We start from the raw sequence: 181,717 nt of genomic DNA, 5'->3' as shown, positions 1-181,717 counted from the left end.
GGGCAAGCCCGCTCCTACAGGGTGGGAGCGGGCTTGCCCCGCGATGAATTCACCGCATAAAAAAAGCACCCCGAGGGGTGCTTTTTTACTGCCCGATCGAAACTCAGCGCTTGATCGAGGCAGGCAGGTGCGGCTGGATAGCAGTCAGTACGGCCTTGAAGCACTTGGTGTTGCCGGCAACGATGTGGCCCTTCTCGAGGAAGTCGTGGCCGCCGGTGAAGTCGCTCACCAGGCCGCCGGCTTCCTGGATCAGCAGAGTGCCTGCCGCCATGTCCCATTCCGACAGACCCGATTCCCAGAAGGCATCGAAACGACCGGCAGCCACGTAGGCCAGGTCCAGGCTGGCAGCACCGGCGCGGCGGATGCCGGCGGTCTGGCCGACCAGGGCGCGGAACATGCCCAGGTAGTTGTCCAGGTCAGCCATCTGGTTGTCGCGGAACGGGAAGCCGGTACCCAGCAGGGCGCCTTCCAGGCTGGTGCGAGGGCTGACGCGCAGGCGACGGCCGTTCAGCTGGGCGCCACGGCCACGGCTGGCGGTGAATTCTTCCTGGCGGACAGGGTCCAGAACCACGGCGTGCTCAAGGCGGCCACGGTATTTGCAGGCGATGCTGACAGCAAAGTGCGGAACGCCACGCAGGAAGTTGGTGGTGCCGTCCAGCGGATCGATGATCCACTCGTAGTCCTTGCCTTCTTCGCCGCTGCCAGCGTGCAGGCCGGTTTCCTCGCCACGGATGGTGTGGTTCGGGTAGGCCTTGCGCAGGGCATTGATGATGCTTTGCTCGGCAGCACGATCGACTTCCGAGACGTAATCCTTGGCGTCCTTTTCATCAACCTTGATGCTATCCAGGCGCTCGATGGAGCGGAAAATCAATTCACTGGCGCTGCGGGCGGCGCGCAGCGCGATATTCAGCATGGGCTGCATGGACGTTTCACCTGGGTCGTTAAAGAAAGCCGAACATTCTAGCAGAAAACTTTGCGCGAAGAAGTGTGACATTTGCTTTCGTAGCGTAAAGTCGGACGGTTGGGTAAGATTTGCTCCTTCTTTTCCGTGTCTGTGAGCGCCTGCCTTGCTGCAAAATATTCGTGTTGTTCTGGTCAATACCAGCCACCCCGGCAATATCGGCGGCGCTGCGCGTGCCATGAAAAACATGGGCTTGTCGCGCCTGGTGCTGGTCGACCCGCTGGATTTCCCGTCGCCCGAGGCCGATGCCCGTGCCTCCGGTGCCGACGATGTGCTGGCTGGCACCCAGGTGGTGGCCACCCTCGAAGAGGCACTGGTCGGTTGCAACCTGGTGCTCGGCACCAGTGCCCGTGACCGCCGCCTACCCTGGCCGCTGGTCGATCCGCGCGAGTGCGGCACCAAGGTCATCGAGCAGGCCGCCCAGGGCATGGAGATCGCCCTGGTGTTCGGTCGTGAGCATGCGGGCCTGACCAACGAAGAACTGCAGCGCTGTCACTTCCATGTGCACATCCCGTCCAATCCCGACTTCAGCTCGCTGAACCTGGCGGCGGCGGTGCAGGTACTGGCTTATGAGGTGCGCATGGCCTGGCTGGCGGTCGAAGGTCAGGCGCCGAAGGTGCAAAAGCCCGAGGCGGGCAGCGAAGAGCTGGCGACCATGGATGAAATGGAGCTGTTCTACGAGCACCTGGAAAAGACCCTGGTGGAGATCGGCTTCCTCGACCCGCAAAAGCCCAAGCACCTGATGCCGCGCTTGCGCCGGCTCTATGGCCGCAGCGCGGTCAACCGTTCGGAAATGAGTATTTTGCGCGGCATCCTCACGGAAACCCAGAAAGTGGTCCGGGGCGAGCCGCATAAGCGGAAGGATCAATAGATGTTCGAGCGTCTGCGTGAAGATATCCAGAGCGTTTTCCACCGTGACCCGGCGGCGCGCAATGCCTTTGAAGTATTGACCTGCTACCCGGGCATGCACGCCATCTGGCTGCACCGCGGCGCTCATGCCCTGTGGAAGCGCGACTGGAAATGGCTGGCGCGGCTGGTGTCGAACTTCGGCCGCTGGATGACTGGCATCGAGATCCACCCGGGGGCCAAGGTCGGCCGGCGCTTCTTCATCGACCATGGCATGGGTATTGTCATCGGCGAAACCGCCGAGATCGGCGATGACGTCACCCTGTACCAGGGCGTGACCCTGGGCGGTACCAGCTGGAACAAGGGCAAGCGTCACCCGACCCTGGAAGACGGCGTGGTGGTCGGTGCCGGGGCCAAGGTGCTGGGGCCGTTCACGGTCGGTGCCGGGGCCAAGATCGGCTCCAATGCGGTGGTGACCAAGGCGGTGCCGGCAGGCGCTACCGCGGTTGGCATTCCCGGGCGGATCATCGTCAAGACCGACGATGGCGTGGAGGCCCGGCGCAAGGCCATGGCCGAGAAGATCGGCTTCGATGCCTACGGGGTCAGCGAGGACATGCCCGACCCGGTGGCCCGCGCCATCGGTCAGTTGCTCGATCACCTGCAGGCGGTCGACGGGCGCCTGGAGGATATGTGCGGTGCCCTGAAGAACCTCGGCAGTGACTACTGCGCCAAAGAGTTGCCTGCACTGCGCGAAGAGGACTTCGCCGAGATCAAGGATGAGGCGCGCAGCAACTCGCCTGCGCAGTGACAGAAGGGGCGTGCGCAAGCGCCCCTTAGTTTGCTATCATTCGGCCGCCCTCCCGCGGCAAACCCGACTAAAGCACTAGGTCTTATAGTTGACTTAAATGCTCGGGAATAGCATACTCGCTCCCATCCCGTAACCCCGTGGTACCTACTAGCCATGCGACTGACTACAAAAGGCCGATACGCCGTGACCGCCATGCTCGACCTGGCGTTGCACGCGCAGCATGGGCCGGTGTCTCTGGCCGACATTTCCGAACGCCAAGGCATTTCCCTCTCTTATCTGGAGCAGCTGTTTGCAAAGCTGCGCCGTAGCAGCCTGGTTTCCAGTGTGCGCGGCCCTGGCGGCGGCTATCAGCTGTCGCGAAGCATGGAGAGCATTCAGGTCGCCCAGGTCATCGATGCGGTCAACGAATCGGTCGACGCCACACGCTGCCAGGGTTTGGGTGACTGCCACGCTGGCGACACCTGCCTGACCCACCACCTGTGGTGTGACCTGAGTCAGCAGATTCACGAGTTTCTCAGCGGCATCAGCCTGGCTGACCTTGTCACTCGCCGTGAGGTACAAGAAGTCGCCCAGCGCCAGGACCTGCGTCGTATCGCAGGCCGGGCACCGCAGCTGGACAAGATTGAGACGTCCGCCGTCGAATGACCGTTTCGACGCGCGGCGCGACCGCCTGATAGGAGATATTCAATGAAGTTGCCGATTTACCTCGATTACTCCGCGACCACCCCGGTCGATCCACGCGTTGCCCAGAAGATGAGCGACTGCCTGCTGGTCGACGGGAACTTCGGTAACCCGGCGTCGCGCTCCCACGTCTTTGGCTGGAAAGCCGAGGAAGCGGTCGAGAACGCTCGCCGCCAGGTCGCCGACCTGGTCAACGCCGATCCGCGGGAAATTGTCTGGACCAGCGGTGCAACCGAGTCCGACAACCTGGCAATCAAGGGCGTCGCGCACTTCTACGGCACCAAGGGCAAGCACCTGATCACCTCCAAGATCGAGCACAAGGCGGTCCTGGACAGCACGCGCCAGCTGGAGCGTGAAGGCTTCGAAGTCACCTACCTCGAGCCGGGCGCCGATGGCCTGATCACCCCGGCCATGGTTGAAGCTGCCCTGCGTGACGACACCATCCTGGTCTCGATCATGCATGTGAACAATGAAATCGGCACCATCAACGACATCGCTGCCATCGGCGAGCTGACCCGCGCTCGCGGCGTCCTGTTCCACGTCGATGCCGCGCAGTCCACCGGCAAGGTCGAAATCGACCTGCAGGCGCTGAAAGTCGACCTGATGTCGTTCTCCGCGCACAAGACCTACGGTCCTAAAGGCATCGGCGCGCTGTATGTCGGCCGCAAGCCTCGCGTGCGCCTGGAAGCCACCATGCACGGCGGCGGTCACGAGCGCGGCATGCGTTCGGGTACCCTGGCCACCCACCAGATCGTCGGCATGGGTGAAGCCTTCGCCATCGCCAAGGAACTGATGGCCAGCGAGAACGTGCGCATCAAGGCCCTGAGCGACCGCTTCTACAAGCAGGTCGAAGGCCTGGAAGAGCTGTACATCAACGGCAGCATGAGCGCGCGCATCCCGCACAACCTGAACCTGAGCTTCAACTACGTCGAAGGCGAGTCGCTGATCATGGCCCTCAAGGACCTGGCAGTGTCTTCCGGTTCGGCCTGTACCTCGGCCTCGCTGGAACCGTCCTACGTACTGCGCGCCCTGGGCCGCAACGACGAACTGGCTCACAGCTCCATCCGCTTCACCTTCGGTCGCTTCACCACCGAAGAAGAAATCGACTACGCCGCGCAGAAAGTCTGCGAGGCCGTAACCAAGCTGCGCGAACTGTCGCCGCTGTGGGATATGTACAAAGACGGCGTCGACATCTCCAAGATCGAGTGGGCTGCGCACTAAGTAGTCGCCGGCAAGAGCGGCTCTCTGATGAGGAAGGAATTGCACCATGGCTTACAGTGAAAAGGTCATCGACCACTACGAAAACCCGCGTAACGTCGGCAAGATGGATGCCGAAGATCCGGACGTCGGCACCGGCATGGTCGGCGCCCCGGCGTGCGGCGACGTAATGCGCCTGCAAATCAAGGTCAACGAGCAGGGCGTTATCGAAGACGCCAAGTTCAAGACCTACGGCTGTGGTTCGGCCATCGCCTCCAGCTCCCTGGCCACCGAGTGGATGAAGGGCAAGACCCTGGACGAAGCCGAAACCATCAAGAACACCCAGCTGGCCGAAGAACTGGCGTTGCCGCCGGTCAAGATCCACTGCTCGGTGCTCGCCGAGGACGCCATCAAGGCGGCCGTACGCGATTACAAGCAGAAGAAAGGTTTGCTCTAAGTTCGCCTGTTGCAGGTAAGGAGTTTCGATGGCTATCAGCATGACAGAGGCGGCCGCCAACCACGTGCGCCGCTCCCTTGACGGACGCGGCAAAGGCGTTGGCATTCGCCTTGGCGTGCGTACCACCGGCTGCTCGGGCCTGGCCTATGTGCTGGAGTTCGTCGATGAGCTGGCCGATGAAGACCAGGTCTTCGAAAGTCATGGCCAGAAAGTGATCATCGACCCGAAAAGCCTGACGTACCTCGACGGTACCGAACTGGATTTCGTCAAGGAAGGGTTGAACGAAGGCTTCAAGTTCAACAACCCCAACGTGCGCGGTGAGTGTGGCTGCGGCGAAAGCTTCAACGTCTGAGGCTGCGCGTGGGTACTCCTTGTCATTTCGCCCTGTTTGACCTGCAACCTGGCTTCCGCCTGGACCTCGACAAACTGGCCGTTCGCTATCGCGAGCTGGCCCGCGAGGTTCATCCGGATCGCTTCGCCGATGCTTCCGAACGTGAACAGCGCATTGCGCTGGAGCGTTCGGCTGCGTTGAACGAGGCGTACCAGACACTCAAGAGCGCGCCCCGGCGTGCCCGCTACCTGTTGGCGATCGGCGGTCATGAAGTGCCGCAGGAAGTCACCGTCCATGATCCCGAGTTCCTGCTGCAGCAGATGCAATTGCGCGAAGAGCTCGAAGACCTGCAGGACAGTGCCGACCTCGATGGTGTCGCCGTCTTCAAGCGTCGCTTGAAAGTCGCCCAGGAAGCGCTCAACGAGGACTTCGCCGCCTGCTGGAACGATCCTGCCCAGCGCGACCAGGCCGAACGCCTGATGCGCCGCATGCAGTTTCTCGACAAGCTCGCCTATGAAGTGCGCCAGCTGGAAGAGCGCCTCGACGATTAACCCGGCGCTGCCTTTGGCGGCGCCCCTGGTATTCAGATAAGCATGGCCCTACTGCAGATCGCCGAACCCGGTCAGAGCCCTCAACCGCACCAGCGCCGCCTGGCGGTGGGTATCGACCTTGGCACCACCAACTCCCTGGTTGCAGCCCTGCGCAGCGGCCGCAGCGAGCCCCTGCCCGATGCACAGGGCAAGGTCATCCTGCCGTCTGCGGTGCGCTACCACGCCGACCGCATCGACGTCGGCCAGGTCGCACGCGATGCCGCCTCCAGCGACCCGCTCAACACCGTGCTGTCGGTCAAGCGCCTGATGGGTCGTGGCCTGGCTGACGTCAAGCAGTTGGGTGAGCAGTTGCCCTACCGCTTCGTTGGTGGCGAGTCGCACATGCCGTTCATCGACACCGTCCAGGGCGCCAAGAGCCCGGTCGAAGTCTCGGCCGACATCCTCAAGGTGCTGCGCCAGCGTGCCGAAGAAACCCTCGGCGGTGAGCTGGTAGGAGCGGTGATTACCGTGCCGGCCTACTTCGACGACGCCCAGCGCCAGGCCACCAAGGACGCTGCGCGCCTGGCCGGCCTGAATGTGCTGCGCCTGCTCAACGAGCCGACTGCCGCGGCGGTCGCCTATGGCCTGGACCAGAATGCCGAAGGCCTGGTGGCCATCTACGACCTGGGTGGTGGCACGTTCGACATTTCGATCCTGCGCCTGACCGGCGGTGTGTTCGAGGTGCTGGCTACCGGTGGCGACAGCGCCCTGGGCGGCGATGATTTCGACCACGCGATTGCCAGCTGGATCGTCGAGCAGGCCGGCCTGTCCTCGGACCTCGATCCGGGTGCCCAGCGCCAGCTGCTGGAAACCGCCTGTGCCGCCAAGGAAGCCCTGACCGATGCCGATGCGGTCCAGGTCACCTATGGCAACTGGCAGGCCGAGCTGACCCGTGCCGCTTTCGATGCCCTGATCGAACCAATGATTGCCCGCAGCCTCAAGGCCTGCCGCCGCGCCGTGCGCGACAGTGGCATCGAGCTGGAGGAAGTCGGCGCGGTGGTCATGGTCGGTGGTTCGACCCGCGTGCCGCGCGTGCGCGAGGCGGTCGGTGCACTGTTTGGCCGTACCCCGCTGACCGAGATCGACCCGGACCAGGTGGTCGCCATCGGCGCCGCGATCCAGGCCGATACCCTGGCCGGCAACCGCCGTGATGGTGGCGAGTTGCTGCTGCTGGACGTGATTCCGTTGTCCCTGGGGCTTGAGACCATGGGCGGGCTGATGGAGAAGGTGATTCCGCGCAACACCACCATCCCGGTCGCCCGTGCCCAGGAATTCACCACCTACAAGGATGGCCAGTCGGCGATGATGATCCACGTGCTCCAGGGTGAGCGCGAACTGATCAGCGACTGCCGTTCCCTGGCCCGTTTCGAGCTACGCGGCATTCCGGCTATGGTCGCCGGTGCGGCGAAGATCCGCGTGACCTTCCAGGTCGACGCCGACGGCCTGCTCAGCGTCTCGGCCCGTGAGCTGGGTTCGGGGGTCGAGTCGAGCATCCAGGTCAAGCCGTCCTACGGCCTGACCGACGGCGAAATCGCCCGCATGCTCAAGGACTCTTTCGAACATGCCGGTTTCGACAAGGTGGCGCGCCAGCTGCGCGAGCACCAGGTCGACGCCGAGCGCCTGCTCGAAGCGGTGCAGGGCGCGCTGGACGCCGACGGCGACCGGCTGCTGGACGCAGAGGAGCGTCTGGCTATCGAGCACCAGATGCAAGAATTGCGTGATTTGATCACCGGTACCGATGGCGCGGCCATCGAGCAGCAGACCAAGCGTCTGTCGCAAGTGACCGATGCCTTTGCCGCCCGTCGCCTTGATTCGACGGTAAAAGCCGCGTTGGCCGGGCGCAACCTGAATGAGATCGAGGAGTAACTGATGCCGCAGGTGATTTTTCTGCCCCACGAGAGGTTCTGTCCGGATGGGATGGTGGTGGAGGCTGAAACCGGTAAGTCCATTCTTGAAGTGGCCCATGACAACCACATCGAGATCGAGAGCGCCTGCGGCGGCGTCTGCGCCTGCACCACGTGCCACTGTGTCATTCGCGAGGGCTTCAACTCGCTGAATGAGGCCGACGAGCTGGAAGAAGACTATCTCGATCGTGCCTGGGGCCTGGAGCCTACCTCGCGCCTGACCTGCCAGGCCAAGGTCGGCACCGAGGACCTGACCGTCGAGATCCCGAAATACTCGCTCAACCACGCCGCCGAAGCGCCGCATTGATCCCGGAGTCAGCATGAGCTTGAAATGGATTGATGTACTTGAAATTGCAATCCAGCTTGCCGAAAGCAAGCCGGAAGTCGATCCTCGTTACGTGAATTTCGTCGACCTGCACGCTTGGGTGCTGGCATTGCCGGAGTTCAGTGACGATCCGCAACGTGGCGGCGAGAAGGTTCTCGAAGCCATCCAGGCGGCCTGGATCGAAGAAGCCGACTGAGCGCACTCAGCAGGTTAGGCAATCCCCCGGAACCCGCGTATAATTCGCGGGTTTAATTTTTCGCTTCACTTAACGTTTCTGGAGTTTTCCATGGCTGTTCAACGTACTTTCTCGATCATCAAGCCTGACGCCGTTGCCAAGAACGTGATCGGCAAGATCACCACCCGCTTCGAAGACGCCGGCCTGAAAATCGTTGCTTCGAAAATCAAGCAACTGTCCAAAGCCGAAGCCGAAGGCTTCTACGCCGAGCACAAAGAGCGCGGTTTCTTCGCTGACCTGGTTGCCTTCATGACTTCCGGCCCAGTCGTTGTCCAGGTTCTGGAAGGCGAGAACGCCATCGTTCGCAACCGCGAGCTGATGGGCGCTACCAACCCTAAAGAAGCTGCTCCTGGCACCATCCGCGCCGACTTCGCCGAGTCCATCGACGCCAACGCCGTTCACGGTTCGGACTCCGAAGCCGCTGCTGCTCGCGAAATCGCTTACTTCTTCGCAGCTACCGAGGTAACCACTCGCTAAGCCAAGGCTTACGGGTGAGGGTGAATCCATGACGACATCTGCTGGCAAAACTAACCTGTTGGGGCTGACCCAGCCGGAAATGGAAAAATTCTTCGACTCAATCGGGGAGAAGCGCTTCCGTGCCGGTCAGGTAATGAAATGGATTCACCACTTTGGCGTCGATGATTTCGACGCCATGACCAACGTCGGCAAGGCCCTGCGCGAAAAGCTCAAGGCGGTTGCCGAGATTCGCGGTCCGGAAGTGGTCAGCGAGGACATCTCCAGCGACGGCACCCGCAAATGGGTGGTGCGCGTGGCGTCCGGCAGCTGCGTCGAGACCGTGTACATCCCCCAGGGCAAGCGTGGCACGCTGTGTGTCTCGTCCCAGGCCGGTTGCGCCCTGGACTGCAGTTTCTGCTCCACCGGCAAGCAAGGATTCAACAGCAACCTCACCGCCGCCGAAGTCATCGGCCAGGTGTGGATTGCCAACAAGTCGTTCGGCAGTGTTCCGGCTACCATCGACCGTGCCATCACCAACGTGGTGATGATGGGCATGGGTGAGCCGCTGCTGAACTTCGACAACGTGGTCGCCGCCATGCACCTGATGATGGACGACCTCGGCTATGGCATTTCCAAGCGCCGGGTGACCCTGTCCACCTCCGGCGTGGTGCCGATGATCGATGAGCTGGCCAAGCACATCGACGTCTCCCTGGCCCTGTCGCTGCACGCGCCGAACGACGCGCTGCGCAACGAACTGGTGCCGATCAACAAGAAGTACCCGCTCAAGGTCGTGCTGGATTCGTGCATGCGCTACATGTCGGAACTCGGCGAAAAGCGTGTGCTGACCATCGAGTACACCCTGCTCAAGGACGTCAACGACAAGCTCGAACACGCCGTGGAAATGGCCGAGCTGCTCAAGAACGTGCCGTGCAAGATCAACCTCATCCCGTTCAACCCGTTCCCGCATTCCGGTTACGAGCGGCCGAGCAACAACGCCATCCGCCGGTTCCAGGATCACCTGCACCACGCCGGCTTCAACGTGACGGTGCGCACCACCCGTGGTGAAGACATCGACGCGGCCTGCGGCCAGTTGGTCGGCCAGGTGATGGACCGCACCCGCCGTAGCGAGCGCTATATCGCCGTACGTCAGCTGAACGCCGACAGCGATATGCAAGACAGCGCTGCACGGAACTGAAGAGAGGATCTCCATGACCCTGCGCGTTGCGCTGTCGATCCTGTCGCTCGCCCTGCTTGCAGGCTGCGTGTCGGGCGGGAGTCCGGACGCGCTCGTCAGTCGCGAGGGTAGGGCACAGGCCGTGCAGGCCTACGTGCAGTTGGGGTTGGGTTATTTGCAACAAGGTTTGACCGAACAGGCCAGGGGGCCGCTGAAAAAAGCCCTCGATATCGATAGCCAGGATGCCGCCGCCAACGCTGCCCTGGCTTTGGTCTATCAGGCCGAGGACGAGGCAAGGCTTGCCGAGACGCACTTTCGCAAGGCCCTGGCCAGTCGCCCGCAGGACACGCGGATCCAGAACAACTACGGCAGTTTCCTTTATGCTCAGGGGCAATTCGCGCAAGCGCAGCAGATGTTTGCCCAAGCCGCGACCGATACGCTGTATCCTGAGCGTTCCAGGGTGTTCGAAAACCTCGGCCTGACGGCCTTGAGGCTCGGCCAGCGCGAACAGGCGCAGGCCTACCTGGTAAAAGCTTTGCGACTCAACCAGCAGCAACCGCGCGCGTTGCTGGAAATGGCTGAGTTGTCTTACGAAGACAGGCATTATGTGCCGGCCCGTGACTACTTCGATCGTTTCAGCCAGCTGAGCGACCACAGTGCCCGCAGCCTGTTGCTGGGCAGTCGCCTGGCCAGTGTCTTCGAAGAACGGAACAAGGCCGCCGATATGGGCCTGCAATTACAACGACTTTATCCCGGTTCGCCGGAATATCAGCAATACCTGTCGGAGCAATGATGAAAGCGGCGCATCCCGAAGTAGCAGCAGCGACTCGCGAGAATCCAGGCGAGATTTTGCGTCAGGCCCGTGAGAGCCGGAGCCTGTCGCAGGCCGAAGTGGCCCGCAAGCTCAACCTGACCGTGTCCTCGTTGAACAATCTTGAAGCCGGCGCCTTCGACAAGCTGCCTGGGCACACCTTTGCCCGCGGCTACATCCGCGCTTACGCCAAACTGCTGGACATGGACCAGGCCGCCCTGGTGCAGGCCTTCGACCGCTGCACCGGCACCCACGCCCAAGGCAGCGAAGTGCATGCCCTGGGCCGCATCGAGGAGCCGGTGCGCCTGTCGCACAATATCCTGCGTGTGGTCAGCCTGGTGATCCTGGTGGTGGTGATCGGTGGCGGCTTCTTCTGGTGGCAGGACCAGAGCAGCCAGCGTGGCAAGGACCTGGTCAACATGGCCCTGGAGCATGTCGAGGTCGAAAGCGCCGACGGCACCACCCAGATTCATCCGCTGGACGAGCCGGAAGACCAGGCGGTCAACGCCTCCCAGCAGCCGGAAAGCACGCCGCTGAACCTGGAACAGGCCCCGGCCTCGACCGAGCAGCCGGCGGCTGAAGCCCCGGCAGCAGTGGTGCCGGCCAGCCCGGTAGCACCGGCTACACCGGTTACCACTACCCCGGTTGCCCCGGTAGCGGTGGTTCCGGCTCCAGCCCCAGCTCCGGTCGCCCCTGTGGCACCGGTCGTCGTCGCCAGTGCACCTGCTGCGCCCGTGGCGCCAGCCCCGGCGGCTCCGGTAGCGGCTGGCAGCGGCCAGTTGCACATGCAATTCACCGCCGATTGCTGGACCTCGGTCACCGACGGCAATGGCAAGGTGCTGTTCAGCGCCATCAAGCGCAAGGGCGACAGCCTGGACCTGAACGGCAAGCCGCCGTTCTCCGTACGCCTGGGCTTTGCCCGTGGCGTGCAGGTCAGCTACAACGGTCAGGCCGTCGACATCAAGCCGTTTACCAGTGGCGAAACTGCTCGCCTGAAGTTGGGACAATAAGTCATGCACGGCGAATCTCCGATCAAACGTCGCGAATCCCGAAAAATCTGGGTGGGTAATGTGCCTGTCGGCGGTGATGCTCCCATCGCCGTCCAGAGCATGACCAACACCGACACCAATGACGTCGCCGCCACCGTGGCGCAGATCAACCGCCTGGTCGATGCCGGCGTCGATATCGTGCGCGTCTCGGTGCCGGACATGGACGCCGCCGAGGCCTTCGGCCGGATCAAGCAGCTGGTCAGCGTGCCGCTGGTCGCCGACATCCACTTCGACTACCGCATTGCCTTGCGCGTGGCCGAGCTGGGCGTCGATTGCCTGCGTATCAACCCGGGCAACATCGGTCGCGAAGACCGGGTGCGCGCGGTGGTCGATGCCGCCCGCGACCGCGGTATCCCGATCCGCATCGGCGTCAACGCCGGTTCCCTGGAAAAGGACCTGCAGAAGAAATACGGCGAGCCGACCCCGGCCGCCCTGGTCGAGTCGGCATTGCGCCACGTAGAGCACCTCGACCGCCTGGATTTCCAGGACTTCAAGGTCAGCGTCAAGGCCTCCGACGTGTTCATGGCCGTCGAAGCCTACCGCCTGCTGGCCAAGCAGATCGTTCAGCCGCTGCACCTGGGCATCACCGAAGCCGGTGGCCTGCGTTCGGGCACGGTGAAATCCGCGGTCGGCCTCGGTATGCTGCTCGCCGAAGGGATTGGCGATACCATTCGCATTTCCCTGGCGGCAGACCCGGTCGAGGAAGTGAAAGTCGGCTACGACATCCTCAAGTCCCTGCACCTGCGTTCCCGTGGCATCAACTTCATCGCCTGCCCGAGCTGCTCGCGGCAGAACTTCGATGTGGTCAAGACCATGAACGAGCTGGAAGGGCGCCTGGAAGACCTGCTGGTACCGATGGACGTGGCCGTGATCGGTTGCGTGGTCAACGGTCCGGGCGAGGCCAAGGAAGCCCATGTCGGGCTGACTGGCGGCACGCCGAACCTGATCTACATCGATGGCAAGCCATCGCAGAAGCTGACCAACGACAACCTGGTCGATGAGCTGGAAAAACTCATCCGCCAGAGGGCGGCCGAAAAGGCCGAAGCCGACGCGGCCCTGATCGCCCGTGGCTGACACTCAGATTCGTAAGGATTACCCGTGAGCAAATCGCTGCAAGCCATCCGTGGCATGAACGACATCCTGCCCGAGCAGACGCCCCTGTGGCGCTATTTCGAGAACACCGTCGCCGGCCTGCTGGACACCTACGGCTATCGCCAGATCCGCACGCCGATCGTCGAGTTCACCGAGCTGTTCAAGCGCTCGATCGGTGAAGTCACCGACATCGTCGAAAAAGAGATGTACACCTTCGACGACCGCAACGGCGACTCCCTGACCCTGCGTCCGGAAGGCACCGCGGCCTGCGTGCGTGCCGTGCTCGAACATGGCATCACCGGTAGCGGCCAGGTGCAGAAACTGTGGTACATCGGCCAGATGTTCCGCCACGAGCGCCCACAGAAAGGCCGTTATCGCCAGTTCCACCAGATCGGCGTGGAAGTCTTCAACCTCGACGGTCCGGACATCGACGCCGAGCTGATCATGCTGACCTGGCGCCTCTGGGGCCTGCTGGGCATTCGCGACGCGGTCAAGCTCGAGCTCAACAGCCTGGGCACCAGCGAAGCCCGTGCCCGTTACCGCGATGCGCTGGTCGAGTTCCTCTCGGCGCGTCTGGAACAGCTGGACGAAGACAGCCAGCGTCGCCTCAAGAGCAACCCGCTGCGCATCCTCGACAGCAAGGACGCCAACACCCAGGCGGTGCTGGTCGGTGCGCCGAAGCTTGAAGACTACCTGGACGAAGCGTCGCGAGTGCACTTCGACGGCCTCAAGGCGCGCCTGGATGCCGCCGGCATTCCGTTCGTGATCAACACCAAGCTGGTGCGCGGCCTGGACTACTACAGCAAGACCGTGTTCGAGTGGGTTACCGACAAGCTCGGCTCCCAGGGCACCGTCTGCGCCGGTGGCCGCTATGACGGCCTGGTCGAACAGATGGGCGGCAAGCCGACCCCGGGCGTCGGTTTCGCCATGGGCATCGAGCGCCTGATCCTGCTGCTGGAAACCCTGGAGCAGGTGCCCGAGTCGATCAACCGTCAGGTCGATGTATTCCTGTGCGCTGTCGGCGAGCAGGCCGAACTGGCAGGCCTGGCCCTGAGCGAACGCCTGCGAGACCGGCTGCCGAACCTGCGCCTGCAGGTCAACGCCGGCGGTGGCAGCTTCAAGAGCCAGTTCAAGAAGGCCGACAAGAGTGCGGCGCTGTTCGCCTTGATCCTGGGGGACGACGAAGTGGCGCAACAAGTGGTAGGTTTCAAACCCCTGCGTGGCCAGGGCGAACAACAAAACATTGCCTGGGATGCTCTGGCAGAGCACCTGGAAGCTTCCCTCGCGCAGGCGTGAAGCGGGTCAACAGCCGATTTGGTTAAAAGGAGTATTGGGGTGTCGAGTACCGATGATGAACAGCTGGCGGCATTCAAGGACTGGTGGCAGCGCAACGGCAAGCCACTGGTAACCGGCGGCCTGCTGGCACTGGTGATAGTGTTCGGCTGGCAAACCTTCCAGAAATACCAGGCCAACCAGTCGCAAGGCGCCTCGAACCTCTATCAGGCCCTGCTGGAAACCACCCTGACGCCGACTGGCGCACCGGATGCGGCCAAGGTTGCCGAGTTGTCCGGCAAGCTCAAGAGCGAGTTTGGCGGCAGCGCCTATGCCCAGTACGGCAGCCTGTTCGTGGCCAAGGTCGCGGTCGATGCCGGCAAGCTGGACGACGCCGCCGCCGAACTCAAGGCGGTGATGGACAAGCCGGCTGACGCCACCCTGGGCGAAATCGCCCGTCAGCGCCTGGCCCGTGTCATGGCGGCCCAGAGCAAGGTTGAAGAAGCCCTGAAGCTGCTCGAAGGCGATGCCGACAAGGCGTTCCTGGCCAGCCGTGAAGAGCTCAAGGGCGACCTGCTGGTTCAGGCCGGCCGCGCTGCCGATGCCCATGCCGCTTACGAAAAAGCCAAGGCCGCGCTGTCGGATGACGCCGCGATCGGTGGCCTGCAACTCAAGCTCGACGACCTGGCCAAAGGGGATGCCTGACGTGATCGGTTGGAAACATGCAGCAGTGCTGAGCCTGGCCCTTCTGGCCGTGGGCTGCAGCAGCAACAGCAAAAAGGAATTGCCGCCGGCCGAGCTGACCAGTTTCACCGAAGAGGTGGTCCTGAAGAAGCAATGGAGCCGTTCGATCGGTGACGGCCAGGGCGAAACCTTCAACATGCTGGTGCCGGCGATCGAGAACGATCGTATCTACGCCGCCGATGTCAGCGGCGTGGTGATGTCCCTGGACCGCAACACCGGCGACGTGATCTGGAAGAAAGACCTGGAGCTGCCGGTATCCGGCGCCGTGGGCGTGGGTTACGGCATGGTCATGCTCGGTACCCTCAAGGGCGAGGTGATTGCCCTGGATGCCACCAGCGGTGAACAGCGCTGGCGTTCGCGGGTCACCAGTGAAGTCCTGGCGCCGCCTGCCACCAACGGTGACGTGGTGGTGGTGCAGACCCAGGACGACCGCGTGATCGGCCTGGATGCCAGCACCGGTGACCGTCGCTGGATCTACGAAAGCACGCCGGCGGTACTGACCCTGCGTGGTACCGGTGCGCCGATCGTGACCAACCGCCTGGCCATCGCTGGCCTGTCGACCGGCAAGGTCATCGCCCTGGACACCCAGAACGGCGTGCCGGTCTGGGAGCAGCGCGTTGCCATTCCGCAAGGTCGCTCGGAGCTTGACCGGGTTGTCGACATCGACGGCGGCCTGCTGCTGTCCGGCGGCACCCTGTACGTGACCAGCTACCAGGGTCGGGTTGCCGGCCTGGACCTGGAAAGCGGCCGGGTGCTGTGGCAGCGTGACGCCTCCAGCTACACCGGTGTGGCCCAGGGCTTCGGCAACGTCTACGTGAGCCTGGCTTCGGGCACCGTGGAAAGCATCGACGAGCGCTCCTCCAGCGCGCTGTGGAGCAACGACTCGCTAGCCCGTCGTCAGCTGTCGGCGCCGGAAGTGTTCTCCAGCTATGTGGCGGTGGGTGACCTGGAAGGCTACCTGCACCTGCTCAGCCAGGTCGATGGCCGCTTCGTCGGTCGCGAGCGTATCGATAGCGATGGCCTGCGTGCCCGTCCGCTGGTGGTGGGTGACACCATCTATGTGTACGGCAACAGCGGCAAGCTCGAGGCGCTGACCATTCGCTGAGGCTATGCTTGAGGCCGTGCAGGCCTCGGGCTGCGGCACTTCGGGTGCCGCCCGAACTCCGGCCGCTGCAGTGCAGCGGCCTTTGTATTTTCTGAATTTATGCAGTGGAGAGCCGCATGGTTCCCGTAATCGCCCTGGTGGGCCGACCGAACGTCGGTAAATCCACCATGTTCAACCGCCTGACCAAGACCCGCGATGCCATCGTCGGTGACTTGTCGGGCCTGACCCGTGACCGCCAGTACGGCGAGGCCCGCTGGCAGGGCCGTTCCTACATCCTGATCGACACCGGTGGTATTACCGGCGACGAAGTGGGCATGGACGAGAAGATGGCCGAGCAGTCGCTGATGGCCATCGAGGAAGCGGACTACGTATTGTTCCTGGTCGATGCCCGCGCCGGCATGACCGCCGCCGACCAGATGATTGCCGAGCACCTGCGCAAGCGCAACAAGCAGTCGTTCCTGGTGGCCAACAAGATCGACAACATCGATCCGGACACCGCCCGCGCCGAATTCGCCCCCATGGGCATGGGCAACGCCATTCCGGTGGCCGGCTCCCAGGGCCGTGGCATCAATGCCCTGATGGAACTGGTGCTGGGTGAAGTACCACGCGACAAGGAAGACGAAGCCCTCGACGAGGACGTCGCCGAAGGCGAAGAGGCCGCGCGCATCCCGGGCCCGAGCGAGAAAGATGGCATCAAGATTGCCATCATCGGCCGCCCCAACGTCGGCAAGTCGACCCTGGTCAACCGCATGCTCGGCGAAGAGCGCGTGGTGGTCTACGACCAGCCGGGCACCACCCGCGACAGTATCTACATTCCCTTCGAGCGTGACGAAGAGAAGTACACCCTGATCGACACCGCCGGGGTGCGCAAGCGCGGCAAGATCCACGAAGAAGTCGAAAAATTCTCTGTGGTGAAGACCCTGCAGGCGATCAAGGACGCCAACGTGGTGATCTTCGTCATGGACGCCCGCGAAGGCGTGGTCGACCATGACCTGAACCTGCTGGGCTTCGCCCTGGAAGCCGGTCGTGCCATCGTCATCGCCCTGAACAAGTGGGACGGCATGCAGCCAGGCGAGCGCGACTACGTGAAGACCGAGCTGGAACGCCGGCTGTTCTTCGTCGATTTCGCCGACATCCACTTCATTTCGGCGCTGCATGGCACTGGCGTGGGCAACCTGTACAAGTCGGTGCAGGCCTCGTTCAAGTCGGCGGTCACCCGCTGGCCGACCAGCCGCCTGACCCAGATCCTCGAAGACGCGGTCAGCGAGCACCAGCCGCCGATGGTCAACGGTCGCCGGATCAAGCTGCGCTACGCCCACCTGGGTGGCGCCAACCCGCCGATCATCGTGATCCACGGCAACCAGGTCGAGAAGGTGCCGCGTTCCTACTCGCGTTACCTGGAGAACACCTATCGCCGGGTGCTCAAGCTGGTCGGTACGCCGATCCGCATCGAGTACAAGGGCAGCGACAACCCGTATGAAGGCAACAAGAACACCTTGACCGATCGCCAGGTCAACAAGAAGCGCCGCTTGATGTCGCACCACAAGAAGGCCGAGAAGAAGCGCAAGGACAAGCGCAAGTAACTTTCCTCAAGCAGCCCGCTCCCCCTGTAGGAGCGGGCTTGCCCCGCGAACCTGCAAACCCCGCCTGCGACCGTTACAACCTTTTTCCTGACTGCTCAATCCGCTATGCTCGGATTCCGACCGCCGGATAGTTCTGCAGGAAAGAGGGCTCCATGATCAGCAGCAAGTTGCCGAACGTCGGCACCACCATCTTTACCACCATGTCCCAGCTCGCCGCGCAAACCGGCGCCTTGAACCTGTCCCAGGGTTTTCCCGATTTCAACGGCCCCCAGGCGCTGCTCGATGCGGTCGGCCGGCATGTCAGTGCCGGACACAATCAGTATTGCCCGATGACCGGCTTGCCGGCCCTGCGCCAGCAGGTGGCGAGCAAGATTGCCCGCAGCTACGGCGTCACTGTCGATGCCGATCACGAAGTCACCATCACCCCCGGTGCCACCGAAGCGATCTTCTGTGCGATTCATGCGGTGATCCGTGCCGGTGACGAAGTGATTGTCTTCGACCCCAGCTATGACAGCTACGAGCCGTCGGTGGAACTGGCTGGCGGGCGCTGCGTGCATGTGCAGCTCACCGACGGGCAGTTTGCTATCGATTGGCAGAAGCTCAGCGATGCCCTGAGCCCACGTACGCGCATGATCATTCTCAACTCGCCGCACAACCCGAGCGGTGCGGTGATCAGCCGCGATGACCTGGACAAGCTGGCGGCGCTGATCGCCGAGCGGGACATCTACCTGGTCAGCGACGAGGTCTATGAACACCTGGTGTTCGATGGCGTGCGCCATGCCAGCGTGCTGGCCCATGAAGCGCTGTACGCGCGCGCGTTCGTAGTCAGCTCGTTCGGCAAGACCTACCACGTCACCGGCTGGAAGACCGGTTACGTGGTTGCGCCCCCGGCCCTGAGCGCCGAGCTGCGCAAGGTCCACCAGTACGTCAACTTCTGCGGGGTGACGCCGCTGCAATGGGCCCTGGCCGACTTCATGGCCGAGCACCCCGAGCATGTCGAAGAGTTGCCGGCGTTCTACCAGGCCAAACGCGACCTGTTCTGCGACCTGCTGGCGCCATCGCGCTTTCAGTTCACCCGTACGGCGGGTACCTATTTCCAGCTGGTCGACTATTCGGCCATCCGCCCGGACCTCAACGATGTCGAGATGTCCCTGTGGCTGACCCGTGAACACGGCGTGGCAACCATTCCGGTGTCGGTGTTCTACCAGCAACCCATTCCCGAGCAGCGCCTGGTGCGCCTGTGTTTTGCCAAACGCGAGGAGACGCTGCGTCAGGCAGCGGAGAAGCTATGCGCGATCTGAGTGCCCTGCCCAACCTGAAAGTGGCCCTGGTGCAGACAACCCTGGCCTGGCAGGACCGCCAGGCCAATTACGATCACTTCGAAAGCCTGCTGGAGCAGGCCCGGGGTGCCGATCTGATCATCCTGCCGGAGATGTTCACCACCGGCTTTACCATGGATTCCGAGAGCCAGGCCGAGCCGGAAAACGGGCCGACCTACAAATGGCTCAAGGGCCAGGCCAAGAAAATCGATGCGGTGATCACCGGCAGTGTAATCATCCAGGCCGCCGACGGCAGCCACCGCAACCGCCTGCTGTGGGCCCGTCCCGATGGCGAGATCCTGTTCTACGACAAGCGCCACCTGTTCCGCATGGCCGGTGAGCACAAGCACTACACCCCGGGCGATCGCCAGGTGCAGTTCGAGATCAAGGGTTGGCGGGTACGTCCGCTGATCTGCTACGACCTGCGCTTCCCGGTGTGGAGCCGTGATGCCCAGGACACCGACCTGCTGCTGTACACCGCCAACTGGCCGGCGGCCCGGCGCCAGCACTGGAACCGCTTGCTGCCGGCTCGCGGCATCGAGAACCTGTGTTATGTGGCGGCAGTGAACCGCGTCGGCACCGACGGCAAGGGGTTTGCCTACACCGGCGACAGCCAGGTCCTGGACTTCCAGGGCGAAAGCCTGCTCAGCGCGGGGGAGGCGGACGGGGTGTTTACCGCGACACTCAGCGCGGCGGACCTGGCGGCCTACCGCACCCGGTTCCCGGCCAACCTGGATGCCGATACGTTCGAGCTGCATTGAGTGCGATCGCGGGGCAAGCCCGCTCCCACAGAGCACACCTGTGGGAGCGGGCTTGCCCCGCGATGATTCCCTCAACCCTTAATACACATCCCGCCGATACCGCCCCAACTCGATCAGACGCTCCACCTCGGCAGCCCCGAGCACCTCGTTCAACACCTCATCCACCCCACTGGCCATCCCCAGCAGGCTGCCGCAGATGTAGATCGATGCGCCTTCATCCAGCCAACGGCGCAATGTATCCGCCTGTTCGCGCAACCGATCCTGTACGTAGACCTTGTTGGCCTGGTCCCGAGAAAACGCCAGGTCCAGACGCGCCAGCCCACCGCTATCCAGCCAGCCATGCAACTCCTCCCCGCAGAGGGCGTCGTGGGCCTGGTTGCGCTCGCCGAACAGCAGCCAGTTGCGCTGCTCCCCGGTGGCAATCCGGCCCTTGAGCAGGCTGCGCAGCCCGGCAAGGCCAGTGCCATTGCCGATCAGGATCATCGGTGTGGCCGGCGCCGGCAGGTGGAAGCCGCTGTTGCGGCGCAGGCGCAGGCTGACGTTGTCGCTCACCGGCAGGTGTTCGGTCAGCCAGCCGGAGCCCAGGCCCAGGCTGCCGTCCGCATGCCGTTCCTGGCGCACGATCAGTTCCAGGACGCCGTCGCTGGCGATCGAGGCAATCGAGTATTCCCGGGCAGCCAGGGGAATCAGGGAATCCACCAGCGCCTGGGCGTGCAACCCGACCAGGTGCTCGCGGCTCTTGGGTAACTGACGGCTGGCCAACGCCTGGAGCAAGGTTTCCTGCAGGCCCTCGACCAGAACCTGTGCATTACCGTCCAGACCCAGGCCACGCAGGAACAGCTCAAGGCTGTGAGCGCTATTACGCGGCAGGATTTCCACCAGGTCGCCGGGCTCCCATTGCGCGGGCTGCTGGGGCTTGAGGCCCAGCAGGTAGACGGACGAACCCTGGCTGCCCGGGTTCATCAGCTCGCGCTTGACCAGTGTCCAGTTGGCAAAGGTCGGTGCTTTCCATGCCGTTGGCGCGGTGCTGCCGGTCAACTGCGCCAACTGTTGCTGCCAGTGCTGCAAGGCGGCCGGGTCGGCGCTGTCGACTTCTACAGCCGCAAAGGCGCTGGTGGCGCCACGTTCGCCGAGCCAGGCCTGCAGGCGATGGGCAAAGCCGCAGAAGTGCGGGTACTGGCGATCGCCCAGGGCGAGCAGGGCGTAGTTCAGTTTTTCCAGGGCCCAGGGTTGGCCGAGCACCTTGCGCTCGAAACCACGGGCGCTGTCCGGTGCTTCACCATCGCCGAAGGTACTGACGACGAACAGAGCCCGTTCGGCCTGGTGCAGGTCCTGTTCGGTCAGCTCGGCGAGCGGGCGAACCTGTACCGGCAAGCCGGCGGCCTGCAACTGGCCGGCGCTCTGCCAGGCCAGTTGCTCGGCAAAGCCGCTCTGGCTGGCAAAGCCCACCAGCCAGCCTTTGCCCTGGCCGCTCGATGGCGCCAGGTTGCTGCGGGCGGCGCGTACCTGGCGCTTCTTGCGGCGACGGTCGAGGTAGAGCAGCCAGCCGGTGACGAAGAACAACGGCATGGTCAGGCTGGCGATGGTCACCAGGATGCGTCCGGTCAGGCCGAAGTAGCTGCCCACATGCAGGGCATAGACACTGGCCAGTAGCTGGGCCTTGAACGACTTGTCGGCGTAGCGCTCGTGCTTTTTCACCTGGCCGCTGGCCGGGTCGATGGTCAGGGCGTTGAGGGCGCGCTCGTGTTCGGCCCCCTCCAGCAGGTAGAACAGGGTTGCCGGTTGCCCGCCAGCTGGCGGCAGGCGCAGGTTGTAGCTGGTCATGCCGGGACCTGCGGCGGTTTGCAGGTTGCTCCAGATGGCCTCGTAGTCGACCACCAGTGGCTTGGCGTCTTTGCCCGGTGCACCGCCAGGACGACCGCGGCCTTCGCCGCGCTTGTGCTGCTGGCCGGCTGCGGGGCCGTCGGCCAGCAGCTTGTTCAGGCCTTCGCGATACCACTCATAGGACCAGAACAGGCCGGTGAGGGCGAACAATAGGTAGAACAGCAGGCACCAGGTGCCGGCCACGGCATGCAGGTCCCAGTTGAACGCACGGCCTTTCTTGGCCCAGTCCAGGGTCAGCCAGGTGCGCCAGTTCAAGGCCTTGCGCGGCCAGCGCAGGTACAGGCCGGAGAGGCAGAAGAAAATCAGCATCAGGGTACAGGCGCCGGTGATCTGCCGACCGGTATCGCCCATGGCCAGGAAACGGTGCAGTCGCAGCATCAGGTCGAAAAAGCCCTGGCCGGCGACATCGCCCTGCAGCTTGCCGGTGTAGGGATCGGCATAGTGCATCAGGCCCCGACGCTCACCGGGCGGCGGGGTGAAGAACACCCGTGCGGCCTTGTCGCTGCCGGGCTGCACCGAGAGCATGGCGACCTTGTCGCCGTGTTCGGCTTCGATCCTGCGCACCAGCTCAGGCATCGGCAGCACACCTTCCTGGCGCACTTCAACCGTGAGGACGTCGGGGTTGAACAGCTCCAGCAGTTCATCCTGGAACGACCAGATAGCGCCGGTGATGCCCATCAGGGCCAGTACCAGGCCTGCTGTGATCCCGAAGAACCAGTGCAGTTGAAACAGGGATTTCTTCACCACATCGATCACCTTGTTTGCTCGCAAATGCGAATGCGACGCGCATTATGCCTTGATACACGAAAGCCCCGGTCATCGAAATGAACGGGGCTTGCAAGTCAGCGACCTCAGAAGTGGACGCTGGTGGTCAGCAGGGCGGTGCGCCCGGCAGCCTGGTTGGCGAAGTGAGTCGAGTAGGCCTTGTCGTAGTAGGTTTCGTCGGTCAGGTTCTGCACGTTCAGCTGCAAGTCGACGTTCTTGGTCAGCTTATAGCTGGCCATGGCGTCGTAACGAACATAGCTGTCGACCATGGTGGTGTTGGCCACGCTGCCGTAGACCTCATCCACATAGAAGGCGCCGCCACCGATGGTCAGCTTCGGTGTCAGGTTGTAGGTGGTCCACAGGCTGGCACTGTTGTTCGGCGTGTTGGGCAACTGGTTGCCATCGTTGGCCTTGCCCAGCGGGCCGCCGTCGATCTGGCGCGCTTCCATGTAGGTGTAGCCGGCGAACACCTGCCATTGCTCGGTGATCCTGCCGCTGGCCGACAACTCGATACCTTCGACGCGGGTTTCGCCGACGTTCTCGTAAGTCAGGGTATTGGTCTGGACCCGGGCGTTTTCCTTCTCGGTGCGGAACAGCGCAGCGGTCAGCGACAGGCGCTGGTCGAGCAGGTCCCACTTGGTGCCGATTTCGTAGTTGGTGGTTTCTTCCGGCTCCAGGTCGCTGCTCAGCAGGTTGCCGTTGCGATCCGGGGTGCCTGGCAGCGGGTTGCCTTCGGTGCCTTCACCGAGCATGGCGCCCGGCGGGGTGGCCGAGGTGGCGTAGGAGACGTAGATGCTGCCGTTTTCAGCCGGTTTCCACACCAGGCCCAGCTGACCGGTGAAGAACTCGCTGACATCGCTGCCCTTGGCGGTGGTGGTACCGGCGGCGTTGAAGGTTTTGTAGTCAGTGTCGAAGTGGTCGTAGCGCAGGCCCATGTTCAGCAGCCACTGCGGCGACAGCTCGAGGGTGTCGAAGGCGTAGATCGCGCGGGTCTTGCTGTTGGTGTCGGTGCCGGCGTAGTTGCGCGAGATGGCGCCGTTCCACGGGTCATCCGGGTTCGGGTTGCTCAGCGAGGTGCAGTTGTAGCCGCTGCTGGCACCGATCATGGCGGGGGTGCAGTTGGTGCTGGCGTTGCCCGGCGACGACGGGGTGGTGTCGGTGTTGACGTTATAGGAAGAACGATCGCTTTCCTCACGGCTGAACTCGACGCCGGTGGAGAAGCTGTTCTTGAACCCGGCCACGTAGAAGTCGCCGAACAGGTCGGTCTGGTTGGTGGTGGTCGCGGTATTGCCGACGCGGCTGTTCATGCGACGCCAGACGCTGCCGTTGTTGACGTTGCCCTTGGAGTCGTCCGGCTGGGTGAGGATGTAGTCCTGCATCGAGTTGCCGTGGCGCAGGGTGTTCTTCACGGTCAGCGAGTCGCTCAGGTCGTGCTCGATGGCGAAGGTGGCGATGTCGACGCGGGTCTTGCGGAAGTCGCGATCGGTCAGGCCGTAGAAGTTGCTGCTGTCGCCGCCGTCGATCGGTTTGTCCGGGTGGGCCGAGGTGCGGCCGGTGCTGCCCGAGGTCGGAATGCTGTAGGGGATGCCCGAGTCCGGCAGGTCGTCGCTTTCCAGGTGGTAGTAGTCGAGGTTGACCCGGGTCGGGGTGCCCAGGCCGAAGGCCAGCGACGGGGCGATACCCCAGCGGTCGTAGTTGACCTTGTCGCGGCCGGCGACGTTGCTTTCGTGACTCATCAGGTTCAGGCGGCCGGCGGCGTTGTCGGTGAACTGGTAGTTGCCGTCCAGGGTGTAGCGCTCGGTCTGGTCGGAGCCCCAGGTGAAGCCACCGTCGAAGGAGTTGCCCAGGTGCGCGCGCTTGCTGACCAGATTGATGGTACCGCCGGCTGCGCCGCGACCACCGATGGCCGAGTTCGGGCCTTTGCTGACTTCAATCGACTCCACGGCGAAGATCTCGCGGGTCTGGGCGCCGGTGTCGCGCACGCCGTCCAGGTAGGTATCGCCCTGGGCATCGAAGCCACGGATGAACGGACGGTCACCTTGCGGGTTGCCGCCTTCACCGGCGCCGAAGGTAATGCCCGGCACGGTACGCAAGGCGTCCTGCAGCGACAGGGCATTGGTGTCCTTGAGCACTTGTTGCGGAATCACGGTAATCGAGCGAGGGGTGTCCACCAGCGGCGCGGTGTACTTCGGCGAGGCGGCGCGTTCGACCTGGTAGTCGGTGCTGGCGTCAGCCTGGCCGGTCACACTGGTCGCGTCCAGGGCGATTGTGCCGTCCTTGGCAGGCTCCGCTTCGGCGGCGAAGGCCAGGTGGCCGGCGGAGGTGGCGGTGATCGCCACACCGATGGCGGAGGCAAGCAAACGTGGTGAACTGACAGCGGTTGGCACGTAGTGACGCGGCATGGTGGTCCCCTTCCCCAGGATTTCAAGGCCGCGAAATATAATGTAAACAAATATGAGTAACAATTGAGAGGAATTGCTATTCGCAATAAATTTACAATCTTTACAATTTGTTTCTACGGTTTCCTTGTGCTGAAACGTCGCACCCGGCGGAAAGGGCTTGTGGATAGTCAATAGGAATGAATATCATTGACGTCTTTTCCGCTTTCAGGTGTCCGAGCCATGCTGCTAACCATTCCCGGGCTGTTTTCCGCAGACGAAGTCCAGCGCATCCGCCAGGCCCTGGAGCAAACCGAATGGGCCGACGGCAAGATCACCGCGGGCTACCAGTCGGCCAAGGCCAAGCACAACCTGCAGCTGCCCGAAGGGCATCCGCTGGCCAAGGAAATCGGCACGGCATTGATCGAGCGCCTGTGGCAGCACCCGCGGTTCATGTCGGCAGCCTTGCCGCACAAGGTCTTCCCGCCGCTGATCAACTGCTACCGCGAAGGCGGAAACTTCGGCTTTCATATCGACAACGCCCTGCGCCAACCCCGTGGCAGCCAAGAGCGGGTGCGCACCGACCTGTCGTCGACCCTGTTCCTGAGCAACCCCGAAGACTACGACGGCGGCGAGCTGGTTATCCAGGACACCTATGGCATCCAGCAGGTCAAGTTGGCAGCGGGGGACCTGGTCCTGTACCCGGGCACCAGCCTGCACAAGGTCAACCCGGTCACCCGGGGCGAGCGTTTCGCCGCGTTCTTCTGGACCCAGAGCCTGGTGCGCGAAGACAGCCAGCGCACCTTGCTGTTCGAGATGGACAATGCCATCCAGCAACTGACGGCAGACATGCCCGATCATCCGGCGCTGATCCAGCTGACCGGCACATACCACAACCTGCTGCGTCGCTGGGTCGAGGTCTGAGTCATGGCGTTCGCGTTGCGCAACCGCCAGGAGGTGGACAGCGAGGAGTTCGCGCGGATGCTCGAACAGAGCCCGGCCAAGGCCGCCCAGGCGCTACTGGCTGCAGCCGGGCAGGGCCTCGTCGAAGCCCAGGTGCTACTTGGACAGATTCTTCTCGATGGTCGCGGCATTGAAAAAGACCCTGCTCTGGCCCGGCGTTGGTTCGCCATTGCTGCCAACCGTGGCAGCGCCATGGCCGACAACATGCTTGGCCGCTGCCTGGAGCATGGATGGGGCGGGGAGGTCGATCTGGTCCAGGCTGCCCGGCATTACTGGCAGGCGGCACGGTCCGGGCTGGATTGGGGGATGTACAACCTTGCCAATCTGTTGGGTACCGGTCGTGGTGTCGCGCTGAACCATCCAGAGGCGTTGGCCTTGTACAGGCAGGCGGCCGAACTGGGCCACGCCAAGTCGATGAACCTGCTGGGGCGTTACCTGGAGCAAGGGCTGGCGTGCACTGCCGATCAGGTTCAGGCACGGGAATGGTATCGGCGTTCCGCCGAGGCTGGTGATTTTCGCGGGCAGTTCAGCCATGCCACGACACTGGTCGAGCAGGGCCGGCTCGAACAGGCATTACCCTGGCTGGAACGCGCACTGGCGTTGGGCAATCTGAATTTCCTGCGCGCCTGTACGCCGATCCTGGAGCAGAGCCAGGAGCCTCGTTTGCGGCCTTGCGCCGCAGCTTATCGCGCCCGCCTGGATGGACTGCTGAGCATGAGCCAGCAAGCGTAGTGAAGTGTGATTGAGCGGTTCGGGCCGAAAACAGACAAAGGCAGGAAATACGCACAAGGGCGCCCGGCAAGTCGGGCGCCCTTGTTGCTGTATTACAGGTAGTAAGCCTTCAGCGGCGGGAAGCCGTTGAATTCCACCGCGCTGTAGCTGGTGGTGTAGGCGCCGGTGGACAGCCAGTACAGGCGGTCACCGATGGCCAGGTTCAGCGGCAGGCCGTACTTGTAGTGCTCGTACATGATGTCGGCGCTGTCGCAGGTCGGGCCGGCGATCACGACTTCTTCCATCTCGCCTTTCTTCTCGGTCCAGATCGGGAACTTGATCGACTCGTCCATGGTTTCGATCAGGCCGGAGAACTTGCCCACGTCGGTGTACACCCAGCGCTCGACCGCGGTACGCGACTTGCGCGCCACCAGCACCACTTCACTGACCAGGATGCCGGCGTTGGCGATCAGCGAACGGCCTGGCTCGAGGATGATTTCCGGCAGGTCGTCGCCGAAGTCTTCCTTGAGGAAGCGGATGATCTCTTCGGCGTAGGTTTCCAGGCTGTTGGTCCGGGTGATGTAGTTGGCCGGGAAGCCGCCACCCATGTTGATCAGCTTGAGCTCGATGCCGTCTTCTTCCTTCAGGCGCTCGAAGATCACCTTGACCTTGGCGATGGCCGCGTCCCAGACGCTGATGTCACGCTGCTGGGAGCCGACGTGGAAGGAAATGCCGTAAGGCACCAGGCCCAGGTCACGGGCCAGGATCAGCAGGTCCATGGCCATGTCGGTCTGGCAGCCGAACTTGCGCGACAGCGGCCAGTCGGCGGTGGTGGAGCCTTCGGTGAGGATGCGCACGTAGACTTTCGAGCCCGGTGCGGCCTTGGCGATGTTGCGCAGGTCCGCTTCGGAGTCGGAGGCGTACAGGCGCACACCCTTCTCATAGAAGTAGCGGATGTCCTTGGACTTCTTGATGGTGTTGCCGTAGCTGATGCGATCAGGGCTCACGCCGCGGCCCAGTACCTTGTCCAGCTCGTAGATCGAGGCGATGTCGAAGCTCGAGCCTTTTTCCTTGAGCAGGTCGATGATCTCGACGGCCGGGTTGGCCTTGACCGCGTAGTAGACCTTGGCGAATTCGAAACCGGCGCGCAGGTCGTCGTAGGCCTGGCTGATCATCTGCGTGTCGATGAGCACGAACGGGGTTTCTTGCTTGTCGGCGAACGCCTTCATTTTCTGAAAGGTATCGCGCGCGAAGTAGTCTTCGACCTGGATCGACATGCTTAGGGACTCCATGGGCAAACTGAAAAAATAAGTGGCTGCAACTGAACGCCCTCCGTATCCCCACTTTGGTTCGCCTACTTCCCAAGGCATGTCGCCGAAAGCAAAAAGGTCAACCGTGCGTGATAAAGCGAGCTACGGGTGACCTTGCTGTCTCGTCGTCAGTACTTGAGCCGGATGGATCGTTTCCAGCATGGACGTTCGGCGCGAACTTTAGGACCTGAGGGGCTCAAGATCAACAAAAAATGTCGCGATTTTGCACACGTCTGTCGCCGTGTCTCGAGCTGTCACATTGCAACTGACCCAGGTAAACAGTAGATGTTCAATTTGATGACAAAAGCGTTAAAAATACCTGCATGTGTGGAGATCGTGCCGAGAGTCGGCTAACTCGCCAAGAGCGGCGCGAATGGGGCGGAATCGGGGCAAAAGTCGTTGAACAGGTGGCGATTTTCCCCTCTTGGCGGTAAGGTCGCGCGCCGGCTCTGCAGGATGCCCCGTTCATATTTTTTCTCGCCTTTTTCAGCGGGCTGACGCACGCCGGGCACCAGGATTTTTGTCCCGGTCGCGCTTCGTCGGCGGGCGTTAACTTCGATTGCTGCTCTTAATAAGAAACATTATTATTCGCGCACTCTCTCTTTGCCTGGCGTACCCTCCGCATCGTGTCGCGACACAAAGGCTTTTTCGACCACTACCATGAGCTGATCGGCACCTGGACGCGCAAGCTGCGCAATCGCCAGCAGGCCGAGGACCTGGCTCATGATGCCTTTGTCCGGGTACTGGAAAATGACCAGGCCGGTGTCGAGCAGCCACGCGCCTACCTGCACCAGACCGCACGCAACATTGCGGTCGATGGTTTTCGCCGCGAAGACCGGCGCCAGGCCCTGGAGCAGGACAGTTTCGATCCCGGCACCGATGCCCATGGCGACCCGGAGGCCTACATGCATGCCATCGAGCTGGCCGACAGTGTCGAGCGCGCCCTGGCGCAACTGCCGCTGAACTGTCGGCGGGTGTTCATCTGGCAGAAGCTCGAAGGCCTGACCCAGGCGGAGATCGCCGAGCGCATGGGCTTGACCAAGAACATGGTCGAAAAGTATATGATCCGCACGCTCCGGCATCTGCGTGAGCACCTGGATGTGTCGACGAGATGAGTCAGGCGAATGTTTTCATGAATCAGCAGGCGTGCCCTTGCGGTAATGAAGCCGTGCGCGAACAGGCGGCGCAGTGGTTTGCCCGTGCCTGTGACGGTGTGCTGGCCGAAGCCCGGCAGGCCGAGCTGGCAGCCTGGCTGGCGCAGCATCCCCAGCATCAGCACGAATACGATCTGCTTGCCCGCCTGTGGCGAGCGGCCGATGCGCTCCCGCGTGGGCGCCTGGAGGCCCTGTGCCAGGCCGACCCGGTAGTTCAGTTGCCGCGTCGGCGTTTCCTCCACCAGGCGCTGGCTGCCGGCATTGCGGTTGCCGCCGTGGGGCTTGGCTGGTTCGGCTGGCAGCACCATCAGCTCAATTACCAGGACCAGTTGCAGACCGCGTTGGGCGAGCGACGCCAGCTCGAACTGCCGGACGGCTCACACCTGGAACTCAACGGACGCACGGCCCTGAAGGTCGACTTCAGCGCAGGCCAGCGGCGTATCGAACTGACGGCGGGCGAGGTGATGTTCAGCGTCGCCCACGACAGCGCCCGACCCTTTGTCGTCACCACCGGCCAAGGCTCGGTCACGGTCACCGGCACCCGCTTCGATGTACGCCTGGACCCGACCCGCACCCGGGTGGCGGTGGAGCAGGGCTCGGTCAAGGTGCAGGGGCGTGATGCCAGCCAGGCACTGTTGACGGCCGGGCTGGGTTCGCAGATCGACGCCCAGGGCAAGGTCGCCGCGCCTTATCCGGTGGACGCCGCCGCGCTGACCGCCTGGCGCAACGGCAAGCTGGTGTTCAACGATGCACCGCTCGGCGAGGTGGTCGAGGAAGTCTCGCGCTACCGCGCCCACCCCTTGCGGGTTGCGCCGGGGAAAGTGGCGGCCTTGCGCCTGAGCAGCACCTTCAGCAGTGACGACACCGATGCGCTGTTGCGCGCCCTGCCAAGCATCCTGCCAGTGGCCATCAAGACCCACGCCGATGGCTCCAGCGAAATAATCGCAAAATAAATTCAGGTTTTTTTTCAGTTGTTCGTCTTCCTGGCCAACTGCAACTGCCAAGCATTTCCATTTGCATGCAGATGGCGTTTTTATCCGGACTTTCAGGATTTCTCGACGACGTGAACAACAACAAGTTTTCCCCGCGTTCCGCTTCCCGCTCCCGTTGGTTGCCGCTGGCCCTGGCCCTGGCCGTCAGTGGCGGTATCGCCAGCAGCTATGCCGACCAGGCCGTGACCCGCATCCAGATCCAGGCCCAGCCGCTGGCATCGGCCCTGAGCCAGTTGGGCCAGCAGACGTCGTTGCAATTGTTCTTCAGTCCGGAGCTGGTCGCCGGCAAACAGGCCCCGGCGGTGTCCGGCACGCTGGCGCCGGAGGAGGCGCTGCAGACCTTGCTGCAAGGTAGCGGGCTGACCTACGAGATTTCCCAGGGCACCGTGGTGCTCAAGCCTGCGCAAACCGCCGGCACCCTGACCACCGGCAGCCTTGAGCTGGCGCCGACCGACGTCAAAGTGGTCGGCGACTGGCTGGGCAACGCCGAAGAGACCGTGGTGCAGAACCACCCAGGCGCGCGTACCGTGGTGCGGCGCGAGGCGATGATCGAGCAGGGCACGATGAACGTGCGCGATGCCCTGCGCGGCATACCCGGTGTGCAGGTGCAGGATTCCAACGGCACCGGTGGCAGCGATATCGCCCTGAACGTCGGTGTACGTGGCCTGACCTCGCGCCTGTCGCCACGCTCCACCGTGCTGATCGACGGCATCCCGGCGGCGTTCGCCCCCTATGGCCAGCCGCAGTTGTCCATGGCGCCGATCTCCTCCGGCAACCTCGACAGCGTCGACGTAGTGCGTGGCGCAGGTTCGGTGCGCTATGGCCCGCAGAACGTCGGCGGGGTGATCAACTTCGTGACCAGGGCGATTCCGGAAAAGACCACCGGCGAGCTGTCCACCACCCTGGAGACCTCCCGCCACGGTGGCTGGAAACATATCGAGTCGGCCTTCCTGGGCGGCACCGCCGACAACGGCCTGGGCGCGGCCCTGCTGTACTCCGGAGTCAATGGCAACGGCTATCGCAGCAGCAACAACGGCAACGACATCGACGATGTGCTGCTCAAGACCCACTGGGCGGTCACCGAGAGCGACGAGTTCTGGCTCAACTTCCATTACTACGACGCCAAGGCCGACATGCCCGGTGGCCTGACCCAGGCGCAGTTCGACGAGGACCCGTACCAGTCCGACCGCGACTACGACGACTTCAGCGGGCGGCGCAAGGATGTGTCCTTCAAGTACCTGCGCCAGATCGACGACGTGACCCAGTTCGAGATCCAGACCTACTACACCGACAGCTTCCGGGGCAGCACCATCGCCGCCCGCGACCAGAAGACCCTGTCGTCGTACCCGCGCAACTACCACACCTTCGCCATCGAGCCGCGCTTGTCGCGGATCTTCTATGCCGGCCCCACCACCCAGGAAGTCAGCGTCGGCTATCGCTACCTCAAGGAAGCGATGCACGAGCAGTCGAGCCGCCTGGCGCTGATCAACAATGTGCCGACCCAGACCCCGACATCCGACGGCCACGTGTTCCAGGACCGTACCGGCGGCACCGAGGCCAGCGCCTATTACATCGACGACAAGATCGATGTCGGCAACTGGACCATCACCCCGGGCATCCGCTTCGAGCACATCAACACCGACTGGCACGAGCGCCCGGTGCGTGGCACCAACGGTGTACCGGTGCAGGAAAAGAACCGCAGCATCACCAGCAACGAACCGTTGCCGGCGCTGAGTGTGATGTATCACCTGTCGGATGAGTGGAAGCTGTTCGCCAACTACGAGACCTCGTTCGGCAGCCTGCAGTACTTCCAGCTGGGCCAGGGTGGCGTCGGTGACCAGACCGCCAACGGCCTGGAGCCGGAAAAGGCCAAGACCTATGAAGTCGGTACCCGTTACAACAACGGCACCTGGGGTGGCGAGCTGACAGCGTTCTACATCGACTTCGATGACGAATTGCAGTTCATCAGCAACGACATCGGCTGGACCAACCTGGGCGCTACCAAGCACCAGGGTATCGAAGCGTCCATGCACTACGACCTGTCGGGCCTCGACCCACGCCTGCAAGGCCTGAGTGCCAATGCCGGCTACACCTACACCCGCGCCACCTACGAAGGCGAGATCCCGGGCTTCAAGGGCCGTGACCTGCCGTTCTACTCGCGCCAGGTGGCCACCGCCGGGCTGCGTTACCAGATCAATCGCTGGACCTGGAACCTGGATGCCTTCGCCCAGTCGAAACAGCGCGCACCGGGCACCGGCATGAATGCCGATGGCAGCTTCAACGGCAACTACATCACCGAGCCGAGTGCCGATGGCCAGTTCGGCGACATCCCGGGTTACGTGACCTGGGCGGCGCGGGGTGGCTATGACTTCGGTCCGCAGCTGTCGAACCTGAAGCTGGCGGCGGGGGTGAAGAACATCTTCGACAAGCAGTATTACACCCGCTCCAGCGACAACAACGCGGGGCTCTACCTGGGTGAGCCGCGTACCTTCTATGTGCAGGCCAGTGTAGGGTTCTGATGCCATTCGCGGGGCAAGCCCGCTCCTACGGTAGGAGCGGGCTTGCCCCGCGATGCTTTCCTGCTCAGGTCACAACTTCAGCCGGCGACACGATGCTGGTCTTGCCTCCACGCGAACGTCCCGAGCTCAGGTAGGCGGCAATCGACTCCTGAGTCACTTCACCCAGAAAACCCTGCCCGGCATCCAGTACCGGCAACCACGACCGATTGAACTCGTACATCCGCGACAGCAGGATGCGCAGGTGCTCGTCATGAGCAGCCGTGGCGTTGAAGTCGTGCAGGAAGTCGGCGCAGCTGCCTTGCTGGCGATGCAGGTCGCGACGGCGCACGTAGCCCAGGGCCCTGTTCTGCCCGCCGGTGACCACCACATGGCGGCGGTCATGCTCGTCCATCAGTTCCAGGGCTTCGCTTACGGGCGTTTCCGGACTTACCGACGGCGCGTTGTCGGCGGCATCCTCGGCACGCACCAGCAACAGGCGCTTGAGGGTGCTGTCCTGGCCGACGAAATTACTCACGAAGTCATCGGCCGGGTGCGCCAGCAGGGTATCGGGGTGGTCGATCTGGACCAGTTTTCCGGCCCGGAAGATGGCGATCTTGTCGCCCAGTTTGATGGCCTCGTCGATGTCATGGCTGACCATGATCACCGTCTTGTTCAGCGCCCGCTGCATCTCGAAGAACTCGTTCTGGATCATCTCGCGGTTGATCGGGTCGACCGCGCCGAACGGCTCGTCCATCAGCAGCAACGGCGCTTCGGCGGCCAGGGCGCGGATCACGCCGATGCGCTGTTGCTGGCCACCGGACAGCTCGCGTGGGTAGCGCTGCAGGTACTGCTTGGGCTCGAGCTTGATCATGCTCATCAGTTCGCGGGCGCGCTCGTGGCATTTCTGCTTGTCCCAGCCCAGCAGGCGCGGGACCACGGTGATGTTCTCCTCGATGGTCATGTTGGGGAACAGGCCGATCTGCTGGATCACATAACCGATGCGCCGACGCAGGGTCACTTCGTCGAGGCCGGTGGTGTCCTCGCCGTTGATCAGCACCTTGCCGGAAGTGGGGGTGATCAGCCGGTTGATCATCTTCAGCGTGGTGCTCTTGCCGCAGCCGGACGGGCCGAGGAACACGCAGATTTCGCCTTCGTTGACGGTCAGGCTGACAGCGTCGACGGCTTTGACGTCCTTGCCGTTGGCGTGAAAGGTCTTGCACAGGTTCTGGAGTTCGATCATTTACGCAGTCCTTCCGGGGTCAGGGCACGTTGCAGGGTTTGCAGCAGCAGGTCGGCGAAGATGGCCAGGAGGCTCACCAGCACGGCGCCGACCAGCAGCATCGACATGTCGCTGCGGCTGATGGAGGTCAGGATGAGTACACCCAGGCCGCCGGCGCCGATGGTCGCGGCAATGGTCATCACGCCGATGTTCATCACCACGGCCGTGCGTACGCCGGCGAGGATCACCGGCACGGCAATGGGCAGTTCGACCATGCGCAGGCGCTGGCCGAAGGTCATGCCGATGCCACGTGCCGCCTCGCGGATGCCGGGCTCGACAGTGGTCAGCGCCAGGTAGGTGTTGCGCAGGATCGGCAGCAATGAATAGAGGAAAACGGCGGTGATGGCCGGTAAGGGGCCGAGGCCCTGGCCGAACTTGGAGTAGAACGGCAGCAACAGGCCGAACAGGGCGATGGAGGGAATAGTCAGCAACACTGTGGCGCTGGCCTGCAGGGGACCTGCCAGGACCGGGAAACGGGTCATCAGGATGCCCAGCGGCACGCCGAACAGAATCGCCAGGCTCACGGCGATGCCGACCAGGGTGATGTGTTGCCAGGTCAGGTGCAGCACCTGGGCCCAGTCCAGATGAGCGAAGGTATCGAGCATGTTCATGGCCGCTCCTGTGCAGGTGGATGCTGGCGCAAGTACTCGGCGGCGACCTTGGCCGGGCTCTGGTGCTGGACGTCGACCTTGGCGTTGAGCTGACGCATGGTTTGATCATCCAGCTGTTCGGCCAGCGGCTTGAGCAGGCTGGCCAGTTGCGGGTGGGCGTCGAGCACTTCCTTGCGTACCACGGGGGCCGCGGTGTAGTCGGGGAAGTAGTGTTTGTCGTCTTCGAGCAGCTTGAGGTCGAAGGCGTTCAGGCGGCCGTCGGTGGTGTAGACCAGACCACTGAACACCTGGCCATTGCGCAGGGCGGTGTAGACCAGGCCGGCGTCCATCTGGCGGATGTTGCGGCGGGTCAGCTGCAGGTCGTAGGTCTGGGTCAGGCCGACCAGACCGTCGGGGCGGTTGGCGAACTCGGTGTCCAGGGCCAGCACATGATCGCGCTCCTGCTCGTCGCGCAAGACCTGGTTCAACTGGCTGATGCTGTTTACCTGCGGATAGCGCTCGGCGACCTTGCGCGGCAGGGCCAGGGCGTAGGTGTTGCTGAACCTGGAAGGAGCCAGCCAGATCAGGCCCTTTTGCGCATCCAGCGCCTTGACCCTGGCATAGGTGGCGGCGGCATCGGGCATGCGTTCGTCGATATGGTTGTAGGACACCAGCGATACCCCGGTGTATTCCCAGACCATGTCCAACTGGCCGGTTTCATGGGCGCTACGGGCCAGGTTGCTGCCCAGGCCACCGGTGATGCGCACGTCGAAGCCGTTCTGCTCGAGGTAGCGGGCGGTGATTTCGGCCAGCACGGTCTGTTCGGTGAAGACCCGCGCGCCGAGGCGAATTACAGGTTTTTCCAGCGCCTGGGCAAATCCTGAAAACAGCAGGGCCGCGCCCAGTAACAAGGCGATTCTTTTCATGGCAACTCCTTCGCTTAGCGGGCCAGGCCGCGTTCGAGCCAACGTCGGCTACCCTGGGCCACCAGGGCATCGAGCAGCAGGGCGAGCAGGGCAGTGCAGGCCGCGCCGAGCAACAGCTGCGGCTGATTGTTCAGGGCAATACCGGGGAAAATCAGGCTGCCCAGACTGTTGGCGCCGATCAGGAACGACAGCGGTGCCGTGCCGACGTTGATCGCCAGGGCCACCCGCACACCGCCGACGATGATCGGCACGGCATTGGGCAACTCGACCTGCCAGAGACACTGGCGCGGGGTCATGCCGATACCGGTGGCGGCTTCCTTGAGCGAGGCGGGAACGTTTTTCAGGCCCTCGTAGGTGTTGCGCACGATGGGCAGCAGAGAGGCGAGGAACAAGGCGAAGATCGCCGGGCCTGCGCCGATGCCCAGAACGCTCAGGGCAATGGCCAGGACGGCCAGGGGCGGGATGGTGTTGCCAATGTTGAAGCACTGCATGAAACGTTCGGCGCGGTCGACCCTATGCGGTCGACTCAAGGCAATGCCAGCGGGTATGCCCACGGCCAGCGCCGCCACCATCGACAGCAACACCAGCATCAGGTGCGCTTGCAGGTAGAACCACAGATCGGCGCGGTAGTGCGCGATCGTATCGATGCCGATCCAGTGGATCAGCAGGGCCAGGATGACGAGCGCGAAGGCACATCCCATCAGCCCCTTGCCATAGCGTATAGCCACAGGCGGACTCCTTTTGTAGTCGGCGAACACACTCCCGTGGCGGCCGCCATTCCAGGCGGCAGGCAGTGTGATCGCGATAAGCAGCGTGCCGTCCGCAGGGGAGCGAAACACGCCATAAGCGAAGCCCCGTCGGGCTCGTAGTGCCGGTGAAACCAACCCTGACGAACGGTCATGACCGTTCGGGCAACAGGGGAGTGGACGCCTCCACAGCGTTAAAGGTTCCCATCTGAAGCGGCATTTGGCCAGTGTTAATACCTGGCAGGTGCGAAATTTCACGCGAAAAAACAGCGCCTTTCCGAGCTGCAGGCGTTGATGTTCCTGCTATCCACCATCTGTCTCAAACTTCAGCATGACCACTGACAATTTTGTGATAGTCGCTTGAGGGAATATTCCTCTAGGGGTATTTTATTGGCATGGTCAATCAGGTTTTGCACGGAGTTTCTTGGAGAATTCGAACGCTTCGAGAAACCAGTCAAGAAGGAGTTGTTAGCTCATTTGAAGTTGCTGGAACTCCGTGGGCCAGCGTTGGGGCGGCCAAGCGTGGACACGCTCAAGGGGGCACGGCACTCCAATATGAAAGAGTTGCGATTCACTGCTGGCGATGGGGTCTGGCGCGTGGCCTTTGCATTTGATCCCATGCGGCAAGCCATTCTTCTAGTGGCTGCAGACAAGGCGGGAGTCAGTGAGAACAGGTTCTACAGAAGTTTGATCAGGCGTGCCGATGATCGCTTCGACAGGCATCTGCTGAGAGGAGAAGACGATGTCCAAGACACTTGATGAAGTCCTTAACAGCTTGTCGCCGGAGTTCAGGGCTGAAGTTGAAGAGCGTGGGCGTGAGCTGATTCGTGAGGAGATGACGCTCCAGGCATTGCGCAAAGCATTGAATGTCACTCAAGAAAGCGTGGCCGAACGTTTGGAGGTTCGCCAGGCAAATGTGTCCAAGTTCGAGAAACGTGAGGACATGTTGATTTCAACGCTGCGCAGCTATGTGGAAGCTTTGGGAGGCACGCTTGACCTGGTTGTGCGTATGCCAGGCCGTGGGCCGGTCACGCTGGAGGGCTTTCCCACGGGGCGAGCCTCACGCGACTAGCTTGGTGCACGGGCACTACTCGACTGGCGGAGGGGATCAAATTTTGGTCCCCGCCTGACTTCAGGTATGATACCGCCCCTTTTTCAATCCCCAGTCAGGCGATTTCCCATGACCAACCAGGCCGCCGAAGTCGCGAAACGCCGCACTTTCGCCATTATTTCCCACCCCGACGCCGGTAAGACCACCATCACCGAGAAGCTCTTGCTGATGGGCAAGGCGATCGCCGTTGCCGGTACGGTGAAGTCGCGCAAGTCCGACCGCCATGCCACCTCCGACTGGATGGAGATGGAGAAGCAGCGTGGTATCTCCATCACCACCTCGGTGATGCAGTTCCCCTATCGCGAGCACATGATCAACCTGCTCGACACCCCGGGCCACGAAGACTTCTCCGAAGATACCTACCGCACCCTGACCGCGGTCGACTCGGCGCTGATGGTGCTCGACGGCGGTAAAGGGGTCGAGCCACGGACCATCGCCCTGATGGACGTCTGCCGCCTGCGTGACACGCCGATCGTCAGCTTCATCAACAAGCTCGACCGTGACATCCGCGACCCGATCGAACTGCTCGACGAGATCGAAGCGGTCCTGAAGATCAAGGCCGCGCCGATCACCTGGCCGATCGGTTGCTACCGCGATTTCAAAGGCGTGTACCACCTTTCCGGTGACTACATCATCGTCTACACCCCGGGCCACGGCCACGAGCGTACCGAGGTGAAGATCATCGAGAAGCTCGACTCCGACGAGGCTCGCGCCCACTTGGGTGACGAGTACGAGCGCTTCCTCGAGCAGCTGGAGCTGGTCCAGGGCGCCTGCCACGAGTTCGACCAGGACGAGTTCATGCGCGGCGAGCTGACCCCGGTGTTCTTCGGTACTGCCTTGGGCAACTTCGGAGTCGACCATGTGCTCGACGCCGTGGTCGACTGGGCGCCGCGCCCGCTGCCGCGTGAAGCCAACGAGCGCAGCGTGGAGCCGACCGAAGAGAAGTTCAGCGGTTTCGTGTTCAAGATCCAGGCGAACATGGACCCCAAGCACCGCGACCGCATCGCCTTCATGCGCATCTGCTCGGGCCGCTACGAGAAGGGCATGAAGATGCGCCACGTGCGCACCGGCAAGGACCTGCGCATCGGCGACGCGCTGACCTTCTTCTCCTCCGAGCGTGAGCAGCTGGAAGAAGCCTGGGCGGGCGACATCATCGGCCTGCACAACCACGGCACCATCCAGATCGGCGATACCTTCAGCGAAGGCGAGAGCCTGGGCTTCACCGGGATCCCGCACTTCGCGCCGGAGCTGTTCCGCCGCGTTCGCCTGAAGGACCCGCTCAAGTCCAAGCAACTGCGCCAGGGCCTGCAACAGCTGGCCGAAGAAGGCGCGACCCAGGTGTTCTTCCCCGAGCGCAGCAACGACATCATTCTCGGCGCCGTCGGTGTGCTGCAGTTCGATGTGGTCGCCAGCCGGTTGAAGGAAGAGTACAAGGTCGAGTGCGCCTACGAGCCGATCACCGTCTGGTCGGCGCGCTGGATCAGCTGCGACGACAAGAAGAAGCTCGAGGAATTCAAGGTCAAGGCCATGGAGAACCTGGCCATCGACGGTGGCGGTCACCTGACCTACCTGGCGCCGACCCGGGTCAACCTGTCGCTGATGGAAGAGCGCTGGCCGGATGTGAAATTCCGCGCGACCCGCGAGCACCACTAAGACGCATCGCAGGCTACGCCAGCTCCCACAGGTAATTCACGACCTGTGTGGGAGCTGGCGAAGCCTGCGATGGGCCGCAAAGCGGCCCCGATAGACTCAATTCCCCGCCTTGATACTGGTCCAGATCCGCGTGCGAATGCGGTCGATCTTCGCCGGCATCGCCTCCAGCGCGTACAGCTTGCCCATCACATCTTCGCTCGGATAGATCATGCTATTGGCCTTCAAGGCCGGGTCCACCAGCGCGTCAGCCTTGAGGTTACCATTGGCGTACTGCACATGGTCGCTGATATTGGCCATCACCTCAGGCTGCAGCAGGTAGTTCATGTAGGCGTAAGCGGCCTTCTCGTCGGGCGCATCGGCCGGCATGGCAACCATGTCGAACCACATCGGCGCGCCTTCCCTGGGGATCGAATAACCGACCTTCACCCCGTTCTTCGCTTCATCGGCGCGATTCTTCGCCTGCAGCACGTCACCCGAGAAGCCCACCACCACGCAGACATCGCCATTGGCCAGGTCACCCGTGTACTTGGAGGAGTGGAAGTAGCTGATGTTCGGACGCACCTTCATCAGCAGTTCCTTGGCCTTGTCGTAGTCCTTGGGGTCCTGGCTGTGGTGCGGCAGGCCCAGGTAGTGCAGGGCGATGGGCAGCAGTTCGGGACCATTGTCGAGCACGGCGACGCCGCAGCTCTTGAGCTTGCTGATGTACTCGGGCTTGAAGATCAGGTCCCAGGAATCCACCGGGGCGCTGTCGCCCAGCACGGCCTTGACCTTGTCGATGTTGTAGCCGATGCCGGTGCTGCCCCACAGGTAGGGGAAGCCGTACTGGTTGCCGGGGTCGTTGACCTCCAGGGCCCTGAGCAGAACCGGGTTGAGGTTCTGCCAGTTCGGCAGCTGGTCCTTGTCGAGCTTTTTCAAGGCCTTGCCCTGGATCTGCCGGGCCATGAAATGGTTGGAGGGAAACACCACGTCGTAGCCGGAATTGCCGGTCATCAGCTTGCCGTCGAGGGTTTCGTTGCTGTCGAACACGTCGTAGGTCGGCGTGATGCCACTGGCGTGCTGGAACTGCTTGAGGGTGTCGGGGGCGATGTAGCTGGACCAGTTGTAGATTTTCACCGAATCGGCCGCCTGGGCGACGGATGCTGCCAACAGCAGCGGGGCGAAGAGCAATGGGCGCATGTCTGGATTCCTTGCTTTGTTTGTTGTTATCGAAGGAGGCAGGCGATCAAGTGATCAGAAAATCAGCACGTAGGTCTTGCGCACGGTTTCCTGGATGTCCCAGATACCGGTGCTGTTGGCGGGCAGCATGATGGCGTCACCCGCTTCGATGGTCAGCGGCTCGCCGCCATCGGGGGTGAAGGTGCAGCGGCCCTTGATGAAGTGACAGAACTCCTGCTGCACGATCTGCCGGCGCCAGCGGCCCGGGGTGCATTCCCAGATGCCGGTCTCGACGCCGTCGCTGCGCTCGACAGCGGTCACCGAGGCGATCGATACCGGCTCGTCCAGGGGCACGGCAACCGGATTTGAGTCTTGCAGTACAACAGTGTCGGTGTTCTTGAACTGGGTAATGCCCATGGCGGTGGATCCTGGTCAGGGGGAACGAAAAGTCAGCGCATGAAACCTTCCATGAAGTCCGCCACGCCGCTGGCCAGGCGCCGGCGCCAGGGGGCGCTGGCGGGGTTGGCGAGGGTCTGGTCTTCATGGACGAAACTCTTGATGATCGCGTTGTAGCCCAGCCAGCGGCACGGCTCCGGTTCCCAGCCGGCGAGGCTGGCCAGGGTGCTGTCGGGGTGGACCCAGGGTTGTTCGGTCAGCGGGCTGCGCCGTTCGAGGATCAGCTCGGCCAGAGTACGGCCGCCCAGGTTGCTGGCACCGACACCTTCGCCGCCATAGCCACCGGCCAGGGCGATGCCTTGTCGGCGATCGCAGAGCATGTGCGGCCGGAAGCGCCGGGCCATGCCCAGGTTGCCGCCCCAGGCGTGAGTGATGGCAACGTCCTTCAGTTGCGGGAACAGCTCACCGAACAGGTAGCGGCGCAGCTCGATCTCGCTCTGGGTGAGGTCGAAGTTCTCGCGCAGGCGGCCGGCAAAGCGGTAGCCGCCACGGGCACCGAACACCAGGCGATTGTCGGCGCTGCGCTGTCCGTAGGTGACCTGGCGGCTGTTCTCGCTGAAGGCCTGGCCACGGTTGAGGCCGATCTTTTCCCAGACCTGCTCGGGCAACGGCTCGGTGGCCACCAGCAGGCTCTGTACCGGCATCTGGTAGCGGCCCAGCGGTGGCAGGTTCACCGAATAACCTTCGACGGCCGGCACCAGCCACTGGCATTTGATCCGGGCCTGGGCTGTGCGCACTTCGCCGCTGCGCCAGTCGATCACCGGGCTGTTCTCGTACAGGCGCACGCCCAGGCGCTCCACGCTGCGGGCCAGGCCACGGGCCAGCCGGGCTGGCTGGATGGTCGCGACATTGGGGTTGAAGATGGCCCCGTATGACTTGCGCACGCGCAATTGCCTGGCCAGTTGTTCGGGGCTCAGCCAGCTGTAGTCCTGTTCGGTCAGGCCCTGCTTGTAGAGTTTGTCCAGGTAATGGCGCAGGGTGGTCTGCTGCTCGGGGTAGCGTGCCGCGCAATACAGCACGCCGCCCTTGCGGTAGTCGCAGGCGATGCCTTCGCGTTCCAGCACCTGCTGCACCTCATCGGGAATGCCGTGCAGCAGGTCGTAGGACGCCCGGCGTTGTTCGGGGGAACTGGCCGCCAGAAGGCGGTCTTCGCCCAGCAGGTTGCCCATCAGCCAGCCACCGTTGCGCCCGGAGGCGCCAAAGCCTGCGAAATTGGCCTCGACGATGGCGATGTTCAGCTGCGGGGCCTGCTGCTTGAGGTAGTAGGCGGTCCACAGCCCGGTGTAACCGGCGCCGATGATGCATACATCCACGTCCAGGTCCCGGTGCAGGGCGGGGCGCGGGGTCAGCGGCTCATCCAGCTGGTCCATCCAAAGGCTGATCTTGCGCCATGCCTGCATGCTGTTCGGCTCCACATCCGTTACGGTCTGTGGCGATCCTAGAAGCTGGCGGGGGCTGTTGTCCTAGCTGCGTGCACGCAGAGAATTCTGCCTCACCCAGGCCTTGGGCGAGAGTCCGGTGTGCTGGCGGAAGGCCTTGTAGAAGGCGGACAGCGAGTTGAAGCCGGCGGCAAACGCCAGGTCGTCGACCTTGGTGCTGGCCGGTGCCTGGTCCAGGCGGGTCAGCAGGTGCTGCAGGCGCGCCTGGTTGACGTAGCGGTAGAAGCTCTGGCCGAGCACCTGGTTGAGCAGGTAAGAGATCTGGTTACGGCTGTAGCCACTTTCCTCGGCAACCTGCTGCAGGTCCAGTTCCGGGTCCAGGTAGGGTTGCTGGTGCTGGAAGTATTGCTCCAGGTCCTGGGCCATGGTGCTCAACTGGCGGGGCGACAGCCCCAGGCGACTGGTGGCCGGGCGCAGTCCGCCGGGCTGGGCCTGGCCGTCCTGGCGCACCAGCGTGGCGTACTCGTTGACCCGCCAGATCAGGCCGTCCCGGACGGTGATGGCTTCGCTGGACTGGAACGCCACCAGGCCCTCGCCACCCTGCACCGTGACCTGGTACTGGATGAAGGCAGTGCAGCCGTCGACGCGGATGCGGTCGCTGTGGACGATGTCTTCACCGGCCTCGCGGGGCAGGCAGGCGCGCACGTATTCGCGCAGCTCGCGATGGCCGAGCACGCGGTTCTGGAAGAAGTCGTGGTACTGGATCTCGGGGTGGTACAGGGCCATGACCCCGTCCAGGTCGCGATGCTTCCAGCACAGGTGGTAGCGCAGGACGGTGGCGGCGGTTTCCGGGGTTTGTTCCGGGCCGTCGGGGAGGATTTCGGCGGGCATCCGGCGATAGTGATGGAGGGGCTTTCGCGGGTCAAGCCCGCTCCTACATGGGTAGGAGCGGGCTTGACCCGCGAGGGTTCTAGAGGAACTGCTCCGCGTAATGACACGCCACCTGCCGCGTGCCCACCTGCCTGAACGCTGGCACCTCGGAGGCGCAGCGCTCGGTGGCATACGGGCAGCGCTTGTGGAAGGCACAGCCCGGCGGCGGGTCCAGCGGGTTGGGCAATTCGCCTGCGATCTTGATCTTGGGCTTGAGCGGATCCGGGTGAATGGTCGGGGTAGCCGACAGCAGCGCCTGGGTGTAGGGGTGCAGCGGCTTGTTGTAGATATCCTCCTTGGGCCCCATTTCCGCCGGGCGACCGAGGTACATGACCAGCACCTGGTCGGCGACATGGCGCACCACCGCCAGGTTGTGGGAGATGAACACGTAGGCGGTGTTGAACTCTTTCTGCAGGTCCATGAACAGGTTCAGCACCTGGGCCTGGATCGACACGTCCAGCGCCGACGTCGGTTCATCGGCCACCAGCACCTTCGGTTGCAGCATCATCGCCCGGGCCAGGGCGATACGCTGGCGCTGGCCACCGGAGAACATGTGCGGGTAGCGCTGGTAGTGCTCCGGGCGCAGGCCGACCTGCTGCATCATGGCCTGGACCTTCTCCCGGCGTTCGGCCTTGCTCAGGTTGGTATTGATCAACAGCGGCTCGGCCAGCTGGTCGCCGATCTTCTGCCGCGGGTTGAGCGAGGCGTACGGGCTCTGGAACACCATCTGCACATCCTTGCGCAGCTGCTTGCGTTCGGCCTTGTTGGCCCCGGCCACTTCATGCCCGGCAATCTTCAGCGAACCGGAAGAAGGCTCTTCGATCAGGGTCAGCGCCCGGGCCAGGGTCGACTTGCCGCAACCGGACTCGCCGACCACGGCCAGGGTCTTGCCGGCCTCCAGTTCAAAGGACACCCCGTTGAGTGCACGGACCAGGGCATGGCCCTTGAACAGGCCACGGGAAACTTCGTAGTGACGGGTCAGTTCACGGGCGGTAAGGACGACAGTCATTACGCCACCTCCTGGTTCAGCGGGTAGAAACAACGGACCTGGCTATGAGCCTGGGGATCGAGGCTGGGGCGCTGCCGGCGGCAGTTGTCCTGCACATAGGGGCAGCGCGGCGAGAGCAGGCAGCCCTCGGGCCGGTCGTAGCGGCCGGGGACGATGCCGGGCAGGGTCGCCAGGCGCTCGGCACCTTCGCTGTGCTCGGGGATCGCCGCCAGCAGCGCTTCGCTGTAGGGGTGCGCAGGCAGATCGAACAGCTCCGGCACCTGGCCGACTTCCACGGCTTGCCCTGCATACATCACGCAGACCCGCCTGGCGGTTTCGGCCACCACGGCCAGGTCGTGGGTGATCAGGATCAGGGCCATGTTCTGCTCTTTCTGCAGGTTGAGCAGCAGTTCCATGATCTGCGCCTGGATGGTCACGTCCAGGGCGGTGGTCGGTTCGTCGGCGATCAGCAGCTTGGGTTCGCCGGCAATGGCCATGGCAATGGCGACACGCTGGCTCATGCCACCGGAAAGCTGGTGCGGGTAGGCGTCGAGGCGGCTTTCGGGCGCCGGGATTTCAACTTTCTTGAGCAGTTCCAGGGCCCGCTGACGGGCCGCCTTGCCGCGCAGGCCAAGGTGCTGGCGCAGGACCTCCTCGATCTGGAAGCCCACGGTGTAGCTGGGGTTGAGGGCGGTCATCGGGTCCTGGAAGACCATGGCCATGTCCTTGCCCACCACCTTGCGTCGCTGGCGGCCGCTGAGCTTGAGCATGTCGTTGCCGTCGAAGGTCAGGGCGTCGGCGGTGATTCGCCCGGGGGCGTCGATCAGGCCCATCAGCGCCATCATGGTCACCGATTTGCCCGAGCCGGACTCGCCGACAATCGCCAACACCTCGCCTTCGTTCACGTTCAGGTCGAGGCCGTCGACCACCGGCACCGCGTTGGCGTCGCCAAAGCGCACATTCAGATTCTTGATTTGCAGAAGTGACATGGCGATCTCCTCAGGCGGCATTCTTGAGTTTCGGGTCCAGCGCATCGCGCAGTCCGTCACCCATCAGGTTGATTGCCAGCACGCTGAGCAAAATGGTCAGGCCAGGCAGGCTGACGACCCACCAGGCGCGTTCGATGTAGTCGCGGGCCGAGGCCAGCATGGTGCCCCACTCGGGGGTCGGCGGCTGTACGCCCAGGCCCAGGAAGCCCAGGGCGGCGGCATCGAGGATCGCCGAGGAGAAACTCAGGGTGGCCTGGACGATCAGCGGCGCCATGCAGTTGGGCAGCACGGTGACGAACATCAGGCGCGGCAGGCCGGCACCGGCCAGGCGGGCGGCGGTGACGTAGTCGCGGTTGAGCTCGCCCATGACTGCGGCACGGGTCAGGCGCACGTAGGAGGGTAGCGAGACGATGGCAATGGCGATCACGGTGTTGATCAGGCCAGGGCCGAGGATGGCGACGATGGCCACGGCCAGCAGCAGCGACGGCAAGGCCAGCATCACGTCCATCAGGCGCATGATCGAGGGACCGAGGATACGCGGGAAGAACCCGGCCAACAGGCCGAGGAAGACCCCCGGGATCAGTGAGATCACCACCGACGACAGGCCGATCAGCAACGACAGGCGCGCGCCTGTGATCAGCCGCGACAGCAGGTCGCGACCCAGCTCATCGGTGCCGAGGATGAATTGCCAGTTGCCGCCTTCGAGCCACACCGGCGGGGTCAGCAGGAAGTCGCGGTATTGCTCGCTGGGGTTGTGCGGTGCGACCCAGGGAGCGAACAGGGCGCAGAACACGATCAGGCACATGAACATCAGGCCTGCGACCGCGCCCTTGTTGCGCGAGAACGCCTGCCAGAACTCCTTGTACGGCGACGGGTAGAGCAGGCTCTGGTCGACCGGGGTGGCCGGAGTGGTCACGGATTTTGCAATGGGAGTTGTCATGACGGAGGCCTCAGCGCTGATGACGGATGCGTGGGTTGGCCAGGCCGTAGAGGATGTCCACGACGAAGTTGACCAGGATCACCAGGCAGGCAATCAACAGGATGCCGTTCTGTACCACGGGGTAGTCACGGGCGCCGATGGCTTCGATCAGCCACTTGCCGATGCCCGGCCAGGAAAAGATGGTTTCGGTCAGGACGGCACCTGCGAGCAAGGTGCCGACCTGCAGGCCGAACACCGTCAGCACCGGAATCAGCGCGTTGCGCAGGCCGTGCACGAACACCACCCGTGCCGGCGACAGGCCCTTGGCCCGGGCGGTGCGGATGTAGTCTTCGCGCAGCACTTCAAGCATCGAGGAGCGGGTCATGCGGGCGATCACCGCCAGCGGGATGGTGCCCAGGACAATGGCTGGCAGGATCAGGTGCATCACCGCGTCCTTGAAGGCGCCTTCTTCATCGCTGAGCAGGGTGTCGATGAGCATGAAGCCGGTTTTCGGCTCGATGTCGTAGAGCAGGTCGATGCGTCCGGACACCGGGGTCCAGCCCAGGCTCACGGAGAAGAACATGATCAGGATCAGGCCCCACCAGAAGATCGGCATCGAATAGCCCGCCAGGGAAATCCCCATCACCCCGTGGTCGAACAGCGACCCGCGCTTGAGCGCGGCGATCACCCCGGCCAGCAGGCCGACTATCCCGGCGAACACCAGGGCGGCGAAGGCCAGTTCCAGGGTGGCCGGGAACAGGGTGAGGAATTCGTTCCAGACGCTTTCGCGGGTGCGCAGGGATTCGCCCAGGTCGCCCTGGGCCAGTTTGCCGACGTAATCCAGGTACTGCTCGGGCAAGGGTTTGTTCAGCCCCAGGCGCTCCATGGCCTGGGCGTGCATCTCGGGGTCGACACGGCGCTCACCCATCATGACTTCCACCGGGTCGCCCGGTATCAGTCGTATGAGCGCGAAGGTCAGCAAGGTGATGCCGAAAAAGGTCGGGATCAAGAGTCCCAGGCGCCGGGCAATAAAACTTAACATCTTCTGGTGTACCTCATCAGCCGCTAAGGCATACCCATCGGCACCCGGGTAGGGCGCCGACGGTCGTTCTTGTTCTACTTCACCTGGGTAGTGGCGAAGTTGTTATTGGTGAGGGGGTTGATGTGGTACCCCTCCACGTTATCGCGCATGGCGGTGAACATCTTCGGATGCGCCATGCTGATCCACGGTTGATCTTCATCGTACACCGCCAGCGCCTTTACATAGAGCGCTGCACGCTCATTCGTATCGGTGATGGTGCGCGCCTGGTCGATCAACGCCTGGAAGGTCTTGTTGCACCAGCGGGCATAGTTCTCGCCGCTCTTGACCGCATCGCAGCTGAGCAACGGGGTCAGGAAGTTGTCCGGGTCGCCGTTGTCGCCGGCCCAGCCGGCCGAGACCATGTCCGCCTCGCCGTTCTTGGCGCGGCGCAGCATCTCGGCCCACTCCATGACGCGGATATCGACCTTGAGGCCGATCTTGCCGAGGTCGGCCTGGAGCATTTCGGCGCTCAGGCGGGGGTTGGGGTTGGTCGCGCCGCCGCCGTTGCGGGTGAACAGGGTCAGTACGGTGCCCGGCGGCACGCCGGCTTCCTTGAGCAGGGCGCGGGCCTTGTCCAGGTCGCGGGGCGGGTTGTGGTTGGCGGTGTTGTAGCCGATCAGGGTCGGCGGGTAGGGATTGACCCCGACCAGGGCGTTGCCCTTGCCGAACAGCTGGTCGACGTGGGTCTGGCGATCGAAGGCGATGTTGATGGCTTTGCGCACGCGTACATCGCTCAGGTACTTGTGCTCGGTATTGAGCGAGATGTAGCCGGTGGTCAGGGCTTCCAGCTCGGCCACCTTCAACTTGGGATCGGCCTTGATGCTGGGAATGTCATCGGGCTTGGGGTACAGCGCCACCTGGCATTCGTTGGCCTTGAGCTTTTGCAGGCGCACATTGTTGTCGCTGGCGATGGCGAAGATCAGCGCGTCGGCCGGTGGCTTGCCGCGGAAGTAGTCGGGGTTGGGCTTGTAGCGGACCTGGGCGTCCTTGTTGTAGCGCTGGAAGATGAACGGGCCGGTGCCGATCGGCTTGCTGTTGAGGTCGCCGGTCTTGCCGGCCTTGAGCAACTGGTCGCCGTACTCGGCCGAGTAGATCGAAGTGAAGGCCATGGCCAGGTCGCGCAGGAACGGCGCTTCCGGGCGGGTGAGGGTGAAGACCACGGTATGCTCGTCGGTCTTCTCGACGCTTTTGAGCAGGTCCTTGAAGCCCATGCTCTCGAAATACGGGAAACCGACGCTGGTCTTGTTGTGCCACGGATGATTGGGGTCGAGCTGACGCTGGAAGCTCCATAGCACGTCGTCGGCGTTCATCGTCCGGGTCGGCTTGAAGTACTCGGTGGTATGGAACTTGACCCCTTGGCGCAGGTGGAAGGTGTAGGTCAGGCCGTCGGCACTGATCTCCCAGCGCTCGGCCAGGGCCGGCTGGATCTCGGTAGTGCCGGGGCGGAAATCGACCAGGCGGTTGAACACCGTCTCGGCCGAGGCGTCGGCGGTGACGGCCGTGGTGTACTGGACGATGTCGAAGCCTTCCGGGCTGCCCTCGGTGCAGACCACCAGCGGCTTGGCCGAAAGGCCCGCGGCAGCGCTCAACAGGACGGCTGCCAGGGCAGCCTGTAGCGGTAGCAATTTCATGAAACCTCCCGGCTATCAAGTGTAGCCAGCGTAGTCGCCGCGGCCGGTCCAGTGAACCGGTCGCGGCTGTGGACGCTAGAGAATGTTGAACGGAATGGTGGTCACGATCCGCAGCTCGTCCAGGCTGCCGTCGCCCTGGTTCTTGCTGGCCCGGTGCGCGGTGTAGGTGGCGCGGATGGTGGTGTCCTTGAGCGCGCCGCTCTGTACCGCATAGCTGCTGCCGATGCCCCACTCGTAGTGATTCTCGTCATCGAGGTTGTTCACGTCATAGCCGGTGCCGGTGTAGTGGGTGCCGTCGATGCCCCAGCCGCGGGCGTTGTACAGGTTGAACTTGAGGCCGGGAACGCCGTACTGGGCCATGTTCAGCACATAGGCGATCTGCATGGACTTCTCGTTCGGGCCGTTGAAGTCCGAGAGCAGGGAGTTGGCCAGGAAGATGGCGTTGGTTTCGTGCAGGTAGTCGAAGTACTCGTTACCGTTCACCTGCTGGTAGGAGAAGGTCAGGCTGTGGGCCTGGTGGTTCAGGCCCAGCGACAGGCTGTAGGTGTCGTTGTCGATTTCGCCCAGTTTGCGGCGGCCTTCATCCTGGGTCTTGTAGTAGTTCAGGCCGGTGGACAGGCTCAGCACCGAGCTGTCGCCCAGCTCGTGGTTGGCGCCGAAGTAGTACTGGTTCCAGAAGTCCTCGACCTTGGACACGTACAGGCTGGTCTTGAGGCTCTGCAGCGGCTGGTAGTTGAGGCCGGCCATGCTGACGCGGTCGGTTTCCGCGCCGTTGGCGCCGTATTCGGAGCGGAACTTGCTCAGGCTCTGCTCGGTACGTGGCGACACGCGGTCGAAGGTGCCGGCATCGAACGACAGGTTGTCGAACTCTTCGCTGTGCAGGCTCACGCCCTGGAAGCTCGAGGGCAGGGCACGGTTGCCGATGAAGGTGATCACCGGAGTGTCGACCGAGTGGCGGCCGGCGGTCAGGGTGGTGTTGGAGACCCGTGCCTTGACGTTGGCCAGGCCCATCTTGCTCCACTGGCCGATGACGTCCCCGTCGCTGTGGGTCAGGGTCCGGTTGTTCGGCCCGGCCACGGCCGCGCGGCCCTGCTCCAGGGCGACGGCGTTGTAGGCGGCGACTTCGGTGGCGAAGCCGACGGTGCCCTCGGTGAAGCCCGAGCTGTAGTTGAGGATGGTGCCCTGCACCCAGTTGTCACGGCTGTGGGTGTCGTGGCGGGTGCCGTCGCTCTTGTAGTACTTCCACAGCGGCGCACGGGTGGCGCGTTCGCGGGCGTACCAGTTGCGGGTCGAGCCGGACAGGCTCTGCTCCTCGAAGAAACCCTTGGTCTGGCTCTGGGCGCTGGTGGACTTGACGCTGAGCGGCACGTAGTCCTGGCTGACAGGTTCGGCCAGTGCCAGGGTGGAGAGGCCGGTGAGTGATAAAGCCAATACGGCGGTGGTGGATGGTCTCAAGGTAAAGCTCCCTCTATTTTCTTTTTGTAATTGCCGCCTGGCCTTGTGAGCTGGGCGTTTTTTGCGGTGGAACACGGGTTGCAAACGTTTGCACGCAAATCAGAGGCTGCAGCAGTTCGCAGGCGTGGTTTGCACGCCCGTGAGCTGCTGCAGGGGGTTACTCGACGCTTACACCGGAAAAGATGTTGCGTCCGAAGGGACTGACCTTGAAGTCCTCGACCTTGGCACGGATCGGCTGGTTGACCGTGGAGTGGGCGATCGGGGTAATCGGTACCTGCTGCTTGAGGCGCTGCTGGGCCTGTTGATAGAGCACGGTGCGTTGTTCCCGGTCGGTGAGGGTCTTGGCCTTTTTGACCAGGGCGTCGTACTGCGGGTCGCACCACATGGAGTAGTTGTTGCTGCCGATGGCATCGCAGCTGTACAGGGTGCCCAGCCAGTTGTCCGGGTCACCGTTGTCGCCGGTCCAGCCGATCAGCGAGATATCGTGCTCACCGTCCTTGGTGCGCTTGAGGTATTCGCCCCATTCGTAGCTGACGATCTTGACCTTCAGGCCGACCTTGCCCCAGTCGGCCTGGAGCATTTCGGCCATCAGTTTTGCATTGGGGTTGTAGGGGCGTTGCACGGGCATGGCCCACAGGGTGATCTCGGTGCCTTCCTTGACGCCTGCGGCCTTGAGCAGTTCGCGGGCCTTGTCCGGGTTGTAGCCGGCATCCTTGATGCTGTGATCGTAGGACCACTGGGTAGGCGGCATGCTGCCCACGGCCAGTTGCCCAGCGTGCTGGTACACCGCCTGGACGATGGCCGCCTTGTTCACCGCCATGTCCATGGCCTGGCGCACCTGGAGCTGGTCGAATGGCTTGTGTTGCACGTTGTAGGCGATGTAACCGAGGTTGAACCCGGGATTCTCGATGACCTGCAGGTTCTGGTCGCTCTTGAGCGCTTCCAGATCGGCGGGGCGCGGGTTGAGGGTGACCTGGCATTCATCCTTGCGCAGTTTCTGGATGCGCACCGACGGGTCGGTGTTGATCGAGAAGATCAGCTGATCGAGCTTGACCTGGGCCGGGTCCCAGTAGTCCTTGTTGCCGCGATAGCGAATCTGCGAGTCCTTCTGGTAGCGCTGGAACACGAACGGCCCGGTGCCGATCGGCTTCTGGTTGATGTCGCTGGGGCGCCCGGAGGCCATCAACTGCCCGGCATATTCGGCCGACAGGATCGCGGCGAAGCTCATGGCCAGGTTCTGCACGAAGGCGGCGTCGACGCTGTTGAGGGTGAACACCACGGTCATCGGCGAAGTCTTCTCGACCCGGGCGATGTTCTTGTCCAGGCTCATGCTGACGAAGTAGGGGAACTCCGTGGGGTAGGCCTTGCGGAACGGGTGCTCGCGGTCGAGCATGCGGTTGAAGGTGAACAGTACGTCGTCGGCGTCGAGCGTGCGGCTGGGGGTGAAGTCCTTGTTGCTGTGGAACTTCACGCCTTCACGCAGGTGGAAGGTGTAGGTCAGCCCGTCGGGCGACACTTCCCAGCTTTTCGCCAGGGCCGGTTTGACCGCCGTGGCGCCGCGCTCGAACTCCACCAGGCGGTTGTAGATCGGCTCGGCGGCGTCGTTGTCGGTGGAGCTGGTGTACTGGGCGGTGTCGAAGCCGCCCGGGCTGCCTTCGGAGCAGAACACCAGGTTGTTGGCCAGGCCTTGCGGGGCCTGGGTGAGCAGGCCGAGGCCCAGTAAAGCTGCAAATAGCGGGGTATGACGCATGACGATCCCTTATTTCTTGTTGTTCTCGAACGGTCCAGGGCGCACAGCCGGACGCATCTCACCAGCAGCGCTCTACCGACGGTAAGCACGTCGATAGGGCGCTGCTAGGTGCGATTACGCAAGGGGGTGTGGGAAGTGTCCGAAAGCGGCTGCGAATTTTCCGACTCGATGCGCTTGCGGTTGCCCTGCCAGGCCGCCATCAGCCCGCCCCGCACGCCGTGTGGCGTAGCGGAGCAGGCCAGCTGATGGCTACTTGGTTACGCTGACCCCGTAGAAGGAGTTCAAGCCAAACGGGCTGATCTTGAAGTCCTGTACGGTGGTGCGCATCGGTTGATACACCGTCGAGTGAGCGATGGGCGTCATCGGAACCTGGTCTTTGAGGCGGTGCTGGGCCTGCTTGTACAGCTCGGTGCGCTTGGCCTGGTCGGAGGTGGCCTTGGCCTGCTTGATCAGCTTGTCGTACTCCGGGTCGCACCATTTGGAGAAGTTGTTGCCGGCGATGGCGTCGCAACCGAACAGGGTGCCGAGCCAGTTGTCCGGGTCACCGTTGTCGCCGCTCCAGCCAATCAACATGGCGCCGTTCTCGCCACCTTTGGAGCGCTTGATGTATTCACCCCACTCGTAGCTGACGATCTTGGCGTTGATGCCGATCTTCTTCCAGTCGGACTGGAGCATCTCGGCCATCAGCTTGGCGTTGGGGTTGTAGGGGCGCTGCACCGGCATGGCCCACAGGGTGATCTCGGTGCCTTCCTTGACGCCAGCTTCCTTGAGCAGTTGCTTGGCTTTTTCCGGGTCGTACGGGACATCCTTGATGGTGGTGTCGTACGACCATTGGGTCGGTGGCATGGCGTTGACGGCCAGCTGGCCCGCGCCCTGGTACACCGACTTGATGATCTCGGGCTTGTTCACCGCCATGTCCAGGGCCTCGCGGACCTTGAGCTGGGCCATGGGGTTGGCCTCGGTGCTGCCCTTGATCTTGTCCATCACGTTGTAGGCGATGTAGCCGAGGTTGAAGCCGGCCTGGTCAGGCATCTTCAGGTTCGGGTCGGCCTTGAGCGGTTCGATGTCGGCCGGGCGCGGGAAGAGGGTGACCTGGCACTCGTTCTTCTTGAGCTTCTGCATGCGCACCGAGGCGTCGGTGGAGATGGCGAAGATCAGGTTGTCGATCTTCACGTCCTCGGGCTTCCAGTAGTCCTTGTTGCCCTTGAAGCGGATCTGCGCGTCTTTCTGGTACTTGCTGAACACGAACGGCCCGGTGCCGATCGGCTTCTGGTTGATGTCGGCGGGCTTGCCCTGCTTGAGCAACTGGTCGGCGTATTCGGCCGACTGGATCGAGGCGAAGCTCATGGCCAGGTTCTGGATGAACGCGGCATCGACGCCGTTGAGGGTGAACTTGACGGTGTGGTCGTCGACCTTCTCCACCTTGGCGATGTTCTTGTCCATGCCCATGTCGGTGAAGTACGGGAATTCGGTGGGGTAAGCCTTACGGAACGGCATGTTCGGGTCGAGCATGCGGTTGAAGGTGAACAGCACGTCGTCGGCGTTGAATTCGCGGGTCGGCTTGAAGTAGTCGGTGGTATGGAACTTGACCCCTTCGCGCAGGTGGAAGGTGTAGTTCAGGCCGTCGTCGGAAATGTCCCAGCTGGTGGCCAGGCCCGGGATGACCGCGGTGCCGCCACGCTCGAACTGGCTCAGGCGGTTGAAGACGGTCTCGGCCGAAGCATCGAAGTCGGTTCCGGTGGTGTACTGGCCCGGGTCGAAGCCAGCGGGGCTGCCTTCGGAGCAAAACACCAGGTTACTTGCCGCGAGGGCAGAAGGGGCGCCGGCAAGCAAGCCTGCACCGACCAGGAACGGAATGACCGCGTGTTTGAGCATGGTGGCCTCATTGTTGTCATTTTTGATATTGAGGGGGCCTTGTGAGCCGACCTGCGGATACTTATGCAGGCGCCATACCCAATGCAAGACTCTTGGAGAGAGGAGGTGGGAAACGGTGGGACGAACGTACAGGAATGTCGCATTCGTATAATTTTCTAAGGAGTTAAACGTTTGCGCAGGGGATGGTGAGTCTGTTTTGGTGACGCCAGGTGATGCTGCGGTCACATTCGGCACCAGATTGGTGCGTCGAGTTGCTACGCGTAACAGGGTTCGCGGCAGCCGAAGCTGCCGCGAATCAGCACAAAAGTAACGTTACATCTGCACTTCGATGGTGCCGTCGGCGCTGAGGCTGACCTGGCTGGTGCCGGCCTCGATGTCCGGTGCAGGCGCGGCATCGCCGGCCATCTCGGCTTTCATCATCATCGGCGCGCTACGGGCGTAGGGGTGCGGGTAGCCGCTGCTGTTGAGGTTCAGGTTGACCACTTTGTAGCCTTTGCCGCCCAGGGCCTCGGTGGCCAGTTGCGCGCGGGTCTTGAAGGCGTTGACCGCATCCTTGAGCAGCTCGTCTTCACTGCTCTTGCGCGTGGCCGGGGCGATGGAGAAGTCCATGCCGCCCATCTTCAGCTGTTGCAGCAACTCGCCGGTGAGTTTGGACAGGGCCGGGAAGTCGGCGCTTTCCAGGCGCAGCTCGGCGCGTTCGCGCCAGCCGGTGATCTTCTGGCCCTTGTTGTCGTAGATCGGGTAGCTGTTACGGCTGCCCTGGCTGATCTTGACCTGCTTCACCTCGCGGGCCTGCTGCACCGCCTTGTTCATGGTCTCGGTGATTTCCTTGGCCAGTTTGCCCGGGTCGGTGTTCTGCGCTTCGCTGTAGAGGGTCACGACCATCAGGTCGCGGGCCACTTCCTTGCTGACTTCGGCGCGCAGCGAAATCTGGTTGTAGCGCGGCGCTTGTTCGGCCAGCGCCGGCAGGCTGGCGAGCAGGCTGGTGGCCATCACGAGGGCGGCGCTGCGGCGGGAATTAAGCATGTTTGACTCCTTGAAAATGAGGCGTGGACGCTGTCGAATCCATTCCACGCAGGCCCATGAGACCTGCAGGAGTGTAGTGAGGTTCAAAAAGGCCATCATTGATGTGTAATAAAGTGTGGCGCTTTGCCGCATCACTGCAGACCGTCGCGCAGCTTCGGTATACTCGCCACGATTCGCCCTGGAGCACTCATCAGGAGAGCTCATGCTCGCCCCCGTACAATTGTTGTCCGCTACCCGCCAGAACCTCTGGCGCCTGACCTTCATCCGCATCCTGGTACTGGCCGCCCAGGCCGGCTCCGTGGGCGTCGCCTACTGGACCGAGCTGCTGCCGCTGCCGTGGTTTTCGCTGGTGGTCACCCTTGGCCTGTCGAGCCTGCTGTGCGCCTTCACCGCCTTGCGCCTGCGCCTGTCGTTGCCGGTCACCGAGCTTGAATACGCCTTCCAGCTGGCCTGCGATCTGCTGATCCACAGCGCCTTGCTCTATTACTCCGGGGGCTCGACCAACCCCTTCGTGTCCTATTACCTGGTGCCGCTGGCCATCGCCGCGGTGACCTTGCCCTGGGTCTATTCGCTGGTCCTTTCGGGCATTGCCCTGGCCGCCTACAGCCTGTTGCTGGTGCAGTTCTACCCGCTGGAGACCTTCCCCATGGCGCGGGAAAAGATGCAGGTCTACGGCATGTGGCTGAGCATCGCCCTGGCGGCTGCGGTGATCACCTTCTTTGCCGCGAAAATGGCCGAAGAGATGCGTCGCCAGGAGCAGTTGCGTGCCGAGCGCCGCGAAGAAGGCCTGCGCGACGAGCAATTGCTGGCCGTCGCCACCCAGGCCGCCGGCGCGGCCCATGAGCTGGGCACGCCATTGGCGACCATGAGCGTGCTGATCAAGGAAATGCGCCAGGACCACAGCGACCCGCTGCTGCAGGAAGACCTGGCGGTGCTGCAGGACCAGGTCAAGCTGTGCAAGGAAACCCTGCAGAACCTGGTGCGAGCCGCCGAGGCCAACCGGCGCATGGCGGTGGAAAACCAGGACGTCACGGCCTGGCTGGATGAAGCCCTGAACCGCTGGCACCTGATGCGCCCCGAGGCCAGTTACCGCTTCCAGCGCCTGGGGCAGGGCAACGTGCCGCGCCTGGCACCGCCGCCGGACCTGACCCAGGCGTTGCTGAACCTGCTCAACAATGCCGCCGATGCCTGCCCGGACGAGCTGGAAGTGCGCCTGGACTGGGATGCGCAGGACATGGTCATCAGCATCCGCGACCATGGCCCGGGCGTGCCGGCGGCCATCGCCGAGTCGCTCGGCAAGCCGTTCTTTACCACCAAGGGCAAAGGTTTCGGCCTGGGCCTGTTCTTGAGCAAGGCCAGCGTCACCCGTGCTGGCGGCTCGGTAAAACTCTATAGTCATGAGGAAGGCGGTACGCTCACCGAGCTGCGCCTGCCGCGTGATGCGCGAGGAGAAGTGTGATGAGTGATGAAATCCAGGTTGAAGGCGAGGAGCTCCCGCACCTGCTGCTGGTCGATGATGACGCCACCTTTACCCGGGTCATGGCCCGGGCCATGAGCCGTCGTGGTTTTCGCGTGAGCACCGCAGGTTCTGCCGAAGAAGGGCTGCTGCTGGCCCAGCAGGACGTGCCGGACTACGCCACCCTCGACCTGAAGATGGACGGCGACTCGGGCCTGGTGCTGCTGCCCAAGCTGCTTGAGCTCGACCCCGAGATGCGCGTGGTGATCCTCACCGGTTACTCGAGCATTGCCACCGCCGTCGAGGCGATCAAGCGCGGTGCCTGCAACTACCTGTGCAAACCGGCCGATGCCGACGACGTGCTGGCGGCGCTGCTGTCCGAGCACGCCGACCTGGACAGCCTGGTGCCGGAAAACCCGATGTCGGTCGACCGCCTGCAGTGGGAGCACATCCAGCGCGTGCTGACCGAGCACGAAGGCAACATTTCCGCCACCGCCAGGGCGTTGGGCATGCACCGGCGGACCTTGCAGCGCAAGCTTCAGAAGCGCCCGGTCCGCCGCTGAACCGTAGCCGCTGTGGGAGCGGGCTTGCCCCGCGATGCGGCGGTGAGATCAATCGCGGGACAAGCCCGCTCCCACCCCTGGCGGCAGCGGCTACGATCCCTTGCTCCATCCATCGACACAGCAACCGCTGAGCTGGCGTATCATTAGCCCCCTAACGACAGCCACCGGAACCACCCAGCATGCTCGCCCTTTTTCTCCAGACACTGAACATCACGGCTCCGGTCTTTGCCATGTTGTTCATGGGCGTGCTGCTCAAGCGCATCAATGCGATCAATGATGGCTTCATCCACACGGCATCAAAGCTGGTGTTCAACGTCTGCATGCCGGCGCTGCTGTTCCTGGGGATCTACCACGCCGACCTGACCACCGCCGTGCAGCCGGGCCTGTTGCTCTACTTCGCCATTGCTACCCTGGTCGGTTTCGGCCTTGCCTGGGGCCTGGCGATCTGGCGCTGCCCGCGTGAAGACCGCGGGGTCTACACCCAGGGCGCGTTTCGCGGCAACAACGGGGTGATCGGCCTGGCGCTGGCGGCGAGCATGTACGGCGACTACGGTATCTCCCTGGGCGCGGTCCTCGCCGGCCTGGTGATCCTGCTCTACAACTCGTTGTCGGTGGTGGTGCTGGCGGTCTACAGCCCGAGTACCAAGTCCGACCCCTGGAGCATCTTCAAGAGCATCCTGCGCAACCCGCTGATCATCAGCGTGTTGCTGGCCGGGGCACTGGCCTACGGGCAAGTGGCGCTGCCGAACTGGTTGCTGACCTCGGGCGACTACCTGGCGCAGATGACCCTGCCCCTGGCGCTGATCTGCATCGGCGGCACCCTGTCGCTGGCCTCGTTGCGCCAGAGTGGCTCACTGGCGGTCAGCGTCAGCTTGCTGAAAATGGTCTGGCTGCCGCTGCTGGCCACCTTCGGCGCCTGGCTCTGGGGCTATCGCGGAGCGGAACTGGGTATCCTGTTCCTGTACTTCGGCAGTCCGACGGCGGCGGCCAGCTATGTCATGGCCAGGTCCAGCAACGGTAACCACGAACTGGCGGCGGCGATCATCGTCATAACCACCCTGATGGCCGCCATTACCACCAATATCGGCATCTTTTTCTTGCAGTGGGGCGGCTGGATCTAGATCCTGTCGCAATAACAACGCAAACACAGCCTCTTACCTTCGAGGACACTTCATGCAAGACCAGCACACCCCGGAGCGCTTGCAACGCGGGTTGAAAAATCGCCATATCCAGTTGATCGCCCTAGGGGGCGCCATCGGTACCGGCCTGTTCCTGGGGATTGCCCAGACCATCCAGATGGCCGGCCCGTCCGTGCTGCTGGGCTATGCCATTGCCGGCCTGATGGCCTTCTTCATCATGCGCCAGTTGGGCGAGATGGTGGTCGACGAGCCGGTCGCCGGCAGCTTCAGCCACTTTGCCCACCGCTACTGGAACGAGTTTGCCGGTTTCGTCTCTGGCTGGAACTACTGGGTGGTCTACGTGCTGGTGGGGATGGCCGAACTGACCGCCGTGGGTATCTACGTGCAGTACTGGTGGCCGGACTTCCCGACCTGGGCGACGGCGGCGATCTTCTTCGTGGTGATCAACCTGATCAACCTCACCCAGGTGAAAGTCTATGGTGAGCTGGAGTTCTGGTTCGCCCTGGTCAAGGTGATCGCCATCGTCAGCATGATCGGTTTCGGCGCCTGGCTGCTGGCCAGCGGCAACGGCGGACCGGATGCCAGTGTCGCCAACCTGTGGCAGTTCGGTGGTTTCTTCCCCAATGGCATTACCGGGCTGATCATGGCCCTGGCCGTGATCATGTTCTCGTTTGGCGGCCTGGAGCTGGTGGGTATCACCGCTGCCGAAGCAGACAACCCACGCTACAGCATTCCCCGGGCCACCAACCAGGTGGTGTATCGGATCCTGATCTTCTACATCGGCGCCCTGGCGGTGCTGCTGTCGCTGTACCCCTGGCAGAACGTGGTGCAGGGCGGCAGTCCGTTCGTGATGATCTTCCACAACCTGGACAGCAACCTGGTGGCGACCATCCTCAACGTGGTGGTGCTGACGGCGGCGTTGTCGGTCTACAACAGCTGCGTGTACTGCAACAGCCGCATGCTGTTCGGCCTGGCCAGCCAGGGCGATGCGCCGCGGGCCTTGCTGAAGATCAACCGTCGTGGCGTACCGCTGACCGCACTGGGCGTCTCGGCCCTGGCCACCGGTCTGTGCGTGCTGATCAACTACCTGATGCCGGGTGAGGCATTCGGTCTGCTGATGGCCCTGGCGGTGTCGGCGCTGGTGATCAACTGGGCCAGTATCAGCATCACCCACCTGAAGTTCCGCCGGGCCAAGCAGGCGGCCGGTGAGTCGACCTTCTACAAGAGCTGGGGGCATCCGCTGACCAACTACCTGTGCCTGGCGTTCATCGGGTTGATCCTGGTAGTGATGTACCTGACCCCGCCGATTCGCATCTCGGTGCTGTTGATCCCGGCATGGATCGGCGCACTGGGTGTGGCGTTCTGGCTGAAGAAAAAGAGCCGCAAGGCCGCCGTCGCCAGCAACTGACGGCCTTGCCCTGGAGTGAGCGTCAGCCCTGCTGGTAGCTGTCGATCACTTCCTGGGCGGCGCGAAACGCATCGATAGCGGCCGGAACGCCGGCATACACTGCGCAATGCAGCAGCGCTTCGCGAATCTCCTCGACCGTGCAACCGTTGTTCAAGGCGCCACGCACGTGGCCCTTGAGTTCCTGCGGGCATTTGAGCGCGGTCAGCGCGGCCAGGGTGATCAGGCTGCGGGTTTTCAGCGGCAGCCCCTCACGGCTCCAGACGCTGCCCCAGGCGTGTTCATTGACGAAGTCCTGCAACGGCTGGGTGAAGTCGGTGGCATTGCCCAGCGCGCGATCGACGAAGGCATCGCCCATGACCTGGCGGCGAACCTGTTCGCCGGATTTAGTGTTGTCGCCCATGTTGTTTTCCTTAGTGTTGGCGGCGCCAGGCGCGCAGGGTCGTGAACAGCAACAGCGACCCGAGCACTGGCAGTGCGTAGAACAGCATCAGTTTTTCCAGGCGGCTGGCCAACGGCATGCCGGTGGTGAAGGCCACCACGTGCAGACCATAAGCCAGGTACAAGCCAAGAAACACCAGACCTTCGGCGCGGGTTACCCGGTAGCCCGAATAGAACACCGGCAGGCTCAAGGCGGCGACACCGAGCATCACCGGCAGGTCGAAATCCAGGGCGTTGGGCGAGATCGACAGCGGCTCAGGTGTGATCAGGGCGGTCAGGCCCAGCACGGCCAGCAGGTTGAACAGGTTGCTGCCGATCACGTTGCCCACCGCGATCTCCCGCTCACCGCGCAGGGCAGCGATCAGCGAAGTGGCCATTTCCGGCAGTGAGGTGCATATCGCGACCACGGTCAGGCCGACCACCCGTTCCGACAACCCCAGGTCGACTGCCACTTCGACGGCGGCCTCCAGCAGGAGATGCCCGGCCAGGCTCAGCAGGCCCAGGCCGGTCAGCATCAGCAACAGGCTGGTGAACCAGAACCTGCCACCTTGCTGCGGTCGCGGACCGGGGGCGGGGTAGGTGCGGGCGTAGTGACGCGATTGATGCCAGAGGATTGCCAGGTAGGCCATCAGGGTGGTCAGCAGCAGGGCACCTTCGACGCGTCCGAGCATCTCGTTGAGGGCCAGCAGGTAGACCAGCAGGCTGGCGCCGATCATCAGCGGGATATCCAGGCGCACCAGTTGCCGCGAGACCCGCAGCGGAATGATCAGCGCGGCCAGGCCCAGGGTCACCAGGATGTTGAAGATGTTGCTGCCGATCACGCTGCCCACGGCAACGTCCGGGGCGCCGGTGTAGGCGGCTTGCAGGCTGACGGTTAGCTGCGGCGCGCTGCTGCCGAACGCCACCAGGCTCAGGCCGATGATCAGCGGGCGTACCTGCAGACTGGCCGCCAGGCGCAGGGCCGCGCGCACCAGCAGTTCGGCGCCGGCGATCAGCAATACCAGGCCAAAGGCCAGTTGCAGCAGGCTGAAAGTGGGTAACGCGGCCAGGTCGAAAATGATGGAACTCCGTTTCAGGGTCAGTCGCTGAGACTTTGTACCCGTACCCGCGCCGTTCCGCTACGGACCATGCCGAGTTTTTCTGCGGCAGCGCGTGACAGGTCGATCAGCCGGCCGCGGGTATGCGGGCCACGGTCGTTGATGCGCACCACCACGCTGCGGTCGTTTTTCAGGTTGGTGACCTTGACCCGGGTGCCGAAGGGCAGGCTGCGATGGGCAGCGGTCATGGCATTCTTGTTGAAGGGCTCGCCACTGGCAGTACGCTTGCCGTGGTGACGGGAGCCGTAATAGGAGGCGGTGCCGGTCTTGTCGTAACCGCGGGGATCGATATCGTGGCTGGCGCAGCCGGCCAGCAGGGTGAAGAGCGCAAGTGCGCTGACGGGACGCCACATGTATGCCAATGCTCCGAGGTGTAGCCATCGCGGGGCAAGCCCGCTCCTACAGGATTGTGAAATCCCTGTAGGAGCGGGCTTGCCCCGCGATCAGCAGGTAACGCGAATTACCCTTCGAGCTTGCTCTTGAGCAATTGGTTCACTTGCTGCGGGTTGGCCTTGCCTTTGGAGGCTTTCATGGCCTGGCCGACGAAGAAGCCGAACATCTTGCCGCGCTTGGCTTCATCGGCGGCGCGGTACTGTTCGACCTGCTCGGCGTTGGCGGCCAGCATCTCGTCCAGGACCTTCTCGATCGCACCGGTGTCGGTGACCTGCTTCAGGCCTTCGGCTTCGATGATCTGATCGGCATCGCCTTCACCGGCGGCCATCTTCTCGAACACTACCTTGGCGATCTTGCCGCTGATGGTGTTGTCGAGGATGCGCTTGAGCATGCCGCCCAGCTGTGCGGCGCTGACCGGTGCCTGGTCGATTTCCAGGCCGAGCTTGTTGAGCAGGCTGCCCAGCTCGACCATGACCCAGTTGGCGGCCAGCTTGGCATCGCCACACACGCCCACCACCTGTTCGAAGTAGTCGGCCTGCTCGCGGCTGGAAGCCAGTACGCTGGCGTCGTAGGTCGACAGGCCGAACTGGCTCTGGAAGCGCTCGCGCTTCTGCGGCGGCAGTTCCGGCAGGGTGGCGCGCAGCGAGTCGAGGTAGGCGCCCTCGATCACCACCGGCAGCAGGTCCGGATCGGGGAAGTAACGGTAGTCGTTGGCTTCCTCCTTGCTGCGCATGGAGCGGGTTTCGTCCTTGTTCGGGTCGTACAGGCGGGTTTCCTGGATGACCTTGCCGCCGTCCTCGATCAGTTCGATCTGGCGCTGCACTTCACTGTTGATGGCGCGCTCGATGAAGCGGAACGAGTTGACGTTCTTGATCTCGCAGCGGGTGCCGAACTCGACCTGGCCCTTGGGCCGGATCGAGACGTTGCAGTCGCAGCGCAGCGAGCCTTCGGCCATGTTGCCGTCGCAGATGCCCAGGTAGCGCACCAGGGCGTGGATGGCCTTGACGTAGGCCACGGCCTCCTTGGCGCTGCGCATTTCCGGCTCGGAAACGATTTCCAGCAGCGGCGTGCCGGCACGGTTCAGGTCGATCCCGGTGGAACCGCTGAAGTCTTCGTGCAGGCTCTTGCCGGCGTCTTCTTCAAGGTGCGCACGGGTAATGCCGATGCGCTTGACCGTGCCGTCTTCCAGGGCGATGTCCAGGTGGCCCTTGCCGACGATCGGCAGCTCCATCTGGCTGATCTGGTAGCCCTTGGGCAGGTCGGGATAGAAGTAGTTCTTGCGCGCGAACACGTTGTGCGGGCCGATCTCGGCGTCGATCGCCAGGCCGAACATGCAGGCCATGCGCACCGCTTCCTGGTTGAGCACCGGCAGTACGCCGGGCATGCCCAGATCGATCAGGCTGGCCTGGGTGTTCGGCTCGGAGCCGAAGGTGGTGGCGCTGCCGGAGAAAATCTTCGACTGGGTGGCGAGCTGGGTGTGGATCTCCAGCCCGATGACAACTTCCCATTGCATGTGATGGTCCCTCAGAAGCCGTTAGGTGCGCGAGTGTGCCAATCAGTCACTTGCTGATAGCGGTGCGCGACGTTGAGCAGGCGGCCTTCCTGGAAATACGGGGCCAGCAGTTGCACGCCGACCGGCAGACCGTCGACGAAACCGGCCGGCATCGACAGGCCTGGCAGGCCGGCGAGGTTGGCGGTGATGGTGTAGACGTCTTCCAGGTACGCGGCGACCGGGTCGCTGTTCTTGGCGCCGATCTTCCAGGCCAGGTTCGGCGTGGTCGGGCCGAGGATCACGTCGACCTCATTGAAGGCGGCCATGAAGTCGTTCTTGATCAGGCGGCGGATCTTCTGCGCCTTCAGGTAGTAGGCGTCGTAGTAGCCGGCCGACAGGGCGTAGGTACCGACCATGATCCGGCGCTGTACTTCACTGCCGAAACCTTCGCCCCGGGAGCGCTTGTACAGGTCGGTGAGGTCGACCGGGTTCTCGCAGCGGTAGCCGAAGCGCACGCCGTCGAAACGCGACAGGTTGGACGAGGCTTCGGCCGGGGCGATCACGTAGTAGGCCGGGATGCCGTGCTGCATGTTTGGCAGGCTGATTTCCTTGACCACGGCGCCAAGCTTTTCCAGCTCCTTGACGCTGGCCTGGACAAGTTCGGCGATGCGCGGGTCGAGACCGGCGCCGAAGTATTCCTTCGGCAGGCCGATGCGCAGGCCTTGCAGCGAGCCGTTGAGGCTGGCGCTGTAGTCCGGCACCGGCTCATCGATGCTGGTGGAGTCCTTGGGGTCGAAACCGGCCATGGCCTGCATCAGCAGGGCGCAGTCTTCGGCGGTGCGGGCCATCGGGCCGCCCTGGTCGAGGCTGGAGGCGTAGGCGATCATACCCCAGCGCGAGACGCGACCGTAGGTCGGTTTCAGGCCGGTGAGGTTGGTCAGCGCCGCTGGCTGGCGGATCGAGCCGCCGGTGTCGGTGCCGGTGGCACCGGGCAGCAGGCGCGCGGCGACCGCGGCGGCGGAACCGCCGGACGAGCCGCCCGGAACGTGTTCCAGGTTCCACGGGTTCTTCACCGCGCCGTAGTGGCTCGATTCGTTGGCCGAGCCCATGGCGAACTCGTCCATGTTGGTCTTGCCCAGGGTCACGGTGCCGGCGGCGGCCAGCTTGGCTACTACCGTGGCATCATAGGGCGCCTTGAAGTTGTCGAGCATCTTCGAGCCGCAGCTGGTGCGCACGCCCTGGGTGCAGAACAGGTCCTTGTGGGCGATCGGCGCGCCGAGCAGGGCACCGTTCTCACCGGCGGCACGACGGGCGTCGGCGGCACGGGCCTGGCCGATGGCCAGCTCTTCGGTGACGCTGATGAAGCTGTTGAGTTGCGGATCGAGCTGGTTGATCCGCGCCAGCAGGGTGCGGGTCAGCTCTTCCGAGGAAAAGGCTTTGTCGGCGAGTCCGCGGGCGATCTCGGCCAGGGTCAGTTGATGCATGGCAGGCTCTATTCCCTTACTCGATGACTTTCGGAACCAGGTACAGGCCGTTTTCCGTCGACGGAGCGATGGCCTGGTAGGAGTCGCGCTGGTTACTTTCTGTTACCACATCGGCGCGCAGGCGCTGACTGGCTTCAAGGGGGTGGGCCAGTGGCTCAATGCCAGTGGTGTCGACCGCTTGCATCTGGTCGACCAGTCCCAGAATACTGTTCAGGGCATCGGTAGTGCGTGGCAGCTCGCTTTCATTGAGGCCCAGCCGGGCCAGATGAGCGATCTTTTCCACGTCGCCGCGTTCAAGCGCCATGGGGATCTCCTGAGGAAACAAAAAAACGGAATGGGTCCGCGATGAGGAACATGCTGGCAGATTTACGGTCATAAGGCCGCGATTGTGTGCTGGCTTGCTCGGAAAAACTGCCAATTTAACATATTGGCGCCTTGCCCAAAATCCCCGCCGTTGTTAGAGTTTGCCGCACTTTTTTACCCACGCGTTGCCTAGGGTCACTTTCCCATGTTCAAGAAACTGCGTGGCATGTTTTCCAGCGATCTTTCCATCGACCTGGGCACTGCCAACACCCTTATTTACGTGCGTGAGCGCGGTATCGTCCTGAATGAGCCCTCGGTTGTGGCCATTCGTACGCACGGCAACCAGAAGAGTGTTGTCGCCGTCGGTACCGAAGCCAAGCGCATGCTGGGCCGTACGCCCGGAAATATTGCTGCCATTCGTCCGATGAAGGACGGTGTGATCGCGGACTTCAGCGTCTGCGAAAAAATGCTCCAGTACTTCATCAACAAGGTACACGAGAACAGCTTCCTGCAGCCTAGCCCTCGGGTCCTGATCTGCGTGCCTTGCAAGTCGACCCAGGTCGAGCGTCGCGCCATCCGTGAATCGGCGCTGGGCGCCGGTGCCCGCGAAGTGTTCCTGATCGAAGAGCCGATGGCCGCCGCAATCGGTGCCGGCCTGCCGGTCGAGGAAGCCCGTGGTTCGATGGTCGTCGATATCGGTGGCGGTACCACCGAAATTGCACTGATCTCCCTGAACGGCGTGGTCTATGCAGAATCCGTACGCGTCGGTGGTGACCGTTTCGACGAAGCGATCGTGACCTACGTGCGCCGCAACTACGGCAGCCTGATCGGCGAATCCACCGCCGAGCGCATCAAGCAGGAAATCGGCACCGCCTATCCGGGTGGCGAAGTGCGTGAAGTCGATGTCCGCGGCCGCAACCTGGCCGAGGGCGTACCACGTGCCTTCACCCTGAACTCCAACGAAGTGCTCGAAGCCCTGCAGGAATCCCTGGCGACCATCGTCCAGGCGGTCAAGAGCGCCCTGGAGCAATCGCCACCGGAGCTGGCTTCGGACATCGCCGAGCGTGGCCTGGTGCTGACCGGTGGTGGCGCCCTGCTGCGCGACCTCGACAAGCTGCTGGCCCAGGAAACCGGCCTGCCGGTGATCGTCGCCGAAGACCCGCTGACCTGCGTCGCCCGTGGTGGCGGTCGTGCCCTGGAAATGATGGACAAACACACCATGGACCTGCTCTCCAGCGAATAAGCCGGCAGCAGTCGACATGCCGCCCGGTTTACAGCGAGCACCCGGGGTGCTACCTGTATGTGCCGGGCAGACGTCCGCGTGGGCGTCGTTTTCCGTCAAACCACAAGCAGGCCGGTGCAGTGCCCTATGAATGACCTCTTGAATCGTCGTCCACGAGGAGCGGCCCATTAAACCGCTTTTCACCAAGGGCCCTTCGTTGGGCGTGCGCGTGCTCGTGCTGGTCGTGCTGGCGATCACCCTGATGGTGGTCGATGCGCGCTTCACCCTGCTCAAGCCGGTGCGCAGCCAGATGGGGCTGGTGCTGATGGAGTCCTATCACGTCACCGATCTGCCCCAGAGTCTGTTTGCCGGGATTGCCAGCCAGTTCGGCAGTCGCACCGAATTGATCGCCGAGAACGAAAAACTCAAGACTGAAGCCCTGCTGATGCAGGGGCGCGTGCAGAAGCTCGCGGCCCTGACCGAGCAGAACGTGCGCCTGCGCGAGTTGCTCAACTCTTCGGCATTGGTCAACGAAAAGGTCGAGGTCGCCGAGCTGATCGGTGTCGACCCCAACCCGTTCACCCATCGCATCCTGATCAACAAGGGCGAGCGTGACGGCGTGGTCCTCGGCCAGCCGGTGCTCGATGCCCGCGGTCTGATGGGCCAGGTGGTCGAGTTGATGCCCTATACCGCACGGGTCCTGCTGCTGACCGACACTACCCACAGCATTCCGGTGCAGGTCAACCGCAATGGCCTGCGAGCGATCGCCAGCGGTACCGGCAACCCGGAGCGCCTGGAACTGCGCCATGTGGCCGACACCGCCGACATCAAGGAAGGCGACCTGCTGGTGAGTTCCGGCCTGGGCCAGCGTTTCCCGGCCGGTTACCCGGTGGCCACGGTCAAGGAAGTGATTCACGATTCCGGCCAGCCATTCGCCATTGTCCGCGCCATCCCCACGGCCGCGCTCAATCGCAGTCGCTACCTGCTGCTGGTGTTCACTGACAGCCGTACCCCCGAGCAACGCGCCGCCGACGCCGCCATGGCCCAGGAAGCCGCCGATCGCCAGGGCCTGACGGGCACGGTCGAGTCTGCCCAGCCTGTGGTTGCCCCGGCCCCGCCCGCTGCAGCCTCGGCACCTGCGCCAACCCCAGGGCAAGCGCCTGTCGCGCCGCCTGCACCTGCAGCTGCAGCGCCGGCAGTGTCCGGGGCTGCTCCGGCGTCGGCCGGCGGCACTGCACCGGCCCCTTCCCGGGAGAGACATTGATGGTAAGTACCCGCAGCCGCAACGGCTGGGTGGTCTGGCTGACGTTCATCATCGGCCTGCTGCTCAGCGTTTCGCCGTTGCCGCAATTCATGGAAGTGTTCCGGCCGATGTGGCTGGCCCTGCTGCTGGCGTTCTGGACCCTGGCCCTGCCGCACAAGATCGGCATGACCACGGCCTTCGTCCTGGGCCTGGCGGAAGACGTGCTGTACGGCACCCTGTTGGGGCAAAATGCCCTGGTGCTGACCCTGATCACCTTCCTGGTGCTGTCGCTGCAACAGCGCCTGCGGATGTTCCCGATGTGGCAGCAAAGCCTGGTGATCCTGGTGATCTTCGGTCTGGCCCAGTTGGTGCAACTGTGGCTCAGCGCCCTGACCGGCAATCGCCTGCCGACCCTCGCCCTGATCTGGTCGGCGGTGATCAGCGCCTTGCTCTGGCCGTGGATCAGCTTCGCCTTGCGCGGGCTGCGCCTGCGCCTGGGTATCAACTGAATCACGCCGTCGCGGCGTTGACAGGGAGAAGTCACGATGACCTTGCTGTACCTGGCTTCCGGATCGCCTCGCCGCCGTGAGTTGCTGACCCAGATCGGCGTTCCCTTTACCCCGCTCAATGTCCCGATCGACGAAACTCCGCTGCCGGACGAAACGGCCGTGGCCTACGTCGAGCGCCTGGCGCAGGCCAAGGCCGCCGCCGGGCTGTCCAGCGTGCAGGCGCATGCCCCGGTGGCCGTGCTCGGCGCCGACACCGCCGTGGTGCTGGACGGGCGCATCCTCGGCAAGCCCGAGAGCCGCGAAGACGCCCTGGCCATGCTGGCCGCCCTGTCGGGCCGCGAACATCAGGTGCTGACCGCTGTGGCGGTCGCTGACCAGCAGCGCTGCCTGAGTCTCTGCGTGGCCAGCCAGGTACGTTTTCGCCAGATTTCCCGCAGCGAGGCCCAAGCCTACTGGGCGAGCGGCGAGCCGCTGGACAAGGCCGGCTCCTATGCTATCCAGGGCCTGGGTGCAGTCTTCGTACAACGTCTGGAAGGCAGCTACTCGGCCGTGGTCGGGCTGCCGCTCAACGAAACCGCCGAGTTGCTCGCACAGTTCGGCATCCCTTGCTGGCAAGCGTTGTCGGCCGGTTGAGCGAGGACCAGAGAAGACGGCTAGCCAGTCGCCCGCGGGCGATCCATCATTACCGAAGTCCTTTGACGAGAGCCTGCCATGAGTGAAGAGATTCTGATCAATATCACACCGATGGAATCACGCGTGGCGGTGGTGGAAAACGGTGTTCTCCAGGAAGTGCACGTCGAGCGCACCCAGCGTCGCGGCATTGTCGGCAATATCTACAAGGGCAAGGTGGTGCGGGTACTGCCGGGCATGCAGGCGGCATTCGTCGACATCGGCCTGGATCGCGCAGCCTTCATCCACGCCTCGGAAATCTCCCTGCGCGAAGGCCCGGCGGTGGAGAGCATCAGCGCCCTGGTGCACGAAGGCCAGAGCCTGGTGGTACAGGTGACCAAGGACCCCATCGGCTCCAAAGGGGCGCGTTTGACCACCCAGCTGTCGATCCCTTCGCGCTACCTGGTGTACATGCCGCGTACCAGTCATGTCGGCATTTCCCTGAAGATCGAAGACGAAGCCGAACGCGAGCGCCTCAAGCAGGTGGTCACCGATTGCGTCGCCCAGGAAAACATCCAGGACGCCGGTGGCTTCATCCTGCGCACAGCCGCCGAAGGCGCCGGTGCCGATGAGATCCTCATGGACATCCGTTACCTGCGCAGGCTCTGGGAGCAGATCGGCAACCAGATCAAAACCGTCGGTGCGCCGACCGAAATCTATGAAGACCTGGGCCTGGCCCTGCGTACCCTGCGCGACCTGGTGAACCCTAAGATCGAGAAGATTCGTATCGATTCCCGGGAAACTTTCCAGAAAACCACGCAATTCGTCGGCGAACTGATGCCGGAAATCGCCGACCGCCTTGAGCATTACCCCGGCGAGCGGCCGATCTTCGACCTCTACGGCGTCGAGGACGAGATCCAGCGCGCCCTGGAGCGCAAGGTGCCGCTCAAGTCCGGCGGCTACCTGGTGGTCGATCCGGCTGAAGCGATGACCACCATCGACGTCAATACCGGGGCGTTCGTCGGGCACCGCAACCTGGAAGAGACCATTTTCAAGACCAACCTGGAAGCGGCCACCGCCATTGCCCGGCAACTGCGCCTGCGCAATATCGGCGGGATCATCATCATCGATTTCATCGACATGGAGGACGAGGAGCACCAGCGCCAGGTCCTGCGCACGCTGGAGAAGCAGCTCGAACGCGATCACGCCAAGACCAACATCATCGGTATCACCGAGCTTGGCCTGGTGCAGATGACCCGCAAGCGTACCCGCGAAAGCCTTGAGCAGGTGCTGTGCGAGCCGTGCCATTGCTGCCAGGGGCGCGGTAAGCTGAAAACCCCCGAGACAGTTTGTTACGAGATTTTCCGCGAAATTCTCCGCGAAGCCCGTGCCTATCAGGCCGAAGGCTATAGAGTGCTGGCCAACCAGAAAGTCGTGGACCGCCTGCTCGATGAAGAGTCGGGCAACGTGGCGGAACTGGAAACCTTTATCGGCCGGACCATCCGTTTCCAGGTCGAATCGATGTATTCCCAGGAACAATACGATGTGGTGCTGCTCTGACGCATCTTGAATGCACCCGGCTGCCGGCAGGGCTGGAAAAGCGCCCGGTTGCGGCCATAGTTAAGGCTCGAGTCGGAGGGCCATTGCCATGGAGCGTCTGATGCGCGTCCTGGGCGCGATGACCCGCTGGGGCCTGGTGATCAGTGCCTTGCTGGCTGTGCTGGTGGCGCTGTATGTCAGCCTTGGCCGACAACTGGTGCCGCTGGTGGCCGAATACCGCGCCGAGATTGAAGACAAGGCCGAGCAAGCTTTGGGCCTGCCCGTGCACATCGGCAGCCTGGAAGGGCACTGGAGCGGCCTGGCACCGATACTGGCAGTCAAGGACATCCAGGTTGGCGAAGGCACTACGGCCTTGCGCCTGGACGCGGTCAAGGTGGTCCCGGACCTCTGGGCCAGCCTGACCGAGCGGCAACTGCGCCTGGCCAACCTCGAGGTCGGCGGCCTGCAGCTGCGACTGCGTGAAGACGAGCAGGGCGCCTGGGCGCTGGACGGGCTGCCGAAAACCGACGACCAGCCGCTGGACCCCGAGCAGGTGCTACAGCGCATGCAAGTAGTGAGCAAGGTTACGGTACTCGACAGCCAGGTCACCCTGGAACCCTTCCAGCGCGAGCCCATGACCCTGACCTACGTCAACCTCGGCCTGCGCACCGGCAGCGTGCGCCAGCGCCTGGACGTACGCCTGACCTTGCCTGACGGCCAGCCCGTGGCCATGAACCTGAGCAGCCGCATTCGTCCGGCGCACTGGCGCGACGGCCAGGTCGACGCGTACCTCAGCCTGCCCCAGAGCGACTGGGCCCGCTGGTTGCCACCACGGCTGCTGGGCCAGTGGCAGGCAAAGGAGCTAAAGGCCGGTGGCGAATTCTGGCTGACCTGGGGCAAGGGGCAGTTGCACAGCGCCACCGTTCGCCTCAATGCACCACAACTGCAGGGCGCCTATACCGGCCGCAAGCCGGTCAAGACCGAAAACCTCGCTCTCAACGCCTGGTTTCAGCGCCAACCGGGCGGCTTCGATGTAAAGATCGACTCACTGGCCATGAGCCTGGGCAAGACGCGCTGGGAGTCGCACCTGCAACTGAAGCAGACGGCCGCCAGCGAAGGGGTGGAGGAAACCTGGAAGATCCAGGCCGATCGCCTGGACATGACGCCGCTGACACCGCTGATCGAGTCCCTGGCACCTTTGCCGGAAAAGGTCATGGCGGTGGTGCAGGGGCTGAAGGTCGCCGGCAGCCTGCGCAATGTCCAGCTCGACATACGGCCCAAGGCCAGCGGTGACCAGCGCCTGGCGTTCGCCGCCAACCTGGAGCGGGTCGGCTTCAACGCCTATCACGGCGCACCGGCGGCGGGGAATGTCAGCGGCAGCATCAATGGCGACCTCGGCCGGGGCGAACTGCGCCTGGATACCGACGCGTTCATGCTGCATCTCTACCCGATCTTCGCCAAACCCTGGCAGTACCAGAAGGCCAATGCGCGCCTGACCTGGCGCCTGGACCAGGAAGGCTTCACCCTGATTGCCCCCTACCTCAAGGTGCTGGGTGAGGAGGGCAAGATCGCCGGCGACTTCCTCATTCGCCTGCTGTTCGAAGAAGGCCGCGAGGACTACATGGACCTGCGAGTCGGCCTGGTCGAGGGCGATGGCCGCTACACCGCCAAGTACCTGCCCGAGGTGCTCAGCCCGGGCCTGGACGAGTGGCTGCGCACGGCCATCCTCAAGGGCGCGGTCGACGAAGGCTATTTCCAGTACCAGGGTTCGCTCAATCATGGCGCGCCGGAGCAGGCGCGCAGCATCAGCCTGTTCTTCAAGGTCCACGATGCCGCGTTGGACTTCCAGCCGGGCTGGCCGCAGGTGCAGAAGGTCGATGGCGATGTGTTCATCGACGATAACGGTGTCCGTATCAATGCGCAGCGCGGCCAGTTGCTCGATACCCAGGTCAGTGACGTCCAGGTCAATATTCCCCATGTTGCCTCGGGTGAACACAGCCATATGTACCTGGACGGCGCCTTTGACGGTGGCCTGGGCGATGGCCTGAAAATCCTCCAGGAAGCGCCGATCGGCACTGCCGATATATTCGCGGGCTGGGAAGGCAAGGGCAGCCTCAAGGGCAAGCTCAAGCTGGACATTCCCCTGGCCAAGGGCGAGCGGCCCAAGGTGGTGGTGGACTTCGACACCAAGGATGCGCGCCTGAAGATCGCCGCGCCCGTGCTTGAGTTGAACCAGCTCAAGGGTGGTTTTCGTTTCGATTACGACAAGGGCCTCAGCGGCCAGAACATCAGCGCGCGGGTATTCGACAAGCCGATGACCGCGCAGATCTTCGCCGAAGGCAAGCCCGGTGAGATACAGACCCGGGTCGAAGCCAAGGGTCAGGTGGCGCTCACGGCCTTGACCCAGTGGCTGCAGGTCAAGCAGACATTGCCGATGTCCGGCGAGTTGCCCTATCAACTGCAGCTCAACCTGGGTAGTCGCGACAACCAGCTCAAGGTCGACTCCAGCCTCAAGGGCCTGGCCATCAACCTGCCCGCGCCGTTCGGCAAAACCGCCGACGAAAGCCGAAACAGCCAGTTCGGCATGACCCTGCAAGGGCCCGAGCGGCGTTTCAACGCCAGTTATGCCGACGTCGCCACCCTGCTGTATGCCGCGCCCATGGACAAGCTCGACCAGGGGCGGGGTGAACTGCTGTTCGGCAGTGGTAGCCCGCAGCTGCCCGGCGGCCAGGGAGTACAGGTGCGTGGCCGGCTGGCCGAACTGGATCTTGCGCCCTGGCAGCAGCAAATGGATGGTCTGGCGGGCAACGACCCGGGTGGCAGTGCCCGGCAGATGCTGCGTGGTGTCGACCTGAGTATTGCCCGGCTCAAGGGCTTTGGCCTTGAGTTGAACCAGGCCGTGGTGCGCCTGGACCGCAACCCCAACAACTGGGCGTTGCGCCTGGACAGCAAGGAAGTCATCGGTAACGCGCGGGTGCTGGATGCCAGGGGCGCACCCATGGTGGTGAACCTGCAGACTATCCATCTGCCGCCACAGGATCCGGCCGAGGTGACCGTGCCCAATGCGCCCGATCCGATGGCCGCCATCGACCCGCGCAAGATCCCGTCCATCGACCTGAGTATCGACAAGCTGTTCCGCGGCGACGACCTGCTCGGCAGTGCGGCGGTCAAGATCCGCTCGACTGCCAAGGGCATTGCCCTCAATGACCTGGACCTCAACCTCAAGGGCCTGGAGATCGATGGCAGCGGTGGCTGGGAAGGTGCTCCGGGTGCCAGCGGCAGCTGGTACAAGGGCCGTCTGGAGGGCAAGAACCTGGCCGACGTGCTCAAGGCCTGGAACTTCGCCCCGACCGTGACCAGCCGCGATTTTCGTATGGATGTCGACGCCCGCTGGCCGGGATCGCCCGCCTGGGTCAGCCTCGGTCGGCTGTCCGGCAGCCTCGATGCGGCCCTGCGCCAGGGCCAGTTCGTCGAAGTCGAAGGGGGCGCCCAGGCCCTGCGGGTGTTCGGCCTGCTCAACTTCAACTCCATTGGCCGCCGTTTGCGCCTGGACTTCTCCGACCTGTTCGACAAGGGCCTGAGCTACGACCGGGTCAAAGGCCTGCTGGTGGCCAGCGAAGGGGTTTATGTCACCCGCGAGCCGATCACCGTGACCGGGCCCTCGAGCAACTTCGAGCTCGACGGCACCCTGGACATGGTCCGCGACCGGGTCGACGCCAACCTGCTGGTGACCTTGCCGGTGACCAACAACCTGCCGTTGGCGGCCTTGATTGTCGGTGCACCGGCGGTCGGTGGTGCGCTGTTCCTGGTCGATCGCCTGCTCGGCGACCGGGTGGCGCGCTACGCCAGCGTGCACTATCGCGTCGAAGGTCCGTGGAAAGAGCCTAAAATCAGCTTTGTGAAACCTTTCGAGAAGTCCCGCCAGGAGCGCCCATGAAGTCAGCAGTGATCCAGATGGTCAGCCAGAGCGATATTGCCGCCAACCTGGCACAGGCCCGGCGCTTGCTCGAACAGGCGGCCCAGGGTGGTGCGCGCCTGGCGGTGTTGCCAGAGAACTTCGCCGCCATGGGCCGGCGCGACACGGCTGCCATCGGTCGTGCCGAAGCCCTGGGCGAAGGGCCGATCCTGCCCTGGTTGAAACAGACCGCCCGCGACCTCAGGTTATGGGTGGTGGCCGGCACTGTGCCGTTGCCGCCGGTCGGCCAGCCCGAAGCCAAGTCCCATGCCTGCTCATTGTTGATCGACGAGCACGGCGAAACGGTGGCGCGCTACGACAAGCTGCACCTGTTCGATGTCGATGTGGCCGACAACCGCGGTCGCTACCGCGAGTCGGATGACTACGCCCATGGCAGCCAGGTGGTGGTGGCCGACACCCCGGTAGGGCGTCTTGGCTTGAGCGTCTGCTATGACCTGCGCTTTCCGGAACTGTACAGCGCCTTGCGCGCGGCCGGGGCCGAACTGATCAGCGCGCCGGCGGCCTTCACCGCGGTGACCGGGGCGGCACACTGGGAAGTGCTGATCCGCGCCCGGGCCATCGAAACTCAATGTTACGTCCTGGCCGCCGCCCAGGGCGGGATTCACCCGGGGCCACGGGAAACCTATGGCCATGCTGCGATCGTCGACCCCTGGGGGCGCATCGTCGCCGAACAGGCCAGCGGAGAAGCGGTACTGCTCGGCGAGCGCGACAGCAGCGAACAGGCGTCCATCCGGGCGCGGATGCCGGTGGCCTTGCACCGGCGCTTTTTCTCGCAGGACGCCTTGCGGCCTGCGCACACCTCGGAGTGACTATGAGCGAGATGTTATCCACTGTCAGCGAGCACCTGCTGGCGCCGGGGGGCCTGACCCTCGACAGCCTGCAGTCGGTGCTGGGTGAGTTGGCAGGTCCAGGCATCGATGCCGCCGACCTGTATTTCCAGGGGCAGATTTCCGAATCCTGGGCCCTTGAAGACGGGATCGTCAAAGAAGGCAGTTTCAACCTCGACCAGGGCGTGGGCGTACGTGCCCAGTCCGGCGAGAAAACCGGCTTCGCCTACAGCAACGCCATCAACCTCGAAGCGCTGACCTCGGCGGCCCGTGCCGCCCGTTCGATTTCCCGCGCCGGCCAGCATGGCAGCGTCCAGGCCTTCAAGAGCCAGGATGTCACCCAGTTGTACGGCAGCGACAACCCGCTGGAAGTGATCAGCCGGGCCGAGAAAGTCGAACTGCTCAAGCGCGTCGATGCCGCCACCCGCGCCCTGGATCCGCGCATCCAGCAGGTCAGCGTGAGCATGGCCGGGGTCTGGGAGCGCATCCTGATCGCCGCGGCCGATGGCAGCCTGGCGGCGGATGTGCGTCCTCTGGTGCGTTTCAATGTCAGCGTCATCGTCGAGCAGAACGGTCGTCGCGAGCGCGGCGGTCATGGTGGCGGCGGGCGTACCGACTATCGCTACTTCACCGATGAGCGGGTCATGGGCTTTGCCCGTGAAGCGCTGCGCCAGGCGCTGGTCAACCTCGAAGCGATCCCGGCGCCGGCAGGCACCTTGCCGGTGGTGCTGGGTTCGGGCTGGTCCGGGGTGTTACTGCACGAAGCGGTCGGCCATGGCCTGGAAGGCGACTTCAACCGCAAGGGCAGTTCGGCCTATAGCGGCCACATGGGCGAGAAGGTCGCTTCCAGCCTGTGCACCATCGTCGATGACGGCACCCTGGAAGGCCGTCGCGGCTCCTTGAGCGTGGATGACGAAGGCACCCCCACCGAGTGCACCACGCTGATCGAGAACGGCATCCTCAAGGGCTACATGCAGGACAAGCTCAATGCCCGGTTGATGGGCATGGCTGTCACCGGCAACGGTCGTCGCGAATCCTACGCGCACCTGCCGATGCCGCGCATGACCAACACCTACATGCGTGCCGGTGAAAGCGATCCGCAGGAGATCATCAAGTCGGTCAAGCGTGGTCTCTACTGTGCCAACCTCGGCGGTGGCCAGGTGGATATCACCAGCGGCAAGTTTGTGTTCTCCACCAGCGAAGCGTACCTGATCGAGGACGGCAAGATTACTGCCCCGGTCAAGGGCGCGACCCTGATCGGCAACGGTCCGGAGGCCATGAGCCGGGTATCGATGGTGGGTAACGACCTGTCCCTGGACAGTGGCGTCGGCACTTGCGGCAAGGATGGTCAGTCGGTGCCGGTGGGCGTTGGCCAACCGACCTTGAAGATCGATGCGATCACCGTGGGTGGCACGGGCGCATGAAATTGAAACCGGGCGGGCAGGGCGCCTGCCCGGTCGCGGGGCTCAAATCAGACCGCGTTGAACTTCGTCCAGGGTGCGGATGTATTTGAAGATCTTGCGGCTGGAGGCCGGCGGCTTGTTGGTCTTGAGCTCGTGCTGGGCCTGGCGGATCAGCGAGCGCAGTTGCTGTCGATCGGCTTGCGGGTATTCCTGGACGAATTTCTCCAGGACTTCGTCGGTGCCGTCGATCAGCCGGTCGCGCCAGCGTTCGAGGTTGTGGAAGCGCTCGTTGTACTGGCGGGAGGACGCGTCGAGCTGGTCGAGCAGCGCGTTGATCGCGTCGATGTCCTGGTCACGCATCAGCTTGCCGATGAACGACCGGTGACGCCGCTTGGCCTCATTCGCCGTGTGCCGCTTGTGCTCTTCAAGGGCCTTGCGCAGCTCGTCGGTCAAGGGCAGCTTGGCCAGGGTGTCGGGCTTGAGCGTGGTAAGGCGCTCGCCCATATCGACCAGCGCCTGCATGTCGCGCTTGATCTGGGTTTTGCTTTTTTCGCCTTCGAAGGCGTTGTCGTAAGAATCAACCATGGGGGCAGTCCGCTGAGAATCGCCGCCATGATAACCAGTCGGGGGCCGCTTGTCCGGCCCGGTCGTAGATTGACCCGTGCCGAACGCAGAATTTGAGTGGAGAGAACCATGAATGCAGTCCAGAGCGTAGGTCCACAGGCCCTGCCGGCGTTGCAGGAGCAGGTCGAGCAGATCATCGCCGAGGCCAGGCGCCAGGGCGCCAGTGCCTGTGAGGTGGCGGTGTCGCTGGAGCAGGGGTTGTCGACCTCGGTGCGCCAGCGTGAAGTGGAAACCGTAGAGTTCAACCGCGACCAAGGGTTTGGCATCACTCTGTACGTAGGCCAGCGCAAAGGTTCGGCCAGTACCTCGGCCAGCGGCAGCGAGGCCATTCGTGAGACCGTGGCGGCAGCGCTGGCAATTGCCAAGCACACCTCCGAGGACGAATGCGCAGGCCTGGCCGACCCGGCCCTGATGGCGCGCGAACTGCCGGACTTCGACCTGTACCACGCCTGGGACATCACCCCGGAGCAAGCCATCGAGAAAGCCCTGGCCTGCGAGGCAGCGGCGTTCGACGCCGATGCGCGGATCAAGAACGCCGACGGCACCACCCTCAATACTCACCAGGGCTGCCGGGTCTACGGCAACAGCCACGGCTTCATCGGTGGCTACGCTTCGACCCGTCACAGCCTGAGCTGCGTGATGATCGCTGAAGCCGAGGGGCAGATGCAGCGTGACTACTGGTATGACGTCAACCGCCAGGGCGAGTTGCTGGCCGATCCGCGCAGCATCGGCCAGCGCGCCGCACAACGGGCGGCCAGCCGCCTGGGCGCGCGGCCGGTGCCGACCTGCGAGGTGCCGGTGCTGTTCTCCGCCGAACTGGCCGGCGGACTGTTCGGCAGCTTCCTGTCGGCGATCTCCGGCGGCAACCTGTATCGCAAGTCGTCGTTCCTCGACGGTGCCATCGGTCAGCGGCTGTTCCCTTCCTGGCTGACCCTGGACGAACGCCCGCACCTCAAGCGTGCCTTGGGCAGCGCGGCATTCGACGGCGATGGCCTGGCGACCTACGCCAAGCCGTTCGTCGAAAAGGGCGAGCTGGTGTCCTATGTGCTGGGCACCTACTCCGGGCGCAAGCTTGGCTTGCCGAGCACCGCCAATGCCGGGGGCGTGCATAACCTCTATGTCACCCACGGTGTCGAAGACCAGGCCGCGCTGATCCGGCGCATGGGCCGCGGGCTGCTGGTGACCGAACTGATGGGCCACGGCCTGAACATGGTCACCGGTGACTATTCCCGTGGTGCTGCGGGCTACTGGGTCGAAAATGGCGAAATCCAGTTCGCCGTCCAGGAAGTGACCATCGCCGGCAATATGAAAGACATGTTCCAGCAGATTGTCGCCATCGGTAACGATCTGGAAACCCGCAGCAACATCCACACCGGTTCGGTTTTGATCGAGCGGATGACTGTCGCAGGTAGCTGACCCTGTAGGAGCGGGCTTGCCCCGCGATTTCGCAATATCAGAGACATCGCATCGCGGGGCAAGCCCGCTCCCACCCCAGAAAGCCCGGCCCTGCGCCGGGCTTTTTGTTTTCTGCTGGAATCATCTTGTATTGATTCTGATTATCAATTAATAATGAATATCATTATCTAGGCGATGATGTTCATGAAACCCGTCCTTCACGAATTGCCCTACCTCGAAAACTGGCGCTGGCTCAGTCGCCGCATCCGTTGCGCGCTGGAGCCGGACGAACCGCGCTTGATCGAGCATTACCTGGCCGAGGGGCGCTACCTGGTGTGCTGCACCGAAACCTCGGCCTGGACCGTCGCCCTGACCTCATTCCGCCTGCTCCTGGATACCGCCTGCGACCGCATGCTGCCCTGGCATTGGCGCTGCCTGTGCCTGGACCAGGCCTGGAAGCCGCTGTTGCAGCTGCGCAAGCTCGATGGTGGCGAACTGGGGCAACGCTGGCAGCCTTTCGCCCTGCAACTGGCGAACTGCACGCTGCTGCCTTCGATTTCTTTCGCTGAACTGATGCAAGGACTTGATGATGAGTAATACCCGTATCGAGCGTGACAGCATGGGTGAACTGCAGGTGCCGGCCGAGGCCCTGTATGGCGCCCAGACCCAGCGCGCGGTGAATAACTTCCCGATCAGCCAGCAGCGCATGCCGACCCAGTTCATTCGGGCGCTGTTGCTGGCCAAGGCGGCTGCGGCCAAGGCCAACGTCGAACTTGAGCAACTGCAAGCCGGGCAGGGCGCCGCCATCGTCAAGGCGGTGGAGCAACTGCTGGCGGGTGACTTCATCGAGCATTTCCCGGTGGATATCTTCCAGACCGGCTCGGGCACCAGTTCGAACATGAACGCCAACGAGGTGATCGCCACCCTGGCCAGCCGTGTGTCCGGCACCTCGATCAATCCGAACGACCACGTCAACTGCGGGCAAAGCAGCAACGACATCATCCCGACCACCATCCATGTCAGTGCCGCGCTGGGCCTGCACGAGCAATTGTTGCCGGCGCTCAAGCACCTGGTGCAGGTCATCGAGCACAAGGCCGAGGCGGTGCACCCGTTCATCAAGACCGGTCGTACCCACCTGATGGACGCCATGCCAGTGCGCATGAGCCAGGTGCTGGGCGGCTGGGCGGCGCAGATCAAGGGCGCGATCGCGCACCTGGAGTCGACCTTGCCGGCATTGCAGGCCCTGGCCCAGGGCGGCACTGCGGTGGGCACCGGGATCAACGCCCATCCGGAGTTTGCCGCACGCTTCAGCCAGCAGCTCAGTGAGCTGACCCGGGTGCCGTTCACCCCAGGGCAGAACCTGTTCGCCCTGATCGGTTCCCAGGACACCGCCGTGGCCCTGTCGGGCCAGCTCAAGACCACCGCGGTGGCGTTGATGAAGATTGCCAATGACCTGCGCTGGATGAACTCGGGGCCGCTGGCGGGCCTGGGTGAGATCGAGCTGGAGGGCCTGCAGCCGGGCTCGTCGATCATGCCAGGCAAGGTCAACCCGGTGATTCCGGAGGCCACCGCGATGGTCGCAGCCCAGGTCATCGGCAACGATGCGACCATTGCCGTGGCTGGTCAGTCGGGCAATTTCGAGCTTAACGTCATGTTGCCGATCATCGCCCAGAACCTGCTGAGCAGCATCGAGTTGATGGCCAACGCCAGCCGCCTGCTGGCCGACAAGGCGATCGCCAGCTTCAAGGTCAACGAACCCAAGCTCAAGGAAGCCCTGGCGCGCAACCCGATCCTGGTGACCGCCCTCAACCCGATCATCGGCTACCAGAAGGCTGCCGAGATCGCCAAGACCGCCTACCAGCAGGGCCGCCCGATCATCGACGTCGCCCTGGAGCACACCGACCTGCCGCGCAGCCAGCTGGAAGTGCTGCTCGACCCGGAAAAACTCACTGCTGGCGGTATCTGATAGCGCCCTGGAGGTTTGTCATGCAGCACTGGAAACGCACCACCGAAATGGCCAATCGCCTGTTCGACCAGGGCGAGCTGGTCGATGCCCGCGAGTTGTACTTGCAGGCCCTGGCCCTGGCCCAGGTGTTGTTCGAGCGCTGGCATGACGCCGATGAGGCGGTGGCCGTGTGCGTGATCGCCCATCACAACCTGGCCGACCTGCACCTGCGCCTGAACCAGCCCCAGGAGAGCGCCGAATACCTCTGCGCGATCCATCAACGGCTGTTGCAGGCCATGCAGGACTCACGCCTGGCGCCAGCGCTGCGCGAAGCGGCGCTGCGTCACAGCGGCAAGACCTACACCGAGCTGTTGAGCTTCATCAGCGAGTACGGCCAGTACCCGCGCACCGAACGTCTGCTTCATAGTCATGGCCCGCAGCCGGCAGTGCTTGCCGGTCAGGAAAATAACGGGTCCCCAGCACATCATTACGGAATCCACTGAAAAATGTCGCATACCTTGCCTGCATTGCCTTACGCCTACGATGCGCTGGAGCCGCACATCGATGCCCAGACCATGCAGATTCACCACAGCAAGCACCACCAGACCTACATCAACAACCTCAATGCGGCCATCGAGGGCACCGAGTGGGCCGAGTGGCCGGTCGAGCGACTGGTGGCGGCGGTCAAGCAACTGCCCCTGCAATTGCAGGCGGCGGTGATCAACCAGGGCGGCGGCCATGCCAATCATTCGCTGTTCTGGACTGTCATGTCGCCAGCGGGCGGTGGCCGGCCGGCGGGCTCGCTGGCCAAGGCCATCGATGAGCAATTGGGCGGTCTCGAGGCGTTCAAGGAGGCCTTCACCAAGGCGGCACTGTCGCGTTTTGGCAGTGGCTGGGCCTGGCTCAGCGTGACCCCTGAGCAAAAGCTGGTGGTCGAGAGCAGCGCTAACCAGGACAGCCCGCTGATGCACGGCAATACCCCGATCCTCGGCCTGGATGTCTGGGAGCACGCCTACTACTTGTTGTACCAGAACCGTCGTCCCGAATACATCAGCGCCTTCTACAACGTGATCGACTGGTCCGAGGTAGAGCGCCGCTATACAGCCGCGTTGGCGTGAGTCGTTCCGGTATGCGTACGCAGGTGTTGTCCGTCAGCGGCGTTCGACTGTTTCGTCTCGCCCTGGGCACGGTGCTGTTGCTGGCCGGCGGTGCCTTGCTGGTCGCCCAGGGTATCGCCTGGCTGGACCTTGAGCCGCGCCTGTTGCGTGCGCTCGAGGGCGGTGCCCTGTGTGCGCTGGGGACGGCACTGGGGGCGGTGCCGGTGCTGGTGATCCGCAGCATGCCGGTGGCCTTGGCCGATACTTTGCTGGGCTTCGGTGCCGGGGTGATGCTGGCCGCGACGGCCTTCTCCCTGATCATTCCGGGGCTGGATGCGGCCCAGGCCATCGGCCTGGGCAAATGGGCAGCGGGCGGGCTGATCAGTTTCGGCCTGCTGTTCGGCGCCTTTTGCCTGTACCTGGTCGACCTGAAGGTGTCCGGCGCTTCACCCGAGGCGCTGGTGGGCACTGGGCAGCAGCCGGTGATCGCGGCGCGGATCTGGGTATTCGTGATCGCCATCATTGCCCACAACATTCCCGAAGGCATGGCCATTGGTGTCTCGGCTGGCGGCGGCATGGCCGATGCCGACAGCCTGGCCATGGGCATTGCCTTGCAGGATGTGCCGGAAGGCCTGGTCATTGCCCTGGTACTGGCCGGTGCGGGCATGGAACGGTTCAAGGCCTTTCTGATCGGTGCGGCGTCGGGGTTGGTCGAGCCGTTGGCGGCGCTGCTGTGCGCCTGGCTGGTGAGCGTGGCCGAACTGCTGTTGCCACTGGGGTTGGCATGCGCGGCAGGGGCGATGTTGCTGGTGGTGACCCAGGAGATCATCCCCGAGTCGCGCAGCAATGGCCATCATCGCCTGGCGAGCCTTGGGCTATGTGTCGGCTTCTGCCTGATGATGGTGATGGATACGGCGCTGGCGTGAAGGCGAGGCGGGGCGATCACTCGCCCTCGTCGAAGTAGTTGTTGATCAGTTCGATCAGCGCTTCCAGGGCTTCGTCCTGCTGCTCGCCTTCGGTGTGCAGGTGCACCTGGGTGCCTTTGCCTGCGGCCAGCATCATCACGGCCATGATGCTCTTGCCGTCGATCAGTTTGTCCGGTGCCCGTCCCACCCGCACGGTGCAGGGGAAGCGTCCGGCGACGCCAACGAATTTTGCCGCAGCCCGGGCGTGCAGCCCCAGCTTGTTGATGATGGTAATTTCACGAGCGGGCATCGCGGCAGGGGTCCTGTGGGCTAGAGGTCGCGGTGGCGAACCTGGACATTCTTCAGTGAGTGCTGCAGCGCCTGGCCGAGGCGCTCGGTCAGGTACACCGAGCGGTGATGCCCGCCGGTACAGCCGATGGCGATGGTGACGTAGGCGCGGTTGCTGGCGGCAAAGCGGGGCAGCCATTTGAGCAGGTAGCTGGAGATGTCCTGGAACATTTCCTCGACATCGGGCTGCGCCGCCAGGTAATCGATAACCGGTTGCTCAAGGCCTGAATGCTCGCGCAGCTCCGGTTTCCAGTAGGGGTTGGGCAGGCAGCGCACGTCGAACACCAGGTCGGCGTCCACCGGCATGCCGCGCTTGAAGCCGAACGACTCGACCAGAAAGGCCGTGCCGGGCTCAGGCTGGTTGAGCAGGCGCAGTTTGACCGAATCTCGCAACTGGTAGAGGTTCAGGTTGGTGGTGTCGATCTTGAGGTCGGCGAGGTCGGCGATTGGTCCGAGCAGTTCGCTTTCGACCTTGATCGCTTCGGCCAGGGAACGATTGGCGTTGGTCAGCGGGTGGCGCCGACGGGTTTCCGAAAAGCGCTTGAGCAGGGTCTCTTCGTCGGCGTCCAGGTACAGCACGTCACACTGGATATGCCGGCTGCGAGCGTCTTCAAGCAGTTCGGGAAAACGAATCAGGTGGCTGGGCAGGTTGCGCGCATCGATCGATACGGCGACCTTGGGTTGCATCAGCTCGGTATTGATCAGCGCGTTTTCGGCCAACTGCGGCAGCAACCCGGCAGGCAGGTTGTCGATGCAGTAAAAGCCGTTGTCCTCCAGTACCGCGAGGGCGGTGCTCTTGCCGGAGCCGGAGCGACCGCTGACGATGATCAGGCGCATGGGTCAGTGCTCGTTCTGTACGTCCAGGACGACCTGGTACAGCGCTTCACTGCTGCCGGCGGCCCGCAAGCGCTCACGAACGTCTTTGCGGTCGAGCATGCTGGCGATCTGGCGCAGCAGTTCCAGGTGTGCATCGGTGGCCGCTTCCGGAACCAGCAGGACAAACAGCAGGTCGACCGGGGCGCCGTCGATGGCATCGTAATCAATAGGGGCATCCAGGTGCAGCAGGGCGCTTACCGGCGCCATGCAGCCCTCGAGCCGGCAGTGGGGAATGGCAATGCCATTGCCGAAGCCGGTGGAACCCAGTTTTTCGCGAGCGACCAGCTTCTCGAAGACGTCTTGCATCTCCAGTTCGGGCACTTGCTCGGCGATCACGTTGGCGACCTTTTCCAGGGCGCGCTTTTTACTGCCTCCCGGCACGTTCACCAGGGAACGGCCGGGGGTCAGGATGGTTTCAAGTCGGATCATGGATGAGGGGGATCAGCGGGCTGCTGCACCTTGCAGCAGGCTCTGCTGTTTTTCCTTGTGTTTTTTCAGTTGGCGGTCGAGCTTGTCGGTCAAGGCGTCGATCGCTGCATACATGTCTGCGTGTTCGGCATTTGCAACCACTTCGCCGCCGGGAATGAACAGCGTCGCTTCGATTTTCTGCTGCAATTTCTCGACCTTCATGATCACCGTCACGTTGGTAATCCTGTCGAAGTGCCCTTCCAGCCGTTTCAGTTTCTGTTCGACGTACTCGCGCAGCGGTTGGGTGACTTCTACATGCTGTCCACTGATATTGACTTGCATACAGCTTCTCCTTTTGTTGCCCGTGCATAAAGAGGCAGGTATTGCGCCTGCCACTGAACTGCTGTGGCACATCTCAGGGGCTACATCAGTCGCTTGCGCTCGCTCGACGGTGCGATGCCGAGGGACTCGCGGTACTTGGCGACGGTGCGACGGGCTACCTGAATGCCTTGTGCCTCCAGTAAACCAGCGATCTTGCTGTCACTCAATGGCTTTTTCTGATTTTCCGCTGCAACCAGTTTTTTGATGATCGCGCGGATCGCCGTGGACGAGCATTCACCGCCCTCGGAGGTGCTGACGTGGCTGGAGAAAAAGTACTTCAGCTCGTAGATGCCCCGCGGGGTGTGCATGTATTTCTGGGTGGTTACCCGGGAAATGGTCGACTCGTGCATGCCCACCGCTTCGGCGATGTCGTGCAGCACCAGCGGCTTCATCGCTTCGTCACCATGGTCGAGGAAGCCACGCTGGTGCTCGACGATCTGGGTGGCGACCTTCATCAGGGTCTCGTTGCGGCTCTGCAGGCTCTTGATGAACCAGCGGGCCTCTTGCAACTGGTTGCGCATGAAGGTGTTGTCGGCGCTGGTGTCGGCGCGCCGGACGAAACCTGCGTACTGCGGGTTGACCCGCAGGCGTGGAACGGCCTCCTGGTTCAGCTCGACCAGCCAGCGCTCGTTGTCCTTGCGCACGATCACGTCGGGAACCACGTATTCGGCTTCGGTGGACTCGATCTGCGAGCCCGGACGCGGGTTGAGGCTCTGGACCAGTTCGATGACCTGGCGCAGTTCGTCTTCCTTGAGCTTCATGCGACGCATCAGCTGGCTGTAATCGCGGCTGCCCAGCAGGTCGATGTAATCATTGACCAGGCGCTGGGCCTCGGCCATCCACGGCGTGCGGGCGGGCAGCTGGCGCAGTTGCAGCAGCAGGCATTCGCTGAGGTTGCGCGCGCCGATGCCGGCGGGCTCGAACTGCTGGATGCGGTGCAGGACGGCCTCGACTTCGTCCAGTTCGATATCCAGTTCAGGATCGAAGGATTCGCAGATTTCCTCGAGGGACTCGTCCAGGTAGCCCTGATTGTTGATGCAGTCGATCAGCGTCACGGCGATCAGCCGGTCGGTGTCGGACATCGGTGCCAGGTTCAACTGCCAGAGCAGGTGGCTCTGCAGGCTTTCGCCAGCCGAGGTACGGGTGGTGAAGTCCCACTCGTCATCGTCATTGCTGGGCAGGCTGCTGGCGCTGGTCTGGTAGATGTCTTCCCAGGCCGTGTCGACGGGCAGCTCGTTGGGAATGCGCTCGCTCCATTCGCCTTCGTCCAGGCTGTCCACGGTCGGCGTGGATTCCTGGAAGCTGGTGTCCTGGGTTTCGGCAACAGGCTTGCTTTCGGCGTTGTCGGCCATCGGGTCGCTGTTGTCGAAGTCGTCGCCATCTTCCTGGCGTTCGAGCATCGGGTTCGACTCCAGCGCTTCCTGGATTTCCTGCTGGAGGTCCAGGGTAGACAGCTGGAGCAGACGGATGGCCTGTTGCAACTGAGGAGTCATCGTCAGTTGCTGGCCCATTCTTAGGACGAGCGATGGTTTCATGGCAGGGGCTTAACACCTTTTTCGCCGGCGCACATGCGCCATCCACTACAAGGGCACCGAAGCGCCAACTTTAAGCAAATTATATGCCTGAAATTGGAGCGTTTGCCTAGGGTGCTGTAACAATTATGCCGTATGGAAACGGACCAGCAGCCTCCGGCAAACGCCGTGTCGCTTCGAACTTACAAGCGGAACTCGTGGCCCAGGTACACCTCTTTCACCAGGTCATTGGCCAGGATGGTCTCTGCATCGCCTTCGGCGATCAGCTGGCCATCGTTGACGATGTACGCGGTTTCGCAGATATCCAGGGTCTCACGGACGTTGTGGTCGGTGATCAGCACACCGATGCCCTTGGCCTTGAGGTGATGGATGATCTGCTTGATGTCGCCGACCGAGATCGGGTCGACACCGGCAAAGGGTTCGTCGAGCAGGATGAACTTCGGCGCGGTCGCCAGGGCGCGGGCGATTTCGACGCGGCGGCGTTCACCACCGGACAGGCTCATGCCGAGGTTGTCGCGAATGTGGCTGATATGGAATTCCTGCAGCAGGCTTTCCAGCTCCTTGCGTCGACCGGCGGCATCGAGGTCCTTGCGGGTCTCGAGGATCCCGAGGATGTTGTCGGCTACCGACAGCTTGCGAAAGATCGAGGCTTCCTGGGGCAGGTAGCCGATGCCGGCACGGGCGCGACCGTGCATCGGCTGGTGGCTGACATCCAGGTCGTCGATCAGGACGCGGCCCTGGTCGGCCTGGACCAGGCCGACGATCATGTAGAAACAGGTGGTCTTGCCGGCGCCGTTGGGGCCGAGCAGGCCGACGATCTGGCCGCTGTCGATGGACAGGCTGACGTCGCGAACCACTTGTCGGCTTTTGTAGCTCTTGGCCAGGTGCTGGGCTTTGAGGGTCGCCATTTACTCGGCCTTCTTCTTCGGCTGGATCACCATGTCGATGCGCTGACGTGGCGTGGCCACGTTGCCACCACGACCGGCGGTCGCCACCTGGGTCTTGGTGTTGTAGACGATCTTCTCGCCTTCGGTGGTGTTGCCTTCGTTCTCGACCTTGGCGCGGTCGGTGAGGATCACCATGTCTTTCTGCGCCTGGTACTGGATGGTCACCGCCCAGCCTTTCATCTTGTCGGGCTTGGCGGCGCTCTGTTGCTGCTCGAAGTAGGCGAGGTTGCCCACCGAGGTCACCACGTCGATGTCGCCGCTGGCGGCGCGGGTGATGGTCACGGTGTTGCCTTTGATCATCATCGAGCCCTGGGTGATGATCACATCGCCCTTGTAGGTGGCGACGCCTTGCTTGTCGTCCAGGTGCGCATCGTCGGCCTGGATACGGATAGGCTGGTCACGGTCAGTCGGCAGGGCCCAGGCGCTCGCGCTTCCCAGTGCTGCGCTCAGGCTGAGCAAAAAGGGGAGGGTTTTAACGAGCCTCATACTGTCCTCTTACGTTGGACAACAGGTCCATCCTGCCGTCTTTCAAATACGCCTTCATTCCCTTGCCCGTAGTCACGCCACCGGCGCCGTCGATTTTAACGGCTTGCTCGGTTTGCGCATATTGCTTCTGCGGGAACACCGTCATGCGGGTGGTGGTAATGATGGTAGTGCGGTTTTTTTCATCGGTGCGGGCGATCCGTACCGAGTCGATCAATTCCACTTCGCTGCCGTCCGGGTTGACTTCGCCCTTGTCGCTCTGCACGTGCCAGGGGTAGGTCGTGCCGCGGTACAGCTGCAGGTCCGGCTTGGTCAGCAGGGTAGTTTCACTGACCTTGAGGTGTTCGACCTTGTCAGCGGTCATCTCGTACTGCAGCTTGCCGTCGGGCAGGAACTGCACGCTGTGGGCATTGGTGGCGTAGTAGTCGATGGCATTTTCGTCGACACGGGCGACCGGCTTGTCGAGGAAGCTCTCGGGGCCGATGTTCCAGTAGCCGACGGCCACCAGCAAGGCGGCAATCACACTGAACAGCGCAATGGTGCGGATTTTTTTACTGAACATGTATCGCTCTACAGGTAGTGGGCGTTTGCCGCATCGAGATTGCCCTGGGCTTGCAGGATCAGCTCGCAGAATTCGCGGGCTGCGCCTTCGCCGCCGCGGGCCTTGGTGGTCCCGTGGGCATGCTCGCGGACAAAGGCTGCGGCATTGGCCACGGCCATTCCCAGGCCGACTCGACGAATCACCGGCAGGTCGGGCAGGTCGTCGCCCAGATAGGCGACCTGTTCATAGCTTAGGTTGAGCTGGCCGAGAAGTTCGTCCAGGACCACCAATTTATCTTCGCGCCCCTGGTACAAGTGGGGGATGCCGAGGTTCTTCGCCCGGCGTTCGACCACCGGGGTCTTGCGGCCACTGATGATCGCCGTGGTCACGCCCGAGGCCATGAGCATCTTGATGCCCTGGCCGTCGAGGGTGTTGAAGGTCTTGAATTCGCTGCCGTCTTCGAGGAAGTACAGGCGACCGTCGGTCAGCACACCGTCCACATCGAACACGGCAAGTTTGATGGCCTTGCCGCGTTGCATCAACTGGTCATTCATTACATCACTCCGGCGCGCAGCAGGTCGTGCATGTTCAGGGCGCCGACCGGGCGCTCGTTCTTGTCGATCACCACCAGGGCGTTGATCTTGTGGTCTTCCATGATCTTCAGCGCCTCGGCCGCCAGCATGTCTGCGCGAGCGGTCTTGCCGTGGGCGGTCATGACCTCTTCGATGCGGGTGGTGTGCACGTCGATGTTGCGGTCGAGGCTGCGGCGCAGGTCGCCGTCGGTAAAGATCCCGGCCAGGCGTCCGTCGGCCTCGAGGACTACGGTCATGCCCAAGCCTTTGCGAGACATTTCAAGAAGCGCGTCCTTGAGCAGGGTGCCGCGGCTGACTTGTGGCAACTCCGTGCCAGCGTGCATGACGTTTTCGACCTTGAGCAGCAAGCGCCGCCCGAGCGCGCCACCGGGGTGCGAGAAGGCGAAGTCTTCGGCCGTGAAGCCGCGGGCTTCGAGCAGGGCGATGGCCAGGGCGTCGCCCAGCACCAGGGCGGCAGTGGTCGAGGAGGTAGGCGCCAGGTTCAAAGGGCAGGCTTCCTGCTCGACCCGCGCGTCCAGGTTGACCTCGGCGGCCTTGGCCAGCGGCGAATCGGGGTTGCCGGTCAGGCTGATCAGCTGGATGCCCAGGCGCTTGATCAGCGGCAACAGGGTAACGATCTCGGCAGTGGAACCGGAGTTGGACAGGGCCAGGATCACATCGTCGCGAGTGATCATGCCCATGTCGCCGTGGCTCGCCTCTGCCGGGTGAACGAAGAATGCCGGCGTTCCGGTGCTGGCCAGGGTGGCGGCGAGTTTCTTGCCGATATGCCCCGACTTGCCCATCCCGACCACGACGACCCGGCCCTTGCTGGCCAGGATCAATTCGCAGGCTTTGACGAAATCGGCGTCGATGTGGGCCAGCAGGCCTTCTACCGCCTTGATTTCAAGGTCGATAGTGCGCCGTGCGGATTGGATCAGCTCGCTGGATTGGCTCATGTCGGAAACGGCTTGGCTGATGAAAAGGCGCCGATTATAGCGACAATGCGCAAAACCCTCACCTTGTGATTGTCATACGGTCGTCTATCTAGCTTAACCATAGCTGAACGATCGCGGCGGCGGCCTTGGGGCGCCGCTATCAGCGGTGATATAGTTTGCCGCCTGTTCGGTCCGCTCAGGGCGGGCGTGTCTCCATGAAGGGGGCGCGCGTCTGAGTGAGAAGGCCGTATCGCAAGGAGTCTAGATGAGCGTTGATAACGCCTACGCGGTCGAATTGAAGGGGGTTACCTTCAAGCGCGGTTCGCGCAGCATTTTCAATAATGTCGATATACGCATTCCCCGTGGCAAGGTCACTGGCATCATGGGGCCTTCCGGATGCGGCAAGACCACGTTGCTGCGCCTGATGGGCGCGCAGTTGCGTCCGGCCAGCGGCGAAGTCTGGGTCGGCGGGCAGAACCTGCCCGCGCTGTCGCGTGGCGATCTGTTCGATGCGCGCAAGCAGATGGGCGTGCTGTTCCAGAGCGGCGCGCTGTTCACCGACCTCGATGTGTTCGAGAACGTGGCCTTCCCGCTGCGGGTGCATACCCAGCTGTCCGACGAGATGATCCGTGACATCGTGCTGATGAAACTGCAGGCCGTCGGGCTTCGTGGAGCCATCGAGCTGATGCCCGACGAACTCTCCGGTGGCATGAAGCGCCGTGTCGCGCTGGCCCGGGCCATTGCCCTGGATCCGCAGATCCTCATGTACGACGAGCCCTTCGTCGGCCAGGACCCGATCGCCATGGGCGTTCTGGTGCGCCTGATCCGCCTGCTCAACGACGCCCTGGGCATTACCAGCATCGTGGTGTCCCACGACCTGGCCGAAACGGCCAGTATCGCCGACTACATCTATGTGGTCGGCGATGGCCAGGTGCTGGGCCAGGGGACGCCGGACGAGTTGATGGGCTCCGATAACCCGCGCATTCGTCAATTCATGAAAGGTGATCCGGACGGACCGGTGCCGTTTCACTTTCCTGCGCCGGATTACCGCGCCGATCTTCTGGGGAAGCGTTGATGCGCAGAAAATCCTTGCTCGAACGTATTCGTCGCTTTGGCCGTACGGCCATCGACGTGCTGGCCGTGTTCGGTCGTTCCTTTCTGTTCCTGCTGCATTCGCTGGTCGGGCGCAGTGGCACCGGCGGCGGGTTCCAGCTGCTGGTCCGCCAGCTCTATTCGGTCGGCGTGCTGTCGCTGGCGATCATCGTGGTGTCCGGTATTTTCATCGGCATGGTGCTGGCCCTGCAGGGCTTCAACATCCTGACCAAGTACGGGTCGGAGCAGGCAGTCGGGCAGATGGTCGCGCTGACCTTGCTGCGTGAACTGGGCCCGGTGGTGACCGCGCTGCTGTTCGCCGGGCGTGCAGGTTCCGCACTGACCGCCGAGATCGGCAACATGAAGTCCACCGAGCAGCTGTCCAGCCTGGAAATGATCGGTGTCGACCCGCTCAAGTACATTGTTGCCCCGCGCCTGTGGGCCGGCTTCATCTCCTTGCCGTTGCTGGCGCTGATCTTCAGCGTGGTCGGAATCTGGGGTGGTTCCTGGGTCGCCGTGGACTGGCTCGGGGTCTATGAGGGCTCGTTCTGGGCCAACATGCAGAACAGTGTTTCCTTTACCGACGATGTGCTCAACGGGGTGGTCAAAAGCCTGGTTTTCGCCTTCGTCGTGACCTGGATTGCCGTATTCCAGGGTTATGACTGCGAGCCCACCTCAGAAGGGATCAGTCGTGCCACCACCAAGACCGTGGTCTATGCCTCATTGGCAGTCCTGGGTCTGGACTTTATTCTGACCGCCTTGATGTTTGGAGATTTCTGATGCAAAACCGCACCCTGGAAATCGGTGTCGGCCTGTTCCTCCTGGCCGGGATCCTGGCGCTGATCCTGCTGGCCCTGCGTGTCAGCGGCCTGTCGGCGAGCCCGAGCAGCGACACATATAAACTTTATGCGAATTTCGACAATATCGCCGGATTGACGGTCAGAGCTAAAGTGACCATGGCCGGTGTAACCATCGGCAAGGTCACGGCCATCGATCTGGACCGTGACACCTTCACCGGTCGGGTGACGCTGCAGCTGGAGAAACGCGTAGACAACCTGCCTGTCGACTCCACTGCCTCGATCCTCACCGCGGGGTTGCTCGGCGAGAAGTACATCGGTATCAGCGTGGGCGGAGAAGATGCGGTGCTCAAGGATGGTGCAACCATTCACGACACCCAGTCGGCGCTGGTGCTGGAAGATCTGATTGGCAAGTTCCTGCTCAATACCGTTGGCAAAGAAGCTAAATAAGGAGTTTCCATGATTTCTATCCTGCGACGTGGCTTGCTGGTGTTGTTGGCGACGCTGCCGTTGATGGCGGGCGCAGCCACCCAGTCGCCCAAAGAAGTGATCCAGGGCACCACCAACCAGTTGCTGGCCGACCTGAAGGCCAACAAGGAGCAATACAAGTCGAACCCGAGCGCGTTCTATGACGCGCTCAATGCCAACCTGGGGCCTGTGGTGGACGCGGACGGCATCTCGAAAAGCATCATGACCGTCAAGTACTCGCGCAATGCAACCCCTGAGCAGCTGCAGCGCTTCCAGGAAAACTTCAAGCGCAGCCTGATGCAGTTCTATGGCAATGCCTTGCTCGAGTACAACAACCAGGGCATCACCGTCGGCGCCGAGAAAAAGGACGGTGACGACCGTGCCAGCGTCGACATGACGGTCAAGGGCAACAATGGCGCCATCTACCCGGTTTCCTACACCATGACCAAGCTGGGCGGTGAGTGGAAAGTGCGCAACGTGATCGTCAACGGCATCAACATCGGCAAGCTGTTCCGTGATCAGTTCGCCGACGCCATGCAGCGCAACGGCAACAACCTGGACAAGACCATCGACGGCTGGGCCGGCGAAGTGGCCAAGGCCAAGGAAACTGCCGAGCAAGAGACCGAGAAGAGCGCGCAATGACCGACAGCAGCATCACCCTCGGCGAGGACGGTGTGCTGAGCCTCGGCGGCATCCTGGACTACCGCACCGGTCCCGCCCTGCGCAAGCAGGGCCAGGCCCTGATCGCGGCCAGCAAGTGCGCAGCGCTGGTGCTGGACTGCACGAAGGTCGAGAAGTCCAGCAGTGTCGGCCTGTCCCTGCTGCTGGCGTTCATGCGCGATGCCAAGGCCGCTGGCAAGGCCGTGCAAGTGCGCGCCATGCCTCAGGACATGCGTGAAATCGCCGAGGTTTATGACCTCGACGAGGTGCTGGCGGAGCAATGACCGCCAGTCGACGACGAGCCCCTCTGTCAGAGTCCTCGTTTACGGGGTTCGCAGGCGAGGGGCTTTTTTGTATCATGGCCGACCCGCGCGCACTGGGCGCCGATTGAGGTTGAGCATGCAGGCCGTAGAAGTTAAGAACTTCCTTGAAGAAAAGTTGCCGGGAACCCGGGTCGAAGTTGAAGGCGAAGGCTGCAACTTCCAGTTGAACGTGATCAGCGACGAATTGGCGGCCTTGAGCCCGGTCAAGCGTCAGCAGCAGATCTATGCTCATCTTAATCCGTGGATCACCGATGGCAGCATCCATGCGGTAACCATGAAATTTTTCAGCAGCGCAGCCTGGGCTGAGCGCATCTGAGCCTAAATTGGCGGCGAGACACAAATGGACAAACTGATTATTACTGGCGGCGCTCGTCTTGACGGCGAAATCCGCATTTCCGGTGCCAAGAACGCGGCCCTGCCGATCCTGGCAGCCACCCTGCTGTGCGATGGCCCGGTCACGGTCGGCAACCTGCCGCACCTGCACGACATCACCACCATGATCGAGCTGTTCGGTCGCATGGGCATCGAGCCTGTGATCGACGAGAAGCTCTCGGTCGAAATCGATCCACGTACCATCAAGACCCTGGTCGCGCCGTATGAGCTGGTGAAGACCATGCGTGCCTCGATCCTGGTGCTGGGCCCCATGGTTGCCCGCTTCGGCGAGGCCGAAGTGGCCCTGCCTGGCGGTTGCGCCATCGGTTCGCGTCCGGTCGACCTGCACATTCGCGGCCTGGAAGCCATGGGTGCGAAGATCGAGGTCGAAGGTGGCTACATCAAGGCCAAGTCGCCTGAAGGCGGCCTGCGTGGCGCGCACTTCTTCTTCGACACCGTCAGCGTCACTGGTACCGAGAACATCATGATGGCCGCGGCCCTGGCCAAGGGCCGCAGCGTGCTGCAGAACGCTGCGCGCGAACCTGAAGTGGTCGACCTCGCCAACTTCCTGATCGCCATGGGTGCCAAGATCCAGGGCGCCGGTACCGACACCATCACCATCGATGGCGTCGAGCGCCTGGGTTCGGCCACCTACCGGGTCATGCCCGACCGTATCGAAACCGGCACCTACCTGGTCGCCGCTGCCGTCACCGGTGGCCGCGTCAAGGTCAAGGACACCGATCCGACCATCCTCGAAGCGGTCCTTGAGAAACTCAAGGAAGCCGGCGCCGAAGTCACCACCGGTGAAGACTGGATCGAGCTGGACATGCACGGCAAGCGGCCAAAGGCCGTCAACCTGCGTACCGCGCCGTACCCGGCGTTCCCGACCGACATGCAGGCGCAGTTCATCTCCCTGAACGCCATCGCCGAAGGCACCGGCGCAGTGATCGAGACGATCTTCGAAAACCGCTTCATGCACGTGTACGAAATGCACCGCATGGGCGCGCAGATCCAGGTCGAAGGCAACACCGCCATCGTCACCGGCACCAAGACCCTCAAGGGCGCGCCTGTCATGGCGACCGACCTGCGGGCTTCGGCCAGTCTGGTACTCTCGGCCCTGGTAGCCGAAGGCGACACCCTGATCGATCGCATCTACCACATCGACCGTGGTTACGAGTGCATCGAAGAAAAACTGCAGATGCTGGGCGCCAAGATCCGCCGCGTACCGGGCTAGTCTGCCGATGGCGCAGGGACGCGCCAGCCAGTTGCTGCACCGAATTGAATGCGGTCGGGCCCAGGGTCCGGCCGGCTGTAGCCGCATAAGGACCGACGTTTCCCATGTTGACCATCGCGCTATCCAAGGGTCGAATTCTCGACGACACCCTGCCGCTGCTGGCAGAGGCCGGTATCGTCCCGACCGAAAACCCGGACAAGAGCCGCAAGCTGATCATTCCGACGACCCAGGAAGACGTACGCCTGCTGATCGTGCGGGCTACCGACGTGCCGACCTATGTCGAGCATGGCGCTGCCGATCTCGGCGTGGCCGGCAAGGACGTGCTGATGGAGTACGGCGGCCAGGGCCTGTATGAGCCCCTGGACCTGAAGATTGCCCAGTGCAAGCTGATGACCGCTGGCGCCGTCGGTGCTTCCGAGCCCAAGGGCCGTCTGCGCGTGGCGACCAAGTTCGTCAACGTCGCCAAGCGTTACTACGCCGAGCAAGGCCGTCAGGTCGACATCATCAAGCTGTACGGCTCGATGGAGCTGGCACCGCTGATTGGCCTGGCCGACAAGATCATCGACGTCGTCGACACCGGCAACACCCTGCGTGCCAATGGCCTGGAACCCCAAGAACTGATTGCCACCATCAGCTCCCGGCTGGTGGTCAACAAGGCTTCGATGAAGATGCAGCATGCCCGCATCCAGAGCCTGATCGACACCCTGCGCCAGGCTGTCGAATCGCGACACCGCGGCTGACCTCTGCGCGCGACCTTCGCTGTCGCGCCCGTCTATCCGCGTCATAGCCACTTTTCTCGGGTGCCCGCGCGGATGGACTGGTAGCTTAGGGCGCCTGAGCATTCGCCATTTATTGAGGCCCTCGCTATGACCACGTCCACTGCAATTGCCCGACTCAATGCCGCCGACCCGGATTTCGCCCGACATCTGGATCATCTGCTGAGCTGGGAAAGCGTGTCTGACGACGCGGTCAACCAGCGCGTGCTGGACATCATCAAGGCTGTGCGCGAGCGCGGCGATGCCGCCCTGGTGGAGTTCACCCAGCGTTTCGACGGCGTTGACGCCAGCACCATCGACGAGCTGATCCTGGGCCGCGAGCGCCTGGAGCTGGCACTGACCCGCATCACCGCGGAGCAGCGCCAGGCCCTGGAAACGGCTGCCAACCGCGTGCGCATCTACCACGAGCGGCAGAAGCAGGACTCCTGGAGCTACACCGAGGCCGATGGCACGGTGCTGGGCCAGAAAGTCACGCCACTGGACCGCGCCGGCCTTTACGTGCCGGGTGGTAAAGCGTCCTACCCGTCGTCGGTGCTGATGAACGCCATTCCGGCCAAGGTCGCCGGCGTTGCCGAAGTGGTCATGGTCGTGCCGACCCCGCGTGGGGAAGTCAACGAGCTGGTGCTGGCGGCCGCCTGCATCGCCGGCGTCGACCGGGTCTTCACCATCGGTGGCGCCCAGGCGGTCGCGGCCCTGGCCTACGGCACCGAAAGCGTGCCGCAGGTGGACAAGATCGTCGGCCCGGGCAACATCTACGTGGCCACGGCCAAGCGCCATGTGTTCGGCCAGGTCGGCATCGACATGATCGCCGGCCCGTCCGAGATCCTCGTGGTCTGCGACGGCCAGACCGATCCGGACTGGATCGCCATGGACCTGTTCTCCCAGGCCGAGCATGACGAAGACGCCCAGGCGATCCTGGTCAGCCCGGATGCCGCCTTCCTCGACAAGGTCGCCGCCAGCATCGACAAGCTGCTGCCAACCATGGAACGCGCCGAGATCATCAAGACCTCGATCAACGGCCGTGGCGCACTGATCCAGGTGCGCGACATGCAGCAGGCCATGGAAGTGGCCAACCGCATCGCCCCCGAGCACCTTGAGCTGTCGGTGGCCGATCCGCAGGCCTGGCTGCCGCAGATCCGCCATGCTGGCGCGATTTTCATGGGTCGCCACACCAGCGAAGCGCTGGGCGACTACTGCGCAGGGCCCAATCACGTCTTGCCGACGTCCGGCACCGCGCGTTTCTCGTCGCCGCTGGGGGTGTATGACTTCCAGAAGCGTTCGTCGATCATCTTCTGCTCCGAGCAGGGCGCCTCGCAACTCGGCCAGACCGCTTCGGTACTGGCCCGTGGCGAATCGCTGACTGCCCATGCCCGCAGCGCCGAATACCGTATCCTTGCCGACAAGAAGGGGAACTGAACATGAGTCGATTCTGGAGCCCTTTCGTCAAGGACCTGGTGCCTTACGTCCCGGGTGAGCAGCCGAAGCTGGCGAAACTGGTCAAGCTCAACACCAACGAGAACCCCTATGGCCCGTCGCCCAGGGCGCTGGAAGCCATGCGCGGCGAGCTGAGCGACAACCTGCGCCTGTACCCCGACCCCAACAGCGACCTGCTCAAGCAGGCGGTGGCGGACTACTACGGGGTCAAGGGCAACCAGGTGTTCCTGGGCAACGGTTCGGACGAAGTGCTGGCGCACATCTTCCACGGCCTGTTCCAGCACGGCGCGCCGCTGCTGTTCCCGGATATCAGCTACAGCTTCTATCCGGTCTACTGCGGCCTGTACGGTATTCCGTTCGAGCCGGTGGCGCTGGACGAGCAGTTCCAGATCCGCGTCGAGGATTACGCCCGGCCCAATGGCGGCATCATCTTCCCCAACCCCAACGCGCCCACCGGTTGCCTCTTGGCGCTGGAGGCCATCGAGCAGATGCTCAAGGCCAACCCTGAGTCGGTGGTAGTGGTCGATGAAGCCTATATCGACTTCGGCGGGCAGACGGCCATCAGCCTGGTCGATCGCTACGACAACCTGCTGGTCACCCAGACCCTGTCCAAGTCGCGCTCGCTGGCCGGGTTGCGGGTGGGCCTGGCGGTAGGGCATCCGGACCTGATCGAGGCCCTGGAGCGGATCAAGAACAGCTTCAACTCCTATCCCCTCGATCGCATGGCGATCGTCGGCGCGGCAGCAGCGTTCGAGGACCGTGCCTACTTCGACGAAACCTGCCGCAAGGTGATCGACAGCCGCGAGCTGCTGGTGGGCGAGCTCACCGACCGTGGTTTCGAGGTGTTGCCTTCGGCCGCCAACTTCATCTTCGCCCGCCATCCGCAACAGGATGCCGGCGAACTGGCAGCCAAACTGCGCGAGCAGGGGGTGATCGTGCGTCACTTCAAGCAGGCGCGGATTGCCCAGTTCCTGCGCATCACCATCGGCACACCGGAGCAGAACCAGGCATTGCTCGATGCGTTGAACTGATACCGGGTTGTACTTATCGCGGGGCAAGCCCGCTCCTACCGGAGCGGGCTTGCCCCGCGATTGCTTTCACACGATGCAAAACGTTAATCTAAGCCTCTTCAAATTCATCCGATGATTGGATGTCATGACCGTACTCATCAAACGCTCCCTGGTCGAACAAGCCGTCGATCAACTGCGCCAACGCATCGCCACCGGCGCCTGGGCCGTCGGCCAGCGCCTGCCCACTGAGCCTGAACTGGCCGCGGAACTGGGCATCAGCCGCAACACCGTGCGCGAGGCCATGCGGGTGCTGGCCTTCAGCGGCCTGGTCGAAGTCCGCCAGGGCGACGGCAGCTACCTGCGCACGGCGGTCGACCCATTGCAGGCGATGCAGGCACTGTCGCGCTGCAGCCCGGAGCAGGCCCGGGAAACCCGGCACATTCTCGAAGCCGAAGCCATCGGCCTGGCAGCGCTGCGCCGCACCGACGACGACCTGCGGGCCCTGCGTGAAGCGCTCGCGCACAGCAGCGCGCATTTTCACGATGACCTGGAGCGTTACATCAGTTGCGACCTGGTGTTTCACCAGCGACTGGTGGATGCCGCACACAACCCGGCCCTGAGCGAGCTGTACCGGTACTTTTCCGGAGTGGTGGCGGCTACCTTGCACCACAACCTGTCCCACGCACCGCGTTGCCAGTCGGTCTTCGACCTGCACGGGCAGATTCTCGACGCCATCGAACAACGCGATCCGGACAAGGCCAAGGCCCTGAGCCGGACCCTGATCAACGAATCCTGACCTTGCGAGACTGCCATGGCCCGTGACACTACCCCGAATGCTGCCCCGGCCCAGGGGACCGAGCTTGAAGAACTGCTGATCGATGCCGAAGCCGACGACGAGCAGGTGCAGACGCAGCCCGTGCTGCTGCAGCGGCCCTGGTTGCTGTTGCTCGGTCTGGTGCTGGTGGCACTGAACCTGCGTCCAGCGTTGTCGAGCATGGCGCCGCTGCTCAGCCAGGTGTCCGAGAGCCTTGGCCTGAGTGCGTCCCAGGCCGGCCTGCTGACCACCTTGCCGGTGCTCTGCCTGGGCCTGTTCGCGCCCCTGGCGCCGGTGCTGGCGCGACGTTTCGGCAGCGAGCGGGTAATCCTCGGCATCCTGCTGACCCTGGCGGCCGGCATTGCCGTGCGCAGTGCCTTCGGCGCCACCGGCCTGTTCGTCGGCAGCATCATGGCCGGGGCCAGTATCGGGGTGATCGGCGTGCTGTTGCCGGGTATCGTCAAGCGCGATTTCCCCCAGCATGCCGGCACGCTCACCGGGGTCTACACCATGGCCCTGTGCCTGGGTGCGGCCATGGCGGCCGGGGCCACGGTGCCCCTGAGCCAGCACCTGGGCGACAGCTGGTCGCTGGGCCTGGGCTTCTGGCTGGTGCCGGCGCTGCTGGCGGTGCTGGTCTGGCTGCCCCAGGCGCGCCAGGGCCATGGCGCGCACCATGTCGCCTATCGGGTGCGTGGCCTGTTGCGCGACCCGCTGGCCTGGCAGGTCACCCTGTACATGGGGTTGCAGTCGTCACTGGCTTACATCGTCTTCGGCTGGCTGCCGTCGATCCTGATCGGCCGCGGCCTGACCCCGACCCAGGCGGGCCTGGTGCTGTCCGGTTCGGTGATCGTGCAACTGGCCAGCTCCCTGGCGGCGCCCTGGCTGGCCACGCGCGGCAAGGATCAGCGCCTGGCGATCGTGCTGGTCATGCTGCTGGCCCTGGCCGGTCTGTTTGGCTGCCTGTATGCGCCGCTGGAAGGCTTGTGGGGCTGGGCGATCGTCCTGGGCCTGGGGCAGGGCGGTACCTTCGCCCTGGCGCTGACGCTGATCGTGCTGCGCTCCGGGGACGCCCACGTGGCGGCCAACCTGTCGAGCATGGCCCAGGGCGTGGGTTACACCCTGGCGTCCATGGGGCCGTTCGCGGTCGGTCTGGTACACGACCTGACCGGTGGCTGGAATGCCGTGGGCTGGATTTTCGCGGTGCTGGGCGTGGGGGCGATAGGTTTTGGTCTCAAGGCCGGGCGTAACCTGCATGTGCAGGTGGTCAGCGAACGGGTCTGATTGGGTGTGATGGCCATCGCCGGCTATGCCGGCTCCCACAGGGACTCCTGGTGCTTGTAGGAGCCAGGAGAGGATTAAGCAGGTATTCGCCAGGCAAATGCCCGTAGCTTTTTGCCACTGAGGCGGACTATCGTTCGGGTCTATCCATCGGCAACGGACCCGCCCCATGAGCGACGCCAACAGCGCCCTGATCACTCGCTTCTACCAGGCCTTCCAGCGCCTCGACGCCGAGGCGATGGTCGCCTGCTACAGCGCTGACATCGTTTTCAGTGATCCGGCCTTCGGCACCTTGCGTGGCCAGGACGCCGGCGACATGTGGCGTATGCTCACCCGCCGCGCCAAGGACTTTTCCCTGACCTTCGACCAGGTGCGTGCCGACGAGCACGCCGGCGCCGCCCATTGGGTCGCCACCTACCTGTTCAGCCAGACCGGCCGAGTCGTGATCAACGACATCCAGGCCCGTTTTGTCATTCGCGATGGCAGGATCTGCGAGCACCACGATAGCTTCGACCTGTGGCGCTGGGCACGTCAGGCCCTGGGCACCAGCGGCTTGTTGCTGGGTTGGACGCCGCTGGTGCAGGGCAAGGTTCGCCAGCAGGCGCTCAAGGGGCTGCGCGCGTTTCAGGCCGGGCGCTGAACGGGTAAGCTGTGGGCTTTGCCCTCATAAGCCCGCACTGTGACCCAAGCCTCTGCCGATACACCTGCCAAGCCCTGGTATGTCTACCTGGTGCGTGCCGCCAATGGCTCGCTCTATTGCGGTATCAGCGATAACCCGCAGCGGCGCTTCCTGGCTCACCAGAAGGGGCAGGGCGCGCGTTACTTCAGTACCAGCCCGGCGGTCGCCCTGGTGTATGTCGAGTCCTGGCCGAGCAAGGCCGAGGCCTTGCGCCAAGAGCGGCTGGTGAAGAAATTGCGCAAGCGCGCCAAGGAGGCCCTGGTGGCCTCCTGGGCCGGGATCAGTCCTTGCGACGCTTCAACTGATCGGTCAGCTGGGTCGGCAGGCCCTTGATGATCAGGGTGCCAGCTTCTTCGTCGTACTCGACCTTGGAGCCCAGCAGGTGGGCTTCGAAACTGATCGACAGGCCCTCGGCGCGACCGGTGAAGCGGCGGAACTGGTTGAGGGTGCGTTTGTCGGCGGGGATTTCCGGCGACAGGCCGTAGTCCTTGTTACGGATGTGATCGTAGAAAGCCTTCGGACGGTCTTCGTCGATCAGGCCCGAGAGCTCTTCCAGGGTCACTGGCTCGCCGGCCTTGGTCTGGCTGGTGGCGTAGTCGACCAGGGTCTGGGTTTTCTCCCGGGCGGCTTCTTCGGGCAGGTCCTCGCTTTCGACGAAGTCGCTGAAGGCCTTGAGCAGGGTGCGGGTTTCCCCCGGGCCGTCGACGCCTTCCTGGCAGCCGATGAAGTCGCGGAAGTACTCCGAGACCTTCTTGCCATTCTTGCCCTTGATGAACGAGATGTACTGGCGCGAGGTCTTGTTGTTCTGCCACTCGGAGAGGTTGATCCGCGCGGCCAGGTGCAGCTGGCCCAGGTCCAGGTGGCGGGACGGGGTGACGTCCAGGTCGGCGTTCACCGCCACGCCTTCACTGTGGTGCAGCAGGGCGATGACCAGGTACTCGGTCATGCCTTGCTGGTAGTGGGCGAACAGGACGTGGCCACCGGTCGACAGGTTGGATTCTTCCATCAGCTTTTGCAGGTGCTCGACGGCGACCCGGCTGAAGGCGGTGAAGGTGCTGCCTTCGTCCAGGTATTCCTTGAGCCAGCCGCTGAACGGATGGGCACCGGATTCGGCATGGAAGAAACCCCAGGCCTTGCCTTGCTTGGCGTTGTAGCTGTCGTTGAGGTCGGCCAGGAGGTTTTCGATGGCGCCGGACTCGGCAAGTTCGGAGTCACGCGCGTGCAGCACGGCAGGGCTGCCATCGGGTTTCTTGTCGATCAGGTGGACGATGCAATGACGGATCGGCATGGGATTCTCGGTTGAAAATGGGCGGTGCTGGCCGCGTTGCAAAGGGGCCAAGTGTACCTCAGGCCAAGGGTGATTCAGCGGCCAGATGTTGGCGGATATGTCAGTTGTTCGTTTTTTGTTCAGTTTTTTGCGTTTTTTCGCGCAAACCCCCGAAAAACCTGCACATTTGCCCTGTCGGAGGCGGATATTTATCTATTCGTGTGGTAGTTTTGCCCGGTCTTGCGCCCCGAGTGCGGCGCATTGCTGGCAGACCGCTCGCGTCACGTCGAACCAAACGCCGTTTTGCGTATCTACATACGCGATTGACATGGTTGTAACACCGGACCGCCGGGCACCCCGCAGGTCTGGCTCGATGACTGACGTAGCACTCTGCATACTCACTGAATTTGATAGGGAAGGAACACCACCATGGCATTGACCAAAGACCAACTGATCGCCGATATCGCCGAAGCTATCGACGCGCCGAAAACCACCGCGCGTAACGCCCTGGAGCAACTGGGTCAGATCGTTGCTGATCAACTGGAAAATGGCAGCGAAATCACCCTGCCAGGCATTGGCAAACTGAAAATCACCGAGCGTCCTGCCCGTACCGGCCGCAACCCTTCGACTGGCGCTGCCATCGAAATCGCTGCCAAGAAAGTCGTCAAATTCGTGCCAGCCAAAGTGCTGACCGACGCTGTAAACAAGTAATTGTAAGCAGCTTCGAAAAAACCGCGTCCGGTGTGAGCCTGACGCGGTTTTTTTATGCCCCTGTGGGAGCGGGCTTGCCCCGCGATTGCGCCGTGTCAGTCACACCGTATCGCGGGGCAAGCCCGCTCCTACAGTTTCCAGCGCTGTTGGCGCCAGGCCTTGCGCGCCTGCGCATCCTGGAAGGTCCAGGCCACCATGCGACTCTGTTTCTGCCCCTGGCCCATCTCGACCACGCGCCATTCGATGGCACCGGCCTTCTTCAGCGCCGCCTCGATGCCCGGCAGATTGGACGCCTTGGATACCAGTGAGGTGAACCACAGCACCTGTTGGCCGTGCGCTGCGCTCTCGGCCACCAATTGGGTGACGAAACGGATTTCGCCGCCCTCGCACCACAGTTCGTTGTTCTGCCCGCCAAAGTTCAGCACCGGCAACTTGCGCTTGGGATCGGCCTTGCCCAGGGCCCGCCATTTGCGCTGGCTGCCGCGCGTGGCCTCGTCCCGTGAGGCGTGGAAGGGCGGGTTGCACAGGGTCAGGTCATAGCGCTCGTCGTCCTTGAGCAGGCCGAGCAGGATGTGCTTGCGGTTGCCTTGCTGGCGCAGGCTGATGGCCTTCTCAAGGCCATTGGCCTGGACGATGGCCTTGGCCGCGGCCAGGGCAATGGGGTCGATGTCCGAGCCCAGGAAGCGCCAGCGGTAATCGCTGTGGCCCAGCAGCGGGTAGATGCAGTTGGCACCCACGCCGATGTCCAGTGCACGCACCTGGGCACCCCGGGGGATTTCGCCCTGGTTCTCGTCGGCCAGCAGGTCAGCCAGCACGTGGATGTAGTCGGCGCGCCCGGGAATCGGCGGGCACAGGTAGTCGGCGGGGATGTCCCAGTGCTGGATGCCGTACTGGGCCTTGAGCAGGGCACGGTTGAACACCCGCACGGCCTCGGGGTTGGCGAAGTCGATGCTGGGTTTGCCGTGGGGGTTGGTGATCGTGAACTGGCCCAGTTCAGGGCTGCTCTTGATCAGCTCGGGGAAGTTGTAGCGGCCCTGATGGCGGTTGCGCGGGTGCAGGGTCGGTTTGCTGGGCGTGGTCATCGGTTTGGTCCGGTAGAACGCATCGCGGGTCAAGCCCGCTCCCACTGTGGGAGCGGGCTTGACCCGCGATGGCGCCGCTGAAATCAGCGAGTGTTACAGCGCAGCAATCCGCGCGTGCTGCTCGGTGAAGTTGGCCAGGGCCTGTTCGGCTTCGGCCAGCTTGGCGCGCTCCTTGTCGATCACCGCAGGCGGTGCCTTGTCGACGAAGGCGGCGTTGGACAGCTTGCCGCCCACGCGCTGGACTTCGCCTTGCAGGCGCTGGATTTCCTTGTTCAGGCGCGCCAGTTCAGCGTCCTTGTCGATCAGGCCGGCCATCGGCACCAGCACTTGCAGATCGCCGACCAGGGCGGTGGCGCTCAGCGGCGCTTCGTCCTGCTCGCCCAGCACGGTGAAGGATTCGATCTTCGCCAGCTTCTTGAGCAGCGCTTCGTTTTCCTGCAGGCGACGCTGGTCTTCGGCGCTGGCGTTCTTGAGGAACAGTTGCAGTGGCTTGCCCGGGCCGATGTTCATTTCGCCACGGATGTTGCGCACGCCGAGCATCAGCTCCTTGAGCCACTCGATATCGCCTTCGGCAGCGGCATCGATGCGGGCCTCAACGGCCACCGGCCATGGCTGCAGCATGATGGTCTTGCCCTCGGCACCGACCAGCGGCGCCAGGCGCTGCCAGATTTCCTCGGTGATGAACGGCATGAACGGATGGGCCAGGCGCAGTGCCACTTCCAGCACGCGCACCAGGGTGCGACGGGTGCCGCGAGCACGCTCGACCGGGGCGTTCTCGTCCCACAGTACCGGCTTGGACAGCTCCAGGTACCAGTCGCAGTACTGGTTCCAGATGAACTCATACAGCGCCTGGGCGGCCAGGTCGAAGCGGAACTGCTCCAGCTGGCGGGTCACTTCGGCTTCGGTGCGCTGCAGCTGGGAAATGATCCAGCGGTCGGCCAGCGACAGCTCGTAGGCTTCGCCGTTCTGGCCGCAGTCGTCGCCCTTGTCCAGCACGTAGCGCGCGGCGTTCCAGATCTTGTTGCAGAAGTTGCGGTAGCCTTCGACGCGGCCCATGTCGAACTTGATGTCACGGCCGGTGGAGGCCAGCGAGCAGAAGGTAAAGCGCAGGGCGTCGGTGCCGTAGCTGGCGATGCCTTCAGGGAACTCGGCCTTGGTCTGCTTGGCGATCTTCTCGGCAAGCTTGGGCTGCATCAGGCCGCTGGTGCGTTTTTCCAGCAGTTCGTCCAGGGTGATGCCGTCGACGATATCCAGCGGGTCAAGGACGTTGCCCTTGGACTTGGACATCTTCTGGCCCTGGCCGTCGCGGACCAGGCCGTGCACGTAGACGGTCTTGAACGGAACCTGGGGGGTGCCGTCCTCGTTCTTCACCAGGTGCATGGTCAGCATGATCATCCGGGCGACCCAGAAGAAAATGATGTCGAAACCGGTGACCAGCACGTCGGTGGAGTGGAAGGTCTTGAGGAATTCGGTCTGCTGCGGCCAGCCCAGGGTCGAGAAGGTCCACAGGCCCGAGCTGAACCAGGTGTCGAGTACGTCGTTGTCCTGGGTCAGGACCACATCGGCAGCGAGTTTGTGCTTGGTCCGCACTTCTTCTTCGTTGCGACCGACGTAGACCTTGCCGGCCTCGTCGTACCAGGCCGGAATGCGGTGGCCCCACCACAGTTGGCGGCTGATGCACCAGTCCTGGATATCGCGCATCCAGGAGAAGTACATGTTCTCGTACTGCTTGGGCACGAACTGGATGCGGCCGTCTTCAACGGCGGCAATCGCAGGCTCGGCCAGCGGCTTGGTGGAGACGTACCACTGGTCGGTCAGCCACGGCTCGATGACGGTGCCGGAGCGGTCGCCCTTCGGCACTTTCAGGGCGTGGTCGTCGACGCTGACCAACAGGCCCGCGGCGTCGAAGTCGGCGACGATCTGCTTGCGCGCCACGAAACGGTCCAGGCCGGCGTAGTCGGCGGGCAGGGTGGCGTCGATGCTTTCGTTGACACTGCCGTCGAGGTTGAACACCTGGGCGGCCGGCAGGACGAAGGCGTTCTTGTCGAAGATGTTGAGCAGCGGCAGGTTGTGGCGCTTGCCGACTTCATAGTCGTTGAAGTCGTGGGCCGGGGTGATCTTCACGCAGCCGGTACCGAACTCGGGGTCGCAGTAGTCGTCGGCGATGATCGGGATGCGACGGCCCACCAGTGGCAGCTCGACGAACTTGCCGATCAGGGCCTTGTAGCGCTCGTCTTCGGGGTTCACGGCAACGGCGGCGTCGCCGAGCATGGTTTCCGGACGGGTGGTGGCGACGATCAGGTAGTCCTTGCCATCGGCGGTTTTCGCGCCGTCAGCCAGCGGGTAGCGCAGGTTCCACAGGTGGCCTTTCTCGTCGTGGTTTTCCACTTCGAGGTCGGAGATCGCCGTGTGCAGCTTGGTGTCCCAGTTGACCAGGCGCTTGCCGCGGTAGATCAGGCCATCCTCGTGCAGGCGCACGAAGGCTTCCTTGACCGCCTCGGACAGGCCGTCATCCATGGTGAAACGCTCGCGGCTCCAGTCGACCGACGAACCCAGGCGACGGATCTGGCGGCTGATGTTGCCACCGGACTGATCCTTCCATTCCCAGACCTTTTCCAGGAACTTCTCGCGGCCCAGGTCGTGGCGGTTCTGGCCCTTGGCTTCGAGCTGGCGCTCGACCAGCATCTGGGTAGCGATACCGGCGTGGTCGGTGCCCGGCTGCCACAGGGTGTTGCGACCCTGCATGCGGCGGAAACGGATCAGGGCATCCATGATCGCGTTGTTGAAGCCATGACCCATGTGCAGGCTGCCGGTGACGTTCGGCGGCGGGATCATGATGGTGTAGGAATCGCCCGCGCCTTGCGGAGCGAAATAATTCTCGGACTCCCAGGTGTTGTACCAGGAGGTTTCAATAGCGTGCGGCTGGTAGGTCTTATCCATGCGCGGCGGGACCCTTAGGCATTTAATCAGGAAAGCCGGGCAGTATAACGAGGATAAGGGCCGGGGCGTAGCATGAGGTGATGGCAGGAGGCAAAAACATCGCGGGGCAAGCCCGCTCCGGTGGGAGCGGGCTTGCCCCGCGATGCGCTCAACTCACTCAGGGAGCTGGTTGAGCAAGCGTTCGAGACGGGCATCGAGGCGACGCTTGATCTCGTTCTCGATATGCGGGGTGAAGTCGTTGATCACGTCCTGCATGATCAATTGCGCTGCCGCCCGCAGCTCGCTGTCCAGGTGCAGCAGGGTTTCCTGGCGGCGGGCCTGCGGGTCCATCGGGGCCGGTGCCGGTGTGGCAACGGCCGATGGCGCTTCGGCCTCTTCGAGCAGCAGCGGGATCTGCTCCTCGACGGTGTCGGTCAACAGCGGCGGTTCAAGGGATTCGTCGCCCAGCAGCTGGCGAATCGACTCGAGGTCGTCAAGCAGGTGTGCGGATTGGGGCAGGGGGGTGGGTTTGTCCATCGTCTTCACAGTCGCTGTAGGCGGTGATCCTGCAGAGCATAGCCCTGTTCGCGGTAGAAACGGAAACTCTCTCGGGCAGCCTGACGGATCGTCGGCTCCTCGATCACAATTTCGGCAATGCGGGCAAAGCGCGAAGCGAATGCTGGCACCTTGAGGTCCAGGTTGATCAGCAGGTCCTGGTGGCTGCCGGCGTCATCGCCCAGGCCCAGGGCCACGCTGGCGTTCGGGTCGTCCTCGGCCGGGCTGTGGGGCACGAAGGCTTCGCCCTTGAACGCCCACAGGCGTGCATCCAGCTCATCGCGCTGGGCGGCATCGCTGCACTGCAGGTAGACCCGATGCCCCAGGCGCCAGGCCTTCTCGCAGAGCTTGCAGGCAAAATCCAGGCGCGCCGAGGGGGCGTCGCTGGGGAGAATGTAGAAATCGACCTTGCTCATGATCTGCCTGCCGACCAGCTACGCCCGGGAGCGTAGCCGGTCGGCCATCACTCAGGCGTTGGCGCGGTCGAGCAGGTACTGGGTCAGCAGCGGAACCGGGCGGCCAGTGGCGCCCTTGTCCTTGCCACCGCTGATCCAGGCGGTGCCGGCGATGTCCAGGTGAGCCCAGTTATAGGCCTTGGCAAAGCGCGACAGGAAGCAACCGGCGGTGATGGTGCCGGCCTTCGGGCCGCCGATGTTGGCGATGTCGGCGAACGGGCTGTCGAGCTGCTCCTGGTACTCGTCGAACAGCGGCAACTGCCAGGCGCGGTCGTCGGCACGCTTGCCGGCGTCGAGCAACTGGCCGACCAGTTCGTCGTTGTTGCCCATCAGGCCCGAGGTGTGGCTGCCCAGGGCGACGATGCAGGCGCCGGTCAGGGTGGCGATGTCGATCACCGCCTGGGGCTTGAAGCGTTCGGCGTAGGTCAGGGTGTCGCACAGCACCAGGCGGCCTTCGGCGTCGGTGTTGAGGATCTCGACGGTCTGCCCGCTCATGGTGGTGACGATGTCGCCCGGACGGGTGGCGCCGCCGCTCGGCATGTTCTCGGCGCAGGCCAGCAGGCACACCAGGTTGATCGGCAGTTGCAGTTCGAGCACGGCGCGCAGGGTGCCGAACACGCTGGCCGCACCGCCCATGTCGAATTTCATTTCATCCATGCCGGCGCCCGGCTTGAGGCTGATGCCACCGGTGTCGAAGGTGATGCCCTTGCCCACCAGCACGAACGGCTTCTCGGATTTCTTACCGCCCTGGTAGTTCATCACGATCAGGCGTGGTGGCTGGTCGCTGCCCTGGCCAACGGCGTAGAACGCGCCCATGCCCAGTTCCTTGATCTTCTTCTCGTCCAGCACCTCGACCTTCAGGCCCTTGTGGGCCTTGCCCAGGTCCTTGGCCTGCTCGGCCAGGTAGCTTGGGTGGCACACGTTCGGCGGCAGGTTGCCCAGGTCACGGGTCAGGCGCATGCCGGTGGCGATGGCACGGGCGTGCTTCACGGCGCGCTCGACCTCGGCGGCACCGGCCTTGTCGGCCAGCAGGGTGATTTTCTTCAGGGCGCGGGCTTCTGCCTTCTGGCTCTTGTACTGGTCGAAGACGTACTCGCCGTCGAGCAGGGTTTCGGCCAGCAGGCGCGCCTTGCCGTAGAAGCCATCGCGTCCAGCGACGGTCACTTCGTCCAGGGCCAGTACCGCGTCGCTGCCATTGACGCCCTTGAGCACGGCCAGCACGCTGGACGCCACCTTGCGCCAGCTGCGGTCACCCAGTTCGCTGTCCTTGCCGGTGCCCACCAGCAGCACGCGCTCGGCCTTGAGGTTCGGCAGGCTGTGCAGCAGCAGGGTCTGGCCGACCTTGCCGGCCAGGTCGCCGCGCTTGAGCATGGCGCTCAGCGCGCCGCCGCAGGCTTCATCGACCGCCTTGGCCGTGGCACCGAGTTTGCGACCTTCGCCGACCGTGAGCACCAGCGTGGCGGTTTTCAAGGAGGCAGCGGCTACGCTTTTTACAACCAGTTCCATGTCAGGATCCCCGAATGATCTGTGTCGGCGCACTACCTGTGCAGGCGCCTGGCCGCGTGGTCGCGTGCCGGTGATAAAGCTGCCAGTTTGAGCCTGCTTGGACCGCCCTGACAACCCCGACATGAAGCATTGCACGGCGCCAAGTGACAGGCACGGCCAATCACAGGATAATGCGCCAACTTTTGTCCCGGTTCGCTTCGGCTGAACCAACAACTATCTTGGCTGTATATGTATTCCTTGTTCGGCTGTCCGAGCCTGACAACCCAGGAGTGTCTGGTTTGATCGTCTTCCGTTATCTGTCCCGCGAGGTCCTGGTGACCTTGAGTGCCGTCAGCGCCGTGCTGCTGGTGATCATCATGAGCGGGCGCTTCATCAAATACCTGGCCCAGGCGGCCCAGGGCGTGCTCGATCCGGGTGTGCTGTTCCTGATCATGGGTTATCGCCTGCCTGGTTTCCTGCAGTTGATCCTGCCGCTGGGGCTGTTCCTCGGCATTCTGCTGGCCTATGGCCGGCTGTACCTGGAAAGCGAGATGACCGTGCTCTCGGCCACCGGCATGAGCCAGCAGCGCCTGCTGGCGATGACCATGGCCCCGGCGGCGCTGGTGGCCTTGCTGGTCGCCTGGCTGAGCCTGAGCCTGGCGCCGCAGGGGGTGACCCAGGTGGCGCAGATCATCAACCAGCAGGATGCCATGACCGAGTTCGACACCCTGGTACCGGGCCGCTTCCAGACCCTGCGCGACGGCACCCGGGTCACCTACACCGAGCAGCTGTCCGAAGACCGCGGCAACCTGGGTGGCGTGTTCATTTCCGAGAAGCGCTTCTCCCAGGACAAGACCAAGGAGCGGGCGCCTTCGGTGCTGGTCGCCGAGAAGGGCCGGCAGGAGCTTGGTGCCGACGGCAACCGCTACCTGATCCTGGAAAACGGCTACCGTTACGACGGCAACCCTGGCCAGGCCGACTACCGCGCCATCAAGTACGACACCTATGGTGTGCTGCTGCCCAAGCCTGAGGTCAGTGAAGAAATCACCGACCGCGAAGCCATTCCGACCTCCGCGCTGATCGGCCACGATGGCCTGCGCGAGCGTGCCGAACTGCAATGGCGCCTGTCGTTGCCGCTGCTGGTGTTCGTGGTGACCTTGCTGGCCGTGCCGCTTTCGCGGGTCAATCCACGCCAGGGCCGCTTCCTCAAGCTGCTGCCGGCGATCCTTCTGTACATGGCCTACCTGACCATGCTGATTGCCGTGCGTGGCGCCCTGGAGAAAGGCAAGCTGCCGATCGGCCTGGGTGTCTGGTGGGTCCACGGGTTGTTCCTGCTCATCGGCCTGGGGCTGATGTACTGGGAGCCGTTGCGCCTCAAGCGTGCCGCTCGCCGTGCGGAGGTGGCCCATGGTTAAGCTCGACCGTTACATCGGCAAGAGCGTCCTGCTGGCCATCATCGCCGTGCTCGGGATCATCCTCGGCCTGGCCTCGCTGTTCGCCTTCATCGACGAGATGGGCGACATCAACGACAGCTACACCCTCTGGGATGCCGGCAACTTCGTGTTGCTGACCGCACCGCGGCGGCTGTACGACATGCTGCCGATGGCCGCCCTGATCGGTTGCCTGATCGGCCTGGGCAGCCTGGCCAGCAGCAGCGAACTGACCATCATGCGGGCGGCGGGCGTGTCCATCGGGCGTATCGTCTGGGCGGTGATGAAGCCGATGCTGGTGCTGATGCTGGTTGGCATCCTGATCGGCGAATACGTGGCCCCGGCGACCGAGAACAAGGCCCAGGCCGACCGTTCCCTGGCCCAGGGCAGCGGTGAGGCGCAGAGCTCCAAGCGCGGTATGTGGCACCGCCAGGGCGACGAGTTCGTGCACATCAACTCGGTACAGCCCAACGGCCTGCTGTACGGCGTCACCCGTTATCGCTTCGACAACGAGCGCCACCTGGTCACCTCCAGCTTCGCCCGTCGGGCGCAGTACCAGGAAGATCACTGGCAGCTCAACGATGTGACCACCACCTATTTCCGCGGTGATCACACCGAGGTCGTCAAGGAGCCGGTCGTGCGCTGGGACGTCACCGTCACCCCGCAACTGCTCAACACCGTGGTGCTGGCGCCCGAGTCGCTGTCGATCACCGGTTTGTGGGATTACATCCACTACCTGTCCGACCAGGGCCTGAACAACGCCCGCTACTGGCTGGCGTTCTGGACCAAGGTGCTGCAGCCGTTGGTGACGGCGGCCCTGGTGCTGATGGCGATCTCCTTCATCTTCGGTCCGCTGCGTTCGGTGACCCTGGGGCAGCGTGTGTTCACCGGTGTGCTGGTGGGCTTCGTGTTCCGCATCGCCCAGGACCTGCTCGGGCCATCGAGCCAGGTGTTCGGCTTCCCGCCGTTGCTGGCGGTGGTGATTCCGGCGGCGATCTGTGCCGGGGCCGGGTGGTGGATGTTGCGACGGGCTGGTTGAGTCTTGTCGTCATGAGAAAGCCGACCTGTGGGTCGGCTTTTTTGTGGGTGTTTGTTTTTTGCGCACTGTAGGAGCGGGCTTGCCCTGCGATCCGATCTGCCGGGTGGATTGCAATCGCGGGGCAAGCCCGCTCCTACAGTCGATCAGGGTCAAGCAGATTTCTTGCGCTTGGGCACATGCACCAGCTGGCTATCCGAGTAGATGTCGTGCCAACTGCGTTTTTGCTTGTCGACCAGCGACCAGAAAAAACCCAGCCCCAGGCACAGCCAGGAGGCAATGGCCACGATAAAGCGCAGCAGCGCCTGCCACAGGCTGATCGCACTGCCATCGGCGTTCTGTACGCGAACGCCCCAGACCTGCATGCCCAGGGTCTGCCCGCCGTGGGTCCAGAACTTGGCAAAGAAGCCGAACAGGGCGAACAGCAGCAAGGTCGACAACAAAGGATCGCCATCCAGGGCGCCAGCCTCGGTCAGTTGGCGCATGCGCGCCTCACCGATGATCGCCATCTGGATCATCTTGTACACGCCCGCCGTGACGATCAGCAGCGCCGTACACAACAGGAAGTCGTAGAACATCGCGGCCAGTCGACGGCCAAGGCCAACGGCGGGGAAGTCGCCCTGGGGCTGTAACAACGGCTTGGGCATACACGGGCCCTCCTTGGGCAAAACAGCCATTCTACGAAATTACGCGTGCGCATCGTTGCCCTGCGACAGGGTTTGTCTTTCAGGCTGTCATCGCGGGGCAAAGCCTATCGCCGGCGATGCCGGCTCCCACAGAGACAGGAGTTCCCACCGAGCGCGCACAAAAAAGCCCCTGCTGTTGCCAGCAGGGGCTTTTTATATCGGGAATCAGGCTTCCGCGATAACTTCGTCAGCCTGCATGCCTTTCTGGCCCTGCACGGCGATGAAGGTGACTTTCTGGCCTTCTTTCAGGCTCTTGAAGCCGCTGCCCTGAATAGCGCGGAAGTGTACGAACAGATCCGGACCGCTTTCTGGAGTGATGAAACCAAAACCTTTCTCGTCGTTAAACCACTTGACGGTACCGCTCTGACGTTGGGACATTGTCTTATTTCCTTTGAAACTTAGAATTAGTAACAGCTTCTTCCAAATGAAAGAGTACTGGGCTGGGTTGCAGGAAAGTAAGAGACGTCGAACGGGTTGTAGCAACTCTCAGCGCTACTGCCCAGGTCACGAACCATAGCGACCCATGCAAACACAGTGCAGTGACTCTACGCTAACTCTGTCGGCAAAAACAAGCCCTCAAAGCCGCTGCCGCTCTACCTTTTGGTGCCCGTTCGGTCGATTTTTTCCGGCTCATTCCAGACCGTGTCGCGATGCTTTTCGAAAGTTATAAAACGCGTTCGAATTCGAAAATCCGAACGCGCCATGACACTCTGTTTCAACTAACGATTCAGCCGCGATAGTAGCGCTGTGCAACGAATGGCATCTTGCTGACTTTCATTGCTACGCGCTTGCCGCGCACGATGGCCCAGACAGGGGTGTCGAGTGCGGTATGGGCGCTATCGAGGTAACCCATCGCCACCGGGCCGCCCAGGGTCGGACCGAAGCCGCCGCTGCAGACTTTGCCGATAATGGTGCCGGCTTCGTCGACGATTTCCGCGTCTTCACGAACCGGGGTGCGCTCCTGGGGCAGCAGGCCGACACGCTTGCGCGCTACGCCGTTGCCTTGCTGGGCGAACACCTGTTCGGCACCCGGGAAGCCACCGGCGCGCGCGCCATCGGCCCGACGCACCTTGGAAATGGCCCACAGCAGGCTGGCCTCGATCGGCGTGGTCTGCGCGTTCATGTCATGGCCGTACAGGCACAGGCCGGCTTCCAGGCGCAGGGAATCACGGGCGCCCAGGCCGATGGCCGCCACTTCTGGCTCGGCCAGCAGGCGACGGGCCAGGGCTTCGGCCTGGCCGGCCGGCACGGAGATTTCGTAACCGTCTTCACCGGTGTAGCCGGAGCGGCTGACATAGCAATCGTTGCCCAGCAGTTGCACGGGCTGGAACTGCATGAAGGTCATCTTCGCCACGGCAGGCGCCAGGCGCTCCAGTACCTTGACCGCCGCCGGGCCTTGCAGGGCCAGCAGGGCGCGCTCTTCGAACAGCGGCTCGATCTCGCACTGATTGCCGATGTGCTTGCGCAGGTGGGCCAGGTCCTGGTCCTTGCAGGCGGCGTTGACCACCAGGAACAGTTCGTCGTTGCCCAGGTTGGCGACCATCAGGTCGTCGAGGATGCCGCCCTGTTCGTTGGTGAACATGGCATAGCGCTGCATGCCCACCGGCAGGTCGATGATGTCGACCGGTACCAGGGTTTCCAGGGCCTTGGCGGCATTGGCACCGCGCAGACGGATCTGGCCCATGTGCGAGACGTCGAACAGGCCGGCCTGTTCGCGGGTGTGCAGGTGTTCTTTCATCACGCCCAGCGGGTACTGGACCGGCATGTCGTAGCCGGCGAACGGCACCATGCGCGCGCCCAGTTCCAGGTGCAGGGCGTGCAGCGGGGTCTTGTGCAGTGTATCGGTGGACATTGATGACTCCTTGGTGCTGGTAGAGGGTGTCAGCATTCGATGATGTTGACGGCCAGACCGCCGCGGGCGGTCTCCTTGTATTTGCTTTTCATGTCGGCGCCGGTCTGGCGCATGGTGCGGATTACCTTGTCGAGGGAGACGAAGTGCTGCCCGTCGCCGCGCAAGGCCATGCGCACCGCATTGATGGCCTTCACCGAGCCCATGGCGTTGCGCTCGATGCAAGGCACCTGGACCAGTCCGCCGATCGGATCGCAGGTCAGGCCCAGGTTGTGTTCCATGCCGATTTCGGCGGCGTTCTCGACCTGGTGCACCGTGCCGCCCATCACTTCGCACAGGGCCCCGGCCGCCATGGAACAGGCCACGCCGACCTCGCCCTGGCAACCGACCTCGGCGCCGGAGATCGAGGCGTTCTCCTTGTAGAGAATGCCGATGGCGGCGGCAGTGAGCAGGAAGCGCACCACGCCATCTTCGTTGGCACCGGGGATGAAGCGCATGTAGTAGTGCAGCACGGCCGGGACGATGCCGGCGGCGCCATTGGTGGGGGCGGTGACCACCCGGCCACCGAAGGCGTTCTCTTCGTTGACGGCCAGGGCATAGAGGTTGACCCAGTCCAGCACCGACAGCGAGTCACGCAGGCTGGCCTCCGGATTGCTGCACAGTTGCCGGTACAGCGCCGCGGCCCGGCGCTTGACCTTGAGGCCGCCAGGCAGGATGCCTTCGTTGCGACAGCCGGCGGCGACGCAGTCCTGCATCACTTGCCAGATGCGCAACAGACCGCTTCGGGTTTCGCTTTCCGGGCGCCAGGCCGCTTCGTTGGCCAGCATCACCTGGCTGATCGACAGGTTCTGTGCGGCGCAATGGCCGAGCAGGTCCCTGGCGGTCTTGAACGGGAAGGGCAGCACGGTGCTGTCCTCGACGATCCGGTCCTTGCCGGCCGCCTCTTCATCGACCACGAACCCGCCGCCCACCGAGTAGTACTCGCGGCTGCGGATCTGCAGGCCGGCGGCGTCGAAGGCGCGAAAGATCATGCCGTTGGGGTGATAGTCCAGCGGCTTGCGGATCATCGCCAGGTGCTGTTTTTCGACGAAGTGGATGTTGTGCTCGCCCAGCAGGTTCAGTCGACCGCTGCTGCGGATCGCCTGCAGGCGGGCGGGAATGCTGTCGGTGTCGACGGTGTCGGGCTGCTCGCCTTCAAGGCCCAGGAGCACGGCCTTGTCGCTGCCGTGCCCTTTGCCGGTGGCGCCGAGCGAACCGTAGAGCTCGGCCTTGACGCTGACCGTGGCGGCCAGCAGGCCATCGCGCCGCAGGCCTTCGGCGAAGCGCGCGGCAGCGCGCATCGGGCCCACGGTATGGGAACTGGAGGGACCGATGCCGATCTTGAACAGGTCGAAGACGCTAAGTGACATGGTCGTACCCTCGTTGATGGTCAGGAGCATCGCGGGTCAAGCCCGCTCCTACTGTAGGAGCGGGCTTGACCCGCGATTGGGCCTTACGCGTCCTGGTAACTCTCGATCGACGGGCAGGCGCAGACCAGGTTGCGGTCACCGAAGACGTTGTCGACCCGGCCGACCGGTGGCCAGTACTTGCCTTCGATGAGCGTGGCCAGCGGGTACACCGCCTGTTCGCGGCTGTACGGATGGCTCCACTCCCCGGCGATTTCCGCGGCGGTGTGCGGCGCGTTCTTCAGCGGGTTGTCGTCCTTGTCCAGGCTGCCGTTTTCCACCGCGCGAATCTCTTCGCGGATGCGGATCATGGCGTCGCAGAAACGGTCCAGTTCTTCCTTGGATTCGCTTTCGGTCGGCTCGATCATCAAGGTCCCGGCTACCGGGAACGACATGGTCGGGGCGTGGAAGCCGAAGTCGATCAGGCGCTTGGCCACGTCGTCGACGCTGATGCCGCTGCTGTCCTTGATCGGACGCAGGTCGAGGATGCACTCGTGTGCCACCAGGCCGTTGCTGCCGGTGTACAACACAGGATAGTGCTCTTCCAGGCGGCGGGCGATGTAGTTGGCGTTGAGGATCGCCATCTGCGAGGCACGCTTGAGACCGGCGCCACCCATCATGCGAATGTACATCCAGGTGATCGGCAGGATGCTGGCGCTGCCGAACGGTGCGGCACAGACCGCGCCCTGTTTGTTTTCCATGTGCGCGTGACCCGGCAGGAACGGCGCCAGGTGCGACTTGACGCCGATCGGGCCGACGCCCGGGCCGCCACCGCCGTGCGGGATGCAGAAGGTCTTGTGCAGGTTCAGGTGGGAAACGTCGCCGCCGAACTTGCCCGGGGCGCAGAGGCCGACCATGGCGTTCATGTTGGCGCCGTCGATGTACACCTGGCCGCCGTTGTCATGGATGATCGCGCAGATTTCGCCGATCGCTTCCTCGAACACGCCGTGGGTCGACGGGTAGGTGATCATCAGCGCGGCGAGGTGTTCGCGGTGCTCGATGGCCTTGGCCCGCAGGTCGTCGATGTCGACGTTGCCACGGGCGTCGCAGGCGGTGACGACCACGCGCATACCGGCCATGTGGGCGGTGGCGGGGTTGGTGCCGTGGGCCGAGGATGGAATCAGGCAGATGTCGCGGCGCGATTCGCCACGGCTCTGGTGATAGGCACGGATGGCCAGCAGGCCCGCGTACTCACCCTGGGAACCGGCGTTGGGCTGCAGCGACACGGCGTCATAGCCGGTGGCGGCGCACAGCATGGCTTCCAGTTCCGAAGTCAGTTGCTGGTAACCCTGGCTTTGCTCGGCCGGTGCGAAGGGGTGCAGGTTGCCGAATTCGGCCCAGGTCACCGGGATCATTTCGCTGGCGGCGTTGAGCTTCATGGTGCACGAACCCAGCGGGATCATGGTGCGGTCCAGGGCCAGGTCCTTGTCGGCCAGGCGGCGCAGGTAGCGCATCAGCTCGGTTTCGCTGTGGTAGCGGTTGAACACCGGGTGCTCGAGGATCGCCGATTGGCGCAGCAGGGCCGCCGGCAGACGCGACTCGACCGAGGCGGCGAGGGCGGCGAAGTCCGGAGTGGCGTTGCCGTTGGCGAACAATGCCCAGAGTGCTTCAACGTCGGCTTGACGGCTGGTTTCGTCCAGCGACAGGCCCAGGCGCTGGGCGTCGATCTGGCGCAGGTTCAGCTGCTGTGCCCGTGCCTTGTCGTGCAGCGCGGCGGTGTTGGCGCCGGTGTTCAGGGTCAGGGTGTCGAAGAAGGCATCGCCTTCGACAGCAACGCCCAGGGCTTTCAGGCCAGCGGCCAGGATCGCGGCCAGGCGGTGGGTGCGTTCGGCGATCTGCTTCAAGCCCTGCGGGCCGTGATACACGGCGTACATGCTGGCGATGTTGGCCAGCAGGACTTGGGCGGTGCAGATGTTGCTGGTGGCTTTCTCGCGGCGGATATGCTGCTCGCGGGTCTGCATGGCCAGGCGCAGGGCGGTCTTGCCGAAGCGGTCGATCGATACGCCGACCAGGCGGCCCGGCATGTCGCGCTTGAACGCGTCACGGGTGGAGAAGTACGCCGCGTGCGGGCCACCGAAGCCCAGCGGTACACCGAAGCGCTGGGCGCTGCCGATGGCCACGTCGGCGCCGAATTCGCCAGGCGGGGTCAGCAGGGTCAGGGCCAGCAGGTCGGCAGCCACGGCCACCAGGGCGTTGGCAGCGTGGAAGCGCTCGACCAGCTCGCGGTAGTCGAAGACTTCACCGTTGCTGGCCGGGTATTGCAGCAGGGCGCCGAAGTAGGCGCTGACGTCGCTCAGTTCGCGCTCGTCGCCAACCACCACCTCGATGCCCAGGGGCTCGGCACGGGTGCGCAGCACGTCGAGGGTCTGCGGATGGCAATGCACGGAGGCGAAGAAGGCGTGGCTGCTCTTGTTCTTGCTCAGGCGCTTGCAGAAGGTCATGGCTTCGGCAGCGGCGGTGGCTTCGTCGAGCAGCGAGGCGTTGGCGATCGGCAGGCCGGTGAGGTCGCTGATCATCGTCTGGAAGTTCAGCAGCGCTTCCAGGCGACCCTGGGAGATTTCTGGCTGGTACGGGGTGTAGGCGGTGTACCAGGCCGGGTTTTCCAGCAGGTTGCGCAGGATCGGTGCCGGGGTGTGGCAGTTGTAGTAACCCTGGCCGATGAAGCTCTTGAACAGCTGGTTGTTGCCGGCGATGGCCTTGAGCGACGCCAGGGCGTCGGCTTCGCTTTGCCCGGCGCCCAGTTCCAGGACGCTGGTGCCCTTGATGCTGTCAGGGATGACGGCAGCGCTCATGGCCTCCAGGGAGTCGAAGCCCAGGGTGGCGAGCATTTGTTGCTCGTCGGCCTGGCGCGGGCCGATGTGGCGGGCGATGAATTCGTTGGCAGTGCCGAGGTTGATGGTCATGGCAGGTCCTCAGGCGTCAGCGTTGGCTTTGATCAGGCGGTCGTAGGCGTCCTGGTCGAGCAGGGCGGCCACTTCGTTCATGTCCGCAGGGATGAAGCGGAAGAACCAGCCTTGGCCCAGCGGGTCTTCGTTGACCAGCTCCGGGCTGTCGTTGAGGCTTTCGTTGACCGCTACCACTTCACCGGTCAATGGCATGTAGACGCCGCTGGCCGCTTTCACCGATTCGACGGTCGCGGCTTCGGCAGCTTGCTCGTACTGCTGCAGCTCAGGCAGTTGCACGTAGACCACATCACCCAGGGCGTTCTGGGCGAAGGCGGTGATTCCGACGGTGACGCTGCCATCGGCTTCGGTACGCAGCCATTCGTGATCTTCGGTAAAACGCAACTCGCTCATGGAAACTCCTCAAGGGTAGGCGTGGCTCAGGTACGGCGCTGAGCACTGGTAATGAGGATTTCCTTAGCAATTTCGCGGCCATTTATAAAATATCGTTATAAATCAATGGCATAACGAAATTTTAGAGCGAGAGATGTTTGTGGCTGTAGCGAAATCGCTACAGCTGAAGATGGGAAAAAAAGCCTAGGAGGATCAGAACCATGTCTAGAGCGGTCAATCGCCACTGTACTGATATCGTTACGCTGTATCGATATCAGTACAGGCGTTCGTCGCTTTCACACCTTACCCGGGATGCCGTACTTGCGCAGGCGGTGGGCAATGGCGGTGTGTGAGGTTTGCAGGCGGTTGGCCAGCTGGCGGGTGGACGGGTAGTTGGCGTAGAGCTTTTCCAGCAGGTTGCGCTCGAAATCGTCCACCGCCTGTTCGAGGCTGGCGACTTCACCGTCGTGTTCACGGGCCACCGAGGTGCCGGCGATGTCCAGGTCGCCGATATCCACCAGGCTGCTTTCGCAAATGGCCGCGGCGCGGAAGATCACGTTCTGCAGCTGGCGTACGTTGCCCGGCCAGGGGTTGCCCAGCAGCGCCGGATGGGTGGCCGGCGTCAGGCGGCACAGCGGGCGCTGGATCTGCGTGCAGGCCTGCTGCATGAAATAGTGCGCCAGCAGGAGGATGTCCTGGCCGCGCTCGCGCAGGGGCGGCACCTGCAGGTTGAGGACGTTCAGGCGATAGAACAGGTCTTCGCGGAAGTTGCCGTCGGCGACCATTTTCTCCAGGTCGCGGTGGGTGGCGCTGAGGATGCGCACATTGACCTTCACCTCGCGGTCGCCGCCGACCCGGCGGAAACTGCCATCGTTGAGAAAACGCAGCAGCTTGGCCTGCAGGTAAGGCGACATCTCGCCGATCTCGTCGAGGAACACCGTGCCCTGGTTGGCCAGCTCCATCAGCCCTGGCTTGCCGCCGCGCTGGGCGCCGGTGAAGGCGCCGGGGGCGTAGCCGAACAGTTCGCTCTCGGCGAGGTTTTCCGGCAGGGCGGCGCAGTTCAGGGCCAGGAAGGGTGCGGCATGGCGGCTGCTGACGGCGTGGCAGGCACGGGCCACCAGTTCCTTGCCGGTACCGGTCTCGCCATTGATCAGCAGCGGTGCATCCAGGGCGGCCACCCGCAGGGCGCGGGCCTTGAGGGTGCGGATCGCCGGCGAGTCGCCGAGCAGGGCGTCGAAGCCTTCGGCGTGGTCATGGTGCAGGGCCGAGAGCCGTTCGCCCATGCGGTTCGGCGGGTACAGGGTCAGCAGACCGCCGGCGTTGGTGATCGGCGTGGCGTCGAGCAGCAGGCTCTGGCCATTGAGCTGCATCTCGCGCATCGGCAGGTGAAAGGCGTTGTCCTGCAGGGTCTGGAGCAATCCAGGATCGCCGAACAGCTCGCCCACCGAACGGCCCGCCGATTCGCGCCCGCACAGGTCGATCAGGGCCGGATTGGCCAGCAGTACGGTGCCGGCGCTGTCGACGGCCAGCACCGGGTCGCTCATGGCGGCGAGCAGGGCATCGAGTTGCAGGTGGCGGCGCTGGCCGGGGAGGATGTCGACGACTTCCACCGACTGCACGCCGTGCACATCGAACAGGGCGTCGTGCAGCTCTTCAAGTACGGCCGGGCTCAGGGTCGGGGCGTCGATGTAGACGTTGGGCGGCACCATTTCCACGGCGTCCAGGTTGAGATTGCGGGCACCGAGCAGGGCGAGCACTTCCTGGGTGATACCGACGCGGTCGATGAAACTGACGTGGATGCGCATGGGAGGGATGGGTTCAAGGCTGCCGAAACGGGCAAGTATGCCTTAAATCGCGGGGCAAGCCCGCTCCCACTGCATCGGTAGGAGCGGGCTTGCCCCGCGATGAGGCCCGGAAGGCTACTCGAATTCTTGAATGTCGATCGGGTCACCCGATTTCATGTTCAGTTGCACACGAATATCTTCGAACATCAGGTCGTAGTGCTTGTGCACCGAACCGATGTTGCTCAGGTGTTTGGGAATGCCGTACTGCTCAGCGATTTTTGTCACATTGCTGGCGAAGTTGTAGGCCTCTTCCTTGGGCAGGAAGAAGGTCTCATTCATGGCTTTTCCCTGAATCGACCCATGCATCTTGAACTGAATGCCTTTGCCTTTGCTCGGGTCTGAGGCGACCTCGTAGTCGAGGTTGATGTCGTAACTGACATCGGCCGTGTTCAACGCATGGCGTTCGATGTGCAGATGGCCAGGGGTAAAGGTTGCCATGGTGTAGTCCTCTGGAGGTTGAAACGGGCGAACACGAGATTCGCCCAACTGCATCAACGGTAGCTGATTCCAGGCTTGGCCGTGCTGACACGGGTACCGGCAGTACCTTTGACAATATCTTCGATATCGGCCAGTGAGCCAATCACTGCGACTTTGCCGGTATGACGGGCAAACTCGCAAGCGGCCTGGACTTTCGGGCCCATGGAGCCTGCTGCGAAACCAAGGCGTTCAAGCTCGTCGGGGTGAGCCTGGGCAACGGCTTTCTGGGTGGGTTTGCCCCAGTCGATATACGCCGCATTGACATCGGTGGCGATGACCAGCAGATCGGACTCCAGCTGCTGGGCCAGCAACGACGAGCAGAGGTCTTTGTCGATGACCGCCTCGACGCCACTGAGCACCTTTCCGGTCGCATCGTATTTGGTCGGAATGCCGCCACCGCCTGCACAGATCACGACGGTCTTGTTTTCCAGCAACCATTTGATCGGACGGATCTCGAAGATGCGCTTGGGTCTCGGGCTGGCGACCACGCGGCGGAACTTGTCGCCGTCGGCCTTGACCACCCAGCCTTTTTCCTTGGCCAGGCGCTCGGCTTCCTCTTTGCTGTAAACCGGACCGATGAACTTGGTCGGGTCCTTGAAGGCCGGGTCGTTGCCGTCCACTTCAACCTGGGTCAGCAGGGTGGCGAACGGCACCTCAAAGGCCAGCAGGTTACCCAGCTCTTGCTCGATGATGTAGCCGATCATGCCTTCGGTTTCAGCCCCGAGGACGTCCAGCGGGTAGGCTTCGTCCGGCTTGTAGGATTGCGCTTGCAGCGACAGCAGGCCGACTTGCGGGCCGTTGCCGTGGGCGATGACCAGTTCGTTGCCCGGGTGGATCTTGGCGATCTGTTCGGCGGCAATGCGGATATTGGCGCGCTGATTGTCCGCGGTCATGGGTTCGCCACGGCGCAGCAGGGCGTTGCCGCCCAATGCAACAACGATACGCATGATGAAATTCCTTATGGGGGAGGGTACACCTTGTGGGAGCGGGCTTGCCCCGCGAATGCGATCTGTCAGTGACATCGCATCGCGGGGCAAGCCCGCTCCTACCGATGGATTACAGGTCGGCCAGGGTCGAGACCAGGATCGCCTTGATGGTGTGCATGCGGTTTTCCGCTTGCTCGAAGGCGATACAGGCTGGCGACTCGAAGACGTCCTCGGTCACTTCGATGCCGTTCTTCAGGTTCGGGTACTGTTCGGCAATCTGCTTGCCGACCTTGGTGTCGGAATTGTGGAATGCAGGCAGGCAGTGCATGAACTTGGTCCGTGGGTTGCCGCTGGCTTTCATCAGTTCGGCGTTGACCTGGTAAGGCAGCAGTTGCTGGATGCGTTCACCCCAGGCTTCGACCGGCTCGCCCATGGATACCCAGACGTCGGTGTGGATGAAGTCGACGCCCTTGACCGCGGCTTTCGGGTCTTCGGTCAGGGTGATGCGTGCGCCGCTTTCTTCCGCGTATTTCTTGCAGCGCTCGACCAGGTCGTCATGCGGCCACAGGGCCTTCGGTGCGGCGATGCGCACGTCCATGCCGAGCTTGGCGCCGATCAGCAGCAGGGAGTTACCCATGTTGTTGCGCGCATCGCCCAGGTAGGCGTAGCTGATGTCGTGCAGCGGCTTGTCGCTGTTCTCGCGCATGGTCAGCACGTCGGCGATCATCTGGGTCGGGTGGTACTCGTCGGTCAGGCCGTTGAACACCGGTACGCCAGCGAACTTGGCCAGTTCTTCGACGATCTCCTGCTTGAAGCCACGGTATTCAATGGCGTCATACATGCGGCCCAGGACCCGTGCGGTGTCCTTCATGCTTTCCTTGTGGCCGATCTGCGAGGAGTTGGGGTCGATGTAGGTGACGTTGGCGCCCTGGTCGTAGGCGGCCACTTCGAAGGCGCAACGGGTGCGGGTCGAGGTTTTCTCGAAGATCAGCGCGATGTTGTTGCCTTTGAGGTGCTGCTGCTCGGTGCCGGTGTACTTGGCACGTTTCAGGTCGCGGGACAGGTCCAGCAGGTAACGCAGCTCGCGGGTGGTGTGGTGTTCCAGGCTGAGCAGGTTACGGTTGTGAATGTTGAACGCCATGATGATTCTCCTTGAATGCGGTAATCGGCCCGGCCGGCGCCGGGTAGGCGCGGCCGGATTGATGGACGTTTAGTAATCGATAGGGTCGCGAACGATCGGGCAGGTCATGCAGTGGCCGCCGCCACGGCCACGGCCCAGTTCGCCGGCGCTGATGGTGATGACCTCGACGCCTGCCTTGCGCAGCAGGGTGTTGGTGTAGGTGTTGCGGTCATAACCGATGACCACACCTGGCTCCACAGCCACCACGTTGTTACCGTCGTCCCACTGTTCGCGTTCGGCGGCGAAGCTGTTGCCACCGGTTTCGACGACGCGCAGTTTCTTCAGGTTGAGCGACTCGGCGACCACGTCGATGAACGATTTGTTCTCGCGGCGCACGTCCATGCCGTATGGCTTGCTGCTGTCCGGACGAATGACGAACGGCACGATTTCCTTGACCACTTCCGGGAAGACCGTGACCAGGTCGCGGTCGCAGAAGCTGAACACGGTGTCCAGGTGCATCGCTGCACGGGACTTCGGCAAACCGGCGACCACGACTTTCTCCACCGCGCCCTTGGCGAACAGCGACTGGGCGAGCTGGCCGATGGCTTGACGCGAGGTACGCTCGCCCATGCCGATCAGGACCACGCCATTGCCGATCGGCATGACGTCACCGCCTTCGAGGGTGGCCTTGCCGTGGTCCTGGTCCGGATCGCCGTACCAGACTTCAAACTCGGCACCGGTGAAGTCGGGGTGGAACTTGTAGATGGCGGTGGTCAGCAGGGTTTCCTGACGTCGCGCTGGCCAGTACATCGGGTTCAGGGTCACACCGCCGTAGATCCAGCAGGTGGTGTCGCGAGTGAACTGGGTGTTGGGCAGCGGGTCGAGCAGGAAGCTGGAGTGGCCCAGGTAGTCGCGGTACATCTTGATCACGCCGGAGCCTTCGCTCTCAGGCAGGTCTTCACCGGCCACGCCGCCGATCAGGAACTCGGCGATCTTGCGTGGTTCCAGGCCTTCGATCCAGCTGCGTACTTCGTTGGTCAGGCCGATACCGACGGTGTCGGAGGTGATCTTGCGGTCGAGGATCCATTTCAGCGCATCAGGTTGCGCAACGATATCGGTCAGCAGGTTGTGCATTTCCAGCACTTCGATGCCGCGTTCACGCATTTTGGTGACGAAATCGAAGTGGTCACGCTTGGCCTGGTTGACCCAGATGACGTCGTCGAACAACAGCTCGTCGCAGTTGCTCGGCGTCAGGCGCTGGTGCGCCAGGCCCGGGGAGCAGACCATCACTTTACGCAGTTTGCCGGCTTCGGAGTGTACGCCGTACTTAACTTTTTCCGTGGACATGGTTCATTTCCTCCAAGTTTCGAATACGGGGGTTACAGGGTCAGGAAGCCGTCGTACAAGCCATAGGCAGCCACCAGGGCGCCGATGACTACGGCGGCGAAGAGCAACTTCTCCACGTTGGTAAAAATCGGTTGGCCGACCTCGCGCTTGGCCTTGGCGAACAGGATCACGCCAGGGGCATAGAGCAGGGCCGAGAGCAGCAGGTATTTGACGCCACCGGCATACAGCAGCCAGATCGCGTAGACCAGAGCGATGCCGCCGATGATCAGGTCTTTCTTGCGTTCGGCCAGGGCCTGTTCATAAGTTTCGCTGCGCCATGCCAGCAGGAAGGCATAGGCCGCCGACCACAGGTAAGGCACCAGGATCATCGAGGTGGCGAGGTAGATCAGCGACAGGTAGGTACTGGCCGAGAACAGGGTGATGATCAGGAAGATCTGCACCATGGCGTTGGTCAGCCACAGGGCGTTGGCCGGCACGTGGTTGGCGTTCTCGCGGCGCAGGAACTCCGGCATGGTGTGGTCCTTGGCTGCGGCGAACATGATCTCGGCGCACAGCAGTACCCAGGAGAGCAGGGCACCGAGCAGCGAGATGATCAGACCGACGCTGATCAGTACTGCGCCCCAGTGACCGACCACGTGTTCGAGCACGGCGGCCATCGACGGGTTCTGCAGTTTGGCCAGCTCAGGCTGAGTCATGATGCCCAGCGACAGCACGTTGACCAGGACCAGGAACAGCAGCACGGTGATGAAACCGATGACCGTGGCCTTACCCACGTCAGAGCGCTTTTCTGCCCGCGCCGAGAAGATGCTCGCACCCTCGATACCGATGAACACCCAGACAGTGACCAGCATCATGTTGCGCACCTGGTTCATCACACTGCCCAGGTCCGGGTTCATGGTCCCCCAGATGTCGGCGGTGAAAATGTCCAGTTTGAAGGCGAACAGGGCGATCAGGATGAACAGCGCCAGGGGTACGACCTTGGCCACCGTGGTGATCAGGTTGATGAAGGCCGCTTCCTTGATGCCGCGCAGTACCAGAAAGTGCACGGCCCACAGCAGCACCGAGGCGCCGATGATGGCGGCCGGGGTGTTGCCCTCGCCGAAGATCGGGAAGAAATAGCCCAGGGTACTGAACAGCAGGACGAAGTAACCGACGTTGCCGAGCCAGGCACTGATCCAGTACCCCCAGGCCGATGAAAAGCCCATGTAATCGCCGAATCCGGCCTTGGCGTAGGCGTACACCCCGCCATCAAGGTCCGGCTTTCGGTTGGCCAGGGTCTGGAACACGAAGGCCAGGGTCAGCATGCCGATGGCGGTGATGCCCCAGCCGATCAGAACAGCACCGACATCGGCGCTGGCAGCCATGTTTTGTGGCAGCGAAAAGATCCCGCCGCCGATCATCGAGCCGACTACAAGTGCAACCAGCGCACCGAGTCGTAGTTTTCCGGGAGCGTCTGACATTGAATAACTCCATACCAGGAGAAGAGATGTGGCCAGATTAATTCCAGCAACGTATTCATATGCTGATTCAGATCAGTTCATGGGGCATTCCATTGCAAATCAGTGACTGAAAGAGCCTCCCGGAGCATGCCGACGGCGATACTGCAGGCCTTGAAAGCAGGCACCTCCATGGTGTTTTAGAGCAAACGCTCTGACAGGCTGCGAGAATTGAAGCTAGTCCGTTTCACAGGATTAGCAAATTTTTGACGAGAATTTTTCTTATTTGCTTGAAGGTGATGAAAGAGTGCACAAAACTCACCATTTAGTTCGTCCAGTCATAGACGCCATAGTTATGAGGACTATGATCCTAAAGACGTAATATTTATAAACACCGACGCCAGGTATATATTTAACTCAGGGTGTACCGCTGAGGTTACAAACACGAGACAACAAGGGGATTCGCATGTCCGAACCTGGACAGAAACTGCGCCTGGGCGCGTTGATCGCGCTGGTGGTCGGCTCGATGATCGGTGGTGGGATTTTCTCCTTGCCGCAGAACATGGCCGCTCGGGCCGACGTGGGGGCGGTGCTGATCGGCTGGGGGATCACGGCGGTGGGCATGCTGGCCCTGGCCTTCGTGTTCCAGACCCTGGCCAACCGCAAGCCCGAACTCGACTCGGGGGTGTATGCCTACGCCAAGGCCGGCTTTGGCGAGTACATGGGCTTCTCGTCGGCCTGGGGCTACTGGATCAGCGCCTGGCTGGGCAACGTCGGCTACTTCGTGTTGCTGTTCAGCACCCTGGGTTTCTACTTTCCGATCTTCGGCGAGGGCAACACGCCGATCGCCATTGCCTGCGCCTCATTGCTGCTGTGGGCCGTGCATTTCCTGGTGCTGCGCGGGATCAAGGAGGCGGCGTTCATCAACCAGGTGACCACGGTGGCCAAGATCGTGCCGTTGCTGATGTTCGTCGTCATCGCCGCGGTGGCCTTTCGCGCCGACATCTTCACCCGCGACATCTGGGGGCTGAGCAATCCGCAGTTCGGCAGCGTACTCGACCAGGTGCGCAACATGATGCTGGTGACGGTGTTCGTGTTCATCGGCATCGAGGGCGCCAGTGTCTACTCCGGCCGCGCGCAGCACCGCTCGGACGTGGGCAGGGCCACGGTGATCGGCTTTATCGGCGTGCTGGCCTTGCTGGTGCTGGTCAACGTGCTGTCGCTGGGGGTGATGACCCAGCCGGAGCTGGCCGCCTTGCAGAATCCGTCGCTGGCCTCGGTGCTGGAGCATATCGTCGGGCCCTGGGGGGCGCTGCTGATCAGCATTGGCCTGGCGATCTCGCTGCTCGGTGCCTTGCTGTCCTGGGCCTTGCTGTGCGCCGAAATCCTGTTCGCCACCGCCCGCGACCAGACCATGCCGCGCTTCCTGGCACGGGAAAATGCCAACCACGTGCCGGCCAATGCCCTGTGGCTGACCAACTGCATGATCCAGCTGTTCCTGCTGATCACCCTGTTCTCGGCCGGCACCTACACCAGCCTGATCTACCTGGCGTCGTCGATGATCCTGGTGCCCTACCTGTGGTCGGCGGCCTATGCCGTGCTGCTGGCGGTGCGGGGCGAGACCTATGGCGGGCAGGGCGGAGCGCGGCGCAAGGACCTGCTGATTGCCGGGGTCGCGCTGGTCTATGCGATCTGGCTGCTGTATGCGGGTGGCCTGAAGTACCTGCTGCTGTCGGCTTTGTTGTATGCGCCCGGGGTGATCCTTTTCGCCCGCGCCAAGCACGAGCAGGGCCAGACCCTGTTCACCCACTGGGAGAAGCTGATCTTCGCAGCTGTGCTGGTAGGGGCGGGGGTGGCGGCATACAGCCTCTACAGTGGCCTGTTGACCCTTTGAACGCTATCGCGGGCAATCTGCGGGCTCATGGCTTCCGGTCGTGACCAGATCCACAGGTTACCCAGGGTCATGCCGCCGATGGCGAGAAACACCGGCCAGCGATGTTCCAGGAACACCAGCATCAGGCTGGCGCACAGCAGCATGCTGACCGTAGCACTGACCTTGGCTCGACGCTGAATGACCTTGCCGTTGCGCCAGTTGTGCAGGATCGGACCGAACAGCCGGTGATGCTCCAGCCAGGCGCTCAGGCGTGGCGAACTGCGGGTGGCGGCCCAGGCGGCGAGCAGAATGAATTCGGTGGTGGGCAGCCCGGGCACGACGATGGCGACCAGGCCGATGGCCAGGCTGACGTAGGCCAGGAGGCCGTACAGCAGGCGGGAGAGTTTCGAGGCAGGAGGGCGGGTCATGGGCTCGTCGTTGGCACGGGTGGTACCCGGTTGCCACGAGGGTAACCGGGTAGCGCGGATCAGGCCAGTTCGGCTTTAGGCGCAGTCGCGTAGGCGTGTTTGAGCAACTGGGTGAAGCGCTCGAAGGCGGCGACCGCACCCTGTTCGGCCTTGGCCTCTTCTTCGGCGCTCAGCTCCAGGCCGTCGAGGATTCGGGTGAACTGCTTCCAGCCCTCGGCGCGGCCACCGGCCGGCTCGCCCAGGTGGCGGGCACCGAAACTGTCGCAGAGACCCAGTGCCACGGCGCGCTTGATCAAAAAGGCGGCACCGAGCTTGGAGCCTTCGGAGACGAAGATCCAGCCCATGGCTTGACCCAGGCTCGGGTTCTGCAACGTACCGGCAAAGGGTTCGGGCAGGGCGGTGTCGAGATCGGCGAGGTCCAGGGCGGCCTGCTCGGCCCGGCAGCGTTCGGCCAGGTCAGGGACGATGGCGATCAGCGCCGGGTCGTTGTACAGCGCCTTGAGTTCGTTCTGGAACAGGTACTGGGCGACCACGAAACGGGCGAAGCTTTCGCGGGTTTCGAATGGCGCGTGGGATTTGACCAGGGCGTCCAGTTCGGTATGCGGGGCGTGGGTCAGCTGGTTCAGGCGCTGTGAGCGCAGGGCGGCGCGTTCGGTGGTGGCGGTCATGGTGATTCCTTGCGAAATGGGCGGGCCTGGTAACTAGACGAACAAGCAGGGGTGCGAGAGTAAAAAAAGTGCGAGCAACGGTCTTGAACGCCTCGTTGTAGCCGCTGCCGACAGGCTGCGATCGACCGCAAAGCGGTCGCAGCGCTGGATCGCCGGGGTGACTGGATTGCGACTGCTTTGCAGTCGATCGCAGCCTCGTACCTCGGCAGCGGCTACAGGGGGGCGCAATGTGTGTGCCGTTAGATATCCCAGACCAGGTTGATGGCGAAGTTACGTCCCGGCATGGTCAGGCGGTCGAGGTTGGCCGGTGCGGTCACCGCCGCTTCGCCAAGGCCGTCGTAGCCGCGCACGTCATCCCACTGCCAGTATTTCTTGTCGGTCAGGTTGTACAGCCCGGCGTTGATGGTGACGTCGTCGTTGACCTTGTAGAAACCGGCAAGGTCCAGCACGCCGTAACCCGGTGTGCGGAACTGCTTGCTGGTGCCATCGGGGGCGAAGAAGGTGGTGTCGTCGACCCGGTCTTTGCGCTTGACCAGAGTCCAGTTCAACTGCGCACCGTATTGCGCCTGCTCATAGCCCAGGCCCAGCACGGCAGTCAGCGGGTTGACGCTGTTGAGCGGCTGGCCGGTGTCGTCGTTGCGGCCCCGGGCATAGGCCACCGAGCCCTGGGTGTACAGGCCTTGCGCTGCGCCGAAGTGATCCAGGTTCAAGCGGCCCTTGACCTCGGCGCCCTTGATGGTGGCGTGCTTGATGTTGTTGGCCTCGAAGGTCTGGCCCAGGTTGCTGCCCTGCACGGCGTCTTCGTTGATGAAGTCGCGGTACTTGTTATAGAACACCGCCACATCGAAGTTGCCGGCGTCGAAGTTGCCGCGCAGGCCGGTCTCGTAGCTCTTGCTCTTTTCCGGCTCAAGGTCGGAGTTGCCGCGCACGCTGTAGCCCAGGCCGGGGTTCTCGAAGCGGCCGTACAGGGCCTTGGCCGTTGGCGTACGGAAGCCTTCGGCGTACTGGCCGAACCAGGTGTAGTGTTCGTCGAAGGCATAGGTCAGGCCGAACTTGGGCGATACCCGGTGCCAGGTTTTCTCGCTGTCGTCGACCGGGTCGGCGCTCGTGGCGCCGACGCCGCGCAGGAATTCGTCGGTCATGTGCGGCTTGAGCTGGGTGTAGTCGTAGCGCAGGCCGGGCAGGAAGGTCCACTGGTTCCAGCGGATCTCATCCTGGGCGAACAGGCTGTAGGTGTTGACGGTCGGATCGGGGAAGTCGCTGACCAGGGCCTGGCTGTCGTTGACACTGATCTGGCCGATGGCGCGGCAGGCGCCGCCCACGTTCAGGCAGGTGCCGGTGCCGCTGCGCGAACCGGTGACCTTCTGGTGCTTGAGGGTGGTGCCGTAGGTCAGCAGGTGATCGGTTTCACCGATGGCGAAGGCTTTGTCCAATTGCGCATCGAACAGCCACTGGCGGTCCTTGTAGGTGGTCTGGCGATCGCGAAACACCTGGCGGCCCGAGGCGAAGTACAGCTCGTCGGTACGCTGGTCGGTCTTGCCGATCTGGTAGTTCAGGCTCCACTTCATGTTGTCGGCCAGCAGGCTGCCCAGGGCGAACTCGTGGTTGATGCCGAAACGCTCGCGGGTCACGGTGTCGTTGCCGGTGCGGTCGCGGTAGGAATTCATGGCGCCGAAACCGGGGATGAACGGCCCGCCCACGGCGCTCTTCTGGTCGAGGTCGCGGTCGTCCTTGTATTTCTCGTAGGTCAGGGCCAGGCGCGAATCGTCGGCATAGTTCCAGCCGGCCTTGGCCAGGATGTTGGTGGTGCGTACGTCTTCCGGGTTGGCCTCGGTACGCGCAAGGCCGGTGCCGCCGTGGCTACCGTAGGACTCGGTTTCATGGCCGTTGCGCTGGCTCAGGTGCAGCAGGCCGTCGACGTCGCCCTGGCGCCCGGCCACCGTGGCCGAGTTCAGCCAGCTCTCGTCCGCCGAGCTGTAGCCGGTTTTCAGGCGTGCGCCGACGTCCTGGCCGGGCTTGATGATGTCGTCGGGGTCGAGGGTGAAGTAGCTGACCGCACCACCGATGGCGTTACTGCCGTACAGCACCGAGGCTGGACCGCGGAGGATCTCCACGCGCTTGACGATTTCCGGGTCGACGTAGTTGCGCTGGGTCTGGGCGTAGGGGCCGAAGAAGAAGCTGTCGGGGATGGACACGCCGTCGATCTGGGTCAGCACCCGCTCACCGTCGATGCCACGGATGTTGTAGCCGTTCAGGCCGCTGCGCTGGCCGGTGCCGCTGACCGATACGCCGGGCTCGTAGCGCACCAGGTCCTTGATGGTGTTGACGTTCTGGCGGTCGAGCTGTTCACGGGTCTGGACCGTGACGGTGCTGGGCACCTGACTGACCTCCTGGGCGCTGCGGGTGGCGGTTACGGTGATCTGCTGCAAGGCGATGGCGCTGGAGGCACTACGTTCGATCACCACGTTGCCGACGCCCAGGGTGCGATAGCTCAGGCCGGTGCCGAGCAGCAGGCGTTGCAGCGCAGCTTCGGGCTTGAGCGAGCCTTGCACGCCGGGAGAGGCTACGCCTTCGGCCAGTTCGGCCGAGAGGCCGACCTGCCAGCCGGTCACGGCGGTAAAGGCGTTGAGGGCCGAGACCAGCGGTTGCTGGGCGATCGCAAAGCGGTAGTCACCCATGCGTGGCGCACTGGCCTGGGCGGGCTCTGCCGCCAGGGCCGGCAGGCTGCAGGCACCGCTGGCGAGCAGGGCCAGGGTCAGCAGCGACAGCGTGCAACGGCTGCGGGCCGGGTTGGATGAAGTGGCTGAAGACCGACGAGCAAAACCAGTGGACATCGAAAGCGCTCCCTGTCGCGCGAAGTTATAGGTATGGCTGATTCAAAAATAAGAATCAGTTGCATTGGCTATAACGAGACGAATCGCCTCAGGGAATCGCGTAAAAAAACTTCAGCTCAGTTGATGATGACCACGGCAGGGAACTCGTGCAGCTGGGCCGAGGTGATGTGGGCCAGGGCGCGCAGGGTTTCCACCGGCTGGTCCAGGCGGTAGTTGCCGGTCACCGCCACCTGCTCCAGGCGCTCGTTGCGCGAGATGATCAGGCCCGGGTAGTAGCGGCGCAGTTCGGCCAATACCTGGTTGAGCGGGCAGTTCTCGAAGACCAGCCGGCCCTGGACCCAGGCCAGGTCCTTTTGCGTATCGACCCGTTCGCGCTGGCCGAAGCCATTGGGGCCGACGCGGATGCTGTCGCCGCTGGACAGGCGGATGCGCTGGTCGCTGCTGGCCTGCAGGTCGACGTCGCCGCGTTGCACCCGGACCTGGGCTTCACCGTCGAGGTAGCGCACGGCGAAGTCGCTGTCGCGGACACTGGCGCGCACCGGGCCGGCGCGCAGCTCAAGCGGCTGGGTCTGGCCGGCGGGAACCTCGAAGAAAGCTTCGCCCTGGTACAGGCGGGCCACACGCTGGCGGGCATCGATGTCGCTGGAGAAGGCCGAGTTGGTGTTGAGCAGCACCCGCGAGCCGTCGTCCAGTTGCAGGCGCTGGCGTTCGCCGATCACGGTCAGGTGATCGGCCTGCAGGCGCATGGGCAGGTTGCCGACGGTAAACACGCCGACCAGCAGCACCGCGGCGGCGGCCAGGGGCTTCCAGTGCGGACGCAGGCGTGCCAGGCGCGAAGGGCGGCGGGTTTGGGCCAGCTGGCTGGCGGCCTGGCGCAGAGTATCGCCTTGCCAGAGGGCTTCGGCGTCGACATAGGCCTGGGCATTGGCCGGGTTGGCTTCGAGCCAGGCTTCGAAGGCGCGGGTGTCTTCGGCGCTGGCGCATTGCAGGCGGATCAGCCAGTCCAGCGCCTCATCCATGGCACTGTCGCAGGCAGCCGGGTCTGGCGGCGAAGGGCGAGGGGCGCGGTCGGTCACGGTCAATCCTGGGCGGTCTTGTTGGAGTGCAATGATCAAGTGTTGCTGCCGATGTGGCAAGCCACCGTCAGTCGCGGTTCACGCGATTGGCGACGCCGACACAGATGGCCATGATCAGCTTCAGTTCCTTCTGCACGGTACTGGCCGAAACCCCGAGTTGCTCGGCGATTTCCAGATAGCTGGCGCCGTGCAGGCGGCTGAGGATGAAAATACGCTGCTGGCGCGGGGTCAGCTGGCCGAGGCTGACGCTCAGGCGCTTGAGCAGTTGCTCGGCATGGGCGGCGTCTTCGGCGCTGCTGGCAGGGGCGGCGACGTTGTGCAGGACCTGCTCGGGCACATCGTCCACCAGGTTGCGCGATTGCGCCCGGCGCGCGCGCAGGTGATCGAGGGCCAGGTTGCGCGCGGTCTGGAATACGAAGGGCTCAAGGTGCTCGATGGGCCGCTCGCCCAGGGCGCGGGTGACCCGCAGGTAGGTCTCCTGCAACAAATCTTCGGCGGTGCTGGGGTTGTCGACCATGCGCTGCAGGGTTCGCAGCAGGCTGACCCGCTGGGCGAGGAATACAGTGTTGAACTGGGACTGGCTCACAGCGATACCCGAGCAATGCAAAGCGAATGATAATGCTTATCATCAGCGCTGTGGTCAAGCTCTGTTCAATCAACAGCTGCCGGTAGGAGCGGGCTTGCCCCGCGATCGGCTACTGCCAGCCAGGCCGCATCGCGGGGCAAGCCCGCTCCCACCGGGGTGCAGCTTTAGCGGGCGTTGCACAGTGCCAGGCAGTTATCCAGCATGCGGTTGGAGAACCCCCACTCGTTGTCGTACCAGGCCAGCACCTTGAGCATCCGCCCGTTGGCACGGGTGTGGTTGGCGTCGAAGATCGACGACAGCGGGTTGTGGTTGAAGTCGCAGGACACCAGCGGCAGGCTGTTGTAGCCCAGCACCTTGGAGTGGCGGCTGGCTTCCTTGAACAGGGCGTTGACCTCTTCGACGCTGGTGGTGCGCGCAAGGTTGACGGTCAGGTCCACCAGCGACACGTTGATCACCGGCACCCGTACCGCCATGCCGGTGAGTTTGCCGGCCAGCTCCGGCAGCACCAGGCCCACGGCTTCGGCCGCACCGGTCTTGCTCGGGATCATCGACTGGGTGGCCGAACGGGCGCGGAACGGGTCGCTGTGGTGGATGTCGATCAGGCTCTGGTCATTGGTGTAGGCGTGGATGGTGGTCATCAGGCCCTGCTCGATGCCCAGTTCGCGGTGCAGCACCTGGGCCAGCGGCGCCAGGCAGTTGGTGGTGCAGGAGGCGCTGGAGATGATCTGGTGCGACGGGCGCAGGATGTCGTGGTTGACCCCATAGACGATGGTGGCGTCGGCGCCTTTGGCCGGTGCCGAAATAATGACTTTGCCCGCCCCGGCGGTAAGATGGGCCGCGGCTTTTGCCCGGTCGGTGAAGTGCCCGGTGCATTCGAACACCACGTCGACGGCTTCGGCTTTCCACGGCAGCTCCGCAGGGTTGCGGATGGCGCTGACGGCGATGCGGTCGCCGTTGACGGTCAGGCTTTCATGATCGGCTTCGACGCTGGCGGCAAAGGTGCCATGGACACTGTCGTACTTGAGCAGATGGGCGTTGATCGCGCTGTCGCCCAGGTCGTTGATCGCGACGACCTGCAGATCCTGGCGGTAGCCTTGGGTATAGAGTGCGCGAAGGACGTTGCGGCCAATGCGGCCAAAGCCATTGATTGCGATGCGTAGGGTCATAAAGCTACCTCTGGCAGACCGGGTGAAGCCCGTGGTACACGGGTTATGACTTCACTGAATCATTTTTTGTTGTTGGAATTACAAGATTATTCGTAAAAAAATAGAAAACAAGCGTTTTTACTGGCAGTATTTTATTCAATCTACAACGAGCGATCGGCCAAGCCGTCCCGCCCGCGACGCTCGCCCCCTCACTTTGAGCCTAGGCGGCGAATGCGGATAAGGGAAACCGCCGCAGAGGTCGCAACCACCGCTAGCCTGGAGTCCAGTACATGCATCCGCGCATTCTTGAGGTCACCCAACGGCTGATCGCCCGCAGCCGTCCTACCCGCGAACGCTACCTGCAGCTGATTCGCGGGGCCGCCAGCGACGGACCGATGCGGGCCAAGCTGCAATGCGCCAACTTCGCCCACGGCGTGGCCGGCTGCAGCAGCCAGGACAAGCACAGCCTGCGGATGATGAATGCCGCCAACGTCGCCATCGTCTCCGCCTACAACGACATGCTCTCGGCCCACCAGCCCTACGAGCATTACCCCGAGCAGATCAAGCAGGCCCTGCGCGAGATCGGCTCGGTCGGCCAGTTCGCCGGTGGCGTGCCGGCCATGTGCGACGGTGTCACCCAGGGCGAGCCGGGCATGGAGCTGGGCATTGCCAGCCGCGAGGTGATCGCCATGTCCACGGCCATCGCCCTGTCGCACAACATGTTCGATGCCGCCTTGATGCTGGGCATCTGCGACAAGATCGTCCCGGGCCTGTTGATGGGGGCCCTGCGTTTCGGCCACCTGCCCACGCTCTTCGTGCCCGGCGGGCCGATGCCTTCGGGTATTTCCAACAAGGAAAAGGCCGACGTCCGCCAGCGCTACGCCGAGGGCAAGGCCAGCCGCGAAGAGCTGCTGGAATCGGAGATGAAGTCCTACCACAGCCCCGGCACCTGCACCTTCTACGGCACCGCCAACACCAACCAGTTGCTGATGGAAGTGATGGGCCTGCACCTGCCGGGCGCGTCCTTCGTCAACCCCTACACGCCGCTGCGCGATGCGCTCACCATCGAGGCGGCGCAGCAGGTCACGCGCATGACCAAGGCCAGTGGCGACTTCATGCCGCTGGGCGAGATCGTCGACGAGAAATCGCTGGTCAATTCCATCGTCGCCCTGCACGCCACCGGTGGCTCGACCAACCATACCCTGCACATGCCGGCGATCGCCCAGGCGGCCGGGATCCAGCTGACCTGGCAGGACATGGCCGAGCTCTCCGAAGTGGTGCCGACCCTGTCCCACGTCTATCCCAACGGCAAGGCCGACATCAACCACTTCCAGGCTGCCGGCGGCATGGCGTTCCTGATTCGCGAGCTGCTCGATGCCGGGCTGCTGCATGAAGACGTCAACACCGTGGCCGGTTTCGGCCTGCGCCGTTATACCCAGGAGCCGTTCCTGCAGGACGGCAAGCTGGTCTGGCGCGAAGGCCCGCAGGCGAGCCTCGACGAAGCGATCCTGCGTCCGGTGGCGCGGCCGTTCTCGCCCGAAGGTGGCCTGCGGGTCATGGAAGGCAACCTGGGGCGCGGGGTGATGAAAGTCTCTGCGGTCGCCCCGGAGCATCAGGTGGTCGAAGCGCCGGCGCGGGTGTTCCATGACCAGCAGGCGCTGGCCGATGCCTTCCAGGCCGGTGAGCTGGAGCGTGATTTCGTTGCCGTGATGCGCTTCCAGGGACCGCGCTGCAACGGTATGCCGGAGCTGCACAAGATGACCCCGTTCCTGGGCGTACTGCAGGACCGTGGCTTCAAGGTGGCGCTGGTCACCGACGGGCGCATGTCCGGCGCCTCGGGGAAAATCCCGGCGGCCATTCATGTCTGCCCGGAAGCCTTTGACGGCGGTCCGCTGGCGCGGGTGCGCGATGGTGACATCGTGCGCGTCGATGGCGTGGCCGGCACGCTGTCGGTCAAGGTCAGCGCCGAGGAGTTGGCCGACCGTGAACTGCCCGCGTCGCCGACCGGTAATGACCTGGGCTGCGGTCGTGAGCTGTTCGGCTTCCTGCGCATGGCCCTGAGCCCGGCGGAGCAGGGCGCCAGTGCCTTCACCTCGGCCCTGGAGTCGCTTAAATGAAGCGCGCTCTGGTCGGTGATATCGGCGGTACCAACGCCCGCTTCGCCCTCTGGGAACATGACCGGATGCACTCGGTGCAGGTGTTCGCCACCGCCGACTACACCAGCCCCGAGCAGGCCATCGGTGCCTACCTCGCGGCGCAGGGGTTGGCCCGGGGCGACCTCGGCGCGGTGTGCCTGGCAGTGGCCGGCCCGGTCAGCGGCGATGAGTTTCGCTTCACCAACAACCACTGGCGGCTCAGTCGCCAGGCCTTCTGCAACACCTTGCAGATCGAGCGGTTGCTGTTGATCAACGACTTTACCGCCATGGCCCTGGGGATGACCCGGTTGCAGCCCGGCGAGTCCCTCACGGTCTGCCCGGGGCAGGCCGAGCCCGGGCGTCCGGCGGTGGTCATCGGCCCCGGTACCGGCCTGGGCGTGGGCACCTTGCTCAGCCTGGACGACGGCCGCTTCATGGCCCTGCCGGGCGAGGGCGGCCACGTCGACCTGCCGGTCGGCAACGCCCGCGAGGCGCAGATCCGCCAGCAGATCGGCAACGAGATCGGCCATGTCAGCGCCGAAACCCTGCTCAGCGGTGGTGGCCTGCTACGGTTGTACCAGGCCATCTGTGCATTGGATGGCCAACCGGCGACCTTGCTCAGTCCGGCGGCGATCACCGATGCTGCCCTGGCCGGCGAGCCGGTGGCGATGGCAGTGATCGAGCAGTTCTGTCGTTTTCTCGGGCGAGTGGCCGGCAACAACGTGTTGACCCTGGGTGGGCGCGGCGGCGTGTACATTGTCGGCGGCATCATTCCGCGCTTTGCCGAGTTGTTCTTGCGCAGCGGATTTGCCGAGAGTTTCGCCGACAAGGGTTGCATGAGCGGTTACTTCAAGGGGATTCCGGTATGGCTGGTGACCGCCGAATTTTCCGGCCTGCTCGGCGCCGGCGTAGCCCTGCAGCAGACCCTGTAGGCGCGGCAGCTGTGGGAGCGGGCTTGCCCCGCGATACGATCTTGCTGACACACTGCAATCGCGGGGCAAGCCCGCTCCCACAAAGACAGTTGGACCCACAGACCCGCATCAACAAGGAATGGCGCTGTGAGCAAGTCGATACTGCTGGTCGACGATGACCAGGAAATCCGCGAACTGTTGCAGGCCTACCTCAGCCGCTGCGGCTTCGAGGTGCGCGCGGTGGCCGACGGCCAGGGCTTTCGCCAGGCCCTGGACGCCAACGAATGTGACCTGGTCATCCTCGATGTGATGCTGCCCGATGAAGACGGCTTCAGCCTCTGTCGCTGGGTACGCCAGCATCCGCGACAGGCACAGGTGCCGATCATCATGCTGACTGCCAGTTCCGACGAGGCCGACCGGGTGATCGGCCTGGAGCTGGGCGCCGACGACTACCTGGGCAAACCCTTCAGCCCCCGCGAATTGCAGGCGCGGATCAAGGCCCTGCTGCGGCGTGCCGGTTTCGGCCAGGAGCGTAACGGCAACGACGTGCTGGCCTTCGATGACTGGCGGCTGGACACGGTCAGCCACCGGCTGTTTCACCGCGACGGTGAAGAGGTCATTCTCTCGGGTGCCGATTTCGCCCTGCTCAAGCTGTTTCTCGATCATCCACAGCAGATTCTCGACCGCGACACCATCGGCAATGCCACCCGTGGCCGCGAGCCCATGCCGCTGGATCGCATTGTCGACATGGCGGTCAGCCGCCTGCGCCAGCGCCTGCGCGACACGGACAAACCGCCACGGCTGATCCGTACCGTGCGCGGCAGCGGTTACCTGCTGGCGGCCAGCGTTGCGCCCGCGCACTGAGGGCCGCTGGCGCCTGCCGCTGCCGCGCTCGCTGCTGGGGCGCATGCTGCTGCTGACGCTGCTGGTGGTGCTGCTGGCCCAGGGGCTGTCGAGCCTGATCTGGCTGTCGCAGCTGCGCGCCAGCCAGCGTGAAGGCCTGGTGGCCAGCGCCCGCAGCCTGGCCCATTCGATGAGTGCCAGCGTCAGCTACTTTCGCTCGCTGCCGGTGGCCTACCGGCCCATGGTGCTGGACCAGTTGCGCAACATGGGCGGCACGCGTTTTTTTGTCTCGCTCAACGACAAGCCGCTGGACATGCAGGAATTGCCGCCGACGCCGCGCAAGCAGGCGGTGATCGCCGCCGTCGATGAAGTGCTGCACCAGCGCCTGGGCCAGCAACTGCAGATCTCGGTGACCTTCGTCAGCCCCCAGGAGCTGCGCCTGTTCAACAGCGGCCTGAAGCTCGACGAGCTGCCGCGCTCCTGGGCGCACTACGCCCTGACCCTGGAACCGATCAACCCGCCGGTGCTGGTGATGCAGATCCATCTAGGGGAGGGGGAGTGGTTGTACATCGCCTCGCTGCTGCCCGAACCCTACACCAGCCTGGAGGAGCAGGACCTGCCGGCCCAGCAGGTCTGGTTCATCATCCTCACCAGTTCGTTCCTGTTGCTGTTCATCGGCTTGCTGGTGCATTGGCAGAGTCGCCCGCTCAAGCGCCTGGCCCGGGCCGCGCGGGAACTGTCGCTGGGCGCCGATGTGGAGCCGGTGACCGAAGGTGGCGGCAGCGAGGTGGAGGAGGTGGGACGTGCTTTCAACGCCATGCGCGAGCGTATCAGTCGCTACCTGACCGAGCGCAGTCAGTTGTTCAGCGCCATTTCCCATGACCTGCGCACGCCGATCACCCGCTTGCGCCTGCGGGTCGAGCTGCTCGATGACGAAGTGATGCAGGCCAAGTTCGGCCGTGACCTGGATGAGCTGGAGATGCTGGTCAAGGGCGCGCTGCAATGCGTGAAGGACACCGATATCCACGAGAACATCGAAGCCATCGACCTCAACCAGCTGCTCGATTGCCTGGTCGAACCCTACCTGAGCAGTAATCGCATCACCCTGGAGGGGCGCGCGCAGGCGCCCTATCCAGGCAAGCCGCTGGCGCTCAAGCGCTGCATGGGCAACCTGATCGACAATGCCCTGAAGTACGGCGAGCGCGCCCACCTGCGCGTGCTCGACAGCGCCTCGGGGTTTGTCCTGCAGGTCGACGATGAAGGCCCGGGCGTGCCCGAGCAACGCCAGGAACAGGTGTTCGAGCCGCACTTTCGCCTGGCCGGCCAGCAGCAGGGCTACGGCCTGGGCCTGGGCATCGCGCGCAATATCGCCCACAGCCATGGCGGTGAAGTGAGCTTGCGCAACCTGCGCGAAGGCGGCTTGCGGGTGACCTTGAGCCTGCCACGCAGCAGTGACTGACCGGCGTTTGTCACCACTTGGTGACATTCGCACATCCCTTCGTTACCTGCGCCGCCCGGGCCTGTGGTTAGACTCAGGGACAAGCGCAAGCACCTCGACTTGCCCCTGTATAACAACAAGAAAAGGTTACCTTCCATGAACGCGATCACGCGCCTTGCTACTGTCATTTCCCTCGCCTCCTTGTTGCCCCTGAACGCCTTTGCCGCCGATCCCGGTACTGTCGAAGTCCTGCACTGGTGGACCTCCGGTGGTGAAGCCAAGGCGGTGGAAACCCTCAAGGCGCAGGTGAAAAAAGACGGATTCATCTGGAAAGACAACGCCGTCGCCGGTGGTGGTGGCGCCGCTGCCATGACCGTGCTCAAGACCCGCGCCATCTCCGGCAACCCGCCGGCTGCCGCGCAGATCAAGGGCCCGGATATCCAGGAATGGGGCGCCCTGGGGCTGCTGACCGAGCTCGATGAGGTAGCTCAAGCCAACCAATGGGACAACCTGCTGCCGGCCAAGGTGGCCGAGATCATGAAGTACGACGGTCACTACGTGGCCGTGCCGGTGAACATTCACCGGGTCAACTGGCTGTGGATCAACCCGCAGGTGTTCGACAAGGCCGGGGCCAAGGTGCCGACCACCCTCGATGAACTCTTCGCCGCCGCCGACAAGCTCAAGGCGGCCGGCTTCATCCCCCTGGCCCACGGCGGCCAACCCTGGCAGGACGGTACCGTGTTCGAGGACCTGGCCCTGAGCATCCTCGGGCCCAAGGGCTACCACGCCGCCTTTGTCGAGCTGGATGACAAGACCCTCACCGGTGCGCAGATGGTCGAGGTGTTCAAGACCCTGCAGCGCCTGGGCACCTACATGGACCCCAACCGCGCCGGGCGTGACTGGAACATCGCCGCTGCAGAGGTCATCAACGGCAAGGCCGGCATGCAGATCATGGGCGACTGGGCCAAGAGCGAATGGACCGCCGCCGGCAAGGTCGCCGGCAAGGACTACCAGTGCGTGGCCTTCCCCGGTACCCAGGGCAGCTTCGCCTACAACATCGACTCGCTGGCGATGTTCAAGCTCAAGAAGGAGAACGACATCAAGGCCCAGAACGACCTGGCCAAGGTCGCCCTGGAGCCGCAGTTCCAGACCGTGTTCAACCAGAACAAGGGCTCGCTGCCGGTGCGTCAGGACATGGACATGAGCCAGTTCGATGCCTGCACCCAGAAGTCGGCAGAGGACTTCAAACAAGCCGAGCAAGGCGACGGTCTGCAGCCGAGCATGGCCCACAACATGGCCACCACCCTGGCGGTGCAGGGGGCGATCTTCGATGTGGTGACCAACTTCCTCAACGACCCGGGCGCCGACCCGGCGGCGGCGGTCAAGCAACTGGGCTCGGCGATCAAGTCGGCCAAGTAGGGCCTCATCGCGGGTCGAGCCCGCTCCCACAGAAGGGAGCGCGTTCGCCTGTGGGAGCGGGCTTGTCCCGCGATTCGGTGCGCAGCACCGCCCTCCAACCGAGAAGCAACCATGAACACTGTTGCCGCACTCCATAAGGCTTCACCCTTCGACGCGCTCCAGAAATGGCTACCCAAGCTGGTGCTGGCGCCGAGCATGCTGATCGTCCTGGTCGGCTTCTACGGCTACATCCTCTGGACCTTCGTCCTGTCCTTCACCAATTCGAGCTTCATGCCCAGCTACAAATGGGTCGGCCTGGCCCAGTACGCGCGGCTGATGGAGAACGATCGCTGGTGGGTGGCGAGCAAGAACCTGCTGGTGTTCGGCGGCCTGTTCATCGCCATCAGCCTGGCGGTGGGTGTGCTGCTGGCAGTGCTGCTCGACCAGCGCATTCGCCGCGAAGGCTTCATTCGCACGGTCTACCTGTACCCCATGGCGCTGTCGATGATCGTCACCGGCACCGCCTGGAAATGGCTGCTCAACCCGGGCCTGGGCCTGGACAAGATGCTCCGCGACTGGGGCTGGGAAGGCTTTCGCCTGGACTGGCTGGTGGACCCCGACCGGGTCGTCTACTGCCTGGTGATCGCCGCTGTGTGGCAGGCCTCGGGCTTCGTCATGGCGCTGTTCCTGGCCGGCCTGCGCAGTGTCGACCCGTCGATCATCCGCGCAGCGCAAGTCGATGGCGCCAGCCTGCCGAGCATCTACCTGCGCATCGTGTTGCCGAGCCTGCGTCCGGTGTTTTTCAGCGCCCTGATGATCCTTGCGCATATCGCCATCAAGAGCTTCGACCTGGTGGCGGCGATGACCGCGGGAGGGCCGGGCTACGCCTCGGACCTGCCGGCGATGTTCATGTATTCCTTCACCTTCAGCCGTGGGCAAATGGGCATGGGCTCGGCCAGCGCGATCCTGATGCTCGGCGCGATCCTGTCGATCCTGGTGCCTTACCTGTATTCGGAACTGAGGAACAAGCGCCATGACTAGATCCCTGGCTCCCCGACGCTTCACCTTCAGCCGCCTGGCCATCTACTCGACCCTGTTGCTGGCCTGTGCGCTGTACCTGGTGCCGCTGATCGTGATGCTGCTGACCAGCTTCAAGTCGCCCGACGACATCCGTACCGGCAACCTGCTGAGCTGGCCGGAGGTGGTCACCACCATCGGCTGGATCAAGGCCTGGGACACCGTCGGCGGCTACTTCTGGAACTCGGTGAAGATCACCGTCCCGGCGGTGGTGATCTCCACGCTGCTCGGCGCCTTGAACGGCTACGTGCTGTCGATGTGGCGCTTTCGCGGCTCGCAGCTGTTCTTCGGCCTGTTGCTGTTCGGCTGCTTCCTGCCATTCCAGACCGTGCTGCTGCCGGCCTCGTTCACCCTCGGCAAAATGGGCCTGGCCAGTACCACCACGGGGCTGGTGCTGGTGCACATCGTCTACGGCCTGGCGTTCACCACGCTGTTCTTTCGCAACTACTACTGCAGCGTGCCGGATGCCCTGGTGCGGGCGGCGCGGCTGGACGGCGCGGGGTTCTTCACCATCTTCGGCAGGATCCTGCTGCCGATGTCGGTGCCGATCATCATGGTCTGCCTGATCTGGCAGTTCACCCAGATCTGGAACGACTTTCTCTTCGGCGTGGTATTCGCCAGTGGCGATGCTCAACCGATCACCGTGGCCCTGAACAACCTGGTCAACACCAGCACCGGGGTCAAGGAATACAACGTCGACATGGCGGCGGCGATGATCGCCGGGTTACCGACCCTGTTGGTCTATGTGCTGGCTGGCAAGTATTTCCTGCGCGGGCTTACCGCTGGCGCGGTCAAGGGGTGAAACAACATGGCAACGCTTGAACTGCGCAACGTCAACAAGACCTACGGCAGCGGTCTGCCGGATACCTTGAAACACATCGACCTGTCGATCGAATCCGGGGAGTTCCTGATCCTGGTCGGGCCCTCGGGCTGCGGCAAGTCGACCCTGATGAACTGCATCGCAGGCCTGGAACAGATCAGTGGCGGCGCGATACTGGTGGACGATGCCGACATCAGCGGCATGAGCCCCAAGGACCGGGACATCGCCATGGTCTTCCAGTCCTATGCGCTGTACCCGACCATGAACGTGCGCGACAACATCGCCTTCGGCCTGAAGATGCGCAAGATGCCGGCGGCGGCCATCGACGAGGAAGTGGCGCGGGTGGCCAAGTTGCTGCAGATCGAACACCTGCTCGGGCGCAAGCCCGGCCAGCTGTCCGGTGGCCAGCAGCAGCGGGTGGCCATGGGGCGGGCATTGGCGCGGCGGCCAAAGATCTACCTGTTCGACGAACCACTGTCGAACCTCGACGCCAAGCTGCGGGTGGAGATGCGCACCGAAATCAAGCTGATGCACCAGCGCCTGAAGACCACCACGGTGTACGTCACCCACGACCAGATCGAGGCCATGACCCTGGGCGACAAGGTGGCAGTGATGAAGGATGGCCTGATCCAGCAGTTCGGCACCCCGCAGCAGATCTACAACGATCCGGCCAACCTGTTCGTCGCCAGCTTCATCGGTTCGCCACCGATGAACTTCATTCCCTTGCGCCTGCAACGCAAGGAGGGGCGTTTGCTGGCGTTGCTCGACAGCGGCCAGGCCCGTTGCGAGCTGCCGTTGGGCATCAATGAGGCGGGGCTGGAGGAGCGTGAGGTGATGCTCGGCATTCGCCCCGAACAGATCACCCTGGCGCCGGCCCAGGCCAATGGTTTGCCGAGCCTGCGCGCCGATGTGCAGATCACCGAGCCCACCGGCCCCGACTTGCTGGCATTCGTCACCCTCAACCAGACCAAGGTCTGTTGCCGCCTGGCACCGGACGTGGCGGTGCGGGTCGGCGACACCCTGAACCTGCAACTCGATCCCGAGCGGGTGCTGCTGTTCGATGCCGCCAGTGGCGAGCGTCTGGGGCTGAAGGTTGCGCCGCAGCAGAGCGGCCAGGACAACGTGGCGCAATTCAAGGGTCGCTGACAGTGTTGCACGGCGTGTACACCCATCGATAACAATAAAACGAGGAAACAAAGGGATGGATCACTTCAAGCACATCAAGCCGCTGGCGTCGCTGAGCCTGCTGGCGGCCTTCGGGGTCAGTTGCGGGGCGCACGCGGCGGGCGCCTTCGACCCCGAGTCGAAATGGATGAGTGGCGATTGGGGCGGTACGCGCACCGAACTGCTGGAGAAGGGCTACGACTTCACCCTGGATTATGTCGGCGAAGTGGCCGGCAACCTCGATGGCGGTTACAACGACGACAAGACCGCCCGCTACAGCGATCAGTTCGCCCTGGGCGCGCACCTGGACCTGGAAAAGATCCTCGGCTGGAACGATGCCGAGTTCAAACTGGCGATCACCGAGCGTAGCGGCAACAACCTGTCCAACGACCGCATCAGCGATCCGCGCGCCGGTCAGTTCAGCTCGGTGCAGGAAGTCTGGGGCCGTGGCCAGACCTGGCGCCTGACCCAGATGTGGATCAAGCAGAAGTACTTCGATGGCGCCCTGGACGTGAAATTCGGCCGCTTCGGCGAAGGCGAGGACTTCAACAGCTTTCCCTGCGACTTCCAGAACCTGGCGTTCTGCGGCTCCCAGGTGGGCAACTGGGTGGGCGACATCTGGTACAACTGGCCGGTCAGCCAGTGGGCGTTGCGGGTCAAGTACAACATCACCCCGGAGTTCTTCGCCCAGGTCGGGGTGTTCGAGCAGAACCCTTCGTATCTTGAGACCGGCAATGGCTTCAAGCTCAGCGGCAGCGGCACCAAGGGCATGATCCTGCCGGCGGAGCTGGTCTGGTCGCCCAGGGTCAATGAACTGCCGGGCGAATATCGCCTGGGGTACTACTACAGCACCGCCAAGGCCGATGACGTCTTTGACGATGTCAACGGCCAGCCCCAGGCCATGACCGGCAACGACTTCAAGTCGCATTCGAGCAAGCATGGCTGGTGGGTGGTGGCCCAGCAGCAGGTCACCGCGCACAACGGCGACGCCAGCCGAGGCTTGAGCCTGTTCGCCAACTTCACCGTGCATGACAAGGCCACTAACGTGGTCGACAACTACCAGCAGGTGGGCATGGTCTACAAAGGCGCCTTCGACTCGCGGCCCAAGGATGACATCGGCTTTGGCGTGGCGCGGATTCACGTCAACGATGATGTAAAGGACCGCGCCGAACTGCTCAACCAGCAGAGCGGCATCAGCGACTATGACAACCCCAACTTCGTGCCGATCCAGGAAACCGAGTACAACGCCGAGTTGTACTACGGCGTCCATGTCACCAACTGGCTGACCGTGCGACCTAACCTTCAGTACATCAAAAGTCCGGGTGGGGTGGACGAGGTGGACAACGCACTGGTCGCCGGGTTGAAGATTCAGTCGTCGTTCTGAGGCATTTTGTTGTAAATTTACGAGCTCATCGCGGGGCAAGCCCGCTCCTACAGGGTGGGAGCGGGCTTGCCCCGCGATGAGCCCCTGACTAACAACAAGAGTTTCCAGCTATGCCCGAGCACCCGCTACAGCGCTTTTTCACCTCGCAACGGCCGCGGCCGACCTTCGAGTGGGAGCGTTACCAGCAGCGCGATGTGCTGATCATCGATCATCCCCAGTGCCAGGCGGTGTTCAGTCGCCAGGGCGCGCAATTGTTGCACTTCCAGCCCAGGGGCGAGCGCCCGTGGCTGTGGTGCGCTGCGCAGTGGCCGCAAGTCGGTGCCATTCGCGGGGGCGTGCCGGTGTGCTGGCCCTGGTATGGCCGTCACCCCAGCGAAGACATGTGGCCGGCCCACGGCTGGGCGCGCTTGCTCGACTGGAAACTGATCGACAGCAGCGAAGATGAGCAGGGTGTGAGCCTGAAATGGCGCCTGCAGCTGTGCGACTGGCAGGTGGACCTCTCGGCGCGCCTGGGCCAGAGCATGGAACTGCAGTTGAGCACCGAGCATCAGGACAGCTTGCCGTGCCAGTTGAGTCATGCTCTGCTGGCCTACTGGCGTATTAGTGACGTTTCTGAGATAGCGCTATCTGGGCTAGAGAACATTGAGGGTTACGACCGTTTGAACCGTCAGGCCTGTCGCCAGAAAGGCGCGCTGAAGGTCCATGGCGGCTGTCAGCGGGTGTTCCCCAATGTGCCGACCGTGCAGTTGCACGATCCGGCCTGGCAGCGTCAGCTGTGCATCGATACCGGTGACAGCGAGGACACCGTGGTCTGGCATCCGGGCAGTCGGCCCCTGATGGGCGTCAGTGGCAGCGAGACCCTGGGCTTCATCTGCGTCGAGGCGGCCAGTGGCAGCAGTGACAGCCTGAGCCTGGCGCCGGGTGAACAGGCACACCTGCGTTTGCAGGCGCACCTGCTCAGTTGAGTTCGTCGTCGATCGGGTAGCGGCTGGCGTTGAGGCTTTCCTTGATCTTGCGCAGGTGCGGCTGGAAGTCCACGCCGCGGCGCAGGGTCATGCCGGTGGCCAGTACGTCGAGCACGGTCAGCTGGATGATGCGCGAAGTCATCGGCATGTAGATGTCGGTGTCTTCGGGCAGCGGGATGTTCAGGCTCAGGCTGCTGGCCTTGGCCAGGGGCGAGTCGGCAGCGGTCAGGCCCAGTACCGAGGCGCCGTTTTCCCGGGCCAGGCGCGCCACTTCCACCAGCTCGCGGGTGCGTCCGGTGTAGGAGATGATCACGAACAGCTCGCCGGTGTGGGCAACCGAGGCGAGCATGCGCTGCATCAGCACGTCGGCATGGGCCGAGACGGCGAGGTTGAAGCGGAAGAACTTGTGCTGGGCGTCCAGGGCCACCGGGGCCGAGGCGCCGAGGCCGAAGAAATGGATCTGGCGGGCCTGGATCAGCATGTCCACGGCGCGGCTGATCAGCTGCGGATCGAGTTGCTGGCAGGCGCTGTCGAGCGAGGCGATGGCGCTGCCGAAGATCTTCTGGGTGTAGGAGGCCGGATCATCGTCGGCTTCTACCGCCCGGCTGACATAGGCAGCACCGCTGGCCAGGCTCTGGGCCAGTTGCAGTTTGAGCTCGGGGTAGCCGCTGACGCCGAACGAGCGGCAGAAGCGGTTGACGGTCGGTTCGCTGACCTTGGCCGCCTGGGCCAGTGCGGCGATGCTGAAACGGGTGGCTTGCTGGGGGTTGAGCAGGATGACTTCGGCGACTTTACGCTCAGCCTTGTTCAGCTCTTCGAGGCGGCCCTGGATCTGTTCCAGGAGGTTTCGCACGCGGTCCATGGTGGGTTCCTTGGTTCGAGAAGGCAGCCGGCTGACCACGGCAGCAGGCTTTTGACGGGGTGGCCTATCGTACTGATGGCATGGTTGGCACACCACTTGAATCTGTCCACTGGGTAGAATGTTGTGGTTTTTACTACATTATTCCTTGAAAACCGGGAATGAAAACGGTATTTCTAGATCAACTTGATAAAAGAACAAACATCATGGCTTCGATCAGCGTTGAACCTTGCACCTTCGCCCTGTTTGGCGCGCTCGGCGACCTGGCCCTGCGCAAGCTGTTTCCGGCGCTCTACCAGCTTGACCGGGCTGGCCTGCTGCATGCCGAAACCCGGGTGCTGGCGCTGGCCCGCGAGCCGGGTAGTGCCCAGGAGCACCTGGGGTCGATCGAGGCCCATCTGCAGGAGTTCGTTCCGGCCGGGGAGGTCGAGGCCATTGCCCTGCAGCGCTTTCTGGCGCGCCTCACCTACCTGCATGTGGATTTTCTCCAGCTCGATGACTATCATGCCCTGGCCGCCCAGGTCGGCGCCGACAGCCAGCTGATCGCCTACTTCGCCACGCCGGCGGCGGTCTATGGCGGCATCTGCGAGAACCTCGACAAGGTCGGCCTCAGCGCGCGCACCCGGGTGGTGCTGGAGAAGCCCATCGGCCATGACCTGGAGTCGTCGCGCCGGGTCAATGACGCCGTGGCCCAGTACTTCCCGGAAAATCGTGTCTACCGCATCGACCACTACCTGGGCAAGGAAACGGTACAGAACCTGATCGCCCTGCGCTTCGCCAACAGCCTGTTCGAAACCCAATGGAACCAGAACTCCATCTCCCACGTGGAGATCACCGTGGCCGAGAAGGTCGGCATCGAAGGCCGCTGGGGCTACTTCGACAAGGCCGGGCAGCTGCGCGACATGATCCAGAACCACCTGTTGCAGCTGCTGTGCCTGATCGCCATGGACCCGCCCAGCGACCTCTCGGCCGACAGCATCCGCGACGAGAAGGTCAAGGTGCTCAAGGCCCTGGCACCGATCACCGGCGAAGGCCTGAGCACCCGCGTGGTGCGCGGCCAGTACATCGCCGGCTACAGCGAAGGCCGCTCGGTGCCCGGTTACCTGGAAGAAGACAACGCCAACGCCCAGAGCGATACCGAAACCTTCGTCGCCCTGCGTGCCGATATCCGCAACTGGCGCTGGTCGGGCGTGCCGTTCTACCTGCGGACCGGCAAGCGCATGCCGCAGAAGCTGTCGCAGATCGTCATTCATTTCAAGGAAACCCCGCACTACATCTTCGCCCCGGAACAGCGTTTGCAAATCGGTAACAAGCTGATCATCCGCCTGCAGCCGGACGAAGGTATTTCCTTGCGGGTGATGACCAAGGAACAAGGCCTGGACAAAGGCATGCAGTTGCGTAGCGGGCCGTTGCAGCTGAATTTTTCCGACACCTGGCGCAGTGCACGGATTCCCGATGCCTACGAGCGTCTGCTGCTGGAAGTGATGCGTGGCAACCAGAACCTGTTTGTGCGCAAGGATGAAATCGAATACGCGTGGAAATGGTGCGATCAGCTGATCGCCGGCTGGAAGACCGCTGGCGACGCGCCCAAGCCCTATGCTGCCGGCTCCTGGGGGCCGATGAGCTCGATTGCATTGATTACCCGTGATGGGAGGTCGTGGTATGGCGATATCTGAACTTGAACTGCCGGCAACGGTAACGGCGCACCAATTCACCGAGCCCGCGAAGCAGGCCGAAGGCCTGGCGCGGGATGTCGCCGAACGCCTGCGCGCGGCCATCGCCGCCAACGGCACGGCCACCCTGGTGGTGTCCGGCGGGCGCAGTCCGGTGGCATTCTTCGAGGTACTGGCCAAGCAGGCGCTGGACTGGTCGAAGGTGCTGGTCACCCTGGCCGATGAGCGCTGGGTGCCGGTCGAGCACGCCGACAGCAATGCCGGCCTGCTCAAGCGTCATCTGCTGGTGGGCGAGGTGGCCAAGGCACGCTTCCTGAGCCTCTACCGTCCTGCCGCCAGCCTGGAAGCTGCCGCCCTGGAAACCGACCGGGCCCTGGCCGAACTGCCGGGCATCGATGTGCTGGTGCTGGGCATGGGCGACGACGGCCATACCGCTTCGCTGTTCCCCAACAGTCCGAACCTGGCCGAAGGCCTGGACCCGCACAGCACCCGTCGCTGCCTGCCGATGCTGGCACCGAGCGTGCCGCACCAGCGCCTGAGCATGACCCGCGCTCTGCTGGCCCGTGCCCGATTTACCGCATTATCGCTGCAAGGGGCGGGCAAACTCGCTACCCTGCGCGCCGCGCTGGAAACCGGCGATGCGCAACACATGCCGATTTACGCCTTTGTGCAAGACCCTCTGGATATTTACTGGTGCCCATGAGTCAAGGAACTGCCGTCATGACCACGCTTGAACTGAAACAGCCGGGAGCTTCCATGGCCGACAAAATTGCCCGGATCGACCAGATCTGTACCCAGGCGCGCATCCTGCCGGTGATCACCATCGCCCGTGAGGAAGACATCCTGCCACTGGCCGATGCCCTGGCTGCCGGGGGCATCAAGACCCTGGAAGTCACCTTGCGCTCGGCGCATGGCCTCAAGGCCATCCAGGTGCTGCGCGAGCAGCGCCCGGAACTGTGTGTCGGCGCCGGCACCGTGCTCGATCGCACGATGTTCGCTGCGGTCGAGGCTGCGGGTGCGCAGTTCGTGGTGACCCCGGGGATTACCCAGGACCTGCTCGAGGCCGGTGTGGAAAGCGCCATCCCCCTGTTGCCGGGCATCAGCACGCCCTCGGAGATCATGAGCGGCTATGCCCTGGGCTACCGCCGCTTCAAGCTGTTCCCGGCGGAAATCAGCGGCGGCGTCGCGGCGATCAAGGCCTATGGCGGCCCCTTCGGCGATATCCGTTTCTGCCCGACCGGCGGGGTCAACCCCGGCAATGTGAAGAGCTACATGGCCCTGCCCAATGTGATGTGCGTGGGCGGTACCTGGATGCTCGACAGCGGCTGGATCAAGAACCGCGACTGGGCGCGGATCGAAGCCTGCAGTGCAGAGGCGCTGGCACTGCTGGACTGACATTTTTCGTTGTGTGCTACACGGCTTATGGGGCGCTTGGTCGGCGCCCCTTTTTTTTGGTTCTTCACGGAATTCCGGAGAGCTAGGTTCCTTGGGCTTGGGCTTGGGTGTCGAGTCTGCGGGCTTATCCATTCCATGCAGCGACGCTGCCGGCCCCTTCCGCCTTTACGGCGGCCTACTTTTCTCTTGGGAAAAGTAGGCAAAACCGCTTGCTCCTACATACGGCCCTCCGCTGCGCTACGGGTCCCCTCGCTCCGGCGCCCTCCGGGGCCACGCGGCCTACGACTTGCTACGCAAGTCTACGACTCGCGTTCTTCGGCTACGCCGAAGGTGCTGCGCACGGCCCCTACAGGCACCTCCACTCGGCCTCCTGAAGTCGCATTCTGCAGCGCCTGAACTGACGCGCATGAAGATCAAGAGCAACCGTAGGAGCGGGCTTGCCCCGCGATGGCGTCAGCCAGGCTGCGCCAACATCTGCCTTCGAAGATGCGCCAGCACAGGCACCACCCGTAACTTCGCGACTTCAGAAGGCCGAGCGTAGGTGTCTGGAGGGGGCGGGTGCGCAGCACCCTTCGGCGTAGCCGAAGAACGCGAGCCGTAGGCTTGGCGCAGCAAGTCGTAGGCCGCGCAGCCCCTGGAAGACACCGTAGCGAGGGAACCCGGAGCGCAGCGTAGGGCCGGATGGTAGGAGCGAGCGGTTTTGGTTCCTTTTGCCAAGACAAAAGGGACCCGCCGTAAAGGCGGAAGGGGCCGGCAGCGTCGCTGCATGGAATGGATAAGCTCGCCACCTCGACACCCAAGCCCAAGGAGCCTAGCCCTCCGGGATTCCGTGAAGAGCCTTTTTTTGCCTGTGCAGGCTTGTCCCGCGAAGATCAGCGCAAAATCAATACCCACAAAAAAGCCCGCCTGTTCGGGGCGGGCTTTTTCTCTGCCAGGCAGCTTACGCAGCCTTGGCCGCCTGCTGGCTCAGCGAACGGTTCAGGGCACTGAACAATGCCTTGAAGCTGGCGGTGGTGATGTTCTCATCGATACCTACACCATGCACCGGACGACCACCGGCCACGCGCAGCTCGATGTAGGCCGCCGCCTTGGCGTTGGTGCCGGCACCGATGGCGTGCTCGTTGTAGTCCATGATTTCCACGGCGATCGGCAAGCCGGCCACCAGGGCTTCCAGGGCGCCATTGCCCTTGCCGCGCCAGTGCAGGGTGGTTTCGCCTTCGCTGGACACTTCGACTTCCACCGCACTGTGGCCGTTCTCTTCCTGCAGGCGATGGCTGACCAGGGCGTAAGGTGCGTTGGCCTGCAAGTACTCGCGGTGCAGCAAGCTGTAGATCTGCTGGGCGGTCATTTCCAGGCCCAGGCGGTCGGTTTCACCCTGCACCACCTGGCTGAACTCGATCTGCATGCGACGTGGCAGGCTGATGCCGTATTCCTGCTCGAGCAGGTAGGTGATGCCGCCTTTGCCCGACTGGCTGTTGACGCGGATCACCGCCTCGTAGCTGCGGCCGATGTCGGCCGGGTCGATCGGCAGGTATGGCACTTCCCACTTGGCGTCGTCCTTCTGCTGGGCAAAGCCCTTGCGGATGGCGTCCTGGTGCGAGCCGGAGAACGCGGTGTGAACCAGGTCGCCGACATACGGATGACGTGGGTGCACCGGAATCTGGTTGCACTCTTCGACCACCTTGCGCACGCCGTCGATGTCGGAGAAGTCCAGTTGTGGGTCCAGGCCCTGGGTGTAGAGGTTCAAGGCCAGGGTCACCAGATCGACGTTGCCGGTGCGCTCGCCGTTGCCGAACAGGCAGCCTTCGACACGGTCGGCACCGGCCATCAGGCCCAGTTCGGTGGCGGCCACGCCGGTGCCACGGTCGTTGTGGGTGTGCAGGCTGATGATCACGCTGTCGCGGCGGCTGACGTTCCGACCGAACCACTCGATCTGGTCGGCGTAGATGTTCGGCGTCGAGACTTCGACGGTGGCCGGCAGGTTGAGGATGATCTTGTTGTCCGGGGTCGGGTTCCACACCTCGATCACCGCGTCGCAGACTTCCTTGGCGAACTCGAGCTCGGTAGCGCTGAAGGTCTCCGGCGAGTACTGGAAGGTCCACTGGGTTTCCGGCTGCTGGGCGGCATATTTGACGAACAGCTTGGCCGCGTTCACCGCGATGTCCTTCACGCCTTGCTTGTCCTGGTTGAAGACGATGCGGCGGAACGACGGGCTGGTGGCGTTGTACAGGTGGACGATGGCCTTCTTCGCCCCGCGCAGGGATTCGAAGGTGCGGGCGATCAGGTCTTCACGGGCCTGGGTCAGCACCTGGATGGTGGTGTCGTCAGGAATGTGGCCGTCTTCGATCAGGGTACGGACGAAGTCGAAGTCGGTTTGCGAGGCCGACGGGAACGAGGCTTCGATTTCCTTCACGCCAACGCTGACCAGGGTCTTCCAGAAACGCAGCTTCTTCGCGGCATCCATGGGCTCGATCAGCGACTGGTTACCATCGCGCAGGTCGGAGCTGCACCAGATCGGGGTCTGGGTGATGGTCTTCGACGGCCAGGTACGGTCAGGCAAGTTGACGGTAGGGAAGGCACTGTATTTTTTCGAAGGGTCTTTGAGCATGGTCATGAAAGCAATCCTTGAATGTGCGGCCTGGAAAGGTGGCCTGCCGAGCGATAACGAGATGAAAAGGCGAGGCGACGCGATTCAGCTTGGTAGTCGTGCACTGACCAGGCAGAGGCTGCGATGTTGACGAAGCAGGATGAGGGTCTGAAAGGTTTTCATGGCTTCAACCCTAACCAGTGGGGTTAAAGATGGCAAGCCTTGGAGAAAAATTGAGAGGAATGCTCAAAATATCAAGGTAATTGAGATTTTATAGCGAGTCTAAAGCAAAAAGACCGCGCCAATTGCGCGGTCTTTTTGAATGGCGCAAGCCAGGCGTCAGGGCTGGAAGGCGCCGATGAAAATCGCCGGATCCACCCGTGCATCATTGAGGCTGACGTTCCAGTGCATGTGCGGGCCAGTGGCGCGTCCGGTCGAGCCGACCCGGCCGACCACGGCGCCGCGGCTGAGCATCTGCCCGGGTTTCACATCGACCTTGGACATGTGGCAGAACATGCTGATAAAGCCCTGGCCGTGGTCGACGAACACGGTGTTGCCGTTGAAGAAGTAGTTGCCCACCAGGATAACCTTGCCGTTGGCCGGGGTCTTGATCGGTGTGCCGGCGGGTACGGCGAAGTCCAGGCCGGCGTGGGGGTTGCGTTCCTCGCCGTTGAAGAAGCGGCGCACGCCGAACTTGCTCGACAGCGGGCCGTTGACCGGTTTGTCGAGGATCAGGTTGCTCGGCAGGGTAGGGCTGAAGCTGCGGTAGGCCTTGAGCTGCTCGGCAAGCTCGGCCTCGATGCGCTTGAGGTCGGCGGGGTCGGGGTTGACCTGGCGCTTGTTCTTCAGGGTGATGCGCTGCTCCGGGTATTTCTTGCTGCCGACGTTGAAGCTCAGGGTACGCGTGCCCTGGGTGAGCCTTGCCACGCCTGGCTTTTGCGTCAGCGGCAGGCCGACGATGGCCAGCCAGGTGTCCTGTTCCCTGACCACCAGCACCGGCTTGCCGTCGAAGCGCGCGCTCGGCGCCTGGGCCGCCGGGCCCAGGTCGATGACTGCAACGCCTCCCGGTACCGGTTTGTTCAGCTGGCGGGTGATGTAGCTGGCCTGGGCGCTGCTGGCGAACATCAGGCACAGCAGCAGCAGCGGGGCAAACAGACGGGGCATGGTTCAATCCAGTAATGAAAGCGTGACCGGAGTCCGGTGATTGTCTTCGACGCGTACCTGCAGTTCACCTTCACCCAGGCGTGCCGTCAGGCGCTGGCCATTGTGGGTCTGTTCGGCACGGCGGATGGCCTGGCCGCGATCGTCGAGCAGGATGCTGTAGCCGCGGCCGAGGGTTGCCAGCGGGCTGACGACGTGTAGGGTCTGCATTTGCGCCTGGAGGCGCTGGCGACGGTCTTTCAAGGTTTCGCGCATGGCCCGCGGCAGGCGTTCGGACAGGCTGTCCAGGCGCTGCTTGAGCAGGGCCAGGGTGCGCCCCGGATGCTGCGCGGCCAGGCGTGTATCCAGGCGTGCCAGGCGCTCGCGGCGCTGGTTCAAGCGTTGCTCGAACGCACGGCGCAGGCGCATGTCCAGGTCGTCCAGGCGCTGGGCCTGCTGGCGCAGGCGCTCGCCGGGGTGGCGCAGGCGGCGGGTCAGGCTGTCCAGGCGCAGGCGATCGTGGCTCAGGCGGCTCTGGATGCGCAGCAGCAAGCGGCGCTTGAGGCTGTCGATGCGTCGCTGCAGGTCGCTGCTGTCAGGCGCCAGCAGTTCGGCAGCAGCCGACGGCGTGGGGGCGCGCACGTCGGCGACGAAGTCACTGATCGAGACGTCGGTTTCATGGCCCACGGCGCTGACGATGGGCGTGGCGCAGGCGGCGATGGCCCGGGCCACGGCTTCTTCGTTGAAGCACCAGAGGTCCTCCAGCGAGCCGCCGCCACGGGCCAGGATCAGGGCGTCGAAGCCGCGGCTGTCGGCCAGTTGCAGGGCGCGAACGATCTGGTTGATGGCTTCACGGCCCTGCACGGCGGTGGGGATCAGGGTCAGCTCGACCTGCGGGGCACGGCGGCGGAACACGCTGATAATGTCGCGGATCACCGCGCCGGTGGGCGAGCTGACGATGCCAATGCGCTGCGGGTGGGCGGGCAGGGCGCGCTTGCGCTCGGCGCTGAACAGGCCTTCGGCGCCGAGCTTTTCCTTCAGGGCCTCGAAGGCCAGGCGCAAGGCGCCATCACCAGCCGGCTCGACGGTGTCGACAATCAGTTGATAGTCGCCGCGGCCCTCGAACAGCGAGACCTTGCCGCGCACCTTGACCGCCAGGCCGTCGCGCAGGGCCTGGCGGACCCGGGCGGCGTTCTGCCGGAACAATGCACAGCGCACCTGGGCGCCGCTGTCCTTGAGGGTGAAGTAGACATGGCCGGACGCCGGGCGGGCGAGGTTGGAGATCTCGCCTTCGACCCAGACATTGCGGAACACGTCTTCGAGCAGCACCCGGGCGCGGCCGTTGAGCTGGCTGACGGTGAGGACCTCGCGGTCCAGGCCGAGTCTTTCGAAGGGGTCATTGATCATGGCCGGCATCATAAAGGATTGTTGGCTCGGGGTGGCAGTGACGGCGGCGTTTTCAGTCGCGGGGGCGCAGATGATCCACAAACTGCTCCACCAAAGGCCCGGCGTCGCGACGATAGGCCAGGGCCACCGTACTGGTGCACCCTTCATCCGCCAGGGGCACGAAGCGAAGCGAGGCAGGTGCGATTTCCTGCATGCAGCGCGGCAACAAGGCCACGCCAAAGCCGGCCTGGATCAATTGCAGTTGCGTGGTCTTGCGCGACACGACCCGTGCGGCCCGGGGAAAGAAACCGGCCCCCATGCACAACTCGGCAGACAGGTAGCTCAAGCCGCCACGCTGGCGATGTGGTATGGAAATAAAGGGCTCGTTACGCAGTTGTGCCAGGCGCACGCTGGTTTCCCTGGCCAGTGGATGATCCTCGGCCACTGCCAGCAACAAAGGCTCTTGGAGCAATGGCTGCACACAAATCCCTTCATGCTGGCGCAGCACCGGCAGGCGCAACAGGCCGATCTCCAGGCGGCCCTCGGCGAGCGCTTCAAGCTGTGCCTCGGATGATTGCTGGGCGATGTCCATGGTGACGCCGGGGTTGTCCTTCAGGTAGCCACTTAGCCGTGCCAGCAACTGGCCGCTCAATGGCACGGTGCTGGAGTGATTGAGGCGCAGGCTGCCGCGCACACCCTGGCCGACCTCCCGGGCCAGGCGCTCGGCTTTTTCCAGGTCGGCCATCAAGGTGCGCGCCCTTGGCAGGAAAGCCTGGCCGGCTGCGGTCAGGCGTGGTTGGCGGGCGGTGCGTTCAAACAGCAGGGTTTCGAGTTGCGTCTCCAGCTCCTTGATCTGTCGGCTCAGCGCTGACTGGGCGATGTACAGGCGCTCGGCGGCGGCGCTGAAGCTGCCGCTTTCGGCGATTTCGACAAAGTAACGTAACTGGCGGGTGGAGATCATGAGCTGATATGCCGTTTCAAGATAGCTGGTGGCTTAATTACATATTAGTCGGCATGGCTCGCTGCTGGCTAAAGTTTGCGCTCACCCACTGCTGAAAACCGCCATGTTCCCGGAACTGTTTGCCCAGCTACCGTTTACCCCTCTTGACTGGTTGCCGATTCTGTTTGGGGTCGGTGCCGCCTATATCGTCTTCGGCATCGCCGGCTTTGGTACGGCGCTGGTGGCCGGGCCTGTGCTGATCAACTTCTTGCCGTTGTCGCAGATCATCCCTTTGCTGGTGCTGCTGGATTTCGTCGCCGCCTTCGGCAACTGGCTGCCAGCCCGCAAGGCGGTGGCGCGGCCGGAGCTGTTGCGCCTGCTGCCGTGCATGGCAGTGGGGTGTAGCCTGGGGGTGGTGTTTTTGCTCAACCTCAAGGCCGACCTGTTGCTGCTGTTGATGGGCGTATTCATCAGTGCCTACGCCCTCTACAGCCTGGCGGTGAAGGTCCGGCCGACGCAATTGGCCGCGGCCTGGTCGGTGCCGATGGGCACGGTGGGTGGTTTGTTCGGTGCCATGTTCGGCAGTGGCGGTTTCCTCTACGCCATTTACCTCAATGCCCGTCTGCTTTCCAGTGAACAGGCCCGGGCCACCCAGAGCGCGTTGATCAGTTGCAGCACCGTGGTACGCCTGAGCCTGTTCCTGATGGCCGGCGTGTATGCCGATCCGCCACTGTTGTTGCTGGCGGTGTGCTTGTTGCCAATGATGGCGACAGGCGTGTGGTTGGGCCGGCGCCTGACCCTGAACATGTCGCGGGACACCTTCGTGCGCTTGGTGACCTGGCTGGTGCTGGCCAGCGGCATCGCCCTCATCGCACGTTACCTGAGTGAGGTAAACTGGCAGTTTTGAGCATGTTTGGCTGCCGTCATGATTACCCAGAGCATCATTGTCCCGAAGATCTCCACCGTTCCCGTGCATGAGCCGCGTGCGCGGGCGATCCTGCGCTGGCTGGTGCGCGAGAAGATCATCGAGGAGCAATTGAGCACCTGCGGCAGCACCGGCAACCGCATGGCCTATGCCATTGCCGAAGGCGCGCGCAAGGTGGTCGAGCGTCCCGAACTGCTGCCGTTCGGGCAGGCGGTCAATGGCCTGGAGGTGGTGACCAAGCGCTGCATCTACACCCCGGTCGAGGGCTTTCTCGAAGAGGCCGGCTGCGCCGAATGCCGCCAGGAAGTGGGGGTGGCCCTGTTCGAAAGCCTGGAGGAGTGGATGCCCGGGCAGACTGACAACTTCACCTGCCCGTTGTGCGGCCATGAAGACGACATCAATGGCTTTCTGTTCCTGCAGCCCTGCGCCTTTTCCAACCTGGGATTCATCTTCAACAACTGGGGCGCGGCAGGATTTCGCCAGGCATTTCTCGATGACTTCGCCGACTGGCTGGATCAGCCGGTGGCCGTGGTGCAGGTAACGCGCGAAGGCAACTGACCGAAGGCCCATCTTTGCATTGAGCGAAGGGCTCTGGATGAGTATAATGGCGCGCTTCCATTTTTCCCGCCCGGGAGCCCCCGCGATGCTGCGTATCAGCCAAGAAGCCCTGACCTTCGACGACATTCTCCTAGTGCCTGGTTATTCCGAGGTACTGCCCAATGAAGTCAGTCTCAAGACCCGTTTGACCCGTGGCATCGAGCTGAACATTCCGTTGGTTTCCGCCGCCATGGATACCGTGACCGAAGCCCGCCTGGCCATCGCCATGGCCCAGGAAGGCGGCATCGGCATCATCCACAAGAACATGACCATCGAGCAGCAGGCTGCCGAGGTCCGCAAGGTCAAGAAGTTCGAGGCCGGCGTGGTCAAGGACCCGATCACCATCGAGGCCGACGCCACCGTGCGTGACCTGTTCGAGCTGACCCGCCTGAACAATATCTCCGGCGTTCCGGTGCTGCACGACGGCGACCTGGTCGGCATCGTCACCTCCCGCGACGTCCGCTTCGAAAACCGTCTGGACGCCACCGTGCGTGAAGTGATGACGCCAAAAGAGCGTCTGGTCACCGTTCGCGAAGGCGCCGACAAGAACGAAGTCCGCGAGCTGCTGCACAAGCATCGCCTGGAAAAAGTCCTGATCGTCGACGACAAGTTCAACCTCAAGGGAATGATGACCGTCAAGGACATCGAAAAAGCCAAGGCCTACCCGCTGGCCAGCAAGGACGACCAGGGTCGTCTGCGCGTCGGTGCCGCTGTCGGTACCGGCAAAGACACCGGTGACCGTGTTGCCGCCCTGGTCGCTGCCGGCGTTGACGTGGTTGTCGTCGACACCGCCCACGGTCACTCCAAGGGCGTGATCGATCGCGTTCGCTGGGTCAAGGAAAACTTCCCGCAGGTTCAGGTCATCGGTGGCAACATCGCCACTGGCGCTGCCGCCAAGGCCCTGGCTGAAGCTGGCGCCGACGCCGTCAAGGTCGGTATCGGCCCAGGCTCGATCTGCACCACCCGTATCGTCGCCGGTGTCGGTGTGCCGCAGATCAGCGCCATCGCCAACGTCGCCGCTGCCCTCGAAGGCACTGGCATCCCGCTGATCGCCGACGGTGGCATCCGTTTCTCCGGTGACCTGTCCAAGGCCATCGTTGCCGGTGCCTCGGCCGTGATGATGGGTTCGATGTTCGCCGGTACCGAAGAAGCCCCGGGCGAAATCGAACTGTTCCAGGGTCGTTCCTACAAGGCTTACCGCGGCATGGGCTCGCTGGGCGCCATGTCCCAGGCCCAGGGTTCCTCGGACCGCTACTTCCAGGACTCCTCGGCCGGTGCCGAGAAGCTGGTACCGGAAGGTATCGAAGGTCGCGTGCCGTACAAGGGCACCCTGACCGCGATCATCCACCAGCTGATGGGCGGCCTGCGTTCCTCGATGGGCTACACCGGCAGCGCCAACATCGAAGAGATGCGCACCAAGCCCGAGTTCGTGCGCATCACCGGTGCCGGCATGGCCGAGTCCCACGTGCATGACGTACAGATCACCAAGGAAGCGCCAAACTACCGCGTAGGTTGATGCTTCAGGCAACACTTGCTAGCGGGGCTGTTATCGACAGCCCCGCGTCGTTTCCGATTACCACTGACGAGATTGAGTCATGGCCCTCGACATTCACGCTCACCGAATCCTGATTCTCGACTTCGGCTCCCAGTACACCCAGCTGATCGCCCGCCGCGTGCGCGAAATCGGCGTGTACTGCGAGCTGCACCCGTTCGACATGGACGATGAAGCGATCCGCGCCTTCAACCCGCGCGGCATCATCCTCGCCGGCGGCCCCGAGTCGGTCCACGAAGCCAACAGCCCGCGCGCCCCGCAGGCCGTGTTCGACCTGAAGGTCCCGGTGCTGGGCATCTGCTACGGCATGCAGACCATGGCCGAGCAGATGGGCGGCAAGGTCGAAGGTTCCGACCTGCGCGAGTTCGGCTACGCCCGTGTCGACGTGGTCGGCAAGAGCCGCCTGCTCGACGGCATCGAAGATCATGTCGACGATGACGGCGTACTGGGCCTGGACGTGTGGATGAGCCACGGCGACAAGGTCACCCAGATGCCGGACAGCTTCAACGTCCTGGCCAGCACCCCGAGCTGCCCGATCGCCGGCATGTACGACGACGCCCTGGGTTACTACGGCGTGCAGTTCCATCCGGAAGTGACCCACACCAAGCAGGGCGGTCGCATCCTCTCGCGCTTCGTCCAGGACATCTGCGGCTGCGAAGCCCTGTGGACCCCGTCGAACATCGTCGAAGACGCCATCGCCCAGGTGCGTGAGCAAGTCGGTTCGGCCAACGTTCTGCTGGGCCTGTCCGGCGGCGTCGACTCCTCGGTGGTTGCCGCGCTGCTGCACCGCGCCATCGGCGACCAGCTGACCTGCGTGTTCGTCGACAACGGCCTGCTGCGCCTGCACGAAGGCGACCAGGTGATGGCCATGTTCAAGGAGAACATGGGCGTCAAGGTGATCCGCGCCGACGCCGAGAAGCTGTTCCTCGACAACCTGGCCGGTGAGTCCGACCCTGAGAAGAAGCGCAAGATCATCGGTCGCACCTTCATCGACGTATTCGATGCCGAGGCCGGCAAGCTGGACAACATCCAGTTCCTCGCCCAGGGCACCATCTACCCGGACGTGATCGAGTCGGCCGGCGCCAAGAGCGGCAAGGCCCACGTGATCAAGTCGCACCACAACGTCGGCGGCCTGCCGGAGGAAATGAACCTCAAGCTGGTCGAGCCACTGCGTGAGCTGTTCAAGGACGAAGTGCGCAAGATCGGCCTGGAGCTGGGCCTGCCGTACGACATGGTCTACCGTCACCCGTTCCCGGGCCCGGGCCTGGGCGTGCGCATCCTCGGTGAAGTGAAGAAGGAATACGCCGACCTGCTGCGTCGCGCCGACCACATCTTCATCGAAGAACTGCGCAAGGCCGACTGGTACCACAAGACCAGCCAGGCGTTCGTGGTGTTCCAGCCGGTCAAGTCGGTCGGTGTCGTTGGCGATGGCCGTCGCTACGCCTGGGTTGTTGCCCTGCGCGCGGTCGAGACCGTGGACTTCATGACCGCTCGCTGGGCACACCTGCCGTACGAGCTGCTGGAGACCGTCAGCGGCCGGATCATCAACGAGATCGAAGGCATCTCCCGCGTCACCTACGACGTGTCGAGCAAGCCGCCAGCGACCATCGAGTGGGAATGATCCCCAGCTAGGTCCACAACGCCATACCCGAAAGGGTATGGCGTTTTTTTTGGCAGTAACTATCTAACACCCGGTCGTCGTACAGGATTGCACAGTGGCGCTTCCTCACTGCAATGGAAGCAACCGTCATGAATGACAACCCCCCGTATACCGTCCTGCGCGACACCTTGTCCGCCATCGCCTCCCGCGTGGTGCAGGCATTCCCCGACCTGCACGTCGAAGCCCGTGCTACCGCCGTGCACCTGTTGGAGGAGGAAGGCGTTTCGTCGGGCGACCCTGACCGGATCTACTGGCACCGCTTCTCTGGCGCCGCCAGTAACAGCCGCAGCTACAGCGGCTGGGAACATTTCGGCGTTCCGGATCAGTCCATGACCCTGACTGAGCTTGTGATGCGCCGCTTTCGCGCCAGCGATCAGGACAATGCCGACCTGCTGGGCCTGTATGGCGGCTTCTACACCGATGGGCCCGAAGCGCGCCGGTACGATGAGCACAATGAAGTGCGCCTGGAGCCTCGACGGGTCCTGGACAGGCTGTGGGCACTGGATTTTGCAGCGGGCTTTCATCGACGTCAGTCATCGTTCTGGCAGGAGCACGGGGTTGAAGTGCGCATCCTGGCCAAGCTCAGTTATGTGTCCGAGGCGCTGCAGGCGGGTTTGAGCGGGCAGCTGGATGAGCAGCAGTTGCGCCTGGCACTCGATGCGGTTGACTTCGACAGCTCGGTGCAGCCATTGCTGGAGCATTTCAAGCAGGTGTCCCCGCCGCAAGCCGGTATCCGCATCTGCGCGCTGAGCCTGGGCGGGCAGCGCTCGTCTGACGTGCTCTGGTTGAAGGGGCGGGGCGGTCTGCAGCTGCTCTATCTGCCCGGTTGTGTACCGTCATTCCAGGGCTTTGACAGTGAGCGGGCGGTGATCGAGTGGCTGTTCGGCTGGTTGCAGGTGCCATCGAGCAGTGAGCAGTTGCTGGCGCATTTCACCGCAGAGCCGGAGTTCCTGGCGAAAATGCGCAGCGAGCTGCGCAACTGGGCGCAGGGCAGTGTCGACGCCTTTGCGCGACAGGTGCAGAGCCTACTGATCGAGGAAGAGGTGTTCACCTGGCTGTGCGACAGCGCCCGGCAGCGAATGGGGATCGAGTCCGATGCGGCATTGCGTACCAATGCCGAGTTGCGCACGCAGATGTGGATCGGCTACCTGGGGGTGGCAACCCGTCTGCTCGGTGCGCTGGCCCCGTTGTGCTGGCCGCTGGCGGTGCTGCCCGTGGTGACGGGGAGCGCCGGCCTTGCGTTGAGCATCGAGCAGGCAATTGATGGCGACAATGCCCAGGAGCGCCACGCCGGGGTGCTCGGTGCCATCCTTTCCGGTGTCGAGCTGGTGCTCAATTTGCCGTTTCTGTTGCCGCTGGGGCGCAGTGCGGCGCAAAGCCTGGATGCGCTTGAAGGTAATGCAATTGTCAATGTGCTACCGGCTCAGGACGGTGCGCTACGTGGCATCAGTACACTGGCCGATGGCGGGCAGTATGTCGAAATCGGCAGGCTGCCGTATCGAGTGCGTTACGACAGTGCGCTGCAGACCTGGTTGATCGTGCCCCAGGACAACCCTTTCGCATTTTCCGGCGTGGTGCCCATCGCGCTTGATGACGATGGGCAGTGGGTCGTGCTGGAGTCGCTCTGCCTCAGGGGCGGCGGTCAGTGTCTGGGCGGCGTTTCGCCTGCCGGGCCGGCCGAGGTGCTGGATTACTCGGCGTTCGAGGTGCCGATGGGCAGCTATGAAGTCCCGCCCGCCAGCCGTCCCGCCATACGCGAGTTGCTCAAGGCCAGTAACAAGCGCCTGCTCAGCGGTGATTACTACATGCCCGGAACGCCACTGGAGCAGGTGAAGGACAGCCTTGACCTTATCCGTTTACGCTTGCGCTACGATGCGCGCGCGTTTTTCGCCGCTCCGCCAACGTTGCCATTGCGCACCGTGGAGGTTCCGACAGCCGGTGTTTCTTCGCAGCGAGCGTTCATACAGCTGTTCGATGAGCATCCCGGGGTGGTGATCGGTGAGTCGCATTCGTCCATCGCCAGCAAGCAGTGGCTGATGAACAACTTCAAGCCACTGTATGACAAGGGGGTGCGGACCCTCTACCTCGAACACCTGATGACCGACCTGCATCAGGCCGACCTGGATCTGTTCTCGCGCACCGGGCGGATGAGCCGCCCGCTGCAGCGTTATCTGGAAGCACTCGACGCCGGGCACGGGACCGACATTACCGGTCGCTACAGTTTTCTGGAGCTGGTCAGAAAGGCCCGGGCCAGCCGCATTACCGTACAGGGCATCGACTGTGTGGCCAGCTACCGGCTGGACGGACTGGAGCAGCCGGGTCATCTGCTGCGCCAGAAGGTGATGAGTTTCTACGCCAATCGGATCATTGCGGCCAGACAGTCGGCTCAGCCTGCGGACAAATGGGTAGCCCTGGTGGGCAACTCCCATAGCAATCTGTTCAAGGGCGTGCCGGGCATCGCCGAGTTGCAAGGCGTGCCCGGGCTGCGCGTGGTCGATGCAGGGCCGGGACAAGCGACCAATATCACCGTCGATCCGGGGGAGTATTTCCTGCCCTCGGCGGGCAAGCCCGATGGCGTGGTGCGGGCCGATTTGCGTCTGGCGTTGCAGACCCGGCAAACGGCAGCGGAGTTCCTCGACCCGGCCACCGCGCCGCCTGGTGTGGTTCGCCCCAGGGGCTAGGGCAGGCCCTGCGGCAACTTTTCACCTGCAGGTGATCGTATTCGCCCTTAATTGCCGGCACCTGGTCAGGCTTGTCCTGGACAGCCTCTGCGGTAGGAGCGGGCTGGCCCCGCGATGCGAGCAGCTGATAGCTCACAATCGCGGGGCCAGCCCGCTCCTACCCATTACCAGCCCAGCTGCTTGTTGAACGACAACGCATCGTAGTAATCATGCTGCGAGGCGATCTTGCCGTCCTTCAGCTTGATGAAGCTGACCCCCTTGAATGACAGCGGCTTGTTGGTCGCGGGTGTCTCCGGTGCCCAGGCGCCGGTGTTGTGCCCGTCGAACTGCCACTCGAAGGCGATGTTGTCGCCGTCGATGATCGGTTGGCCAACCATTTGCCATTTCAGGTCAGGCACGGCATCGATAAAGAGCTTGATGACCTCGACCCTGGCTGCCTCCCTGCCGACTTTGGGCACGCCTACGGAGGCGTCCAGAAACTCCCCGTTCTCGGCAAAATGCTGTGCCGCAGCATCGGGGTCGTGTTTGTTCCAGGCGCTCATGTAGGCGTTGATGACCTCAAGGGTCTTGTCTTTGTCCGCTGCCACCGAGAACTGGGCAAACAACAGAAAGGCCAGGATGCTGACAAGGCGAAGCGATATACGGTGCATGGTATTTCCTCTTCGATTGTTGCTGTTGTTGGAGAGACTCAAAGCGGTTTTGCCCAGGTGCACTGGCCTATCTCGGCGTCGGCAGTTCAACCAGCGACCAGTCGATCGACAGCGGTTCGAGCTTGTGTACCTTGGCAGCGGCCGGGCGGCTGGCCATGTTGCCGACGAACCAGTTGGCGGAATTGGCAGCGACGATGCGGCCTTCGCCGTTGATGATGAACGCTTCGTTCTTCATGCGTAGCAGGCAGCGGGTGAGCACTGGATCGAACTCATGCAGGGCAATATCCGCCGCCGCGACGCCGACAAAATGCCCGCCGACGAGGATCGGCACGGAGAAGGCCAGTATGTAGAGCTCGGTGCCGTAGAGGTCGACGAACGGCCCTTCGACCGATGGCTGGAGCGTCAGCTTGGGACGGGTGAACCAGGGCATGCCCTGGTAGTTGTAGAAGCTTTCGCTCTGGCGGTTGAAGTTCAGCGTCATCGGCGCGATCTTTCCGCTGGCCGGGCGGTAGAACCATTGAAGGAACAGCTCTTGATCGGCGAGCTCGCCCGGTTCCAGCACCACGCCGGTGCCGTTGATGTAAGTGTCGTTGGTTGACAGCCGCTCTTCGATAGTTGCCTGCAGGAACGCCAGGTCCCTGGAGGTCGGCTTCCTGCGTTCGACGGCAAGCGCGTCCCAGACCGTCACCACGTGTTCGGCCAAGGTGTCGAGTTGCTCGAACACCGTGCTGAATACCTCTTCGAGCCGCTGGGTACACTGACGGCGCTCTTCGTTCAGTTCTGTGGTGATCATGACAATCTGCTCTCTTGCAGCCCAAGCAACTGGAAGCGCAAATCCATCAGGCGCTTGATGCCTTCTTTGACATGGGCTTCTGTCAGTGCGCTGGCCAGGTTGGATTCGCCAGCCATCACTGCCTGGAGTATGGCCCGGTGCTCGGCAATGGCCGTGTTTTTCTGCGCGTCGTTGGTGGAGATCCAATGCAGCTCGCCTATTTCAGACTGCAGCCGCACTTCGGCGTGGGTCAAACGCACCGACTGGGCGGCGACGGCGATCTCGATGTGGAATCGCGCATCGGCCCGTCGCAGTTCGCTGCGTGTCGTGGCCTCCTGGAGTGCCGTGACGAAGTGCTCCAGGCGTTGGTGATGGACGCTGGACGAGCGACTGGCCGCCAGGCCTGCGGCGGTAGCTGAAATCGCGACATGCTCGTCGCACAGCTCGCGCAGCTCCAGCGAACTCATGTTGCTTAGCCTGAGCTTGAGAAAATCATCGGATACTTCCACGGGGGCGCAGACGAAACTGCCGCCATTTCTTCCGCGCTTGGTGGCGACAACGCCGCGCTGGCGCAGAATCGCCAGGGCATCGCGCAGGGTTACGGTGGCCACGCCGAAACGGCTCGCCAGCTCGCTTTCACTGGGCAATTGTTCGCCCTCACTGATCAGGCCGAGACCGATGACCTCCAGCAGCCGGCGTGCCACTTCCTCGGGCTTGCCCTCCTGGCTGACCTGTAGCAGGGAAAGGCGGTTCACTTTATTCGGTTGAGTCATCCTGTCCGTCGCAAAAGATATGGAACCAAGGTTCTTTTAGTCATATCCCGCCTGGTGTGCAACAAAAATGCCGATCACAGCCAAGATGCAGTCGAAAAAATGTCGTTTTTAGATAAAAACGACCCCGGGTTTGGCAGTTTGTCGAGCATAAGATACGGTTTCATATGTTTAATAAAAGCCTGGCTTCGGGGGCACCGGGAGCGCTGACAGGCACTGGCATCGACACAGAGGAATGGCACCGTCATGACGAATCCAACGCTTGGCACCTGGGAAGCTCGCGCACAGGCACTGAAGATAGAAGGGCGTGCGTTTATCGGTGGGGACTATACCCACGCCATCGAGGGAGAAACCTTCGATTGTATGAGTCCGGTCGATGGCCGACTGCTGGCCAAGGTCGCCAGCTGCTCGGCTGCAGACGCCAATCGCGCCGTTGCGGTGGCGCGTGCCACATTCGATTCCGGTGTCTGGTCGCGCATGGCGCCGGCGGACAGAAAGCAGGTCATGGTGCGTTTCGGCGACTTGCTGCAAGCCAATGCCGACGAGCTGGCGCTGCTGGAAACCCTGGACATGGGCAAGCCGATCAGCGACTCGCTGGCCGTTGACGTTCCCGGCGCGGCCCAGGCGCTGAGCTGGAGCGGTGAAGCCATCGACAAGATCTACGATGAGGTGGCGGCTACTGCCCACGATCAGCTGGGGCTGGTGACCCGCGAGCCGGTCGGCGTCGTCGCCGCTATCGTGCCGTGGAACTTCCCGTTGATGATGGCGTGCTGGAAGCTCGGCCCGGCCCTGGCTACCGGTAACTCGGTGATCCTCAAGCCGTCGGAAAAATCGCCGCTGACCGCAATCCGTATCGCCCAGCTGGCGATCGAAGCCGGTATCCCGGCCGGTGTGCTCAACGTGCTGCCAGGCTATGGCCATACCGTCGGCAAGGCCCTGGCCCTGCACATGGACGTCGATACCCTGGTGTTCACCGGCTCGACCAGGATCGCCAAGCAACTGCTGGTCTACGCTGGCGAATCGAACATGAAACGCGTCTGGCTGGAAGCCGGCGGCAAGAGCCCGAACATCGTCTTCGCCGATGCGCCGGACCTGAACGCCGCCGCCGAAGCCGCCGCCGGCGCCATTGCCTTCAACCAGGGCGAAGTCTGCACCGCCGGTTCGCGCCTGCTGGTCGAGCGCTCGATCAAGGACAGGTTCCTGCCGCTGGTGGTCGAGGCCCTCAAGGGTTGGAAGCCCGGCAACCCGCTGGACCCGGACACCAATGTCGGTGCGCTGGTCGACACCCAGCAGATGAACACCGTGCTGTCTTACATCGAGTCCGGCCGCAATGACGGCGCCACGCTGCTGGTGGGCGGCAAGCGGGTCCTGGAAGAAACCGGCGGCACCTATGTCGAGCCGACTATCTTCGACGGCGTCAGCAACGCCATGAAGATTGCCCAGGAAGAGATTTTCGGCCCGGTGCTGTCGGTAATCACCTTCGACACCGCCGAGGAAGCCATCAGCATCGCCAACGACACACCCTATGGCCTGGCCGCTGCCGTGTGGACCGCCGATATCTCCAAGGCGCACCTGACCGCCAGGGCGCTGCGTGCCGGTAGCGTATGGATCAACCAGTACGACGGCGGTGACATGACCGCACCCTTTGGCGGCTTCAAGCAATCGGGCAACGGTCGCGACAAGTCGCTGCATGCGTTCGACAAGTACACCGAACTGAAAGCCACCTGGATCAAGTTGTAAGTCAGCAAAGCAAAAACAATAACTGCCGACAGGACATTGTCCTCAGGATAACAACATGAACAGCTCCGAATTCACCGCGGTGGACAGCGATGCCGCCCAGCTCAAGGCGCTTGGCTATACGTCGAACTTCGAAAGAAGCATGAGCCTGTGGGAAAACTTTGCGTTGGGCTTCACCTACCTTTCGCCGGTCGTGGGCGTTTATACGCTTTTCGGTCTGTGCCTGGCGGCGGGCGGGCCGCCGATGTTCTGGTCATACTTGCTGGTCGGCTTCGGGCAGATGCTGGTCTGCCTGATTTTCTGCGAGGTGGTTTCGCAATTTCCGATCTCCGGAGGCGTCTACCCCTGGGCACGTCGCCTGGTGGGCAAGCGCTGGGCCTGGATGGTGGGCTGGATCTACTCCGTTTCGCTGTGCGTGACCATTGCTGCCGTCGCACTGGGGGCCGGCCCCTACATCGCGGCCATGCTGGGTTTCGAACCGAGCCCGGTGACCAACACCTTCGTCGCACTGGCGTTGACCGTGATGGCGACTGCACTGAACCTGAGCGGGACCAAGCTGCTGGCTAAGGTCGCGATGTTCGGATTCATCTGCGAGTTGCTGGGCGCGATCGTGATCGGTGGTTACCTGCTGATCTTCGAGCGTCATCAGCCGTTCTCGGTGCTATTCAATACCTTCGACATCCGAATCGATGGCAGTTACTGGCCGGCGTTCCTGACCGCGTCGCTGGCCGGCATGTTCCTCTACTATGGCTTCGAGGCCTGCGGTGACGTGGCTGAAGAGACGCCAAACCCGAGCAAGCGCATTCCCAAGGCCATGCGCATGACCATCTACATCGGTGGTGGTGCCGCGATCTTTGCTGCGTTGGCTCTGATCCTGGCGGTTCCGGACATTGCCAAGGTGCTGTCGGGTGAAGACAAGGACCCTATGTCGACCATCATGGGTAATGCCTTCGGGCCAACCGGATGGAAAATCGTCACGGCGGTCATCACGGTCTCCTTCGTGTCCTGCGTCCTCAGCCTGCAGGCTGCGGCCAGCCGCCTGCTGTACTCCTTTGCCCGGGATGAAATGGTCATGGGCAGCGGCCTGCTCAAGCGTCTTTCGCCCACTACCCGAGTTCCCTCTGCAGCGTTGATCACCTGCGGCGTGATCCCGGCGGCCATCGTCTGTGCGGGGTTCTACCTGGAAAATGCGATCGCAATCATCGTCAGCTTTGCGGCCATCGGCATTTACCTGTCGTTCCAGATGATCGTGGGTGGCGCGCTGTTCGCCCGGCTTCGCGGCTGGAAGCCGGCAGGTCAGTTCACCCTGGGCGGCTGGGGCTGGATCGTGAACGTTCTGGCGCTGGTCTACGGCTTGCTGGCGGTCGCCAACATGTCATGGCCGCGTACGCCGGATGCCCCTTGGTACAGCAACTACGGGATCTTGCTCACCGCCGCAGTGGTCATTGGCATCGGCCTGGTCTACATGGCCATGTTCAAGCCCTATGACAAAGGCACGGCGCCGTTTGCCGATGCCTGGAAGCTGCACAAGATCTAGTGCGTGATGCCTTCCCGGTGAAAAAGAGCAGGCAGTGATGCCTGCTCTTTTTCGTCTGCATTCGGCCAGGCCGGGTCCTGCGGCAACTCTTCACTTAATCTTTCTCAAGTGCAGGTGTATCGTATTCGCCCTTCATCGCCGGCACCTGGCCAGGTGCCGGCATGTTGTTCCTGGCAATACGAGGTACCCGCTGCATGTCCTTTACCCGGCGACAAATACTCGGAGGCCTGACCGGCCTGGTGGCAATCGGCCTGGGCGCCGGAGGCGCTGCCCGCTACTGGCTGGGGCGCCCCGACCCGAACGCCGGGCAAGACTATGTGCTGATTGCCGCACCGCTGGATGTCGAGCTGGTAGCCGGGCACAAGACCGAAGCCTGGGCCTTCGGCCCGTCTGCACCGGGTACCGAACTGCGGGTGCGCCAGGGGGAATGGTTGCGGGTGCGCTTCATCAACCAGCTGCCGGTCGAGACCACCATCCACTGGCACGGCATCCGCCTGCCGCTGGAAATGGACGGCGTGCCCTACGTGTCGCAACTGCCGGTCAAGCCGGGCGAATTCTTCGACTACAAATTCCGCGTGCCGGATGCCGGCAGCTATTGGTACCACCCCCATGTTGCCAGCTCCGAGGAGCTGGGGCGCGGCCTGGTCGGCCCGCTGATCGTCGAGGAGCGCGAGCCCACCGGCTTCAGGCATGAGCGCACCCTGAGCCTGAAAAACTGGCATGTCGACGAGCAGGGCGCCTGGATGCCGTTCAGCATCCCCCGCGAGGCGGCCCGCAACGGTACCGCCGGACGCCTGATCACCATCAACGGCCAGGCCGACTCGGTCACCGAGTTGCCGGCAGGGCAGGTGGTGCGGGTGCGCCTGTTGAACCTGGACAACACCTGGACCTACCGGTTGAACCTCAAGGGCAACTGCGAAGCAATGATCTATGCCCTCGACGGCAACCCGGTCACTCCGCGCCCGCTGGATGATGACTACTGGCTCGGCCCGGGCATGCGTATCTGCCTGGCGATCCGTATTCCCGAGGCGGGCGAAGAGCTCTCGCTGCGCGATGGTTTCGTGCGTCTGGGTACCCTGCGTTCGGTGGCCAGCAACGAGTCGCCCGGCGACTGGCCCGAGGCGCTGCCGCCCAACCCGATCGCCGAGCCGGACCTGGCCAGCGCCGAGAAGCTCAACTTCAATTTCGAATGGGTCGGCAAGGTCTCGGTGAACACCGAGAACGGCAAGCCGCCGAGCCTGTGGCAGATCAACGGTCAGGCTTGGGACATCACCGACAAGACCTGTGCCGAGCGGCCTATCGCCACGCTCAAGAAGGGCAAGAGCTACATCCTCGAGCTGAAGAACATGACCCAGTACCAGCACCCGATTCACCTGCACGGCATGAGTTTCAAGGTGATCGCCTCCAATCGGCGCAAGATCGTCGAACCCTGGTTCACCGACACCTACCTGCTGGGCAAGAACGAGCGTGCCCAGGTGGCGCTGGTGGCGGATAACCCGGGGACCTGGATGTTCCACTGCCACGTGATCGATCATATGGAAACCGGCCTGATGGCCGCGATCGAGGTGGCCTGATGCGCGCGCAGATCATCGATCGCAGCCGCGACCAGGAATTCATGCGCCAGGCCCTGGAACTGGCCGCCCAGGGCGCGGCCATGGGCGAGGTGCCGGTGGGCGCGGTGCTGGTGCAGCATGGCCAGGTCATTGGCCGGGGCTTCAATTGCCCGATCAGTGGCAGTGATCCCAGCGCCCATGCCGAAATGGTCGCGATTCGCGCCGCCGCCCAGGCCGCGAGCAATTACCGCCTGCCGGGCAGCACCCTCTACGTGACCCTGGAGCCGTGCAGCATGTGCGCAGGGCTGATCGTCCATTCGCGCATCGCCCGGGTGGTGTACGGCGCCCTGGAGCCCAAGGCGGGCATCGTGCAGAGCCAGGGGCAGTTCTTTACCCAGGGTTTTCTCAACCATCGGGTGATATTCGAAGGCGGCGTGCTGGCCGAGGAGTGCGGGACGATTCTGTCCGAGTTCTTCAAGGCGCGGCGGGCGAAGGCCTGACGTAGCTGATACCCCGTGCAGTCGATCGCAGGCTTCGCCAGCTCCCACGGGGCGGGTGGTATCAGCTTCGGTGGGAGCTGCCGCCAGGCTGCGATCGGCCGCAAAACCTGATGTGTCGGAGGTATCTGGTCTACCGAGGTGGCTGGGTTGCGACTGCTGCGCAGTCGATCGCAGGCTTCGCCAGCTCCCTCGGGGACGGGCGGTATCAGCTTCGGTGGGAGCTGCCGCCAGGCTGCGATCGGCCGTGAAACCTGATGTGTCGGAGGTATCTGGTCTACCGCGGTGATTGGGTTGCGACTGCTGTGCAGTCGATCGCAGGCTTCGCCAGCTCCCACAAGGGCGGGTGGTATCAGCTTCGGTGGGAGCTGCCGCCAGGCTGCGATCGGCCGTGAAACGGCCGTAAAACCTGATGTGTGTCGGAGGTATCTGGTCTACCGCGGTGGCTGGGTTGCGACTGCTGCGCAGTCGATCGCAGGCTTCGCCAGCTCCCACGGGGATGGGTGGTATCAGCTTCGGTGGGAGCTGCCGCCAGGCTGCGATCGGCCGTGAAACGGCCGTAAAACCTGATGTGTGTCGGAGGTATCTGGTCTACCGCGGTGGCTGGGTTGCGACTGCTGCGCAGTCGATCGCAGGCTTCGCCAGCTTCCACGGGGACGGGTGGTATCAGCTTCGGTGGGAGCTGCCGCCAGGCTGCGATCGGCCGTGAAACGGCCGTAAAACCTGATGTGTCGGAGGTATCTGGTCTACCGCGGTGGCTGGGTTGCGACTGCTGCGCAGTCGATCGCAGGCTTCGCCAGCTCCCACGGGGGCAGGGCGGGGCCTTTAGAGCTGCGGCGCTTCCGGTGGCTTGGTCTTGTTGACGCCCGGGACATGCAGGTTGCCGTCGGCGACCTGGCTGCCTTCCAGCTGTGGCTGGGTCACCCAGGTGAGGATGTCGTAGTAGCGCCGGATGTTGGCCACGAAATGCACCGGCTCACCACCGCGGGCATAGCCGTAGCGGGTCTTGCTGTACCACTGCTTCTGGGACAGGCGCGGCAGCATCTTCTTGACGTCCAGCCACTTGTTCGGGTTCAGGCCTTCTCGCTTGGCCAGCTTGCGCGCATCGTCCAGGTGGCCGCTGCCGACGTTGTAGGCGGCCAGGGCGAACCAGGTGCGGTCCGGCTCCTTGATCGAGTCGTCCAGTTCGTCCTTCACGTGCATGAAGTATTTGGCGCCGCCACGAATGCTCTGCACCGGGTCCAGGCGGTTGGAGACGCCCATGGCCTGGGCAGTGCGCTGGGTCAGCATCATCAGGCCGCGCACGCCGGTCTTGGAGGTGACTTCGGCCTGCCACATGGACTCCTGGTAGCCGATGGCCGCCAGCAGGCGCCAGTCGACCTGTTCCTTCTTGGCCGAGTCCTTGAAGTGCTTCTCGTAGCGCGGCAAACGCTGCTGCAGGTGCTGGGCGAAGGTATAGGCACCTACATAGCCCAGTACATCGACGTGGCCGTAATAGCGATCTTTCAGACGCTGCAAGGTGCCATTCTTCTGCACCTTGTCGAGAAATTCGTTGATCTCGTTGAGCAGGCTGTTGTCGTCGCCGGCGGCCACCGCCCAGCGCTGGTCACGGGCGTCGCCCAGGTCGAAGGCGACCCGCACGTTGGGGAAGTAGACCTGGTTCATCGCCAGTTCGTTGGAGTCGACCAGGGTCAGGTCGATCTGCCCTTCATCGACCATGCGCAGTAGGTCAACGACTTCCACTGCGTCGGATTCTTCGTATTCAAGGGTTGGATACTTCTTTTTAAGCTCGGCCATTTGCTCGGCATGGCTGCTGCCCTTGAGCACCATGATCTTCTTGCCGACCAGGTCCTTGGCATCGGTGGGGCGCGAGCGGCCGTTGCGGTAGATGATCTGCGGGGTCACTTCCAGGTAGGGGTGGGAAAAGCGTACCTGGGACTTTCGCTGCTCGCTGCTGACCAGGCCGGCGGCAGCCAGTACCGGGCCTGAAGGCTTGCCGAGCTGGTCGAACAGCTCGTCGAGGTTGTCTGCCGTCTCGATCTTCAGCTCCACCCCCAGGTCATCGGCAAAACGCTTGACCAGCTCGTACTCGAAGCCGGTTTCACCGTTGCGGTCCTGGAAATAGGTGGCGGGGCTGTTGCGGGTGACCACGCGCAGCACACCGTCCTCCTTGACGCGCTCCAGAGTGCCGGGTTTTTCAACGCAGGCAGCGAGCATCAGGAAGAGTCCGGTTGCGATGAGCCATCTGGCGCAGCGCTGGCGCAAAGCTGTTTGGGCGAACATAGGTTGCAGTATACGCAAAGCACCGGTCCCGCCATATCTCGACAACCGATAGCTGGTCTGCTAGCGAGCTTTGTGGCAGGGGCGGCTGGTCGAGTGGAATCGATGGTTTTTTTGACCCTCGGGTCCGGTTCGCTGCGCCGACATGCGGATGCGTCAGAATGCAGTGTTGCGGGTGCCGGAAGCGGCGGAATTAGGCTAGAATGCACGGCCTCTAAGCACACCCCCTTCCTGAGGCTGTCCCGACGATGTTGATCCTGCGCGGCGCTCCTGCCCTTTCTGCCTTTCGCCACGGTAAATTACTCGAGCAATTGAGCCAGAAAGTCCCCGCTGTTAGTGGTTTGTATGCTGAATTCGCTCATTTCGCCGAGGTTGACGGCGAACTGACCGCCGACCAACAGCAAGTGCTTGCGCGCCTGCTCAAGTACGGCCCCAGCGTTCCGGTACAGGAGCCCAGCGGTCGGCTGTTCCTGGTCCTGCCACGCTTCGGCACCATCTCGCCCTGGTCGAGCAAAGCCAGCGACATCGCCCACAACTGCGGCCTGGAGAACATCCAGCGCCTGGAGCGCGGCATCGCCTACTACGTCGCAGGCGAGCTGAGCGAGGCCGACGCCGGCCTGGTCGCGCAGATCCTGCACGACCGCATGACCCAGATCGTCCTGGGCCGCCTGGAAGACGCCGCCGGTCTGTTCAGCCACGCCCAGCCCAAGCCGATGACCTCCGTGGACATCCTCGGCGGTGGCCGCGCCGCGCTGGAGAAGGCCAACGTCGACCTGGGCCTGGCCCTGGCCGAAGACGAGATCGACTACCTGGTCGCCGCCTTCCAGAACCTTGCGCGCAACCCGAACGACATCGAGTTGATGATGTTCGCCCAGGCCAACTCCGAGCACTGCCGCCACAAGATCTTCAACGCCAGTTGGGACATCGACGGCCAGGCTCAGGAGAAGAGCCTGTTCGGCATGATCAAGAACACCTACCAGATGCACAGCGAAGGCGTGCTGTCGGCCTACAAGGACAACGCCTCGGTGATCGTCGGCAACGTTGCCGGCCGCTTCTTCCCGAACCCTGAGACCCGCCAGTACGGCGCGGTGCAGGAGCCGGTGCACATCCTGATGAAGGTCGAGACCCACAACCATCCGACCGCCATCTCGCCGTTCTCCGGCGCCTCCACCGGTTCCGGTGGCGAAATCCGTGACGAAGGCGCCACCGGTCGCGGTGCCAAGCCCAAGGCCGGCCTCACCGGCTTCACCGTATCCAACCTGCGCATCCCGGGCTTCGAACAGCCTTGGGAGAAGGCCTACGGCAAGCCGGAGCGCATCGTCAACGCCCTCGACATCATGGTCGACGGCCCACTGGGCGGCGCGGCGTTCAACAACGAATTCGGCCGTCCGGCCCTGACCGGCTACTTCCGTACCTTCGAGCAGTCGATCAACACCCCGCACGGCGAAGAAGTGCGCGGCTACCACAAGCCGATCATGCTCGCCGGCGGCCTGGGCAACATCCGTGAAGACCACGTGCAGAAGGGCGAGATCACCGTCGGCGCCAAGCTGATCGTGCTCGGCGGCCCGGCCATGCTGATCGGCCTGGGTGGCGGCGCGGCGTCGTCGGTCGCCACCGGCGCCAGCTCCGCCGACCTCGACTTCGCCTCGGTACAGCGCGAAAATCCGGAAATGGAGCGCCGTTGCCAGGAGGTCATCGACCGCTGCTGGCAGCTGGGTGACAACAACCCGATCGCCTTCATCCACGACGTCGGCGCCGGCGGCATTTCCAACGCCTTCCCGGAACTGGTCAACGACGGTGGCCGCGGTGGCCGCTTCGAGCTGCGCAACGTGCCCAACGATGAGCCGGGCATGGCGCCGCACGAGATCTGGTCCAACGAATCCCAGGAGCGCTATGTGCTGGCGGTCAGCGCCGTCGACTTCGAGCGCTTCAAGGCCATCTGCGAACGCGAGCGCTGCCCGTTCGCCGTGGTCGGCGAGGCCACCGAAGAAGCTCACCTGACCGTGACCGACAGCCACTTCAACAACACCCCGGTGGACATGCCGCTGGACGTGCTGCTGGGCAAGCCGCCGCGCATGCACCGTTCGGTTACCCGTGAAGCGGAACTGGGCGATGACTTCGACCCGGCCAGCCTGGAGCTGGGCGACTCGGTCGAGCGCGTACTGCGTCACCCGGCCGTGGCCAGCAAGAGCTTCCTGATCACCATTGGCGACCGCACCATCACCGGCCTGGTCGCCCGCGACCAGATGGTCGGCCCGTGGCAGGTACCGGTGGCCGACTGCGCCGTCACCGCCACCAGCTTCGACGTATACACCGGTGAAGCCATGGCCATGGGCGAGCGTACTCCGCTGGCCCTGCTCGACGCCCCGGCCTCCGGCCGCATGGCGATCGGCGAGACCCTGACCAACCTGGCTGCCGCCCGCATCGAGAAGCTGTCCGACATCAAGCTGTCGGCCAACTGGATGTCCGCCGCCGGTCACCCGGGTGAAGACGCCCGCCTGTACGACACCGTCAAGGCCGTCGGCATGGACCTGTGCCCGGCACTGGGCCTGACCATTCCGGTGGGCAAGGACTCCATGTCGATGAAGACCAAGTGGAGCGAGGAGGGTGCCGAGAAGAGCGTCACCGCGCCGATGTCGCTGATCGTCAGCGGCTTCGCTCCAGTGGTCGACGTACGCAAGACCCTGACCCCGCAACTGCGCATGGACAAGGGCGAGACCGACCTGATCCTGATCGACCTGGGCCGCGGCCAGAACCGCATGGGCGCCTCGATCCTCGCCCAGACCCACGGCAAGCTGGCCGCCCAGGCACCGGACGTCGACGACGCCGAAGACCTCAAGGCCTTCTTCGCAGTGATCCAGGGCCTGAACGCCGATGGCCACCTTTTGGCCTACCACGACCGTTCCGACGGCGGCCTGATGACCACCGTGCTGGAAATGGCCTTTGCCGGCCACTGCGGCCTGGAGCTGGAACTGGACACCCTGACCAGCAAGCGCGAGAAGATCGCCGCCATCCTCTTCAACGAAGAGCTGGGCGCGGTGATCCAGGTGCGCCAGGACGCTACCGGTGAAGTACTGGCACAGTTCAGCGCCGCTGGCCTGGGCGAAGACTGTGTCGCGGTGATCGGCCAGCCGATCAACAACGGCGAAGTGCTGGTCAAGTTCGAAGGCGAAGAGCTGTTCAAGGGCGAGCGTCGCCTGCTGCAGCGCCAGTGGGCCGAGACCAGCTACCAGATCCAGCGCCTGCGCGACAACGCCGACTGCGCCGACCAGGAATTCGACAACCTGCTGGAAGAAGACAACCCGGGCCTGAGCGTCAAGCTGGGCTTCGACGTCAACCAGGACATCGCCGCGCCGTACATCAAGAAGGGTGTGCGTCCGCAAGTGGCGATCCTGCGCGAGCAGGGCGTCAACGGCCAGGTGGAGATGGCCGCGGCCTTCGACCGTGCCGGCTTCAACGCCATCGACGTGCACATGAGCGATATCCTCGCCGGCCGCGTCGACCTGGAAACCTTCAAAGGCCTGGTGGCCTGCGGTGGCTTCTCCTACGGTGACGTACTGGGCGCCGGTGAAGGCTGGGCCAAGTCGGCGCTGTTCAACAGCCGTGCCCGCGATGCCTTCCAGGGCTTCTTCGAGCGTACCGACAGCTTCACCCTGGGTGTGTGCAACGGTTGCCAGATGATGTCCAACCTGCACGAGCTTATCCCGGGCACCGAGTTCTGGCCGCACTTCGTGCGCAACCGTTCCGAGCAGTTCGAAGCCCGTGTGGCCATGGTCGAAGTACAGAAGTCGAACTCGATCTTCCTGCAGGGCATGGCCGGTTCGCACATGCCGATCGCCATCGCCCACGGTGAAGGCCATGCCGAATTCGCCAGCGAAGAAGCACTGCTCGAAGCCGACCTGTCCGGTTGCGTGGCCCTGCGCTTCGTCGACAATCATGGCAAGGTCACCGAGACCTACCCGGCCAACCCGAACGGTTCGCCGCGCGGGATCACCGGCCTCACCAGCCGCGACGGTCGCGTCACCATCATGATGCCGCACCCTGAGCGGGTCTTCCGTGCCGTGCAGAACTCCTGGCGTCCGGATGACTGGAACGAAGACGGTGCGTGGATGCGCATGTTCCGCAACGCGCGGGTCTGGGTGAACTAAGGGTGTACAAGCTCGCCTTCTTCGTGCCGCCCAGCCATGTCGAAGTGGTCAAGGCCGCTGTGTTCGCCGCAGGCGGCGGACGCATCGGCGACTATGACTGCTGCGCCTGGCAGGTGCTGGGCCAGGGCCAGTTCCGCCCGCTGGACGGCAGCCAGCCGTTCATCGGGCAGGCCGGCGTGGTCGAGCAGGTCGAAGAGTGGCGGGTCGAGCTGGTGGTGGCCGACGCGCTGATCCAGGCGGTGGTCGCTGCGCTCAAGCACAGTCATCCTTACCAAACCCCGGCGTATGAGGTCTGGCAACTCGCCGACTTCTGACGTGTACAAAAAAGCCGCGACCGATCTGCATCGGTCGCGGCTTTTTTGTGGCCGTCTGGAACCTCAGGGACGGATTTCGATCATCGTGCCGTCCGGCACCATGTTCCAGACTTCGCGCATGTCGCGGTTGGTCATGGCGATGCAGCCTTCGGTCCAGTCCAGGGTGTGGAAGAACTCTTCGGGGTACTCTTCATCCAGCGGGGTGCCGTGGATCATGATCATGCCGCCGGGTTCCACGCCTTCGCGCCGTGCCCGTGCCGAGTCGCTGATGTTCGGGTAGGACACGTGCATGGCCAGGTTGTAGCGGTCGCTGACCTTGCGCCAGTCGATCCAGTAGAAGCCTTCGGGGGTGCGTTTGTCGCCTTCGCGCTGCTTGGCACCCCTGGGTTGCTTGCCCAGGGAGATGCGGTAGGTCTTGAGCGGGGCGCCGCCGCTGATCAGCTGCAGGCGTCGCTGGGACTTGACCACCAGGATCTTGTCGATCGGAATGATGGGCTCGGGTTTGAGCTGCAGAGGCGAGGGCGCCGCCTTTTCGATCGGCTTGGTGATTATGGTTTCGGTAAAGGCTGCCTGGGACACCGAAGCCACACTGAGGCAGAAAAGGGCAAACAACCAGCGCATGAAACGATATCCCTGAAAGCTTAGGTGTTGGGTGACGAGACGAGCAAGGGTGGCAGGCATTCGTTGCCAATCGGGTACTGCTGCTCGATGCGGTCACGATAATAGCATTCTAGGGTACGACTGATGGTCCTGAAAGCCAGCTCGTCCCACGGGATTTCACTTTCATCGAAAAGTCGCACTTCCAGGCTCTCGACGCCGACGGCGAAGTCCAGGTCGGCCAGTTCGGCGCGAAAGAACACATGCACCTGGTTGATGTGCGGCAGGTCGAACAACTGGTACAGGCTCATCTGCCCGACCCGGGCGCAGGCTTCCTCGACGGTTTCGCGACGAGCGGCCTGTTCCAGGGTCTCGCCGTTCTCCATGAACCCGGCCGGCAGGGTCCAGTACCCCCGGCGCGGCTCGATGGCGCGGCGGCACAGCAATACCTGGCTGCCCCAGGTCGGTAGCACGCCGGCAACGATATTGGGGTTCTGGTAATGGATGGTATGGCAGTGGTCGCAGGCATAACGCAGGCGGGTATCGCCCTCGGGAATGCGTTGAACCACCGGTTTGCCGCACGCACTGCAGAATTTCATGCTTTTATTCCTGTAGGTTGTGCCTATCTTGGCGCCAGTGTCGCCACCGCTGCAAGCAGGTTGCCGCAGGGGTTGGGCGGCCGGCGGCTTTGGTGCATCATGCACGACAGGCTTTGGAATCGAGAGAGAGCAATGCTGGACGAGCTACTTCGCCGCGTGAGCAGTCATACGCCGAGCACCCTGGAGACCGATCGTCGTTTTCCCGAGGCTGCGGTGTTATTGCCCATTACCCGCAGCGAGTCGCCCGAGCTGGTGTTGACCCTGCGCGCCAAGGGCCTGTCGACCCATGGCGGCGAGGTGGCGTTCCCGGGCGGGCGCCGCGACCCGGAAGACCCGGACCTGGTGTTCACCGCCCTGCGTGAAGCCGAAGAGGAAATCGGCCTGCCGCCCGGGCTGGTGGAGGTCATTGGTCCGCTGAGCCCGCTGATTTCGTTGCACGGTTTGAAGGTCACGCCTTTCGTCGGGCTGATTCCCGACTATGTCGAGTACCAGGCCAACGACGCCGAGATCGCTGCCGTGTTCACCGTTCCGCTGGAGTTCTTCCGCCAGGACCCGCGCGATCACACCCATCGTATCGACTACCAGGGGCGCAGCTGGTACGTGCCCAGCTACCGTTTTGGCGAGTACAAGATCTGGGGGCTGTCGGCGATCATGATCGTCGAGCTGGTCAACTTGCTTTACGATGCCAACATCAGCCTGCACCAGCCGCCTGAGCGCTTTACTCCCATTTGAGCGGGACGCCCGCCATCACCGCCGCACCGTGAGGATCCACGCATGAAATACCGTCTGGGCGACCTGCGGGTCGAAACCCATCCGCGCAGCTGGGTGGCACCCACTGCCACGCTGATTGGCAAGGTACGCCTGCAGGCCGGGGCCAATGTCTGGTTCGGCGCGGTGCTGCGCGGCGACAACGAGTTGATCGACATCGGCGAGAACAGCAACGTCCAGGACGGTACCGTGATGCACACCGACATGGGCTCGCCGCTGACCTTGGGCAAGGGCGTGACCGTCGGCCACAACGCCATGCTCCATGGTTGCACCGTGGGCGACTACAGCCTGGTCGGGATCAACGCGGTAGTCCTAAACGGCGCGCGCATCGGCAAGCATTGCATCATCGGCGCCAACGCCCTGATTCCCGAGGGCAAGGAGATTCCCGACGGCTCGCTGGTGGTGGGCTCGCCTGGCAAGGTCGTGCGCGAATTGACCGAAGCGCAGAAGAAGATGCTCGAAGCCAGCGCCGCCCATTACGTGCATAACGCCGAGCGCTATGCCCGCGATCTCGCGCCGCAGGAGGACTGATGAGCGTCAGTGAGCGTCCGGTCGCCTCGCCTTGCGTGCATATCTGCGCCCTGGACGAGGCCGACATCTGCACCGGCTGCCAGCGCAGTGCCCAGGAAATCACCCGCTGGGGCCGGATGGACAATGCCGAGCGGCGCCAGGTGTTGAAGCTGTGCCATGAGCGCGCGGTGGCGGCCGGGCTGGTTTTTGCCACGGGCAGCGTCGCCGGCTGATCGCGCCCCTTGGCCGCGGGCGGCCGCTGCAGTACCCTGTACGGCTTGCCCAGCGGTCGATTCCATGCCTTTTCTGATTGCCTACATCAGCAGCGTCGTGCTGATCAACTACGCCTTTTCCAGTGCCCCGCACCTCGATGTCATCTGGTCCGCCTGGGGCGGGCTGGTGTTCATCCTCCGTGACATGGTGCAGACCCGCTACGGCCATGGTGCGCTGGTCGCCATGCTGGTGGCCCTGGTGCTGTCCTACGTGACCTCCGAGCCGGCTATCGCCCTGGCCAGTGCCACCGCCTTTGCAGTGTCGGAGCTGATCGACTGGCTGGTCTTCAGCATCACCCGGCGTCCGCTGCACGACCGCCTGTGGTTGAGCTCGGCGCTGAGCATTCCCATCGATACCTTCATTTTCTTCGGCATGATCGGTGCGCTGACCCCGGTTGTGGTCGGCACTGCGCTGGCCTCCAAGTTCGCCGGAGTGACGGCGGTATGGCTGATCATGGCCTGGCGCTTGCGCAAGCAGGCCGTTGCCGGCTGAGGCCGGGCGGCCCGGTTCATGTAAAATGGCGCTCCTTTTCACCGGGTTGCACCGACGACGGTACGGCCCTGGATTCCTTCCCTCTGAGGACCTGAAATGACCCGTATCGGAACCCCATTGTCGCCGACCGCGACCCGCGTACTGCTGTGTGGCTGCGGCGAGCTGGGCAAGGAAGTGGTGATCGAGCTGCAACGCCTGGGCGTTGAAGTGATCGCCGTGGACCGTTACGCCAATGCCCCGGCCATGCAGGTGGCCCATCGCAGCCACGTGATCAACATGCTCGACGGCGCTGCCTTGCGTGCGGTGATCGAGGCCGAGAAGCCGCACTACATCGTGCCGGAGATCGAAGCTATCGCCACCGCCACCCTGGTCGAGCTGGAAAACGAAGGCTTCACCGTGGTGCCGACTGCGCGCGCCGCGCAGTTGACCATGAACCGCGAAGGCATCCGTCGCCTGGCCGCCGAAGAGCTGGACCTGCCCACCTCGCCGTACCACTTCGCCGATACCTTCGAAGACTACCGTGCAGCGGTTGAAGACTTGGGCTTCCCTTGCGTGGTCAAGCCGGTGATGAGCTCCTCGGGCAAGGGCCAGAGCCTGCTCAAGAGCACCGAAGACCTGCAGAAGGCCTGGGACTATGCCCAGGAGGGCGGGCGCGCCGGCAAGGGTCGGGTGATCATCGAGGGCTTCATCGATTTCGACTACGAAATCACCCTGTTGACCGTGCGTCATGTCGGTGGCACCACCTTCTGCGCGCCGGTCGGCCATCGCCAGGAGAAGGGCGACTATCAGGAATCCTGGCAACCCCAGGCCATGAGCCCGGTGGCCCTGGCTGAATCCGAGCGCGTGGCCAAGGCGGTTACCGAGGCCCTGGGTGGCCGTGGCCTGTTCGGCGTCGAGCTGTTCGTCAAAGGCGATCAGGTGTGGTTCAGCGAGGTTTCGCCGCGTCCGCACGACACCGGCCTGGTGACCCTGATCTCCCAGGACCTGTCGCAGTTCGCCCTGCATGCCCGTGCGATCCTGGGCCTGCCGATTCCACTGATTCGTCAGTTCGGTCCTTCGGCATCGGCGGTGATCCTGGTGGAAGGTCAGTCACAGCAGACCGCCTTCGCCAACCTGGGCGCGGCCCTGAGCGAGCCGGACACGGCCATTCGCCTGTTCGGCAAGCCTGAGGTCAACGGTCAGCGGCGCATGGGCGTGTGCCTGGCCCGTGACGAGTCGATCGAAGCGGCCCGGGCCAAGGCGACCCGTGCTTCCCAGGCGGTCAAGGTTGAGTTCTAAGTCCTGAGGGCCTCATCGCGGGGGGGGGCCCCCCCCCCCCCCCCACGGGGTGGGGGGGGGGGCCCCCCAGAGGATACTCTATAAAAAAGAGGGGGGGGGTTGTGAAAAAAAAACAACAAAAAACAAAAGAAACAC

At 63.4% G+C, this 181,717-nt stretch carries 167 protein-coding genes; 94 read left to right on the top strand and 73 right to left on the bottom strand.

Going from position 1 to position 181,717, the window contains the following annotated elements; translation table 11 throughout:
* Positions 1-103 precede the first annotated feature (103 nt).
* Positions 104-922, bottom strand: coding sequence for an inositol-phosphate phosphatase (gene suhB, locus M2D63_RS04805; RefSeq protein WP_285861665.1), 819 nt, complete (start codon positions 920-922; stop codon positions 104-106).
* 145 nt (positions 923-1,067) lie between these two features.
* On the opposite strand from suhB, the gene trmJ reads away from it, so the two are divergent.
* From trmJ to M2D63_RS04700, 21 genes are all read left to right on the top strand, one after another.
* The gene (gene trmJ, locus M2D63_RS04800) at positions 1,068-1,832 is read left to right on the top strand and encodes a tRNA (cytosine(32)/uridine(32)-2'-O)-methyltransferase TrmJ (protein ID WP_285861664.1); all 765 of its coding nucleotides are present in this window, start codon (positions 1,068-1,070) and stop codon (positions 1,830-1,832) included.
* Complete coding sequence (cysE, locus tag M2D63_RS04795) at positions 1,833-2,615, top strand: serine O-acetyltransferase (RefSeq protein WP_285861663.1); 783 nt, start codon at positions 1,833-1,835, stop codon at positions 2,613-2,615.
* Between the two features lie 153 nt (positions 2,616-2,768).
* Positions 2,769-3,260, top strand: coding sequence for a Fe-S cluster assembly transcriptional regulator IscR (gene iscR, locus M2D63_RS04790; RefSeq protein WP_038614519.1), 492 nt, complete (start codon positions 2,769-2,771; stop codon positions 3,258-3,260).
* Between the two features lie 42 nt (positions 3,261-3,302).
* Positions 3,303-4,517, top strand: a complete 1,215-nt coding sequence (locus M2D63_RS04785) for an IscS subfamily cysteine desulfurase (RefSeq protein WP_285861662.1) — start codon at positions 3,303-3,305, stop codon at positions 4,515-4,517.
* 46 nt (positions 4,518-4,563) lie between these two features.
* Positions 4,564-4,950, top strand: a complete 387-nt coding sequence (iscU, locus tag M2D63_RS04780; RefSeq protein WP_040261926.1) for a Fe-S cluster assembly scaffold IscU — start codon at positions 4,564-4,566, stop codon at positions 4,948-4,950.
* A 28-nt stretch (positions 4,951-4,978) separates the two neighbouring features.
* Positions 4,979-5,302, top strand: a complete 324-nt coding sequence (iscA, locus tag M2D63_RS04775) for an iron-sulfur cluster assembly protein IscA (RefSeq protein ID WP_133216614.1) — start codon at positions 4,979-4,981, stop codon at positions 5,300-5,302.
* A gap of 8 nt (positions 5,303-5,310) precedes the next feature.
* Positions 5,311-5,832 (top strand): co-chaperone HscB, encoded by a 522-nt coding sequence (gene hscB / locus M2D63_RS04770; RefSeq protein ID WP_285861661.1) that lies wholly within the window; start codon positions 5,311-5,313, stop codon positions 5,830-5,832.
* A gap of 42 nt (positions 5,833-5,874) precedes the next feature.
* Positions 5,875-7,737 (top strand): Fe-S protein assembly chaperone HscA, encoded by a 1,863-nt coding sequence (hscA, locus tag M2D63_RS04765; protein ID WP_285861660.1) that lies wholly within the window; start codon positions 5,875-5,877, stop codon positions 7,735-7,737.
* Positions 7,738-7,740: 3 nt separating this feature from the next.
* The gene (gene fdx, locus M2D63_RS04760) at positions 7,741-8,082 is read left to right on the top strand and encodes an ISC system 2Fe-2S type ferredoxin (protein WP_285861659.1); all 342 of its coding nucleotides are present in this window, start codon (positions 7,741-7,743) and stop codon (positions 8,080-8,082) included.
* 13 nt (positions 8,083-8,095) lie between these two features.
* Positions 8,096-8,296: a Fe-S cluster assembly protein IscX gene (gene iscX / locus M2D63_RS04755; protein ID WP_285861658.1), complete on the top strand. Its 201-nt coding sequence runs from the start codon at positions 8,096-8,098 to the stop codon at positions 8,294-8,296.
* A 90-nt stretch (positions 8,297-8,386) separates the two neighbouring features.
* On the top strand, positions 8,387-8,812 hold the full coding sequence (gene ndk / locus M2D63_RS04750) for a nucleoside-diphosphate kinase (RefSeq protein WP_285861657.1): 426 nt from the start codon (positions 8,387-8,389) through the stop codon (positions 8,810-8,812).
* Positions 8,813-8,840: 28 nt separating this feature from the next.
* Positions 8,841-9,986 (top strand): 23S rRNA (adenine(2503)-C(2))-methyltransferase RlmN, encoded by a 1,146-nt coding sequence (gene rlmN / locus M2D63_RS04745; RefSeq protein ID WP_285861656.1) that lies wholly within the window; start codon positions 8,841-8,843, stop codon positions 9,984-9,986.
* A 13-nt stretch (positions 9,987-9,999) separates the two neighbouring features.
* The gene (pilW, locus tag M2D63_RS04740) at positions 10,000-10,758 is read left to right on the top strand and encodes a type IV pilus biogenesis/stability protein PilW (RefSeq protein ID WP_285861655.1); all 759 of its coding nucleotides are present in this window, start codon (positions 10,000-10,002) and stop codon (positions 10,756-10,758) included.
* A complete protein-coding gene (locus M2D63_RS04735) occupies positions 10,758-11,786 on the top strand; it encodes a RodZ family helix-turn-helix domain-containing protein (protein WP_285861654.1) in 1,029 nt (342 codons plus the stop codon). Before pilW ends, M2D63_RS04735 begins: the two co-directional genes overlap by 1 nt.
* 3 nt (positions 11,787-11,789) lie before the next feature.
* Complete coding sequence (gene ispG / locus M2D63_RS04730; RefSeq protein ID WP_285861653.1) at positions 11,790-12,899, top strand: flavodoxin-dependent (E)-4-hydroxy-3-methylbut-2-enyl-diphosphate synthase; 1,110 nt, start codon at positions 11,790-11,792, stop codon at positions 12,897-12,899.
* Between the two features lie 24 nt (positions 12,900-12,923).
* Positions 12,924-14,213 carry a histidine--tRNA ligase gene (gene hisS, locus M2D63_RS04725; RefSeq protein WP_285861652.1) on the top strand — a complete coding sequence of 430 codons (1,290 nt, stop codon included), beginning with the start codon at positions 12,924-12,926 and terminating at the stop codon, positions 14,211-14,213.
* Between the two features lie 39 nt (positions 14,214-14,252).
* Positions 14,253-14,894, top strand: a complete 642-nt coding sequence (locus M2D63_RS04720; RefSeq protein ID WP_285861651.1) for a tetratricopeptide repeat protein — start codon at positions 14,253-14,255, stop codon at positions 14,892-14,894.
* Entirely contained in the window at positions 14,887-16,038 is a 1,152-nt protein-coding gene (bamB, locus tag M2D63_RS04715; RefSeq protein ID WP_285861650.1) for an outer membrane protein assembly factor BamB, read from the top strand. The genes M2D63_RS04720 and bamB overlap by 8 nt, the downstream gene beginning before the upstream one ends.
* A 116-nt stretch (positions 16,039-16,154) precedes the next feature.
* The gene (der, locus tag M2D63_RS04710) at positions 16,155-17,621 is read left to right on the top strand and encodes a ribosome biogenesis GTPase Der (protein ID WP_285861649.1); all 1,467 of its coding nucleotides are present in this window, start codon (positions 16,155-16,157) and stop codon (positions 17,619-17,621) included.
* A 152-nt stretch (positions 17,622-17,773) separates the two neighbouring features.
* On the top strand, positions 17,774-18,922 hold the full coding sequence (locus M2D63_RS04705) for a pyridoxal phosphate-dependent aminotransferase (RefSeq protein WP_285861648.1): 1,149 nt from the start codon (positions 17,774-17,776) through the stop codon (positions 18,920-18,922).
* Positions 18,910-19,701: an amidohydrolase gene (locus M2D63_RS04700; protein ID WP_285861647.1), complete on the top strand. Its 792-nt coding sequence runs from the start codon at positions 18,910-18,912 to the stop codon at positions 19,699-19,701. The genes M2D63_RS04705 and M2D63_RS04700 overlap by 13 nt, the downstream gene beginning before the upstream one ends.
* Positions 19,702-19,779: 78 nt before the next feature.
* Here M2D63_RS04700 and M2D63_RS04695 read toward each other — a convergent pair whose 3' ends face one another.
* Positions 19,780-22,332 carry a sulfite reductase flavoprotein subunit alpha gene (locus tag M2D63_RS04695; RefSeq protein ID WP_285861646.1) on the bottom strand — a complete coding sequence of 851 codons (2,553 nt, stop codon included), beginning with the start codon at positions 22,330-22,332 and terminating at the stop codon, positions 19,780-19,782.
* 104 nt (positions 22,333-22,436) lie between these two features.
* Positions 22,437-24,752, bottom strand: a complete 2,316-nt coding sequence (locus M2D63_RS04690; RefSeq protein WP_285861644.1) for a TonB-dependent siderophore receptor — start codon at positions 24,750-24,752, stop codon at positions 22,437-22,439.
* 219 nt (positions 24,753-24,971) lie between these two features.
* Here M2D63_RS04690 and M2D63_RS04685 point away from each other — a divergent pair, with 219 nt between their 5' ends.
* Both M2D63_RS04685 and M2D63_RS04680 read left to right on the top strand, forming a co-directional pair.
* A complete protein-coding gene (locus M2D63_RS04685; protein ID WP_285861643.1) occupies positions 24,972-25,652 on the top strand; it encodes a Fe2+-dependent dioxygenase in 681 nt (226 codons plus the stop codon).
* A 3-nt stretch (positions 25,653-25,655) separates the two neighbouring features.
* On the top strand, positions 25,656-26,423 hold the full coding sequence (locus M2D63_RS04680; protein ID WP_285861642.1) for a tetratricopeptide repeat protein: 768 nt from the start codon (positions 25,656-25,658) through the stop codon (positions 26,421-26,423).
* A 92-nt stretch (positions 26,424-26,515) separates the two neighbouring features.
* Here the strand turns inward: M2D63_RS04680 and M2D63_RS04675 are convergent, their stop codons facing one another.
* On the bottom strand, positions 26,516-27,679 hold the full coding sequence (locus M2D63_RS04675; protein WP_285861641.1) for a type III PLP-dependent enzyme: 1,164 nt from the start codon (positions 27,677-27,679) through the stop codon (positions 26,516-26,518).
* A gap of 659 nt (positions 27,680-28,338) precedes the next feature.
* Between M2D63_RS04675 and M2D63_RS04670 the strand changes: the two genes are divergently transcribed.
* From M2D63_RS04670 to M2D63_RS04660, 3 genes are all read left to right on the top strand, one after another.
* Positions 28,339-28,827 carry an RNA polymerase sigma factor gene (locus tag M2D63_RS04670; protein WP_285861640.1) on the top strand — a complete coding sequence of 163 codons (489 nt, stop codon included), beginning with the start codon at positions 28,339-28,341 and terminating at the stop codon, positions 28,825-28,827.
* A gap of 17 nt (positions 28,828-28,844) precedes the next feature.
* Positions 28,845-29,819 carry a FecR family protein gene (locus tag M2D63_RS04665; protein WP_285861639.1) on the top strand — a complete coding sequence of 325 codons (975 nt, stop codon included), beginning with the start codon at positions 28,845-28,847 and terminating at the stop codon, positions 29,817-29,819.
* Positions 29,820-29,929: 110 nt separating this feature from the next.
* A complete protein-coding gene (locus tag M2D63_RS04660; protein ID WP_285861638.1) occupies positions 29,930-32,377 on the top strand; it encodes a TonB-dependent receptor in 2,448 nt (815 codons plus the stop codon).
* A 64-nt stretch (positions 32,378-32,441) separates the two neighbouring features.
* Here M2D63_RS04660 and M2D63_RS04655 read toward each other — a convergent pair whose 3' ends face one another.
* From M2D63_RS04655 to M2D63_RS04640, 4 genes are read right to left on the bottom strand one after another with little or no spacing between them, the layout of a single operon-like run.
* Positions 32,442-33,596 (bottom strand): betaine/proline/choline family ABC transporter ATP-binding protein, encoded by a 1,155-nt coding sequence (locus M2D63_RS04655; RefSeq protein WP_285861637.1) that lies wholly within the window; start codon positions 33,594-33,596, stop codon positions 32,442-32,444.
* Entirely contained in the window at positions 33,593-34,246 is a 654-nt protein-coding gene (locus M2D63_RS04650) for an ABC transporter permease (protein WP_285861636.1), read from the bottom strand. Before M2D63_RS04650 ends, M2D63_RS04655 begins: the two co-directional genes overlap by 4 nt.
* A complete protein-coding gene (locus tag M2D63_RS04645; protein WP_285861635.1) occupies positions 34,243-35,151 on the bottom strand; it encodes a glycine betaine ABC transporter substrate-binding protein in 909 nt (302 codons plus the stop codon). Before M2D63_RS04645 ends, M2D63_RS04650 begins: the two co-directional genes overlap by 4 nt.
* Positions 35,152-35,165: 14 nt before the next feature.
* Positions 35,166-35,852, bottom strand: a complete 687-nt coding sequence (locus M2D63_RS04640; RefSeq protein WP_285861670.1) for an ABC transporter permease — start codon at positions 35,850-35,852, stop codon at positions 35,166-35,168.
* Positions 35,853-36,257: 405 nt separating this feature from the next.
* Here M2D63_RS04640 and M2D63_RS04635 point away from each other — a divergent pair, with 405 nt between their 5' ends.
* From M2D63_RS04635 to M2D63_RS04625, 3 genes are all read left to right on the top strand, one after another.
* The gene (locus M2D63_RS04635) at positions 36,258-36,656 is read left to right on the top strand and encodes a type II toxin-antitoxin system RelE/ParE family toxin (RefSeq protein WP_353050859.1); all 399 of its coding nucleotides are present in this window, start codon (positions 36,258-36,260) and stop codon (positions 36,654-36,656) included.
* The gene (locus M2D63_RS04630) at positions 36,640-36,969 is read left to right on the top strand and encodes a helix-turn-helix domain-containing protein (RefSeq protein WP_285861633.1); all 330 of its coding nucleotides are present in this window, start codon (positions 36,640-36,642) and stop codon (positions 36,967-36,969) included. Before M2D63_RS04635 ends, M2D63_RS04630 begins: the two co-directional genes overlap by 17 nt.
* A gap of 108 nt (positions 36,970-37,077) precedes the next feature.
* Positions 37,078-38,661 (top strand): peptide chain release factor 3, encoded by a 1,584-nt coding sequence (locus M2D63_RS04625; protein ID WP_285861632.1) that lies wholly within the window; start codon positions 37,078-37,080, stop codon positions 38,659-38,661.
* 96 nt (positions 38,662-38,757) lie between these two features.
* Here the strand turns inward: M2D63_RS04625 and M2D63_RS04620 are convergent, their stop codons facing one another.
* The 13 genes from M2D63_RS04620 to M2D63_RS04560 all read right to left on the bottom strand — a co-directional run bounded on the left by M2D63_RS04620 (position 38,758) and on the right by M2D63_RS04560 (position 54,295).
* On the bottom strand, positions 38,758-39,837 hold the full coding sequence (locus M2D63_RS04620) for a polyamine ABC transporter substrate-binding protein (protein ID WP_285861631.1): 1,080 nt from the start codon (positions 39,835-39,837) through the stop codon (positions 38,758-38,760).
* A 54-nt stretch (positions 39,838-39,891) separates the two neighbouring features.
* Entirely contained in the window at positions 39,892-40,233 is a 342-nt protein-coding gene (locus tag M2D63_RS04615; protein ID WP_285861630.1) for a cupin domain-containing protein, read from the bottom strand.
* Positions 40,234-40,265: 32 nt separating this feature from the next.
* Positions 40,266-41,672 (bottom strand): FAD-binding oxidoreductase, encoded by a 1,407-nt coding sequence (locus tag M2D63_RS04610; RefSeq protein ID WP_285861629.1) that lies wholly within the window; start codon positions 41,670-41,672, stop codon positions 40,266-40,268.
* A gap of 63 nt (positions 41,673-41,735) precedes the next feature.
* Complete coding sequence (locus M2D63_RS04605) at positions 41,736-42,542, bottom strand: nuclear transport factor 2 family protein (RefSeq protein WP_285861627.1); 807 nt, start codon at positions 42,540-42,542, stop codon at positions 41,736-41,738.
* A 79-nt stretch (positions 42,543-42,621) separates the two neighbouring features.
* The gene (locus M2D63_RS04600; protein WP_285861626.1) at positions 42,622-43,590 is read right to left on the bottom strand and encodes a peptide ABC transporter ATP-binding protein; all 969 of its coding nucleotides are present in this window, start codon (positions 43,588-43,590) and stop codon (positions 42,622-42,624) included.
* The gene (locus M2D63_RS04595; protein WP_285861625.1) at positions 43,590-44,558 is read right to left on the bottom strand and encodes an ABC transporter ATP-binding protein; all 969 of its coding nucleotides are present in this window, start codon (positions 44,556-44,558) and stop codon (positions 43,590-43,592) included. The genes M2D63_RS04600 and M2D63_RS04595 overlap by 1 nt, the downstream gene beginning before the upstream one ends.
* 10 nt (positions 44,559-44,568) lie before the next feature.
* Positions 44,569-45,498, bottom strand: coding sequence for an ABC transporter permease subunit (locus M2D63_RS04590; protein WP_285861624.1), 930 nt, complete (start codon positions 45,496-45,498; stop codon positions 44,569-44,571).
* A 10-nt stretch (positions 45,499-45,508) separates the two neighbouring features.
* The gene (locus M2D63_RS04585; RefSeq protein WP_285861623.1) at positions 45,509-46,519 is read right to left on the bottom strand and encodes an ABC transporter permease subunit; all 1,011 of its coding nucleotides are present in this window, start codon (positions 46,517-46,519) and stop codon (positions 45,509-45,511) included.
* A gap of 74 nt (positions 46,520-46,593) precedes the next feature.
* The gene (locus tag M2D63_RS04580) at positions 46,594-48,189 is read right to left on the bottom strand and encodes an ABC transporter substrate-binding protein (protein ID WP_285861622.1); all 1,596 of its coding nucleotides are present in this window, start codon (positions 48,187-48,189) and stop codon (positions 46,594-46,596) included.
* A gap of 75 nt (positions 48,190-48,264) precedes the next feature.
* The gene (locus M2D63_RS04575) at positions 48,265-49,644 is read right to left on the bottom strand and encodes an OprD family porin (protein WP_285861621.1); all 1,380 of its coding nucleotides are present in this window, start codon (positions 49,642-49,644) and stop codon (positions 48,265-48,267) included.
* Positions 49,645-49,801: 157 nt separating this feature from the next.
* Entirely contained in the window at positions 49,802-51,394 is a 1,593-nt protein-coding gene (locus M2D63_RS04570; protein WP_285861620.1) for an ABC transporter substrate-binding protein, read from the bottom strand.
* 249 nt (positions 51,395-51,643) lie between these two features.
* Positions 51,644-53,269, bottom strand: coding sequence for an ABC transporter substrate-binding protein (locus M2D63_RS04565; RefSeq protein ID WP_285861619.1), 1,626 nt, complete (start codon positions 53,267-53,269; stop codon positions 51,644-51,646).
* A gap of 312 nt (positions 53,270-53,581) precedes the next feature.
* Positions 53,582-54,295, bottom strand: coding sequence for an SIMPL domain-containing protein (locus M2D63_RS04560; protein ID WP_285861618.1), 714 nt, complete (start codon positions 54,293-54,295; stop codon positions 53,582-53,584).
* Between the two features lie 202 nt (positions 54,296-54,497).
* On the opposite strand from M2D63_RS04560, the gene M2D63_RS04555 reads away from it, so the two are divergent.
* The 4 genes from M2D63_RS04555 (at position 54,498) to M2D63_RS04540 (ending at position 58,861) form a co-directional block, all read left to right on the top strand.
* Positions 54,498-55,754 carry an ATP-binding protein gene (locus tag M2D63_RS04555; protein WP_285861617.1) on the top strand — a complete coding sequence of 419 codons (1,257 nt, stop codon included), beginning with the start codon at positions 54,498-54,500 and terminating at the stop codon, positions 55,752-55,754.
* Positions 55,754-56,314 carry a response regulator transcription factor gene (locus M2D63_RS04550; RefSeq protein ID WP_038614443.1) on the top strand — a complete coding sequence of 187 codons (561 nt, stop codon included), beginning with the start codon at positions 55,754-55,756 and terminating at the stop codon, positions 56,312-56,314. The genes M2D63_RS04555 and M2D63_RS04550 overlap by 1 nt, the downstream gene beginning before the upstream one ends.
* 179 nt (positions 56,315-56,493) lie before the next feature.
* Positions 56,494-57,435 (top strand): AEC family transporter, encoded by a 942-nt coding sequence (locus M2D63_RS04545; protein WP_285861616.1) that lies wholly within the window; start codon positions 56,494-56,496, stop codon positions 57,433-57,435.
* A gap of 52 nt (positions 57,436-57,487) precedes the next feature.
* Complete coding sequence (locus M2D63_RS04540; protein ID WP_285861615.1) at positions 57,488-58,861, top strand: amino acid permease; 1,374 nt, start codon at positions 57,488-57,490, stop codon at positions 58,859-58,861.
* Between the two features lie 22 nt (positions 58,862-58,883).
* Here the strand turns inward: M2D63_RS04540 and M2D63_RS04535 are convergent, their stop codons facing one another.
* The 6 genes from M2D63_RS04535 to gatC form a co-directional block, all read right to left on the bottom strand.
* Positions 58,884-59,261 (bottom strand): carboxymuconolactone decarboxylase family protein, encoded by a 378-nt coding sequence (locus M2D63_RS04535; protein WP_285861614.1) that lies wholly within the window; start codon positions 59,259-59,261, stop codon positions 58,884-58,886.
* A gap of 10 nt (positions 59,262-59,271) precedes the next feature.
* The gene (locus M2D63_RS04530; protein ID WP_405309088.1) at positions 59,272-60,297 is read right to left on the bottom strand and encodes a calcium/sodium antiporter; all 1,026 of its coding nucleotides are present in this window, start codon (positions 60,295-60,297) and stop codon (positions 59,272-59,274) included.
* Between the two features lie 80 nt (positions 60,298-60,377).
* The gene (locus M2D63_RS04525; protein WP_285861613.1) at positions 60,378-60,749 is read right to left on the bottom strand and encodes a septal ring lytic transglycosylase RlpA family protein; all 372 of its coding nucleotides are present in this window, start codon (positions 60,747-60,749) and stop codon (positions 60,378-60,380) included.
* Positions 60,750-60,856: 107 nt separating this feature from the next.
* Positions 60,857-62,302 carry an Asp-tRNA(Asn)/Glu-tRNA(Gln) amidotransferase subunit GatB gene (gene gatB / locus M2D63_RS04520; protein WP_285861612.1) on the bottom strand — a complete coding sequence of 482 codons (1,446 nt, stop codon included), beginning with the start codon at positions 62,300-62,302 and terminating at the stop codon, positions 60,857-60,859.
* Positions 62,303-62,313: 11 nt separating this feature from the next.
* On the bottom strand, positions 62,314-63,765 hold the full coding sequence (gene gatA, locus M2D63_RS04515; protein ID WP_285861611.1) for an Asp-tRNA(Asn)/Glu-tRNA(Gln) amidotransferase subunit GatA: 1,452 nt from the start codon (positions 63,763-63,765) through the stop codon (positions 62,314-62,316).
* A gap of 16 nt (positions 63,766-63,781) precedes the next feature.
* Positions 63,782-64,069 (bottom strand): Asp-tRNA(Asn)/Glu-tRNA(Gln) amidotransferase subunit GatC, encoded by a 288-nt coding sequence (gene gatC / locus M2D63_RS04510; RefSeq protein WP_285861610.1) that lies wholly within the window; start codon positions 64,067-64,069, stop codon positions 63,782-63,784.
* 204 nt (positions 64,070-64,273) lie between these two features.
* Between gatC and mreB the strand changes: the two genes are divergently transcribed.
* The 8 genes from mreB (at position 64,274) to tldD (ending at position 75,417) form a co-directional block, all read left to right on the top strand.
* Positions 64,274-65,311, top strand: coding sequence for a rod shape-determining protein MreB (gene mreB / locus M2D63_RS04505; protein ID WP_008371426.1), 1,038 nt, complete (start codon positions 64,274-64,276; stop codon positions 65,309-65,311).
* Positions 65,312-65,525: 214 nt separating this feature from the next.
* The gene (mreC, locus tag M2D63_RS04500) at positions 65,526-66,554 is read left to right on the top strand and encodes a rod shape-determining protein MreC (protein WP_405309111.1); all 1,029 of its coding nucleotides are present in this window, start codon (positions 65,526-65,528) and stop codon (positions 66,552-66,554) included.
* Positions 66,554-67,042 (top strand): rod shape-determining protein MreD, encoded by a 489-nt coding sequence (mreD, locus tag M2D63_RS04495; RefSeq protein ID WP_285861607.1) that lies wholly within the window; start codon positions 66,554-66,556, stop codon positions 67,040-67,042. Before mreC ends, mreD begins: the two co-directional genes overlap by 1 nt.
* 36 nt (positions 67,043-67,078) lie before the next feature.
* Entirely contained in the window at positions 67,079-67,675 is a 597-nt protein-coding gene (locus M2D63_RS04490; protein ID WP_285861606.1) for a nucleoside triphosphate pyrophosphatase, read from the top strand.
* Positions 67,676-67,753: 78 nt separating this feature from the next.
* Positions 67,754-69,211, top strand: a complete 1,458-nt coding sequence (gene rng / locus M2D63_RS04485) for a ribonuclease G (protein WP_285861605.1) — start codon at positions 67,754-67,756, stop codon at positions 69,209-69,211.
* Between the two features lie 88 nt (positions 69,212-69,299).
* Positions 69,300-73,127 carry a YhdP family protein gene (locus M2D63_RS04480; protein ID WP_285861604.1) on the top strand — a complete coding sequence of 1,276 codons (3,828 nt, stop codon included), beginning with the start codon at positions 69,300-69,302 and terminating at the stop codon, positions 73,125-73,127.
* On the top strand, positions 73,124-73,975 hold the full coding sequence (locus M2D63_RS04475; protein ID WP_285861603.1) for a carbon-nitrogen hydrolase family protein: 852 nt from the start codon (positions 73,124-73,126) through the stop codon (positions 73,973-73,975). Before M2D63_RS04480 ends, M2D63_RS04475 begins: the two co-directional genes overlap by 4 nt.
* Before the next feature lie 2 nt (positions 73,976-73,977).
* Positions 73,978-75,417 carry a metalloprotease TldD gene (tldD, locus tag M2D63_RS04470; protein WP_285861602.1) on the top strand — a complete coding sequence of 480 codons (1,440 nt, stop codon included), beginning with the start codon at positions 73,978-73,980 and terminating at the stop codon, positions 75,415-75,417.
* A gap of 42 nt (positions 75,418-75,459) precedes the next feature.
* On the opposite strand, the gene yjgA is transcribed toward tldD, so the two are convergent.
* Positions 75,460-75,981: a ribosome biogenesis factor YjgA gene (gene yjgA, locus M2D63_RS04465; RefSeq protein WP_285861601.1), complete on the bottom strand. Its 522-nt coding sequence runs from the start codon at positions 75,979-75,981 to the stop codon at positions 75,460-75,462.
* A 108-nt stretch (positions 75,982-76,089) separates the two neighbouring features.
* Here yjgA and pmbA point away from each other — a divergent pair, with 108 nt between their 5' ends.
* The 6 genes from pmbA to M2D63_RS04435 all read left to right on the top strand — a co-directional run bounded on the left by pmbA (position 76,090) and on the right by M2D63_RS04435 (position 81,383).
* On the top strand, positions 76,090-77,436 hold the full coding sequence (pmbA, locus tag M2D63_RS04460) for a metalloprotease PmbA (protein ID WP_285861600.1): 1,347 nt from the start codon (positions 76,090-76,092) through the stop codon (positions 77,434-77,436).
* 174 nt (positions 77,437-77,610) lie between these two features.
* Positions 77,611-78,012 (top strand): FagA protein, encoded by a 402-nt coding sequence (locus M2D63_RS04455; protein WP_285861599.1) that lies wholly within the window; start codon positions 77,611-77,613, stop codon positions 78,010-78,012.
* Complete coding sequence (locus M2D63_RS04450) at positions 78,005-79,381, top strand: lyase family protein (protein ID WP_285861598.1); 1,377 nt, start codon at positions 78,005-78,007, stop codon at positions 79,379-79,381. Before M2D63_RS04455 ends, M2D63_RS04450 begins: the two co-directional genes overlap by 8 nt.
* A gap of 20 nt (positions 79,382-79,401) precedes the next feature.
* Positions 79,402-79,863 carry a hypothetical protein gene (locus tag M2D63_RS04445; RefSeq protein WP_285861597.1) on the top strand — a complete coding sequence of 154 codons (462 nt, stop codon included), beginning with the start codon at positions 79,402-79,404 and terminating at the stop codon, positions 79,861-79,863.
* A 3-nt stretch (positions 79,864-79,866) separates the two neighbouring features.
* Positions 79,867-80,478 carry a superoxide dismutase gene (locus tag M2D63_RS04440; protein WP_285861596.1) on the top strand — a complete coding sequence of 204 codons (612 nt, stop codon included), beginning with the start codon at positions 79,867-79,869 and terminating at the stop codon, positions 80,476-80,478.
* Positions 80,479-80,489: 11 nt separating this feature from the next.
* Complete coding sequence (locus M2D63_RS04435) at positions 80,490-81,383, top strand: ZIP family metal transporter (RefSeq protein ID WP_285861595.1); 894 nt, start codon at positions 80,490-80,492, stop codon at positions 81,381-81,383.
* Between the two features lie 16 nt (positions 81,384-81,399).
* Here M2D63_RS04435 and M2D63_RS04430 read toward each other — a convergent pair whose 3' ends face one another.
* The 10 genes from M2D63_RS04430 to M2D63_RS04385 form a co-directional block, all read right to left on the bottom strand.
* Positions 81,400-81,672, bottom strand: a complete 273-nt coding sequence (locus tag M2D63_RS04430) for an HPr family phosphocarrier protein (protein ID WP_038614394.1) — start codon at positions 81,670-81,672, stop codon at positions 81,400-81,402.
* Between the two features lie 20 nt (positions 81,673-81,692).
* Positions 81,693-82,547 (bottom strand): RNase adapter RapZ, encoded by an 855-nt coding sequence (gene rapZ / locus M2D63_RS04425; RefSeq protein ID WP_285861594.1) that lies wholly within the window; start codon positions 82,545-82,547, stop codon positions 81,693-81,695.
* A 3-nt stretch (positions 82,548-82,550) separates the two neighbouring features.
* On the bottom strand, positions 82,551-83,015 hold the full coding sequence (ptsN, locus tag M2D63_RS04420) for a PTS IIA-like nitrogen regulatory protein PtsN (protein ID WP_285861593.1): 465 nt from the start codon (positions 83,013-83,015) through the stop codon (positions 82,551-82,553).
* A 12-nt stretch (positions 83,016-83,027) separates the two neighbouring features.
* Complete coding sequence (gene hpf, locus M2D63_RS04415; protein WP_285861592.1) at positions 83,028-83,336, bottom strand: ribosome hibernation-promoting factor, HPF/YfiA family; 309 nt, start codon at positions 83,334-83,336, stop codon at positions 83,028-83,030.
* Positions 83,337-83,416: 80 nt separating this feature from the next.
* The gene (locus M2D63_RS04410) at positions 83,417-84,910 is read right to left on the bottom strand and encodes an RNA polymerase factor sigma-54 (RefSeq protein ID WP_285861591.1); all 1,494 of its coding nucleotides are present in this window, start codon (positions 84,908-84,910) and stop codon (positions 83,417-83,419) included.
* Between the two features lie 179 nt (positions 84,911-85,089).
* Entirely contained in the window at positions 85,090-85,815 is a 726-nt protein-coding gene (gene lptB / locus M2D63_RS04405) for an LPS export ABC transporter ATP-binding protein (RefSeq protein WP_285861590.1), read from the bottom strand.
* Positions 85,816-86,340 (bottom strand): lipopolysaccharide transport periplasmic protein LptA, encoded by a 525-nt coding sequence (gene lptA / locus M2D63_RS04400; protein WP_285861589.1) that lies wholly within the window; start codon positions 86,338-86,340, stop codon positions 85,816-85,818.
* On the bottom strand, positions 86,327-86,899 hold the full coding sequence (gene lptC, locus M2D63_RS04395) for an LPS export ABC transporter periplasmic protein LptC (protein ID WP_285861588.1): 573 nt from the start codon (positions 86,897-86,899) through the stop codon (positions 86,327-86,329). Before lptC ends, lptA begins: the two co-directional genes overlap by 14 nt.
* An 8-nt stretch (positions 86,900-86,907) precedes the next feature.
* Positions 86,908-87,432, bottom strand: a complete 525-nt coding sequence (locus M2D63_RS04390) for an HAD family hydrolase (RefSeq protein ID WP_285861587.1) — start codon at positions 87,430-87,432, stop codon at positions 86,908-86,910.
* Positions 87,432-88,406, bottom strand: coding sequence for a KpsF/GutQ family sugar-phosphate isomerase (locus M2D63_RS04385; protein ID WP_285861586.1), 975 nt, complete (start codon positions 88,404-88,406; stop codon positions 87,432-87,434). Before M2D63_RS04385 ends, M2D63_RS04390 begins: the two co-directional genes overlap by 1 nt.
* A 244-nt stretch (positions 88,407-88,650) precedes the next feature.
* Here M2D63_RS04385 and M2D63_RS04380 point away from each other — a divergent pair, with 244 nt between their 5' ends.
* From M2D63_RS04380 to M2D63_RS04315, 14 genes are all read left to right on the top strand, one after another.
* A complete protein-coding gene (locus M2D63_RS04380) occupies positions 88,651-89,460 on the top strand; it encodes an ATP-binding cassette domain-containing protein (protein ID WP_285861585.1) in 810 nt (269 codons plus the stop codon).
* Entirely contained in the window at positions 89,460-90,257 is a 798-nt protein-coding gene (gene mlaE, locus M2D63_RS04375) for a lipid asymmetry maintenance ABC transporter permease subunit MlaE (protein WP_285861584.1), read from the top strand. The genes M2D63_RS04380 and mlaE overlap by 1 nt, the downstream gene beginning before the upstream one ends.
* Entirely contained in the window at positions 90,257-90,724 is a 468-nt protein-coding gene (gene mlaD, locus M2D63_RS04370) for an outer membrane lipid asymmetry maintenance protein MlaD (RefSeq protein ID WP_010223376.1), read from the top strand. The genes mlaE and mlaD overlap by 1 nt, the downstream gene beginning before the upstream one ends.
* A 9-nt stretch (positions 90,725-90,733) precedes the next feature.
* Complete coding sequence (locus M2D63_RS04365) at positions 90,734-91,384, top strand: phospholipid-binding protein MlaC (RefSeq protein ID WP_285861583.1); 651 nt, start codon at positions 90,734-90,736, stop codon at positions 91,382-91,384.
* Entirely contained in the window at positions 91,381-91,686 is a 306-nt protein-coding gene (locus tag M2D63_RS04360; protein ID WP_285861582.1) for a lipid asymmetry maintenance protein MlaB, read from the top strand. The genes M2D63_RS04365 and M2D63_RS04360 overlap by 4 nt, the downstream gene beginning before the upstream one ends.
* 115 nt (positions 91,687-91,801) lie before the next feature.
* Positions 91,802-92,041, top strand: coding sequence for a BolA family protein (locus M2D63_RS04355; protein WP_285861581.1), 240 nt, complete (start codon positions 91,802-91,804; stop codon positions 92,039-92,041).
* Between the two features lie 24 nt (positions 92,042-92,065).
* Positions 92,066-93,331, top strand: coding sequence for a UDP-N-acetylglucosamine 1-carboxyvinyltransferase (murA, locus tag M2D63_RS04350; protein WP_285861580.1), 1,266 nt, complete (start codon positions 92,066-92,068; stop codon positions 93,329-93,331).
* Positions 93,332-93,435: 104 nt separating this feature from the next.
* On the top strand, positions 93,436-94,071 hold the full coding sequence (hisG, locus tag M2D63_RS04345) for an ATP phosphoribosyltransferase (RefSeq protein ID WP_285861579.1): 636 nt from the start codon (positions 93,436-93,438) through the stop codon (positions 94,069-94,071).
* A gap of 126 nt (positions 94,072-94,197) precedes the next feature.
* Complete coding sequence (gene hisD, locus M2D63_RS04340; protein WP_285861578.1) at positions 94,198-95,523, top strand: histidinol dehydrogenase; 1,326 nt, start codon at positions 94,198-94,200, stop codon at positions 95,521-95,523.
* A 2-nt stretch (positions 95,524-95,525) separates the two neighbouring features.
* Positions 95,526-96,572, top strand: coding sequence for a histidinol-phosphate transaminase (gene hisC / locus M2D63_RS04335; RefSeq protein ID WP_285861577.1), 1,047 nt, complete (start codon positions 95,526-95,528; stop codon positions 96,570-96,572).
* 124 nt (positions 96,573-96,696) lie between these two features.
* A complete protein-coding gene (locus M2D63_RS04330) occupies positions 96,697-97,347 on the top strand; it encodes a FadR/GntR family transcriptional regulator (RefSeq protein ID WP_285861576.1) in 651 nt (216 codons plus the stop codon).
* Between the two features lie 15 nt (positions 97,348-97,362).
* Positions 97,363-98,646 (top strand): MFS transporter, encoded by a 1,284-nt coding sequence (locus M2D63_RS04325; protein WP_285861575.1) that lies wholly within the window; start codon positions 97,363-97,365, stop codon positions 98,644-98,646.
* 166 nt (positions 98,647-98,812) lie between these two features.
* The gene (locus tag M2D63_RS04320) at positions 98,813-99,283 is read left to right on the top strand and encodes a nuclear transport factor 2 family protein (protein ID WP_285861574.1); all 471 of its coding nucleotides are present in this window, start codon (positions 98,813-98,815) and stop codon (positions 99,281-99,283) included.
* A 39-nt stretch (positions 99,284-99,322) separates the two neighbouring features.
* Positions 99,323-99,655, top strand: a complete 333-nt coding sequence (locus M2D63_RS04315) for a GIY-YIG nuclease family protein (protein ID WP_285861573.1) — start codon at positions 99,323-99,325, stop codon at positions 99,653-99,655.
* Here the strand turns inward: M2D63_RS04315 and yejK are convergent.
* On the bottom strand, positions 99,603-100,610 hold the full coding sequence (gene yejK, locus M2D63_RS04310) for a nucleoid-associated protein YejK (RefSeq protein WP_285861572.1): 1,008 nt from the start codon (positions 100,608-100,610) through the stop codon (positions 99,603-99,605). The two genes, M2D63_RS04315 and yejK, sit on opposite strands and share 53 nt — an antisense overlap.
* 408 nt (positions 100,611-101,018) lie before the next feature.
* Between yejK and M2D63_RS04305 the strand changes: the two genes are divergently transcribed.
* The gene (locus M2D63_RS04305) at positions 101,019-101,300 is read left to right on the top strand and encodes an HU family DNA-binding protein (RefSeq protein ID WP_009398256.1); all 282 of its coding nucleotides are present in this window, start codon (positions 101,019-101,021) and stop codon (positions 101,298-101,300) included.
* 128 nt (positions 101,301-101,428) lie between these two features.
* On the opposite strand, the gene rlmF is transcribed toward M2D63_RS04305, so the two are convergent.
* The 5 genes from rlmF to M2D63_RS04280 form a co-directional block, all read right to left on the bottom strand.
* Positions 101,429-102,382 carry a 23S rRNA (adenine(1618)-N(6))-methyltransferase RlmF gene (gene rlmF, locus M2D63_RS04300; RefSeq protein ID WP_285861667.1) on the bottom strand — a complete coding sequence of 318 codons (954 nt, stop codon included), beginning with the start codon at positions 102,380-102,382 and terminating at the stop codon, positions 101,429-101,431.
* 93 nt (positions 102,383-102,475) lie between these two features.
* The gene (locus tag M2D63_RS04295; protein ID WP_285861571.1) at positions 102,476-105,322 is read right to left on the bottom strand and encodes a valine--tRNA ligase; all 2,847 of its coding nucleotides are present in this window, start codon (positions 105,320-105,322) and stop codon (positions 102,476-102,478) included.
* 153 nt (positions 105,323-105,475) lie between these two features.
* Complete coding sequence (locus M2D63_RS04290; protein ID WP_285861570.1) at positions 105,476-105,838, bottom strand: DNA polymerase III subunit chi; 363 nt, start codon at positions 105,836-105,838, stop codon at positions 105,476-105,478.
* A 5-nt stretch (positions 105,839-105,843) separates the two neighbouring features.
* Positions 105,844-106,272: a DNA polymerase III subunit chi gene (locus tag M2D63_RS04285; RefSeq protein WP_285861569.1), complete on the bottom strand. Its 429-nt coding sequence runs from the start codon at positions 106,270-106,272 to the stop codon at positions 105,844-105,846.
* A 51-nt stretch (positions 106,273-106,323) separates the two neighbouring features.
* A complete protein-coding gene (locus M2D63_RS04280; RefSeq protein ID WP_285861568.1) occupies positions 106,324-107,817 on the bottom strand; it encodes a leucyl aminopeptidase in 1,494 nt (497 codons plus the stop codon).
* 278 nt (positions 107,818-108,095) lie between these two features.
* Here M2D63_RS04280 and lptF point away from each other — a divergent pair, with 278 nt between their 5' ends.
* Together lptF and lptG are read left to right on the top strand one after the other, a co-directional pair.
* Positions 108,096-109,211 (top strand): LPS export ABC transporter permease LptF, encoded by a 1,116-nt coding sequence (lptF, locus tag M2D63_RS04275; protein ID WP_285861566.1) that lies wholly within the window; start codon positions 108,096-108,098, stop codon positions 109,209-109,211.
* On the top strand, positions 109,204-110,265 hold the full coding sequence (gene lptG / locus M2D63_RS04270; RefSeq protein ID WP_285861565.1) for an LPS export ABC transporter permease LptG: 1,062 nt from the start codon (positions 109,204-109,206) through the stop codon (positions 110,263-110,265). Before lptF ends, lptG begins: the two co-directional genes overlap by 8 nt.
* Before the next feature lie 149 nt (positions 110,266-110,414).
* On the opposite strand, the gene M2D63_RS04265 is transcribed toward lptG, so the two are convergent.
* The 12 genes from M2D63_RS04265 to arcD (M2D63_RS04210) form a co-directional block, all read right to left on the bottom strand.
* Complete coding sequence (locus tag M2D63_RS04265; RefSeq protein WP_285861564.1) at positions 110,415-110,909, bottom strand: RDD family protein; 495 nt, start codon at positions 110,907-110,909, stop codon at positions 110,415-110,417.
* 204 nt (positions 110,910-111,113) lie between these two features.
* A complete protein-coding gene (locus tag M2D63_RS04260) occupies positions 111,114-111,326 on the bottom strand; it encodes a cold-shock protein (protein ID WP_285861563.1) in 213 nt (70 codons plus the stop codon).
* Between the two features lie 349 nt (positions 111,327-111,675).
* On the bottom strand, positions 111,676-112,800 hold the full coding sequence (gene gcvT / locus M2D63_RS04255; RefSeq protein ID WP_285861561.1) for a glycine cleavage system aminomethyltransferase GcvT: 1,125 nt from the start codon (positions 112,798-112,800) through the stop codon (positions 111,676-111,678).
* Positions 112,801-112,829: 29 nt separating this feature from the next.
* Positions 112,830-114,206 (bottom strand): L-serine ammonia-lyase, encoded by a 1,377-nt coding sequence (locus M2D63_RS04250; protein WP_285861559.1) that lies wholly within the window; start codon positions 114,204-114,206, stop codon positions 112,830-112,832.
* A gap of 83 nt (positions 114,207-114,289) precedes the next feature.
* A complete protein-coding gene (gene gcvP / locus M2D63_RS04245) occupies positions 114,290-117,145 on the bottom strand; it encodes an aminomethyl-transferring glycine dehydrogenase (RefSeq protein WP_285861557.1) in 2,856 nt (951 codons plus the stop codon).
* Positions 117,146-117,154: 9 nt separating this feature from the next.
* Positions 117,155-117,538: a glycine cleavage system protein GcvH gene (gene gcvH / locus M2D63_RS04240; protein WP_285861556.1), complete on the bottom strand. Its 384-nt coding sequence runs from the start codon at positions 117,536-117,538 to the stop codon at positions 117,155-117,157.
* Positions 117,539-117,813: 275 nt separating this feature from the next.
* On the bottom strand, positions 117,814-119,322 hold the full coding sequence (locus M2D63_RS04235; protein ID WP_285861554.1) for a sigma-54-dependent transcriptional regulator: 1,509 nt from the start codon (positions 119,320-119,322) through the stop codon (positions 117,814-117,816).
* Positions 119,323-119,436: 114 nt separating this feature from the next.
* Positions 119,437-119,799, bottom strand: coding sequence for a DUF5064 family protein (locus M2D63_RS04230; RefSeq protein ID WP_285861552.1), 363 nt, complete (start codon positions 119,797-119,799; stop codon positions 119,437-119,439).
* A gap of 53 nt (positions 119,800-119,852) precedes the next feature.
* Positions 119,853-120,785 (bottom strand): carbamate kinase, encoded by a 933-nt coding sequence (gene arcC, locus M2D63_RS04225; RefSeq protein WP_285861550.1) that lies wholly within the window; start codon positions 120,783-120,785, stop codon positions 119,853-119,855.
* A gap of 109 nt (positions 120,786-120,894) precedes the next feature.
* Complete coding sequence (locus tag M2D63_RS04220) at positions 120,895-121,905, bottom strand: ornithine carbamoyltransferase (protein WP_285861548.1); 1,011 nt, start codon at positions 121,903-121,905, stop codon at positions 120,895-120,897.
* 69 nt (positions 121,906-121,974) lie between these two features.
* Positions 121,975-123,231, bottom strand: coding sequence for an arginine deiminase (gene arcA, locus M2D63_RS04215; RefSeq protein WP_285861546.1), 1,257 nt, complete (start codon positions 123,229-123,231; stop codon positions 121,975-121,977).
* A 32-nt stretch (positions 123,232-123,263) separates the two neighbouring features.
* Positions 123,264-124,691 (bottom strand): arginine-ornithine antiporter, encoded by a 1,428-nt coding sequence (arcD, locus tag M2D63_RS04210; protein WP_285861545.1) that lies wholly within the window; start codon positions 124,689-124,691, stop codon positions 123,264-123,266.
* Positions 124,692-125,133: 442 nt separating this feature from the next.
* On the opposite strand from arcD (M2D63_RS04210), the gene arcD (M2D63_RS04205) reads away from it, so the two are divergent.
* Positions 125,134-126,561 carry an arginine-ornithine antiporter gene (gene arcD / locus M2D63_RS04205; protein ID WP_285861543.1) on the top strand — a complete coding sequence of 476 codons (1,428 nt, stop codon included), beginning with the start codon at positions 125,134-125,136 and terminating at the stop codon, positions 126,559-126,561.
* Here the strand turns inward: arcD (M2D63_RS04205) and M2D63_RS04200 are convergent.
* From M2D63_RS04200 to gap, 6 genes are all read right to left on the bottom strand, one after another.
* A complete protein-coding gene (locus M2D63_RS04200) occupies positions 126,537-126,968 on the bottom strand; it encodes a YbaN family protein (RefSeq protein ID WP_285861542.1) in 432 nt (143 codons plus the stop codon). The two genes, arcD (M2D63_RS04205) and M2D63_RS04200, sit on opposite strands and share 25 nt — an antisense overlap.
* Positions 126,969-127,027: 59 nt before the next feature.
* The gene (locus M2D63_RS04195; RefSeq protein ID WP_285861541.1) at positions 127,028-127,636 is read right to left on the bottom strand and encodes a biliverdin-producing heme oxygenase; all 609 of its coding nucleotides are present in this window, start codon (positions 127,634-127,636) and stop codon (positions 127,028-127,030) included.
* A 239-nt stretch (positions 127,637-127,875) separates the two neighbouring features.
* Positions 127,876-130,470 (bottom strand): TonB-dependent receptor, encoded by a 2,595-nt coding sequence (locus tag M2D63_RS04190; protein WP_285861540.1) that lies wholly within the window; start codon positions 130,468-130,470, stop codon positions 127,876-127,878.
* Positions 130,471-130,586: 116 nt separating this feature from the next.
* Positions 130,587-131,546 (bottom strand): FecR domain-containing protein, encoded by a 960-nt coding sequence (locus M2D63_RS04185; RefSeq protein WP_285861539.1) that lies wholly within the window; start codon positions 131,544-131,546, stop codon positions 130,587-130,589.
* A gap of 67 nt (positions 131,547-131,613) precedes the next feature.
* Positions 131,614-132,132, bottom strand: a complete 519-nt coding sequence (locus tag M2D63_RS04180) for an RNA polymerase sigma factor (protein WP_285861538.1) — start codon at positions 132,130-132,132, stop codon at positions 131,614-131,616.
* A 164-nt stretch (positions 132,133-132,296) separates the two neighbouring features.
* Complete coding sequence (gene gap, locus M2D63_RS04175; protein WP_285861537.1) at positions 132,297-133,298, bottom strand: type I glyceraldehyde-3-phosphate dehydrogenase; 1,002 nt, start codon at positions 133,296-133,298, stop codon at positions 132,297-132,299.
* Between the two features lie 269 nt (positions 133,299-133,567).
* On the opposite strand from gap, the gene edd reads away from it, so the two are divergent.
* The 10 genes from edd to M2D63_RS04125 all read left to right on the top strand — a co-directional run bounded on the left by edd (position 133,568) and on the right by M2D63_RS04125 (position 145,412).
* Entirely contained in the window at positions 133,568-135,394 is a 1,827-nt protein-coding gene (gene edd, locus M2D63_RS04170) for a phosphogluconate dehydratase (protein ID WP_285861536.1), read from the top strand.
* The gene (locus M2D63_RS04165) at positions 135,391-136,344 is read left to right on the top strand and encodes a glucokinase (protein ID WP_285861535.1); all 954 of its coding nucleotides are present in this window, start codon (positions 135,391-135,393) and stop codon (positions 136,342-136,344) included. Before edd ends, M2D63_RS04165 begins: the two co-directional genes overlap by 4 nt.
* A gap of 126 nt (positions 136,345-136,470) precedes the next feature.
* A complete protein-coding gene (locus M2D63_RS04160) occupies positions 136,471-137,187 on the top strand; it encodes a response regulator (RefSeq protein ID WP_285861534.1) in 717 nt (238 codons plus the stop codon).
* A 43-nt stretch (positions 137,188-137,230) separates the two neighbouring features.
* The gene (locus tag M2D63_RS04155; RefSeq protein WP_285861666.1) at positions 137,231-138,625 is read left to right on the top strand and encodes an ATP-binding protein; all 1,395 of its coding nucleotides are present in this window, start codon (positions 137,231-137,233) and stop codon (positions 138,623-138,625) included.
* Between the two features lie 135 nt (positions 138,626-138,760).
* Complete coding sequence (locus M2D63_RS04150; RefSeq protein ID WP_285861533.1) at positions 138,761-140,023, top strand: ABC transporter substrate-binding protein; 1,263 nt, start codon at positions 138,761-138,763, stop codon at positions 140,021-140,023.
* Positions 140,024-140,134: 111 nt separating this feature from the next.
* The gene (locus tag M2D63_RS04145; protein ID WP_285861532.1) at positions 140,135-141,043 is read left to right on the top strand and encodes a carbohydrate ABC transporter permease; all 909 of its coding nucleotides are present in this window, start codon (positions 140,135-140,137) and stop codon (positions 141,041-141,043) included.
* Positions 141,036-141,881, top strand: a complete 846-nt coding sequence (locus M2D63_RS04140; RefSeq protein ID WP_285861531.1) for a carbohydrate ABC transporter permease — start codon at positions 141,036-141,038, stop codon at positions 141,879-141,881. Before M2D63_RS04145 ends, M2D63_RS04140 begins: the two co-directional genes overlap by 8 nt.
* A 6-nt stretch (positions 141,882-141,887) precedes the next feature.
* Positions 141,888-143,045 (top strand): ABC transporter ATP-binding protein, encoded by a 1,158-nt coding sequence (locus M2D63_RS04135; RefSeq protein ID WP_285861530.1) that lies wholly within the window; start codon positions 141,888-141,890, stop codon positions 143,043-143,045.
* 55 nt (positions 143,046-143,100) lie between these two features.
* Positions 143,101-144,447, top strand: coding sequence for a carbohydrate porin (locus tag M2D63_RS04130; RefSeq protein WP_285861529.1), 1,347 nt, complete (start codon positions 143,101-143,103; stop codon positions 144,445-144,447).
* 110 nt (positions 144,448-144,557) lie between these two features.
* Positions 144,558-145,412 (top strand): D-hexose-6-phosphate mutarotase, encoded by an 855-nt coding sequence (locus tag M2D63_RS04125; RefSeq protein WP_285861528.1) that lies wholly within the window; start codon positions 144,558-144,560, stop codon positions 145,410-145,412.
* On the opposite strand, the gene hexR is transcribed toward M2D63_RS04125, so the two are convergent.
* The gene (gene hexR, locus M2D63_RS04120) at positions 145,405-146,265 is read right to left on the bottom strand and encodes a DNA-binding transcriptional regulator HexR (RefSeq protein ID WP_174242320.1); all 861 of its coding nucleotides are present in this window, start codon (positions 146,263-146,265) and stop codon (positions 145,405-145,407) included. The two genes, M2D63_RS04125 and hexR, sit on opposite strands and share 8 nt — an antisense overlap.
* A 212-nt stretch (positions 146,266-146,477) precedes the next feature.
* Here hexR and zwf point away from each other — a divergent pair, with 212 nt between their 5' ends.
* From zwf to M2D63_RS04105, 3 genes are read left to right on the top strand one after another with little or no spacing between them, the layout of a single operon-like run.
* Positions 146,478-147,947, top strand: coding sequence for a glucose-6-phosphate dehydrogenase (zwf, locus tag M2D63_RS04115; protein ID WP_285861527.1), 1,470 nt, complete (start codon positions 146,478-146,480; stop codon positions 147,945-147,947).
* Complete coding sequence (gene pgl / locus M2D63_RS04110) at positions 147,934-148,647, top strand: 6-phosphogluconolactonase (protein WP_285861526.1); 714 nt, start codon at positions 147,934-147,936, stop codon at positions 148,645-148,647. The genes zwf and pgl overlap by 14 nt, the downstream gene beginning before the upstream one ends.
* A gap of 17 nt (positions 148,648-148,664) precedes the next feature.
* Entirely contained in the window at positions 148,665-149,339 is a 675-nt protein-coding gene (locus tag M2D63_RS04105; protein ID WP_285861525.1) for a bifunctional 4-hydroxy-2-oxoglutarate aldolase/2-dehydro-3-deoxy-phosphogluconate aldolase, read from the top strand.
* A 940-nt stretch (positions 149,340-150,279) separates the two neighbouring features.
* Here the strand turns inward: M2D63_RS04105 and leuA are convergent.
* The 4 genes from leuA to M2D63_RS04085 form a co-directional block, all read right to left on the bottom strand.
* On the bottom strand, positions 150,280-151,953 hold the full coding sequence (leuA, locus tag M2D63_RS04100) for a 2-isopropylmalate synthase (RefSeq protein ID WP_285861524.1): 1,674 nt from the start codon (positions 151,951-151,953) through the stop codon (positions 150,280-150,282).
* 312 nt (positions 151,954-152,265) lie between these two features.
* A complete protein-coding gene (locus M2D63_RS04095) occupies positions 152,266-153,090 on the bottom strand; it encodes a peptidoglycan DD-metalloendopeptidase family protein (RefSeq protein ID WP_285861523.1) in 825 nt (274 codons plus the stop codon).
* A 3-nt stretch (positions 153,091-153,093) separates the two neighbouring features.
* The gene (gene xseA / locus M2D63_RS04090; protein ID WP_285861522.1) at positions 153,094-154,473 is read right to left on the bottom strand and encodes an exodeoxyribonuclease VII large subunit; all 1,380 of its coding nucleotides are present in this window, start codon (positions 154,471-154,473) and stop codon (positions 153,094-153,096) included.
* 52 nt (positions 154,474-154,525) lie between these two features.
* Complete coding sequence (locus M2D63_RS04085) at positions 154,526-155,413, bottom strand: LysR substrate-binding domain-containing protein (protein ID WP_285861521.1); 888 nt, start codon at positions 155,411-155,413, stop codon at positions 154,526-154,528.
* A gap of 103 nt (positions 155,414-155,516) precedes the next feature.
* On the opposite strand from M2D63_RS04085, the gene M2D63_RS04080 reads away from it, so the two are divergent.
* The 5 genes from M2D63_RS04080 (at position 155,517) to M2D63_RS04060 (ending at position 162,807) form a co-directional block, all read left to right on the top strand.
* Positions 155,517-156,299 (top strand): sulfite exporter TauE/SafE family protein, encoded by a 783-nt coding sequence (locus M2D63_RS04080; RefSeq protein WP_285861520.1) that lies wholly within the window; start codon positions 155,517-155,519, stop codon positions 156,297-156,299.
* 18 nt (positions 156,300-156,317) lie between these two features.
* Positions 156,318-156,875 carry a sugar ABC transporter ATPase gene (locus tag M2D63_RS04075; protein ID WP_285861519.1) on the top strand — a complete coding sequence of 186 codons (558 nt, stop codon included), beginning with the start codon at positions 156,318-156,320 and terminating at the stop codon, positions 156,873-156,875.
* Positions 156,876-156,960: 85 nt separating this feature from the next.
* A complete protein-coding gene (gene guaB, locus M2D63_RS04070; protein WP_285861518.1) occupies positions 156,961-158,430 on the top strand; it encodes an IMP dehydrogenase in 1,470 nt (489 codons plus the stop codon).
* A 79-nt stretch (positions 158,431-158,509) separates the two neighbouring features.
* Complete coding sequence (guaA, locus tag M2D63_RS04065) at positions 158,510-160,087, top strand: glutamine-hydrolyzing GMP synthase (RefSeq protein ID WP_285861516.1); 1,578 nt, start codon at positions 158,510-158,512, stop codon at positions 160,085-160,087.
* A gap of 128 nt (positions 160,088-160,215) precedes the next feature.
* Positions 160,216-162,807 (top strand): membrane-targeted effector domain-containing toxin, encoded by a 2,592-nt coding sequence (locus tag M2D63_RS04060; protein ID WP_285861515.1) that lies wholly within the window; start codon positions 160,216-160,218, stop codon positions 162,805-162,807.
* Positions 162,808-162,971: 164 nt separating this feature from the next.
* On the opposite strand, the gene M2D63_RS04055 is transcribed toward M2D63_RS04060, so the two are convergent.
* From M2D63_RS04055 to M2D63_RS04045, 3 genes are all read right to left on the bottom strand, one after another.
* On the bottom strand, positions 162,972-163,457 hold the full coding sequence (locus M2D63_RS04055; RefSeq protein WP_285861514.1) for an ester cyclase: 486 nt from the start codon (positions 163,455-163,457) through the stop codon (positions 162,972-162,974).
* Between the two features lie 67 nt (positions 163,458-163,524).
* A complete protein-coding gene (locus tag M2D63_RS04050; RefSeq protein ID WP_285861513.1) occupies positions 163,525-164,250 on the bottom strand; it encodes a cache domain-containing protein in 726 nt (241 codons plus the stop codon).
* On the bottom strand, positions 164,247-165,002 hold the full coding sequence (locus M2D63_RS04045) for a FadR/GntR family transcriptional regulator (protein WP_285861512.1): 756 nt from the start codon (positions 165,000-165,002) through the stop codon (positions 164,247-164,249). Before M2D63_RS04045 ends, M2D63_RS04050 begins: the two co-directional genes overlap by 4 nt.
* Positions 165,003-165,245: 243 nt before the next feature.
* Between M2D63_RS04045 and M2D63_RS04040 the strand changes: the two genes are divergently transcribed.
* The 4 genes from M2D63_RS04040 (at position 165,246) to tadA (ending at position 170,326) form a co-directional block, all read left to right on the top strand.
* A complete protein-coding gene (locus tag M2D63_RS04040; RefSeq protein ID WP_285861511.1) occupies positions 165,246-166,739 on the top strand; it encodes an aldehyde dehydrogenase in 1,494 nt (497 codons plus the stop codon).
* A gap of 55 nt (positions 166,740-166,794) precedes the next feature.
* Positions 166,795-168,273 (top strand): APC family permease, encoded by a 1,479-nt coding sequence (locus M2D63_RS04035; RefSeq protein ID WP_285861510.1) that lies wholly within the window; start codon positions 166,795-166,797, stop codon positions 168,271-168,273.
* Between the two features lie 194 nt (positions 168,274-168,467).
* Positions 168,468-169,847 carry a multicopper oxidase family protein gene (locus M2D63_RS04030; RefSeq protein WP_285861509.1) on the top strand — a complete coding sequence of 460 codons (1,380 nt, stop codon included), beginning with the start codon at positions 168,468-168,470 and terminating at the stop codon, positions 169,845-169,847.
* Positions 169,847-170,326 (top strand): tRNA adenosine(34) deaminase TadA, encoded by a 480-nt coding sequence (tadA, locus tag M2D63_RS04025; RefSeq protein WP_285861508.1) that lies wholly within the window; start codon positions 169,847-169,849, stop codon positions 170,324-170,326. The genes M2D63_RS04030 and tadA overlap by 1 nt, the downstream gene beginning before the upstream one ends.
* A gap of 822 nt (positions 170,327-171,148) precedes the next feature.
* On the opposite strand, the gene mltF is transcribed toward tadA, so the two are convergent.
* Positions 171,149-172,606 carry a membrane-bound lytic murein transglycosylase MltF gene (mltF, locus tag M2D63_RS04020; protein WP_285861507.1) on the bottom strand — a complete coding sequence of 486 codons (1,458 nt, stop codon included), beginning with the start codon at positions 172,604-172,606 and terminating at the stop codon, positions 171,149-171,151.
* A 245-nt stretch (positions 172,607-172,851) separates the two neighbouring features.
* On the opposite strand from mltF, the gene purL reads away from it, so the two are divergent.
* Both purL and M2D63_RS04010 read left to right on the top strand, forming a co-directional pair.
* Complete coding sequence (gene purL, locus M2D63_RS04015; protein ID WP_285861506.1) at positions 172,852-176,751, top strand: phosphoribosylformylglycinamidine synthase; 3,900 nt, start codon at positions 172,852-172,854, stop codon at positions 176,749-176,751.
* 2 nt (positions 176,752-176,753) lie between these two features.
* The gene (locus M2D63_RS04010; RefSeq protein WP_285861505.1) at positions 176,754-177,065 is read left to right on the top strand and encodes a YqfO family protein; all 312 of its coding nucleotides are present in this window, start codon (positions 176,754-176,756) and stop codon (positions 177,063-177,065) included.
* Between the two features lie 63 nt (positions 177,066-177,128).
* Here the strand turns inward: M2D63_RS04010 and M2D63_RS04005 are convergent, their stop codons facing one another.
* Together M2D63_RS04005 and M2D63_RS04000 are read right to left on the bottom strand one after the other, a co-directional pair.
* The gene (locus M2D63_RS04005; RefSeq protein ID WP_285861504.1) at positions 177,129-177,686 is read right to left on the bottom strand and encodes a murein L,D-transpeptidase family protein; all 558 of its coding nucleotides are present in this window, start codon (positions 177,684-177,686) and stop codon (positions 177,129-177,131) included.
* 20 nt (positions 177,687-177,706) lie between these two features.
* On the bottom strand, positions 177,707-178,261 hold the full coding sequence (locus tag M2D63_RS04000) for an NUDIX hydrolase (RefSeq protein WP_285861503.1): 555 nt from the start codon (positions 178,259-178,261) through the stop codon (positions 177,707-177,709).
* A gap of 132 nt (positions 178,262-178,393) precedes the next feature.
* Between M2D63_RS04000 and M2D63_RS03995 the strand changes: the two genes are divergently transcribed.
* The 5 genes from M2D63_RS03995 (at position 178,394) to purT (ending at position 181,582) form a co-directional block, all read left to right on the top strand.
* A complete protein-coding gene (locus M2D63_RS03995) occupies positions 178,394-178,993 on the top strand; it encodes a CoA pyrophosphatase (protein ID WP_285861502.1) in 600 nt (199 codons plus the stop codon).
* A gap of 42 nt (positions 178,994-179,035) precedes the next feature.
* A complete protein-coding gene (locus tag M2D63_RS03990; protein ID WP_285861501.1) occupies positions 179,036-179,560 on the top strand; it encodes a gamma carbonic anhydrase family protein in 525 nt (174 codons plus the stop codon).
* Positions 179,560-179,772, top strand: coding sequence for a DUF1289 domain-containing protein (locus M2D63_RS03985; protein WP_285861500.1), 213 nt, complete (start codon positions 179,560-179,562; stop codon positions 179,770-179,772). Before M2D63_RS03990 ends, M2D63_RS03985 begins: the two co-directional genes overlap by 1 nt.
* Positions 179,773-179,836: 64 nt before the next feature.
* Positions 179,837-180,304, top strand: a complete 468-nt coding sequence (locus tag M2D63_RS03980) for a VUT family protein (RefSeq protein WP_285861498.1) — start codon at positions 179,837-179,839, stop codon at positions 180,302-180,304.
* 96 nt (positions 180,305-180,400) lie between these two features.
* Positions 180,401-181,582 (top strand): formate-dependent phosphoribosylglycinamide formyltransferase, encoded by a 1,182-nt coding sequence (gene purT, locus M2D63_RS03975; RefSeq protein ID WP_285861497.1) that lies wholly within the window; start codon positions 180,401-180,403, stop codon positions 181,580-181,582.
* The last annotated feature ends 135 nt before the right edge of the window (positions 181,583-181,717 follow it).

This window comes from Pseudomonas sp. BJa5 (genome assembly GCF_030272875.2).
Classification (GTDB): Bacteria; Pseudomonadota; Gammaproteobacteria; order Pseudomonadales; family Pseudomonadaceae; genus Aquipseudomonas.
Note: the sequence above shows the minus strand (reverse complement) of the source record. Positions and strands in the feature narration are given on the sequence as shown.

Excerpts from the sequence above, each read along its gene's own strand:
- suhB (WP_285861665.1), bottom strand. The coding sequence starts at position 922 with ATGCAGCCCATGCTGAATATCGCGCTGCGCGCCGCCCGCAGCGCCAGT.
- cysE (WP_285861663.1), top strand. The coding sequence starts at position 1,833 with ATGTTCGAGCGTCTGCGTGAAGATATCCAGAGCGTTTTCCACCGTGAC.
- iscR (WP_038614519.1), top strand. The coding sequence starts at position 2,769 with ATGCGACTGACTACAAAAGGCCGATACGCCGTGACCGCCATGCTCGAC.
- M2D63_RS04785 (WP_285861662.1), top strand. The coding sequence starts at position 3,303 with ATGAAGTTGCCGATTTACCTCGATTACTCCGCGACCACCCCGGTCGAT.
- iscU (WP_040261926.1), top strand. The coding sequence starts at position 4,564 with ATGGCTTACAGTGAAAAGGTCATCGACCACTACGAAAACCCGCGTAAC.
- iscA (WP_133216614.1), top strand. The coding sequence starts at position 4,979 with ATGGCTATCAGCATGACAGAGGCGGCCGCCAACCACGTGCGCCGCTCC.
- hscA (WP_285861660.1), top strand. The coding sequence starts at position 5,875 with ATGGCCCTACTGCAGATCGCCGAACCCGGTCAGAGCCCTCAACCGCAC.
- fdx (WP_285861659.1), top strand. The coding sequence starts at position 7,741 with ATGCCGCAGGTGATTTTTCTGCCCCACGAGAGGTTCTGTCCGGATGGG.
- iscX (WP_285861658.1), top strand. The coding sequence starts at position 8,096 with ATGAGCTTGAAATGGATTGATGTACTTGAAATTGCAATCCAGCTTGCC.
- ndk (WP_285861657.1), top strand. The coding sequence starts at position 8,387 with ATGGCTGTTCAACGTACTTTCTCGATCATCAAGCCTGACGCCGTTGCC.
- rlmN (WP_285861656.1), top strand. The coding sequence starts at position 8,841 with ATGACGACATCTGCTGGCAAAACTAACCTGTTGGGGCTGACCCAGCCG.
- pilW (WP_285861655.1), top strand. The coding sequence starts at position 10,000 with ATGACCCTGCGCGTTGCGCTGTCGATCCTGTCGCTCGCCCTGCTTGCA.
- M2D63_RS04735 (WP_285861654.1), top strand. The coding sequence starts at position 10,758 with ATGAAAGCGGCGCATCCCGAAGTAGCAGCAGCGACTCGCGAGAATCCA.
- ispG (WP_285861653.1), top strand. The coding sequence starts at position 11,790 with ATGCACGGCGAATCTCCGATCAAACGTCGCGAATCCCGAAAAATCTGG.
- bamB (WP_285861650.1), top strand. The coding sequence starts at position 14,887 with ATGCCTGACGTGATCGGTTGGAAACATGCAGCAGTGCTGAGCCTGGCC.
- der (WP_285861649.1), top strand. The coding sequence starts at position 16,155 with ATGGTTCCCGTAATCGCCCTGGTGGGCCGACCGAACGTCGGTAAATCC.
- M2D63_RS04705 (WP_285861648.1), top strand. The coding sequence starts at position 17,774 with ATGATCAGCAGCAAGTTGCCGAACGTCGGCACCACCATCTTTACCACC.
- M2D63_RS04700 (WP_285861647.1), top strand. The coding sequence starts at position 18,910 with ATGCGCGATCTGAGTGCCCTGCCCAACCTGAAAGTGGCCCTGGTGCAG.
- M2D63_RS04690 (WP_285861644.1), bottom strand. The coding sequence starts at position 24,752 with ATGCCGCGTCACTACGTGCCAACCGCTGTCAGTTCACCACGTTTGCTT.
- M2D63_RS04685 (WP_285861643.1), top strand. The coding sequence starts at position 24,972 with ATGCTGCTAACCATTCCCGGGCTGTTTTCCGCAGACGAAGTCCAGCGC.
- M2D63_RS04680 (WP_285861642.1), top strand. The coding sequence starts at position 25,656 with ATGGCGTTCGCGTTGCGCAACCGCCAGGAGGTGGACAGCGAGGAGTTC.
- M2D63_RS04675 (WP_285861641.1), bottom strand. The coding sequence starts at position 27,679 with ATGTCGATCCAGGTCGAAGACTACTTCGCGCGCGATACCTTTCAGAAA.
- M2D63_RS04665 (WP_285861639.1), top strand. The coding sequence starts at position 28,845 with ATGAATCAGCAGGCGTGCCCTTGCGGTAATGAAGCCGTGCGCGAACAG.
- M2D63_RS04655 (WP_285861637.1), bottom strand. The coding sequence starts at position 33,596 with ATGATCGAACTCCAGAACCTGTGCAAGACCTTTCACGCCAACGGCAAG.
- M2D63_RS04650 (WP_285861636.1), bottom strand. The coding sequence starts at position 34,246 with ATGAACATGCTCGATACCTTCGCTCATCTGGACTGGGCCCAGGTGCTG.
- M2D63_RS04645 (WP_285861635.1), bottom strand. The coding sequence starts at position 35,151 with ATGAAAAGAATCGCCTTGTTACTGGGCGCGGCCCTGCTGTTTTCAGGA.
- M2D63_RS04640 (WP_285861670.1), bottom strand. The coding sequence starts at position 35,852 with ATGGGATGTGCCTTCGCGCTCGTCATCCTGGCCCTGCTGATCCACTGG.
- M2D63_RS04630 (WP_285861633.1), top strand. The coding sequence starts at position 36,640 with ATGTCCAAGACACTTGATGAAGTCCTTAACAGCTTGTCGCCGGAGTTC.
- M2D63_RS04625 (WP_285861632.1), top strand. The coding sequence starts at position 37,078 with ATGACCAACCAGGCCGCCGAAGTCGCGAAACGCCGCACTTTCGCCATT.
- M2D63_RS04620 (WP_285861631.1), bottom strand. The coding sequence starts at position 39,837 with ATGCGCCCATTGCTCTTCGCCCCGCTGCTGTTGGCAGCATCCGTCGCC.
- M2D63_RS04615 (WP_285861630.1), bottom strand. The coding sequence starts at position 40,233 with ATGGGCATTACCCAGTTCAAGAACACCGACACTGTTGTACTGCAAGAC.
- M2D63_RS04610 (WP_285861629.1), bottom strand. The coding sequence starts at position 41,672 with ATGCAGGCATGGCGCAAGATCAGCCTTTGGATGGACCAGCTGGATGAG.
- M2D63_RS04605 (WP_285861627.1), bottom strand. The coding sequence starts at position 42,542 with ATGCCCGCCGAAATCCTCCCCGACGGCCCGGAACAAACCCCGGAAACC.
- M2D63_RS04600 (WP_285861626.1), bottom strand. The coding sequence starts at position 43,590 with ATGACTGTCGTCCTTACCGCCCGTGAACTGACCCGTCACTACGAAGTT.
- M2D63_RS04595 (WP_285861625.1), bottom strand. The coding sequence starts at position 44,558 with ATGTCACTTCTGCAAATCAAGAATCTGAATGTGCGCTTTGGCGACGCC.
- M2D63_RS04590 (WP_285861624.1), bottom strand. The coding sequence starts at position 45,498 with ATGACAACTCCCATTGCAAAATCCGTGACCACTCCGGCCACCCCGGTC.
- M2D63_RS04585 (WP_285861623.1), bottom strand. The coding sequence starts at position 46,519 with ATGTTAAGTTTTATTGCCCGGCGCCTGGGACTCTTGATCCCGACCTTT.
- M2D63_RS04580 (WP_285861622.1), bottom strand. The coding sequence starts at position 48,189 with ATGAAATTGCTACCGCTACAGGCTGCCCTGGCAGCCGTCCTGTTGAGC.
- M2D63_RS04570 (WP_285861620.1), bottom strand. The coding sequence starts at position 51,394 with ATGCGTCATACCCCGCTATTTGCAGCTTTACTGGGCCTCGGCCTGCTC.
- M2D63_RS04565 (WP_285861619.1), bottom strand. The coding sequence starts at position 53,269 with ATGCTCAAACACGCGGTCATTCCGTTCCTGGTCGGTGCAGGCTTGCTT.
- M2D63_RS04560 (WP_285861618.1), bottom strand. The coding sequence starts at position 54,295 with ATGCTTAATTCCCGCCGCAGCGCCGCCCTCGTGATGGCCACCAGCCTG.
- M2D63_RS04555 (WP_285861617.1), top strand. The coding sequence starts at position 54,498 with ATGCTCGCCCCCGTACAATTGTTGTCCGCTACCCGCCAGAACCTCTGG.
- M2D63_RS04550 (WP_038614443.1), top strand. The coding sequence starts at position 55,754 with ATGAGTGATGAAATCCAGGTTGAAGGCGAGGAGCTCCCGCACCTGCTG.
- M2D63_RS04545 (WP_285861616.1), top strand. The coding sequence starts at position 56,494 with ATGCTCGCCCTTTTTCTCCAGACACTGAACATCACGGCTCCGGTCTTT.
- M2D63_RS04540 (WP_285861615.1), top strand. The coding sequence starts at position 57,488 with ATGCAAGACCAGCACACCCCGGAGCGCTTGCAACGCGGGTTGAAAAAT.
- M2D63_RS04535 (WP_285861614.1), bottom strand. The coding sequence starts at position 59,261 with ATGGGCGACAACACTAAATCCGGCGAACAGGTTCGCCGCCAGGTCATG.
- M2D63_RS04525 (WP_285861613.1), bottom strand. The coding sequence starts at position 60,749 with ATGTGGCGTCCCGTCAGCGCACTTGCGCTCTTCACCCTGCTGGCCGGC.
- gatB (WP_285861612.1), bottom strand. The coding sequence starts at position 62,302 with ATGCAATGGGAAGTTGTCATCGGGCTGGAGATCCACACCCAGCTCGCC.
- gatA (WP_285861611.1), bottom strand. The coding sequence starts at position 63,765 with ATGCATCAACTGACCCTGGCCGAGATCGCCCGCGGACTCGCCGACAAA.
- gatC (WP_285861610.1), bottom strand. The coding sequence starts at position 64,069 with ATGGCGCTTGAACGCGGCGACGTGGAAAAGATCGCTCATCTGGCCCGG.
- mreB (WP_008371426.1), top strand. The coding sequence starts at position 64,274 with ATGTTCAAGAAACTGCGTGGCATGTTTTCCAGCGATCTTTCCATCGAC.
- mreD (WP_285861607.1), top strand. The coding sequence starts at position 66,554 with ATGGTAAGTACCCGCAGCCGCAACGGCTGGGTGGTCTGGCTGACGTTC.
- M2D63_RS04490 (WP_285861606.1), top strand. The coding sequence starts at position 67,079 with ATGACCTTGCTGTACCTGGCTTCCGGATCGCCTCGCCGCCGTGAGTTG.
- rng (WP_285861605.1), top strand. The coding sequence starts at position 67,754 with ATGAGTGAAGAGATTCTGATCAATATCACACCGATGGAATCACGCGTG.
- M2D63_RS04480 (WP_285861604.1), top strand. The coding sequence starts at position 69,300 with ATGGAGCGTCTGATGCGCGTCCTGGGCGCGATGACCCGCTGGGGCCTG.
- M2D63_RS04475 (WP_285861603.1), top strand. The coding sequence starts at position 73,124 with ATGAAGTCAGCAGTGATCCAGATGGTCAGCCAGAGCGATATTGCCGCC.
- tldD (WP_285861602.1), top strand. The coding sequence starts at position 73,978 with ATGAGCGAGATGTTATCCACTGTCAGCGAGCACCTGCTGGCGCCGGGG.
- yjgA (WP_285861601.1), bottom strand. The coding sequence starts at position 75,981 with ATGGTTGATTCTTACGACAACGCCTTCGAAGGCGAAAAAAGCAAAACC.
- pmbA (WP_285861600.1), top strand. The coding sequence starts at position 76,090 with ATGAATGCAGTCCAGAGCGTAGGTCCACAGGCCCTGCCGGCGTTGCAG.
- M2D63_RS04455 (WP_285861599.1), top strand. The coding sequence starts at position 77,611 with ATGATGTTCATGAAACCCGTCCTTCACGAATTGCCCTACCTCGAAAAC.
- M2D63_RS04450 (WP_285861598.1), top strand. The coding sequence starts at position 78,005 with ATGAGTAATACCCGTATCGAGCGTGACAGCATGGGTGAACTGCAGGTG.
- M2D63_RS04445 (WP_285861597.1), top strand. The coding sequence starts at position 79,402 with ATGCAGCACTGGAAACGCACCACCGAAATGGCCAATCGCCTGTTCGAC.
- M2D63_RS04440 (WP_285861596.1), top strand. The coding sequence starts at position 79,867 with ATGTCGCATACCTTGCCTGCATTGCCTTACGCCTACGATGCGCTGGAG.
- M2D63_RS04435 (WP_285861595.1), top strand. The coding sequence starts at position 80,490 with ATGCGTACGCAGGTGTTGTCCGTCAGCGGCGTTCGACTGTTTCGTCTC.
- M2D63_RS04430 (WP_038614394.1), bottom strand. The coding sequence starts at position 81,672 with ATGCCCGCTCGTGAAATTACCATCATCAACAAGCTGGGGCTGCACGCC.
- rapZ (WP_285861594.1), bottom strand. The coding sequence starts at position 82,547 with ATGCGCCTGATCATCGTCAGCGGTCGCTCCGGCTCCGGCAAGAGCACC.
- ptsN (WP_285861593.1), bottom strand. The coding sequence starts at position 83,015 with ATGATCCGACTTGAAACCATCCTGACCCCCGGCCGTTCCCTGGTGAAC.
- hpf (WP_285861592.1), bottom strand. The coding sequence starts at position 83,336 with ATGCAAGTCAATATCAGTGGACAGCATGTAGAAGTCACCCAACCGCTG.
- M2D63_RS04410 (WP_285861591.1), bottom strand. The coding sequence starts at position 84,910 with ATGAAACCATCGCTCGTCCTAAGAATGGGCCAGCAACTGACGATGACT.
- lptB (WP_285861590.1), bottom strand. The coding sequence starts at position 85,815 with ATGGCGACCCTCAAAGCCCAGCACCTGGCCAAGAGCTACAAAAGCCGA.
- lptA (WP_285861589.1), bottom strand. The coding sequence starts at position 86,340 with ATGAGGCTCGTTAAAACCCTCCCCTTTTTGCTCAGCCTGAGCGCAGCA.
- lptC (WP_285861588.1), bottom strand. The coding sequence starts at position 86,899 with ATGTTCAGTAAAAAAATCCGCACCATTGCGCTGTTCAGTGTGATTGCC.
- M2D63_RS04390 (WP_285861587.1), bottom strand. The coding sequence starts at position 87,432 with ATGAATGACCAGTTGATGCAACGCGGCAAGGCCATCAAACTTGCCGTG.
- M2D63_RS04385 (WP_285861586.1), bottom strand. The coding sequence starts at position 88,406 with ATGAGCCAATCCAGCGAGCTGATCCAATCCGCACGGCGCACTATCGAC.
- M2D63_RS04380 (WP_285861585.1), top strand. The coding sequence starts at position 88,651 with ATGAGCGTTGATAACGCCTACGCGGTCGAATTGAAGGGGGTTACCTTC.
- mlaE (WP_285861584.1), top strand. The coding sequence starts at position 89,460 with ATGCGCAGAAAATCCTTGCTCGAACGTATTCGTCGCTTTGGCCGTACG.
- mlaD (WP_010223376.1), top strand. The coding sequence starts at position 90,257 with ATGCAAAACCGCACCCTGGAAATCGGTGTCGGCCTGTTCCTCCTGGCC.
- M2D63_RS04365 (WP_285861583.1), top strand. The coding sequence starts at position 90,734 with ATGATTTCTATCCTGCGACGTGGCTTGCTGGTGTTGTTGGCGACGCTG.
- M2D63_RS04360 (WP_285861582.1), top strand. The coding sequence starts at position 91,381 with ATGACCGACAGCAGCATCACCCTCGGCGAGGACGGTGTGCTGAGCCTC.
- M2D63_RS04355 (WP_285861581.1), top strand. The coding sequence starts at position 91,802 with ATGCAGGCCGTAGAAGTTAAGAACTTCCTTGAAGAAAAGTTGCCGGGA.
- murA (WP_285861580.1), top strand. The coding sequence starts at position 92,066 with ATGGACAAACTGATTATTACTGGCGGCGCTCGTCTTGACGGCGAAATC.
- hisG (WP_285861579.1), top strand. The coding sequence starts at position 93,436 with ATGTTGACCATCGCGCTATCCAAGGGTCGAATTCTCGACGACACCCTG.
- hisD (WP_285861578.1), top strand. The coding sequence starts at position 94,198 with ATGACCACGTCCACTGCAATTGCCCGACTCAATGCCGCCGACCCGGAT.
- hisC (WP_285861577.1), top strand. The coding sequence starts at position 95,526 with ATGAGTCGATTCTGGAGCCCTTTCGTCAAGGACCTGGTGCCTTACGTC.
- M2D63_RS04330 (WP_285861576.1), top strand. The coding sequence starts at position 96,697 with ATGACCGTACTCATCAAACGCTCCCTGGTCGAACAAGCCGTCGATCAA.
- M2D63_RS04325 (WP_285861575.1), top strand. The coding sequence starts at position 97,363 with ATGGCCCGTGACACTACCCCGAATGCTGCCCCGGCCCAGGGGACCGAG.
- M2D63_RS04320 (WP_285861574.1), top strand. The coding sequence starts at position 98,813 with ATGAGCGACGCCAACAGCGCCCTGATCACTCGCTTCTACCAGGCCTTC.
- yejK (WP_285861572.1), bottom strand. The coding sequence starts at position 100,610 with ATGCCGATCCGTCATTGCATCGTCCACCTGATCGACAAGAAACCCGAT.
- M2D63_RS04305 (WP_009398256.1), top strand. The coding sequence starts at position 101,019 with ATGGCATTGACCAAAGACCAACTGATCGCCGATATCGCCGAAGCTATC.
- rlmF (WP_285861667.1), bottom strand. The coding sequence starts at position 102,382 with ATGACCACGCCCAGCAAACCGACCCTGCACCCGCGCAACCGCCATCAG.
- M2D63_RS04295 (WP_285861571.1), bottom strand. The coding sequence starts at position 105,322 with ATGGATAAGACCTACCAGCCGCACGCTATTGAAACCTCCTGGTACAAC.
- M2D63_RS04290 (WP_285861570.1), bottom strand. The coding sequence starts at position 105,838 with ATGGACAAACCCACCCCCCTGCCCCAATCCGCACACCTGCTTGACGAC.
- M2D63_RS04285 (WP_285861569.1), bottom strand. The coding sequence starts at position 106,272 with ATGAGCAAGGTCGATTTCTACATTCTCCCCAGCGACGCCCCCTCGGCG.
- M2D63_RS04280 (WP_285861568.1), bottom strand. The coding sequence starts at position 107,817 with ATGGAACTGGTTGTAAAAAGCGTAGCCGCTGCCTCCTTGAAAACCGCC.
- lptG (WP_285861565.1), top strand. The coding sequence starts at position 109,204 with ATGGTTAAGCTCGACCGTTACATCGGCAAGAGCGTCCTGCTGGCCATC.
- M2D63_RS04265 (WP_285861564.1), bottom strand. The coding sequence starts at position 110,909 with ATGCCCAAGCCGTTGTTACAGCCCCAGGGCGACTTCCCCGCCGTTGGC.
- M2D63_RS04260 (WP_285861563.1), bottom strand. The coding sequence starts at position 111,326 with ATGTCCCAACGTCAGAGCGGTACCGTCAAGTGGTTTAACGACGAGAAA.
- gcvT (WP_285861561.1), bottom strand. The coding sequence starts at position 112,800 with ATGTCCACCGATACACTGCACAAGACCCCGCTGCACGCCCTGCACCTG.
- M2D63_RS04250 (WP_285861559.1), bottom strand. The coding sequence starts at position 114,206 with ATGTCACTTAGCGTCTTCGACCTGTTCAAGATCGGCATCGGTCCCTCC.
- gcvP (WP_285861557.1), bottom strand. The coding sequence starts at position 117,145 with ATGACCATCAACCTCGGCACTGCCAACGAATTCATCGCCCGCCACATC.
- gcvH (WP_285861556.1), bottom strand. The coding sequence starts at position 117,538 with ATGAGCGAGTTGCGTTTTACCGAAGATCACGAATGGCTGCGTACCGAA.
- M2D63_RS04235 (WP_285861554.1), bottom strand. The coding sequence starts at position 119,322 with ATGCGCATCCACGTCAGTTTCATCGACCGCGTCGGTATCACCCAGGAA.
- M2D63_RS04230 (WP_285861552.1), bottom strand. The coding sequence starts at position 119,799 with ATGGCAACCTTTACCCCTGGCCATCTGCACATCGAACGCCATGCGTTG.
- arcC (WP_285861550.1), bottom strand. The coding sequence starts at position 120,785 with ATGCGTATCGTTGTTGCATTGGGCGGCAACGCCCTGCTGCGCCGTGGC.
- M2D63_RS04220 (WP_285861548.1), bottom strand. The coding sequence starts at position 121,905 with ATGGCGTTCAACATTCACAACCGTAACCTGCTCAGCCTGGAACACCAC.
- arcA (WP_285861546.1), bottom strand. The coding sequence starts at position 123,231 with ATGTCCACGGAAAAAGTTAAGTACGGCGTACACTCCGAAGCCGGCAAA.
- arcD (WP_285861545.1), bottom strand. The coding sequence starts at position 124,691 with ATGTCAGACGCTCCCGGAAAACTACGACTCGGTGCGCTGGTTGCACTT.
- arcD (WP_285861543.1), top strand. The coding sequence starts at position 125,134 with ATGTCCGAACCTGGACAGAAACTGCGCCTGGGCGCGTTGATCGCGCTG.
- M2D63_RS04200 (WP_285861542.1), bottom strand. The coding sequence starts at position 126,968 with ATGACCCGCCCTCCTGCCTCGAAACTCTCCCGCCTGCTGTACGGCCTC.
- M2D63_RS04195 (WP_285861541.1), bottom strand. The coding sequence starts at position 127,636 with ATGACCGCCACCACCGAACGCGCCGCCCTGCGCTCACAGCGCCTGAAC.
- M2D63_RS04190 (WP_285861540.1), bottom strand. The coding sequence starts at position 130,470 with ATGTCCACTGGTTTTGCTCGTCGGTCTTCAGCCACTTCATCCAACCCG.
- gap (WP_285861537.1), bottom strand. The coding sequence starts at position 133,298 with ATGACCCTACGCATCGCAATCAATGGCTTTGGCCGCATTGGCCGCAAC.
- edd (WP_285861536.1), top strand. The coding sequence starts at position 133,568 with ATGCATCCGCGCATTCTTGAGGTCACCCAACGGCTGATCGCCCGCAGC.
- M2D63_RS04165 (WP_285861535.1), top strand. The coding sequence starts at position 135,391 with ATGAAGCGCGCTCTGGTCGGTGATATCGGCGGTACCAACGCCCGCTTC.
- M2D63_RS04155 (WP_285861666.1), top strand. The coding sequence starts at position 137,231 with ATGCTGCTGCTGACGCTGCTGGTGGTGCTGCTGGCCCAGGGGCTGTCG.
- M2D63_RS04150 (WP_285861533.1), top strand. The coding sequence starts at position 138,761 with ATGAACGCGATCACGCGCCTTGCTACTGTCATTTCCCTCGCCTCCTTG.
- M2D63_RS04145 (WP_285861532.1), top strand. The coding sequence starts at position 140,135 with ATGAACACTGTTGCCGCACTCCATAAGGCTTCACCCTTCGACGCGCTC.
- M2D63_RS04140 (WP_285861531.1), top strand. The coding sequence starts at position 141,036 with ATGACTAGATCCCTGGCTCCCCGACGCTTCACCTTCAGCCGCCTGGCC.
- M2D63_RS04135 (WP_285861530.1), top strand. The coding sequence starts at position 141,888 with ATGGCAACGCTTGAACTGCGCAACGTCAACAAGACCTACGGCAGCGGT.
- M2D63_RS04130 (WP_285861529.1), top strand. The coding sequence starts at position 143,101 with ATGGATCACTTCAAGCACATCAAGCCGCTGGCGTCGCTGAGCCTGCTG.
- M2D63_RS04125 (WP_285861528.1), top strand. The coding sequence starts at position 144,558 with ATGCCCGAGCACCCGCTACAGCGCTTTTTCACCTCGCAACGGCCGCGG.
- zwf (WP_285861527.1), top strand. The coding sequence starts at position 146,478 with ATGGCTTCGATCAGCGTTGAACCTTGCACCTTCGCCCTGTTTGGCGCG.
- pgl (WP_285861526.1), top strand. The coding sequence starts at position 147,934 with ATGGCGATATCTGAACTTGAACTGCCGGCAACGGTAACGGCGCACCAA.
- M2D63_RS04105 (WP_285861525.1), top strand. The coding sequence starts at position 148,665 with ATGACCACGCTTGAACTGAAACAGCCGGGAGCTTCCATGGCCGACAAA.
- leuA (WP_285861524.1), bottom strand. The coding sequence starts at position 151,953 with ATGACCATGCTCAAAGACCCTTCGAAAAAATACAGTGCCTTCCCTACC.
- M2D63_RS04095 (WP_285861523.1), bottom strand. The coding sequence starts at position 153,090 with ATGCCCCGTCTGTTTGCCCCGCTGCTGCTGCTGTGCCTGATGTTCGCC.
- xseA (WP_285861522.1), bottom strand. The coding sequence starts at position 154,473 with ATGATCAATGACCCCTTCGAAAGACTCGGCCTGGACCGCGAGGTCCTC.
- M2D63_RS04085 (WP_285861521.1), bottom strand. The coding sequence starts at position 155,413 with ATGATCTCCACCCGCCAGTTACGTTACTTTGTCGAAATCGCCGAAAGC.
- M2D63_RS04080 (WP_285861520.1), top strand. The coding sequence starts at position 155,517 with ATGTTCCCGGAACTGTTTGCCCAGCTACCGTTTACCCCTCTTGACTGG.
- M2D63_RS04075 (WP_285861519.1), top strand. The coding sequence starts at position 156,318 with ATGATTACCCAGAGCATCATTGTCCCGAAGATCTCCACCGTTCCCGTG.
- guaB (WP_285861518.1), top strand. The coding sequence starts at position 156,961 with ATGCTGCGTATCAGCCAAGAAGCCCTGACCTTCGACGACATTCTCCTA.
- guaA (WP_285861516.1), top strand. The coding sequence starts at position 158,510 with ATGGCCCTCGACATTCACGCTCACCGAATCCTGATTCTCGACTTCGGC.
- M2D63_RS04060 (WP_285861515.1), top strand. The coding sequence starts at position 160,216 with ATGAATGACAACCCCCCGTATACCGTCCTGCGCGACACCTTGTCCGCC.
- M2D63_RS04055 (WP_285861514.1), bottom strand. The coding sequence starts at position 163,457 with ATGCACCGTATATCGCTTCGCCTTGTCAGCATCCTGGCCTTTCTGTTG.
- M2D63_RS04050 (WP_285861513.1), bottom strand. The coding sequence starts at position 164,250 with ATGATCACCACAGAACTGAACGAAGAGCGCCGTCAGTGTACCCAGCGG.
- M2D63_RS04045 (WP_285861512.1), bottom strand. The coding sequence starts at position 165,002 with ATGACTCAACCGAATAAAGTGAACCGCCTTTCCCTGCTACAGGTCAGC.
- M2D63_RS04040 (WP_285861511.1), top strand. The coding sequence starts at position 165,246 with ATGACGAATCCAACGCTTGGCACCTGGGAAGCTCGCGCACAGGCACTG.
- M2D63_RS04035 (WP_285861510.1), top strand. The coding sequence starts at position 166,795 with ATGAACAGCTCCGAATTCACCGCGGTGGACAGCGATGCCGCCCAGCTC.
- M2D63_RS04030 (WP_285861509.1), top strand. The coding sequence starts at position 168,468 with ATGTCCTTTACCCGGCGACAAATACTCGGAGGCCTGACCGGCCTGGTG.
- tadA (WP_285861508.1), top strand. The coding sequence starts at position 169,847 with ATGCGCGCGCAGATCATCGATCGCAGCCGCGACCAGGAATTCATGCGC.
- mltF (WP_285861507.1), bottom strand. The coding sequence starts at position 172,606 with ATGTTCGCCCAAACAGCTTTGCGCCAGCGCTGCGCCAGATGGCTCATC.
- purL (WP_285861506.1), top strand. The coding sequence starts at position 172,852 with ATGTTGATCCTGCGCGGCGCTCCTGCCCTTTCTGCCTTTCGCCACGGT.
- M2D63_RS04005 (WP_285861504.1), bottom strand. The coding sequence starts at position 177,686 with ATGCGCTGGTTGTTTGCCCTTTTCTGCCTCAGTGTGGCTTCGGTGTCC.
- M2D63_RS04000 (WP_285861503.1), bottom strand. The coding sequence starts at position 178,261 with ATGAAATTCTGCAGTGCGTGCGGCAAACCGGTGGTTCAACGCATTCCC.
- M2D63_RS03995 (WP_285861502.1), top strand. The coding sequence starts at position 178,394 with ATGCTGGACGAGCTACTTCGCCGCGTGAGCAGTCATACGCCGAGCACC.
- M2D63_RS03990 (WP_285861501.1), top strand. The coding sequence starts at position 179,036 with ATGAAATACCGTCTGGGCGACCTGCGGGTCGAAACCCATCCGCGCAGC.
- M2D63_RS03985 (WP_285861500.1), top strand. The coding sequence starts at position 179,560 with ATGAGCGTCAGTGAGCGTCCGGTCGCCTCGCCTTGCGTGCATATCTGC.
- M2D63_RS03980 (WP_285861498.1), top strand. The coding sequence starts at position 179,837 with ATGCCTTTTCTGATTGCCTACATCAGCAGCGTCGTGCTGATCAACTAC.
- purT (WP_285861497.1), top strand. The coding sequence starts at position 180,401 with ATGACCCGTATCGGAACCCCATTGTCGCCGACCGCGACCCGCGTACTG.